The organism is Thiomicrorhabdus immobilis (genome assembly GCF_021654855.1).
Lineage (GTDB): Bacteria > Pseudomonadota > Gammaproteobacteria > Thiomicrospirales > Thiomicrospiraceae > Thiomicrorhabdus > Thiomicrorhabdus immobilis.
Window position 1 is genome coordinate 1,153,427 of record NZ_AP024202.1, and the last position, 230,686, is coordinate 1,384,112.

At 42.0% G+C, this 230,686-nt stretch carries 207 protein-coding genes, 11 tRNA genes, 1 pseudogene and 1 riboswitch (2 of these 220 cut by a window edge); of the genes and pseudogenes, 127 read left to right on the top strand and 92 right to left on the bottom strand.

Features of this window, described 5'->3' with window-relative positions:
• The 3 genes from hflD to L6421_RS05175 form a co-directional block, all read right to left on the bottom strand.
• Positions 1-43, bottom strand: the beginning of a protein-coding gene (gene hflD / locus L6421_RS05165; protein ID WP_237264255.1) for a high frequency lysogenization protein HflD. Its footprint begins 629 nt before the window's first position; 43 of the gene's 672 nt are visible here — the first part of the coding sequence; the start codon lies at positions 41-43; its stop codon lies off the left edge, out of view.
• 48 nt (positions 44-91) lie between these two features.
• Positions 92-1,231, bottom strand: coding sequence for a tRNA 2-thiouridine(34) synthase MnmA (gene mnmA, locus L6421_RS05170; RefSeq protein WP_237264257.1), 1,140 nt, complete (start codon positions 1,229-1,231; stop codon positions 92-94).
• Between the two features lie 138 nt (positions 1,232-1,369).
• A complete protein-coding gene (locus tag L6421_RS05175; RefSeq protein ID WP_237264259.1) occupies positions 1,370-1,933 on the bottom strand; it encodes an rRNA large subunit pseudouridine synthase E in 564 nt (187 codons plus the stop codon).
• Between the two features lie 147 nt (positions 1,934-2,080).
• Here L6421_RS05175 and L6421_RS05180 point away from each other — a divergent pair, with 147 nt between their 5' ends.
• From L6421_RS05180 to L6421_RS05200, 5 genes are all read left to right on the top strand, one after another.
• Positions 2,081-4,306: an NADP-dependent isocitrate dehydrogenase gene (locus L6421_RS05180; RefSeq protein WP_237264261.1), complete on the top strand. Its 2,226-nt coding sequence runs from the start codon at positions 2,081-2,083 to the stop codon at positions 4,304-4,306.
• A gap of 422 nt (positions 4,307-4,728) precedes the next feature.
• Positions 4,729-5,499, top strand: a complete 771-nt coding sequence (locus L6421_RS05185; RefSeq protein WP_237264263.1) for a DUF3825 domain-containing protein — start codon at positions 4,729-4,731, stop codon at positions 5,497-5,499.
• A 79-nt stretch (positions 5,500-5,578) separates the two neighbouring features.
• Positions 5,579-6,154: a hypothetical protein gene (locus tag L6421_RS05190; protein WP_237264265.1), complete on the top strand. Its 576-nt coding sequence runs from the start codon at positions 5,579-5,581 to the stop codon at positions 6,152-6,154.
• Positions 6,155-6,227: 73 nt separating this feature from the next.
• Entirely contained in the window at positions 6,228-6,563 is a 336-nt protein-coding gene (locus L6421_RS05195) for a hypothetical protein (protein ID WP_237264267.1), read from the top strand.
• 180 nt (positions 6,564-6,743) lie between these two features.
• A complete protein-coding gene (locus tag L6421_RS05200) occupies positions 6,744-7,118 on the top strand; it encodes a hypothetical protein (protein ID WP_237264269.1) in 375 nt (124 codons plus the stop codon).
• A 173-nt stretch (positions 7,119-7,291) separates the two neighbouring features.
• Here the strand turns inward: L6421_RS05200 and L6421_RS05205 are convergent, their stop codons facing one another.
• Both L6421_RS05205 and L6421_RS05210 read right to left on the bottom strand, forming a co-directional pair.
• On the bottom strand, positions 7,292-8,335 hold the full coding sequence (locus tag L6421_RS05205) for an LPP20 family lipoprotein (RefSeq protein ID WP_237264270.1): 1,044 nt from the start codon (positions 8,333-8,335) through the stop codon (positions 7,292-7,294).
• Positions 8,325-9,323, bottom strand: coding sequence for a CsgG/HfaB family protein (locus tag L6421_RS05210; protein ID WP_237264272.1), 999 nt, complete (start codon positions 9,321-9,323; stop codon positions 8,325-8,327). The genes L6421_RS05205 and L6421_RS05210 overlap by 11 nt, the downstream gene beginning before the upstream one ends.
• 198 nt (positions 9,324-9,521) lie before the next feature.
• Here L6421_RS05210 and L6421_RS05215 point away from each other — a divergent pair, with 198 nt between their 5' ends.
• Positions 9,522-10,127 (top strand): hypothetical protein, encoded by a 606-nt coding sequence (locus L6421_RS05215; protein ID WP_237264274.1) that lies wholly within the window; start codon positions 9,522-9,524, stop codon positions 10,125-10,127.
• A gap of 256 nt (positions 10,128-10,383) precedes the next feature.
• Positions 10,384-11,574 carry a DEAD/DEAH box helicase gene (locus tag L6421_RS05220; protein ID WP_237264277.1) on the top strand — a complete coding sequence of 397 codons (1,191 nt, stop codon included), beginning with the start codon at positions 10,384-10,386 and terminating at the stop codon, positions 11,572-11,574.
• A 72-nt stretch (positions 11,575-11,646) separates the two neighbouring features.
• On the opposite strand, the gene fdxA is transcribed toward L6421_RS05220, so the two are convergent.
• Entirely contained in the window at positions 11,647-11,973 is a 327-nt protein-coding gene (gene fdxA / locus L6421_RS05225) for a ferredoxin FdxA (RefSeq protein WP_237264279.1), read from the bottom strand.
• A gap of 220 nt (positions 11,974-12,193) precedes the next feature.
• Here fdxA and L6421_RS05230 point away from each other — a divergent pair, with 220 nt between their 5' ends.
• Positions 12,194-13,804, top strand: a complete 1,611-nt coding sequence (locus L6421_RS05230; protein ID WP_237264281.1) for an NAD(P)/FAD-dependent oxidoreductase — start codon at positions 12,194-12,196, stop codon at positions 13,802-13,804.
• An 83-nt stretch (positions 13,805-13,887) separates the two neighbouring features.
• On the opposite strand, the gene L6421_RS05235 is transcribed toward L6421_RS05230, so the two are convergent.
• Positions 13,888-15,105 carry a Card1-like endonuclease domain-containing protein gene (locus L6421_RS05235; RefSeq protein WP_237264283.1) on the bottom strand — a complete coding sequence of 406 codons (1,218 nt, stop codon included), beginning with the start codon at positions 15,103-15,105 and terminating at the stop codon, positions 13,888-13,890.
• Positions 15,106-15,230: 125 nt separating this feature from the next.
• On the opposite strand from L6421_RS05235, the gene L6421_RS05240 reads away from it, so the two are divergent.
• The 6 genes from L6421_RS05240 (at position 15,231) to L6421_RS05265 (ending at position 20,837) form a co-directional block, all read left to right on the top strand.
• Positions 15,231-16,025 (top strand): M90 family metallopeptidase, encoded by a 795-nt coding sequence (locus L6421_RS05240; RefSeq protein WP_237264285.1) that lies wholly within the window; start codon positions 15,231-15,233, stop codon positions 16,023-16,025.
• A 129-nt stretch (positions 16,026-16,154) separates the two neighbouring features.
• Positions 16,155-17,012, top strand: coding sequence for a PA4780 family RIO1-like protein kinase (locus L6421_RS05245; RefSeq protein ID WP_237264287.1), 858 nt, complete (start codon positions 16,155-16,157; stop codon positions 17,010-17,012).
• Positions 17,013-17,045: 33 nt separating this feature from the next.
• Positions 17,046-17,840 (top strand): ribonuclease H family protein, encoded by a 795-nt coding sequence (locus L6421_RS05250; RefSeq protein WP_237264289.1) that lies wholly within the window; start codon positions 17,046-17,048, stop codon positions 17,838-17,840.
• 88 nt (positions 17,841-17,928) lie between these two features.
• Positions 17,929-19,005, top strand: a complete 1,077-nt coding sequence (gene selD / locus L6421_RS05255; protein WP_237264292.1) for a selenide, water dikinase SelD — start codon at positions 17,929-17,931, stop codon at positions 19,003-19,005.
• On the top strand, positions 19,005-20,126 hold the full coding sequence (gene mnmH, locus L6421_RS05260) for a tRNA 2-selenouridine(34) synthase MnmH (protein WP_237264294.1): 1,122 nt from the start codon (positions 19,005-19,007) through the stop codon (positions 20,124-20,126). The genes selD and mnmH overlap by 1 nt, the downstream gene beginning before the upstream one ends.
• 174 nt (positions 20,127-20,300) lie before the next feature.
• A complete protein-coding gene (locus tag L6421_RS05265) occupies positions 20,301-20,837 on the top strand; it encodes a YaeQ family protein (protein ID WP_237264296.1) in 537 nt (178 codons plus the stop codon).
• Positions 20,838-20,978: 141 nt separating this feature from the next.
• On the opposite strand, the gene L6421_RS05270 is transcribed toward L6421_RS05265, so the two are convergent.
• On the bottom strand, positions 20,979-21,695 hold the full coding sequence (locus L6421_RS05270) for a YebC/PmpR family DNA-binding transcriptional regulator (protein WP_237264298.1): 717 nt from the start codon (positions 21,693-21,695) through the stop codon (positions 20,979-20,981).
• 114 nt (positions 21,696-21,809) lie between these two features.
• Here L6421_RS05270 and L6421_RS05275 point away from each other — a divergent pair, with 114 nt between their 5' ends.
• Positions 21,810-21,995 carry a DUF2986 domain-containing protein gene (locus tag L6421_RS05275; RefSeq protein WP_237264300.1) on the top strand — a complete coding sequence of 62 codons (186 nt, stop codon included), beginning with the start codon at positions 21,810-21,812 and terminating at the stop codon, positions 21,993-21,995.
• A 391-nt stretch (positions 21,996-22,386) separates the two neighbouring features.
• Positions 22,387-22,827 carry a host attachment protein gene (locus L6421_RS05280; RefSeq protein WP_237264302.1) on the top strand — a complete coding sequence of 147 codons (441 nt, stop codon included), beginning with the start codon at positions 22,387-22,389 and terminating at the stop codon, positions 22,825-22,827.
• Positions 22,828-22,936: 109 nt separating this feature from the next.
• Here L6421_RS05280 and L6421_RS05285 read toward each other — a convergent pair whose 3' ends face one another.
• Positions 22,937-23,506 (bottom strand): PhnA domain-containing protein, encoded by a 570-nt coding sequence (locus tag L6421_RS05285; RefSeq protein ID WP_237264304.1) that lies wholly within the window; start codon positions 23,504-23,506, stop codon positions 22,937-22,939.
• Between the two features lie 313 nt (positions 23,507-23,819).
• On the opposite strand from L6421_RS05285, the gene L6421_RS05290 reads away from it, so the two are divergent.
• From L6421_RS05290 to clpA, 3 genes are all read left to right on the top strand, one after another.
• On the top strand, positions 23,820-24,680 hold the full coding sequence (locus tag L6421_RS05290; protein WP_237264306.1) for a DnaJ domain-containing protein: 861 nt from the start codon (positions 23,820-23,822) through the stop codon (positions 24,678-24,680).
• Between the two features lie 241 nt (positions 24,681-24,921).
• A complete protein-coding gene (gene clpS, locus L6421_RS05295; RefSeq protein WP_237264308.1) occupies positions 24,922-25,239 on the top strand; it encodes an ATP-dependent Clp protease adapter ClpS in 318 nt (105 codons plus the stop codon).
• 18 nt (positions 25,240-25,257) lie between these two features.
• Positions 25,258-27,492 (top strand): ATP-dependent Clp protease ATP-binding subunit ClpA, encoded by a 2,235-nt coding sequence (gene clpA / locus L6421_RS05300; RefSeq protein WP_237264310.1) that lies wholly within the window; start codon positions 25,258-25,260, stop codon positions 27,490-27,492.
• Positions 27,493-27,690: 198 nt separating this feature from the next.
• On the opposite strand, the gene infA is transcribed toward clpA, so the two are convergent.
• The 7 genes from infA to aat all read right to left on the bottom strand — a co-directional run bounded on the left by infA (position 27,691) and on the right by aat (position 32,669).
• Positions 27,691-27,909: a translation initiation factor IF-1 gene (gene infA / locus L6421_RS05305; protein ID WP_029407455.1), complete on the bottom strand. Its 219-nt coding sequence runs from the start codon at positions 27,907-27,909 to the stop codon at positions 27,691-27,693.
• 52 nt (positions 27,910-27,961) lie between these two features.
• Positions 27,962-28,348 (bottom strand): succinate dehydrogenase assembly factor 2, encoded by a 387-nt coding sequence (locus L6421_RS05310; RefSeq protein ID WP_237264312.1) that lies wholly within the window; start codon positions 28,346-28,348, stop codon positions 27,962-27,964.
• A gap of 2 nt (positions 28,349-28,350) precedes the next feature.
• On the bottom strand, positions 28,351-29,049 hold the full coding sequence (locus L6421_RS05315) for a succinate dehydrogenase iron-sulfur subunit (RefSeq protein WP_237264313.1): 699 nt from the start codon (positions 29,047-29,049) through the stop codon (positions 28,351-28,353).
• 38 nt (positions 29,050-29,087) lie between these two features.
• Positions 29,088-30,962, bottom strand: coding sequence for a succinate dehydrogenase flavoprotein subunit (gene sdhA / locus L6421_RS05320; RefSeq protein WP_237264314.1), 1,875 nt, complete (start codon positions 30,960-30,962; stop codon positions 29,088-29,090).
• 39 nt (positions 30,963-31,001) lie between these two features.
• Positions 31,002-31,355 (bottom strand): succinate dehydrogenase, hydrophobic membrane anchor protein, encoded by a 354-nt coding sequence (sdhD, locus tag L6421_RS05325; protein WP_237264315.1) that lies wholly within the window; start codon positions 31,353-31,355, stop codon positions 31,002-31,004.
• 31 nt (positions 31,356-31,386) lie between these two features.
• Positions 31,387-31,806, bottom strand: a complete 420-nt coding sequence (locus L6421_RS05330; protein ID WP_237264316.1) for a succinate dehydrogenase, cytochrome b556 subunit — start codon at positions 31,804-31,806, stop codon at positions 31,387-31,389.
• Between the two features lie 92 nt (positions 31,807-31,898).
• Positions 31,899-32,669: a leucyl/phenylalanyl-tRNA--protein transferase gene (aat, locus tag L6421_RS05335; protein WP_237264317.1), complete on the bottom strand. Its 771-nt coding sequence runs from the start codon at positions 32,667-32,669 to the stop codon at positions 31,899-31,901.
• A gap of 349 nt (positions 32,670-33,018) precedes the next feature.
• Between aat and dnaE the strand changes: the two genes are divergently transcribed.
• The 3 genes from dnaE to L6421_RS05350 all read left to right on the top strand — a co-directional run bounded on the left by dnaE (position 33,019) and on the right by L6421_RS05350 (position 37,973).
• Positions 33,019-36,501 carry a DNA polymerase III subunit alpha gene (dnaE, locus tag L6421_RS05340; RefSeq protein ID WP_237264318.1) on the top strand — a complete coding sequence of 1,161 codons (3,483 nt, stop codon included), beginning with the start codon at positions 33,019-33,021 and terminating at the stop codon, positions 36,499-36,501.
• 164 nt (positions 36,502-36,665) lie between these two features.
• The gene (locus tag L6421_RS05345) at positions 36,666-37,589 is read left to right on the top strand and encodes a hypothetical protein (protein ID WP_237264319.1); all 924 of its coding nucleotides are present in this window, start codon (positions 36,666-36,668) and stop codon (positions 37,587-37,589) included.
• Positions 37,590-37,973 (top strand): hypothetical protein, encoded by a 384-nt coding sequence (locus tag L6421_RS05350; RefSeq protein ID WP_237264321.1) that lies wholly within the window; start codon positions 37,590-37,592, stop codon positions 37,971-37,973. It begins immediately after the preceding gene.
• A 17-nt stretch (positions 37,974-37,990) separates the two neighbouring features.
• Here the strand turns inward: L6421_RS05350 and L6421_RS05355 are convergent, their stop codons facing one another.
• Positions 37,991-38,656 (bottom strand): nitroreductase, encoded by a 666-nt coding sequence (locus tag L6421_RS05355; RefSeq protein WP_237264323.1) that lies wholly within the window; start codon positions 38,654-38,656, stop codon positions 37,991-37,993.
• 101 nt (positions 38,657-38,757) lie between these two features.
• Positions 38,758-39,336: an RNA 2',3'-cyclic phosphodiesterase gene (thpR, locus tag L6421_RS05360; RefSeq protein WP_237264325.1), complete on the bottom strand. Its 579-nt coding sequence runs from the start codon at positions 39,334-39,336 to the stop codon at positions 38,758-38,760.
• Positions 39,337-39,792: 456 nt separating this feature from the next.
• On the opposite strand from thpR, the gene acs reads away from it, so the two are divergent.
• The 15 genes from acs to L6421_RS05435 all read left to right on the top strand — a co-directional run bounded on the left by acs (position 39,793) and on the right by L6421_RS05435 (position 60,049).
• On the top strand, positions 39,793-41,745 hold the full coding sequence (gene acs, locus L6421_RS05365; RefSeq protein ID WP_237264326.1) for an acetate--CoA ligase: 1,953 nt from the start codon (positions 39,793-39,795) through the stop codon (positions 41,743-41,745).
• A gap of 232 nt (positions 41,746-41,977) precedes the next feature.
• The gene (locus L6421_RS05370) at positions 41,978-42,283 is read left to right on the top strand and encodes a DUF485 domain-containing protein (protein ID WP_237264328.1); all 306 of its coding nucleotides are present in this window, start codon (positions 41,978-41,980) and stop codon (positions 42,281-42,283) included.
• Positions 42,283-43,935, top strand: a complete 1,653-nt coding sequence (locus tag L6421_RS05375) for a cation acetate symporter (protein ID WP_255695508.1) — start codon at positions 42,283-42,285, stop codon at positions 43,933-43,935. Before L6421_RS05370 ends, L6421_RS05375 begins: the two co-directional genes overlap by 1 nt.
• A gap of 156 nt (positions 43,936-44,091) precedes the next feature.
• Positions 44,092-45,975, top strand: a complete 1,884-nt coding sequence (locus L6421_RS05380) for a DUF294 nucleotidyltransferase-like domain-containing protein (protein ID WP_237264330.1) — start codon at positions 44,092-44,094, stop codon at positions 45,973-45,975.
• Positions 45,976-46,626 carry a 3'-5' exonuclease gene (locus L6421_RS05385; RefSeq protein ID WP_237264332.1) on the top strand — a complete coding sequence of 217 codons (651 nt, stop codon included), beginning with the start codon at positions 45,976-45,978 and terminating at the stop codon, positions 46,624-46,626.
• Between the two features lie 237 nt (positions 46,627-46,863).
• A complete protein-coding gene (rimP, locus tag L6421_RS05390; RefSeq protein WP_237264334.1) occupies positions 46,864-47,319 on the top strand; it encodes a ribosome maturation factor RimP in 456 nt (151 codons plus the stop codon).
• 61 nt (positions 47,320-47,380) lie between these two features.
• Positions 47,381-48,868 carry a transcription termination factor NusA gene (gene nusA, locus L6421_RS05395; RefSeq protein ID WP_237264336.1) on the top strand — a complete coding sequence of 496 codons (1,488 nt, stop codon included), beginning with the start codon at positions 47,381-47,383 and terminating at the stop codon, positions 48,866-48,868.
• A gap of 15 nt (positions 48,869-48,883) precedes the next feature.
• Positions 48,884-51,382: a translation initiation factor IF-2 gene (infB, locus tag L6421_RS05400; RefSeq protein ID WP_237264338.1), complete on the top strand. Its 2,499-nt coding sequence runs from the start codon at positions 48,884-48,886 to the stop codon at positions 51,380-51,382.
• A gap of 163 nt (positions 51,383-51,545) precedes the next feature.
• Positions 51,546-51,908: a 30S ribosome-binding factor RbfA gene (gene rbfA, locus L6421_RS05405; RefSeq protein ID WP_237264340.1), complete on the top strand. Its 363-nt coding sequence runs from the start codon at positions 51,546-51,548 to the stop codon at positions 51,906-51,908.
• The gene (truB, locus tag L6421_RS05410; protein WP_237264342.1) at positions 51,909-52,820 is read left to right on the top strand and encodes a tRNA pseudouridine(55) synthase TruB; all 912 of its coding nucleotides are present in this window, start codon (positions 51,909-51,911) and stop codon (positions 52,818-52,820) included.
• Positions 52,820-53,674, top strand: a complete 855-nt coding sequence (locus tag L6421_RS05415; RefSeq protein ID WP_237264344.1) for a methyltransferase domain-containing protein — start codon at positions 52,820-52,822, stop codon at positions 53,672-53,674. Before truB ends, L6421_RS05415 begins: the two co-directional genes overlap by 1 nt.
• Before the next feature lie 54 nt (positions 53,675-53,728).
• Positions 53,729-54,220 carry a Crp/Fnr family transcriptional regulator gene (locus tag L6421_RS05420; protein ID WP_237264346.1) on the top strand — a complete coding sequence of 164 codons (492 nt, stop codon included), beginning with the start codon at positions 53,729-53,731 and terminating at the stop codon, positions 54,218-54,220.
• Between the two features lie 117 nt (positions 54,221-54,337).
• A complete protein-coding gene (gene rpsO, locus L6421_RS05425; protein WP_237264348.1) occupies positions 54,338-54,604 on the top strand; it encodes a 30S ribosomal protein S15 in 267 nt (88 codons plus the stop codon).
• A gap of 279 nt (positions 54,605-54,883) precedes the next feature.
• Positions 54,884-56,977, top strand: a complete 2,094-nt coding sequence (pnp, locus tag L6421_RS05430; RefSeq protein ID WP_237264350.1) for a polyribonucleotide nucleotidyltransferase — start codon at positions 54,884-54,886, stop codon at positions 56,975-56,977.
• 132 nt (positions 56,978-57,109) lie between these two features.
• A complete protein-coding gene (locus tag L6421_RS05435; protein ID WP_237264353.1) occupies positions 57,110-60,049 on the top strand; it encodes an insulinase family protein in 2,940 nt (979 codons plus the stop codon).
• A gap of 96 nt (positions 60,050-60,145) precedes the next feature.
• Here L6421_RS05435 and L6421_RS05440 read toward each other — a convergent pair whose 3' ends face one another.
• On the bottom strand, positions 60,146-61,315 hold the full coding sequence (locus L6421_RS05440; RefSeq protein ID WP_237264355.1) for a cupin domain-containing protein: 1,170 nt from the start codon (positions 61,313-61,315) through the stop codon (positions 60,146-60,148).
• 203 nt (positions 61,316-61,518) lie between these two features.
• The gene (purB, locus tag L6421_RS05445; RefSeq protein WP_237264357.1) at positions 61,519-62,919 is read right to left on the bottom strand and encodes an adenylosuccinate lyase; all 1,401 of its coding nucleotides are present in this window, start codon (positions 62,917-62,919) and stop codon (positions 61,519-61,521) included.
• 280 nt (positions 62,920-63,199) lie between these two features.
• On the opposite strand from purB, the gene L6421_RS05450 reads away from it, so the two are divergent.
• The 3 genes from L6421_RS05450 to L6421_RS05460 all read left to right on the top strand — a co-directional run bounded on the left by L6421_RS05450 (position 63,200) and on the right by L6421_RS05460 (position 69,566).
• Positions 63,200-64,120, top strand: a complete 921-nt coding sequence (locus tag L6421_RS05450) for a DMT family transporter (protein ID WP_237264359.1) — start codon at positions 63,200-63,202, stop codon at positions 64,118-64,120.
• Positions 64,121-64,332: 212 nt separating this feature from the next.
• Positions 64,333-67,131: a bifunctional aconitate hydratase 2/2-methylisocitrate dehydratase gene (locus L6421_RS05455; RefSeq protein WP_237264361.1), complete on the top strand. Its 2,799-nt coding sequence runs from the start codon at positions 64,333-64,335 to the stop codon at positions 67,129-67,131.
• A gap of 488 nt (positions 67,132-67,619) precedes the next feature.
• Positions 67,620-69,566: a peptidoglycan-binding domain-containing protein gene (locus tag L6421_RS05460; protein WP_237264363.1), complete on the top strand. Its 1,947-nt coding sequence runs from the start codon at positions 67,620-67,622 to the stop codon at positions 69,564-69,566.
• A gap of 144 nt (positions 69,567-69,710) precedes the next feature.
• Here L6421_RS05460 and L6421_RS05465 read toward each other — a convergent pair whose 3' ends face one another.
• Entirely contained in the window at positions 69,711-70,664 is a 954-nt protein-coding gene (locus L6421_RS05465) for a S49 family peptidase (RefSeq protein ID WP_237264365.1), read from the bottom strand.
• A 56-nt stretch (positions 70,665-70,720) separates the two neighbouring features.
• Between L6421_RS05465 and uvrC the strand changes: the two genes are divergently transcribed.
• The 5 genes from uvrC (at position 70,721) to L6421_RS05490 (ending at position 73,687) form a co-directional block, all read left to right on the top strand.
• Positions 70,721-72,610, top strand: a complete 1,890-nt coding sequence (gene uvrC / locus L6421_RS05470; protein ID WP_237264367.1) for an excinuclease ABC subunit UvrC — start codon at positions 70,721-70,723, stop codon at positions 72,608-72,610.
• Between the two features lie 89 nt (positions 72,611-72,699).
• Positions 72,700-73,272, top strand: a complete 573-nt coding sequence (gene pgsA, locus L6421_RS05475) for a CDP-diacylglycerol--glycerol-3-phosphate 3-phosphatidyltransferase (protein WP_237264369.1) — start codon at positions 72,700-72,702, stop codon at positions 73,270-73,272.
• Positions 73,273-73,381: 109 nt separating this feature from the next.
• Positions 73,382-73,456 (top strand) — tRNA-Gly (locus tag L6421_RS05480).
• Between the two features lie 3 nt (positions 73,457-73,459).
• Positions 73,460-73,533 (top strand) — tRNA-Cys (locus L6421_RS05485).
• 67 nt (positions 73,534-73,600) lie between these two features.
• A tRNA-Leu gene (locus L6421_RS05490) sits at positions 73,601-73,687 on the top strand.
• Between the two features lie 209 nt (positions 73,688-73,896).
• On the opposite strand, the gene L6421_RS05495 is transcribed toward L6421_RS05490, so the two are convergent.
• Entirely contained in the window at positions 73,897-76,314 is a 2,418-nt protein-coding gene (locus L6421_RS05495) for a putative bifunctional diguanylate cyclase/phosphodiesterase (protein WP_237264371.1), read from the bottom strand.
• Positions 76,315-76,771: 457 nt separating this feature from the next.
• Between L6421_RS05495 and L6421_RS05500 the strand changes: the two genes are divergently transcribed.
• Complete coding sequence (locus L6421_RS05500; RefSeq protein ID WP_237264373.1) at positions 76,772-77,362, top strand: ANTAR domain-containing response regulator; 591 nt, start codon at positions 76,772-76,774, stop codon at positions 77,360-77,362.
• A 94-nt stretch (positions 77,363-77,456) separates the two neighbouring features.
• Here L6421_RS05500 and L6421_RS05505 read toward each other — a convergent pair whose 3' ends face one another.
• Both L6421_RS05505 and L6421_RS05510 read right to left on the bottom strand, forming a co-directional pair.
• Complete coding sequence (locus L6421_RS05505) at positions 77,457-77,978, bottom strand: DUF3087 family protein (protein ID WP_237264375.1); 522 nt, start codon at positions 77,976-77,978, stop codon at positions 77,457-77,459.
• Positions 77,979-78,019: 41 nt separating this feature from the next.
• Positions 78,020-78,841, bottom strand: a complete 822-nt coding sequence (locus tag L6421_RS05510; RefSeq protein ID WP_237264377.1) for a tetratricopeptide repeat protein — start codon at positions 78,839-78,841, stop codon at positions 78,020-78,022.
• Between the two features lie 129 nt (positions 78,842-78,970).
• A riboswitch (TPP riboswitch) is annotated at positions 78,971-79,069 on the top strand.
• A 197-nt stretch (positions 79,070-79,266) separates the two neighbouring features.
• On the opposite strand from L6421_RS05510, the gene thiC reads away from it, so the two are divergent.
• The 5 genes from thiC to L6421_RS05535 all read left to right on the top strand — a co-directional run bounded on the left by thiC (position 79,267) and on the right by L6421_RS05535 (position 84,044).
• Positions 79,267-81,210 (top strand): phosphomethylpyrimidine synthase ThiC, encoded by a 1,944-nt coding sequence (gene thiC / locus L6421_RS05515; protein ID WP_237264379.1) that lies wholly within the window; start codon positions 79,267-79,269, stop codon positions 81,208-81,210.
• A gap of 3 nt (positions 81,211-81,213) precedes the next feature.
• Positions 81,214-82,422 (top strand): FAD-dependent oxidoreductase, encoded by a 1,209-nt coding sequence (locus L6421_RS05520; RefSeq protein WP_237264382.1) that lies wholly within the window; start codon positions 81,214-81,216, stop codon positions 82,420-82,422.
• Between the two features lie 23 nt (positions 82,423-82,445).
• A complete protein-coding gene (gene thiS, locus L6421_RS05525) occupies positions 82,446-82,643 on the top strand; it encodes a sulfur carrier protein ThiS (RefSeq protein WP_237264384.1) in 198 nt (65 codons plus the stop codon).
• A gap of 2 nt (positions 82,644-82,645) precedes the next feature.
• Positions 82,646-83,437 carry a thiazole synthase gene (locus L6421_RS05530; protein WP_237264386.1) on the top strand — a complete coding sequence of 264 codons (792 nt, stop codon included), beginning with the start codon at positions 82,646-82,648 and terminating at the stop codon, positions 83,435-83,437.
• 226 nt (positions 83,438-83,663) lie between these two features.
• A complete protein-coding gene (locus L6421_RS05535) occupies positions 83,664-84,044 on the top strand; it encodes a hypothetical protein (protein ID WP_237264388.1) in 381 nt (126 codons plus the stop codon).
• A gap of 115 nt (positions 84,045-84,159) precedes the next feature.
• Here the strand turns inward: L6421_RS05535 and L6421_RS05540 are convergent, their stop codons facing one another.
• On the bottom strand, positions 84,160-84,939 hold the full coding sequence (locus L6421_RS05540; protein WP_237264390.1) for a response regulator transcription factor: 780 nt from the start codon (positions 84,937-84,939) through the stop codon (positions 84,160-84,162).
• A 257-nt stretch (positions 84,940-85,196) separates the two neighbouring features.
• On the opposite strand from L6421_RS05540, the gene L6421_RS05545 reads away from it, so the two are divergent.
• The 3 genes from L6421_RS05545 (at position 85,197) to minC (ending at position 88,320) form a co-directional block, all read left to right on the top strand.
• Positions 85,197-86,723 carry a choice-of-anchor F family protein gene (locus tag L6421_RS05545; RefSeq protein WP_237264392.1) on the top strand — a complete coding sequence of 509 codons (1,527 nt, stop codon included), beginning with the start codon at positions 85,197-85,199 and terminating at the stop codon, positions 86,721-86,723.
• 131 nt (positions 86,724-86,854) lie between these two features.
• Positions 86,855-87,499 (top strand): hypothetical protein, encoded by a 645-nt coding sequence (locus L6421_RS05550; protein WP_237264394.1) that lies wholly within the window; start codon positions 86,855-86,857, stop codon positions 87,497-87,499.
• 89 nt (positions 87,500-87,588) lie between these two features.
• A complete protein-coding gene (gene minC, locus L6421_RS05555) occupies positions 87,589-88,320 on the top strand; it encodes a septum site-determining protein MinC (RefSeq protein ID WP_237264397.1) in 732 nt (243 codons plus the stop codon).
• A gap of 122 nt (positions 88,321-88,442) precedes the next feature.
• Here the strand turns inward: minC and L6421_RS05560 are convergent, their stop codons facing one another.
• A complete protein-coding gene (locus L6421_RS05560) occupies positions 88,443-89,087 on the bottom strand; it encodes a CsiV family protein (protein ID WP_237264399.1) in 645 nt (214 codons plus the stop codon).
• A gap of 56 nt (positions 89,088-89,143) precedes the next feature.
• Positions 89,144-92,590 carry a transcription-repair coupling factor gene (gene mfd, locus L6421_RS05565; RefSeq protein ID WP_237264401.1) on the bottom strand — a complete coding sequence of 1,149 codons (3,447 nt, stop codon included), beginning with the start codon at positions 92,588-92,590 and terminating at the stop codon, positions 89,144-89,146.
• Between the two features lie 125 nt (positions 92,591-92,715).
• Here mfd and L6421_RS05570 point away from each other — a divergent pair, with 125 nt between their 5' ends.
• The 6 genes from L6421_RS05570 to L6421_RS05595 all read left to right on the top strand — a co-directional run bounded on the left by L6421_RS05570 (position 92,716) and on the right by L6421_RS05595 (position 100,209).
• Entirely contained in the window at positions 92,716-93,894 is a 1,179-nt protein-coding gene (locus tag L6421_RS05570) for an MMPL family transporter (RefSeq protein WP_237264403.1), read from the top strand.
• Between the two features lie 217 nt (positions 93,895-94,111).
• On the top strand, positions 94,112-95,428 hold the full coding sequence (locus L6421_RS05575) for an NAD(P)/FAD-dependent oxidoreductase (protein WP_237264405.1): 1,317 nt from the start codon (positions 94,112-94,114) through the stop codon (positions 95,426-95,428).
• Positions 95,429-95,516: 88 nt separating this feature from the next.
• Positions 95,517-96,212, top strand: coding sequence for a trimeric intracellular cation channel family protein (locus L6421_RS05580; RefSeq protein ID WP_237264407.1), 696 nt, complete (start codon positions 95,517-95,519; stop codon positions 96,210-96,212).
• Between the two features lie 7 nt (positions 96,213-96,219).
• Positions 96,220-97,470: a lipoprotein-releasing ABC transporter permease subunit gene (locus L6421_RS05585; RefSeq protein ID WP_237264409.1), complete on the top strand. Its 1,251-nt coding sequence runs from the start codon at positions 96,220-96,222 to the stop codon at positions 97,468-97,470.
• A complete protein-coding gene (lolD, locus tag L6421_RS05590; RefSeq protein ID WP_237264411.1) occupies positions 97,463-98,179 on the top strand; it encodes a lipoprotein-releasing ABC transporter ATP-binding protein LolD in 717 nt (238 codons plus the stop codon). The genes L6421_RS05585 and lolD overlap by 8 nt, the downstream gene beginning before the upstream one ends.
• 119 nt (positions 98,180-98,298) lie before the next feature.
• On the top strand, positions 98,299-100,209 hold the full coding sequence (locus L6421_RS05595) for an ATP-binding cassette domain-containing protein (RefSeq protein WP_237264413.1): 1,911 nt from the start codon (positions 98,299-98,301) through the stop codon (positions 100,207-100,209).
• A gap of 73 nt (positions 100,210-100,282) precedes the next feature.
• On the opposite strand, the gene L6421_RS05600 is transcribed toward L6421_RS05595, so the two are convergent.
• Positions 100,283-100,486 (bottom strand): YgaP family membrane protein, encoded by a 204-nt coding sequence (locus tag L6421_RS05600; RefSeq protein WP_237264415.1) that lies wholly within the window; start codon positions 100,484-100,486, stop codon positions 100,283-100,285.
• A 313-nt stretch (positions 100,487-100,799) separates the two neighbouring features.
• On the opposite strand from L6421_RS05600, the gene tig reads away from it, so the two are divergent.
• From tig to L6421_RS05645, 9 genes are all read left to right on the top strand, one after another.
• On the top strand, positions 100,800-102,113 hold the full coding sequence (gene tig / locus L6421_RS05605; RefSeq protein ID WP_237264417.1) for a trigger factor: 1,314 nt from the start codon (positions 100,800-100,802) through the stop codon (positions 102,111-102,113).
• Between the two features lie 156 nt (positions 102,114-102,269).
• A complete protein-coding gene (clpP, locus tag L6421_RS05610) occupies positions 102,270-102,869 on the top strand; it encodes an ATP-dependent Clp endopeptidase proteolytic subunit ClpP (protein ID WP_311195295.1) in 600 nt (199 codons plus the stop codon).
• Between the two features lie 11 nt (positions 102,870-102,880).
• Positions 102,881-104,140, top strand: a complete 1,260-nt coding sequence (gene clpX, locus L6421_RS05615; protein ID WP_237264419.1) for an ATP-dependent Clp protease ATP-binding subunit ClpX — start codon at positions 102,881-102,883, stop codon at positions 104,138-104,140.
• Between the two features lie 91 nt (positions 104,141-104,231).
• Positions 104,232-106,652, top strand: coding sequence for an endopeptidase La (gene lon, locus L6421_RS05620; RefSeq protein ID WP_237264420.1), 2,421 nt, complete (start codon positions 104,232-104,234; stop codon positions 106,650-106,652).
• Between the two features lie 111 nt (positions 106,653-106,763).
• Positions 106,764-107,036, top strand: a complete 273-nt coding sequence (gene hbs / locus L6421_RS05625; protein WP_040725123.1) for a non-specific DNA-binding protein Hbs — start codon at positions 106,764-106,766, stop codon at positions 107,034-107,036.
• 137 nt (positions 107,037-107,173) lie between these two features.
• A tRNA-Val gene (locus L6421_RS05630) sits at positions 107,174-107,249 on the top strand.
• Position 107,250: 1 nt separating this feature from the next.
• Positions 107,251-107,327: transfer RNA gene (locus L6421_RS05635), tRNA-Asp, on the top strand.
• A 118-nt stretch (positions 107,328-107,445) separates the two neighbouring features.
• Positions 107,446-107,521: transfer RNA gene (locus L6421_RS05640), tRNA-Val, on the top strand.
• Between the two features lie 8 nt (positions 107,522-107,529).
• Positions 107,530-107,606: transfer RNA gene (locus L6421_RS05645), tRNA-Asp, on the top strand.
• Between the two features lie 456 nt (positions 107,607-108,062).
• Here L6421_RS05645 and L6421_RS05650 read toward each other — a convergent pair.
• Positions 108,063-108,842, bottom strand: a complete 780-nt coding sequence (locus tag L6421_RS05650) for an enoyl-ACP reductase FabI (protein ID WP_237264422.1) — start codon at positions 108,840-108,842, stop codon at positions 108,063-108,065.
• A 151-nt stretch (positions 108,843-108,993) separates the two neighbouring features.
• Here L6421_RS05650 and L6421_RS05655 point away from each other — a divergent pair, with 151 nt between their 5' ends.
• From L6421_RS05655 to L6421_RS05670, 4 genes are read left to right on the top strand one after another with little or no spacing between them, the layout of a single operon-like run.
• Positions 108,994-111,324: an ABC transporter substrate-binding protein gene (locus L6421_RS05655; RefSeq protein WP_237264424.1), complete on the top strand. Its 2,331-nt coding sequence runs from the start codon at positions 108,994-108,996 to the stop codon at positions 111,322-111,324.
• The gene (locus L6421_RS05660) at positions 111,324-112,301 is read left to right on the top strand and encodes an ABC transporter permease (protein ID WP_237264426.1); all 978 of its coding nucleotides are present in this window, start codon (positions 111,324-111,326) and stop codon (positions 112,299-112,301) included. Before L6421_RS05655 ends, L6421_RS05660 begins: the two co-directional genes overlap by 1 nt.
• Positions 112,298-113,692 carry an ABC transporter permease gene (locus tag L6421_RS05665; protein ID WP_311195296.1) on the top strand — a complete coding sequence of 465 codons (1,395 nt, stop codon included), beginning with the start codon at positions 112,298-112,300 and terminating at the stop codon, positions 113,690-113,692. The genes L6421_RS05660 and L6421_RS05665 overlap by 4 nt, the downstream gene beginning before the upstream one ends.
• Before the next feature lie 8 nt (positions 113,693-113,700).
• Positions 113,701-115,329 carry an ABC transporter ATP-binding protein gene (locus L6421_RS05670; protein ID WP_237264427.1) on the top strand — a complete coding sequence of 543 codons (1,629 nt, stop codon included), beginning with the start codon at positions 113,701-113,703 and terminating at the stop codon, positions 115,327-115,329.
• Between the two features lie 108 nt (positions 115,330-115,437).
• Here L6421_RS05670 and L6421_RS05675 read toward each other — a convergent pair.
• Both L6421_RS05675 and L6421_RS11545 read right to left on the bottom strand, forming a co-directional pair.
• Positions 115,438-116,208 (bottom strand): annotated as a pseudogene (locus L6421_RS05675) (integron integrase); the annotation flags it as partial.
• A 2-nt stretch (positions 116,209-116,210) separates the two neighbouring features.
• Positions 116,211-116,426, bottom strand: coding sequence for a phage integrase N-terminal SAM-like domain-containing protein (locus tag L6421_RS11545; protein ID WP_375540385.1), 216 nt, complete (start codon positions 116,424-116,426; stop codon positions 116,211-116,213).
• A gap of 548 nt (positions 116,427-116,974) precedes the next feature.
• On the opposite strand from L6421_RS11545, the gene L6421_RS05680 reads away from it, so the two are divergent.
• The 7 genes from L6421_RS05680 (at position 116,975) to L6421_RS05705 (ending at position 122,514) form a co-directional block, all read left to right on the top strand.
• Positions 116,975-117,529, top strand: coding sequence for a hypothetical protein (locus L6421_RS05680; protein WP_237260405.1), 555 nt, complete (start codon positions 116,975-116,977; stop codon positions 117,527-117,529).
• A gap of 68 nt (positions 117,530-117,597) precedes the next feature.
• Positions 117,598-118,035, top strand: coding sequence for a hypothetical protein (locus tag L6421_RS05685; protein WP_237260406.1), 438 nt, complete (start codon positions 117,598-117,600; stop codon positions 118,033-118,035).
• Between the two features lie 48 nt (positions 118,036-118,083).
• Positions 118,084-118,695 carry a BRCT domain-containing protein gene (locus L6421_RS05690; RefSeq protein WP_237260407.1) on the top strand — a complete coding sequence of 204 codons (612 nt, stop codon included), beginning with the start codon at positions 118,084-118,086 and terminating at the stop codon, positions 118,693-118,695.
• Between the two features lie 90 nt (positions 118,696-118,785).
• Positions 118,786-120,090, top strand: coding sequence for an SIR2 family NAD-dependent protein deacylase (locus L6421_RS05695; protein ID WP_237260408.1), 1,305 nt, complete (start codon positions 118,786-118,788; stop codon positions 120,088-120,090).
• Positions 120,091-120,204: 114 nt separating this feature from the next.
• A complete protein-coding gene (locus L6421_RS11550) occupies positions 120,205-120,333 on the top strand; it encodes a YHYH domain-containing protein (RefSeq protein ID WP_375540373.1) in 129 nt (42 codons plus the stop codon).
• A gap of 424 nt (positions 120,334-120,757) precedes the next feature.
• Entirely contained in the window at positions 120,758-121,777 is a 1,020-nt protein-coding gene (locus tag L6421_RS05700) for a sodium:calcium antiporter (RefSeq protein ID WP_237260409.1), read from the top strand.
• A gap of 113 nt (positions 121,778-121,890) precedes the next feature.
• Complete coding sequence (locus L6421_RS05705) at positions 121,891-122,514, top strand: DUF4386 domain-containing protein (RefSeq protein WP_237260410.1); 624 nt, start codon at positions 121,891-121,893, stop codon at positions 122,512-122,514.
• 284 nt (positions 122,515-122,798) lie between these two features.
• Here the strand turns inward: L6421_RS05705 and L6421_RS05710 are convergent, their stop codons facing one another.
• From L6421_RS05710 to ubiG, 3 genes are all read right to left on the bottom strand, one after another.
• Positions 122,799-123,515, bottom strand: a complete 717-nt coding sequence (locus L6421_RS05710; protein WP_237260411.1) for an SDR family NAD(P)-dependent oxidoreductase — start codon at positions 123,513-123,515, stop codon at positions 122,799-122,801.
• A 62-nt stretch (positions 123,516-123,577) separates the two neighbouring features.
• Complete coding sequence (locus L6421_RS05715; protein ID WP_237260412.1) at positions 123,578-124,234, bottom strand: HAD family hydrolase; 657 nt, start codon at positions 124,232-124,234, stop codon at positions 123,578-123,580.
• A 53-nt stretch (positions 124,235-124,287) separates the two neighbouring features.
• Entirely contained in the window at positions 124,288-125,007 is a 720-nt protein-coding gene (ubiG, locus tag L6421_RS05720; protein WP_237260413.1) for a bifunctional 2-polyprenyl-6-hydroxyphenol methylase/3-demethylubiquinol 3-O-methyltransferase UbiG, read from the bottom strand.
• A gap of 253 nt (positions 125,008-125,260) precedes the next feature.
• On the opposite strand from ubiG, the gene gyrA reads away from it, so the two are divergent.
• From gyrA to L6421_RS05830, 22 genes are all read left to right on the top strand, one after another.
• Positions 125,261-127,903 (top strand): DNA gyrase subunit A, encoded by a 2,643-nt coding sequence (gene gyrA / locus L6421_RS05725; RefSeq protein WP_237260414.1) that lies wholly within the window; start codon positions 125,261-125,263, stop codon positions 127,901-127,903.
• Positions 127,904-128,012: 109 nt separating this feature from the next.
• On the top strand, positions 128,013-129,107 hold the full coding sequence (gene serC / locus L6421_RS05730) for a 3-phosphoserine/phosphohydroxythreonine transaminase (protein WP_237260415.1): 1,095 nt from the start codon (positions 128,013-128,015) through the stop codon (positions 129,105-129,107).
• A 40-nt stretch (positions 129,108-129,147) separates the two neighbouring features.
• Entirely contained in the window at positions 129,148-130,239 is a 1,092-nt protein-coding gene (pheA, locus tag L6421_RS05735) for a prephenate dehydratase (RefSeq protein ID WP_237260416.1), read from the top strand.
• A gap of 48 nt (positions 130,240-130,287) precedes the next feature.
• On the top strand, positions 130,288-131,412 hold the full coding sequence (hisC, locus tag L6421_RS05740) for a histidinol-phosphate transaminase (RefSeq protein ID WP_237260417.1): 1,125 nt from the start codon (positions 130,288-130,290) through the stop codon (positions 131,410-131,412).
• The gene (locus tag L6421_RS05745; RefSeq protein ID WP_237260418.1) at positions 131,412-132,284 is read left to right on the top strand and encodes a prephenate dehydrogenase; all 873 of its coding nucleotides are present in this window, start codon (positions 131,412-131,414) and stop codon (positions 132,282-132,284) included. The genes hisC and L6421_RS05745 overlap by 1 nt, the downstream gene beginning before the upstream one ends.
• Positions 132,285-132,347: 63 nt before the next feature.
• The gene (gene aroA / locus L6421_RS05750) at positions 132,348-133,688 is read left to right on the top strand and encodes a 3-phosphoshikimate 1-carboxyvinyltransferase (RefSeq protein ID WP_237260419.1); all 1,341 of its coding nucleotides are present in this window, start codon (positions 132,348-132,350) and stop codon (positions 133,686-133,688) included.
• A 1-nt stretch (position 133,689) separates the two neighbouring features.
• Positions 133,690-134,358 (top strand): (d)CMP kinase, encoded by a 669-nt coding sequence (gene cmk, locus L6421_RS05755; protein ID WP_237260420.1) that lies wholly within the window; start codon positions 133,690-133,692, stop codon positions 134,356-134,358.
• Positions 134,359-134,560: 202 nt separating this feature from the next.
• Positions 134,561-136,219 (top strand): 30S ribosomal protein S1, encoded by a 1,659-nt coding sequence (gene rpsA / locus L6421_RS05760; protein ID WP_237260421.1) that lies wholly within the window; start codon positions 134,561-134,563, stop codon positions 136,217-136,219.
• A 136-nt stretch (positions 136,220-136,355) separates the two neighbouring features.
• A complete protein-coding gene (locus L6421_RS05765; RefSeq protein ID WP_237260422.1) occupies positions 136,356-136,661 on the top strand; it encodes an integration host factor subunit beta in 306 nt (101 codons plus the stop codon).
• A gap of 84 nt (positions 136,662-136,745) precedes the next feature.
• Positions 136,746-137,087 (top strand): lipopolysaccharide assembly protein LapA domain-containing protein, encoded by a 342-nt coding sequence (locus L6421_RS05770; protein ID WP_237260423.1) that lies wholly within the window; start codon positions 136,746-136,748, stop codon positions 137,085-137,087.
• Between the two features lie 2 nt (positions 137,088-137,089).
• Complete coding sequence (pyrF, locus tag L6421_RS05775) at positions 137,090-137,815, top strand: orotidine-5'-phosphate decarboxylase (RefSeq protein ID WP_237260424.1); 726 nt, start codon at positions 137,090-137,092, stop codon at positions 137,813-137,815.
• A gap of 264 nt (positions 137,816-138,079) precedes the next feature.
• Positions 138,080-138,445: a 30S ribosomal protein S6 gene (rpsF, locus tag L6421_RS05780; RefSeq protein WP_237260425.1), complete on the top strand. Its 366-nt coding sequence runs from the start codon at positions 138,080-138,082 to the stop codon at positions 138,443-138,445.
• Between the two features lie 3 nt (positions 138,446-138,448).
• Positions 138,449-138,676, top strand: a complete 228-nt coding sequence (rpsR, locus tag L6421_RS05785) for a 30S ribosomal protein S18 (protein WP_029407535.1) — start codon at positions 138,449-138,451, stop codon at positions 138,674-138,676.
• 35 nt (positions 138,677-138,711) lie between these two features.
• Positions 138,712-139,608: a DUF2232 domain-containing protein gene (locus L6421_RS05790; protein WP_237260426.1), complete on the top strand. Its 897-nt coding sequence runs from the start codon at positions 138,712-138,714 to the stop codon at positions 139,606-139,608.
• Positions 139,609-139,619: 11 nt separating this feature from the next.
• On the top strand, positions 139,620-140,072 hold the full coding sequence (gene rplI, locus L6421_RS05795) for a 50S ribosomal protein L9 (protein WP_237260427.1): 453 nt from the start codon (positions 139,620-139,622) through the stop codon (positions 140,070-140,072).
• A gap of 176 nt (positions 140,073-140,248) precedes the next feature.
• Positions 140,249-141,697, top strand: coding sequence for a replicative DNA helicase (dnaB, locus tag L6421_RS05800; protein ID WP_237260428.1), 1,449 nt, complete (start codon positions 140,249-140,251; stop codon positions 141,695-141,697).
• A 13-nt stretch (positions 141,698-141,710) separates the two neighbouring features.
• Positions 141,711-142,793, top strand: coding sequence for an alanine racemase (gene alr, locus L6421_RS05805; protein WP_237260429.1), 1,083 nt, complete (start codon positions 141,711-141,713; stop codon positions 142,791-142,793).
• Positions 142,751-143,407, top strand: a complete 657-nt coding sequence (locus tag L6421_RS05810) for an NUDIX domain-containing protein (protein WP_237260430.1) — start codon at positions 142,751-142,753, stop codon at positions 143,405-143,407. The genes alr and L6421_RS05810 overlap by 43 nt, the downstream gene beginning before the upstream one ends.
• A gap of 71 nt (positions 143,408-143,478) precedes the next feature.
• Positions 143,479-143,916: a hypothetical protein gene (locus L6421_RS05815; RefSeq protein ID WP_237260431.1), complete on the top strand. Its 438-nt coding sequence runs from the start codon at positions 143,479-143,481 to the stop codon at positions 143,914-143,916.
• Positions 143,917-143,935: 19 nt separating this feature from the next.
• Positions 143,936-145,297 (top strand): MATE family efflux transporter, encoded by a 1,362-nt coding sequence (locus L6421_RS05820; RefSeq protein WP_237260432.1) that lies wholly within the window; start codon positions 143,936-143,938, stop codon positions 145,295-145,297.
• Positions 145,281-145,703: a YchJ family protein gene (locus L6421_RS05825; RefSeq protein ID WP_237260433.1), complete on the top strand. Its 423-nt coding sequence runs from the start codon at positions 145,281-145,283 to the stop codon at positions 145,701-145,703. Before L6421_RS05820 ends, L6421_RS05825 begins: the two co-directional genes overlap by 17 nt.
• A 277-nt stretch (positions 145,704-145,980) precedes the next feature.
• Positions 145,981-147,192: an SPOR domain-containing protein gene (locus L6421_RS05830; RefSeq protein ID WP_237260434.1), complete on the top strand. Its 1,212-nt coding sequence runs from the start codon at positions 145,981-145,983 to the stop codon at positions 147,190-147,192.
• Positions 147,193-147,368: 176 nt separating this feature from the next.
• Here the strand turns inward: L6421_RS05830 and L6421_RS05835 are convergent, their stop codons facing one another.
• The 4 genes from L6421_RS05835 to L6421_RS05850 all read right to left on the bottom strand — a co-directional run bounded on the left by L6421_RS05835 (position 147,369) and on the right by L6421_RS05850 (position 152,312).
• A complete protein-coding gene (locus L6421_RS05835) occupies positions 147,369-148,916 on the bottom strand; it encodes an ATP-binding protein (RefSeq protein ID WP_237260436.1) in 1,548 nt (515 codons plus the stop codon).
• A gap of 20 nt (positions 148,917-148,936) precedes the next feature.
• Positions 148,937-149,644, bottom strand: a complete 708-nt coding sequence (locus tag L6421_RS05840; RefSeq protein ID WP_237260438.1) for a response regulator transcription factor — start codon at positions 149,642-149,644, stop codon at positions 148,937-148,939.
• A 40-nt stretch (positions 149,645-149,684) separates the two neighbouring features.
• Positions 149,685-150,614: a cupin domain-containing protein gene (locus tag L6421_RS05845; RefSeq protein WP_237260440.1), complete on the bottom strand. Its 930-nt coding sequence runs from the start codon at positions 150,612-150,614 to the stop codon at positions 149,685-149,687.
• A 189-nt stretch (positions 150,615-150,803) separates the two neighbouring features.
• Positions 150,804-152,312: an RNA polymerase factor sigma-54 gene (locus tag L6421_RS05850; RefSeq protein ID WP_237260442.1), complete on the bottom strand. Its 1,509-nt coding sequence runs from the start codon at positions 152,310-152,312 to the stop codon at positions 150,804-150,806.
• Positions 152,313-152,540: 228 nt separating this feature from the next.
• Between L6421_RS05850 and L6421_RS05855 the strand changes: the two genes are divergently transcribed.
• Positions 152,541-152,990, top strand: coding sequence for a hypothetical protein (locus L6421_RS05855; RefSeq protein WP_237260444.1), 450 nt, complete (start codon positions 152,541-152,543; stop codon positions 152,988-152,990).
• A gap of 910 nt (positions 152,991-153,900) precedes the next feature.
• Here the strand turns inward: L6421_RS05855 and arsC are convergent.
• From arsC to dusA, 4 genes are all read right to left on the bottom strand, one after another.
• Positions 153,901-154,257, bottom strand: a complete 357-nt coding sequence (gene arsC / locus L6421_RS05860; RefSeq protein ID WP_237260446.1) for an arsenate reductase (glutaredoxin) — start codon at positions 154,255-154,257, stop codon at positions 153,901-153,903.
• A 2-nt stretch (positions 154,258-154,259) separates the two neighbouring features.
• Positions 154,260-154,478, bottom strand: a complete 219-nt coding sequence (xseB, locus tag L6421_RS05865) for an exodeoxyribonuclease VII small subunit (protein ID WP_237260448.1) — start codon at positions 154,476-154,478, stop codon at positions 154,260-154,262.
• Positions 154,479-154,547: 69 nt separating this feature from the next.
• Positions 154,548-156,185: an exodeoxyribonuclease VII large subunit gene (gene xseA / locus L6421_RS05870; RefSeq protein ID WP_237260449.1), complete on the bottom strand. Its 1,638-nt coding sequence runs from the start codon at positions 156,183-156,185 to the stop codon at positions 154,548-154,550.
• On the bottom strand, positions 156,182-157,258 hold the full coding sequence (dusA, locus tag L6421_RS05875; protein ID WP_375540374.1) for a tRNA dihydrouridine(20/20a) synthase DusA: 1,077 nt from the start codon (positions 157,256-157,258) through the stop codon (positions 156,182-156,184). The genes xseA and dusA overlap by 4 nt, the downstream gene beginning before the upstream one ends.
• 191 nt (positions 157,259-157,449) lie before the next feature.
• Here dusA and L6421_RS05880 point away from each other — a divergent pair, with 191 nt between their 5' ends.
• Positions 157,450-159,606, top strand: a complete 2,157-nt coding sequence (locus tag L6421_RS05880; RefSeq protein ID WP_237260451.1) for a RelA/SpoT family protein — start codon at positions 157,450-157,452, stop codon at positions 159,604-159,606.
• Between the two features lie 323 nt (positions 159,607-159,929).
• On the opposite strand, the gene L6421_RS05885 is transcribed toward L6421_RS05880, so the two are convergent.
• The 6 genes from L6421_RS05885 to L6421_RS05910 all read right to left on the bottom strand — a co-directional run bounded on the left by L6421_RS05885 (position 159,930) and on the right by L6421_RS05910 (position 163,298).
• Positions 159,930-160,005: transfer RNA gene (locus tag L6421_RS05885), tRNA-Glu, on the bottom strand.
• A gap of 125 nt (positions 160,006-160,130) precedes the next feature.
• A tRNA-Gly gene (locus tag L6421_RS05890) sits at positions 160,131-160,205 on the bottom strand.
• A 4-nt stretch (positions 160,206-160,209) separates the two neighbouring features.
• A tRNA-Glu gene (locus L6421_RS05895) sits at positions 160,210-160,285 on the bottom strand.
• Between the two features lie 89 nt (positions 160,286-160,374).
• Positions 160,375-160,450: transfer RNA gene (locus L6421_RS05900), tRNA-Ala, on the bottom strand.
• A 286-nt stretch (positions 160,451-160,736) separates the two neighbouring features.
• On the bottom strand, positions 160,737-162,149 hold the full coding sequence (gene gltX, locus L6421_RS05905) for a glutamate--tRNA ligase (protein ID WP_237260452.1): 1,413 nt from the start codon (positions 162,147-162,149) through the stop codon (positions 160,737-160,739).
• A gap of 147 nt (positions 162,150-162,296) precedes the next feature.
• Positions 162,297-163,298, bottom strand: coding sequence for an SLAC1 family transporter (locus tag L6421_RS05910; RefSeq protein ID WP_255695510.1), 1,002 nt, complete (start codon positions 163,296-163,298; stop codon positions 162,297-162,299).
• Between the two features lie 234 nt (positions 163,299-163,532).
• Here L6421_RS05910 and L6421_RS05915 point away from each other — a divergent pair, with 234 nt between their 5' ends.
• The 4 genes from L6421_RS05915 to L6421_RS05930 all read left to right on the top strand — a co-directional run bounded on the left by L6421_RS05915 (position 163,533) and on the right by L6421_RS05930 (position 167,416).
• On the top strand, positions 163,533-164,522 hold the full coding sequence (locus L6421_RS05915) for an SLAC1 anion channel family protein (RefSeq protein ID WP_237260455.1): 990 nt from the start codon (positions 163,533-163,535) through the stop codon (positions 164,520-164,522).
• 49 nt (positions 164,523-164,571) lie between these two features.
• On the top strand, positions 164,572-166,389 hold the full coding sequence (locus tag L6421_RS05920) for a M61 family metallopeptidase (RefSeq protein WP_237260457.1): 1,818 nt from the start codon (positions 164,572-164,574) through the stop codon (positions 166,387-166,389).
• 92 nt (positions 166,390-166,481) lie between these two features.
• Positions 166,482-166,703, top strand: coding sequence for a SlyX family protein (locus L6421_RS05925; protein ID WP_237260459.1), 222 nt, complete (start codon positions 166,482-166,484; stop codon positions 166,701-166,703).
• A gap of 107 nt (positions 166,704-166,810) precedes the next feature.
• Positions 166,811-167,416 (top strand): hypothetical protein, encoded by a 606-nt coding sequence (locus L6421_RS05930; RefSeq protein WP_237260461.1) that lies wholly within the window; start codon positions 166,811-166,813, stop codon positions 167,414-167,416.
• Positions 167,417-167,495: 79 nt separating this feature from the next.
• On the opposite strand, the gene rluB is transcribed toward L6421_RS05930, so the two are convergent.
• From rluB to L6421_RS05950, 4 genes are all read right to left on the bottom strand, one after another.
• A complete protein-coding gene (gene rluB / locus L6421_RS05935) occupies positions 167,496-168,407 on the bottom strand; it encodes a 23S rRNA pseudouridine(2605) synthase RluB (RefSeq protein ID WP_237260463.1) in 912 nt (303 codons plus the stop codon).
• Positions 168,408-168,532: 125 nt separating this feature from the next.
• The gene (locus tag L6421_RS05940; RefSeq protein ID WP_237260465.1) at positions 168,533-169,189 is read right to left on the bottom strand and encodes a site-2 protease family protein; all 657 of its coding nucleotides are present in this window, start codon (positions 169,187-169,189) and stop codon (positions 168,533-168,535) included.
• Positions 169,186-169,809: an L-threonylcarbamoyladenylate synthase gene (locus L6421_RS05945; RefSeq protein WP_237260467.1), complete on the bottom strand. Its 624-nt coding sequence runs from the start codon at positions 169,807-169,809 to the stop codon at positions 169,186-169,188. Before L6421_RS05945 ends, L6421_RS05940 begins: the two co-directional genes overlap by 4 nt.
• 134 nt (positions 169,810-169,943) lie before the next feature.
• The gene (locus L6421_RS05950) at positions 169,944-170,798 is read right to left on the bottom strand and encodes a PHP domain-containing protein (RefSeq protein ID WP_237260468.1); all 855 of its coding nucleotides are present in this window, start codon (positions 170,796-170,798) and stop codon (positions 169,944-169,946) included.
• 73 nt (positions 170,799-170,871) lie between these two features.
• Here L6421_RS05950 and L6421_RS05955 point away from each other — a divergent pair, with 73 nt between their 5' ends.
• The 5 genes from L6421_RS05955 to L6421_RS05975 all read left to right on the top strand — a co-directional run bounded on the left by L6421_RS05955 (position 170,872) and on the right by L6421_RS05975 (position 173,928).
• Positions 170,872-171,498: a septation protein A gene (locus tag L6421_RS05955; protein ID WP_237260470.1), complete on the top strand. Its 627-nt coding sequence runs from the start codon at positions 170,872-170,874 to the stop codon at positions 171,496-171,498.
• A 3-nt stretch (positions 171,499-171,501) separates the two neighbouring features.
• A complete protein-coding gene (locus L6421_RS05960; protein WP_237260472.1) occupies positions 171,502-171,813 on the top strand; it encodes a YciI family protein in 312 nt (103 codons plus the stop codon).
• 46 nt (positions 171,814-171,859) lie between these two features.
• Complete coding sequence (lexA, locus tag L6421_RS05965) at positions 171,860-172,321, top strand: transcriptional repressor LexA (RefSeq protein ID WP_237260474.1); 462 nt, start codon at positions 171,860-171,862, stop codon at positions 172,319-172,321.
• Between the two features lie 107 nt (positions 172,322-172,428).
• On the top strand, positions 172,429-172,929 hold the full coding sequence (locus L6421_RS05970; protein ID WP_237260476.1) for an asparaginase domain-containing protein: 501 nt from the start codon (positions 172,429-172,431) through the stop codon (positions 172,927-172,929).
• Between the two features lie 114 nt (positions 172,930-173,043).
• The gene (locus L6421_RS05975; protein WP_237260478.1) at positions 173,044-173,928 is read left to right on the top strand and encodes a DMT family transporter; all 885 of its coding nucleotides are present in this window, start codon (positions 173,044-173,046) and stop codon (positions 173,926-173,928) included.
• A 170-nt stretch (positions 173,929-174,098) separates the two neighbouring features.
• On the opposite strand, the gene yjgA is transcribed toward L6421_RS05975, so the two are convergent.
• The 3 genes from yjgA to L6421_RS05990 form a co-directional block, all read right to left on the bottom strand.
• On the bottom strand, positions 174,099-174,644 hold the full coding sequence (gene yjgA, locus L6421_RS05980; RefSeq protein WP_237260480.1) for a ribosome biogenesis factor YjgA: 546 nt from the start codon (positions 174,642-174,644) through the stop codon (positions 174,099-174,101).
• The gene (gene ligA, locus L6421_RS05985; protein WP_237260482.1) at positions 174,637-176,664 is read right to left on the bottom strand and encodes an NAD-dependent DNA ligase LigA; all 2,028 of its coding nucleotides are present in this window, start codon (positions 176,662-176,664) and stop codon (positions 174,637-174,639) included. The genes yjgA and ligA overlap by 8 nt, the downstream gene beginning before the upstream one ends.
• Positions 176,665-176,774: 110 nt before the next feature.
• The gene (locus tag L6421_RS05990) at positions 176,775-177,896 is read right to left on the bottom strand and encodes a cell division protein ZipA C-terminal FtsZ-binding domain-containing protein (RefSeq protein ID WP_237260484.1); all 1,122 of its coding nucleotides are present in this window, start codon (positions 177,894-177,896) and stop codon (positions 176,775-176,777) included.
• A 555-nt stretch (positions 177,897-178,451) separates the two neighbouring features.
• Between L6421_RS05990 and L6421_RS05995 the strand changes: the two genes are divergently transcribed.
• A complete protein-coding gene (locus L6421_RS05995; RefSeq protein WP_237260486.1) occupies positions 178,452-179,888 on the top strand; it encodes an FGGY-family carbohydrate kinase in 1,437 nt (478 codons plus the stop codon).
• A gap of 105 nt (positions 179,889-179,993) precedes the next feature.
• Positions 179,994-180,347, top strand: coding sequence for a HopJ type III effector protein (locus L6421_RS06000; RefSeq protein ID WP_237260487.1), 354 nt, complete (start codon positions 179,994-179,996; stop codon positions 180,345-180,347).
• 167 nt (positions 180,348-180,514) lie between these two features.
• On the opposite strand, the gene L6421_RS06005 is transcribed toward L6421_RS06000, so the two are convergent.
• Entirely contained in the window at positions 180,515-181,276 is a 762-nt protein-coding gene (locus tag L6421_RS06005; protein ID WP_237260490.1) for an HAD family hydrolase, read from the bottom strand.
• A gap of 308 nt (positions 181,277-181,584) precedes the next feature.
• Between L6421_RS06005 and dksA the strand changes: the two genes are divergently transcribed.
• The 4 genes from dksA to L6421_RS06025 all read left to right on the top strand — a co-directional run bounded on the left by dksA (position 181,585) and on the right by L6421_RS06025 (position 184,930).
• On the top strand, positions 181,585-182,013 hold the full coding sequence (dksA, locus tag L6421_RS06010; RefSeq protein ID WP_237260491.1) for an RNA polymerase-binding protein DksA: 429 nt from the start codon (positions 181,585-181,587) through the stop codon (positions 182,011-182,013).
• A gap of 265 nt (positions 182,014-182,278) precedes the next feature.
• Positions 182,279-183,904 (top strand): bifunctional aminoglycoside phosphotransferase/ATP-binding protein, encoded by a 1,626-nt coding sequence (locus L6421_RS06015; protein ID WP_237260493.1) that lies wholly within the window; start codon positions 182,279-182,281, stop codon positions 183,902-183,904.
• 42 nt (positions 183,905-183,946) lie between these two features.
• Complete coding sequence (locus tag L6421_RS06020; RefSeq protein WP_237260495.1) at positions 183,947-184,552, top strand: hypothetical protein; 606 nt, start codon at positions 183,947-183,949, stop codon at positions 184,550-184,552.
• A gap of 66 nt (positions 184,553-184,618) precedes the next feature.
• Positions 184,619-184,930 (top strand): hypothetical protein, encoded by a 312-nt coding sequence (locus L6421_RS06025; protein WP_237260496.1) that lies wholly within the window; start codon positions 184,619-184,621, stop codon positions 184,928-184,930.
• A 106-nt stretch (positions 184,931-185,036) separates the two neighbouring features.
• Here L6421_RS06025 and msrA read toward each other — a convergent pair whose 3' ends face one another.
• On the bottom strand, positions 185,037-185,507 hold the full coding sequence (gene msrA / locus L6421_RS06030; protein WP_237260498.1) for a peptide-methionine (S)-S-oxide reductase MsrA: 471 nt from the start codon (positions 185,505-185,507) through the stop codon (positions 185,037-185,039).
• 34 nt (positions 185,508-185,541) lie between these two features.
• Positions 185,542-186,177, bottom strand: coding sequence for a YqiA/YcfP family alpha/beta fold hydrolase (locus tag L6421_RS06035; RefSeq protein ID WP_237260500.1), 636 nt, complete (start codon positions 186,175-186,177; stop codon positions 185,542-185,544).
• Positions 186,178-186,194: 17 nt separating this feature from the next.
• Here L6421_RS06035 and L6421_RS06040 point away from each other — a divergent pair, with 17 nt between their 5' ends.
• A complete protein-coding gene (locus L6421_RS06040) occupies positions 186,195-187,958 on the top strand; it encodes a single-stranded-DNA-specific exonuclease RecJ (protein ID WP_237260503.1) in 1,764 nt (587 codons plus the stop codon).
• A 148-nt stretch (positions 187,959-188,106) separates the two neighbouring features.
• Here L6421_RS06040 and thrC read toward each other — a convergent pair whose 3' ends face one another.
• The 4 genes from thrC to alaC form a co-directional block, all read right to left on the bottom strand.
• Positions 188,107-189,582, bottom strand: coding sequence for a threonine synthase (thrC, locus tag L6421_RS06045; RefSeq protein ID WP_237260505.1), 1,476 nt, complete (start codon positions 189,580-189,582; stop codon positions 188,107-188,109).
• Positions 189,583-189,712: 130 nt separating this feature from the next.
• Positions 189,713-190,765: a hypothetical protein gene (locus L6421_RS06050; RefSeq protein ID WP_237260507.1), complete on the bottom strand. Its 1,053-nt coding sequence runs from the start codon at positions 190,763-190,765 to the stop codon at positions 189,713-189,715.
• A gap of 191 nt (positions 190,766-190,956) precedes the next feature.
• Positions 190,957-192,267 carry a homoserine dehydrogenase gene (locus tag L6421_RS06055; protein WP_237260509.1) on the bottom strand — a complete coding sequence of 437 codons (1,311 nt, stop codon included), beginning with the start codon at positions 192,265-192,267 and terminating at the stop codon, positions 190,957-190,959.
• Positions 192,268-192,310: 43 nt separating this feature from the next.
• Positions 192,311-193,507: an alanine transaminase gene (alaC, locus tag L6421_RS06060; protein ID WP_237260511.1), complete on the bottom strand. Its 1,197-nt coding sequence runs from the start codon at positions 193,505-193,507 to the stop codon at positions 192,311-192,313.
• 383 nt (positions 193,508-193,890) lie between these two features.
• Here alaC and L6421_RS06065 point away from each other — a divergent pair, with 383 nt between their 5' ends.
• Positions 193,891-194,274, top strand: coding sequence for an Mth938-like domain-containing protein (locus L6421_RS06065; protein WP_237260513.1), 384 nt, complete (start codon positions 193,891-193,893; stop codon positions 194,272-194,274).
• Positions 194,275-194,366: 92 nt separating this feature from the next.
• On the opposite strand, the gene L6421_RS06070 is transcribed toward L6421_RS06065, so the two are convergent.
• The 4 genes from L6421_RS06070 to surE all read right to left on the bottom strand — a co-directional run bounded on the left by L6421_RS06070 (position 194,367) and on the right by surE (position 197,430).
• A complete protein-coding gene (locus L6421_RS06070; RefSeq protein WP_237260515.1) occupies positions 194,367-195,260 on the bottom strand; it encodes a peptidoglycan DD-metalloendopeptidase family protein in 894 nt (297 codons plus the stop codon).
• 27 nt (positions 195,261-195,287) lie between these two features.
• Positions 195,288-195,875: a YqaA family protein gene (locus L6421_RS06075; protein ID WP_237260517.1), complete on the bottom strand. Its 588-nt coding sequence runs from the start codon at positions 195,873-195,875 to the stop codon at positions 195,288-195,290.
• Positions 195,872-196,552 carry a protein-L-isoaspartate(D-aspartate) O-methyltransferase gene (locus L6421_RS06080; RefSeq protein ID WP_237260519.1) on the bottom strand — a complete coding sequence of 227 codons (681 nt, stop codon included), beginning with the start codon at positions 196,550-196,552 and terminating at the stop codon, positions 195,872-195,874. The genes L6421_RS06075 and L6421_RS06080 overlap by 4 nt, the downstream gene beginning before the upstream one ends.
• Positions 196,553-196,653: 101 nt before the next feature.
• Positions 196,654-197,430: a 5'/3'-nucleotidase SurE gene (gene surE / locus L6421_RS06085; protein ID WP_237260521.1), complete on the bottom strand. Its 777-nt coding sequence runs from the start codon at positions 197,428-197,430 to the stop codon at positions 196,654-196,656.
• A 176-nt stretch (positions 197,431-197,606) separates the two neighbouring features.
• Here surE and L6421_RS06090 point away from each other — a divergent pair, with 176 nt between their 5' ends.
• Entirely contained in the window at positions 197,607-198,161 is a 555-nt protein-coding gene (locus L6421_RS06090; RefSeq protein WP_237260523.1) for a Smr/MutS family protein, read from the top strand.
• Between the two features lie 112 nt (positions 198,162-198,273).
• Here L6421_RS06090 and L6421_RS06095 read toward each other — a convergent pair whose 3' ends face one another.
• The 6 genes from L6421_RS06095 to L6421_RS06120 form a co-directional block, all read right to left on the bottom strand.
• Positions 198,274-198,609, bottom strand: a complete 336-nt coding sequence (locus tag L6421_RS06095) for an FtsB family cell division protein (RefSeq protein WP_237260525.1) — start codon at positions 198,607-198,609, stop codon at positions 198,274-198,276.
• Between the two features lie 24 nt (positions 198,610-198,633).
• On the bottom strand, positions 198,634-199,914 hold the full coding sequence (gene eno, locus L6421_RS06100; RefSeq protein ID WP_237260527.1) for a phosphopyruvate hydratase: 1,281 nt from the start codon (positions 199,912-199,914) through the stop codon (positions 198,634-198,636).
• Between the two features lie 96 nt (positions 199,915-200,010).
• On the bottom strand, positions 200,011-200,853 hold the full coding sequence (gene kdsA, locus L6421_RS06105; RefSeq protein WP_237260529.1) for a 3-deoxy-8-phosphooctulonate synthase: 843 nt from the start codon (positions 200,851-200,853) through the stop codon (positions 200,011-200,013).
• A 3-nt stretch (positions 200,854-200,856) separates the two neighbouring features.
• A complete protein-coding gene (gene pyrG, locus L6421_RS06110; RefSeq protein WP_237260531.1) occupies positions 200,857-202,485 on the bottom strand; it encodes a CTP synthase in 1,629 nt (542 codons plus the stop codon).
• A 188-nt stretch (positions 202,486-202,673) separates the two neighbouring features.
• The gene (gene tilS, locus L6421_RS06115; protein WP_237260533.1) at positions 202,674-204,122 is read right to left on the bottom strand and encodes a tRNA lysidine(34) synthetase TilS; all 1,449 of its coding nucleotides are present in this window, start codon (positions 204,120-204,122) and stop codon (positions 202,674-202,676) included.
• 39 nt (positions 204,123-204,161) lie between these two features.
• Positions 204,162-205,118, bottom strand: a complete 957-nt coding sequence (locus tag L6421_RS06120) for an acetyl-CoA carboxylase carboxyltransferase subunit alpha (RefSeq protein WP_237260535.1) — start codon at positions 205,116-205,118, stop codon at positions 204,162-204,164.
• 256 nt (positions 205,119-205,374) lie between these two features.
• On the opposite strand from L6421_RS06120, the gene L6421_RS06125 reads away from it, so the two are divergent.
• Positions 205,375-206,124 carry a DUF481 domain-containing protein gene (locus L6421_RS06125; protein ID WP_237260537.1) on the top strand — a complete coding sequence of 250 codons (750 nt, stop codon included), beginning with the start codon at positions 205,375-205,377 and terminating at the stop codon, positions 206,122-206,124.
• Positions 206,125-206,251: 127 nt separating this feature from the next.
• Here the strand turns inward: L6421_RS06125 and ycaO are convergent, their stop codons facing one another.
• Complete coding sequence (gene ycaO, locus L6421_RS06130; RefSeq protein WP_237260539.1) at positions 206,252-207,970, bottom strand: 30S ribosomal protein S12 methylthiotransferase accessory factor YcaO; 1,719 nt, start codon at positions 207,968-207,970, stop codon at positions 206,252-206,254.
• Positions 207,971-208,149: 179 nt separating this feature from the next.
• Here ycaO and L6421_RS06135 point away from each other — a divergent pair, with 179 nt between their 5' ends.
• Positions 208,150-208,464: a hypothetical protein gene (locus L6421_RS06135; RefSeq protein WP_237260541.1), complete on the top strand. Its 315-nt coding sequence runs from the start codon at positions 208,150-208,152 to the stop codon at positions 208,462-208,464.
• A gap of 47 nt (positions 208,465-208,511) precedes the next feature.
• Here L6421_RS06135 and L6421_RS06140 read toward each other — a convergent pair whose 3' ends face one another.
• The 4 genes from L6421_RS06140 to yoaA all read right to left on the bottom strand — a co-directional run bounded on the left by L6421_RS06140 (position 208,512) and on the right by yoaA (position 212,823).
• Positions 208,512-209,378 carry a hypothetical protein gene (locus L6421_RS06140; protein WP_237260543.1) on the bottom strand — a complete coding sequence of 289 codons (867 nt, stop codon included), beginning with the start codon at positions 209,376-209,378 and terminating at the stop codon, positions 208,512-208,514.
• 12 nt (positions 209,379-209,390) lie between these two features.
• Entirely contained in the window at positions 209,391-209,852 is a 462-nt protein-coding gene (locus L6421_RS06145) for a universal stress protein (RefSeq protein ID WP_237260545.1), read from the bottom strand.
• A 214-nt stretch (positions 209,853-210,066) separates the two neighbouring features.
• A complete protein-coding gene (gene tsaB, locus L6421_RS06150; protein ID WP_237260547.1) occupies positions 210,067-210,786 on the bottom strand; it encodes a tRNA (adenosine(37)-N6)-threonylcarbamoyltransferase complex dimerization subunit type 1 TsaB in 720 nt (239 codons plus the stop codon).
• Positions 210,787-210,882: 96 nt separating this feature from the next.
• The gene (gene yoaA / locus L6421_RS06155) at positions 210,883-212,823 is read right to left on the bottom strand and encodes a DNA repair helicase YoaA (RefSeq protein ID WP_237260549.1); all 1,941 of its coding nucleotides are present in this window, start codon (positions 212,821-212,823) and stop codon (positions 210,883-210,885) included.
• A gap of 244 nt (positions 212,824-213,067) precedes the next feature.
• Here yoaA and ykgO point away from each other — a divergent pair, with 244 nt between their 5' ends.
• Positions 213,068-213,193, top strand: coding sequence for a type B 50S ribosomal protein L36 (ykgO, locus tag L6421_RS06160; protein WP_029407609.1), 126 nt, complete (start codon positions 213,068-213,070; stop codon positions 213,191-213,193).
• Positions 213,194-213,348: 155 nt separating this feature from the next.
• On the opposite strand, the gene L6421_RS06165 is transcribed toward ykgO, so the two are convergent.
• The 15 genes from L6421_RS06165 to rpsB form a co-directional block, all read right to left on the bottom strand.
• Complete coding sequence (locus L6421_RS06165; protein WP_237260550.1) at positions 213,349-214,332, bottom strand: chemotaxis protein CheV; 984 nt, start codon at positions 214,330-214,332, stop codon at positions 213,349-213,351.
• 133 nt (positions 214,333-214,465) lie between these two features.
• The gene (rnhB, locus tag L6421_RS06170; protein ID WP_237260551.1) at positions 214,466-215,083 is read right to left on the bottom strand and encodes a ribonuclease HII; all 618 of its coding nucleotides are present in this window, start codon (positions 215,081-215,083) and stop codon (positions 214,466-214,468) included.
• A gap of 1 nt (position 215,084) precedes the next feature.
• Positions 215,085-216,260, bottom strand: a complete 1,176-nt coding sequence (lpxB, locus tag L6421_RS06175) for a lipid-A-disaccharide synthase (RefSeq protein WP_237260552.1) — start codon at positions 216,258-216,260, stop codon at positions 215,085-215,087.
• Entirely contained in the window at positions 216,244-217,011 is a 768-nt protein-coding gene (gene lpxA, locus L6421_RS06180; protein ID WP_237260553.1) for an acyl-ACP--UDP-N-acetylglucosamine O-acyltransferase, read from the bottom strand. Before lpxA ends, lpxB begins: the two co-directional genes overlap by 17 nt.
• Positions 217,012-217,013: 2 nt before the next feature.
• Positions 217,014-217,448, bottom strand: coding sequence for a 3-hydroxyacyl-ACP dehydratase FabZ (gene fabZ / locus L6421_RS06185; RefSeq protein WP_237260554.1), 435 nt, complete (start codon positions 217,446-217,448; stop codon positions 217,014-217,016).
• 32 nt (positions 217,449-217,480) lie between these two features.
• Positions 217,481-218,512, bottom strand: coding sequence for a UDP-3-O-(3-hydroxymyristoyl)glucosamine N-acyltransferase (gene lpxD, locus L6421_RS06190; protein ID WP_237260555.1), 1,032 nt, complete (start codon positions 218,510-218,512; stop codon positions 217,481-217,483).
• A gap of 13 nt (positions 218,513-218,525) precedes the next feature.
• The gene (locus tag L6421_RS06195) at positions 218,526-219,062 is read right to left on the bottom strand and encodes an OmpH/Skp family outer membrane protein (protein WP_237260556.1); all 537 of its coding nucleotides are present in this window, start codon (positions 219,060-219,062) and stop codon (positions 218,526-218,528) included.
• Between the two features lie 132 nt (positions 219,063-219,194).
• Positions 219,195-221,462: an outer membrane protein assembly factor BamA gene (gene bamA, locus L6421_RS06200; RefSeq protein WP_237260557.1), complete on the bottom strand. Its 2,268-nt coding sequence runs from the start codon at positions 221,460-221,462 to the stop codon at positions 219,195-219,197.
• A 31-nt stretch (positions 221,463-221,493) separates the two neighbouring features.
• Positions 221,494-222,891 (bottom strand): RIP metalloprotease RseP, encoded by a 1,398-nt coding sequence (gene rseP, locus L6421_RS06205; protein ID WP_237260558.1) that lies wholly within the window; start codon positions 222,889-222,891, stop codon positions 221,494-221,496.
• 61 nt (positions 222,892-222,952) lie between these two features.
• A complete protein-coding gene (locus L6421_RS06210; RefSeq protein WP_237260559.1) occupies positions 222,953-223,765 on the bottom strand; it encodes a phosphatidate cytidylyltransferase in 813 nt (270 codons plus the stop codon).
• A complete protein-coding gene (uppS, locus tag L6421_RS06215; RefSeq protein WP_255695469.1) occupies positions 223,765-224,496 on the bottom strand; it encodes an undecaprenyl pyrophosphate synthase in 732 nt (243 codons plus the stop codon). The genes L6421_RS06210 and uppS overlap by 1 nt, the downstream gene beginning before the upstream one ends.
• 148 nt (positions 224,497-224,644) lie before the next feature.
• Complete coding sequence (frr, locus tag L6421_RS06220; RefSeq protein ID WP_237260560.1) at positions 224,645-225,202, bottom strand: ribosome recycling factor; 558 nt, start codon at positions 225,200-225,202, stop codon at positions 224,645-224,647.
• Between the two features lie 4 nt (positions 225,203-225,206).
• Complete coding sequence (gene pyrH / locus L6421_RS06225) at positions 225,207-225,926, bottom strand: UMP kinase (RefSeq protein ID WP_237260562.1); 720 nt, start codon at positions 225,924-225,926, stop codon at positions 225,207-225,209.
• A 188-nt stretch (positions 225,927-226,114) separates the two neighbouring features.
• The gene (tsf, locus tag L6421_RS06230; RefSeq protein WP_237260564.1) at positions 226,115-226,999 is read right to left on the bottom strand and encodes a translation elongation factor Ts; all 885 of its coding nucleotides are present in this window, start codon (positions 226,997-226,999) and stop codon (positions 226,115-226,117) included.
• A gap of 84 nt (positions 227,000-227,083) precedes the next feature.
• The gene (rpsB, locus tag L6421_RS06235; protein WP_237260566.1) at positions 227,084-227,824 is read right to left on the bottom strand and encodes a 30S ribosomal protein S2; all 741 of its coding nucleotides are present in this window, start codon (positions 227,822-227,824) and stop codon (positions 227,084-227,086) included.
• 293 nt (positions 227,825-228,117) lie between these two features.
• On the opposite strand from rpsB, the gene map reads away from it, so the two are divergent.
• A complete protein-coding gene (gene map, locus L6421_RS06240) occupies positions 228,118-228,900 on the top strand; it encodes a type I methionyl aminopeptidase (RefSeq protein ID WP_237260567.1) in 783 nt (260 codons plus the stop codon).
• Between the two features lie 66 nt (positions 228,901-228,966).
• A protein-coding gene (glnD, locus tag L6421_RS06245; RefSeq protein ID WP_237260570.1) for a [protein-PII] uridylyltransferase crosses the window boundary here: on the top strand, positions 228,967-230,686 show its 5' portion. 923 nt of this gene lie beyond the right edge of the window; the window shows 1,720 of its 2,643 coding nt (coding positions 1-1,720); it begins with the start codon at positions 228,967-228,969; its stop codon lies beyond the right edge, outside the window.

The following is a 230,686-nucleotide window of genomic DNA, read 5'->3' on the forward strand; positions in this document are numbered from 1 at the left end:
CGATTAAGGCAATGGTTCTGTCTTGTTGTGTATATTGACTCATATTTTCTCAATCCCGTTCTTGGATTCGTCTGTTGTGAAAAGCTTAAAATTAAACACGTTCATCAAGGGTGTGTAAACGCTGTTCGATAATTCCGCCACCCAAGCAGTCATCACCAATATAGAACACCACTGACTGGCCTGGCGCAATCGCCGTTTGCGGTTCGTCAAACTGCACCACGATTTTTCCGTCTTTGTGTTCGATAATCTGGCAAGGTTGTTCTGCCTGACGGTAACGGATTTTGGCTTTTAAAGGGCTGTTTAACACCGGGCATTCACCAGAAACCCAATCCAATGTATCGGCAACCAAGAAGGAGTGCTGCAATAATGGGTGGTTTTTACCTTGTACCGCAACCAAAAGGTTGTTTTTTAAATCTTTGTCCGCCGCATACCAAGGGTCATTACCCGCGCCATGGCCACCGCCAATACCCAAACCTTTACGCTGGCCTAAGGTGTGGTACATCAGACCATCGTGTTTACCAATCACATTGCCTTGGTCATCAACGATATCACCGGGTTTTGCCGGTAAAAATTGCTGTAAAAAGTCTTTGAACTTTCGCTCGCCGATAAAGCAAATACCGGTGCTGTCCTTTTTGTCGTGCGTGATAAAACCGGCATCTTCGGCCAGCTTACGCACCGCAGGTTTTTCTAATTCACCCACCGGAAACAGCGATTTCTGCAATTGATGTTGTTGCAATGTATATAAAAAGTAGCTTTGGTCTTTATTGTCATCCAATCCTTTAAGCAGATGGCATTGACCGTTTTCATCCTTGGCCACACGGGTGTAATGCCCGGTAGCGATGTAATCCGCACCTAAAGATAACGCATGCTGTAAAAACGCTTTGAATTTCACCTCTTTATTGCAAAGAATATCTGGGTTAGGGGTACGACCAGCCTTATATTCAGCCAGAAAGTGCTCAAATACGTTATCCCAGTATTCACCCGAAAAGTTCTCGATGTGTACTGGAATGTCGAGCTTTTCAGCCACCGCCATCACATCTTTCAAGTCTTCGGCCGCCGGGCAATAATCTTCGGTATCATCGCCTTCCCAGTTTTTCATAAACAGGCCTTCAACGTCATAACCTTGTTGTTTGAGCAGCAGCGCGGCAACCGATGAGTCAACCCCACCTGAAAGCCCTACAATGACTTTGATTTTTGAATTGTCTGTAGCGGTGTTTGAAGCGGTATCCATAGCAGTTATATAAAACCTTTTTGTAGACTGGATTCAGTCAGTTATTTTAATTTGGGTATTTTAACAGAGTGAGCAGGCCTCTGCGATAATCACAAATGCCTAAGCCGTTTAGAGTTAATAATCAAAAGGCTGGTTCAGTCATATGGATTGATTATCCAATAAGGTGAATTCGCCTACAGCTAAATTCCCCAGTTTCCACTTGCCGATTTGGGTGCGTATCAAGCGTAAAGTGGGGTAACCCATCGCGGCGGTCATGCGTCTTACCTGGCGGTTTTTACCTTCGGTGATGGTCAATTCAAGCCAGCTGGTTGGAATGTTCTTACGCTCTCTAACTGGCGGATTACGTTCCCACAACCATTTAGGTTCATTCACCCGGCGCGCTTTGGCAGGCCTGGTTAAACCGTCTTTCAACTCAACGCCTTTCTGTAATTGTGCAATCGCTTGTTTGCTGATTTCACCTTCCACTTGCACCAGATAGGTTTTGGGTTGTTTGGTTTTCGGGTTGGCAATCTGTTGTTGCAGTTTACCGTCGTCGGTTAAGAGTAATAAGCCTTCCGAATCCCTATCCAATCTGCCGGCGGCATAAAAACCAGGTTGGTTGATGTAATCGGCCAAGGTTTGGCGCTGGTCTTTAAACTCAGGTTCATCGGTGAATTGGCAAAGCACATTAAAAGGCTTATTAAAAAGAAGTAGATTTGACATAAAATTAAGTGCTTACTCTGTTAATCGCTGGTTAATTGCGGGTTAATTACTTTTCTTCAGCGGAGCAGGTGATAAAATAGAGCCAATTTTAACATTTTTTATATTAGCGCACTCAACGACGAGTCAAAGTAAACTACGGGAAATTGTATGTCAGAAAAATCTAAGATTATTTATACCCTAACCGATGAAGCACCAGCATTAGCAACCTATTCGTTGTTACCGATTGTTCAAGCGTTTACAGGTGCTGCTGACGTTGCCGTTGAGACACGTGATATTTCATTAGCTGGGCGTATTATCGCCAACTTTGCAGACTATCTAACAGAAGAGCAGCGTATCGGCGATGCTTTAGCCGAATTAGGTGAAATGGCAACCAAGCCTGAAGCCAATATCATCAAGCTCCCTAATATTTCCGCCTCAGTACCTCAGTTGGTCGCGGCCATCAAAGAACTTCAAGAGCATGGTTATGCTGTACCGGATTATCCGGCAGAGCCGCAAAACGATGCCGAGAAAACCATCAAAGCCACCTATGCAAAAGTATTAGGCTCTGCGGTTAACCCAGTGTTACGTGAAGGTAACTCGGATCGTCGTGCGCCATTGTCGGTTAAAAACTACGCACGTAAAAACCCACACTCAATGGGCGCTTGGTCAAAAGAGTCTAAAACCCACGTGGCTCACATGACCGATGGCGACTTCTACGGTTCAGAAAAATCCATCACTTTGCCTGAAGCTTCCGATTTTAAAATCGAATTTGTTGCCGAAGACGGTGCTGTCACCGAACTGAAAGGCTCGGCACCATTACTAGAAGGTGAAGTATTGGATGCATCTGTGATGAGCCAAGCGGCTTTGCGCACTTTCTTGCAACAAGCCATTGCCGATGCCAAAGCGCAAGGTGTGTTGTTCTCATTGCACTTAAAAGCGACCATGATGAAAGTCTCTGACCCAATCATTTTCGGTAACGCGGTAGAAGTGTTTTTTGCCGATGTATTCGCCAAACACGCGGCGACCTTTGCCGAAATCGGTGTCAACGTAAACAATGGTTTAGGGGATGTCTACAGCAAAATCGCTTCTTTACCGGCAGACAAGCAAGCAGAAATCGAAGCCGATTTAGCCGCCGCCATCAACGCCGGGCCAGATATGGCCATGGTTGATTCAGACAAAGGCATCACCAACCTACACGTGCCTTCAGATGTGATTATCGATGCGTCTATGCCAGCGATGATTCGTACCTCTGGTCAGATGTGGAACAAAGACGGTAAACAGCAAGACACCATGTGTGTGATTCCAGACCGTTGTTATGCCACGGTTTATGAAGAAACCATCCGTTTCTGCAAACACTACGGTGCGTTTGATCCAACTACCATGGGTTCTGTACCAAACGTTGGTTTAATGGCGCAAAAAGCTGAAGAGTATGGCTCACACGATAAGACTTTCCAGGCCGCTGGCAAAGGTGTGATTCGTGCCGTGAGCAGCAAAGGTGAGGTTTTGTTAGAACAAAACGTAGAAGCGGGCGATATCTTCCGTATGTGTCAAACCAAAGATGCACCGATTCAAGACTGGGTTAAATTAGCGGTCAGTCGTGCGCGTGCAACGGGTGTTCCAGCGGTATTCTGGTTGGATACCGAGCGTGCCCATGATCACCAAATCATCGCCAAAGTCACCGACTATTTAACGCATCACGATACCACTGGGTTGGAAATCCACATTATGCCTCCGGCAGAAGCCACACGTTTCACGCTGCGCCATGTTAAAGACGGTAAAGATGTGATTTCGGTTACCGGTAACGTATTACGTGACTACCTAACCGATCTATTCCCGATTTTAGAGTTGGGAACATCCGCCAAAATGCTATCGATTGTGCCGTTAATGAATGGTGGTGGCCTGTTTGAAACCGGTGCGGGTGGTTCAGCCCCTAAACACGTTCAGCAGTTAATCAAAGAAAACCACCTACGTTGGGATTCTTTAGGTGAGTTCCTGGCGTTAGCGGTATCGCTTGAACACCTATCGCAAACCTTTAACAATCCGCAAGCGCAAGTACTTGCCGACACCTTAGACAAAGCGACCGGTAAATTCCTAGACACCAATAAATCACCATCACGTAAAGTGGGTGAGATTGACAATCGAGGAAGCCACTTCTATCTAGCGATGTATTGGGCGCAAGAACTTGCCGCTCAAAATGACGATGCCGATTTAAAAGCGCGTTTCATCCCGGTTGCCGATGCGTTAACCGCAAATGAAGCCAAAATTGTTAACGAGCTAAACGAAGTGCAAGGTTCAGCTGTGGATATTGGCGGTTACTACCAGCCAAATACCGTAGAAACCGCAATCGTAATGCGACCAAGTGATACCCTAAACGATATTATTAACGCGATTTAATTAACGCTTTCAATAATTGAAGACCGATTTTATTCGGTTACAAAAAGCCCGCAAAATTTTTCATTTTTGCGGGCTTTTTTATGTCTTAAATTTGCTGATTTGATTTTGAAAATACATTACCAGGCCTAGTAGCTTTTATTTTTTTGGGAAAAGAATTCGTAAATATACTAAATTATGTTTATAGTAACTTCTAAGTATTGTTTACTTGGTTTTACGTGGTTATTTAGGTCGTCTAAATAATGACAAAAATACGTTTCAAACCAAGAGATAACAAATTAATCGATACTTAGTACATCCTAAATATTCGGATAAAACGGCTGTTTTATATATGCTTTAACTCCGTTTTATATTTAGTTTTAGGATGTCTAATTATAGTTAGGGCATAAATTAAGAAACATCACATTTTGAATTTAGGAGAAAAAATGGCAATTTGGCCAGACAGATTATTTGATTTGATTTATTTTCCAGTAATGGATGATAAGCTTGACGAATTAGCCGCCTTGGCTGAACCTGAAAGTTGGGACTACCAAAACACAGAGTCAACACGCCATAAACCTGTATTGTTCAATTACATTCAATACACTTATTCAAAATTAGTTGAGGAAAACAAAATAGTTTTATCGGATGATGGGCAAGCAATAACATTTAATACAGGCCTTGTCACACCAAACCAAGAAGCTATCTTTGCATATGCAACGACCAACCGCAATCAAGGCTCCACATCCCCTTGGTTTTTTAATGATTGGAAACGAAAAGGGGAGCATGAACTAACCAAATTTTCAGACCTTCCTGATATGGCACATTACTTTGATGACCCATCAACATTAGTTTTTGATCCAAGAAAAGAATTAAGGGCGAGTATAGAGCATATTGTTAGTGATAACAAAGAGCGGTTTCCTGAACCTTATAAATCCATGGATGATTATGCAGTTCAGACTTTTCTTAAAGGCGCTATAGACAACGCCAGAGAGAGGGTTCGCAGAAATTACAAAACAGCAATTCCCCATTATTACAGAGGGAGAATACAACTTATGCTGCCTTTGTGTTTAGGGAGTCCTGTTAATGCAGACTTGGCAATAGTCGCAGAAGATCATGGAAGCTTTTATCGAGCAAGTACATGTCTAACATTAGATATGGCTTACAACAATGCACGACAATTGGCTAGACCAGATAAAGATTGGTTATTGCCCTAACAAAAAGCTAAAGCCGACCAAAAAGACGCTGCGTGCCTTTTGGCCGCTTAGCTTGGTCGTTATAAGGTAGGAATGTGGCGTGGCAATATCAGATAATAACCCTGATCGTAGAAATTTGAACCTACTTGCAGTTTCAATAATTGTTTATTTTTTTGCTGGCGGTCAGCTTACTGATGATAATGTTAGGTTACATATCATAAATGTGACTTTTAATAATCCTGAGGTTTTAACCTTTTTTATTTGGGGGCTTCTCATATGGTTCTTATATCGGTATTGGCTTACAAACAAAAACTCTTGGAAAGAAGGTTTTTATAGTGAAGCAAAATGTAGCCTCATTTCAAAATACAGTTATTCATATTTAGTGAAAAAGTTTGGTCTAAGTAACGATTACTCAAACTCTTTTTATCCAGATAAACACTGGGTTTATTTTGGGACTGCTCATCATGAAAAAAAGTTTTATTTTGCTCATATCTTAAAAGACAATGAAGGCAAACAAAAACATGAATATAAAGACGTTGAGACTATTACTGATCGTATATTAGTTTTGATCACTACTGTAATAACATTCTTTTCAGAGCCTTCACTTTCAACTTACTTTATACCTTACTTGCTCACATTAATAGCCATAGCTCTTGGCGTTAATAGTGCGTTATAACAATTCACTAAACCCGACTGCGCTAACGCGCAGCGGGTTAGCTTAAACGTTAAATTTTAAAGAGAATTAACTTATGCTCCGTATTTCAGTATTGCTAATCCCCCTTTTTTTAGTTGGATGCAATTCGTCTGATAAAGTGACTTCAGCAACAAACACAACATTTTCAATATTTGAAACAACTTCAGGACAACTTATCCTGCTAAATACTTCAACTGGTGAAATTAAATACATACATAATCAAAACGAAGAGCTAGTCTCAACCAAAATTAAAAAAGCTAATGAAAAATTTCAGAAACTCCAGATTGGAGAGTTTTATTCAACTGAAAATGGAAAAGTAATGAAATATGTAGGAAATGGTCAGCTAAAAGAAAGACCATCATTAGAAAGCATATTTGGCATTACCAAATAAATCTAACAATTCACTCAACCCGACCGCGCTAAAGTGCGGCTGGTTAGCTTAAACTTTATGCAAGAAAGAACCTATGAAAAACACTAAATATTTAGCGCTTCTCTAATGGAGAAAAGGGGGCAGAGTGAAGCTCACCCTGGTCGCGATACAATAATTAATTATGCAAAAAAGGATAAAAATATGGAGCAATGTACCAACCCTGATTGTAAGAAAAAATATTGGTTGAGCAGAATCAGTGACTCTGTATATGGCAAGGATTATGAAGACATCATCTGTCCCTATTGCAATACTTTGGTGAGAACCATGGATACCAGTGCCTGTTTTATGACTAGAAAAGCAGAAGAATTGTACGAAGGTAAAATAGGCATTGCCTCTGAAAACAAGCTTATTGCAACCCTTACTAAATTTGAGAAAAGCAGCAATCTTGAGATAGATACTTATTGGTATGATGAAGTAGACAGCGAAGGCAAAGTGGTTGCTAAATATATCTTAAAAGACTCCAGCTCCATTTCTCCAGTACGAGAAAATAATATCACCTTCGAGAAAATCGGCTGAAGGCATAACAAAGAATAATTTGAGTAAATATAAACCTGCAAGAGTTACCAAACCCCGCAACGGGGTATAAAGGCCTGGTAACTCTTGCAGGTTTTTTTATGTTTGGAAATTTGTGCAAACGGCAAAGCTACCAGGCCTGGTAAGTTTATTTTTATGATATTAATAAAAACTAACTACTCTTGATTAATGCCTAGAGCGGTTTCTAGAGAATTTTGCTGCAGTTGGTTTTTGAAGTTGGTCGCCAGTTGTTGTTGCGCTTGTTGCAAGTTTAAACCTTGGCCTTTAAGGGTAAATTGATTGCCACCCATGGGTTGATTAGCCTCGGTGGTTTTAAGATCAACACTCTCTCTTAAAATGAAAAATTCATAAGCTTTAGTCTGTTTTAGGCTGGTGGTTATTTCAATGACATTGCTTGCCTCGCTGACATTCTGGGTGGTTGTTAAACCCGCTTGTAATAATTTATCACTGATGGCCTTGGCAATAGGTTGAGCCATTGGTTGATGGTGGATATAAAAAACCGTTTGCTGCTGTGACTTAATAAAGTTGGCTTGCACCTCATTGAGATAGTTTTGATAACGTTGGCTATTGCTGGATTTTTTTAATGTCAATAAAGCGGATAGGTTGTTATTAAATTCCGCCAACGTTTGTTTTTGTTTGCTAAAAAACTGAAAGTGGCTAAAGCCAGGCGTGCTGGATAAAGTCGATTTCGCGGTTTCATAACGTGCGATTTGTTGGTCGAGGGTTTGCTGTAAAGATTGGCTAAGCAGTAATTTATTAGAGCTTACCAAAACTAAAAACTGCTGATAACCAAGCTGTTTCAGTTCAACAACTTGATACTGATTGAGCGTTATTTTTTTGATGGTTGATTCTATGATGTGCTGATTGATTTCTTCATTAAATCGATAAGCTGAAGAGTATTGCGTTTTGGTGAGCTTTTCATTGGCTTGTATTTCAGTCCCTAATTTACCGGCAAGATTGCTTAGGGCGGATTCAATGGCATCGTCTTTGGTTTTGCCTTCTCCCAGCCCAAACAGCGTATTCTTATTATCTTTTGGTGGTGATATGAACCACGCTGGCCATGGGGGAGTGACTTTAGTTGGTTGGCTTACCGGCTTTGCTGGCTGGCAACCCGTCATCAATAGAGCGGTGTATAGAACCACCAGGCCTATTGTGAAGGGTTTAAAACGAATGGTTGTCGTATATGGACTATTGTGCAATTTGGTTCATAGCCTGTTGGTGTTTTACAATCGCTTGGTCGATTCTAATCAAAGCTTGGTTGATTTCCTCGACAGGCTCTTTCTGTAGCTGGTCTGATAATGAATATAATCTTTTCGCTTCTTGGTAGTCGCCTTGGGCTTCTTTAACCACGCCAAGGTTATAAGTTGCAACGTAAGAAAGTGATTGGGTATCGAATACCAATTGGCTAAAGAGCGATTCGGCTTTATCTAATCGACCTGATTCCACAAAGTCAATTCCATTCTCTAGGGTGTTTTTCTGGATGTCGCTATAGTTGATGTCCGGTTCATCTAAAAGTGTTATCTTTTTGTAGACATAATTAGGGGAAATTTTATTGACGAACTCGCCAGCAATGCTATTCGCATAGGACTGCCAAGTGGCTGATACTGATGGAAGCTGGTTGTTTCTATCAGAACAATGTTCCCAGGTATCGGAGCGACTGAGGCTATCACTGTATATGATCTGCGAGCTCTCTACCGCCAGCATTTGGATATTGGCACTCAATGAAATGGTTCGATTAACACAGCGCACATAGTAGTATCTAAGTTCTTTACACTTCTTATCGATACATTCACTTCTTTTTTTTCTAACCCAATGGTCCTGGTAAGTTTGTGATGTGACTTCTCCGGTGACAAATGCCTGCGCACCGATTAACTCACCCAGTTGAACCGATTTTTGCTCATTGGTCAGGCCAGAATGTTGCAACTTTTGCTCATTAAGGAGTTGTTGAATGTTTTTACGGTCAAGTACGGTGAAGTAAGGTTTGTTGTTCAGGGTGGTTTGGTTCAGCTTGGATTCAATTTTGCCAGTTAGACCTATGGAATCATCTTTAAAATCATTGACGGCGATTTGTTTCAGTTTAGCGGCTTGTGGGATTTCGGAAGGCTCTAAATATTGAATTTTGGCAGTTGTCGAGCAGGCTGAAACTAAGACGGTTGTTGAAAGCAGAGCGATGATTTTTAAATTCATAAAGTATCCATTTTTAAAAATTAAGTAATAACCTATTTGTATAGCGACAAACCTTACTGAAGTCTTTTGTTAGTATCATAGCGAGTTTTATTGGAATGTAGATAAGTATTTTTACAGGTTCACACTATATTCATTATTTTTAACAGGGTATATCGGTTATATTATTGTTGAAATTACTTAACTACAGAGGACATAAAAATGGAATTTAATCCTACTCGTTTACTGCTTGGTTTTTTAGCGGCATTGCTGGTTACTCTTACCGGATGCTCAAGCACACCTTCAGCAACGGATATTGCAGAAGAGCAAGCTGAAGTTGCGGAAGTGAGAGCCGAAGCTCAGAAAGAACAAGCTGAGCGCAACCAGGCGATGATGGAAAATGAGATGAAATCGTTACCTTCATGGGTAATCGAACCTCCAAAAGCCGATAGCACCGGCTTTTACGGTGTGGGTTTAGCCTCTGATTTGGACTTGCTTAATGCGATGAGAAAAGCCAAACTTCAAGCAGCTTATGAGTTGGCACAAACCATGAAGTCGGAGTTGTCAGGTGAAGATACCATGACCGGTTCAGGTGAAGGTGAGTACCGTTATGTGATCAACAATTTTGTAGATAAGGTCAATCTTTCTGGTGCGGAATTGGTTAAACAGGTGGTCGATCCTGTAGACGGTAAGTACAAAGCTTATGTGTTAATGAAGTACCCATACAGTCAATTCAATCAGGTGCTACAAGATCAAAAGACCAATCAAGCGGAGATGAAAACGCTTGATGAAGCGTATCAGCGTCTGATGGCCAAAGTAGAGCGTTAAATCAAGATTGGATTATTTTCCAGATTGTTTTTCGCAACCAGTCAAATGTAATTGAAAGCACTTAATTTAAGTGCTTTTTTTGTTTTTGGATTAACGTTTATCGGCTTGTATTCTTTTGCTTAAAAAAATCAAAATCATCGCTAATAACTCCATTCCTTGTTGAGTTGTTCTATAATCGACTCTTTCTCAACCAGCCCATTTATGCCCCCGATTTTCAAGCGTCTTCCGTTGATTATTCCTAGCCTTGAGGTTTTGTATGTCATTTTCACAACTGGGATTGAACGATCCTATTCTAAAAGCACTTGCTGATGTGGGTTATAGCCAACCGACCGAGATTCAGAAACAGGCGATACCGATTATTTTATCGGGCAGAGACCTGATGGCTGCGGCGCAGACGGGTACCGGTAAAACCGCCAGTTTTGTGTTGCCGCTATTGCAGAAATTGGATGCTCAAGCGGGATTTTCTGAGTTACGTGGCCGGTCGATTCGCGCTTTGATTTTGACGCCGACGCGTGAACTGGCGGTTCAAGTTGAAGCCAATATTGTGGAGTATGCCAAGTATCTCGATATCTCATCGTTAGCGGTTTATGGTGGTGTGGATTCTGAAGCGCAAAAAGACCGTTTGATGGATGGTGTGGATATTTTGGTGGCCACACCGGGTCGATTATTGGATTTGGCTTATCAACGTGCGCTGTTTTTCAGTGATTTAGAATTTTTGGTGTTGGATGAAGCCGATCGGATGTTGGATATGGGCTTTATTGACGACTTGAATAAGATTATTGATCGTTTGCCAAGTGACCGTCAGAGTTTATTGTTTTCGGCCACTTTGACCGATGATATCCGTCATTTGGCGGATACGGTTTACGATGATGCCGCTGAAATTTCCATCGCTACTAATAAGAAGACCGCACCTAAAATCAAGCAATGGTTGATTACCGTGGACAAAGATAGGAAGTCGGCTTTGTTGAGCCATTTAATCAACGAGCAGCAGTGGAATCAGACGCTGGTTTTTGTTGAGAAAAAACATTCGGCGGCCAAATTGGTTGAGCAGTTGGGCAAACGCGGCATATTGGCCGATTCCATTCATAGTGGCAGAAGCCAAGCGGTTCGTGAACAGATATTGGCGGATTTTAAAGCGGGAAAATTACGATTTTTAATCGCCACCGGCATTGCGGCTCGCGGTATCGATATTGATGATTTGAGTCGAGTGGTGAATTACGATTTACCTTATCCGAGTGAGGAATATATTCATAGAATAGGCCGTACTGGGCGAGCGGGTGCCAAGGGTGAAGCGATTTCTTTGGTCTCAAAAGATGACTTTAAAAACCTCTGTGCGATCGAGAGTCTACTCGGACATATCATTGAACGTAAAGAGGTTGAAGGGTTCGCGGTTAAAAAGGCCGTGCCTATTTCGATTTTGAATTATCTGCCTAAACGCCGGGTTTGATTCACCAGGGCGCAAGAGTCTATAGGCCTGCTAGGTTTGACTGTAAGATTCAATATTTCTTTTGACTGATGGTTATTCAACAATCAGATATTGTTCTTTATCCGGTACACCATCCCATTCATCGGCGTCTGCCGGCGCGGGAATGACTTCGGTAATTACTGGCCAAATGGTTGCAAGGTCGATGTTTAATTGACGGTAATGTTCCATGCCTTCAGGCAAAGCGTCTTCCTGAAAAATCGCTTCGGCAGGGCATTCCGGCGAGCATAAATCACAATCGATGCAGACTTCCGGGTTGATCGCTAAAAAGTTTGGGCCTTCATGAAACGCATCGACTGGGCAAACCGCTACACAGTCGGTGTATTTACATTTGATGCAATTTTCGGTAACGACAAATGCCATATCTTTGTTCGCCTTTATGTGTCAGTTTCTGCTAAAATTTCGCGATTGAAATTCTAAATTAACGTCTGATTTTCAAGTGCAAGTATACTACTGATTAAGCGCTGGATTGCAAGATTAAATGCCGCAAAAGTACCGCTAAAGTCTCTCTGTTGCGGTGCTTAAATGTTAATTTTTTTATTTATTTTTACTATAACTAAGTAACATAAATTTTGGATGCCCCATGATTCGTATCACCAATGTAAAACTCCCGTTAGACCATAATGAAGCTCAGCTTGAACAAGAAATCTTAACAACTTTGGCAATTGGCAAAAAACAACTGATTGATTTTACCGTGTTTAGACGTGGTTTTGATGCACGCAGTAAAAACAAAATCACCTTGTTATACACCATTGATGTCACTGTTGATAACGAAGCGGCTTTGCTTGAAAAACACAGCAATAATCAAAATGTTAGGGTGACTCCTGACATGACCTACAAGTATGTTGCCAAAGCACCTGAGAATTTAACGGAGCGCCCGGTGGTGGTTGGCTTTGGCCCTTGCGGGATTTTTGTGGGGTTGGTATTGGCTGAGATGGGTTACAAGCCGATTATTCTAGACCGTGGTAAAGAGGTGCGTGAACGCACTAAAGATACATTTGGTTTCTGGCGTAACCGAACGTTGAATACCGAATCGAACGTGCAGTTTGGTGAAGGTGGCGCGGGTACGTTTTCGGACGGTAAGCTTTACACTCAAATTAATGATAAAAAACATTATGGCCGTAAGGTGTTGCGTGATTTTGTGGATGCCGGAGCGCCAGAAGAGATTTTATATGTCAGCAAACCACACATCGGTACCTTCAAATTGGTGGGCATGGTTGAAAAAATGCGCGCTAAAATCATTGAGCTGGGCGGAGAGATTCGTTTTAACTCTCGTGTGGATGATTTACATATTGAAGATGGTCAAATCACCGGTTTGACCTTGTCTGACGGTCAACAAATTAAATCGAAACACATCGCTTTAGCTACCGGTCACAGTGCGCGTGATACCTTTGAAATGCTCTATAAGAAGGGCGTGTATATTGAAGCTAAAGCGTTTTCGATTGGTTTTCGTATCGAACACAATCAGTCAGCGATTGATGAAGTGTTGTTCGGTAAGAATGCCGGTAATCCCATCTTAGGCGCGGCGGATTATAAATTGGTGCATCACTGTAAGAACGGCCGAGCGGTGTATAGTTTTTGTATGTGTCCTGGTGGAACGGTGGTGGCGGCTACCTCTGAAGAAAATCGTGTGGTGACCAATGGTATGAGCCAGTATTCACGAAATGAACGCAATGCCAACAGCGCGATTGTGGTTGGGATTGATCCAAATGATTACCCAAGTGACAGCCCATTGGCGGGTATTGAATTGCAGCGTGAACTGGAAAGTGCGGCTTATGTGTTGGGTGGCGAGAACTACGATGCACCAGGCCAGTTGGTCGGGGATTATTTAGAGGGTAAATCTTCGTCTAAATTAGGCAAGGTTGAGCCGTCTTACAAGCCAGGTGTCAAACTGACCGATTTAACCAAAATTTTACCTGATTATTGTCGCGAAGCCATTCAGGAAGCGATTCCCGCGTTTAACCGTAAAATTCGTGGTTTTGCTTTAAAAGATGCGATGTTAACAGGCGTGGAAACACGTACTTCATCACCAGTGTCGATTAAACGTGGCGACGATTATCAAAGTGTCAACACCAAAGGCCTTTATCCAGCTGGTGAAGGGGCAGGTTATGCTGGAGGAATCATGTCTGCTGCGATTGATGGGATTCGTATCGCCGAAGCTATGGCTTTGGCGATAAATGAAGAGAATCAATAGGGTTTAAGATAGTCCGCTATATCCATAAAGACTACCCCAAGAAATGCCACACTAGATGTGGCATTTTTTTCTCAAGAGTAAGCTTAATGGCTGGTTTCGCTGGGCGTGTTGAGTTCTTGCAAAATCCAGTCTTTAAGTGCATTTTTTATATTGTGGAGCTGTGAACCATCAATCACGCCAACATTCAGCAGATTGGCTTTATTGAGGTTGTCGCCAATCATTTCCGTGGTGATGAGTAGGGCGTGAGCGCTCACGCCGCCCAATCTTTTCTTTAGGCTATCCAGGCGTTGTAAGTGCAGATTGATATTGGCATTGGCTCCGGTCTTACACTCAACCAAGAACAGTTGATTGTTGGCGATAAACAGCACGTCTGCTTCATCAAACGCGTTTCTACGCTCTAATTTCACCCCAAACGCCACCTCTTTGATTTTGTCGATTTCAGTTTTGATTTCCAATACCGCACGGTAGGTTAGGTATTCTAGCCAACCGCCTTCAAAAAAGGAGCGTTTCCACGGATCGCTTTCTGGGTGTGGAATGATTTCATTGTTCTCTTCGCTAATCTGAATTAAGTTCTGGTTATGTAACTTACGCATTAAACCCGCCAATAAATCGGCTTTAAGGTGGCTGCGTTGATTCACTTCATTCAAATAATACTTTTTCTTATGCCTAATCAGTTTGATGCTTTTACCGCGTGCATAATGCGTTGAAAAGCGTTGATAGATGCGCAAAGCATTTTGTTGCAGAATGATTTTTTGAATGGCGTTCACCACTCCATTGGCGAAGTTTGCTTGGCTTGGTGAGAGCTTAACAGGTTGACTACAGTCAATGCCGTGAGCGTGTAAAAACTCGCCAAGTAGCAGGTTTTCGGCAATACTAAAACCGCTAAGATTGCTTGGCTGAATCCATTTTAGTTGGTCGTTGGGGAGCAGATAATAGATTCCTGCCGGAGTGTTTTCAAACAGCTTGAATGCGCCTAAGGTGTACATTTTGTTGGCGCAACTGATGTTGATGGCAAGAGTTTCTATTGGGATGTTCAATACAATATTTTTTAAATCGCTCACAATCTCGCTGATTTCAAATGCGGGTTCAATTTGCACCATAGCCGATTGGATTTGATGAGATTTATAGATGCGTTTAAGACGTTTTGCGTTCTCTAATAAGCTAGCGGTATGAACGATAATGACGTTTTGCACAATCAAACGTTCGTCTAAAATGGGAGCGAGATTAGGAGTCATCTCTCTATCGGCAAATACCAAGTGGGTGCGATATTGATTCAAATTTGCTAAAGATTGATTTGTCATGCTCAGCCAACGGATAAGTTTAAAAATTAAAGAATCACCTAGCTACGATTAAAAGTCAAATTCTGTCGATAATAAACGCGCTTGTAGTGATATATTGCCACAACTCTTAGATTGAGAATCTCTAAATGAATTTACTAAATAAAGTAAGGCGTTTTATCTTATCGAACCGTCTTAGAAACAGCAAAATCCCTCTGCGGTTGTGGCACAAAACTATCGCTAAAATGCCGCTTATGCAACGGTATCGTACTACTGAACGCATGCAAATTAGACTGTTGGCCAGTGAGGTGTTGCGGGTTAAGTCTATTGTGGCTGTGCAAGGCATGGAGCTGACCGATGAAATTCAAACCATGATTGCCACTCAAGTCGCAATGATGGTTTTTGGGTTGGAGTCGATGGAAGATGACCTCTCTTTAGATTGGTTGAGAAACTGGCAGCAGATTTTGGTTTACCCGACCCCGTTTCATAATGGGCGAGAAAACGTGCTGGGTTTTAATGGCATTTTGCTGAGCCGGGCTGCGATTGAAAGTGGTGAAACCCAATACCAAGGAGGGATTGTCATTAACTGGCAAGATGACCATCCACACCCTTTACGCGCCTACGCCAATCAAGTGTTGATGCATGAAATGGCGCATAAGCTGGATATGTTGGATGGCGATACCAATGGACATCCACCGTTGCATAAGAATATGAGTGAGAAGCAATGGTTTGCAGCCTTTGAAAATGCCTTTGAAGATTTGAACCGACGGATACAGCATGGCAAGCCAACGGCCATCAATCCTTATGCTGCGACCAATCCAGCCGAGTTTTTTGCAGTAGCGACTGAATACTTTTTTGAAGCGCCTTTGTTGTTATATCGAACTTATCCAAAAGTCTATCAGCAACTCTCGCTTTTTTATAAGCAAAATCCCATCGCAAAATAGGCTTGAATCGGTCGATTTCTCCAATAAAAAGCCATTAACAAACTGCCAATAATAGCGTTAGGCGGTGTATCATGGGCGGCGTTGTTTTATAATTTTATTTCACCTTTCTACAGATAATTATTATTCGTTATGAAAACGCCAAAAAGAATTCTCCCCCTAATTGAAGATGGTCTGGTTGATGAAGTGATTCGTCGCCTGATGAGCGGTAAAGAAGCCGATGTCTTTATGGTGCGCTGTGGAAATGAAATACGATGCGCCAAAGTCTATAAAGAGGCCAGTAAACGCAGCTTTAAAAAAGCGGTTGAATACCAAGAAGGCCGTAAGGTTCGCAATAGTCGTCGTGGTCGAGCCATGCAAAAAGGCTCTAAGTTCGGTCGTCAACAGCAAGAAGAGGTTTGGCAAAACGCCGAGGTGGATGCGCTCTATAAATTAGCCGCGGCTGGAGTGCGGGTTCCTCAGCCTTATGGTTGTTTTGATGGCGTGTTGTTGATGGAGTTGATTACCGATGAAAACGGCGATGTGGCACCAAGATTGAATGATGTCTCGATGAGTGCCGAGCAAGCGCGAGAAGACCACGCAGAGATGATGCACAACATCATGTTGATGTTGTCGGTTGGTTTGATTCATGGCGATTTATCGGAGTTCAACGTGTTGGTCGACGACTATGGACCGGTGGTGATTGATTTGCCGCAAGCGGTGGATGCGGCGGCCAACAATAATGCCAAGCGCATGTTGACTCGTGACGTGGATAACATCACCAACTATTACGCCCAATTTGCCCCGGAATTAAAAGACACCCAATACGCCAAAGAGATTTGGGCGTTGTTTGAAGCGGGTGAACTCAGTGCGGATATTGAGTTGACCGGTCAGTTTGATGAGGTTGAACATAATGCCGATGTGGACTCGGTTATGGAGGAAATCAAAGCCGCTTTTGAAGCCGAGCAAAAACGCCAAGAACGATTGCGTGAAGCAGAACAACAAGATTAATAAAGTGAACAGAAGAGTGAGTTTAATTTAAGCATGGCAAAAAAGTTTTATGTGGTTTGGCAAGGGAGAACCCCCGGAATTTATACCGATTGGGATAGCTGTAAAAAGCAGGTCGATAAGTTTGCCGGAGCGAAATACAAATCCTTTCCGAGCTTAGCGGAAGCCGAGCAAGCTTTTGTGGGCACACACAGTACGTCAGGTGCTAAAAAAAGCGCAACGGTTAAAAAAGCCACAGCCCAATCGGCAACCAAACCCAATACCATCAAAACCTATACAGCGGCAGAAATCGCCAAAATGTCTCTTGATATTAAAATCTTTACCGACGGTGGTTGTGACCCCAATCCGGGGCAAGCGGGTTCGGGTATGGCTGTGTACCGGACGGTAGACGGTAATGAGCAGATTGCTGAGCTTTGGTATGGATTGTATAACCCGATGGGAACCAACAATACGGCTGAATTGAATGCGTTGCATCAGGCGTTGATGATGGCGCAAATTGAGAGTAATAAGAGCCGATCGGTAGCGATTTTCTGTGACTCGAAGTATGCGATTCAATGCGTGACCCAATGGGCAATCGGTTGGCAGAAAAAAGGCTGGAAAAAAGCCGGTGGCGAAATTAAAAATTTAGAATTGATCAAAGAGATGTTCGCCTTACATCAACAGTTAAAAGATAAGATTCAAGTGCTGCACGTGAATGGCCACGTTGGTGTGGAAGGCAACGAATTAGCCGACCGTATGTCCATGCTGGCGATTGCCGAAAAAGAGAGCCATTTTGCACGCTATCCGCATGAAATCGATGTGGCTGAAATTCTAAAAATGCAAGCGGGATAGTGGCTTGCTTTTTAACATTCCAGGACTTTACTAAAGCGACCAGGCCTGGTCGTTTAAATAGAACCGATTCAAACTTAGGAAGATTTACATGCAAAACACAACTCAGAATGACGCGCAATTGATTAAATTGACTGAATACAGTCATGGAGCTGGGTGTGGCTGTAAGATTTCGCCTAAAGTTTTGGATAGCATTCTAAAAACCTCGATGCAGATTGCGCCAAACCCAAATTTATTGGTGGGCAATAGCACTAAAGACGATGCCGCCGCATTTGATTTGGGCAACGGCACCTCGGTATTAAGCACCACCGATTTCTTTATGCCGATAGTTGATGATCCATACACCTTTGGACAGATCGCCGCTACCAATGCGATTAGCGATATTTACGCTATGGGTGGCAAGCCGTTGATGGCCATTGCGATTTTTGGTTGGCCGATTGACAAGTTACCGGCAGAAGTGGGGCAGCAAGTGATTGAAGGTGGTCGCGCTACCTGTGAAGCCGCCGGGATTCCGTTGGCGGGCGGCCATTCGATTGACGCGCCCGAACCGATTTTTGGTTTGGCGGTGACCGGAATCGTAGACAACCGACACTTGAAACGTAATGCCTCCGCAGAAGTGGATTGTGAACTGTTCTTAACCAAACCGGTTGGCATCGGGATTTTAACCACAGCGCAAAAACAGAAGAAAATTCAGCCAGAACACATGCAAATGGCGATTGAAGCGATGACGACCTTGAATAAGCCTGGCAGTGAATTTGCCAAAATAGCGGGCGTTACCGCTTTAACCGATGTCACCGGATTTGGCGTATTGGGTCATCTGATTGAAATTTGCGAGGGCAGTGATATCGCCGCGCAGATTGAATTTGATAAGTTGCCAATCTTACCGCATGTTTTGGATTATTTAGCGCAAGGCTGTACGCCTGGCGGAACCTTAAGAAACTTTGATAGTTACGGTCATAAGGTGAAAAGTGCCACAACAGAACAGTTGGACGAAACCCAAAAAATGATTTTATGTGATCCTCAGACTTCAGGCGGTTTACTGGCGGCGGTAAGAGCGGATGCGATAGCGGAATTTAAACAAGTCGCTGAACAACATGGATTAACGTTACAGTCTATCGGTAAAACGGTGGCGGCCAGTTCGCAAAGCCATTGTGTTGAGGTGCTTTAATGGCGGTTAACTTAACTGAATTTACCACCGAATTACCGCAAACCGACGATTTCAAATCGATTGTCTTGAACAACACACCGTTGATTGATGTACGTGCTCCGGTTGAGTTTGAACAAGGTGCGTTTGCTAGCTCAATCAATTTGCCGCTGATGAATGACGAAGAGCGCCATAAAGTGGGGATTTGTTATAAACAACACGGTAATGCCGCAGCCGTTAAATTGGGTCATCAATTAGTTAATGAAGCCACTCGTACGCCAAGAGTAGATGCTTGGGCGGCGTTTATGGATCAACATTCTGATGCCTTGCTCTACTGTTTTAGAGGCGGGATGCGTTCGAAAATTTCACAACAATGGTTAAAAGACAGCGGTCGTGAAATTGTGCGTTTAAAGGGCGGTTATAAAGCCTTTAGACGTTATTTGATTGATTTTATGGAGTCTGTTCCCCAACAGTTTCAACAGTTGGATATTCAACCGATTGTGTTGGCCGGGCGAACCGGTTCGGGTAAAACCTTGGTGATTCAGCAGTTGCAAAACACCATTGATTTGGAAGGTTTGGCACATCATCGCGGTTCGGCGTTTGGTCGTCATGCCACTCCACAACCCACTCAAATCAATTTTGAAAACAATCTTTCCATGAGTCTGATCCGTTTTTTGGAAACGCAGGCAAAACAACTCATTATCGAAGACGAGGGGCGGAATATCGGTTCTGTGAACCTGTCTAAAGAGTTGTTCGATTTTTTAAAAGGCGGTGAGCGGGTTGTGGTGGAAACGCCATTGGCAGAACGAATTGCCATTACTTTGGATGAGTATGTGATAGAGGCCCAGCAAGAGTACCCAACGCTGGATGCCTGGACGACATTTATGTTGGCGGCGCTACAGCGTATTCAAAAGCGTTTGGGGGGTGAGCGTTATCAGCGTGTGCTTAAACAGTTCGAAGACGCCATGCAATACCAAATCCAGCAAGCTTCAACCGAGTATCACCAGGCCTGGATAGAAACCTTATTGGTTGAATACTATGACCCTATGTACGATTATCAAATGCAAAAACGTCAACATAAGGTCGCCTTTAGCGGCTCGATGCAAGAGGTGGTGAGCTTTCTTCAAGAGCTGGCTAAAAGTTAATAAAAGGTAATATCAAGTAACCTACCAGGCCTGGTTGGTTTAAATTAATTTTCCGATTAGACGCCTCTTTGCTGCTCTTTGGCACGCTATTATCAAGCAAAACCAATTTATTAACGCGTCTCTGTTAAACTACGCGCCATCATCTATCAATACCATTCACATAAAGGCATTAGCGTGGCGTTAAAACCGACTATTTATAAATTTCGTACCTCTTTGTCAGATATGGATCGCCATGTTTACGATTCATTTAATCTAACCATCGCGATGCACCCGTCAGAAAATCTTGAACGCATGATGGCGCGTTTTTTAGCTTACTGTTTGAATACCCAAGAGTTTTTGGAGTTCACCAAAGGCTTGAGTGCGATTGAAGATCCGGATATCTGGGTGAAAACCTTGGATGACCAATTAATGTTATGGATTGATATTGGTGAGCCGGCGTTTGAACGCATTAAAAAAGCCAAAAACCTAGCCAGAGAAGTCAAAGTGTACAGCTTTAACAGCAAGTCGGATGTTTGGTGGCAGCAGGGCAAGGCCAAGTTCAGTCAGTTGGAGGCGAGTTTTTATCGTTTTGACAATCAGCAGATTCAAACCCTGGCAGGCCTGGTGGATAGAACCAGTGAAATTTCAGTTACCATCAGTGATGACTCGGCGTTTATCACGACTGAAAAGGGTGACTGCGAAGTGATTTTACAAACCTTACAGCAGACTTGAACGGGCGATTTATTAGCAGAATGTGCCACAAGAAAAAACCCTTAAATTAAGTTAGTTTATTTAACTTAGTTTAAGGGTTTTTGGTAAAGACGGCTCGGTGCGCTAAAAGGTACGCTTAAAATTAAGCTTCAAGAACTCAGCTTAAAATTCCGCATCATAATAGACGTTTTGCACATCGTCTAAATCTTCTAAAAGTCCGATGAATTTCTGGAACATCGCCAAGTCTTCACCTTCAATCGGTTTTGGAATTTGCGCTAAGAATTGAATTTCATCCACTTCAAACTCAATTTCAGGGAAAGCGTCTTTTAGGGCGTTTTTGGCTTTTGCATACTCAGTATGGGGAACGAACACACTGATCTTTCCATCATCCGCTTCGATATCGTTGACATCGACATCGGCCATCAATAACGCTTCAAGTACAGGTTCTTCATCATCACCAGCAAATACGAAGATTGCCGAATGATCAAACATATGGGAAACACTGCCTTGTGTACCGATTTTACAGTTTGTTTTAGTGAAACAGTGACGTACATCACCGAAAGTACGGTTTGGGTTGTCAGTCAAACATTCAACGATAACCATGGTGTTGCCAGGGCCGTAACCTTCATAACGGGCAGGAGAGAAGTCTTCGCCACCGCCGCCTTTGGCTTTCTCAATCGCTTTCTCAATAACATGAGCAGGAACTTGGTCTTTTTTAGCTCTATCGATTAAACCTTGTAGGGCTAAGTTACCTTCCGTCTCAACACCTCCGGATTTGGCACACACATAGATTTCACGGCTGTATTTACTGTAAACCTTAGCCTTTTGATCTGAGGTTTTTGCCATTGATTCCTTGCGGTTTTGGTAGGCTCTTCCCATTATTAATGCTCCATTGAAATTTTACGAAGCGTAAATTTTACACAATTCCATCATTTTGTAGGAAGTTTTGAACTAAAATCCTCTTAAATAAACACTCGTTAATAGGCTCACTAGATGAATAGACAGAAAAAAATACGCCAAAAGTTTGAAAAAAAGCTAAAAAAAGCCAAGGCAAAACGCTTTCCTAAAAATAAAGAGCCTTATATCGCCAAGGCCGATCGCATAGAGGTTAACCAAGAAATCGATGACAATGAGGCGCTTTTATCCGAAAAGCCTGAAATTGAGTCTGTAGCTGAATGATTTTTTGTTAAAAATCTTCGGCTTCTCTATTCAAGTACATATATTCTCGTAAATATATTCACGTTATATATGAGTCATTTTGAGGTGTCGTAGGGTCTTTTTTTCTATTCGGACAAGTTTTGCCTGATCCATATTTATGGTCAGCCCGCTTTCAATCTCGCCTTAGTCTTTTGCTTTGCCATGCATTCATCGTTTTGCATGGCTGTTTCACCGCCTTATTCCATGCAACCTCGGTTTTTAATCGAAATCATTTTTATATCAATATGTTAGAAGTTTCTTTTTAAGAGGCGTACAATCGGGATGGTAGTGTTGTCTATTCAATTCACTACAAAAGGCTCTGATATAGAGCGTTGATAAAGATATTCATAAACTTAAGTTTAAGGAGAGGCTAATGAAACCTATTTGGATTCTTGTAGCAGATAGCAGTAATGCACGTATTTTTACAACGGAAAACTCGGCTTCTGAATTGATTGAAATTGAAGATTTCTTCCATTATGAAGGGTTACAACATGAGCGTGAATTAGTAAGCGATTCGGCTGGGCGTATAAATGACGGTCGTAACGGAGGTAATCATGCTTACTCGGCAGAAGTCTCTCCCAAAGAGCAAGAGAGTATTGATTTTGCCAAACGCATCGCTAAACAGTTAAATGATGAATTTAATCAGAATAAATTCGAAAAACTGTTTGTGGTCGCCGCTCCGGCATTTTTAGGGGAGTTGAGAAACGCTTTCAGTAAAGCTGTTGAAAAGCATATCGCTTTTTCTTTAGGTAAAAATATTGTGACGCAGACGCCGGCAGAAATACGAGGGCATTTACCGCATTCATTAGCGTAAATTGTCGTGGTTTCGCAAAGAGTTTAGATATATTTTTTTATAGATGAGTACGAGGGGTTGGTGGAATGCTAACCGAAAAGGTTAGCATTGGCGTGTGGCGAGTATTGATTTAGGCTTTTTTCAAGAAAGCAGAAACCAGTACGATTTGAGTTCCATTTACTTTACCTTCAATGTGTAACGGATTGTCGGTCAAGTGGATGTTTTTCACTAAAGTACCACGCTTAGCCGTAAAGTTAGCCCCTTTAACATCCAAGTCCTTAATTAGGGTGACATCATCACCTTCATTCAGAATAGTCCCATTACTGTCCTTGGTTGGAACGGTATCTTCATCGTCCGAAGCCAAACCTGCATCCGCCCAAGCTTTGGTTTCATCATCAAGGTACATCATGTCTAATAGGTCTTGCGGCCAACCTTCCGCTCTTAGAGCGTGAAGCATACGGTATGAAAGAACCTGAACCGCAGGGGTAGGGGACCACATGCTGTCATTCAGACAACGCCAGTGATTCGCATCAAGGGTCGATGGGTCTTCCATTTGTGCTTTACAAGTACCACAGACTAAAACCGCTTGCTCTTCTGAGCCATCACTTGGAGCAACTTCAAAAACGGATAGGTCATGTTCTGAACCACAAAGTTCACATTTGTTGCCGCTACGTGCGATTAAAGCTTGTTCTACACTCATTGGAATTCCTTTACACTTAAAGAGTGCTTCGCTTTCAGCCATGGCTCTAGCAAAGCACTCTTATATAATTTTTAATATTCAATTTTGGGTGCGTATTATGCCTTAAATGCGCCTAAAAGTCATTAAATACCACTCAGGATGTAGGAGATAAATCTAATATTGGTCAGCCATTTTCATTCTATGGGAGCGGTTAATTCAGAAGATAATGGAATCGGCTTTTATACTTCTATCTCCGCGCTTTTTTTTTAGTGGTGATAAGGTTAGAATTGCTACAGTTTTAAGTAGGTATCGAAGTCGAAAATTAGAGGCAATATTGAGAGTCAATTACGATGTGAGTGTGGATTATTTTGCGGTGCTGGGAGTGCATTATGGCGCTTGTTCCAAGACCGTAAAGCTTGCCTACCGTAAAATGGCACGGCGCTACCACCCCGATGTTTCAAAAATCCATGATGCACAAAGCCGTTTTCAGGATATCGCCTTTGCTTATGAAATTCTAAGTAAGTATCGAGATAGTTACTGTCATGAGTTCAATCTTCGTAAAATCAGAGCTCAAAACGTTAAATCGAAGGTTGATAAGCAAACGCCGGAAGAACCCCAATCCAATCCTTCTGGTTTTACAGCCGATGCCGAGCAAAAGAAATCGTCAGCTGAATCAAAGGCAGGAGCTAATCAACAACAGCGCGGATCTGCAAATTATTCGGCATACCGTTCACAAAAGCCAATCAATGGTAAGGATCGGGTAATCAATTATCCATTGACCTTACGTTACGCAATTCGCTTGTTGTCTTTAGGTCATTTCTATATTCCCGGCTTGAAGTTGAATATGAAATTCACTCGTGAGGCCTTTGAGGAGAAAACGTTCCGTTTGGAAGGAAAGGGTTATAGCGGTTTGTTTGGGGGTAAACCGGGCAATTTTTTGGTTAAATTCACCATTAAGATAGATAGTGTGCGTTATAAGCTACTAAACGGCGATATTTATGGTAGTTTTACGGTTCCTAAGGCTTTGATCAAACCTGGAGAAGCCATTAGGTTGGATGTGGTTAGTGGTAAAGTAGAATTGCAAATTCCAGAAAATTACTCCGCAGAAAAATTCATTAAAGTTGATGGAATGGGGTTGCCGGCGGATGAGGTTACTCCAGCAGGCGATTTGTATGTAAGATTAATTGCCAGTTAGCTTGAATTTTACCTCATTGAACCCTATTTAAATTGAAACGAATTATAACCAATGGAATTCAAACTTTAATTTGACGACAAGCTCCGAACTGGACTTAATTACCTAAATTGATGATGGTTTCCGCCTTAAAGGAACTGTTTTTGCTTAAGTTTCAAATAAGCCAAAGCCGATGAGTCAATCGTACCTTGTCGAAATATTGTTAATGAAATTGATATAAAAATAACAGAAAGAAAGAGATTAAATGCCTTATTCACCCGAGCACGATGACGGTAATTTACTGTTAGAACATGCCAAACCAAAAGTTAAGCCACCGAAACGTTATCAAGTGGTATTGATGAACGATGATTACACACCGATGGAATTTGTGGTGGAGGTGTTGCAACGTTTCTTTGGTCTGGATGAACTTAAAGCCAATGCGATTATGCTGGCGGTGCATCATGACGGAAAAGGCGTTTGTGGTGTTTATAGTCGCGAGGTGGCTGAAATGAAAGTTCAACAAGTAAACAGTTATTCTCGTCAGAATCAACATCCATTAATGTGCCAATTAGAGGTTGCGTAAGCAAAAGGGTCAAAAAATATGTTAAGTAAAGAATTACAAATGACTCTGAGCAATGCCTTTAGCGTTGCACATGAATATGAACATGAGTTTGTCACTTTAGAGCACTTGCTGTTGGAGATGCTTGGTGTGCCGGCTGTGCAAGAGGTTATCAATGCTTGTGGCGCGGACGTGGTTAATATAGAAGAAGGTTTGGAGAAGTTTTTAGAGTCTGAGATGGTCTCGCGCAAACCGGATGAATTACAGCCTACCATGAGTTTTCAGCGTGTGATTGAGCGTGCGATTTACCTGGTTCAGTCTAATGGCTATCCAGAGGTCACCGCGGTGCATGTATTGGCTTCTCTGTATGCGGAACAGGATTCACAAGCCGTGTATCTTCTAGAAAGTAACGGTGTGGAAAGGGTGGATGTATTGAGTTTCTTATCACACGGCGTTACCGCTGCCGAAAGTGATGACTACCTGCCTGCCACTAATGAAGATGAAGCCCAACTGGGTTCTGAAGGTGAGGCCAAAAAGTCGCCTTTGGAAAGCTTTACCAGCAATCTCAACCAAGCGGTTGTGGAAGGTAAAATCGATCCGATTATCGGTCGAGAATGGGAACTGAATCGTACCTTGGAGGTATTGAGTCGTCGCCGTAAAAACAACCCTTTGTTAGTGGGAGAGCCAGGCGTGGGTAAGACCGCGGTTGCCGAGGGTTTGGCTTATCAAATCGTACATAAAAATGTGCCTGAATCCTTATCCGATGCTGTGGTATATAGTTTGGATATGGGGGCTTTGTTGGCGGGCACACGCTACCGTGGTGATTTTGAGAAACGTTTTAAAGCGTTGTTGAAAGCATTGGAGAATGAACAGCACGCGATTTTGTTTATCGATGAAATTCATACGGTCATCGGCGCTGGAGCGGTTCAAGGCGGCGCGATGGATGCGTCTAATTTGATGAAACCGTCGCTTTCATCGGGGCGCTTACGTTGTGTAGGGGCAACCACTTATGAAGAGTATCGTGGTGTCTTTGAAAAAGATCGCGCTTTGGCGCGTCGTTTCCAAAAGGTCGATGTCAAAGAACCGAGTCATCAAGAGAGTTTTGAAATTCTCAAGGGGCTAAAATCGAAGTACGAAGAACACCATAATGTGAAATACACTTTGCCAGCCCTCAAAGAAGCGGTGGCATTGTCGGCACGTTATTTAACGGATCGCCACTTACCTGATAAAGCGATTGATGTGATTGATGAAGCGGGTGCCAAACAAGCTTTAACGGTTGCCAGTAAACGCAAAAAACAGATTGGCGTGCATGAAGTGCAACAGGTGGTTGCGAGTATTGCCCGTATTCCGGTGTCGCAGATCACCCAAAAAGAGAAAGATAAACTTTTTGATCTAGAGGCGAATTTAAAGCGTGTGGTGTTCGGACAAGACCATGCCATTGAGAAATTGACCGCAGCGATTCATTTAGCGCGTTCCGGGTTGAATAATCCGAATAAACCGACGGCATCGTTTTTATTCGCCGGGCCTACCGGTGTAGGTAAAACCGAACTGAGTCAGCAATTGGCCAATCATATGGGTGTTGAGATGTTGCGTTTTGACATGTCTGAATACATGGAAAGACATACCGTTTCCAGATTGATTGGTGCGCCCCCTGGTTATGTGGGGTATGACCAAGGTGGCCTGCTGACCGAAGCGGTGACCAAAAATCCGCACTCGGTGGTGTTGTTGGATGAGATTGAAAAAGCTCATCCTGATGTATTCAATCTATTGTTGCAAGTCATGGATCATGGAACTCTGACCGATAATAATGGACGTAAGGCGGATTTCAGGAATATCACCTTGATTATGACGTCTAACGTGGGTGCTGAGCAGATGGCGAGGTCGAGTATGGGCTTTACCACTCAAGACCACACAATGGATTTTGATGCTGAACTCAAAAAGGTCTTTACTCCAGAATTCAGAAACCGTTTAGATGGCATTATCCAGTTCAATCGTCTCTCAGAAGCGTCGATGACATCGGTGGTGAACAAGTTCATCTACGCGTTAGAGAACGCTTTGGCGGATAAAAAAGTCAGTCTTAAAATCAGTGATGCGGCGCGTTCTTGGTTGGCCAAAAAAGGCTATGACCCACTTATGGGGGCAAGACCGATGGAGCGTTTAGTGCAAGAGAAGGTCAAGCAACCATTGGCGGAAAAGTTGTTGTTTGGTGAACTTCAGCAGGGTGGTGAAGTCTTTATTGATTGTAAAGATGATGCGTTGACGTTTGAAAAGCTTTGACTGTCAAAACCTAAGGCGTTAGCCGCCTTGGCTGAAGCCCGAGCGCTTTCGTTTCACATTGAAAGCACTTCTGTGAAAGAGGCTGGGTCGCTAGAACTTATCGGTTGACCTTGATGGTCAGGCAATAAAAAACCCCTTAATGTATTCCACATTAAGGGGTTTTTTATTTTAGAAAGGTTTTTAGCTAACTGACCGGGCTTATTTACCGCGGTAAGTGATACGCCCTTTAGTTAGGTCGTAAGGTGTTAATTCAACTTTAACAGCATCGCCGGCAAGAATTCGGATATAGTTTTTACGCATACGTCCTGAGATGTGCGCTAAGATTTGGTGTCCGTTTTCTAACTCCACTTTGAACATGGTGTTAGGTAAAGTTTCTAGAACGACACCGTCGAATTCAATTACGTCTTGTTTTGCCATATGCTTGTTTAAACCCTTTCTATAGAAAAATTGTGCGCGGATTATAACAAATTTACTTGTTTGAATTCAAATAATTATCTCTTATTTCATCAATCAGTTGTAGATAGACCTTTGGAAGCGGTCTTACCGATTGCAGATTGCTGGCTTCTACAAGGAGTAGCCAGTGAAACAGGTTTTGTTCACTCTCTTGTAGTAGTTGGTTGATTAATTCAACCTTTTCAATAGCTAAGGGCGGTTTTAAAGAATGAATATAACTTTGCAAAAGCAGTTCGGTCTCTAAATTTCCACGTTTGCAGAGGAATAAACTTTGTTTTTGCCAAATAATGAATTCTGAGGGGCTTTCTGGCGTTTCGATTGTGTGTCCTGCAGAATTTAACCAGGCCTGGTTAATTTGTTCAGGAGGATTACGGTGTGAATCATCTGTTTTGTGCATAGTCATTTTTAAGACTCTTTAACCATGATAGATTTAAGCTCTTGGATGGCTCGACTTGGATTTAAGCCTTTTGGGCAGGCATCGGTGCAGTTCTGAATATGGCGACAACGAAAGGTTTTGGTTGGGCTGTCGAGTTCTTTTAATCGTTCAATGTGTTTGATGTCGCGTGAATCTATCACAAAACGACTGGCGGCTAATAAGGCGGCAGGCCCGGAAAATTGATCGGGATTCCACCAAAAAGAGGGGCAGCTGGTCGAGCAACAACCACAGAGAATGCATTCATAGCTACCATCCAGTTTGGCTCGCTCTTTAGGTGTTTGTAGGTGTTCTTGTGATGGGTTTAGTGGAGTGGCTTGTAGGAAAGGCTTGACGTCTTGGTACTGCTGGTAAAACAGCTTCATGTCTATGATCAGGTCTTTAATGATAGGCAGGCCGGGCAACGGTTTAATCACTATCGGCTGTTTGAGTGATGTAACGGGCGTTATGCAGCTTAAATGGTTTTTACCGTTCACATTCATACCATCCGATCCGCATACGCCTTCCTGACAGGAAGAACGAAAACCCAGCGATGGGTCTTGTTCACGAACCATTTGCAACACCTCAAGTAGCATGGTATCTGGCTGAATCAGAGCGTCATCAACCTCAAAAAATTGCTCGTATGGCGCTTGATCATTTTCTGGGTTATAGCGATTAATAATCAGTTTCACGGCGGCTCCTTAAAATCCTGGTGTTGACGTCGCTCATATCAATATTCCCGTTTTTTCGGGGTGAACGGTTCGCGGCTTATTGGGTTAAGGTTAACCTCTTTATAACTTAAACTGCGAGTTTGATGATTGTATAAAGTATGTTTTAACCAGGCCTGGTCATCTCGTTGTTGATAATCAATACGCGAATGTGCACCGCGACTTTCTTGGCGAGCTAAGGCGGAGTTGGCGGTGGCAAAAGCAATCGCCAAAAGGTTTTCCAATTCTAAGGCGGAGAGTCGTTCTAAGTTAAAGATATCGCTATCATCGGTTAAACACACCGTCTGTAGACGTTTTTCGATAAAGGGCAGTTGTTGCAAGGCATGCCGCATTGAAGATTCTTCCCTAAACACACCACAGCCTTGTTCCATGATTTTTTGCAGGTCTTTTTTGATTAATGCAACGCTATCGCTAATGGGTGGTTTGTTGTGGTCTTCTGAATTGTTGATTGAGTTGTCGACTAGATTATCGACTGAATTATCAACGGCATTGTGCCAACGCTCTATACGTTCCATGACCTGTTGTAAAGATGCTGTATCCAACTCGGCTTGGTGGTTCGCGGGGCTTAAGGCGATTTGTTCGGAGATGGTTTGTGCGGCTTTACGGCCAAATACCACTATATCCAAAAGCGAGTTGCCTCCAAGGCGATTGGCGCCATGCACCGAGACACAGGCGCATTCACCCACCGCGTACAAGCCTTTTACGACTTGTTGTGAGTTGTCTTGGTTTGGTGTGATTACCTGGCCTTTGAGGTTGGTAGGAATGCCGCCCATCATATAATGACATGTTGGGAAAACGGGGACGGCTTGTTCGATAGGGTCTATGCCTGCAAAGGTGATGCTTATGTCGCGAATGCCCGGCAGGCGGTTTTTTATGACTTCGCCATCTAAATGGGTCAAATCAAGTAAAACATGGTCTTTATTTGGACCGCAACCGCGCCCCTGTTGTACTTCGACGGCAATGGCGCGTGACACCACATCTCTGGAAGCAAGGTCTTTAACGTGGGGTGCATATTTTTCCATGAACGCTTCTCCAGACGCATTGCGCAAAACCCCACCTTCACCGCGAGCGGCTTCAGAAATCAACATGCCTTTTCCGGCAACCCCTGTTGGGTGGAACTGCCAAAATTCCATATCTTGCAATGTATAGCCGGCTCTTAAAACCATGCCCAAACCATCGCCGGTATTGATGCCTGCATTGGTATTGGTTCTGAAAACTTGCCCGGCACCGCCGGTGGCTAAAAGAATATTGGGGCTTTTAAGGATTTGATATTCGCTGTTATGAATGTTCATAACCATGATGCCGTTAATGGCTCCTTGGGTATCTTTAAGTAAGTCAATGGCATAGAACTCTTCAAAAATGGTGGTGCCCAGACGGATGTTCTGTTGATATAGTGAATGTAAAATCGCATGGCCGGTGCGGTCGGCGGCGGCACAGGTTCTGTGAGCTTGGTCTTCGCCATAATTTTGGCTCTGTCCGCCAAAAGCCCGTTGATAGATTTTGCCATTCTCTAAACGGGAAAACGGCACACCAAAGTGTTCGAGCTCTCTAACGATTTCGGCGGCTTCCTGGCACATGTACTCAATCGCGTCCTGGTCACCTAAATAGTCACTGCCTTTGATTGTGTCATACATGTGCCACTGCCAGTTATCCGGCGTGACATTGCCTAATGCGGCATTAATCCCGCCTTGAGCCGCTACGGTATGTGAGCGTGTAGGAAAAACCTTGGAGACCACCGCGATTTTGTGGCCGGACTCGGCAAGTTGTAATGCGGCTCGCAAGCCGGCGCCACCGGCACCGACAATCACCGCATCAAATGACAAGGTATTTTCTAATAGGTTTTTGGTAGCCGGGTTGTTGGTGGAGCTTTTGGGCATGTTGGCTAAAATCTCTTGGTTTAGTGGTCAAGTTGCTGGTTATGGTTGGAACGCCGGGATGACAGCCCAAGCAATCAGCGCGATGACATCAATACAGATAAAACTCAAAAATAGCGCATATAGCCATAACCAAAATCGGACTCGATTGGCAGGCAAATAATCAATCATGATGTCTCTTAAACCCACCCAAGCATGGCTAATCAGTAAGCCGAATGCTAACAAGCTAGCCAGGGTGAAAGCGGGGGTGAAAACTTGTTCGATCCAGTTTTTAAAAGAGGGTGTTTCCAGCAGGTTGATTGAGTGGCTCTGCCAAAAAAGTAACGGAAAATACAACGCTAGGTAAATGGCGCTTATTCGTTGCCAAATATGTGCTTTAACTCCCGTTAATTGCATTGTCTTACCTCTTCATATCTTTGATAATTTTTTATGACCAGGCCTGGTAGCTAATAAACACCGTTAACAACCCCCAAATGCTTAATAGTAAGTAACTGATTTTTGCACTATTGATCAATCGATAGCTATGAGGTTGGATGAAGTGTTCGGCAAATAGATGGCGGATACCACTGAGCCAATGAAAGCTGATAGCTGACCAAAATACCGAGTTCAAGCAGTTAATGAAACAGTGGTCGTGAATGCTGTCCATAGTGACGATCGGATGAAAAATAATCAGCTGGGCTAAAGCGAGATAACCAAGAAGGCTAATAATGAGTATCAAACCGGTGATTCGGTGCAGAGCCGACAGTTTGGCATTTAACGGGAACTTAAAAGCCGTTAAACTCAAAAAGCGTGGACGATTTCCTGGGTGACGGTACATCATTAACTCCCATTTGCGACTGTAGTTCATTCTACAACGCTTAAGAATGAAAACGCCAATGATTAATAATGGTTGATGTTATCTAGAGAGGTTTGGTAGCTGTAAAGAGAGGGTGTTGACAGTCAGGGAGCTCTGTTTTGAATGTGAGAAGCGATCCACTGCGGCCAATTGGGGTTCAACTGCCATTTTTGGGGAGGGAAGGTTTGTAGTGTCAGTTCGGAGATATGTTCCTCAAAACGGTTTCTGCTGATCAATTCAGCACCTAAACTGTTAAGGTGCGGCGTTTCGACTTGGGTATCGATAAGAGAAAAGCCCCACTGTTTTAATTGTAGAGCCAAAGCGACTAAAGCAATCTTTGAAGCATCTGTCTGTTTGGCAAACATCGATTCGCCATAAAACATCTTGCCAATCGCAACACCATACAGTCCGCCAGCCAGTTCATTGTCAATCCAAACTTCAACAGAGTGCGCGTGGCCTATATTATGAAGTGCGGTATAAGCGGCAAGCATCTCTGGACTAATCCAAGTGCCGTCTTGCCCCTCTCTGGGAACTTCTGAGCAAGCTTGCATGACGGCGGTAAAGTCTTTGTCAAAGGTAACTTCCAGATGTTTTTCCTTGAGGTATTTGTTAATGGTTTTTCTTAAGCTTCGGTGAATTTTGAGTCTTTCGATAAACAGGACACTACGAGGGTTGGGGGTCCACCATAAGATAGGCTCACCAGGGTTAAACCAAGGAAAGATTCCTTTGCTATACGCCATTAATAGCCATTCAGGGGTTAAAGCAGCCCCGACAGCCAGTAAGCCATCTGGGTCTTTCATCGCCAAATTGCTGGGTGGGAAGCCAACCGGTTTAGGGTCGAGCCAAAAAGGAACTAAATTAGGGTTGCTGCTCATAAATGTTCTTTAAGGAGGTTTCTTTGCTGTTACCACTCAATGATAGGAGTGTTGTAGTTTGTTAAATTCACTAAATAGAAAAGTACCGCTAAATGATTTTTTAGCATTCCAATACAATTTTTATTGGAACTAATCGCTAGGCTTTCTCAAGATAAGATAGAATATCATAATTAAATAATTAACCTATTTTTGATATCACGCATAGCCTAAAAAATAATGAAAAAGCGGGCTAATGAATAGCAAACTTATTAGCGGATCAAGCTTTTCATCGGAAAAGTCACCAGGCCTGGTGACTCAGTGACGGCTTAATGTATTGCGTGAGATATTAAACATTCATCGAATCTAATTTATGACCCAATTTGTTCATCTACACGTCCATTCAGAATATTCCGTTGTTGATAGTACTTTAGGAATTAAACCCTTAATAGCATTGACCCAAGGTTGTGAGCAGCCTGCCATGGCGTTGACCGATCAGAATAATCTGTTTGCCTTGGTTAAGTTCTATAACGCGGCAATGGGCGCGGGAATCAAGCCCATTATCGGTGCGGATGTGTATATCGAGGATCAATCGGGTGAAGTCTTTAAAACGGTTTTACTTTGCCAAAACCCACAAGGCTACCTTAATCTCTCGCATCTAATCTCCCAGAGTTACCTACATAACCAGAAATTGTATAACAACCATATGCTTGCTCTGATTAAGCGGGAGTGGCTGGCTGAATTCAATGATGGCTTGATTGTGTTATCCGGCGGGCGAGAAGGGGATGTGGGGGTCGCCTTATTGGCCGAAAAGCCGAATTTGGTTGCCAGTAGAATGAAGTGGTGGCAAACCCATTTTGGCGATCGTTTCTATTTGGAATTGGTACGTACTGGGCGAGAAAACGAAGAGAGTTATATCGCTCAGGCGATAGAGGTGGCAATCCGTTATGAAGTGCCGGTGGTGGCCACTAATGATGTGCGTTTTGCCAAACCAGAAGATTTTGAAGCCCATGAGGTGCGGACCTGTATTCATGACGGCTATATTCTTGATGATCAAAGTCGCCCTAAAAACTACTCAGAAGAACAATATTTCAAGACCACCGAAGAAATGGTTGAGTTGTTTGCGGATATTCCCGAAGCTATTGCCAATACGGTCGAAATCGCGAAACGCTGCTCGCTTGATTTAACGCTGGGAACCTATTTCTTACCTGACTTCCCTGTGCCGGAAGGTATGACGATTGATGAATTCTTTATTGCTGAAAGTCATAAAGGGCTGGATGAGCGTCTAGCATTTTTGTTTGGACACCTCTCCAAAGAGGAGTTTGAGGTAAAGCATAAAGAGTATTACGAGCGGATAGAGTTCGAGCTTGGGATTATCCTGCAAATGGGGTTCCCGGGTTACTTCTTAATCGTTGCCGATTTCATTCAATGGGGTAAAAACGAGGGGATTCCCGTTGGACCAGGTCGTGGTTCCGGTGCCGGTTCTTTGGTGGCCTATGCGTTGAAAATCACCGATTTAGACCCGATTCAATATGACTTGCTTTTCGAGCGTTTCTTAAACCCTGAACGTGTCTCCATGCCCGATTTCGATGTCGACTTCTGTATGGATCGTCGTGACGAGGTGATCGATTATGTATCACGCCATTACGGACGTGATCATGTATCGCAGATTGTCACTTACGGAACCATGGCCGCCAAAGCCGTAGTGCGTGACGTAGGCCGTGTGCTTGGTTTAGGTTATGGCGTGGTAGATGGCATCGCCAAATTAATCCCGAACGAATTGGGTATCAAGTTGGCCGAGGCGCTTGAAAAAGAAGAAGAACTACAAAATAAATACGATAACGATGAGGATGCTCGTCAATTACTCGAGTTGGCGCTCAAACTCGAAGGTACGGTTCGTAATACCGGTAAACATGCTGGTGGGGTGGTCATCGGCCCCAAACCGTTGGATCACTTTTGTCCGGTATTGTGCGAGCCGGATGGTTCGAGTGTGGTCACCCAGTTGGATAAAAACGATGTTGAAACAGCAGGCCTGGTCAAGTTCGACTTCTTGGGCTTAAGAACGCTGACGATTATCGATTGGGCATTGCAATCCATTAACGGTAATAAAAAACCGGGTGATGAAGGTTTTGTTGATATCGCACGTATCCCTTTACAGGATGAACCGACGTTTGACCTAATCAAAACCGGTAAAACCACCGGGGTATTCCAGTTGGAGTCAAGCGGGATGCAAAGCTTGATTGTGCGCTTACGACCTGACTGTTTTGAAGACATTATCGCTTTGGTTGCTCTGTTCCGCCCAGGTCCGTTGGAGTCGGGCATGGTGGATAACTTTATCGCCCGTAAGCATGGTAAAGAGAAGGTGTCTTATCCAGACGCACAGTGGCAGCATGAATCGTTGAAAGAGACGCTGTCGCCAACTTACGGCGTTATCTTGTACCAAGAGCAGGTAATGCAAATCGCGCAGATTTTAGCCGGCTACACCTTGGGTGGCGCCGATATGCTTCGTCGTGCGATGGGTAAGAAAAAGCCAGAAGAGATGGCTAAACAGCGTTCGGTCTTTAAAGACGGGGCGGAAAGCATTGGGGTTGATGGCGAGCTCGCCATGAAAATCTTTGACTTGGTTGAGAAGTTTGCCGGTTACGGATTCAACAAATCTCACTCGGCTGCCTACGCCTTGGTTTCCTATCAATCGGCTTGGTTGAAAACCCATTATCCAGCGGAGTTTATGGCCGCACAGATTTCATCCGATATGGATAACACTGAAAAAGTGGTTCATATGGTGAATGAATGTTATGCGATGGGCTTAACCGTCTTGCCACCAAACATCAATACCGGGCAGATTCACTTTAAACCCTTTGGGGAAAATACCGTTAATTACGGCCTTGGTGGTATCAAGGGGGTTGGGGGAGCCGCGCTTGAAGGGGTGATTTCCGAAAGAGAAGCGACGGGCGACTATAAGGACTTATTTGATTTCTGTTTACGTGCTGGAAAAAAAGCCAATAAGCGTGTGATTGAAGCCTTGATACGTTCTGGCGCGTTCGATGAGTTGCATGACAATCGTAATGCCATGCTGCAGAGTTTACCGATGGCGCTTAAGCAAGCTGAGCAACAGCATAAAAATGACGAAGTGGGTCAGAATGACCTGTTTGGCGATATGCTGTCGGTTGAAGAGTCGGGCGAGTCACAATTGCTGGATGTGCCTGAAATGCCTGAAAAATTAAGGCTGGCTGGCGAAAAAGAAACATTAGGCCTCTATATGACAGGTCATCCGATTGATATGTATCGTGAAGAGCTGAAACGCCTGGTACCAAATAGTTTGGCGAGTCTTCGTCCTGAAAAATGGAAAAAGGTATCCGCAGCGGGTCTGGTTGTTGAACTGCGCAGTAAAGTGACCCGTAACGGCCAACGCATGGGCTTTATCTCTTTGGATGACAAGACGGCTCGTTTGGAGGTGGTGATGCGCCCAACCGTTTTTGAAGCGATTAGAGAAACCATCAAACCGGATATGGTGGTTATGGTACAAGGTGAAGTGGCCGAAGACACTTTTAATGGCGGAATCAAACTCGATGCTGAAATTGTCGTGAGTTTGGCTGAAGCCCGAATTGAAAAAGCCCGAGCCATCAAACTTAATGTCAATACTCATGATAAACCGTTAAATCAAACGAAAATTAATGAGTTGCAAGTGTTGTTAGGTGCTTATCAAGCAGAAAAAGGCTTACCTGTCGTAATCGATTACACGAATGAAATTGCGACGGTGCAGATGAAAACGCACGCTGAAAATCAGTTTTTTCCAGATGACGATTTGATTGAGGCTTTAAACGCGCAAGGATGGCAGCCGGAAGTTGTGATTTGATCAAGGTTAATCTTTTATGCTTTTGCAGGCTGAGTCTTATTATTAGCTAGCTTACAATCACTAATCTGTGATTTAATTAATCTATTAAAGACTTTTATACAAAGGGTGTTTCGTTGGCTTTTTGGTTCGAAAAAAATGATTTCAGACGTTTCCGTCGGATTGATATGTCTGTAAAGCTATTTGTGACACCGACAGCACCGATTGTTGATATGGATATTCACGCTTTAGGTATCGATTATTTTCCGAATAGCGTCAATAAAAAAATTAGACAAAATCATCAGCGGTTACTGCATTGGGTCAACCATATCCAAGAGCAAAAAGAGATTCTTCAGCCTGTATTTTTGCAGGTTATCGACTCCGCTGAAATGTTAGGTGAAGCCGTTAAGCAGGTTTCTTTAGGTAAGAACCCTCTGCTTGATGAAGCTTTCGCTAAAAAAATCATGAGTAGCCTTAAGATGATTGGACGGATTAAAAGCTTAGAAGAACCAGCGCCTAAAACGTTTCAATATTTTTCTGAAGTAGAAAAAAAACTGACTCACTTTTATCGTTTGTTATTGCTTTCCTTGCATAAATCGACACCCAAAACCTATCACTATTTTGAACCGGTTACGCAAACCTTCAAAATCGACGAGATGACTAAGAAATTCAGTCAGCCTGCATTTCAAAAAATACCGTTGGTTCAATCCATCAATTACATGCATAAATTGGTGGATGATTTTTGCACGGTATTCCAAGAGATGAATCAGGATTATTATTTAAGAGAGCACCCTGAAGCATGGCGAGTTCATGATGTAACGATCAGTGCTGGTGGTTTTTCAGCGTTGTTTCCTAAACGCTATTTGCCAGGAAAACAGTTAACGACATATATGTATTTTCAAAACCATGGTCGTGCTATGAATGTTCATACGACTTTTGCACGTTGTCAGACCAAACCCGACAAAATGTCGGAATTGAATGCCTTTTATTTTGAATTCCCAGAACCTCAAGATCAGCAGTTCTTAGAACTTGAGATTGAGAGGTTGCAGATTGAAAAAACCGTGGAGCATTGCATGACAAGCCAGTGGTTAGCGAATTTTGGGGGGCGTTAAATGGCGGTTGTTGTTGAAGCTACCTTTATGAATGGATTGCCTTTTTCTTTGAGGGCTGCGGCACAAGAGTTATATTTGAAGGAAAGCCTGGAGTCATTAGTGAAAATGCGTTTACATGATGTTTCTAAAGATTATCTAAACGCGTATTCATTAACGGAAGAGCAATGGAAAATGGTGTTAAATGTCTTGATTTTGACACAATTATCTCAGTTTACTTTGGGTAAACATATCAGTAAGGATGGTCGCGAACAGTTAATATTTCTGGTGGCTACCGTGCTTGATATGCAAGAAGCAAGTAACGATGAAATCTTGGAATTCCTAGAGGAAAAAGCCAAGATTTTTGCGGTTTGGTATGCCAAGTTATTAAAGCTAGGCAATAAATAGCCAGATACAGGGTTAACTCAGTCGTAAAAAGCGCAAAACTCGTCTAACTCTATTCTGGAGGTGCGATATTGATTTACTAGATGACTTTTATCTTCGTAGCCCAAAGCCATTCCACCAATCAGTTTCTTATCGGCATCAATTTGTAGCGTCTGTTTAACCAGGCTTGGAAATTCACCTAAAGCCCCTTGTGGGCAAGTCGCCAATCCGTTTTCTTCCGCCAATAACATGATGTTTTGCAAAAACATGCCGTAGTCTAAATATGAACCGGTTTCTAGGCTTGAATCGATAAAAAACAGTAGCATCACGGGAGCACCAAAGGCGTTATAGTTCGCTTCCCATTGCTTAAGACATTTTTCCTTATCTTCACGTTTGATATCTAGTGCAGTATAAAGACGAGTGCCTGTTTCCACCCTTCGGGCTTTGTATGGGGGAATCCACTCTGTTGGATAGTATTGATAATCCATGGTTTCCGTGTCTTTTGCCCTAAATGCATCAATCATCTGTCTAGAGAGTTTTTCTTTGGTGTTGCCTTCTACAACACAGACCTGCCAAGGCTGGGTGTTGACACCTGACGGTGCATATTTGGCAGTATCGAGAATGGTTCTGATAATCTCTTTATCAACGGGCTGATTAGTATAAGACCTGGTTGATTTTCGTTGTTTTATCGCTTGGCTGACATTCATGTTTTTTTCTTTTTCTAGTCTCTGTAAGGGAGTTCTTTTGAGGGTGAATGGATGGGAATAACTAAATTTCTAGCTCGGATTTTTTGGTTTTTTCTTGATTTTTACTTTTTCAGAGGCCTTAAATGAATTGTCTTAAGAGGTGTGTAAATAGGCGCATTTTCCGTCAATTCACTTTGGTATAAACAAATAGAGTTAACATTAAGCCAACAATTTTCAAAATGTGCAACTTCATTCGGGATGGTTAAATTGTTCAAATTGGTTTGCCTATCAATTCTTCCAAGGCTGATATGTGGCCTAAAAGTCAGTTGCGGTTTGACTAGGCCAATAGTCTCCAATTTTCTTTCAAGTAGCTTTTCGATATGAATGAGTAAATCGTTTGATTGTGCTGAAGCGACAATGGTATGTGCGGAAAGAGGGGAAGGAAAAAGTTCAATGGCTGTTATCTGGATGCTAAACGAAGAAATGGGTTCGGCAATGAAGCATTTGTCGATTAGGTGCAAGATTTCATTAACCTTATCGTTTTCTAATTTTCCTCCTAGAAAACGGATTGTCAGATGATAGTTGGAGGGTTCGAACCACTTGATTTGATGTGACCAGGCCTGCCTTTTTAAAAGCGCCACCTTCTTATTTAGTATGTCGGTTGTGATCGAATCAATAGGTAACGCAATGAAAGCTCTCATGTTTTTCTTTTTTACATCGTGAAGTCGCCAAACCTTTAGTTTATAGAATCTGTGTTCAGGATGAAAGATTTATAGCAGAGTACCTGTAATTAAGGGGGTTGGGGTATAAGAAAATTTTGTTTAGCATTGTTTTATTTCTATCTCATAAAAGTGCTAATTACCCTTTAAATTTAAAATTACGATGGTACACTTTGCACATTAACTTCTGCGCGGTCGAAAAAGCGCACAAAAAATTGAAGTGATTCTCCAAGTCCTAAGTAGCTGGTCCGAGTATCCTAATATAATTAGGAGACTTTAGCATGAAGGCGTTGATGAACACGAAGGTCTCGACACCGAATGCTAAAAGTCGAGAATGAGTATAGATTTCCTGGCAATCCTGGGAACTTTTGCTTGCCTTTGTATCACATACGTTTCATGCAATAGTCTCAATTGAGAATAATTATTGTAGGAGACGCCATGTCTAATATTGAATCTATACTAACCGAAACACGCCTTTTCCAGCCATCAGACGCAATCAAACAAAGCGTTGCTATCAATGAAGAAATGCTGGCAGAAATGCGCGCCAAGGCAAGTGAAGATCATGTTGGCTTTTGGTCTGATTTAGCAAAAGAAAAGCTTGTTTGGACAAAACCTTTTACCGTTGGGTTAGATGAATCTAACGCACCTCACTATAAATGGTTCACTGATGGTGAATTAAATGTTTCATACAATTGCATTGATCGTCACTTAGAAACTAAAAGCGATAAAACCGCGATTATCTTTGAAGGCGATCAAGGTGATGTTGAACGCTATTCCTATAAAGAGCTTCACGATCAAGTTTGCCGTTTTGCAAATACGTTAACCGCTCAGGGCATCGAGCAGGGTGATCGTGTCATCATCTATATGCCGATGATTCCTCAAGCGGTTATCGCAATGCAGGCTTGTGCTCGTATTGGAGCAATCCATTCTGTCGTGTTCGGCGGTTTCTCAGCTGAGGCTTTACGTGATCGTATCGAAAACGCGAATGCTAAGTTGGTGATTACCACTAATGGTAGTCGTCGAGGTGGCAAAACAATCCCTCTAAAGGGCGCTGTTGATGCGGCCTTGGAAAAGGGTTGTGACCATGTTAAAAAGGTCATTGTCTATCGTCGTACTGATGATGAAGTTTCAATGAAAGAGGGGCGAGATATTGACTGGATGGACGCTGAAGCGGGCATGAGCAATTATCATGATCCTGTTTCTGTCAATGCAGAACATCCTTTGTTCCTCTTATACACTTCTGGTTCAACAGGCACTCCTAAAGGTGTTCAGCACAGTAGTGGCGGCTATTTACTCAATGCCCACCTGACTAATGAGTGGATGTTCGATTTAAATGATGATGATGTTTTCTGGTGTACAGCTGATGTGGGCTGGATTACGGGTCATAGTTACGTTGCTTATGGACCTTTATCGGTTGGCGCTACGATTGTCATGTTCGAAGGTGTGCCAACTTATCCTGATGCAGGTCGTTTCTGGCAGGTTTGTCAGGATCATGGTGTCACTGTTTTCTATACAGCTCCAACCGCCATCCGTGCCTTAATGAAATTCGGTGCGGACTTACCAAATCAATATGACTTATCTAAATTACGTTTATTGGGCACGGTGGGTGAGCCGATCAACCCAGAAGCTTGGATGTGGTATCACGATGTAATCGGTCGTGGCGAATGTCCAATTATCGATACCTGGTGGCAGACTGAAACGGGCGCACACATGATCGCACCATTCCCAATCACACCATTGAAACCAGGTTCATGTACTCAGCCATTACCGGGTATCGATGCCGCTATTCTAGATGAAGAAGGTAACGAACTTGGGCGCGGTGAAGGTGGTCTATTGGTCATTAAAAAGCCTTGGCCATCGATGATCCGAAATGTTTGGGGCGATGATGAACGTTATAAGAGTACCTATTTCCCTTTAAAAGATTTGCCATATTACGTGGTGGGAGATAGTGCTTATCAAGATGATGATGGCTACTTCTGGATTCTTGGGCGTGTAGATGATGTATTAAATGTTTCTGGTCACCGCTTGGGGACTATGGAAATTGAATCTGCGCTTGTTTCCCATCATTTGGTCGCTGAGGCAGCAATCGTTGGGCGTCCTCATGATATTAAAGGTGAGGCCGTCGCGGCATTTGTTGTCTTAAATGTCGATATCCCTAAAGGTGAAGCTCGTACAGCTCTGATTGCTGAGCTACGTGATCACGTTGCCAAAGAAATCGGCCCTATCGCTAAGCCAGACGATATTCGTTTTGGTACCAATTTACCAAAAACGCGTTCAGGTAAGATCATGCGCCGCCTGCTAAGAACCATAGCGAAGGGTGAAGAGATTACACAGGATACTTCAACTCTTGAAGATCCAAGTATTCTGGAACAGTTCCAGAAGAAGAAATAGCGTTTATATCATTTAAACGTTATGTACCAAATTAAAATCAATCTGGTCTAGATTGGGTTGATTTTAATACCTCTTGAATTCAACAACACTTTTTTAGCGAATAGAACAAAGCCCTATGCGTTTTATATAGAAACGAATAGGTAATAAAAAAGAAACTTGTTGGGTTTAGGAGTATTAGTAGCATTCATATCTTATGGATGTTGTGTTTTAAGTCTCAATGAGGAGAGATACTTTGGATCAAGCTAAGATTGAGAAGATTAAAAGTCTTCCACAATATCAGCAGCTGGTTAAGGAGCGTACAGGTTTAGCCTGGAAACTTTCTATTGCCATGCTTGTTGTATATTACGGGTACATTATGCTGTTGGCATTTGACCCTGCGTTCTTCACGACAATTGTTAGTGGAGAGTATGTAACTATTGGTTTCCCTGTAGGTGTTGGCATTATTGTGTTCGCATTCCTATTGACGGGATACTACGTTAAGAAAGCGAACTCGGATTTTGATGAGTTGACGGCTCAAATTAAGAAAGAGGTTGAATAATGGCTACGATGATGAAAACATTATTTGCTTTCTTGATGACGGCGTTACCAATGTTGGCATATGCAGCAGGTGATATTGAAGGTGGTGAAAAGGCGGCAACTAACTGGCCGGCTATCACTATGTTTGTTATCTTTGTTGGTGCAACTTTGTATATCACTTACTGGGCAGCTCAACGTACTAAATCAGCTAAAGACTTCTATGCCGCTGGTGGTGGTATTACCGGTCTACAGAATGGTTTGGCAATTGCGGGTGACTATATGTCAGCGGCGTCATTCCTGGGTATTACAGGTATGGTTTACCTAAAAGGTTACGATGGTTTGATTTTCGCTATCGGTTTCTTGGTTGGTTGGCCTATTATCCTGTTCTTGATGTCTGAACGTCTACGTAACCTTGGTAAATATACTTTTGCTGACGTTGCGGCTTACCGTTTCAAGCAAACACCAATCCGTGTTTTATCGGCATTTGGTGGTATCGCTGTGGTAATCCTTTATCTTATCGCTCAGATGGTGGGTGCAGGTAAGTTAATCGAGCTACTATTCGGTTTAGACTTCAACTATGCGGTAGTTATGGTTGGTGCGTTGATTATTGCTTATGTATCGTTCGGTGGTATGTTGGCAACAACTTGGGTACAGATCATCAAAGCGGTATTGCTATTAGGTGGTTCTACATTCATCGCATTAATGGTAATGGTAAACATGGGCTTCAGCTTCGAAACTCTGTTTAAAACAGCTGTTGAAAACCGTGAAGGCGCTATGAATATCTTATATTCTGGTGGTTTCGTATCAGATCCTGTTAACGCTATCTCTTTAGGTATCGCTCTGATGTTCGGTACAGCGGGTCTGCCGCATATCCTAATGCGATTCTTCACTGTTCCAGATGCTAAAGAAGCGCGTAAATCGGTATTCTTCGCAACAGGTTTCATCGGTTACTTCTATATCCTAGCTTTCATTATCGGTTTTGGTGCTATCGCATTGGTAACGGCTGATATGTACATGGCTGGTGATAAGTTGGTTGGTGGTAACAACATGGCGGCAATCCACTTGTCTCATGTATTAGGTGGTGACTTCTTCCTAGGGTTTATCTCTGCGGTAGCATTTGCAACTATCCTAGCGGTTGTATCAGGTCTAACATTAGCGGGTGCTTCTGCACTTTCTCATGATATCTATGCAAACGTAATCAACCCTAATGCAACGGAAGAGCAAGAAACTCGTGTAGCGAAAACAGCGACTTTGATTATCGGTGCTTTAGCGATTGTTTTCGGTATCGGATTCAAAGATCAAAACATCGCATTCGTTGTAGCGCTAGCGTTCACTATTGCAGCATCTGCTAACTTCCCAGTATTGATCATGTCAATGTTCTGGAAAAACATGACCACACGTGGTGCGGTTATCGGTGGTTGGTTAGGTCTAATCTCAGCGGTTGTTATGGTTGTACTTGGGCCTGTTGTTTGGACGCAAATCCTTGATATGGGTGCGGCGATTGTTCCTTACAAATTCCCAGCGCTATTCACTGTTGTAATCGCGTTCGTTGGTATCTGGTTCTTCTCAATCACGGACAAATCGGCTCGTGCGCAAGAAGATAAAGATGGCTTTGAAGCACAGTTTATCCGTTCGCAAACCGGTATCGGTGCGGAAGGCGCTTCTGAACATTAATGGATGTTTGGAGCTTAAGCTGAAATAACTTTTAAAGTTATTGTTAAGAAAAGGGTGGTTACTTCGGTAACCACCCTTTTTTTATGGGTAGAATTAAGTTTTAATGGTTTATTGATAATATTACAGATAACCTCTTTTTAAGTCCTTGGAGCAAAGATGGCTATTGAACAGCAGCTCGAATTTCTCTCACAAATCACACCTTTCAATTTACTTGATGATATGGCCTTGAAGTCTGCGGCATCCAGCCTGGATGTAATCTATTTTCCGGAGAATCAAAACGTCTCTTTAGGGCAGAAGGGGGCTAATAAAATTGAATACCTATTCTTTGTCATCAAAGGTCGTGTCGCTGAAAAGAAAAACCAGGAAGTTGTGGCTCGTTATAGTGTGAGAAGTTATTTTGGGGATGCTGAGTTGATTGCGAAACAAAGCGCTTCAAGCTCCGCTCTGGAGTCAGGCTCTGAGTACCATACTCTTGAGGAGTCCATTCTGTATCGGATGCCTGCCGAGGTGTTCAATGAGCTATACGATCATAATCCACAATTTGCCAATCACTTTAGTGCCTCCTTGGTCGATAAGCTCAATCGTATCCATGAATCCATTCAAAACGCCTCTTCAACCGAGGTGATGATGGATACGGTCTGTTCCGCTCCACTTAAACCATTCGTTGCCGTTAATGAAAATGTTTCTTTGCAAACGGTTATCCAAAAGATGGTGGAGGCCAAATCTGATGCCTGTGTAGTGGAGTTTGAGGAATCTGAGATTGGTATTATCACTTCGACGGATATTATGAAATTATTGGCAAGTGGTGAATGGGAGCAGTTGAAAGAGTGTTTCAGCTTGAGTGAGGTCGTCAATAGGCCTGTGCAAACGGTGCATGAGTTCGATTACTTGTTTAATGCTCTGTTGAAGATGACTCGTTATCAAATTGACCGTTTGGTGGTACGCAGTGAAAACGGCTATGTAGGGTTTTTACATCAAAAAGATTTAATGGGATTGTTTGCCAACCAATCAGGTCTGGTCTTATTGAAAGTTGAGCAGGCTGAGGATGTTGAATCTTTAGCGGTTGTCGCCAGTCAGGTGGATGAGTTGATTAAGAACCTGAATCGTAAAGGGATTAAAACACATTACATCGCTAAACTGGTGAATGAATTGCATCGCAAAATGATTCATAAGTTGGTTGAGATTCTGTTGCCGATTCATTTACATCCTAAGCTGTGTTTGTTCGTGATGGGCAGTGAAGGACGGGCTGAACAGGTGGTGCGCACTGACCAGGATAATGCGTTGATTATGAGTGATGATTTATCCGTTGCTGATCAAACTTTGGTGGCTGAGTTTGCGGAAAATTTTACCCAAGCGATGTTGCAAATCGGCTTTCCGCTATGTCCTGGTGACATCATGCTTTCCAATCCGGATTGGCGTAAGACTCCTGAAGGGTTCAAGGCTACATTATTGAATTGGTTCAATGCTCCTAGCGAACAAAGTTTTATGAATATAGCGATTTTGTATGATGCGGAACCGGTTTTTGGGGAAGCAGAGTGGCTAGGGCACTTAAAAGCCAAGTTGTTGTACAAGGTGAATGAGCAACCGTTTTTTTTACGCAAGTTTGCCGTTCCTGCTGTGCAGTTTAAGACGCCGGTTGGATTTTTTGGTGGTTTAAAGACAGAGTCTAAGTCCGGTTCGGAATATATCGATATCAAAAAAGGCGGTATCTTTCCGATTGTTCACGGAGTGCGTTGTTATGCCTTGGAAGCCAATCTCACTCAGAACAATACCCATTGGCGAATCAAGGCGTTAATCGACAAAGGTGTTTTTACCAAGGAATTTGGGGTTGAGTTGGGCGAGACACTTAATTTCTTAAATACGCTACGTTTAGAAAGCATGTTGGCACAAATGGCTCTAGATGATGCGATACCTAGTAATTTAGTGTTGGTTTCGGGGCTTTCTCATTTGCAGCAAGATGTCTTAAAACAGGCTTTGCATGTGGTGGATGGATTTAAGAAAAAACTCAGCCATCATTTCAAAGTCAATGAGGTGCTTTAAGTGGGGTGGGGATTAAAACATTGGTTTGTTGACAAGTTGCACCAATGGCGGAAAAGGCAATTAAAGGATTCGCAATATGGGTTTATCTTTGATCAAGCGATTTCTGGAAAGTATGTCTGTTTTGATTGTGAAACCACCGGTTTGAACCCTAAAAAAGACAAGATCATTACCTTGAGTGCCATTAAGGTTGAAGGTAACCAGCTCTTAACAAGTCAAAGTTTGAACTTGACCATCAAGCAAGATCAGTCGATTTCTGCAGCAAGTATTCAAGTGCATCAGATTCGTAATATGGATGTTGAACAGAATGTTCACACTTATGAGGATGAGCGTGAGGCGATTACCCAGTTTCTGCAGTTTATCCATCAGGCGACTTTAGTCGGTTACTATCTGGAGTTTGATATTGAGATGGTTAATCAAGTGATTAAGCCTTGGTTGGGAGTTAAATTACCTAATCCGAGAATTGAGGTGTCTGAGCTTTTTTATCAGCGTGAGCTTGCCAAACAAAACTACGGGGTAAAGCAGGTTGATATCGATTTGCGCTTTGAGCGGATTTTGAATAAGTTGGATTTGCCTAATATCGGTCAACACGATGCGTTTAGCGATGCTTTGATGACAGCGTTGATTTTTGTTAAATTACAACAGGATAGGTGATTTTTTATATAGTGATTGTCATTATTTGGTAACTAAAGAATCAGTAAAATTTCATGCTTAAGTTCTTGACAAATAAACAAAAAACGATATAATTTGCGGCAGATTTTTTAAAAAGTTTTATCGAGAGTTGTTTTAAAAGTAATTTAAAGCAGCGGCTTGAATTTTAAAAAACCCCGTTTTTACGGGGTTTTTTGTTATTTGAACTTTGTAAAACAAAGCCTATTGGAAAGAGTTTACGTGACGATTGAAGAAAAAATTGAAAACACCTTAAGACCGACCGTTGAATCGATGGGATTTGATTGGTGGGGAATGGAGTATATGCCAGCCGGAAGACATACTTTATTGCGTGTGTTTATTGAAAAAGCGGATGGAACGGTTAATTCAGATGAAACCTATGATGTCTGCAAGCAAATTAGCGCGATTTTGGATGTGGAAGATGTGATCAGCAGCGAATTCCGCTTAGAGGTTTCATCACCAGGCATGGATAGATTGTTATTCACACCTGCACAATATGCTCGTTATGAAGGTAATGAGGTGCAGGTTCGTACAAGTATGGCCATTTTAGGGCGTAAGCGTTTTAAAGGTCTTATGTCTAAAGTGACTGAATCAGGTATTGAAATGGAAATTGATGGTGAACTTTTTGAGATTCCTTTCGACCTGATTGATAAAGCCAACGTAGTACCAAAATTTTAATCCCACTTTTTGTTTAAATTAAATAGATTGAAGAAACAAACAGAATTAGAGCGAGACAGAAATGAGTAAAGAAATCTTAGCCGTTGTTGAAATCATGGCCAATGAAAAAGGTGTTGATGAAGAAATTATTTTTGATGCGATTGAAACGGCTTTAGCGACGGCAACCCGTAGAAATAACGATGATGAAATCGATGTGCGTGTTTCAATCGACCGTCATACAGGTGATTATGAAACTTTCCGTCGTTGGGAAGTTATCGAAGATGACGTGGCCATTGAGGACAATGTTGGTTGGTATATCCGTGAAATGGACGCTATCGAGGAAGATCCTAATATCGAAGTGGGTCAATATATCGAAGAGCCGATGGAGTCTATTGAATTTGGACGTATCGGCGCACAAACCGCTAAACAAGTAATCATTCAGAAAGTACGTGAAGCTGAGCGTAAGAAAGTGGTAGAAGTTTACGAGAAGCGTGTGGGTGAAGTGTTAACAGGCCAGGTGAAGCGAATCGATCGCGGTGATGTCATTCTTGATATGGGTGACAATGTGGATGCGGTGATTATGCGTAACCAGCTTGTCGGTCGTGAAACTTTCCGTATCGGTGATCGTGTTCGTGCTTACTTGCAAGAAGTTTCTTTCCGCCCTCGTGGACCACAGCTGTTTATGTCGCGTGCTTGTAAAGAGATGTTGATTGAGCTTTTCAAAATCGAAGTACCGGAAATTGCAGATGATTTGATTGATATCATGAGCGCCGCTCGTGACGTTGGTTTCCGCGCTAAGATTGCGGTACGTGCCAATGACCCACGTCTTGACCCAATCGGTGCTTGCGTAGGTATGCGTGGTGGTCGTGTCCAGGCAGTGACCAATGAATTAGCCGGTGAACGTATCGATATCATCCTTTGGGATCCAAATGATGCTCAATTTGTCATTAATGCGATGGCGCCAGCTGAAGTGACTTCAATCATGGTGGATGAAGATCGTCATACGATGGATTTAGCGGTTGAAGATGAGCAACTTTCGCAAGCGATTGGTAAAAATGGACAAAACATCCGTCTAGCGAGTGAGCTGACAGGTTGGGAGTTGAATGTAATGACCCAGACTGATATGGCTGAAAAACATGAAACTGAATCTAAAGATCAAATTGATATCTTCGTTAACGCTTTAGATATTGATGAAGATTTTGCAGAAGTACTGGTTTCTGAAGGCTTTACTTCACTTGAAGAAGTGGCTTATGTTCCTGCTGCGGAGATGTTGGATATTGATGGTTTTGACGAAGACTTGGTTTCAGAGTTGAAACAGCGTGCAAAAGATGCGTTGTTGACGCAAGCGATTGCCGCAGAAGAGAAAACAGCCTTAGCTGAACCTGCAGAAGATTTGTTGGCTTTAGAAGGTATGACTGAAGAGATGGCTAAGCAATTGGCTGGTAACGGTGTGGTTACTCAAGAAGACTTAGCAGAACTTGGCACAGATGAGTTATTAGAGTATGTAGATATGGATGAAGCTGCTGCAGGAGAATTAATCCTGAAAGCTCGCGCTCCATGGTTTGAATAAAAAAAGGAAGATTAAATGGCCGAAGTATCAATAAAACAATTTTCAGAGACACTTAACCTTTCTGTTGACAAACTAATTTCGCAACTTAATGAATCGGGAGTGAAGGGTAAAACCGAAGCAGACACGATTTCAGAAGATGAGAAGCGTACTTTATTAAATTATTTAAAAGGACTTCATGGGGAAGTGGCAGAAGATGCACCTAAAAAGGTGACCTTGCGTCGTAAGCAAACGCTAAATCTCTCTGCGGGTTCTGGTAGTGGTAAACGTACCGTTAATGTTGAAGTTCGTAAAAAACGTACTTATGTGAAAAAACCAGAAACGACCGAAGAAGTAGTCGAGGAAGTCATCGAGCCGATTCAAACAGAGGCTGTTGTTGAAACGCCGGTTGTTGAAGAGGTTGTTGTGGAAACGGTTTCGGAAACACCTGTAGATGTGGTTGCAGAAGAAGTGCCAGAAGAGATTATGCCTAAAAAGATTGATAAAACTGCGGCACCAGAAATTGTTGCGGCACCAGTTGCAGCTAAGGAAGATCATTCTAAAGCCGCTAAAAAGGCTAAAGATCAGAAGCATCATGACAGCCGTAAGAAAAATGACGGTGTCGATGGTCCTAAAGGCAAAGCTGCAACTAAGGGGCGTAGCTTCAATGAAGGTAACGGCAATGGTCGTCGTCCAGGTAAAGGCCGTAAAGGTCAGGCTGATAAACGTCATGTTGCGCAGTTGGATAATGAACATGGTTTCCAAAAGCCAACTGAACCGGTTGTCAAGGAAGTTAAGGTTCCAGAAAGTATCACTCTGGCGGCATTAGCCGAACAGATGTCCGTTAAGACGGGTGAAGTCATCAAGTTTATGATGATGGAACTTGGCACCATGGCGACAATCAACCAAGTGCTTGATCAAGAAACAGCAATGCTGATTGTTGAAGAAATGGGACACAAAGCGATTCCGTTTACTGAGATTACGGTTGAAGATGAAGTCGTCAACCAAGAGTATCATGGTGCTACGGTAACACGTTCTCCGGTTGTGACCATTATGGGTCACGTTGACCACGGTAAAACATCCTTGCTTGACTATATCCGTAAGGCAAAAGTGGTGAGTGGTGAAGCGGGTGGTATCACCCAGCATATCGGTGCTTACCATGTAGACACCGATAAGGGTGGTGTTACGTTTATCGATACTCCAGGTCACGCGGCGTTTACCGCGATGCGTGCACGTGGTGCGGATATCACCGATGTTATCGTAATCGTAGTGGCTGCCGATGACGGTGTTATGCCGCAAACTAAAGAAGCGATTCAACATGCTAAAGCTTCTGGCGTGGGTATTGTGGTTGCCGTAAACAAAATGGATAAAGAAACCGCTAACATGGATCGCGTTATGCAGGAGTTGGTGGCAGAAGAAGTCATTCCTGAAGCTTGGGGTGGTGACGTGCAGTTTGTTCCTGTTTCAGCTAAAACAGGTATGGGTATTGATGATTTGCTTGATGCAATCTCTTTACAGTCTGAAATGTTGGAGCTTGAAGCGCCAACAGAAGGACCTGCTAAGGGTGTCGTAGTCGAGTCGCGTCTTGATAAAGGTCGTGGTACGGTCGCAACGGTACTGGTTCAGTCTGGAACATTGAAAAAAGGTGATATCGTACTTTGTGGTATGGAGTATGGCCGTGTTCGTCTATTGGTTAACGATGCCGGTCAGTCTGTTGAAGAAGCCGGTCCTTCTATTCCAGTTGAGATTTTAGGTCTTTCTGGTGTGCCGGTTGCGGGTGATGAGATGATTACCGTTGAGAGTGAACGTAAAGCTCGTGAAGCCGCTGTATTCCGTCAAGGTAAGTTTAAAGAGTTGAAGATTGCCCGTCAGCAGAAATCTAAATTGGAAAATATGTTCAATAAGATGGCTGAAGGTGATATCCAAAACGTTAACATTATTCTTAAGGCGGACGTACAAGGTTCTATTGAAGCGATTTCCGATGCATTAACCAAGCTTTCTAATGACGAGATTAAAGTAAATGTGATCTCTTCAGGTGTGGGTGGAATCAATGAATCTGACGCCAACCTTGCGATTGCTTCTGACGCATTGATCTTCGGTTTCAACGTCCGTGCAGACGCATCTGCGAAACGCATTATCGATAGTGAAGGCATCGGCCTTAAATATTACAGTATCATCTATGAAATCGTTGATGAAGTTAAACGTGCCGTTGAAGGTAAGTTGGCTCCAGACATTCAGGAAAATATTGTCGGTGTTGCAGACGTACGTGAAGTCTTTAAAGCACCTAAAATCGGTCTTATCGCTGGTTGTATGGTTACCGAAGGTACCGTTAAACGCAATAATCCTATCCGTGTTCTACGTGACAATGTGGTAATTTACGAAGGTAATCTTGAGTCGTTACGTCGTTTCAAAGATGACGCCAATGAAGTTAACAAAGGTATGGAGTGTGGTATCGGTGTTAAAGATTACAATGACGTTAAAGTGGGTGACCAGATTGAGTGTTACGAGCGCGTAGAAGTTAAGCGTACTTTAGATTAATTGAAGATACATCATTAATCACCGATATAAAGGTTCAAATTAACTAAGCCGGCCTGGTAAAAAGGGTTCTGCAGAATTAAAACCTTTATTCAGATTGCCCCAGTATAATTATCCGTTGGTAATTGTAATTTGGGGCTTTTTGATTTTAAAAGAGAAAGAAATTATGAGTAATCAAACCGTGAGCCGTCCTACTCGAGTGGCTCAAGAGATTCGTAGAACCATTGCCCAATTGTTGGTGCAAGAGGTTAAAGATCCTCGTTTTCAAAACATCAGCATTACCGATTGTAAAATCAGTAAAGATCTAAGCATTGCGAAGATTCATTTTGCCTTGATGGGGTTTAATGAAAATGACCCTGAGGTGGCTGAAACTTTGGCGGCTTTAGAAAAAGCGGAAGGATTCTTCCGTTCTGAAATTGGTAAGCGTTTACGTTTACGCATTGTGCCGCATGTGCGTTTTTACTATGACAATATTCCAGAACATGCCCAGCATATGGAAATGCTCATCAATAAGGCGTTAAATTCATAAATGAGTCAGTTTCGTCGTCCACCAAAACGTGTGGTAAATGGTATTGTTTTGCTTAATAAGCCTGCAGGCGTGTCATCCAATGGTATCTTGCAACAGGTAATTCGGGTCTTTAATGCAAAAAAAGGTGGCCATACTGGCGCCTTAGATCCTTTTGCAACCGGCTTGTTGCCTATTTGTTTGGGTGAAGCGACTAAGGTCTCAGGTCTATTGCTCGATTCAGATAAGCGTTATACGGCAACCCTGAAGTTAGGTGAACAGTCGGATACCGGTGATACGGAAGGTGAAATCATTCAAACCTTACCCGTACCTGAACTTTCTGAAGCGTTGATTGAAAAAGTGTTCGCCCAGTTTATCGGTGATATACAACAGGTTCCACCTATGTATTCGGCACTTAAACATCAAGGTAAACCGTTGTATTTTTATGCTCGTCAAGGGATAGAAATCGAGCGTCCAGCACGCCCGATACGAATTCTGAACCTGTCGTTGGTCTCGTTTACCCAAAATCAAATAATCTTTGATGTGCATAGTTCCAAAGGGACTTATGTCAGAACGTTAGGTGAAGACATCGCTAAGGCCTTGGGAACGGTTGGGCATTTAACGGCACTGCATCGTACCCAAACGGGGAGTTTAAAAGGTGACGAGATGTTGAGTCTGGAAGAGATTGAAACTCAGCTCGATAACTGTCTACACCCGATAGATGAAGCGATTCAGCATCTACAGCGTTTTGATTTGACGGCTGAGCAGGCCGATTTAATTCGTCATGGCGGCAAGTTGGATTTTGCCAAACCGGAAACCGACCTGGTTCGTTTTTATGAGAACGACATCTGTATCGCCGTTGGAGAATGGCAGGCTGATAAACAGCTATTAAAGCCCAAGCGAGTGTTTAATTTACCTGAAAGTGTGGCAGGCTGATGATTTTCGCCAAGGCCGACGGCATTCTTGATCTGCGTAGCTTAGATGACTATAAAACAGGTCACTTAACGGGTTCCACATGGTTAACCTGGGACGATTTGCCTGAAAGTCTCAATGCCTTGCCAGCCGCACCTGCAACACTTTATCTCGTTGGTGAAAAAGACCCTATTGAAGCGGCCAGTCTGTTGCTCGATACCAAAGGTTACCAAGTCAGCGGTTCTTTAGTGATTGACTCCCCAAGCGCCATGCAAGATTGGGGTACACAGCTACCAGGCCTGGTTGAAACGGGGTCGACTTCAAAAACACTTTGGTCACCCAGTTTGTTAGTCAAAGAGTTTATTGATTTGATTCAAAAAGAATCTCTTTCGTTTGCCGAATCGGCGCAACGCCCAGAAGTTTTGGATATTGGTTGCGGTGGCGGTCGTGATGCGATTTATCTAGCTAAAAACCGTATGAATGTCATCGCGATCGATCATGAGGCCAAAGTGCTGAAGCGCGCTAAGGCGCTAGCAACATTATCCGGGGCATCGGTTAAATTCAAATGTTGCGATATCAAGAAAGATGGCTGTTTGCCTAATCAGAAATTTGATCTGATTACGGTGGTACGCTTTTTAAATCGAGAGCTGTTTTCTTATATTAAGGAAATGACCAGGCCTGGTGGGTTTGTTTTGTTTCAAACGTTTGTTGAAGGTGTGGAACAGTTTAGTTCGCCTAAAAACCCCAATTTTATTTTGGGTAAGACAGAACTGGCCGAAGTTTTTTCGGGCTTTAATGTAATTATTGATAGAATAGAACAATTAGACGATGGGCGGCCTGTGGCCTCTTTTATAGCTCAAAAGCCCCTGGTCAGTTAACAAAAAGAAAAATAATAATCTAACGTAGTTACTACGGTTATAGGAGAATGTTTAATGATTTCAATGTCAGCTAAAGAACTTTTTGAATTTTTTCAAGAACATAGCATTTGTGAATCACTTACTAAAGATGAAGTAGAGAGATTGATTCCTTACCTTCAAGAAAAAGAATACCAAGGTGGTGAAGTGATTTCAGACGCTGGCGAAGTGGGTGAGGCGCTTGGTTTTGTGATTCAAGGAAAAGTTCAGTTCACAAGCTCGGACGGCCAAGATACCGCTCCTGTAGGTAAGCAAGGGGTAGGGACATTGATTGGTGAAATGTCTTTCTTTGACAGAAAACCTCGTAACTTACGCATGGAAGCGTGTAAAAAAGGTGTTAAGTTTCTGATATTGACTCGTCCTATGTATGATCGTCTAAAAGTGGAAGAGCCGTTTATGGCGGTGAATATTCTAGAGAATGCGATTGTGAGTTTAGATACTCTAGTACGTCATATGGGCGACGATATTTCAGCTCTGAACCACTATATGCACGGTTTTGGTAAACATTGATAAAAAGTTTATAAACGCTTGTATTTTAATTGAAAATCAGTAAAATGCTCGGATTCGTCCCTATCATCGGTCGTGGAGGCGAATTTTTGTTAAGACCGATCCAATGGAGTAAACACTATGTTTGACGCAGAAGTTAAAGCTAAAATCGTTGCAGAATATGCAACAAAAGAAGGTGACACTGGTTCACCAGAAGTTCAAGTTGCACTTTTAACTGCACGTATTAAATACCTTACTGAGCACTTTAAAGCACATAAACAAGATAACCATTCTCGTACTGGTCTATTACGTTTAGTTAGCCGTCGTCGTAAGCTTTTAGACTACGTTCACAAGAAAGACGGTGAAAGATATTTAGCTCTTATCAAGCGTTTAGGTCTACGTAAGTAATTCATCTATAAAATGATTACTTAAGTTATATCTTAAGCTCAAAAAAAGCCCTGCCTCGCAGGGCTTTTTTTTTGCCCAAATAATCATAGATTAGTTTTAATTGGTGGGTAATAAATAGTAGAATGATTCAACTTTGAACGAGCAAAATTGCCTGTAACCCGATAGCCTGAATCCCTAAGCACTCCAAGGTGTTAAACGGTTTGTTTAGGGATTCAGGTTTCAGACAATGTAATCCTCAAAGTATTGAAGATGAAACCATTGATATATAAAGGACAGAATATGGCCAAGTTTACTAAAACGTTCCAGTACGGAAGTCATCAAGTGACATTAGAAACCGGAGAAATCGCTCGTCAAGCTGACGGTGCGGTTATGATTGGTATGGGAGATACTCGTATCTTGGTTACTGCGGTAGCGGCTAAAACGGCAAAAGCGGGACAAGACTTTTTTCCATTGACAGTAAACTACCAAGAGAAAGCTTATGCGGCAGGCCGTATTCCAGGTGGCTTTTTGAAGCGTGAAGGGCGTCCTTCTGAAAAAGAAACCCTAACCTCACGTCTGATTGACCGTCCGATTCGTCCTTTGTTTCCTAAAGGTTTTCTGAATGAAGTTCAAATTATCGCAACGGTTGTGGCGTTAGATCCTGAAGTAGGCACTGAAGTGGCCGCCATGCTGGGTACTTCTGCGGCATTAGCGATTTCGGGTATTCCTTTTGATGGCCCGATTGGTGCGGCTATCGTTGGTTATCGTGATGATGAGTTTCTACTCAACCCAAGCCCGGAAAGCTTGCAAACATCTGATTTGGAACTAAGTGTTGCCGGTACTAAAGATGCGGTATTAATGGTTGAATCAGAAGCGGCAGAGTTACCGGAAGATGTGATGTTGGGTGCGGTTATGTACGGTCACCAGCAGATGCAAGTGGCGATTCAAGCGATTGAAGAATTCGCTCAAGAAGCTGGTAAGCCACGTTGGGAATGGGAAGCGCCAGCGGTAAACACCGAATTGAAAGATGCTGTGTTTGGTCTAATTCGCTCTGATGTAGAAGCGGCTTATAGCATTGCCGATAAGATGGAGCGTTATAGTGCATTAGATGCGGCAAAAGCGAAAATGATGGCTGAACTGGCCGTGTCAGAAGACAATGCCGATGGTTTTGATGAAAAAGACCTGGATGGTATGTTCGGTAAGGTACAAAAGGACATCGTACGTGGTCGTGTCATTGCGGGTGAGCCACGTATTGATGGACGTGATACTAAAACGGTTCGAGCAATCAACTGTCAAGTAGGTGTGTTGCCTCAGGTTCACGGTTCAGCACTGTTTACCCGTGGTGAAACGCAAGCTTTGGTGGTGACGACTTTAGGTACTGAGAAAGATGCCAAGATTGTTGACGAGTTGACCGGTTCTTATCATGACCGTTTCATGCTGCATTATAACTTCCCTCCGTTCTCGGTCGGTGAGTGTGGGCGTACTGGTAGCCCTGGTCGTCGTGAAATCGGTCACGGTATGTTGGCGCGTCGCGGTGTTGCGGCATTGTTACCAACGGCTGAAGAATTCCCATACACCATCCGTGTGGTTTCAGAGATTACCGAATCAAACGGTTCAAGTTCGATGGCATCGGTTTGCGGTACTTCCATGTCATTAATGCACGCGGGTGTGCCAATTGCGGCGCCAATCGCGGGTATTGCTATGGGCTTGATTAAAGAAGAGAGTGGTTTTGCGGTGCTTTCAGATATCTTGGGTGACGAAGATCACCTTGGCGATATGGACTTTAAGGTTGCGGGTACGGATGAAGGTATCACGGCTTTACAGATGGATATTAAAATCACCGGTATCACCGAAGAGATTATGCAGATCGCTTTAGATCAAGCTAAAGCAGGGCGCTTACACATCCTGGGTGAGATGGAAAAAGCGATCAGCAGTTCGAATGAATCGGTAGCGGGTACCGCTCCACGTTTCTTCAGCGTAAAGGTCAAGCCAGAAAAAGTACGTGAAATCATCGGTAAGGGCGGTGCAACCATTCGTTCGATTACTGAAGAGACTGGATGTGTGATTGAAATCGATGATGACGGTAATGTTAAGATTGCCGCAAAAGATGACGAATCGGCGAATGCGGCTAAGGCTCGTATTGCTGAAATCACTGCGGAACCTGAAATCGGTAAGACTTATGATGCAGTGGTTAAGAAAATCGTTGATTTCGGTGCTTTCGTTGCCTATATGCCTGGTCGTGAAGGTTTGGTTCATGTATCTCAAATCGCAGAAGAGCGTGTTGAAGATGTGAATGAGTTCTTGAAAGAAGGTCAGGAAATTCGTGTTAAGTTAACCGATATCGACAAGCAAGGTCGTGTGAAACTTTCTATGAAAGACGCTGATAAAGAGTAGAAAGATAATCTCAAGACTATTCTCAGTAAAGGTCGCCTTATGGCGGCCTTTTTTGTTTATAATCACGCAATAAATTTAAAGATAAGCCCTCTTTTTATGATGAATTTTCATCATATACAACACGGAAACAGTATGAGCCAAAATCAATCATTATCGAATAACAACAATCACCCCGCTTTTGAATTCAAGGGTGAGCACGAAATTGATTCACTGAATTTAACCATTCAACACTTTGAGCATAAAGTGACCGGAGCGGCACATTACCACTTAGCGGCCGATGACCCGCAGAATGTATTCTTGGTGGCTTTACGTACCGTGCCAATGGATTCGACCGGGGTGGCGCATATTTTGGAACATACCACTTTATGCGGCAGTGAAAAATACCCAGTACGCGACCCGTTCTTTATGATGATTCGCCGTTCTTTAAACACCTTTATGAACGCGTTCACCTCAAGTGATTGGACGGCATATCCGTTTGCCACTGAAAACCGTAAAGACTTTCAAAATCTATTACAGGTGTATATGGATGCGGTGTTTTTCCCCAATCTCGATCCGTTGGATTTTGCCCAAGAAGGTCACCGTTTTGAGTTTGAAGAGATGACCAATCCCGATTCGCCTTTAACCTATAAGGGCGTGGTTTTCAATGAGATGAAAGGGGCGATGAGTTCACCTGTTTCTACTTTATGGCAGGCCTTTTCTTCTGAACTTTATCCAACCAGCACTTATCACTATAACAGTGGCGGTGAACCGGAAGATATTCCCAATCTAACGCACCAGCAATTGGTTGATTTTCATAAATTACATTACCATCCTTCCAATGCGGTTTTTATGACCTATGGTGATATCCCCGCGGCCGAGCACCAATCGCAATTTGAAGAACTTGCTTTGGCACGTTTTCAAGACACCGTGCCGCAAGTGCATGTCGGTTTGGAATCTCGTTACTCCGAGCCAAAAGTGGTGGAAACCAGCTATGCACTAGATGAGGAAGATGTTTCCGCCAAAACGCATATCGTTTTGGGTTGGCTGTTAGGTCAAAACCAAGATCCATTGAATGTATTGCGTGGCCATTTGTTGTCTTCGGTGTTGTTGGATAATAGTGCTTCACCTTTGCGTAAGTTACTGGAAGAGACCGAGTTGGCGAATGCACCGTCACCATTATGTGGCTTTGAAGAGTCGAATAAAGAGATGGCATTTGTGGTGGGTGTGCAAGGTTCGGAAGCCGAACATGCACCAGCCGTTGAAGCCATGATATTGACCGAGTTACAGCGTATTGCCGATGAAGGGGTTGAACAGTCTCAAGTCGAAGCGATGTTGCATCAGTTGGAATTGTCACAGCGTGAAGTGGGTGGAGATGGATATCCTTACGGTTTGCAGTTGATTTTGCATTCCTTAGCCGGTGCATTGCATGAAGGTGATCCTATTGCGCTGTTAGATACCGATGCGGCGTTAAAACAATTGGAAAACGAGGTGAAATCGCCTGACTTCATACCTGGCCTGGTTAAGTCCTTATTATTGGATAATCGCCATAGGGTGCGTTTGACCATGAAGCCGGACACAGAATTATCGGCGAAAAAAGAGCAAGCTGAAAAGGCGAAACTTGCGGAAATTCAGGCTAAGCTAACGGATGCAGAAAAACAAGCGATTATCGAGCAAGCTGTCGCTTTGGAGGCGCGTCAGGCACAAGAAGATGATCCGACGATTTTACCCGAAGTGACTAAGGATGATATTCCAGCGGATATCAAAGTCTATAAGGCGGAGCACTCTAGCATTGCTGACATGGCGGTGAAAAGCTACCAGTGTGGCACTAATGGGTTGACTTACGAGCAATTGATTATTGACCTGCCGAACTTGACTGAACAAGAGCAGGAATTAATGCCTCTGTTCAATAGTTGTTTGACCGAGGTGGGCACGCAGCAACGTGACTATATTGAGATGCAATCTCACCAGGCAGAGGTTTCTGGCGGTATCTCGGCACGTTCAAGTGTGCACTCAAAAATCGGTGAGCCGCAAGGTTACCATAGCCACTTCATCTTGTCGTCAAAGGCATTGAACCGCAATCAGCAACTTATGGCCGAGCTGTTGCACGAAACCTTGAATGAGGCGCGTTTTGATGAGAGCAATCGTCTTAAAGATTTGGTGTCGCAAATTCGCTCTTCGGTTGATCATGGCATTACCGGAAACGGTCATGGCTTGGCGATGATGGCTGCCGTGCAAAACTATACGCCGGCGGCGCGTTGGAAATATGCCCGTTCTGGTTTTGCTGGTATTCAATACATTAAAAAACTGCATGAAGAGTTAAAGTCAGAAGATGCGATGAGTGCTTTTTCGGCTGGTTTAAGTTCGATTCAAAGTAAAATCAAACAGTCTGCCAAACAAGCCTTGGTCATCAGCGATGAGCCTGGCATGGAGTCGGCTTTGCAATCGATGGATAATGTTTGGAATCAATCTACAGGCGTGACCAATCAGGCACCGTTTGAGTTTGACGCTAGCCAAAACGCGGTAAACCAGGCCTGGGTAACCAGTACGCAAGTTAACTTCTGTGCATTAGCTTACCCTGCAGTGCCCGCTGATCACGAAGATGCGCCTAAGTTATCTGTTTTAGGTGCGTGTTTACGTAATGGTTTCTTGCACTCGGCGATTCGTGAAAAGGGCGGTGCTTACGGTGGTGGTGCCAGCTACAATGCCGAAGCGAATGCGTTTGTGTTCTATTCATATCGTGATCCACGCTTATTGGAGACCTACAGCGATTTTAAACGAGCACATGAATGGTTGATGAGTGCGGAAGCCACCCAAGCTAAAGTCGATGAAGCGATTTTGAATGTCATCAGTGCTATGGATAAACCCGGTTCACCGGCAGGTGAGATGAAAAAAGCCTTTTACCAAGACTTATATGGTCGTACACATGAAATTCGCATGGCCTATCGCCATGGGGTTATTTCTACCACCATTGCGGAGTTAAGGGCGTTGGCAGAGAAGTATTTGACCAACGATAATATTTCGTCGGTTGTATTAACCAATAGTCAAAATGCGGATAAATTAAAAGACAATGGATTTGAGGTTTTCAAGCTTTAAATCTAGCGTGAATTGATCGGCAAAAAGCCCTAATCATTGGTTTGATTAGGGGCTTTTTTTGTTTTGTATTATTAGATTTTTGGAGAACAGGTTAAGTTATTCTATAAAGATTAAATACTGCAACTTCCATAAATCAAATAGCAATTTGATATTTCCTTCATTGTCACCTGCCAACATAATCTCATCTTGGGTTAAGAAAGATTGGTTGGCAAGCTGAGCGATAAATTGGGCGGAAGCCCCGAAGCTATCCCAAACGGCACCATTGATGTAAAGCTGGGTATTACCGTCAATTTCAGCATAGGCAAAACGGCAAACCGGATCTTTCACCAGGCCTGGTTCGACTTGCAACGCCCCCATGAAGTCTTCAATATCGGGTGTTTCCTCTTCGGTTAAAGGCTCTGGAAGTTGTTGGGCGGCAACCTGGTCAAGCTGGGTGGCAAAACGCCCAAACCAGGTTTTCAGTAGAGTTTTATCTTCCAACACACTTTTTAATAGTGTTTGCGCCTGTTCGCTGGCGGCATCGGTCACTTCACCAGGGTTAAGGTTTTCTGGCCAAGTGGGGTCGATGTATAAATCCTTAAAGCAGCCCATCTCTGAAAGGTGGTCACCAAAGCTATCCCACAATTCTTGACCACGATAGGTACGGTAGCCGATTGAGTAAGTCATACACTCATCATCTAACGCAACCCCGTGATGCCCCCATTTTGGCGGAATATAAAGAATGTCGCCTTTTTCAAAAACGTAATCTTCTTCAACGGTAAAGGTTTGCATCAAGCGTAAATCGACACCTTGAATATAGTTGTCTTCAGAGCAGTCTTGAGAGGTGAGTTTCCAGTTGCGTTTACCTGCTGCTTGGAGTAAAAACACATCATAATGGTCAAAATGTGGACCAACGTTTCCACCTTTGGTGGCGTAGCTAATCATAATGTCGTCAATACGCCAGCGGGGTAAAAAATCAAAATCGTTCAACACATCGGTGACTTCTGGTACCAAACGGTCCATGCCTTGAATCAATAAAGTCCAATTCTCTTCAGGAAGGGTTTCATACGTCTCTTCGCTAAAAGGGCCTTTTTTGAGCTCGTAATCGGTATCGGAGTGTTGTATTACGATACGGCTTTCCACTTCGTCTTCCAAAGAGAGTCCTGCTAACTCCTCGGCTGAAACCGGTGTTTCAAAGTCGGGCAAGGCGCCACGAATGACTAACGGTTTCTTTTGCCAGTAATCTGAAAGAAAAGTTTTTAAATCAATATCTTGAAACTGAATCATAATCAATATTCTCTAAGGTTTTTGTTGAACCACGAAGTCACGAAGACACGAAGTTTTAAGATTTATAAAGTTAGGATGGGGTGTTGTAGAAAGGGTGTTTATGGTGAAAATATAAAATTTGTTAACCATTAAGAACGAAGTCACACCCGCCGTTTAAAAATCTTCGTGACTTCGTGACTTCGTGTCTTTGTGGTTAACCTAGATTACCTTGCCTTCAACATGGTTATGGCTAGTTCTATGTTCGCTGCCTGTTGCGCCGCATTACCGATATAGGTTGCAGGCGTTAGGTTGCGAAGATATTCTTTGGCATCCGCTGGTAAACCTTCTAAGCCATCCACAAAGTTCTGCATAATCTCTTTGTTGACACGTTGACCACGCGTTAAATCTTTTAGCTTTTCATAAGGCTTGTCAAAACCGTGACGACGCATTACCGTTTGGATTGCTTCGGCCAATACTTCCCAGTTGCTATCTAAATCATCCGCCATCGCTTGGGCGTTAACTTCTAGCTTACCTAGGCCTTTCATGGTGGCCTGCAGAGAAATCATGGTATGAGCAACACCTACACCTAAGTTACGTAACACGGTAGAGTCAGTTAAGTCACGCTGCCAGCGAGAAATAGGCAACTTCATGGCTAGATGTTCAAAAATGGCATTAGCCATTCCTAAGTTACCCTCAGAGTTTTCAAAGTCAATTGGATTAACTTTATGTGGCATCGCTGAAGAACCGATTTCACCGGCAACGGTTTTTTGCTTGAAGAAACCAACCGAGATATAACTCCATACATCGCGATCAAAGTCGATCAGGATGGTGTTGAAACGAGACATAGCATGGAAATATTCCGCAATATAGTCATGAGGTTCAATCTGAGTAGTGTAAGGGTTCCAAAGCAGACCTAGACTCTGTACAAACTGCTCAGATAACTCATACCAGTTCACATCTGGATAAGAAGCCAAGTGCGCATTGTAGTTACCGGTAGCACCGTTGATTTTTCCCATGATCTGCACATTCATTAACTGCTTGGCTTGACGCTGTAAACGGTAAGCGACGTTCGCCCACTCTTTACCTGTAGTGGTTGGAGAGGCCGGTTGACCGTGAGTACGTGCCATCATTGGAATGTCTGCCATTTCAACACTCATTTCAACCACTTTGGCAATCAACTCATCCATACCAGGGATAATGATGAATTCACGTGCGTCTTTTAACATTAAGGCGTAAGACAGATTGTTGATGTCCTCTGAGGTACAAGCAAAGTGTACAAACTCAGAAACCGCCATTAACTCGTCGTTACCCGCAAAATGCTCTTTGATCAGGTATTCAACCGCTTTCACATCATGGTTGGTTGTGCGCTCAATCTCTTTAACTCGTTCAGCCATCTCTAGAGTGAACTCATCCACCAATTTCATTAGGTGCTGTTCAGCTTCAGAACTTAATTTAGGCACTTCCGGAAAACCAGGATGGTTAGCCAACATGCGCAACCAAAAAACTTCTACTTTTACACGGTTTTTAATTAAGCCGAACTCACTAAAAACTTCTTTTAAGTTGCTTAAACGAGCTCCGTAACGACCGTCTACAGGAGAAATTGCGGTTAATTCTGAAAGTTGCATATGATAAGTTCCTCTTAGCAATAATGTGCAGTAAATTTAATGGCGATGATTATACCTTAAAATCCATATTTATTTTATGCTTTAAAGGTTAAAGCGTGGTTTGTTTTCAGCTCTTTTAATAAGGTGAAAAGACGCTCGGTTTGGAGCAAAGTCGCCAGGCCAGGATAGAGGCGATATATAATGCGATCAATCATCATGAGAAACTGACAGTTGGGTAAATAATCGGGTGCTGCATATTGAATACCCCAAACAGATTCATAATAGGAATATTGACGCAACGATGAATAAAAACTCTCAGGCGAGTTCACAGAGCCAAAACCTTGATTTAAATAAACCTTGTTTGGCTGATTCACAAAGCCGAGGAGAGTTGTTTGCGTTGAGTCTGACCTTGATAGAGGCTTGGTTCCCAATCTTTGCTTTTTTCACGGTGGCCGCGTTGGGAGGTTTGCATGCTTATTTCTATAGCCTTTTAGTAGCAGTGTTGTTTTTATTCATCTGGTGGGTTTGGCGAGGAAAACAGGCCGAAATTCGATTGACTTCGGCTTATAAAAACCTTGGATTAACCACGTTATTTATCACCTCCTTATTTGCACTGACGTTTATCGGCCTGCAATATACAACCGCGACGAATGTGGCGATCATTCTGTTTTTACAAATCTTGTTTAGTTATTTGTTTTTAGGCCGTCGTCAAGAGGAACGGTTGAATTTAAAACAGGTCAGCGGTGCGTTACTGATGACCTTGGGCGCATTGCTGATTCTATTTCCAGGCTCTTTAAAAGCCAATATTGGTGATTTATTCGTTTTGGGCGCGGCGATGTTGGCTCCAATCGCCAACCTGTATCAAAAAAAGGCGAGGGCGCAGGTTTCCAGTGAAACGATTCTGTTGGTTCGTAGCGTAATCGCTTTACCGTTTATTTACCTTTTAGCGAGCTTGTTTGAGCTTGCTCCGAGTATTGAAATGCTTGAATCGCAGTTTGTCTGGTTGCTATTAACCGGGTTTTTGGTGTTTTTTGTCGCCAAAGTGCTGTGGGTGGAGGCCATTTATATTTTACCGATTACCAAAGTCAATGCGCTGTTTGCCTTTGCTCCTTTGATGACGATGGGATTGGCTTATCTGGTGTTAAACCAAGTGCCTAATCTATATCAAATACTGGGTATGTTGCCTATTCTGATGGGTGGATATCTTATAACTCGGCGTTAACTTAATGGTTTTAACAGAGTAACCAGGCCTGGTCGTTAAAAGTGAATAAATGTCACTCAACTGGATACGGGAAATTGTAAGCAATTTAGGGTGGTTTTATCGCGCTTAAAAGCCGGATTAGCCCTCTTGAATAAGAATCATTGATGATAATTTTTTTGTGCCAAAAGCCGTATTCCTTTATACTTCCCTAAAAAAATATATAAGGAATTTAAATGAGTTTATATACAGAATACATGGATGAAATCGAGACTCGTAAGAAAGAGCTTGGATTGCACCCAAAACCGATTGATAGTGCTGAATTGTTGTCTGAGATTATTGCCCAAATCAAAGAGTCTGGAAATAAGTATCGCGAAGACTCTTTAAAGTTCTTTATTTACAATACACTGCCAGGTACAACACCTGCAGCGGGCGTTAAGGCGCAATTTTTAAAAGAGATTATTTTAGGTGAAGCGGTTGTAGAAGAAATTACGCCAACCTTCGCTTTTGAATTGTTGTCACACATGAAGGGTGGTCCTTCTATAGAAGTGCTATTGGATTTGGCTCTGTCTGATAATGAAGAGGTTGCCAACCCTGCCGCAGAGGTTTTGAAAACGCAAGTGTTTCTTTATGAAGCTGATACGGAACGTCTTGAAACCGCCTATAAATCGGGTAATCAAATCGCTAAAGATATTCTTGAAAGTTACGCTCGAGCAGACTTCTTTACCAAACTTCCAGAGTTGGATGAAGAGATTAAGGTGGTAACTTATGTTGCCGCAGAAGGGGATATCTCTACCGATTTACTTTCTCCAGGTAACCAAGCGCACTCTCGCTCAGACCGTGAACTGCACGGCCAGTGTATGATTAGCCCTGAAGCTCAGGTTAACATCAAAGAATTACAAAAAGACAACCCTGATGCCAAAGTCATGTTGATTGCTGAAAAAGGCACCATGGGTGTTGGGTCTTCACGTATGTCAGGTGTGAACAACGTGGCACTTTGGACCGGTGAGCCAATCAGTCCTTACGTACCTTTTGTTAACAAAGCGCCAATTGTTGCGGGAACAAACGGTATCTCGCCTATCTTTTTAACTACGGTTGATGTAACAGGTGGTATTGGAATCGACCTGCAAAACTGGGTTAAAAAGCTAGATGCCAATGGTAAGCCAGTCGTAGATGATAATGGTGATGTTGTTCTAGAACAGGCTTATTCAGTTGATACCGGAACGGTTCTGACAATCAACACTAAAAAGAAAAAACTATATAACGGTGATAAAGAACTGGCTGATATCTCTGCCTCATTTACGCCTCAAAAAGTTGAATTCATGCGTGCAGGTGGTTCTTACGCGGTTGTATTTGGTAAAAAATTGCAGACTTTTGCGGCGGAAACACTTGGTGTAGAAACTCCACTGGTATTTGCACCGGCCAAGGAAATTTCGCATCCTGGTCAGGGGTTGACGGCGGTTGAAAAAATATTTAATAAAAATGCGGTTGGCGTCAAATCTAAAACACCATTGCATGCTGGATCTGATGTTCGTGTAAAAGTGAACATAGTGGGTTCTCAGGACACAACTGGGTTGATGACCGCTCAAGAGCTTGAAGCGATGGCCGCGACTGTGATTTCTCCAACAGTGGACGGTGCTTACCAGTCAGGTTGTCATACTGCGTCTGTTTGGGATTCAAAAGCCCAGGCTAATATCCCTAAGCTGATGAGTTTTATGCATAAGTTCGGCATGATTACCGCTCGTGACCCTAAAAACGTTTACCACCCTATGACTGATGTTATTCATAAGGTGTTGAATGATATTACCGTTGATGAGTGGGCGATTATTATTGGTGGTGACTCACATACACGTATGTCAAAAGGGGTGGCATTTGGAGCTGACTCTGGAACTGTTGCTTTAGCACTAGCGACGGGTGAGGCAACAATGCCGATTCCTGATTCGGTAAAAGTGACCTTTAAAGGTCATATGAAAAGCCACATGGACTTCCGTGATGTGGTACATGCCACGCAAGCTCAAATGTTAAAAGAGTTTGGCGAAAACGTCTTCCAGGGACGCATCATTGAAGTGCATATCGGAACTCTGTTGGCAGATCAGGCTTTCACCTTTACCGACTGGACAGCGGAAATGAAGGCGAAGGCGTCAATCAATATTTCTGAAGACAAAACTTTGATTGAGTCATTGGAGATTGCGAAGCACCGAATTCAAATCATGATTGATAAGGGTATGGATAATGACATCCATATGCTTCAAGGTTTGATTGAAAGAGCGGATAAGCGCATTGCGGAGATTAAATCAGGAGAGAAACCTGCTTTAAGACCTGATGATAACGCTAAATACTATGCTGAAGTGGTTGTCGACTTAGATCAAATTGATGAGCCAATGATTGCCGATCCGGATGTGAATAACCCTGATGTTTCAAAACGTTACACGCATGACTCTATCAGAGGTCTTTCTTCTTATGGTGGAACCAAGACGGTAGACCTTGGTTTTGTTGGATCTTGTATGGTTCACAAGGGTGACATGCAGATCATTGCGCAGATGCTTAGAAACCTTGAAGCGAAGAATGGTTCTGTTGAATTTAAGGCTCCGCTAGTCATTGCGCCGCCAACGTATAACATTGTTGATGAACTGAAAGCCGAAGGCGATTGGGAAATACTTCAAAAATATGCTGGTTTTGAGTTCGATGACAATGCACCTAAAAATGAGGCTCGTACCAAGTACGAAAACATCATGTATCTTGAGCGCCCGGGTTGTAACCTTTGTATGGGGAACCAGGAAAAAGCAGAAAAAGGTGACACGGTATTAGCGACTTCGACACGTCTGTTCCAAGGTCGTGTGGTAGAGGATTCGGCAGAGAAGAAAGGGGAGTCGTTATTGGCTTCAACCCCTGTTGTTGTGCTTTCCACTATTCTTGGTCGCATACCTACTTTGGAGGAATACAAAGAAGCCGTTAGTGGTATTCACTTAACCGACTTTGCTCCTCCAGCTAAGGAACTAAGCTCAGAACCTGCTACAATCAAGTTCAATATATAAATTAGCCGAAGTCTTTATCGGACACTGCAGCAGAAAAGCCTAAATAACCTATATTCAACTTTATGGGTTATTTTGGCTTTTTTATTGCGGTTCGCTTTTTTGTATCAGACTTTGGGGTTTCGGAAACATAATTCGGTTTCAAGTTACCTCTTAGCAGTTAAGCCAATAAAAACCGACTATGATTTAATTCAAAGTCGGTTTTTTTATGTCTGGAATAAAGTGCCAGCGGGTAAAAATCCTAGCGGATCTTGTCTCAAACAGCCATGGCAACAAGTATCTGTTGTTTTCTAAGTGTGTATGTGAAGTTTTATAAAGGGACTTATCAATATTATTTTGGTCAATTAACAGATGTTAAATGCTGAAAAATTTATAATAGCTAGCGAAAAAAGGTTGTGTACTCATAATTGTGTATTGAAGAGATTGAAAATTTAGGGAATAAAATGCGTTTAACAAGGTTTGTTACAGTATCAATTATTGGATTGTCTTTAATGGGGTGCGCCTCGACCTCAGATAATGGAAGCTCGTCAAGTTCACGTAAATTGAATCAAGCGGATATTGATTTGATTGTCGAAAGAGCAAAAGCTGAAGAACGTGCACGTATTAATCGAGAATTAATGTATCAAGCGAAACAAAAAAGAGTGTTTGATGATATTTTGGCCAGACAATATACCCAAACAACCTTGGCGGACAAATCTAAAAAAACCAACGTTTCTCAACCCATTCAGGCGCTAGATCATCAAAAACAGATTAAAAAAATCATTCCAGAAAATAGACAGCCTGTTTTATATAAAAAACTTAATGGCGTTGAATATTTCCGTTGTGCGGCCAATTCCTTAACACCGGTTACAACCGAAAAAGGGCTGGTAACTTACTCTACAGATAAGCTAGAGCTAAGTGCCACTCTTTGTAAATCCAGTCGTGATAAGTCGACAATCCTTAAATTGCAGAATAGCTTGTATAAGCTCGGTTATTTGAAATCCGACACTCTGACTAAAGATCAGCTGATTGATGGCATTTGGGGAGAAACCACCTTAGTGGCGGTAAAAGAATATCAACAAGACAAAGGCCTGTTGTTAGGGCAGTTGACCATTGAAACTTTAGAGCATATCGGGGTGTTTGATGTACAAACCGCACCGCTTGATATGTTGGGTGTGAATGAGATTCAATTGGTTAAAGTGGCTACAGAAGAAAAAGCCGAGCCTAAATCAGAAACTACAGCCGAAACCGCTGCGATTAATCAGGTCGGAATGGCTGAAACCACGGATGAGCTGCCGAAGGTAGAGGGTTCAGAGGAAAAACCCGGCCAAAGTGAGGTTCAAAAACCTGCGGTGATTGCCGTTCACGATCAAGTTGAACCAGTAGAACAGCTGGCTAGCGCTGCTGACACTCATGGTTCAGCTATCATCAGTGCACCTGAAGTGGCTAAACAAGCCGTTGTGATTGAAAAAATCATACCTACTTCACGTAAGCTGGTGCTTTATAAAGAATTGGAAGGGGTGCGTTATTTCCGTTGTGCAGCCAACGCCTTGACACCAAATGAGATAAAACCGGGTGTATGGACTTATGAAAAAACCAAAACCGAATTGAGCGCGACCCTGTGTAAGATGAGCCGTGATGTTGCAACGATGACGGCCTTGCAGTATGAGTTATATAGCAAAGGTTATCTGAAGTCGGATACCTTAACTCAGGACCAATTAATTGATGGTGTTTGGGGTGAGTCTACTTTGATGGCACTTAAAGAATATCAACAACAGAACGGTCTGCTTTTCGGTCAGTTGACGATTGAATCGCTTGAACATCTTGGCGTGTTTTCGGCTGACCCGATGCGAATCAAGCCAGCCAATAGCGTGGTAGTGCATTCTCAGACAGCAAGTGAAACAGCAACACCGGTTGATAAAGACATTTTGCCATTAGCACAAAGCGGACATAAGGTCGCCGAGAAGATGGTTGAGAAGATGGATGTGCATCAAACCGCTGGCGAAACCATGCCTGTCGTAGATAACGGTGATATCGCTAAGACGATTAAGCTGGTGAGAGTCCCTGGCGACACTTTTAAGGTGACGGATGCGGTCGACACCGCCAAGTATCTTGTTTATGGCACGGTTGATGGTAACAAGGTATGGCGTTGTCGTGCACGTTCAGAAGTGCCACAGACATCGGAAAATGGTGAGAATGTATATAACGGTGTCATGGAGTTCCGTGCCACCTTATGCAAGGTGAGCCGGAGTGCTGAAATTATTAAAGCGTTGCAGTTGGCTTTAAAAGAGAAAGGGTATCTGAAACCGAGTCCTCCTTTGGATTTGGTTGTGGTTGACGGAGTCTGGGGAATCAATACCTTGGATGCGGTTAAGGCCTATCAGAAAGCGAATGGTTTAGCTTACGGACAGTTAACCCTGGAAGTCTTTGAACATTTAGGTGTTTTTGAGAAAGAGTAAACACAACGAATTAGTATCCGTTTATAGCGGGGATTTGATTGGAAAACAGCCCGCAAATGCGGGCTGTTTGATTTTGTGGTTTTGTCTGCTATTAAAAGCTACCAGGCCTGGTAGCTTTGATGGTCAATGCTTGGAGCTTAGAGCTTAATGCATGGTTGATAGGAACATAGAAAGCTTGCTAGCGGTTTGTGTGCCGATATCCCCCATCAGTTCTTCAATTACCGATTTTTTACCTTCATAAAAACGGATGTTTTCATTACCGATGACATCCCTGGCGACATGGCCCAGGTCACCTAAACCATCGATCAATCCGTTTTCGGTCGCTTCGTCACCCAGCCAAACTAGGCCGGTATAGGTGTCAGGTGTTTCTTTGATTCTGTCACCACGACCATCACGCACCGCATTGATAAACTGTTGGTGGGTACGCTCTAAAACGTGTTCCTGGAAGAATTTACGTCCTGCCTCATCTTTTTCGCTAAATGGATCGATAAAGGTCTTGTGTTCACCAGCATGCATTGAGCGGTTTTCAACCCCAAGTTTTTCCATCAGGCTGGTTACACCAAAGGTATCCATTCTTACACCAATAGAACCCACCATTGAACCTTCATTGGCATAAATTTTATCTGCTGCCACGGCAATGTAATAGCAGCCAGAAGCACATAAATCTTCGACGACCACATAAGCCGGTTTATGGTATTTGGTTTTTAAACGTTCAATTTCATCATTGATCAATGCTGATTGAACTGGGCTGCCTCCAGGTGAGTTGGCCAAGATAACGACGGCTTCACTTGCTTTGTTTTTGAATGCCTCTTGGAGTAATGGCTTAATTGCTTCAGCACTGGTTTTTGTACCTGGCATGATAGGACCATCCAATTTCACCACCGCTACATGGGGTTTACTGTTATTCAGCGAATCAAACTCATCACCAGAAGAGATGTTTTGGCTCGCGATATAGACAAAAAATATGATGTAACCGGCAACCGCTAACTTAAGTAAATTGGCAAAACGACGACTCCAACGTTCTTGTTTTACTAAAGATTCAACGGCAATCGCCAAACGATTAAATCCTTGTTGTGAGTTTTGAGGCTCTTGATCCATTTTTTATCCTTTATAATGTGTGCATATAAGCAATCAATTCTAACCGTTTCTAGTTTATGACCCAAGATAATATCCAAACAAACAATGAAAATAATCAAACATCTGTCAGTGTCGACACTCCAGTCGACGAATTTGATATTGAGGCTTTTTTAAAGCAATTGACAGAAAGACCTGGGGTCTATCGGATGATAAACGCCAAAGGTACGATTATTTATGTGGGTAAAGCTAAGAACTTAAAGCGTCGAGTTTCCAGTTACTTCAAAAAGCGACACGATGAGATTAAAACCGCCAAAATGGTGATGCAAATCGCACGTGTGGAAGTTACGGTTACTGATACGGATAGTGAAGCTTTTATATTAGAAAATACATTAATAAAGCGTTATAAGCCTAAGTATAATATACTTTTTAGAGATGATAAATCCTACCCTTATATTTTTGTTTCCACTTCAAAGACGTTTCCGGCTTTGAGTTATCACCGTGGCGCTAAACGCCGTGTTGGTGAGTATTTCGGACCTTTTCCCAATGCGTCTGCCGTGCATCAGACATTGCAATCGTTGCAAAAAATCTTTCCGGTAAGACAGTGTGCCGAGAGTGTTTTTAACCATCGTTCTCGACCTTGTTTGCAATATCAAATCAAACGTTGTTCTGGACCTTGTGTTGAAGGTTTGGTAACCAAAGAACAGTATCAGGAAGATGTTCGTCATACTTTAGGGTTTCTGCAAGGCAAGAGTTTTGAGGTGATTGAAGAGCTTGGACAAAAAATGGAACAAGCTTCCGCAGAGTTGGAGTTCGAACAAGCGGCACGCTATCGTGATCAAGTTTCAGCTTTAAGAGCGATACAAAGCCAGCATCTTATCAATCAACCCGGGTCGAAAGATATGGATGTGATTGCGGTAGCAGAGCAAGCCTCTCAGGTTTGCGTATGCCTGATGATGTATCGGGGAGGTAATCTATGGGGCAGTGAGCACTATTATCCAAAACTTTCAGATGTGTATGAAAAACAGGAAGTGATTGCCGCTTTCATCACTCAGCATTACCAGGAACACCCCGTTCCAGCTGAACTGGTTCTAGATTGTGACTTGGAAGATAAAGCCGTTATCCAGGCCTGGTTAAAAGAACAAAGACAAAAAGCGGTGCTGATAAAAGGTGCCCATAACCAGGTTAATAAAGGTTTGGTGCAACTAGCCACCACTAATGCTTTGTCGGGGCTAAAACAACATATGACGCAACGCGCAACGCAAATCCAAAGGGTGCAAGCTTTGCAAGAAGTGTTAGCGTTGGTCAATCCGCCCAATTACATGGAATGTTTTGATATTAGCCATACACAAGGTCAAATGACAATTGCCAGTTGTGTGGTGTTCAATGATGGAATTCCGAATACCCAGGCCTATCGAAAATTCAATATAGAAGGTATTCAGCCAGGAGATGACTATGCCGCCATGCATCAAGCCATGCAACGTCGCTATGCACGCTTAAAGAAAGAGGAGGATGCGTTACCGGACTTAATTGTGGTTGACGGGGGTAAAGGACAGCTCTCTCAAGCGATTGATGTTTTAAAGTCATTGGAACTTGAGCACGTGCCATTGGTCTCTGTGGCCAAAGGGGAAGGGCGCAAGGCTGGATTGGAAATCCTCTATACACCGTACAATCTAGAGGGGATTGATTTGGAGTCAGATGATATCGCATTACATCTAATCAACCATATTCGAGATGAGGCTCACCGTTTTGCCATTACCTCACATAGGGCGAAAAGAACCAAGGCACAAACGCAATCCAGCCTAGAAGCAATCGAAGGAATTGGTCCTAAAACACGTAAGCAACTATTGGTGCATTTTGGCGGCTTAACCGAGGTAAAAGAGGCCTCGGTTTCAGAACTCCAAAAAGTGAAGGGTATAAGTTTAGAAAAAGCCCAAAAAATCTATGATTTCTTTCATGGCGGTTTTTAAAGTCTTCAAATTTAATTTCAATCAACAAGATTTTTGTCAGGTGTGGTAGTATTCATGCCATTATTTTATTTGCAGTTAAAAGAGTAATTATGTCAATTAAATCCTTACCGATGATGATGACCTGGAGTCGTGTTGTACTGATTCCAGTCTTTCTGGTTTGTTATTACGCTCCTATTGAAGATGCCCGTTTTTGGGCTGGTCTAGCTTTTATGGTTGCGGCCATCACGGATTGGTTTGATGGCTACTTAGCCAGAAAACTAGGTTCTGATAGCAAGTTAGGCGCTTTTTTAGACCCTGTTGCGGATAAATTGATTGTGGCCGCGGCCTTGATTGTCGTGGCGGCAGAATATCATGACAATATCTATGTCATCATTTCAGCCGTATTGATTATGATGCGAGAAATCGGCATCTCCGCTCTACGTGAATGGATGGCCGAGAACAATGCTCGAGAAGTGGTCGCCGTATCTAAACTGGGTAAAATCAAAACGGCTTCTCAGTTAGCGGCGTTGACCTGGTTGTTATATGGCGGTACTTTGTGGGGTGTAAATTGGGGAGAACTAGGTTTCCCAATGCTGTATTTTGCTGCGCTATTGACGGTTATCACCTGGGTGCAATATACCGTAGCCGCTTTACCTGAAATTATTCGTTCAACAGAATCATAGACTTAGCGTGTAAGTGGTTTTTTACCCCAAAAAAATAAAATTCTTTTTAATTTTTTTCATAAAAAGTGCTTGACCTTTATGCTTCAGCCCCTATAATACGCCCCATCAAGCGGGAATAGCTCAGCGGTAGAGCACAACCTTGCCAAGGTTGGGGTCGCGAGTTCGATCCTCGTTTCCCGCTCCAAATGGCGGAATGGCAGAGTGGCTATGCAGCGGATTGCAAATCCGTGGACCTCGGTTCGACTCCGGGTTCCGCCTCCAATTTACTTACTTACCAAGTTTGTTGAATTGACAAAAATTTGAAAAGCATGGCGATGCAAATCACTATGCCCAGGTGGCGAAATTGGTAGACGCAGGGGACTTAAAATCCCCCGGTAGAAATACTGTGCCGGTTCGACTCCGGCCCTGGGCACCATATTCTAAAGGCTAGGTTAGATTGTTCTAACCTGGCTTTTTTTATTTCTACTTCCTGGTTTTTGTTGTCTATTGTTTTCAGTCAGTCTATTAATGGTGCAAAACACTGTTAAGAACCTCTTTAAGCAAGCTCTTTAGATGTGTTTTGTTTGATATGAGTTTATAAAGCGCTTTTAGCTCAAGCAGTATGAGAAGAGGTTTTATTGTAGATTAACAGTTAGGGTTACTGTTTTTTTCATGGTTTTCAAGATACTTCTGGAAAGACGTTTTGCATATTGGTTTGCTAATGAAGTAACCCTGCATTTGATCGCAGCCCATAGCCTTGATCATATCCATAGATTTCTGCGTTTCAATGCCTTCTGCAACAACATTTAGTCCAAGATTGTGACCTAAATTGATAATAGCACTCACAATCTTTTTATCATTTGCATCCTGGTTAATCTCAATGATAAATGATTTGTCTATTTTTAACTCATTGACAGGTAGTTTTTTTAAATAGGCGAGTGAGGAAAAGCCTGTTCCAAAATCATCAATCGAGATATGGACACCCAATTTATTGAGTTTCTGCAAGACTTCTAGCGATATGGCGAGGTTCTCCATCATGATGCTTTCGGTGATTTCAAGAGTTAAAAAGTGATATTCGAGGGCATATTTGTCCATGAACTCTTTCACTTTAGTGGTCAGGTCTTTATTTGAAAGGTCTCTTACCGATAGGTTTACTGCCACAGATATCTTGTGGCCAGATTTATGCCATTGGCTACATGCGGAGATGGCTTTTTCTATCATGCTTAATGTGAGTTTATGGATAACACCGGCACGTTCAGCGCTTTCAATGACTTTTTCAGGTGAAATGAAACCATAATCTTTATGCTTCCAGCGCAATAAACCTTCTGCTCCGCATAAATTTTGAGTGACTGCATCAATCTTGGGTTGAAAGTAGATATCAAACTGATCGTGTTCTAAGGCTTCGATAATATCATGGTTGAGACTCAGTCTGGCTTTGCTGTAGGTGTTTTGTGAGGAGTCATAAAACACATAACCCGCACGTTCACGTTTGGCCGTATACATGGCCATGTCGGCATGTTGTAAGAGTGTTTCAATGTCTATTCCATCATCGGGGTAGTTCACAATGCCAATACTGATGCCAATGCTGACCTTTTGATTGTCGATATCAATGGTATCACTTAACTTTTGAATGATGCTCTCGGCAAGCTTAGATGCGGTCTCCTTTTTAGTTTCAGGCAGAAGGATTGCGAACTCATCACCCCCTAGTCTTGCCAAAGTATCCGATTTACGGATAGAGTTTTTGATGCGTTGCGAAACTTCTATTAAAAGATGGTCTCCTGCAGCATGTCCAAGAGTATCGTTAATATCTTTAAAGAAATCTAAATCCATCAAAAACATGGAAAAAGGCGTGTTTTGTCTTTCTGAATGGAGTAGTTGATACTCAATTCTCTGATTGAGAAGAAAACGATTCGGTAACCCTGTTAAGTGATCGTGCATCGCTTGATGTTCTAAGGCGTTTTGACGTTGTGTCACTTCTTCATCCATTTCAATAAAGGCATCTATCAATTGGCCAACCTCAAGGGTTTTTGAAGATTCGATATTGGGTAGGTCAATATCAAAGGCTTTGGAGCGAAGTGCCAAAGTCACTTTATGGATAGGGGTGAAAACCATCCATTGCATTGAGATTAAAATAGCCGCAATGAACAACATGAAAAGCGCAATAATGACAAAAATCAGTTTATTGAACTGGTCGTCACTTTTCTTTAATTCTTGATCTGTATTTTGTTTCTCATCATTTAGGGTTTTGTCTATTTCATTCAGGTTTTGGACTACTTGTTCTACTAGTGGAAAAACTTGGGTCTTGATGATAAGAGTGTCTGAACGCCATTTGTCGGATTCTGAAATTTCCCTTAGAGTTACGAAGTTTTCATACCACGATTGGCTGGTTGTTATTGCCGATTTAAGAATGTCATTCGCTTCAAAACTGTCTTCATGGCGATAGAGTCGATTGAGAGTTTTGATGTTATTGGTAAATAGGGTATAGATGTCTTTAAGGCTGTTTCCTTGTTCATCGAGAATATCCGATGAAAATGATGCAAGCCTGTTGGCCATATAGATACGTGTTTGCGAGATGGCGCTGATCCATACTGAGTAAGATTTCAATAATAATGGGTATATCTGAGGTGATTTTACCTGTAGGTCGCCAGATTCGATTTCATTAATCAAGATTTCAAAACCAGATTTTATCGAGTTTTGTTGGTTCTCCATTATATTGGCTGATATGTCTAATCCTGGGTATTGTTTATTAATGTCCAGGCGGAATTTAACCAAGATATTGATTTTGCTTTTAAGGATGTAGAAGTTTTTTGATGTCCGCTCGGAAATCGCTTTTAAGTCTTTGTGAAAAGGGTGTTTAGATTCACTGAGCGCGGTTAACTTGTTGATTGCATTATTAGTGTTGATGTCAATTTTATGAATAAGGTCTTCATTTAACGGATCAAGTAAAAAAAGGTTTATATCTTGATTGATTGTCAGTAGGGTGTTTCTTAATCCTTCAAGATTAGACTGCTCTTTTAAGATGCCCTTGTAAGCAGAATTTACTGCGTCTCTGGTCGTGACCAAATTGTTGTAACTGAAAGATACAAATAAGATGACAAACAATCCAAGAAATATCGTGAGTGAAATATAGCGCTTGCGAAGGCTTGGTGGATTTTTAGTGGTTTTTATCATTTGTAAACAGTATGAGTTCTTTGGTCAAAATTATAGGTAAGTATAGATTATCAGGATGGCCGTTTAAAACAAATTCCATTTCTTTTATTTATATATAAGAAGCGGTAAATGGAGTTTGCTTGATCGATATCGATTAGATTTTTTGTAGTCTAGATATTAAATTCCGGCCAATGTTGTTTTTTATTAAAAGCTGCACCATTAAGGTTCAAATTTTAGTTGTTTTGTTTCTGTATGGATCACTTTTTATAGTCTTTTTTACTATAAGTTTATGTTTATATTAGATAATGGTTGCAGTGGCACTCTTTTGGATTAGGTTTTTTAAAAAGTATTGTTTTCAAGGGTGAAAAATATGCAGTTAACTTTCTCGGTGCTTCTTATAAGCGATAATCCAACAGAAACCGGTTCTATTCAAGAGGGGCTGAGTAGGGCTGGCGCCTCACAGGTTCACAAATGCTCCTCAAGCGAAAATTTCTTACAAAAACTAGATTCGCTAAGTATCGATTTGATTATCCTTGATATTGATAAGCCGTCCGTTGATTTGTTTGAACAGTTCTCGATTGTCAGGGATTTTTGCCCAAAGCCTGTTGTGTGTTTTAGTAATGATTCCGATTCAAAAATTATAGAAAAATCGGTTAAAGCGGGCGTTGCGGCCTACATTGTGGATGGTAAGGCTCCAGAACGAGTAAAACCGATTATCGATGTCGCAATCATGCGTTTTAATGAGTGCCAGGCTGTACGTAAAGAGTTGGCATCTGTTAAAGATAAGCTATCAGAACGAGCTGTGATTGAAAAGGCTAAGGGGTTGTTGATGGAACATAAAAACATGAGTGAGAACGAGGCTTATAAAACCTTGAGAAAAATGGCGATGGATCAAGGCAAGAAAATATCGGTGATTTCTCACGAAGTTTGCGGTGTTTTAATCGGCTTGGAAGGGATTTAGTAACTGTAGGGCACCTTATATAAAAAAGCCACTGCAAACAGAGTGATTTGCAGTGGCGTTTTGTTGGAGTCTTAAGCTTTATGAACTTGAGTTTTCATTGGTTTTTATAAGCGTCTGACCAAGCAAAATCAAATTCAACTTGGTTTAGTTCCAATTCCAATGCTTGCATTTTGTCTTCAAGCTCACGTTTCTCTGCGACCACGTCAATCAGGGCCTGATTGTTATCTTCCAAACGGTGCATTTGCTCGAGACCTAAGTGATAAAAACGCAAAATTTTCATCGCTTGTTGGTCGCCATCCTCAACGGCCTGTTTGACATTGTTGAGGACATTGGAAATATACATCAAGTTACGTTTTAGACGCCAGGCGTAAATACCTTCTTTCATCCACTCTTTATCGGCAAAAAAGACTTTTACAATTCCTGCCGTGATCAGTAAACCGACAAACGCCCCCATAAAATTTAAAACCAAATGGTTGCTGGAATATTCACCAAATAAATCCACCGCCATGGTTGCGGTAAAAAAACCAATAACGATAAAAATCGCCATTACGATAAGGGTCGCTTTACGCGTCTGTTTACGGTAATAAATTGGGTCAATCTCTTCTATTTTAAACATCGTATACCAGGTTAGTTGTTAAAAAATTAATGCTGCCGATTCTACTGGTTTAGCGTGTTTATGTCATCTGATGATGGCATTTTATTTAGAAATTGGTTTAGAGAAGGGCTGTTGCTATCAATATCGTAATAACGCTTACAGCCAGCTAAAAGATTGAGTTGACAGCTTTGGGCGTACCACTTTTTGGACTCGGTTAAATCTCTACTGGCTAGAACACCGCCTAAATAGACGTTGCCTAGAAGAAAGTTTGCTTCCGCATCATTTTGCTGAGCCGCCTCTTTTAAATGCTTAACCGCTAAAGAGGCGTTTTTCTCAACTCCATTGCCCTCTATTAAATGTTTAGACATAGCGATGAGTGCTTTGGGATGATGAAGGTTGACCGCTTTATTCAACCAGTAAAGACTTTGCTGTTGATTTTTAGTGGTACCAATTCCAAATTCATAGGCATGGGTTAAACGTAACATGGCAAGAGGTTCGCCACGTTCGGCGGCTTGAGTGAACCAATAAAAACCTTTTTTGAGGTTTTGCTGAGTGCCTAATCCATCAGTGTATAAAACTCCGGTGTTATAGAGGGTCATGATAAATGGCTTGTCGGTAAGGTTTTGCTTGATAACCTGGCGTGAAAGTTTCAGATGCCAATAAAAAGCATAGTCGATATTGGTTAAGGCACCACTTTTGGGATCGCCAAACACTCTAGCCATTGCATAGCCTGAATTGGCATCGCCTTTAATCGCCTTTAGGCAAGTTTCATTACCTTGGTTTTTAAAAATACGATTACAAGTATTGGCGTTGAAAACCGTTTCAGCATAAGAAGTGATTGGTAAAAGAAGGGTGAACAGTAAAGTAATTGTGTGTTTTTTCATCATATTGGTCATTCAGGTCATTCAGTTAATTAAAGTACGTAAAAACAATAATCTTGTAATGATAATGTATTTAAACTGATTTTATATTTTAATTTATGTTTTGTTTGAAAATGCTATATACTTGCTGCTGATTTTATGTCGGAGTGCCTTTAGGCTGAGATCGCGAAAGCGGGATCCGTAGAACCTGATCTGGATAATGCCAGCGAAGGGAACAATCAGATTTACACAAATCTTGTGTCAATAGTAAAAACGTTTAGAACGAAGGTTTTCAAAACTGGAATTTATCAGAAATACAATAAGATAAGACAAATTCTTGTTGTGTGTTTTAAGTTTTGAATTGAATTGCTATTGCCTCTTAATCTGAATCTACATGTCTAAACAGCTTCGCCTTTTATTTACGAATGATTTAAAAATAAGGCTGAGTTATGAGTTCAAACAACCATCTTTCTACTGACCGTCGTCAAAGACGTGCTGAAGCTGAAGCATTTATTCAAAACGTTTCGGGACAATCTTTTCCCAATTCTAAAAAAATATATGTAGAGGGTAAATTGCACCCAATCAAGGTGGCGATGCGTCAAATTGATGTGAGTGATACCTATGTAAGCGGCAGTGAAGACAATCCAGTATACGAAAAAAATGAAGCGGTGCCTGTTTACGATACTTCTGGACCTTATACCGATCCGAATATTGAGATCGATGTTTATAAAGGGTTACCTAAATTCCGAGAGAATTGGATTGAAGCGCGTGATGATGTGGAGACATTAGAGTCGGTAACGTCAAAATACACTCAGGGACGTTTGGCTAAAGAAGGTTTGGACCATATTCGTTTTGAAAACTTACCGGATGTTAAGAGAGCCAAACCGGGTAAGAATGTCACGCAAATGCATTACGCTCGCCAGGGTATTATCACCCCGGAGATGGAATATATCGCAATCCGTGAAAACATGAAACGTGCGGAAGTTCGTGAACAGATTCTTACCCAACAACACGCTGGAGAATCTTTTGGTGCCAGTATCCCTAAAGAGATAACCCCTGAGTTCGTTCGTGACGAAGTGGCGCGTGGCCGTGCGGTCATTCCATGTAATATCAATCACCCAGAATCTGAACCGATGATCATCGGGCGTAACTTCTTAATCAAAGTGAATGCCAATATCGGTAACTCTTCGGTTGGATCTTCGATTGCCGAAGAAGTTGAAAAATTGGTTTGGGCGACGAAATGGGGTGCGGACACGGTAATGGACCTCTCTACCGGGCGTAATATCCATGAAACGCGTGAGTGGATTATGCGCAATTCCCCAGTGCCGATTGGTACGGTACCGATTTATCAAGCTTTAGAAAAAGTCAACGGTATTGCTGAAGACCTGACTTGGGAGGTATTTAGAGATACCCTGATTGAACAGGCAGAACAAGGGGTGGATTACTTCACGATTCATGCCGGAGTATTGTTGCGTTATGTGCCTATGACGGCTAAACGAGTTACTGGTATCGTTTCGCGTGGAGGCTCGATTATGGCGAAGTGGTGTTTGGCGCATCACCAAGAAAACTTCTTATATACCCATTTTGAAGATATCTGCGAAATCATGAAAGCCTATGATGTGACTTTCTCTTTAGGAGATGGTTTGCGTCCGGGGTCGATTGCCGATGCCAACGATGAAGCACAGTTTGCAGAATTGGAAACCTTGGGAGAACTGACTAAAATCGCTTGGAAACACGATGTGCAAGTGATTATCGAAGGCCCAGGACATATCCCTTTGCACATGATCAAAGAGAATGTTGAAAAGCAGATCAAAGAGTGTGATGAAGCGCCTTTTTACACTTTAGGGCCATTGACGACCGATATCGCACCAGGTTACGACCATATCACATCAGGGATTGGTGCTGCGAATATCGGATGGTACGGCTGTGCCATGCTATGTTATGTGACACCTAAAGAGCATTTAGGCCTGCCTAACAAAGACGATGTTAAAGAGGGCTTGATGGCATACAAAATAGCCGCGCATGCGGGTGATTTGGCCAAAGGGCATCCTGGTTCGCAGATTCGTGATAATGCTTTATCAAAAGCACGTTTTGAGTTCCGTTGGGAAGATCAGTTCAACCTGGGTTTAGACCCGGAACGTGCCCGTGCATATCACGATGAAACCATTCCGCAGGAATCCGGTAAAGTGGCGCATTTCTGTTCGATGTGCGGGCCTAAATTCTGCTCTATGAAAATCAGCCAAGAAGTGCGTGATTATGCCGATGCGCAGGAACAAGCGGCGCAAAATGGACAAATCACTGAAATCTCCTTGGAATCGATTCAATCTGGTATGAAAGAAAAATCCAAAGAATTTAGAGATGCCGGTAGCGAAATTTACCAAAAGGAAGCGTAAATCATGCTTGCAACAAAACCTAAGGTGGCCATTTTAGGTGCGGGTTTATTAGGGAGGATGTTAACCGTCTCCCTTATGCAGGAGTTTGACGTTTCTTTGTTCGATAAAGACAGCGGCGATGCTGAACATAGCGCGGGTTATTTAGCTGCCGCCATGTTGGCGCCGCTGGCGGAATCAGCGGACTGTTCGCTTGAGATAATGCAAATGGGTGAAGCAGCTTTGGCCTTATGGCCAGAGTTTTTGGCTCAGCTGGATAGCAAAGTCTACTTTCAGCAAGCGGGCAGTTTGATTGTGGCTTTTGAACAGGATATGGCCGCTTTAACGCAGTTTAAATCGCGTTTAAAAGGTCATGGCTTTGAAACCTTGAATGCAATGCAAATAAACAGTCTGGAGCCTGAGATTACTTCTCGTTTCGCTAAGGGATTATACCTGCCCAATGAAGCACAATTGGACAATAGGCAGTTGCTGGAAGCGTTGGCTATCCAAATAAGAAACAATGATGTGGCTTGGCATTGTCATGCCGATGTAGAGGTTAATTCTGATGAGGTATTGATTAACCATCAGCCTTTGAATGACTTCGACTGGATTATCGATTGTCGTGGATTCGGATTACAAAAGGACCTCGAAGCCGTTTCGGCTGTTAAGTCAAAGTTGGATAAAGACGCCATCTCTTTTCGAGGGGTAAGGGGCGAGGTGGTGCGAGTGCACGCGCCGGCGGTGACTTTGAACAGGCCTGTTAGGTTAATGCATCCCCGTTATCCGATTTACATCGCACCTAAGGAAAATCATCATTTCGTGATAGGGGCCACACAGTTGGAATCGGAGGATAATCGTAAACCAACCGTACGTTCGGTGCTTGAACTTTTATCGGCTTGTTTCAGTGTGCATAGTGGTTTTGCAGAGGCGGAAATTGTGAGTATTGATGCCGGGTTACGTCCAGCCTTTTTGGATAATCACCCTAAAATTTTTCAGCACAAAAATCGAATTACCGTTAATGGCTTGTTTAGACATGGCTATTTATTGGCTCCAATGATGGTTAAGGCCTGTCTGCAGTTGATTAAGCAAGTAGATAAGCAAGCAGATAGGCAAGAAAACTGCCCAACAGAGAGCGGTGTCACAAGCAATGAAAGTCAGTTTGTAAACCCACCAGGCCTGGTCAGTTTTGTAAACCCATATAAAAAACCGTACAAAAATCTAAATAAAGCAAGTTAGCTAAGCTCTCTTGAGGATAGAGAATGAATATTACAATCAATCAACAGATACTCACCTTTGATAAAGAAATCAAGTTAACGGAAGTGTTGGAAATTTATAAGGCATCTCAGCCTTACGCCATCCTGTTAAATGGTGAGTTTTTACCGCAGTCAGAGCATGGCTGTACCTGGTTAAAAGACAGCGATAAAATAGACGTTGTTGGCGCCATTCAAGGAGGCTGAAAATGCAAGATAGCTTTTCAATTTATGGAACCAAGTTAAACAGCCGTCTATTTGTGGGGAGCGCTTTGTATCCTTCACCACAAATTATGCAAGACGCCATTAAAGCGTCAGGTGCGCAAGTGGTGACTTTGTCAATTAGTCGGCAAAACCCGCAACAGCAGGGCGGACAAAATTTTTGGAGTATTATCCAATCATTGGGTGTGCACCTTTTACCGAATACCGCAGGTTGCCACTCGGTTAAAGATGCCGTCAATATGGCAAAAATGAGTAGAGAAATCTTCCAAACCGACTGGGTGAAGTTGGAATTGGTGGGGGATGATTACAATTTACAGCCCGACCCGATTGACTTGGTCAAAGCGGCTGAAATTCTATTAAATGATGGATTCAAGGTGTTGCCATACTGTACCGATGACTTAGTGATCGCACGCCATCTAGTGGAATTAGGGTGCGAAGTATTAATGCCTTGGGGATCACCGATTGGTACAGGAAAAGGACTGTTAAACCCTTACGCCTTACAAGCGATTCGAGATCGTTTTCCTGATATTACTTTGATAGTGGATTCTGGGATTGGTGTGCCTTCTCATGCGGTACAGGCTATGGAGATGGGCTATGATGCCATTCTACTCAATACGGCAATTGCACATGCCAATCAACCTGAACGAATGGCAATCGCTTTCAAAAAAGCAATTGAAGCGGGGCGTGGAGCTTATTTAGCAGGGCCGATGGCGGAACAGAAATCGGCCAACCCCAGCACACCAACGATTGATTCACCATTTTGGCACCATTCAGCATAGTTTGATCGCCGTTGATGTCGACAATGTAATGTATAAAAAATATAACCAAACGACTAATTATAATGAGCTTGGTTTTATTTGATGCTCGCCTTAATTTCAGCGTATTTCTTGATTTGAGTCTAGTTTTTATCTAAATATCACCTGTAAGGGTGGTATTTATTAGGCTAAATTCTTATATACTATAAATGTAAATAAATTACATATGTTCGATTTAAAGGAGAACAACATGAAAGTGGTTAATGGTCTAAAAACAGGTGTGGTTGGTTTGGCTTTATTATTCGCATTTGGTTCAGCGGCGTCGTTGGCTTATGCAGAGGATGCGGTTCAGTTGCAAACGCAACAGAATACTCAACTACAAACTCAACAACGAATGGGTCCGGCAGTTCCTCAGGGTGATGGTGTTCAGAAACAGGTTCAGAAAAAACACCTTTATCAGCATCAAAATCAGTTTGAAAAGCAATTAGAAAAAGCTGAAAACGGTAAACGTGATGTGTCATCAGCTGCAGGTACAAATAATGGTCAGCGTCAAGCTAGCGGTGCTCAGGGTGGACAACGTCAAGGCTCTGGAAGTATGAATCGTTCTGGAGGCGGTGGCGGAAAACGTTAACTTGCCTAATCATCTTAAAATAGATGTGATCCATTAAATTAAAGATGATTCAACATTAAGCCAGTCTAACCACAAGTTAGATTGGCTTTTTGTTTTGGAAGTTGATAACGAAGTTTTAGGAAAGTAATCCAGCATTTACTTTATTGGCGAGTTCTAATTTTGAATTAACTTCATATTTAGCATAGATATGCTTAACATGCGTTTTAACCGTGTTAACACTGATATGCATCTCTTTAGCGATATCACTATAAGATTTGGCGGCCAGCAGTTTTTTTAATATGTGTTTTTCTTTGGCGGTCAATAAAGGGATGTCATTATTGATCTGAATGCATTTTCCCTGAAACATCCGGGTTTTCTCATCATGAAAAGGGCGGATAACCGTCTCTATCATTTTTTTTATTTTAGTCAGTTTTTCAATTTCGGGTTGGCTTGCTCCCAAGAAACCAAAAAATATGCAGCCAATAATTTGCTGTTCAAACGAAAAAAGAGGAAAAACGACCATATGATTAAAAGCGTGACTCTCTTCAAAATGCTTGATTTTCTGTTTTGAAATAGAATCGATTAAAAGGTCTTCAATGGAATCTGTTACAGTGTATTCTTCTCCTGCAGTGAAGGCTTTAGCATTTTTCTTTTTAAGGGTGTCCAGAACCAGTGTATGGCTTTGTAGGTGATAGCGTTTTAACAATCCGTGAAAGATATTGGATTTCTCGAGAATGAATTCAAGTTGCAGGCTGTCTTTTTGGAGGATACATAATCCGCCCATGTCCGCGCCAGACTCTTCGAATATATAATGTGATTCATTACGAAAAATAGCCTCAATACTGTGGCCGGCCATTAGGCAGGATTGAATATTGATGGTTTGTTGTAGCATGTCAATATCGGTAACATCTTGCATTTTTTGCCCTTTGCTGAGTGTGTGCTTATTCTGGATGCGGAAAAGCTTCGCAGAAAAATAAATTGCCAAGTTGTTCTCAATCAAGTTTTGTTATAGTTGCCCATTAAATAAATACAATTATCACCAAAAAGGGTGATGAATACTATTACGTATCCATATATAGTAAACATTATAGAAAAGTAAATATATTTATATATATATTTATACTTAAAAGATTTAAAAAATAAAAACAAACCTTAGAGAGGTCAGAGGAAATTATGAATTTGAATAAGATTTTTAAACGTAGTGCACTAAGTGCGGCACTTTTGGTTGTTAGTGTTCCAGTGTATTCTGGTCAGATTATCGGTGTTCAGCAAGGTTTGCCTAGTCCTATTTTAACTGGTGCTGATGAGTACAAAAATGGTTTTGGTGGTTGGGATTATGGCAATGTCAATGTAAGAATTGTTGATGCTGAAACTAAGCAAACAGATGTTGTAGGCAAGAGTTTTGATTCTATTACAGGTTCTTACACGGCAATGACTTACGGAGAGAGTTTTGTCAGTGAGGTTATGGATGGCCCAGCAGGGACTGTAATGGGTAGACTAACAGGTAAGGATTGGCCAGTTGGTGAGCCAGCAGGCGTCAGGGTTATTACAACAGATGCCATTGAGGACCAAAGTAATGGGCGTCCTAATAGTTGTATTTTAAGTACTTCTTATCATAAGTTTTCGGAGGACTCAAATTATTCAGGTCCGACTCCAGATGATGGGTATTTAGATTCTGCTAATCCCAACCCAACACTTTGCGACAGCCCTTTTCAGACTCATAAACGTTTCAAAGTAAGTGCATTACCAACATCAATCGATGATGCCGATGGTACAGTAAATAATGCGATTGATATTGTTTTTAACTTGGATACAGGTGCCACATCGACTGCTGAAACGGCACTGCGTCGTTATTCGGTATTGCAGAAATTAAACAACTATACGGGGTCAAGATTAGCGGGTTATAAGATTGAGCTAGGTTTTGGTGTAGGGAATAACTTTGCAAAAATTGATACCACTAATACGACTTTAACAGATCAGCTACACCTTTCAGTAGGAGCAGGTGATGGTTCTGATTTTTGGTCATCAGGTGATTTAGCAACATTTTCAGCAGGTCTATTTGGTCCTGCAGATCCTCCAAAGCACCCTAATGACGGATTCTTTAGTAATGCTACGGCAAACTATCCTGTAACGTTAACAGATGCCGGTCTTCTTGAGTCATCTGGTGTGTTAGCTAGTAATTATACAAGCTTGTTTGGTGATTGGATCCCAAGTAATGTCGCTCCTAGCGGGGTCTTTTATGATGATGACAATGACCCGACAACAGATGCTGTTCTGGTTGCTTTCTGGAATAATGGCCAATGGTTATATGGACAAGCCCAGAGTTTTGCTCCTGTGCCAGATGCAACACTTACACAATGGGCAGACAATAGTTTATATAGTGTAGGTGTCATTGAAGATTTATTGAACCTAGGTTTAAGTTATATGGTTGAAGTTGGTGATGTGAACACCATTGTTACACAGAGTAGCTACAATAACTTTACCATTCGCATGATTCCTGTTGTTTCAACTGATACAACTGCAGTGACATGGGGTGATGCACCAACAGATTTAAGTGCTTATGCGAGTGCTACTGGTGGAACAACGACAACTTCTTCTGGTGGTTCAGCGAGCTTTGTGAGTCAGTATGGATTTGTTGCGCTATTGTTGGTTTTCCTAGGTTTAGGTGGCTGGATTGTTAGAAACAAAATGTCTAAATAATCGTGCGATAAGCAATTAAAAGCGTTGTTCAAGACGTTTTTAAGTCCACCTAATATGAAACCCTTACAAATTGTTATTACAGCTGTAAGGGTTTTTTTATGCTTTTCTTATTAAAAAAGAGGTCTCTTTAAGTGTTGTGGTTTGTAGTTCGCTATGTTCTATGGTTAGTACTGCTATTCGCTCTGTTTTTTATTGAATCCATTTCTCCTCTTTATTTTGTGCAAACCTGGCAAACGGATTTAACCATTTACCTCACCCATTTATGGATTGATGGTTTTGATATTCCCGTCAAGATGGTTGGAAACACCGTTTATTTGGACCATGGATTCAATATCTGGATTTTGGATGGCTGTAATGGTCTAGCCGCCTATTTACTGTTCGGTGTGGCGATATTAGCTTACCCAACCGTTTGGTTGAGTAGATTGATTTGGTTGCTTGAGGGGTATTTCTATCTAGTTGTTATAAACTCGATACGAATTGATTTTGTAGTGTATTTAACCATGTTTGATGCGGACTACTTTTACTGTGCTCATGATTGTATTGGGCGTTTATGTATGGTGGCAACGACCTTGTTATTGTTTATGTTGTTTACCTTCCGTGTGCAACTCAGTCGACAGGCTCGTAATCAATACGATCGCAGAAAGGGAGAGCGTGATAGAAGACATGCTCATGCCCATGAATGGCGCGAAGCTAAAGAGGAACGCAGGCATAATAAAGAACCAAGGCGTAAACAGCAAGATAGAAGGGAGAAACCTCCTGAAAGGTTGAAGCTGTAATATTAAAGTATCCATTGCCGATTCTTTTCCAGATTGACAGAGTTTTGTGTGTCTTGTAGACTCCTAGCACTCTTCAATTTGGATTAGTTATGGCGGCAAATATTCATATCCAGAAAACCGATTTTTCCCTTCCTGTTATTCAACTATCGCAATGTGATGTTGCAGAATTAAAACAAGAGCTTGAGCAATTTGCATTAAGTGACTCTGATGAAAGCATTGCTGTACCTTGTATTCTCGCAATTGACAATGAGTTTACCGAGCCAACTTTTTTAGCCCAATCATTGGAGTGTTTTCGACAGCATGGTTTTTTACCTATTGGCCTTAAGACAGAGTTGGATGGCATTATCCAACAGGCTAAGTATGCTGGGCTGGCAGTGTTTAGTGAGAAATTGAATCAATTAGAACTGTTTGATGCCGTTTTGTTACAGCAGCAGGTTAAAACTCCGATTGCAGAACAGAATGTCAGTCCCAAACCGTCCGAGAAAAAAATGCCCGTCATTTTGCACCGTAGCATCACCAGTGGCGAACAAATCTACGCTGAACATAACGACTTGGTCGTTTTAGGTGATGTTGCCGTTGATGCTGAAGTGATTGCGGATGGAAATATCTACATTGGCGGAAGCCTGATGGGCAAAGCGTATGCTGGAAATTCCGGCTTAATGAATGTGGACGAAATCAGTGTGCGAGCGACTTCATTTGAACCTCAGTTGATCAGTATTGCAGGTTTCTATCAATTGTATGAAGACATCCCAACTAAATACCTGGGCTTGGCTGTCAAAGTGAAGTTTGAAGCACAGCGATTCGAATACCGTTTAGAGTAGATTGAGCTGTAACCTAGCAAAGGGTTAACCGTTGGTTCTATCAGTTATAAAAAAAACCGTTTAGTCAGAAGATTAAACGGTTTTTTTTATATGTGTTGCTTGATTACCAGGCCGGATGGGTTTTATTCATTCGGCTCAACCTTAACCAAGATGCCAAATAATGGGTGGTCGATGTAATGTAGTTCACCCGGTTTGATTTTTCGTGACTCTTTTAGGTTAAAACGCCAATGGGTAGGGTGCTCCCCATTAGATAAATTTTGGTTTTGGGCAAATTCATCCATAATTTTTGTCGGAATACGGCGCTCAAACTCTAAGTCGAAGTCTACATGGGCAAAACGAGTTTTGTATAAACGTACCGTGCCGATTAAGTTTGAACCTACTTTTTGGTCGTTCTCAATCAGAACGGTCGGGGCATTTTTATTGGCATAAGCCATTTGTGACCAGGCCTGGTGAAATAAAACACGATAACCTTTTTTATTAAGCTGGTTTTCGGTTCCCGCTAAGGTTTGATTACGTCGGTCGATCCATAGTGGTTTTTGATTACGAGTGAAAACCGATGTACTTCCTCGAGTGCTTGGCAGTTGAATGTCATCTGGCCAATATTCCTCTGTCCATCCTTTTAAACTCAAGTGTTCAAACACAATCACTTCAATCGTATAAGAGGGTGCTTGTGCCTGCGATTGTGTTGATAGTAATGCTAGATTAGCAAAAGCTAAAATCAATATAAGGCGAGTTTTTAATAAAAATAAACGTGTTAATATTTGCATATTTTGGCTCGTAAAAATTACTCTGAAATTGCGTTTTCAACAATGGGTCGGTCAGTTCACTCGGTGGTTGCAATGCTGCGAATAACCAGTTCAATCGCCGATATTCTTTGTTCAATAGTGGGCATTGTATCGAAAAAGCTCAGTTCCGTTTGCCCTTTTAGTTGAAATTGCTTAGGTTGTGATTGAATTAACTTAATCAGCTTCATTGGGTCAATGTTTGGTTCATTATTGAACTGAATGCGAATCATCGATTCCCCAGCATCAAGCTTGGTGATGCCAATCGGTTCGATGAGCAGTTTAATCCGGGTCACTGCAAACAATTGTTTAACCGGGTCAGGCAGTAAACCAAAGCGATCAATCATCTCTACTTCCAGTTCACGTAGGTCGGCTTTGCTGTGAGCGCTGGCAATGCGTTTGTAGAAAACCAAACGGGTGTGCACATCGGGCAAATAGTCTTCGGGAATCAAGGCGGTTACCCCCAAATCAACTTCGCTACTACTATGTAATGCGGTATTGAGTTCAGGTTGTTTGCCCGACTTGAGAGCTTTAACGGCACGTTCAAGCAGTTCACTGTACAAGCCAAATCCAATCTCCTGAATCTGTCCTGATTGCCCATCACCTAAAAGTTCACCCGCACCGCGGATTTCCAAATCATGACTGGCAAGCATAAAGCCCGCTCCTAAGGTATCGTGTTTGGCTATCGCAGTGAGGCGTTTTTCGGCGTCCTTGGTCAACATCGATTTTCCAGCGGTAAACATATAAGCGTAAGCTTTGTGATGTGAACGTCCGACACGGCCTCGTAGCTGGTGTAGCTGAGCTAAACCGAATTTATCGGCACGATGGATGAGGATGGTGTTGGCGGTAGGAATGTCGATACCGGTCTCAATGATAGTGGTGCAAACTAGGATGTTATAACGGCGATGATAGAAATTTTCCATCACCGCTTCCAGTTCACGTTCGTGCATTTGCCCGTGGGCGTAAGTCACCTTGGCTTCGGGAATCAGTGCCTCGATATGTTCAACCATCTTTTCAATCTTATCGACTTGATTATAAAGAATGTAAACCTGGCCGCCTCGACGAATTTCACGCAGGGATGCCTCTCTGACCACATCGTCATTCCATTCCTGCACGAAGGTTTGTACCGCAAGGCGTTTGGCGGGCGCAGTGGCGATAATGGATAGGTCTCTAAGGTCATTCATGGCCATATTCAGCGTTCGTGGGATTGGTGTGGCGGTCATGGTTAAGACATCCACTTCGGTGCGCATCTTTTTAAGTTGCTCTTTTTGCCTGACCCCGAAACGATGCTCTTCATCAATGATGATTAACCCCAGATGTTTGTAATCGACATTCTTTTGAATCAATTTGTGGGTGCCGATAATGATGTCGACTTTGCCGGCCTTAAGGTCTTCTAAAGTAGTTTTTTGCTGTTTTGGCGTTTGAAAACGTGACAGCACTTCAATACGTACCGGCCAATCCGAAAAACGGCTTCTGAAATTTTCCAGGTGCTGATGCGCCAATAGGGTAGTTGGCACAAGCATGGCGACTTGTTTACCATCGTAGGCGGCAATAAAAGCCGCACGCATGGCGACTTCGGTTTTACCGAAACCAACATCACCGCAAACCAGTCGATCCATCGGAAGTTCCGAATGCATATCTTCGATAACGGCTTCTATCGCTTGTTGTTGATCGGGGGTTTCTTCAAATGGAAAGCTGGAGGCAAAGCGTTGGTAAGCTTCCTCGGGTGTTTTAAAGGCGTAACCGGGTCTGGCGGCACGTTGTGCGTAAACATCCAATAACTCTGCAGCTACATCGCGGACTTTTTCTGCGGCCTTACGTTTGGCCTTTTCCCATTTATCGCTGCCTAAACGGTGCAGAGGTGCAGTTTCTGGAGTGGCACCGGTATAACGGCTGATTAGGTGTAGCGATGAAACTGGAACGTAGAGTTTTGCATCACCTGCGTATTCGATCATCAAGAACTCTTTTTTATCGCCTTGGATTTCTAGAGTTTCCAGACCTAGATAGCGACCAACACCGTGGTCGATGTGTACGATTGGACTGCCTAAGTCGAGTTCTATCAAGTTACTGACAGCGGTATTGAAGTCATCGTGTTTACGCTTACGGCGACGCTTCTGAACGACGGTTTGCCCAAAAATTTGGGTTTCAGAGATTACACTGAATTGCTCGGTATGGATTGACGTCTCTAACGGACTAACGACAATGCAGTATGGCTGATTGGATTTGATCGCTTCCTGCCAGGTTCCGACAATTTGAGGGTGTTGTTGATATTTCCCAAGCAGGGTGAGTAAGGTTTCACGACGACCGGTGGTTTCGGCACTGTATATGACCTTGTGTTTATAGAGGTCTAGGAAGGCGTTGAGTTTGGCTAGCGGATATTCACTGTTGGATTGGACACCTAAGTCCGGTAGAGGTTGGGTGTCAAATATGGCCGTGGTTTTTTCCGAACAAACCGTTTCCAGAGTGATTCTATGATGTTGCTTTAATTCCGTTAAGAACTGGTTTGGCTGTAATAAAATTTCGGCCGGCTTGAGTAACGGAAAGTCTGGATTATGTTGGCCAATTTCATAACGTTCACTGTAATCCATCAATGTTTGATCAAGAGTTTGTTCGGTATTGCCAAAATCGAAAAAAAGACTATTTTCGGGCAGATAGTGAAACAGGCTGGTCAGTTCTTCATGAAATAAGGGTAGGTAATACTCTAGACCGCCAATGTTTTGCGCCTCGGTAACGCTTTTATAAACTTGCGCTTTTCGTGCCTCATCACCAAAATAGTCTTTGAATTTATTTCTAAATAAATCAATTCCTTGCTTGGTGAAGTTAAACTCCTTTGCAGGTAGTAATTCAATCTTTTCTATCTGTTCAATAGAGCGCTGGGTTTCTGGATCAAAACTACGGATGGATTCCACTTCATCATCAAACAAGTCTATTCTGAATGGGGTTTTACTACCCATCGGGAATAGGTCGATAATCGCTCCTCTGACTGCAAATTCACCATGCTCGTATACTTGACCGACTCTTTGATAGCTTCCTGATTCAAGCTGCTGGCTGAATTTTTCTACATCTACCGTGTCGCCGGTTTTAAGCATAAAAGTAAACTGTTGAATGTAATCATGCGGTACCACTTTTTGCATGAAAGTGGCGATGGGCACAATCAAGACACCATGATCAATACTGGGTAGACGATAAAGCGTTTTTAGTCGTTCTGAAACAATGTCTTGATGCGGTGAGAATTGGTCATAGGGCAGGGTTTCCCACTCAGGAAAGGTTAGGATTTCAGTAGAGTTCGCAAGAAAAAACGCCAAGTTTTCTTGGAGCTGGTTGGCCATTTGTGAGTTTTCAGTAAGAATAATCACCAGGCCTGGTGACGTTTGAATTCTATTAGCAATTGCCAAAGCGCTTTCAGATTGGGTTAGAGGTGCCCAAAATGAACGGTGGCCTTTAAGGGTGATTTGTTCTGGCGAGAGTAATGACGCAAGTTTTTTCATGCTTATAGTCGATTCTTTGTCAAAAATTTAGCCCAATATTTTAAACTACTGGTACTTTTAAAACTGACTAAATTATTAACTGTGAGGTAAATGTGGGGAATTGGGCTTTTTCTTGGGTGCAGATAATGGCTCATAACAAATCAAAATTACTTGCTGTTTGGGGTGTAATCAGTGCGTTAAGTTTGCTTGGAATCTTTAATTTAGATTTTTCAATGGTGTTGCCGGAAATGCTTTTGTTTGCAGCGAGCTTGGTTGTAATGAGTGCCGTTGTGGGATATTTGTTGGAGTCACCTAAGGTAGCGGTTTTACAATTAGGGCTAAGTGTTTATATTGCCTTGATGACGTTTGGATCTTTAGGTTGGTTGGGGTATGGCTTAACTCAGCAATCACTTTTGGGTTTGGTGGTTCTAATGACATTGTTAAGCAGTAACTTGGTCCATATTCTAAGTACCTTGTTGCGAGAGATGGCCAGGGGGTTGTTTCAATATGATGCCGTTGCGGAAGCTTTGAAATTGAATGCATCACCGATCTTTTTATCCAATCTAACGACTGCGCTAGGGTTTGTGTTTGCTGCATGGATGGATCCTCAGTACATGAGCTTGGCATGGTTGGTTGTGATTGGTGTGAGTTTTAGTTTTTTAATGAGTATCAGTTGGTTGCCGATGATGCTTTTAAACTGGTTGTTGGAGTTTAGGGTGGGGAATCCAGCAGATAGGCACGGCTTGACCTTTTTGGCGAAATGGCTTGAGAAAAATACCTTATATAGAAAAGGCTTTGTTGCGATAAGCTTGCTTTTAGGGGTTGTTCTAATCGGTTTGAATTGGAATGTCTTGCAGGGACTTGAACAGTTCATGTGGTTGATGGTTTTGTTTGTAGTGCTGTTTTGGTGGTTTTGGAAAAGTCTGGGGTTAGCTTTGCTAAATGTGTGGGTTAATTTGCTCGCCTTACTTACAGCGATGACACTGTTCACTTGGTTCTGTGGTGACTCTCAATGGGCTTTTTTGTTATGGATGGTGCCATTAGGGTTGATTGTCGATGATGGGATTCACTTTTTCTCACGTTACGCCCGTGCAAAATATACCGTTTTTTCAGAACCGAAGTCAGCGGTTGTTTTTGCAATGGCAAGTGTCGGTCGACCTATTTGGATCACCTCTTGGGTATTGTTTTCAGGTTTGGCGGTTTTATTGTTCAGTGAAAACCAAATGGTATATCAGGCCAGTCTATTGACCATGTTAGCCCTGGTTATCGCCACGATTCTCATATTGACAGTGCTTCCTGCTATTTTAATGACAAAAAGAAATTAATAATAAGTTGGAATCTATAGGTGATAAGTATTTGATGCAACTAGAAAATGTTATCAGGTTATTAACTTTGTTGATTTGCCATTGATAAATTTTATTTTCTTTTATGGTTGATTTAGTTCAAGATGCCTCATAAACTCAATGTTTGTGAGGCGAGGAGGTCGTTTTCATAAGTGTTGAAAATGGTTTTTCATTAAAAATAATAAGATGAGGCATAAACATGGCAACAGTTGTTGTAGTTGGTTCAAGTACCGGTGGTTTACCGATGTCTTACGATATTCGTAAGCATTTAGATAAGGGTCACACAGTAAAGGTAGTAAACGCAGTTGATGAGTTCAGTTTTGTTCCTTCTAACCCTTGGGTAGCAGTGGGTTGGAGAAAGGCGGAAGATATCTCTTTCAAACTGGAACCTTATTTAACGCGTAAAGGTATTGAATTCTACAACCAGACTTGTGTTGGTTTAGACCCAGAAAACAACAATATCACTTTAGATGACGGTACGGTAATGGATTATGACTATCTGATCCTTTCTACTGGTCCAGCACTTGCCTTTGATGAAGTTGAAGGTTTTGGCCCTAAGAGCCATGGTGGTAACACGGTTTCTGTTTGTACTACTCCACATGCTGTTGAAGCTTATGAGCAATGGGAAGAGTTCTGTAAAGATCCAGGTCCGATTATTATCGGTGCGGTTCAGGGTGCCTCTTGTTTCGGTCCTGCATATGAGTTTGCCATGATTATGGAAACGGATTTACGTAAGCGTAAGATCCGTAGCCAGGTTCCAATGACATTTGTAACGGCCGAACCTTACATCGGTCACTTAGGTTTAGGTGGTGTGGGTGATTCTAAAGGTTTGATGGAATCAGAAATGCGCAACCGTCATATTGATTGGATTTGTAATGCGAAGACGACAAAAATCGAAGCTGGCATTATGTATGTTGATGAGCATAACAACCAAGGTGAAGTCATCAATTCACACGAATTACCATTTAAATATGCAATGATGTTGCCTGCGTTCAAAGGTTCTAAGTTCCTTCAAGAAATGGTTGATGCGGATCCTGAAAAAATGGGTGGTCCATTAGTTAACCCTCGTGGATTTGTGAAGGTTGACCAATTTAGCCGTAACCCGACTTATCACAATATTTATGCTTTAGGTGTAGGGATTGCGATTCCTCCTGTTGATACTAAATGTCCAGTTCCATGTGGTACACCAAAAACCGGTTTGATGATTGAGTCGATGGTTACAGCGATTTGTCATAACATTGAAGCTAACCTGGAAGGTAAAGAACCGCATGAAATTCCAACTTGGAACACCGTGTGTCTAGCGGATATGGGGGATTCTGGTGCAGCTTTCGTTGCTTTACCACAGATTCCTCCTCGTAACTTAACTTGGGCGAAGAAAGGTAAGTGGGTTCACTTGGCGAAGATTGCCTTTGAAAAATACTTCATCCGTAATATGAAATCAGGTAATTCAGAACCGATTTATCAGAAATACATCATGAAAATGCTAGGTATTACTCGTCTGAAATCAGATAAATAAAGTATAAATAATACTTAAGCATTCATAGTAAAAAACGCCCTCAATTAGCAGGGCGTTTTTTTTTGCCCTCGTTTATAATACGCAAGCTATGACGCTTGCATTCACTCTTCATTATCTAGATTTACTCGGTACGGTGGTATTCGCCATTACTGGGCTTTTGGCTGCCCGCAGAAAACAGTTAGACCTTTTCGGGGCGATTGTTATCGCAATGGTTACGGCTATTGGTGGTGGTACATTACGCGACCTGATTATTGATGTCCCAGTGTTCTGGACTCAGCAAGATATTTATATCTATATCGTTGTTATTTCTGCACTTTTTCTGTTCTTTTTTGCTCGGTTTAAGCGTCTTCCCGTTAAGCTATTACTGTTTTTAGATGCCTTGGGTTTGGCGGTGTTTACCGTGATTGGCACGCAAAAAGCCATGGCGTTGGGTTTTTCTGATCCGATTGCCATTATGACGGGAATCATGACCGGGGTTGTTGGCGGTATCATTCGTGATGTATTGGTGGGTGAGGTGCCTCTGGTGTTCCGAAAAGAGATTTACGCTACGGCCTCATTTACCGGAGCCAGTATCTTTTTACTTATGGAACAGATTGGTTTTGCAATCGATACTGCGGTGATCGTCTCAATCGTGATTACCTTGTTGATGCGTGTTTGGGCAATCATGTACAACATAGAATTACCGGTGTTTATCTCCTATAAGGCCCCTGAGATACAATCGCCTTCCAAAGTGGTTAAGAAAAGCCATAAATCCAGTCAAAAAAAACATAAGGCTAAAAAATAGGCTAACTATGATCAAACTTCCATATGAACTTTTATTAGGTTTACGTTACACAAGGGCGAAGCGACGCAATGGTTTTATCTCATTTATCTCCTTGTCGTCGATGATTGGTATCGCTTTAGGTGTCACCGCTTTAATAACCGTGCTCTCTATTATGAACGGCTTTCAGGAGGAGTTGCGTGATCGTATTTTAGGTATGACCGCACATATGACCATCAATGAACGAACCGATCGTTTGGATGATTGGCAAACCTTGTATAACCAAGTGATTAATCAACCTCATGTAGTTGGTGCGGCCCCTAATATAATGGAACAGGGGATGTTAACCAGTGGCAATAAAGTCAATGGCGTCGGCATTAGAGGGATATTGCCTGAATTTGAGGGGCAGGTGGCTGATATCGGTGGCAAAATGCTGTTTGGCTCGCTTTCTGATTTACAACCCAAACAATATCATATTATTTTGGGAAGTGAATTGGCCTTAAGTCTAGGGGTATCAATTGGCGATAAGGTAACGCTGATTGCCCCTCAGGGGAGTGTGTCACCAGTGGGGGTTGTGCCAAGGATTAAGCGTTTTACCGTAACTGGTATTTTTGAGGCTGGTATGCATGAATATGATAGCGGTCTGGCGCTGGTTCATATTGATGATGCTAAAAAAGTCTTTAAATATGGTGATTCTGTTGGTGCTTTACAATTGAAACTGGATGACTTGTTTAACGTGGGTGAGGTTAAAAGCGAATTGGCTCATGTGGTTGGCAGGATTCTATATATGCGTGATTGGCGTCAACAACACAGTAATTTTTTCAAAGCGATTGAGATGGAAAAACGCATGATGTTCATCGTGTTAACCTTAATCATTATGGTTGCGGCATTCAATATTGTCTCGACTATGGTGATGGTGGTAACGGATAAGCAGAGTGATATTGCCGTATTAAGGACCATCGGTGCAACTCCAATGAGCATCCAGCTGGTATTTATTATTCAAGGTTTGGTTATTGGTATGCTTGGAGTCATTCTCGGTTTGATTGGCGGATTAAGTTTGGCTCTCAATATAGATGTCATTGTCCCTTTTATTGAACAGCTACTTGGTTTTAAATTCTTTCCACCTGATGTGTATTACATCAGCTCGGTGCCATCAAAATTAGTTTGGTCAGATGTTTGGTATATTACCGGTTTGGCTTTCTTATTAACGTTGCTTGCGACACTTTATCCTGCAAGAAAAGCCTCAAAAGTTAATCCGGCGGAGGCGTTACGTTATGAGTGATGAAATGAATAAAACATTGAATGAGGCATTGAAACCAGTGGTTCTAGAAGCCATCGGTTTAGAAAAAACGTATAAAGAAGCTGAAATCGAAACCAAGGTTTTTAGCGATATCGATTTTCAATTGAATGCGGGTGAAAAAGTTGCGATTGTCGGTGCTTCAGGTTCGGGTAAAAGCACCTTGCTGCACCTTTTGGCAGGGCTGGATTCTCCCACTCGTGGTGTTGTGACCTTGAATAACCAATCGTTTTCAGAAGAAAACGATGTTGTAAGAGGTAAGTTGAGAAATCAGTACATGGGGTTTGTTTATCAGTTCCATCATCTTTTTTCTGAATTAACGGCACTGGAAAATGTCATGATGCCTTTACAGATCAGACGAGTTTCCATTAAAGAGGCCGAGGCTAAAGCGAGAGGGTTGTTGGATAAGGTTGGGCTTGCAGATAGGGCTTTGCACAAGCCGAGTGAGTTGTCTGGTGGTGAACGCCAACGAGTGGCCATCGCAAGAGCGTTGATTACCAACCCTGCCTGTATTTTGGCGGATGAGCCGACGGGGAATTTGGATTACCTATCAGCCAATCAGGTATTCGAACTACTGCTAAAATTGAATTCAGATCTTGGCACAGCGTTATTGATAGTGACTCATGATCGAAATCTGGCCGCACAAATGGATCGACAGGTAACGTTATTGGACGGCAATCTGATTTCATCTTAAAGCGGATTGCTAAATAGTCTGGCTAAGCAGGTCGGCTACAATAGGGTGAGTGAAATGTAAACTAAGCTTACCTTCAAAATCACCTTTCAATTTTTACTCTAATAGATTAATGGAATTCTGTGTTAACACTTCAAAACCTTTCAATAAGAGCGGGCGTTAAGCCGCTTTTAGATTCTGCTACTTTAACGGTTCATCCTGGCCAAAAAATTGGTTTGATTGGCCAAAATGGCGTAGGTAAAACCACCTTGTTCAAAACCATTCTCAATGAAGTCCCCATCGAGTCGGGTAGTGTAGGGATACCGCAAAATTGGTTGATTGGCAGTGTTGAACAAGAGGTTTCAGCTAAAGATATCAATTCGCTTGAATATGTGACCTATGGCGACTCTTTATATGCAGAAAGTACCGAGAGGGTAAAGCAGGCTGAACTAGCCAATGACAATGAGGCTTTGGTTTCGGCTTATGATGGTCTAGATAAAATATCAGGTTATCTCGTTCCCAATAAAGCGAAACAGTTGCTGTATGGTTTGGGGTTTTCCGATGCGGATTTTGAAAAGAATTTGTCTGCATTCTCTGGGGGATGGCAGGTACGATTGAAGCTGGCTAGAGCGCTTATGCAACGAGCTGATTTACTGCTGTTGGATGAGCCTACTAACCACTTGGACATTGAAGCGGTTGCTTGGTTGGAGCAGTGGTTGAAGTCTTATGAAGGGGCGGTGTTGATTATCTCCCATGATAGGGATTTTTTAGATCAAGTTGTCCAAGGGATTGCCCATATACACGATCAAAAAATAACCTATTATTCAGGTAATTTTGCTGCGTTTGAGCGCCAAAGAAATGAGCAGTTGATGCAGCAGCAGGCTTTGCACGATAAGCAAAAACAGCAGATGCAGCATCTGAAAAGTTTCATTGAACGTTTTAAAGCAAAGGCGAGTAAGGCTAAGCAGGCGCAAAGCCGTGTCAAAGCTTTGGAGCGTATGGAACAGGTTGCGGCGGTACAGGCAATGAATCCGTTTATCTTCAAGTTCCTTTCGCCAGACCATCAGCCTGACCCAATGATGAATATAACGGATTTGTCGTTTGCTTATGGTGATAAGAGCATATTGAAGTCGGTCGATTTGGTGTTGCGTGCCGGCGATAGAATCGGCTTGGTTGGGGTGAACGGTTCCGGTAAGACCACGCTATTAAAACAATTGGTGGGTGAATTAAAGCCGCAAACCGGTAAGGTTATTATTAGTAAAGGTGTCAAAATCGGCTATTTTGCTCAGCACCAGATTGATTCATTGAATTTTGACCAAAGTCCTTTACAGCATATATTGGCTCAAGAAAACGCCCCTTCAGATCAGGAATCCCGAGATTTCTTAGGGCAGTTTGGCTTTTCCAATACCCAGTGTTTAGAGCCGATAAAAGCGTTTTCAGGTGGTGAAAAAGCACGCTTGGCTTTGGCGATTATCGTTTATCAAAAGCCCAATCTGATTATTTTGGATGAGCCTACCAACCATTTGGATATGGAAACACGCGATGCTTTGGATATGGCTATTCAGGAATTTGCCGGCGCGGTGATTTTGGTTACCCATGACAAGCACCTTTTGGCGAGTATTTCCGACCAGTATTGGTGGGTTCATCAAGGCAAGGTGACTTTATATCAAGGTGATTTGGATGGTTATCTTCAACAACAATTGAAAGCCATTAAGGAGACTCAGTTAGAAAATAAAGTCACCAGGCCTGGTCAGAGTAAAAAAGAATTGCGTCAGCAAAACGCCCAACAAAGAAGGGTGTTGGAAGATAAGATAAAACCTTATCAAAAAGAGATAAAAGTCTTAGATAAACGTATGGAGCAGTTACAGGCGGATTTAGCGAACTATCATGCAATGATGGAAGATGAAACGCTTTATGATGCGGCCAATAAACAAAAGCTCGCGGAGTGTTTAAAGTTGCAGGCTGGTTGCAGCCAGGAACTTGAAGAGGTTGAGATGCGTTGGCTGGAACTTGAAGGGTTGATTGAGGATATTAAGGCTGAATTGGAGTCGTAAATTCTAGCATCTTGGAGTAATTTGTATACGGTTTGTATGCAGCGGTTATCCCAAGATGCGATGGCGTTAAAAATTAACGAAAAACAGGCCCGTGTTTTAGACCAAGTTTACGTAAAATCAAAACCATAGGGCAGAAACCTGTGATGGCTGAGAACATCAGGTTCGCGCCAACAAAACCAGTTAGATATAGCCATTCTGTTGCATGGTAAACACTTAATAATGTACTTAAAAGAACCATTGTTCCAGCTACAAGCAGTACCATTCTTTCAATTGTCATTTGTTATTCCTTATTCTTTAATTAAATAGTTAAATTCGAATATTAACTTAAAGTATTTTCAGAATACCCATAAAAAATACTTTAGCATCAATTAGTCTTGCTGAGAATTCTATCAGTTTTTAACATTTACTCAAGAAAACCACTTTAAATAACGCTTTTCTTCTTGTTTTTACTCGAAATTATCAGTTTTACTTTAAATATGCGTTCGAAGCCCGTATAATCCCGTCTCAAATTTTTAACGATTATTAGATTCCCAAGTTTATGGGTGTTTTTTAATTAATCTATTGAAACTATCGAACTTTGAGATTTAAAAATGCAAGTAACTGTAGAAAAGCCAGAACAAGGTCTTGAGCACAAAATGACGGTAACGTTTCCTTCTGAGAACCTAAACTCAGCGGTTGATAAGCGTTTAAATGAAATTCGTCGCACGGTAAAAATGGATGGTTTCCGTCCAGGTAAAGTACCTTTAAGCGTAGTGAAAAAACGTCACGGTGCACAGGTTCACCAGGAAGTAATGGGCGAAGCACTGCAAAAAGCATTTTACGATGCAACTGAACAAGAAGGGATTCAGGTAGCGGGTTACCCTATGTTTGATAGTCTTGATGATAAAGACGGCGAAGTGACTTTTGTTGCTCGTTTTGAGGTTTATCCTGAAATCACGTTACCTGAATTTAGCGGTGTAAAGCTTGAAACAATCAAAGCTGAAGTAACCGATAAAGATGTTGAAAACATGATTACTCGTCTACGTGAACAGCGTATGGCTTGGAAACCTTCTAAGAGCGCAGCTAAAAAAGCCAAAGCGGGTGAGCAGGTTATCATCGATTTCACAGGAAAAATCGACGGTGAAGTGTTTGAAGGCGGTTCAGCTGAAAACGTTCCTTTAGAGCTTGGTTCTGGTCGCATGATCCCTGGTTTTGAAGATGGCATTATCGGTATGAAAAAAGGTGAAGAGAAGGCGATTGAAGTGACTTTCCCTGAAGATTACCATGCGGATTCTTTAAAAGGTAAAACAGCGGTATTCGATATCACTGTTCACTCAGTATCAACTAAAGTGCTTCCTGAAGTAGATGAAGAGTTTGTTAAGTCTTTTGGTGTTGAAGATGGTACCGAAGCTTCTTTGATCAAAGAGATTAAAGACAGCATGGAAAAAGAACTGGCTCGTGCAGTTGAAAGCAAAAACCGCGCTGCGGCATTGAAAGCATTACAAAGCATCGTTGATGTTGAATTGCCTAAGTCTTTAATCGATCAAGAAGTTAAAAACTTGATGGATCGTGCTGTTCAAAGCATGCAGCAGCAAGGTGTTAAACCTGAAGATGTTAAAATCGAAGCGGCTCACTTTGAAGATGAAGCTAAAGAACGTGTTAAGTTAGGTTTGGTCTTGGGTGATATCATCAAAGCAAACAACTTAGAAGCGTCTAACGAAGAAGTTGAAGCCTACATCACTGAGCAAGCTTCTTCATATGAAGACCCTTCAGAAGTGGTTAACTGGTATGCTCAAAACCCAGGTGCACGTTCTGAGATTCGTGCCATTTTAGTAGAAGGTAAAGTCGCTGCTAAAATCATTGCTGAAGCAAAAGTAAAAGAAGTTTCTAAAACTTTTGAAGAAGTTATCAATACACCTGCGTAATCCAATTTACAAAGCTGTAGCGACATAAAAACTTAACCCTGGGCATAAAATTACTATTTGTGCCTGGGGTTAAGTTTTTTTTTGTCTCAGAAAAGGCTAAGATACTCTAAACTACAAATTTAATGAAAATAGAACCTACAGGAAATACAGCGGAATATGGATAACATGATTCACAATGCACTCGTGCCAATGGTGGTTGAACAAACTAGTCGTGGCGAGCGTTCATACGATATTTATTCTAGACTTTTAAAAGAACGCGTTATCTTTTTAGTTGGGCAGGTAGAAGACCATATGGCTAACTTGATTGTTGCCCAATTGTTGTTTTTGGAATCAGAGAATCCTGATAAAGATATTCATTTATATATCAATTCTCCTGGGGGTAGTGTGACTGCAGGTATGGCAATTTATGACACGATGCGTTTCATCAAGCCTGATGTAAGCACCATGTGTATTGGTCAAGCGGCAAGTATGGGTTCATTCCTTCTTTCTGCCGGTGCTAAAGGTAAACGTTTTGCTTTGCCTAATTCACGTGTAATGATTCACCAGCCATTAGGCGGTTTTCAAGGGCAAGCAAGTGATATTCAGATTCACGCTCAAGAAATCATGCAAATCAAAGATAAACTGAATGCAGCCTTAGCCGAACATACCGGCCAGGACATCAAAACTATTGAACGAGATACTGATAGAGATAATTTCATGAGCGCCCAGCAAGCTTGTGATTATGGTTTGGTCGATAAAGTATTAACAAATCGTTAGGACAGTAAGATATGAGTGAAGATAAGACATTGTATTGTTCTTTTTGTGGAAAAGGACAAGATGAAGTTAGAAAGTTAATCGCAGGTCCATCTGTCTATATTTGTGACGAGTGTGTTGAGCTTTGTAACGATATATTGCGTGATGAGTTTGGTGAGGAAGATATCAGCCAGTTTGAATTGGAGAACTTGCCGACACCTCATGAAATCAGTGCGATTCTGGATGATTATGTCATTGGTCAGTTTAATGCTAAAAAAGTGCTTTCGGTTGCGGTTTACAACCACTACAAGCGTTTGCAGCAGTCGCATGTTAAAGATGATGTTGAATTAACCAAGAGTAATATTCTGTTAATTGGGCCGACAGGTTCAGGTAAAACATTACTTGCGCAAACTTTAGCACGTTTATTGGATGTGCCTTTTGCCATTGCCGATGCAACCACTTTGACAGAAGCGGGTTATGTTGGGGAAGATGTTGAGAGCATTGTTTTAAAATTGCTACAGCGTTGTGATAACGACCCTGAAAAAGCAGAGCGCGGTATTATCTATATCGATGAGATCGACAAGATTACCCGTAAATCTGAAAACCCATCCATCACTCGTGATGTATCGGGTGAAGGGGTTCAGCAAGCATTATTGAAATTGGTTGAAGGGACTATGGCATCCGTTCCACCGCAAGGCGGGCGTAAGCACCCTAATCAAGATATGATTCAAGTTGATACTTCAAAGATCCTGTTTATTGTGGGTGGAGCTTTTGAAGGCCTTGATAAGATTATTGACCAGCGTACAGAGACCAATATCGGCATCGGTTTCTCTGCAGAAGTCAAAACTAAGGACAAGCAGTTAACGGTTACTGAGAAGTTCAAGAAGATTGAACCTGAAGATTTAATCAAATTTGGTTTGATTCCGGAATTTGTCGGACGTCTTCCTATGATTGCTTCACTTGAAGAGCTTGATGAAGAGGCGTTGATTCAAATTTTGACCGAGCCGAAAAACGCCTTGGTTAAGCAGTTCCAGAAGATGTTTGAGCTGGAAGGGGCTGAATTACAGTTTAGAAAAGATGCTTTATCTGAAATTGCCAATTTAGCGATTGAAAGAAAAACGGGAGCTCGTGGTCTGCGTTCGATTTTGGAGCAATTGTTGCTTGATACGATGTATGACTTGCCAAGCTTGAAAAATGTAGAAAAGGTCGTTATTAATAAAGCAGTGATACAAGGCAAGAAGTCACCGTTGCTTGTATATAAGGATGAAACACCTAAAAAAGCTTCGAGTGAGTAAAAAGTTTAAAACAGCCTGTTGTAGTTAATGTTTTAGACCCAGCTTTATGCTGGGTTTTTTAAAGGTAAAAATTACCTGATAAGGGATGAAAATGGATATTGATCAAGTAAGTATGAAAATGAATGTTCTGATATTGCCATTGAGGGATGTGGTGGTTTTTCCTGGGAATGTAATGCCTTTATTTGTGGGTAGAGAAAAATCAATACAAGCTTTAAATGAAGCTATGCAAGGCGATAAACAAATATTTTTAGTGACTCAAAAGAGCGCAGAGTTGGATGTGCCAACCCTAGAGGATTTGTATTCTGTGGGTACGATGGCGAATATCTTGCAGCTTTTGAAACTTCCTGATGGCACTGTCAAGGTGTTGGTTGAAGGGGTTCAGCGTTTTAGATTGACGAGTTTACATGTAGAAGAGAATGTCCTGCTTGGTGATATCAGTGAAATCGAAACGAATCCGGAAAATGAAACCGATACGATTGTTTTAATGCGTGCGTTAAGCGAAAGGTTTGGGCTGTTTGCCGAGTTGAAGAAAAAAATACCTTCCGAAGTCAAAGTGTCTGTGCAAAAGGAGACCGATCCTGACCGTATGGTGGATTTGATCTCGTCCAACCTAAAACTTTCGGTTGATGAGAAGCAGTCTTTACTTGAACTTACTTCGACCAGCGAAAGATTGGAACGCGTTTTGGCATTGGTCGAGACCGAACTTGAGATGCTCGAATCTGAAAGACGTATTACCAGTCGTGTTAAGAAACAGATGGATAAAACTCAGCGTGAGTATTATCTGAATGAAAAAATAAAAGCGATACATAGTGAGTTATCTGGCGGTGATGAAGAAGCGGTTAATGAATTGGATGAAATCAAGCAGCGTATTGAAAAAGCCGGCTTAACTGATTCAGCTAAAACCAAGGCGAATTCTGAGCTTAAAAAACTCAAAATGATGCCGGCTCAATCTTCAGAGGCGACGGTGGTCCGAAACTATTTAGATTGGTTGTTGGATATTCCCTGGAAGAAACGTAGCCGTGTTTCTAAAGACTTAAATAAAGCCCAAACCATTCTAGATGCACAGCATTATGGACTGGAAAAGGTTAAAGAGCGTATTGTCGAATACCTGGCGGTGCAAAAGCGTGTTGGCAAGATGAAAGGGCCTATTCTATGTTTGGTTGGGCCTCCTGGTGTGGGTAAAACGTCATTGGCGCGTTCTATCGCCGAGGCGACTAACCGTAAATATGTTCGCATGTCGTTAGGTGGGGTACGTGACGAGGCGGAGATAAGAGGGCACCGTAAGACTTATATTGGTGCCTTACCAGGTAAAATCATTCAAAAGATGCATTCTGCAGGCACTAAAAACCCGCTGTTTTTACTTGATGAAATCGATAAGATGTCGAGTGATATGCGTGGCGATCCGGCATCGGCTCTATTGGAGGTTTTAGATCCAGAACAAAACAGCACCTTTAACGATCACTATCTAGAAGTGGATTATGATTTGTCCGATGTTATGTTTGTAGCCACCTCAAACTCGATGGACATTCCTGAAGCCTTGTTGGACCGTATGGAAGTAATTAACCTTTCAGGTTATACCGAACCTGAGAAATTGAATATCGCTAAACAGCATCTATTGCCAAGAGCTTTGAAAGACCACGGTTTGAAAGTGGATGAGTTGGAAATTGAAGAGTCGGCTATTTTAGCTATTATCCAGACCTATACGAGAGAAGCGGGTGTGCGCTTATTGGCTCGTGAGCTTTCGAAGATCTGTCGTAAGGCCGTTAAAAAATTGGTAACCAATGAAGTAGCAGCCGACAAGATTGTCGTGACCGTACAAGATTTAGAGTCGTATTTAGGTGTGGCACGTTATCGTGTCGGTCTGGCCGATTCAGAAAACCGTATTGGTCAAGTTTCAGGTCTTGCGTGGACAAAAGTAGGTGGCGATTTATTGCGTATAGAAGCGACTGCGATGCCAGGTAAGGGCAAATTGTCTAGTACCGGTCAATTGGGTAGCGTCATGCAAGAGTCCGTACAAGCTGCTATGAGTGTGATTAGAAGCCGTTCTAAAACCTTAGGTCTCGCCGATGATTTCTATGAAACCAATGATTTGCACCTTCACTTTCCGGAAGGGGCGATCAAAAAGGACGGTCCAAGTGCAGGTATTGCAATCTGTACGGCCATTACATCGGTTTTAACCAAGATTCCGGTAAGAGCGGATGTGGCAATGACAGGGGAGATTACGTTACGTGGTGAGGTTTTACCTATTGGCGGTCTAAAAGAGAAGTTGTTGGCTGCTCTGCGTGGTGGAATTAAAACCGTATTGATTCCGCATGATAATGTTCGTGATTTGGCCGATGTTCCAGATGAGGTTAAAAGTCAGCTGGATATTCATCCTGTGCAGTGGGTCGATGAGGTCTTGCAATTGGCTTTAACAGAGCTGCCAAAGCCTATAGATAGCTTATCTGAGGGTATAACTTATACTGATGAAAAGCCGCAAAAAACCTCGCAAAAGGCGTCAAATCGACATTAATTGGTAAATATACGTTTTTTTGCTTGACACCATTTGGTGATGATTGCTATAAATGCATGAGCCAAAGGTGGTGGATAAAAAAATACATTAAAAAAACTCATGGAGAAAAAAATGAATAAATCTGAATTAGTAAGTGCAATCGCAGAAGAAGCTGGTTTAACAAAGGCAGATGCAGCTAAAGCATTAGATGCAACAGTAGCTTCTATTACTAAAGCAATGAGCTCAGGTGATTCTGTTGCTATTATCGGTTTTGGTACTTTCAAAGTTGGTGAGCGTTCTGCACGTACTGGTCGTAACCCACAAACTGGTGCTGAAATGCAAATTCCTGCAGCTAAAGTTCCTAAGTTTACTGCTGGTAAAGCACTAAAAGAAGCGGTTAATTAATAACTTAGAAATTAGCTGTCAAAAAAATGTAAAAAAACATTTAAATTTGATTGACAAGCTCTCCCAGAACTCTATAATACGCCACATCAATTAAGCACAGCAACACAGGCCACAAGCCATGTAGAGCAAGTTTGATTGGGTGATTAGCTCAGTTGGGAGAGCATCGCCCTTACAAGGCGAGGGTCACTGGTTCGAGCCCAGTATCACCCACCACGGAGCGGTAGTTCAGCTGGTTAGAATACCTGCCTGTCACGCAGGGGGTCGCGGGTTCGAATCCCGTCCGCTCCGCCATATTTTAAAGCTAGTCTTGACTAGCTTTTTTATTGCAAATCTTCAGGAGTTTGCAGTAAACAAAAGTTAAGCTTTAAGCACTTACAAAGTGTCTAAATTAAGACTTAACTTACATCCTGGGTGATTAGCTCAGTTGGGAGAGCATCGCCCTTACAAGGCGAGGGTCACTGGTTCGAGCCCAGTATCACCCACCATACAATTAGGAGCGGTAGTTCAGCTGGTTAGAATACCTGCCTGTCACGCAGGGGGTCGCGGGTTCGAATCCCGTCCGCTCCGCCAGTATCTAAAAAGCCATTACAGTTCACTGTAGTGGCTTTTTTCATTTCTAGGATTTATTTTCTGCTTTCCATTGCTTATTTCCATTAATCGAATCGTTGGTTGCATTGCCAATACAACTTGGATCGTAACTTAGACCTTAACTTAGTTTATTACATCTGGTGATAACCTTGTTTTGATGATTTACTGTGATTATTGTTGGTAGATGTTGTGTAGTTTTGGTTTTAACGCTGGCAAGCTTCAATCTACCAGGCCTGGTGAGCTTTATTTTCGGGAAGGGGTTATGTTTATGGCTTTAAGCCAGTTTGTCATTGTATGCAGGTTTGTAGAGCAGGTAATGTATTTATTGAATCCATAAAAAAACCGCGCTTGTGAAGGTGCGGTTTTAATTAATCTAGAATGTTTCAACTGCTTACATTCAAACCTACCAGGCCTGGTAGGTATTATGAACAGTTTGAATTAGGTTGAAGCTGTCACGTTGTAACCACCATCAACATAAGTGATTTCACCTGTGATACCTGAAGCTAAATCAGAACATAGGAATGCCGCTGTATTGCCGACCTCTTCAATCGTTACATTGCGACGTAGTGGGGTAGCTTGTGCTGCTTTGTCCAGCATGCTTCTGAAGTCCTTGATTCCAGCGGCAGCAAGCGTGCGGATAGGGCCTGCTGAAACGGCGTTTACACGGATTCCGTCTTGTCCTAAGTCTGCGGCCAAATAACGTACCGTTGCTTCTAAAGACGCTTTGGCAATGCCCATGACATTGTAGTTAGGTACCGCACGTTCAGCACCAAGATAAGAAACCGTCATTACTGAACCATTTTTGGCTTTTAACATATCGTAAGCGGCTTTAGTACAAGCTGTTAAGCTGTAGGCACTGATGTCATGCGCGATGCTGAAACCTGTGCGGGTAGAGGCGTCAATCATGCGTCCTTCAAGCTCTTCACGCGGAGCAAAAGCAACCGAGTGAACCAGAATATCTAAACCATCAGTCCAAGTTTTAGCTAATTCAGCAAAAGTGGCGTCAATTTCAGCGTCGCTGGCGACATCTAAAGGAAGAATAATGGTGGATCCTAACTCATCAGCGATTTTTTCCACACGACCTTTAAGTTTTTCGTTTTGGTAAGTTAACGCGATTTCCGCGCCTTGTTCACGCATTTGTTTCGCAATACCGTAAGCGATAGATTTATTGTTTGCAACGCCGATGATTAAGGCTTTTTTTCCAGTAAGGAATCCCATATTGTTCTCCAATAGTGATTTATTAGACAGAGACATTCTTGATTTTATCTAAACTGATTGAGTATCTCAGAATCGTTTGTAGAGTAACTTGAATGTCATTAAAATTTATACGCATTATAACGCTAAATTATTGGTTATAATGCTCGAAGTTATGAATTTTAAATACCTTCAGTCATTGTTTATGGGAAATACCACTTTGTTTAAATCTCAACAGAGCATGATTTACAAAAACCGTTGTAAAAACGGGTGTTTAAACCGCTTTAGATGGCTCTTAGTGTTGATTGGTGTTTCTATTGCCACGGCAAATCATGCAGGGAATTTGAATTCTCCTTATTCAAACGAACAGGTTCAACAACAAACCCTATTCAGTTCTTTTAGTTCGCCTCCTAAACACTTGGATCCGGTTGTCTCTTACAACTCAAATGAGTGGGCTTTTTTAAGTCAGATTTATGAGCCTCCCTTGCAATACCATTACTTGAGACGCCCTTATCAAGTAGAGCCGTTAACACTTACCAAAATGCCTGAAATTCGCTATTTAGACCAAGCGAACAGGGCGGTTTCTGAAAACAGTAAACAAATTAAATTCACCGAGTATCTCTTTGAATTAAAAGAGGATGTTAAGTTCCAAAACCACCCGGCTTTTGCTCAAAAAGGAGGCGGGTATCTCTATCATGCTTTAACCGATAATCAGTTGGCATCAATCAATAGTGTTAATGATTTCGCAGAACAGTCCAGTCGCAACCTACATGCAAAAGACTATGTTTATGCAATCAAACGTATGGCTTTGCGTCAAAATCATTCGCCAATTCTGGATTCGATGCAGGCTTATATTGTGGGTTTAAAAACATTCTCAGAAACGGTCACAGCGGCGTTTTCCGAACAACTCAAACAAGAAGGTGCGCAGAGCAAATACCGTTATTTCGACTTGAATCAGTATGAGATTAGTGGTGTTCAAGTTATTGATAAGACACATTTTAAAATCAAGATTAATGGTGTTTACCCACAGTTTTTGTATTGGCTGACCATGAACTTTTTTGCACCGATACCTTGGGAGGCTGATAAGTTTTATAAACAACCAGGCCTGGTAGAAAAAAATATCACTTTAGATACTTCTCCTGTTGGAACAGGGGCTTATTATTTGGCTGAGAACAACCCTAATCGTATTATGCGTTTACTGGTTAACCCAAATTATCATCAAGCCTATTATCCAACGGATGGCTTGGCTGATGATGCCGATCCCGCTTTACTTGCTGACGCTGGCAAGCCTTTACCGTTTATTAAAGAAGTGGTGTATAGCTTAGAAAAAGAGAGTGTGCCTCTATGGAATAAGTTCTTACAAGGCTATTACGATGCTTCAGGTGTGAGTTCAGATAGTTTTGATCAGGCGGTTTCCGTTTCCGGTTCTGGCAATATGAATTTAACCACTGCGATGCAACAAAAAGGCATTCAGTTTTTAAGCCAGGTAGAACCGACTATTTACTACTTTGGCTTTAATATGGCTGACCCTGTTGTGGGAGGCTACTCAAAAAAACAACAAAAATTACGTCAAGCCATCAGTATTGCCATTAATTTTGAGGAGTATATTTCCATCTTTATGAATGGGCGTGGAATTGCGGCACAAGGGCCGATTCCTCCAGGAATTGTCGGCTATGAATCGGGGCAAAATGGAATCAATCCATTTATGTATGATTGGCAGGATAATCACCCGCGCCGTAAATCGATTGAATACGCGAAAAAGTTATTGGCTGAAGCGGGCTATCCCAATGGCCGCAAAAAAAACGGTGAGGTCCTGTCGCTTTATTATGATACCGCGGCAACTGGTCCAGATAGCCAGTCACAGTTGAATTGGTATCGTAAACAGTTCGCTAAGTTAGGGATAAACTTGATTATTCGTGCCACCGACTACAATCGTTTTCAAGACAAAATCCGCCAGGCAAAAGGCCAGATGTTTAGTTGGGGTTGGAATGCTGATTATCCAGATCCGGAGAATTTCCTATTCTTGCTTTACGGAGGCAATGCCACCATTAACACCAAAGGTAGCGGTGTCAACAGTGCGAACTACGATAATAAAAGGTTCAATCAACTGTTTAAACAGATGAAAACCATGCCGAATGGTCCTGAACGATTGGCGATTATCCAAAAAATGGTTAAGTTGGTGCAACAAGATGCTCCTTGGGCATGGGGCTTCCACCCCAAATCATTGGCTCTGTACCATAGTTGGTATAAAAACGTCTGGCCGAATGCGTTAGCCAATAACACCATCAAATACAAACGAATCGATGCACAACAGCGCTATGAAAATCAGAAAAACTGGAATAAACCGGTGATTTGGCCGATTGTTTTAATGTTGGTTTTAGTCCTTGTTTCTATTTGGCCGCTCAAAAAGGCGTATCAACAACGCCAAAAAACCAAGCTTAAAGCGGAGGGTTCAGCAATGCTTCAATCAGAAAGCATGACCAGCAAAAATGGCGAGGTCAGTTGATGTTTGCCTATATTGTTAGACGTCTGTTATTTGCCGTACCGATTCTAATCGGGGTGAATCTAATCACTTTTGCGCTGTTTTTTATGGTGAATACCCCTGACGATATGGCGCGTGCCCAATTGGGCGCTAAACAGACCACACCAGAGATGATTCAGGCCTGGAAGGTAGACCATGGTTACGATAAGCCCTTGTTTGTTAACCAAAGCGCAGAGGGTGCAAGTCTGTTAACCGATACCTTGTTTGTCCAAGAGTCATTAAAACTTTTCAGTTTTGATTTTGGTCAGTCGGATTCAGGCCGCCAAATCTCATCGGATATCTATGAACGCATGTGGCCAAGTTTGGCCATTGCTTTGCCGACATTTATTATTGGTTTGGTCACCAATATAGCGATAGCTCTGTTGATAGTGTTGTTTAGAGGGTCAACACTGGACAGTGTTACCATGGGTGTTGCGGTGGCGATTATGTCGATTTCCGGGCTGTTTTACATTATCGCCGGGCAAGTTTTGTTCAGTAAAACCTGGCATTGGGTGCCCATCTCCGGTTATGCAGAAGGGCTTGAAGGACTTAAGTTCTTGGTCTTGCCGGTGTTGATTGGTGTGTTTGCTGGAATCGGTGCGGGCATTCGTTGGTATCGCAGCATCTTCTTAGAAGAGATCAATAAAGACTATGTACGTACTGCACGGGCTAAGGGATTGTCTGAAATTAAGGTGTTGTTTGGTCATGTTCTACAAAACGGACTTTTGCCCATCTTGACCGGTGTGGTGGTGGTGATTCCCAGCCTATTTATGGGCAGTTTAATCATGGAATCGTTCTTTGGTATACCAGGCCTGGGCAGTTATACGATTGATGCCATTCAATCCCAGGATTTTGGGATTGTTAAGGCCATGGTTTTCTTAGGTTCGGTGCTTTATATTATTGGTCTGATTTTGACTGATATCTCCTATACCTATTTTGATCCAAGGGTGAAACTCTCATGATGGATTCCATGATGCCGGTATTTTTATGGACGGATATTATGATTTGGGGGTTATTTATCCTAATCGTGATGGGTATAGTCCAGATTTTGCATGACCCACAAAAACGCGCACAATGGCACTCTGTATTTCAATCTAAAACCGCCATGGTCTCTGTTTTGGTTCTATTGGTGTATTTTTCCATCGCGTTGCTCGATTCAGTTCATTTTAAAAACACCCCAGATGCGCAGGACGTAACCAACAGCAATACACACAAAGAGTTAATCAGTGTTTTGGACATGGGCTTGGAGCATCTCATTCAAAATACAGAGAGAACCTATTCAGCGCCTTTTGCCTTACATGAATACAGTTCAACTGTGGTGTATGGCGAAAATGGCCAAGTTCAACAAGTCTATCTGCCGCTCAAACATGTTGCACAACACATCGATATGGACAAGAGTTTAGTCACTTATGATGTGTTAACTCAAATCGTTTGGGCATTAATGGGAGCGCTAAGCCTATTGATGGGCATTGCGATTTTCCATAGCTACTTTTATTTGAATTCTCTGGCTCGACAAACCGCCGAGGTTAAACAACAAAGACTGCCTTGGGGAATGGCTTACCTAACCTTGTTTTCGATTACCTTTATTGGCCTGGCATTTTATATATTAAGTTTTGATTACCATGTCTTAGGCACCAATAAAGTCGGTGAAGACGTGCTTTATCAGTCTTTGAAAAGTATACGCACAGGAGTGTTGATTGGCGGTTTAACTACTGTTGTGATGCTACCTTTGGCCTTGTTGCTGGGGATCAGTGCTGGCTACTTCAAAGGTTGGATTGATGATGTCATTCAGTATCTGTACACCACCTTAAACTCCATTCCAGGTGTACTATTGATTGCTGCGGCGGTGTTGGTGATGCAATCGATTATGAGCACGCATGCCGATTGGTTTGGCAGTACCGAAGAGCGTGCCGACATGCGTTTGCTGTTTTTAATCTTGATTTTAGGGATGACCAGTTGGACAGGGCTATGTCGTTTATTACGTGCCGAAACCCTAAAAATCAGTCAAATCGAATATGTGACCGCCGCTAAAGCATTTGGTCTAAAACCGTTTACCATTATCCGTAGACATGTTTTTCCTAATCTAGTTCATTTAATCTTAATCGCTTTGGTGCTCGATTTTAGTGGCTTAGTGCTTGCAGAGGCCGTATTGTCTTATGTAGGTGTAGGGGTCGATCCCACCATGCCAAGCTGGGGGAATATGATTAACCAGGCCAGGTTGGAAATGGCCAGGGAGCCAATGGTTTGGTGGTCGTTGGTATCGGCGTTTATCTTTATGTTTATTTTAGTGTTAGCGGCGAACTTGTTCGCGGATAGAGTACAGTGGGTATTAAACCCAAGGTCTGAAAAATAGGAATTATCATGTCAGAAGCCAATGTGTTGAATGTACAGAACTTAGTGTTGAAAGTAGGTGAAAACTGCCTTATCGATAACATAAGTTTTGCTATCAAACCCGCAGAAATATTTGCATTGGTTGGCGAGTCCGGTAGCGGCAAGTCGCTGACATCCCTAGCCATAATGCGTTTGCTTCCAGATGTAATCAGGGTGACTGCAGGTGACATTTTATTGCAGCAACAGAGTTTGTTTGAACTGCCTGAATATCAAATGCAAAAAGTGCGTGGTAAAAAAGTCGCCATGATTTTCCAAGAACCGATGACTTCGCTTAACCCTGTGATGAAAGTGGGGGATCAAGTCGCCGAGGTATTGAAACTGCACTTGGGTTTAAGAAACCATGCCGCAAGGGAAAAGGTGGTCGCGTTGTTTGAAGAGGTCGGTATCCCGGAAGCCAATGTGCGTTTTGATTGGTACCCGCATCAGCTATCGGGTGGTCAAAAACAGCGTGTGATGATTGCGATGGCATTGGCTTGTGAACCGGATCTGTTGATTGCCGACGAGCCGACCACCGCTTTGGATGTGACTATTCAAGCTCAAGTACTCGATTTACTGAAGTCGATTCGCCAGCAACGCGGCCTGTCGATTTTGTTTATCACTCATGATATGGGAGTGGTCTATGAAATGGCCGATACGGTTGCGGTAATGAAGCAAGGGAAAATTGTAGAGCAAGCGGATAAAGAGAATTTTTTCAACCATGCCACTCATCCCTATACACGTAAACTACTTGAAGATGCCGTACCTAAGCAGACCTTGAAACCTCAGCTCAACTCTACAAAGTTATTGGAACTCAATGATTTGAAAGTACATTTCCCTATCAAAAAAGGCCTGTTCCAACGTACGGTCGGCATGGTAAGGGCGGTAGATGGTGTCAGTCTGATTATTGAAAAAGGTCAGACTTTAGCCCTGGTTGGTGAATCGGGTTCCGGTAAAAGTACCATTGGGCAAGCCATTTTAAAGCTGGTGAATACCACACAAGGCCAGGTGTCTTATGCGGGCGAAAATGACAATCAAATCAACTTAACCGATTTATCTGAACGCCAGATGAAGCCTCTGCGTAAAAAAATCCAAGTCATTTTCCAAGACCCGTTTTCCGCGCTAAATCCAAGAATGACCATTAGCGAAATCATTCGTGAAGGCATGGTGAGTCTTAAGGTGGGAAGTCAAAACAAGCAAGACCAAGATGAACGAATCGATGAGTTGCTGATGCAAGTGGGGCTATTGGCCGAGCATAAACACCGTTATCCGCACGAGTTCTCTGGCGGGCAACGTCAACGTATCGGTATAGCAAGAGCCTTGGCGGTAGAGCCGGAGCTGATTATTTGTGACGAACCTACCAGCGCGTTGGATGTAACCGTGAGAGCACAGGTATTAAAACTGTTGGAAGACTTACAGCAAAAATATCAGCTTTCTTACCTGTTTATCACCCATGATTTATCCATTATCCCAAGCATCGCCCATAAAGTCGCGGTGATGCAAAACGGTAAAGTGGTCGAGCAGGGTACGGTAGAAGAGATAATGCATAACCCACAACAAGACTACACCAAACAATTGCTCAACTCAGCGCCAGAGCTGATACGTAAGGTGATGTTTGCTTAAGATTATTGACTAAAAAGTCTAGACCGTTTTAATTAACGATTTTTCGTATCGAAAGCTGCCAGGCCTAGTAATATTGGTGAGAGAGCAAATGCATTAAGAGTCCGTTCTTTAAAGATTAAGATCATCAAACGGACTCTTAACGCCATTTGCCCCCTGTTTTAGAACATGGGTGTAAATCATGGTCGTTTGTAAGCTTGCATGTCCCAATAAGGCTTGAATGGTCCTGATATCAGTACCCGTTTGAAGTAAATGAGTGGCAAAAGAATGCCGGAAAGTATGGGCACTGACTTTCTTGATTAAACCGCTTTTTTGAACGGCACGTTTAATTGCTTTATTAATGACCGACTGATCAATATGATGACGGCGCATTAAACCAGAACGAGGATCTTTAGCTAAGTTTCGACTCGGAAAAACGTATTGCCAGCCGAATTCTTTATCCGTATTAGGATATTTTCGAGCTAAAGCATAAGGCAAATATACTGAACCATACCCATGCTCTAAATCTTGTTGATGCAGAACTTGTACTTTTTTTAATTGATTTTCTAACAACAATACTAAATTATCAGCGAGCGGGGTAACCCTATCTTTTTTACCTTTGCCATCGCGAACCGTAATTTGTCTAAATCCAAAATCGATATCTTGAACCCGTAAACGCACCGCTTCGGTAATTCTTAAACCACCGGCATAAAGCAATTTGGTAATTAATCCCGCCGTTCCATCTATTAGTGGTAAAACCTGTGCAACTTCTTCCTTTGAAAGTACGACTGGAATTCTAGGTTCTTTACGAGATCTACTCGCCTTAACACCTGTAAAGGGTGTCTTTAATACTTTGCTATAACAATAAACTAAAGCATTAAGCGCTTGATTTTGAGTAGAAGGGGCTACGCGTTCTGGTGAACGGCTAAATGCGTTAAAAACTGTTCTACCTGCGCAGCAGGGCTATCCAACATTGCCTCACGGCTTTTAATCGAGTGAAATTTTACAAACCGCTTGACCCAATCGCAATAAGTATTCTCAGTTGAATAAGCATATCCTTCACGACGTAATTGACTACGCATTTCTTCTAGTAATGAAGTTCTGTTTGATGTAGTATTCATTGCATTGATATTTATATCGTATTGAATAGATTTATCGATAATACATGATAATCTGTCAAAACAATAGAGACAGATATTTCACTAAAGTTGCCTGAATATCTTTCTAATAAACAATATTAAGGCATATTTGCCTTATACTAAATGTTAGTTTTGGAGTAGTAAATTGAAGAAGCAGGTTATTACAAAAGCAACAGACAGGTGGCTGGGGATTTTATTTTGGAGTCACTAAAGAGCAAGCCGAAGAAATCCTAGATGCACCTGATGGAGCTGTAGTTAAGCTTAATGGAGATAGCGAGACTTTAACTGTCGGCAACCCAAGCATGGGGCATTGGAAAAAACAGGGCGCAGGTGCAACATATGAAGAGCTGGTTGCTTCAGACGTCAGAAAGAAACTCGACAAGCTCATTGAAGAAGACGAATGGGAGTACGAGGAATAAAACTAACAAGTCAATCAACTTCGCGCCTTTGGCGCCGGACAGCTTACACTGCGCTTCGCTACGTTCCAGCTGCCGGTTATTGAAGCGTTGTGTGTAAACTTGGAGAGCTATTTGGATAATCTAGAATCGTTTAAGTTTTTTCATGGAAAAGCAACGAAGCTTCTCAATAGCACTTTTGCTAAAGAAATGTCTAAACCCACAAGTGTCAAAATAATCTGGGGTGAAAATGGACATGTATTATTAGACAAGGGTCCAAATCAAGAGCATATCGATGCATATCTTCTAACATTCAGATTTTTTATTCAAAATAATGAATTCATTTCTTTTAACCAAATGAGTTTCAGCTTTCGAGAAAAAATAAATGACAATGAACTTTTAAATAAATTTGAAGAAGCTAGGTCTGCACTCAATGGTTTCCTTGATAGAAAATCAAACATCAATATAAATCGTTCGTTAACTCATCGTGAAATAATGGAGACTTTTATTTACGGGAATTTAAGTCACGCAAATAAAAGGCGAGTTGAATATGATTCATGGATGCAGGATGAATTAATCCGTGAACTTATGAGAAATGAGTTTAGAACCATTATCGGCAAAGTTTTAATTGTTATTAAACGGGTAGATACATTATGTTTGGAGGCCATTGCGAAATATGACAACACATAACAATTCACTCAACCTGACCGCGCTCACGCGCGGCCGGTTAGCTTAAACGTTAAGTGTAAGGAGCACAGATGAACACTAGAGTTCCAATTCCAACAGACAATATATACAAATTTTATGCGTTATTTGGTTTGGCGTTGCTGTTCGCATGCATGGTCGCTTTTGTCTCTACTTATAACACTCATCTAGACAGAACATTTGCTGTACATGAAGAGCTTGAAATACTAAAAAAGCTTAAAAAACCAACTGTTGACCAACAAGTAAGAATAGAAATACTTGAGCGAAAAGCTGAAATAGACCCAGAAAACAAAAAATTCTATATGTCCATAATAAATGGTGGCGTCGGAGTATCTATTGCAATCATTTCTTTTGGTTTTTTCATGTGGCAATTTAAAGTCCAACCAAAGCAAGATGAACTAATAGAAAAACAACTAAAAAAAATTGACTTAGAAATAAAGGCACTTAACAAGCAAATTAACAACACGCCTTACAGGCGTCGGACGCACTAACGTGCGCCGGTTATTTGGGCGTTAAGCGAATAAATTGAGAATATACCAATGGACATTTTCACTAGATTTAATAAAAAGAATATTCAAGACCGTCAAATAGACACTTTAATTGGTTTAAGTAAAGGGCTTATTGCTGATGGTAAAGTTGACCAAACTGAAGCAGAGTTTCTTATGGGCTGGCTTGTCCAGAATAGACAGTCTAGTGAAAACCCTATAATTGTTAACCTTTTAGAAAAAGTTGGCTCTATGCTCAAGGATGGAGTTTTGGATTCAGAAGAATCCGCTGAGCTTATGAATATCCTGAACACAGTATCAGGAGAAAGTTCTGAAATAGGTGAATTAGCAAAAACATCATCCCTGCCAATAAACGAACCAATGCCTCCAATAGTATTTGAAAACAAATCTTTTTTATTCACTGGTACTTGTGCCTTTGGCAATCGCAAGCAATGCCAGTCGGCGACCGAAAGTTTAGGCGGCGTCAATGCAAAAAGTGTTACCAAAACTCTTGATTACTTAGTGCTTGGAACTTATGTGACAGATAGTTGGGCACATGAGACCTTTGGAAGGAAAATTGAAAAAGCTATGGAATACCGTAATTCAGGCATCCAATTAATCATCATCACGGAAGAGCATTGGGCAAATGAAGGCAAATTCGCTTAACAATACACTCAACCTGACCGCGCTAACGCGCGACCGGTTAGCTTAAACGTTAGAAGCCCGCTCAGCATCATCTAAACATGGAGAGTAAAATTGGATTCCTACTATGAATTAGCCTATGCATTAGAATCAAAATCGATATGTATGTTTGTAGGGACGGGGTTTTCTATGCATTTAACCGATTTGAAAGCACCGTCATGGTTAAGTCTGTTGCAAAAATGTGCGAAAAAAATTGAAAATGGTGACGAACTTATTGAGCAGTTATTTCCCGACAATAAGCCAGTGATGCCGCTAGAGGAATGCGCTAGCATAATACAAGTAAGGATGCAGTCTGAAGGCAAGTGCCTACACACGGAAATAGCAAAGATTATTCGCAAATTAAAATTAGGAAAAAGTTCGGACAAGGTAAAAAAGTTCGTTGAAGAATTTTCTGATTTGAAATTCATAACGACTAATTACGATGAGTTGATCGAAAAGGGGCTGCTAGAAGATAAAGAATCAACATCATACTCTATCGGTTATCCAGTAAATAGACAGCCTAAGGGTGTTCAGATATATCATGTGCATGGTTCAGTTAAACACCCAAAGAAAATGGTTGTTACAGCTGATGATTACTTTCGTTTTATAAATCGACCGGATTATTTTTCGAAGAAAATTCAGACTCTGATTGAGGAAAATACTACGATAATAATTGGTTACTCCCTCGGAGATATCAATTTTAGAGCCATTTTGAATAACCAAAGATCTAATCGAATTCACGATATAAACAGGCAAAACTTATTCTTTTTATCGCGGAGTGAGGTAGATCAAAATGTTAAAGACTATTACGATAGAAGCTATGGTCTGCGGGTTATAGATAATACCGAAATCGATGATTTTATATCTAAAATTCTAAGCAAACATAGTAGTATTAAAGACCGTGTAGCAAAGTCTAGAAACCTATTAATGCCAGTGCTTGAAGGCACAAAGAAGTTCACCGATGCTTATTTAAAGAAAAGCGATTCATTCTTCGAGATTGTTGCAACATTATCCTCAAATGGAATTTTAATATCTCATCCTGATGTTGTGAGGTTCCTGAAAGATGTTCTGAAGAGAAAAGATAATTTTACTTCTGAAAATGGTGCTTGGAATCAATACGTACATTTGGCTAAGTGGCTGATTCATTTAGGTTCAATTATGGACATAAAGGACACTTCACTAGAAGAAGTCTACTTATCTGCTGTGAGCACATCTTTTGGAAATATGTCAAAAAAACAAATATTCGGTCGTTCATGGCACGCTTTTACCGCTTGGAAAGAAAGTTGGTACAGTCTTACCTACGACAATAGGCAAATGATAATTGAATATTTCAAAGATAATGAAATCTCGGGTGACGGTGAGGAAGTGATCAGCCAATGAGGGGGTTCTAACAAAGCACTGCTGTCGGACAAATTTTCCGCTGCGCTTCAAATTTGCCGCAGAGCGCGGCGTTAGGTGTCAATAATAAATAATTGATTAAAAGGGTACTTTCCAATGAAAAAAACTATCGTTACTTCATTACTAATTATATTTATTTCAAGCCTTGCCTATGGGCACTCTGGACGCACCAATTCAGAAGGATGCCACAATGATACTAAGAACGGTACTTATCACTGCCATTAACTTTACGCGAGTGCTTAGTCTTTGTTCTATGGTGTACCTAAACAAGAAATCAATTTCTAATAAAGCAAAACTAGCACACCTAGCAATACACTCAACCCGACCGCGCTAAAGCCCAGCCGCTTAGCTTAAATGTTTAGTCACAAAAAGATATTCCCATAAATAAGTGAAATGGTGATTTGAAGCACAAGGTATTCTTTAAGCATTTAGATGATTCAGTAGGTGCTGAAGACATAAAAAGAACTAGAAAGCTTGGCATTCTGCTCCTGTGTAACGTTTGAATTGGTGTCAAAAATGATGACGTCACACCATGTAAAAAGCTGTAGTTTCATTGATGAAATATGGCAAACTATATTTTAGTGTTTGGTTTTAACAATGTTGTTTTGCTAAAACATTATTTACGATTTCATCGTTTTTCGAGGCTTGTATGTTTACATCCTTAACACCTAGTATCATCGCTTTTAGTGTGGCTGCATTGGTCATCATCATCGCAGGCACCCAGCTGGCTCGATTGGCTGATAGGCTGGCCGACCAGACAGGTTTGGGTGAGGCACTCTTTGGCGTTTTACTGTTGGCTGGTGTGACTTCTTTGCCTGACTTTGCCGCGACCTTGAGTGCTGCGGTGGATTCACGTCCTGATTTGGCAATGAGTAATGTCATGGGTAGTATGGCTGTTAACTTGGTTTTTCTTGGTGTGGCGGATATTGTTTACCGCAAAGCGAATTTGGAGCATGCGGCGGCATCTTCCGTTAACCTCATGCTGGCGGGACTGCTGATTGTATTATTGACTTTACCGTTGCTTGCCGTCTTTACACCATCCATTACCCTGCTGAATGTACACCCAATCACCCCCGTGATTGTGGCAGCTTATCTATTTGGTTTGCACTTAGTGCTTCGTACTCAAACCCGACCTATGTGGTTTCCTAGGCAGACCAATCAGACCGTTTCGGATGAGCCTGACAAACATCATCATGGGAGTTTGACGACAGTATGGTTGGGTTTTATCAGTATGGCTATTTTGACTGGTGCGGCAGGTTGGGTCCTGATGGAAGCGGCAAAAGAGATTGCTGATGATACCGGGATGTCCGATACCATTGTAGGGGGCTTGTTGACTGCTCTAGCTACCTCTACACCGGAATTGGTGACGACTATAGCAGCAATACGGATTGGAGCCTTAACCCTTGCTGTAAGCAATATTTTTGGTACTAACTGTTTTAATATGTTGGTTGTCGCCGCGGCTGATGCTGGTTACTCTGAAGGCTCAATCTATCATGATATGGCGCCTGTTCAAATGACATGGGGATTGGTGAGTATTTTGATGGCGGCCATTCTGCTTTTGGGAATGGTACGACGAGAGACCTATGGCATTGGCCGAATCGGTTTTGAAAGTGCTTTAATCCTAGCTGTCTACACCATTGCTCTCGGTTTGGTGATGGTAGGTAGCTGATAGGTAAGCAACAAGACTGAAAACTTAATCAAATCAATGTGTTCCGTATCATTAAGCTGGCTGTTTACTTCAGGGTTGTGTTTAATGATTTCTATATGCTTGAGGAGTTGAAAATGAACAGAAGTCTTGAACAGCGAACACTTGCTTTGATAGCAGGCATTAGCTACTTGATTATTTTCTTTGCCGCTATCTATGCAAACTTCTTTGTGATTGCGTCTTTGATTGATGCGCCTCTATCGACCATTCGGCAAAATCCTATTTTGGTACGCTCGGGCATTTTAGCATTTTTGATAACGGTGGTTTTCGATGTGCTTATCGCGTGGGCTCTTTATGAGTTATACAAACAACATGTTTTGTCTCTTTTGAGTATGCTGTTTAGGATGATGCACGCAGCCATTATGGGAGTTGCCATCTTTGCGCTTGCAACGATCTTCACTTCAACTACGAATGATACGATTCTAAGGCAAGTTGATGTTTTCAATACGGTTTGGCTTATCGGGCTGTTCTTTTTTGGTATTCATCTTATGCTGTTGGGCAATATCATCGGTAAGCCTAAAATCATAGCTTTCTTGCTTGTCATTGCGGGTTTCATGTATATGCTGGATACCGCTGCACATTTTATGCTGCCAAATTATCAGATATATGCTTCAGTTTTCTTGGCTTTGGTCGCAATCCCAAGTATTTTGGGAGAGATGTCATTTGCTATTTGGCTCCTTGCGAAAGGCGGCAAGCAATAGTCACAAAGGTTTGGAAAATAATTGAATTAGAGTCTATTTAGGCAGGTTATATGGGTGATTCATCACTACTGGTTTGGGGATTGTTTTTTAGCTCGATAGGGCTGGGATTCTTTCTGTATGGGAAAAAGCAAAAATACCCAGTACCTTTTTTGGCGGGAATCATTCTTCTAGTTTTGCCTTTTTTTGTGAACAATCTATATGTACTTGTCATTACAGGCTCGGTTTTGGTTTTATTGCCTTTTTTATTGAAAATATAAACTGACCAGGCCTGGTCAGTTTTCAAATCACAGCTTTTCTACCGTTCCAAAATCCGCTGTTGTAATCATTATGGGTTGGTCAAATACCGAATCCAATATAAAACTCGCCATATCTTCTGCAGACGTCAGTTCTGTCGGGTTTTCGCCAGGGAAGAGTCTGCCGCGTGATTCGGTGGCAAAGGTTTCTAATTTGGCGATGTAGCAATGTGAACTTGTTTGTTTGGTTTCGGCGGCAACGGTTTTGATCAATTGTTCCAAGCCGGCTTTAGCCACCCCGTAAGCCCCATAATAGGCTGGATGTTCGGTAATGTTGTTATCCGTAATAGCAATGATTTTCCCTTCATTTGAAAGGGATAGTAGCGGTAGGGTTTGTTGGATAAGGTGAAAATTTGCATTTAAATTGGTATGCAACACTTCATACCATTGCATGTAGTCAAAGTGTTCAATGGGGGTAAAGGCAGGCAGGATCGCGGCATTCAAAAACACTCCATCAATCTGGCCGTATTCATTGGCTAGGTTCTCTGTAAGGGCTTTATAGTCATCGATATTGGCACCCAGTAAATCCATTGGATAGAGTGCGACTAAATTGATATCAAATTCAGATTGTGCAATTTCATCGTAAAAGGCATTAAGGCGCTTTAATTCTTTATCTAAAAGAATGACTTGATGATTTAATTTAATTAGTTGTCGTGCTAATGCGTTGCCTAGGCCTTGAGCCGCACCCGTAATTAAATAAGTTTGCATAGTTTATCTCTTTTTATCAATCGGTTAGTTGGGTTGTTTATTAAACTTTTTAAAGTGTTAATTTATAAAGATTCAATGAATTCGGTGACTTCGTACGGGGTATGGAAGAAAAAGTCCGCAGGCCAGTCTTTTGCCGTCGCTTCGGTAGGCAGATAGCCATACATGGCCGCAGCGGTTTTCATACCGGAATTAATACCGGCTTCGATATCTCTTGGGTGGTCACCGATATAGATACACTCTTCAGGTTTTACACCACATTGCTCGGCCGCTAAAAACATCGGCTCTGGGTTGGGCTTTCTTACTGTTAAGGTGTCGCCGCAAACGATACTTAACGGTTCGCTAGCAAAACGGTAGTTTTTCAATAGCTCTTCGGTCAGATAGGTCGGTTTGTTGGTGACAATGCCCCACGGAATATTCTTCTGGGCAAGCAGCTCAATACCGGCATTTAAACCTGGAAACACTTGAGTATGATGATTGATGCTGTCCATATAATGCGCTAAAAACGTTTGACGACGTGTTTCTAACGCTTCACCTTCAAAGCCCGGAAAGGCGAGTTGCGTCATCGCTAATCCACCTTTAGATACCGTATTGCGAATATCCTGATAATTAAGAACCGGTTGGTCGAATTCTAAGCAAGTTAATTTCAATGCGTGGGCAAAGTCGTAGGAGGTATCTAAAAGAGTGCCGTCTAAATCAAATAGAACACATTTTATGGACATAAGTTTCTCTAGTAATTGGTAATGGTTTGCTTTTGTTGTATGGATAATTGGAGTTACAGCGCTTTTTGATAAGCCAACAGATAATTCACACTTAAATCATCGTTCAGCCCATAGCGATTCAGTAGCGGGTTGAATTCAATGCCTGCGGCATCTCTTAAATATAAATCTGCCTGACGTGCCATGGCATCCATTTCCGCAGGGGTGATGAATTTTTCGTGGGTATGTGTGCCTTTAGGCACCAAGTTTAAAACTTGCTCGGCGGCAAAGATAGCCAACAGATAAGATTTGTAATTGCGGTTTAAGGTTGAGAAAAACACCCAGCCACCAGGTTTAACACATTGCGCCGCGGCTTGAATGATTGAAGCCGGGTCTGGAACATGCTCCAGCATTTCCATGCAGGTGACGATATCGAATTGCTCAGTGTTCTCATTGGCAAAATCTTCGGCCGCGATTAACTGGTAATTGACCTTGACGCCAGAATCCAGGCCGTGCAGTTTGGCAACCGTTAACACCTCATTGGCTAAATCAATCCCGGTGACATCCGCACCGTTAACCGCAAGCGATTCAGAAAGGATGCCGCCACCGCAGCCAATATCGACAATCTTTTGGTTCTCAATCGGGTGGTGTTTTTGAATGAATTCTAGACGAAATGGATTGATTTTATGTAAAGCACCGAATTCACCTTCTAAATCCCACCATGTATTGGAAAGACGGTTGAAATTGTCTAATTCATTTTGATCGGCATTATTCGTTTGGGTGCTTTCTACGGCCATAATTTGCTCTTAATCTACTCAAGTTTTCGTAAAAAATAAGGTTTAACCGAAAATTATACGAGATTATCTATTTTTAATGCGTTTTTAATCGGTCTAAAATTGATAAAAAGCGTTATTTTCAATTTAAATGGCCTTCAGGCGGTTTTTTGCTATTCTCGATAGGGGGAAAGGTTTGAGATTATGTTGGCGTTAAGCGGGTTATTTGCTATATAATTGCTGTTTTATAGATTTTACTCAAAAAGATGGATGTTCGATGTCAGAGTTTGCACGTGAAATTATTCCAATAGCTTTAGAAGATGAGATGGAGCAATCCTATTTAAGTTATGCGATGAGCGTAATTGTAGGGCGAGCTTTACCGGATGTAAGGGATGGTTTAAAACCGGTTCACCGTCGTGTTTTATATGCGATGAATGAATTAAGTAACGATTTTAATAAACCGTATAAGAAATCGGCACGTATTGTCGGTGATGTAATCGGTAAATATCACCCGCATGGCGATACCGCGGTTTACGACACAATCGTTCGTATGGCCCAGCCTTTCTCGTTACGTTATATGTTGGTTGATGGTCAAGGTAACTTCGGTTCGGTAGATGGTGACTCTCCGGCGGCCATGCGTTATACGGAAATCCGTATGTCTAAAATCGCACACCAGCTGTTAGCGGATTTGGAAAAAGAAACGGTTAATTTCTCAGAAAACTACGATGGCTCTGAATCAGAACCAAACGTATTGCCGACACGAATTCCCAATCTTCTAGTGAACGGTTCTTCGGGGATTGCGGTAGGTATGGCAACCAATATTCCGCCACATAATTTAACTGAAACGGTTAATGCATGCTTGGCCTTTATTGATAATCCTGATATTGATATCGATGGTTTGATGGAACACATTCCTGGTCCAGATTTCCCTACACACGGTTTAATCAACGGTACTTCTGGAATTCGCGAAGCTTATGAAACAGGTCGTGGACGCGTTAAGATTCGTTCTAAAACGTGTGTTGAAACCGATAAGTCCGGTAAATCGCAAATCATTGTCAACGAACTGCCTTATCAGGTTAACAAGGCCAAGCTGATTGAGCGTATTGCTGAATTGGTCAAAGAGAAGAAGATTGAAGGCATTACCGGTCTTCGTGACGAGTCGGATAAAGACGGTATGCGTATCGTCATTGAATTGCGTCGTGGTGAAGTGCCTGAGGTAATCATCAATAACCTTTACAAGCAAACGTCGATGCAAACGGTGTTTGGTGTGAATATGGTGGCGCTGATTGATGGTCAGCCTAAGCTGTTAAACCTTAAACAGGTGGTTGAAGCCTTTGTTAAACACCGTCGCGAAGTTGTGACTCGCCGCACTATCTTTGATTTACGTAAAGCGCGTGAAAAAGCACATATCTTAGAAGGTCTTGCGGTTGCTCTGAATAACATCGATGAGATGATCGAGTTAATCAAAGCCTCTCCAAGTCCTGCGGTTGCCAAAGAACGTATGCTTGAAAAAGCTTGGGCGATTGGCAGTGTGGTGGATCTGCTGGAAAACGTAGAGATGAAAGATGTTCGTCCCGAAGATCTTCCTGAAGGTTTCGGTGCAGAAGGCGCTTTTTATAAATTGTCGCCTGCGCAAGCGCAAGCCATTCTTGAAATGCGCCTACACCGTCTAACCGGTTTAGAGCAAGACAAAATCATTGAAGAGTACAAAGGGTTAATTCTTAAAATTGCCGAATTCTTAGAGATTTTAAGAAATCCAGATCGTTTGACTGAAGTGGTCAAAGAAGAGTTGGTTGAAGTGGTTGAAAACTTCGGTGACGCCCGTCGTACTGAAATTGATTACAGCTACCAAGATTTAGATGCAGAAGATTTAATTGCGGTTGAAGACCGTATTGTGACCTTGTCGCAAGACGGTTATATCAAAACACAGCCGCTAAGCGACTATCGTGCGCAAAAACGTGGTGGACGTGGTAAGTCGGCAACGGCAATGAAAGAAGAGGATGAAGTAGGGCAACTGTTTGTTGCGAGTACGCATGATATGTTGTTGTGCTTCTCTAACAAAGGTAAGTTGTACTGGCAGAAAACTTGGCAGTTACCTTTAGCCAGTCGTGGTAGCCGTGGTAAGCCAATTGTCAACGTCCTACCTTTAGAAGCGAATGAGCACATTACTTCAGTATTGCCGGTCAATGAGTTTGATGATCGTGTGGTCTTCATGGCAACTCGTAACTCGATTGTTAAGCGTGTTGCGTTAAAAGATTTCTCGCGTCCTCGTGCCAACGGTATTATCGCCGTTGATTTATTGGATGACGACGAATTGGTGGGTACCGCTTTAACGGATGGCGAACAAGAAGTGATGTTGTTCAGCAATATCGGTAAGGCGATTCGCTTCAAAGAGAGCGATGTGCGTGTAATGGGTCGTACCGCTCGTGGGGTGCGTGGTATGAAGTTGGCGGGTGATGCAAAAGTCATCAGTATGCAAATTGCCAAACCTGGCACGTTGATTCTTACTGCCACCGAGCACGGTTTTGGTAAGTGCACGCCGGTTGAAGATTACTCAACCATCAATCGTGGCGGTCAAGGGGTTATCTCGATTAAGACGACCGATCGTAATGGTCCAGTGGTTTCTGCGGTTTCGGTCAATACCGATCAAGAAATCGTACTGATTACCAATAAGGCGACTTTGGTGAGAACTCGTGTTGCTGAGATTTCGGTAGTGGGTCGTAACACTCAAGGCGTTAAGCTGATTAATGTTGGTAAAGGTGAACAGGTTGTTGGTTTAGCGGTGGTTGATATCGAAGAGGACGAAGAAGTTCAAATCGATTCAGTGGATGAAAATGCCGTAATGGATTTGCCTGCGACCGAAGTGGTAGCAGATGACAATTCACCAGCAGAAAATTCTGAAGACTCGACCGAAGAGTAATTGGATTTAATCGATAAAAAGAACAACCGCTGCAATTAACGGTGTGTTCTCTATATGGATACCCTCTTAATTTAAGACGGTATCCTTTTGATATTTAAGGATATAGAAAATGGCGAGAGCATTTAATTTTAGTGCTGGTCCGGCGATGCTTCCAGAAGCGGTCATGCGTAGAGCGGAATCTGAATTTTTAGATTGGCAGAATACTGGCATGTCGGTTATGGAGATGAGTCATCGTAGTAAAGAATATATGGCGGTAGCGCATCAGATGGAAGCCGATCTACGTGAAGTGATGGCGATTCCTGATAACTACAAGGTACTGTTTGTGCATGGTGGTGCCTCATTACAGTTTGCCGCGATTCCAATGAACTTGGCGGAACAAAATGATACGGTTGATTACATCAATACCGGTGTTTGGTCAACCAAGGCGATTAAAGAAGCGTCTCGTTTTGCCAAAGTTAACGTGGTTGCTGGCGGTGATGAAGAAAACCCAACTGAAATTCCGGCCATCAGTGACTGGAAGTTCTCTGCCGATGCGAAGTATATTCATATTTGTTCAAACGAAACCATTACCGGTTTAGAGTTTCAGGAAGAGCAATTAGAGGTGGTGTTTGCCCAAGGTAAACCGGTGATTGCCGATATGTCTTCAAATATTATGTGTCGTGAGATTGATGTGAGCAAATACGCCATGATTTATGCGGGCGCTCAAAAGAATATTGGTCCGGCAGGTTTGGCGATAGTGATTGTGCGTGAGGATCTGTTAGGTAATGCACGTTCAGATACTCCAACACTGATGAACTGGGATGTTTACGCCAATAACGAATCCATGTTCAATACCCCTGCAACCTACGCTTGGTATTTAGCAGGCTTGGTATTTGATTGGATCAAAACCACCGGTGGTGTTAAACACATTGCTGAAGTGAATAAGCGCAAAGCGGCTAAGCTTTATGATTACATTGATGCTTCTGGTTTTTACAGCAACAGCATTAAGCTTGAACAGCGTTCTGTGATGAACGTGACCTTCAGTCTTAAAGATAGCGACTTGGATGCGGCTTTTTTAGAGCAATCAAAAGCAGCAGGCCTGCTAAGTTTGAAAGGTCATAAAGCATTTGGCGGCATGAGAGCGAGTATTTATAATGCCATGCCTGAAGAAGGTGTGGATGCGTTAATCGGCTTTATGCAAAAATTTGCAACTGAAAACGCGTAATCAACCATATTCAGCGATTTGAAATTAAACGGGCTTTTAAATGACAACTGAACAGGCACAACTGACAGAAATTCGTAATAAAATTGATGCGATTGATGAGCAAATTCAACTCTTGATTGGACAAAGAGCGGAATGCGCTCAGAAAGTAGCTGATATTAAAACCCAGGGTGGTAATGTCGATGCGGTTTTTTACCGCCCCGAACGTGAAGCCCAGGTTTTAAGAGCGGTGAAAGAGCGTAATAAAAGCTTATTGCCCGATGTTGAAATGGCGAAGCTTTTCAGGGAGATCATGTCGGCCTGCTTGGCACTTGAACAACCTGTTTCAGTAGCTTATTTGGGGCCAGAAGGTAGTTATTCGCACGCCAGCGTGATTAAGCAGTTTGGCTCTTCCGCACAAGCGGTAGCGGTTTCAACCATTGAAGAGGTCTTTGCAACGGTTGAAAAAGGTGAGGCTAACTACGGGATTGTTCCGGTAGAGAATTCATCGGAAGGTGTGGTTAAGTCGTCTCAAAATGAACTAATCAAAACCAAGCTTAAAATCTCTGGTGAGGTGGAGTTGCCAATTCATCACTGTTTGATGTCTAAATCGGTTTCGCATGAGAGTATTAAAAAAGTCGTTGCCCATCAACAAGCTTTGGGGCAGTGTGAAGCCTGGCTTAAGAACAATTTGCCTTGGGCTGAGATCGAAGCGGTAGAGTCGAATGCTTTGGCCGCTAAAATGGCACAAGCGGACGAAACTTTGGCGGCAATCGCCTCTGAACAAGCGGCCCAGTTGTATCAGTTGATTATTCTTGATGCCAATATCGAGGACTACAAAGACAACACCACTAAGTTTTGGGTGATTGGCAAAGAAGATACACAACCTAGTGGCGAAGACAAAACCGCGTTGATTATTTCTATTCACAACAAAGCGGGCGCCTTATTGGATATTTTAAGCTGTTTCAGCAAGCGCAATATCAATATGACACGTATTGTTTCGCGCTTATCAACCGATAAAACTTGGGATTATCTGTTCTTTATTGATGTTCTCGGGCACAAAGACGATGCAAACTTAAAAGAAGCTTTAGAAGAAGTTCAGTCCAAGGCGGCTTTTTATAAGTTATTAGGTTCTTTTCCGGTCTCTCCGTTGTAGTCTTTATGAGTAATTTATATTCATTACTCTCTTAACTAAAGTATTTATATGAAATCAAAAAATCCGCTGTTTTGTGATCAGGTTCAACCTCAGGTTTTAGGGATTCACCCTTATATTCCTGGTAAACCGGTCAGTGAATTGCAACGTGAATTAGGTCTGCAAAACATTACTAAACTGGCTTCTAATGAAAATCCGTTAGGTGCGAGTCCAAAGGTCATTGAGGCGATACAGGCTGAGTTGGTTGATATTGCCCGTTATCCTGATGGCAGTGCTTACGCTTTAAAGCACACTTTAGCTGAGTTCTTAGGTGTGCAGGCTAGTCAGCTGGTCATTGGTAATGGCTCGAATGAAGTGCTTGAATTGGTGGCGCGCGTTTTTGCCGGGCCAGAAGATGAAATCATCTATTCGCAATATGCTTTTGCGGTTTATCCTATTTCTGCCCAAGTAGTTGGTGCAACCGGTGTAGAAGTTCCGGCTAAAGATTGGGGGCATGATTTATCGGCCATGTTGGCGGCTGTTACCGACAAAACCAAGGTTATTTATTTAGCTAACCCTAATAATCCAACAGGTACGTTTTTTAGCAAACAAGCGTGGCAAGCTTTTATTGAAAAGGTTCCGCAAAATATCATTGTGGTTTTGGATGAGGCGTATGTTGAATATGCGCAATCTTTTTTAGATGCGGATGTTTTCTTTAATGGTGTTGATTACATTGATGACTACCCAAACCTACTGGTTTCACGTACTTTTTCTAAAGCTTATGGTCTAGCCTCTTTGCGAATTGGTTATATGGTGGGAAACCCAGAAACCATTCAGTATATCAACCAAGTACGTGAGCCTTTCAATGTGAATCATTATGCGCAAGTGGCCGCGCAATATGCGCTGGCAGACCAAGATTTTGTGAACGAGGCGGTGTTGGTGAACCAACAAGGTATGCGTCAAGTGATTGAGGTTTTGGAAGAGCTTGATATTCAATACATTCCTTCAATTGGGAATTTTGTGTGCATCGATTTGGGTGAAGCCGCTTTGGAATACAATCAGAAATTACTGAAAGAAGGTGTGATTGTGCGACCAGTGGCCAATTACGGTATGACAAATTATTTACGTATCTCGATTGGTACTCAGGTCGAAAACCAATACTTTATCGATGCTTTAAAAAAGGTGTATCAGCCATAATGAGTGCAATATTAAATAAGGTCACCATTATCGGGGTTGGTTTGATTGGCGGTTCGTTTGCAAAAGGAATCAAGCAAGCAGGCCTGGTAGAAGAGGTGATTGGGTTTGGTCATAACGATGCCAATTTGCAATTGGCTGTTGAATTAGGGGTAATCGATTCCTTCACCACCGATATGGCTGAGGCAGTTGATGGCAGTGATTTGGTGTTTCTGGCCGTGCCTTTAGGGGCGATGAAAACCGTACTTGCGGAGATGAAGCCATATCTGTCGTCTAAAACGATTATTACCGATGGCGGTAGCGCAAAAAGCAGTGTCATACTCTCGGCTCAAGAGGTATTTGGCGAACTTCCCGAAAACTTTGTTCCAGGGCATCCGATTGCGGGTAAAGAGAAAAGCGGGGTCGCGGCTGCGGATGAGGCTTTATATGTCAATCATCGTGTAATCCTTACGCCAACAGAAAAAACGGCGCTATCGGCTTTAGCGGTTGTTAAGCAGCTTTGGTTGGCTTTAGGTGCTAATGTTGAGGTGATGAATGCCCAACAGCATGATGAAATTTTTGCAGCGACCAGCCATTTGCCGCACTTATTGGCGTTTGCCTTAGTGGATATGTTGAATGAGCATGAAGAATTGGGCGATGTATTTAAGTATACGGCTGGCGGTTTTAGGGATTTTACCCGTATCGCTTCGAGTGATGCGGTTATGTGGCGTGATATTGTCATGTATAATTCAACCGCCATTGCAAAATGGCTAAAATATTACGGGCAGGCCATTACCGAGTTAACCGAATTAGTTGAGAATAAAGATGCCCAGGCTTTATACACTTTATTTGATGAAGCAAAAAAAGCGCGCGATAAACATATTGTGCAAAAGTAATTCTCCAAGACAAATATATTCAGAATCAAACACGTAATCTAAAAAACGAAAGAACAGTAAATTATGTCAAATGTAAAATTCAAAGTACAACCTGGTGGCACAATAAAAGGGCGTATTCGTGTGCCTGGCGACAAATCCATCTCTCACAGAAGCATTATGTTGGGTGCTTTAGCCGAGGGAACAACAACGGTAACCGGTTTTTTAGAAGGTGCTGATGCGTTGGCGACCCTGCAAGCGTTTCGTGAGATGGGGGTTGAGATCGAAGGCCCAAATAACGGTAATGTGACTATTCATGGCGTGGGTTTACGCGGCCTTAAAAAACCGAATAAACCGATGGATATGGGGAATTCAGGTACCTCTACACGTTTATTAGCGGGCATTTTGGCAGGGCAAAATTTTGATTGCGAGTTGATTGGCGATGCGTCACTTTCTAAACGACCAATGAAACGTGTTACTGATCCATTAAGATTAATGGGTGCAGAGATCGAAACTTCAGAAGGCGGTACTTTGCCAATGATAATCAAAGGTACCGGTAAAGCTCTCAAGGCCATCGACTACACCTTGCCGATGGCGAGTGCCCAGGTTAAGTCTTGTGTATTGTTGGCAGGTTTGTTTGCCGAAGGTCAAACTTGTGCGCTGGAGCCAGCTCCAACACGCGACCATACCGAGCGTATGCTGAACGGCTTTGGTTATGAGGTGCAGTCTGAGAAGTTGGACAATCAGCGAATGAAAGCTTGTTTGAAAGGTGGAGGCAAGTTAACTGCTCGCCATATAGATGTACCTTCGGACATCTCTTCGGCCGCTTTCTTCATGGCGGCTGCAGCAGTTTCTAAAGGCTCAGACCTGGTTATCGAACACGTTGGCATGAATCCGACTCGTGTCGGGATTGTCGATATATTAAAGTTGATGGGTGCGGACATTCAGCTGGAAAACTTCCATGAAGTGGGCGGCGAGCCCGTTGCTGATGTGCACATTCGTTATGCACCTCTTAAAGGGATTCACATTCCAGAAGAGTTAGTTGCTTTGGCGATTGACGAGTTTCCGGTTCTATTTGTTGTGGCGGCCACTGCCGAAGGTCAGACAGTGTTAACCGGAGCGGAAGAGTTACGTGTCAAAGAATCGGACAGAATCCAGGTTATGGCGGATGCTTTAATTGCGGTCGGTGTGGATGCTCAGCCTACACCAGACGGTATGATTATCAATGGTGGTGTTCAGCAACCGCAAAATGCAGAGATTCAAAGTCATCATGATCACCGTATCTCAATGGCAATGACGATTGCTGGCTTAAATGCGGTTTCTGAAATTGTGATAGACGATTGCGCCAATGTTAATACTTCATTCCCGATTTTTGTTGATTTAATCAATCAAGTAGGCATGACGGTTGACGTCATTGAGGAAGCTTAACATGTCAAACGTACCTGTAATTACCATTGATGGTCCTAGTGGTGTAGGTAAAGGCACTTTAGCGCAGTACTTAACATGTAAAACCGGGTTTCATTTATTGGACAGCGGGGCAATTTACCGTGCTTTAGCGTTTGGCGCGGTTAAAAACGCTATCGCTTTGGATGATGTACCAGGCCTGGTTAAACTTGCTGAGACGCTTCCAGTAGAATTTAAAGCAACCAGTATTCTTTATGAGGGTGAAGATGTCACCTCAAAAGTCAGAACGGAAGAGGTAGCGGGAGTGGCTTCAACCGTAGCGGTAATTCCTGAAGTTCGCGCCGCATTATTGCAGCGCCAAAAGGATTTTGCTGAGCTACCAGGCCTGGTAGCGGATGGTCGCGATATGGGCACCGTTGTCTTTCCAGCTTCGCCTGTTAAACTCTATTTAACTGCTTCAGCCGAAGTACGTGCAGAAAGACGTGTTAAACAGTTGAAAAACCAAGGAATTGATGCTAACATTGCCCAGATAACTCAAGACATCAAAGAAAGGGATGAGCGAGATACCGGTCGAAAGACGGCTCCTCTTAGACCTGCAGAGGATGCGATTGTGATAGATACTTCGGATTTAGATATTCAAGAAGTCTGTCGAAAAGCAGAATCTTTGTTGTGGGAAAGAGGTTTAATGAAATAAATCTTAACCCTGAATGAGTTATAAAAATCTTTTATAGTTAATTGATTTTTAAAAGTTTTTCTAAATCCCTGGTCTTTTTTGAGTCCGGGGATTTGTATTTTCTGCTGGCTATGGGAAGCGAGCAATTATTAACTGACCCGTCTATTTACTTAAACCCCATTTGCGGTAAGTAAGCGGTATGAAAAAATTGGTAATACTATCCATGAGTGAATTATCTTTCGCTGAATTATTTGAAGAATCATTTCAAGAAAAATTTAACACAGGCTCTCTAATCATCGGTACCGTTGTTGGTATTGATAAAGAAACTGTTCTTGTAGACGCTGGCATGAAGTCTGAGTCTGCTATTCCTAAGTCTCAATTCCTAGACGCAAACGGTGAACTTGAAGTTGCTGTTGGTGATGAAGTTGAAGTTTACCTAGAATCATTGGAAGATGGTTTGGGTGAAACTCGTTTATCACGTGAAAAAGCGAAGCGTGCTAAGACTTGGGATCGCCTAGAAACAGCTATGGAAGAGGGTGAAGTTGTTATCGGTCTTGTTACTGGTAAAGTTAAAGGTGGTCTTACTGTTGACGTTGAAGGCGTTCGTGGTTTCCTACCTGGTTCACTTGTGGATATCCGTCCAATTCGCGACTTCGGTTTCCTAGAAGGGAAAGAAGTAGAAATGAAACTTGTTAAGCTTGATCGTAAGCGTAACAACGTGGTTGTTTCTCGTCGTGCAGTTATCGAACAAGAAAGCTCAGCTGAGCGTGAAGCCATTCTTGCTAACATGGAAGAAGGTTCTTCACTTAAAGGTATCGTTAAGAACCTTACTGACTACGGTGCATTCATCGATCTTGGTGGTGTTGATGGTCTTCTACACATCACTGATATGGCTTGGCGTCGTGTTAACCACCCATCTGAAATCGTACAAGTTGGTGATGAAATTGATGTTAAGGTTCTTAAGTTCGACAAAGAACGTAACCGTGTATCTCTAGGTCTTAAGCAGCTTGAAGAAGATCCTTGGGCAGATATGGTTTCTCGTTACCCAATGGGTTCTGAAGTGGCTGGTAAAGTGGCTAACATCACTGATTACGGTGCTTTCATCGAAATCGAAGATGGTATTGAAGGTTTGGTTCACACTTCTGAATTGGATTGGACTAACCGTAACATCCACCCATCTAAAGTGGTTCACCTAGGTCAAGAAGTACGCGTTAAGATCCTTGATGTTGATCAAGAGCGTCGTCGTATCTCTCTATCTATCAAACAGTGTACTGTTAACCCATGGGAAGGTTTCTCAGCAACTCACGCTAAGGGTGACAAAATCTCTGGTAGCATCAAGTCTATCACTGATTTCGGTATCTTCATCGGTTTAGAAGGCGGTATTGATGGTCTTGTTCACCTAACTGATATCTCTTGGAATCAGCCTGGTGAAGAAGCTATCCGTGACTTCAAAAAAGGTGACGAGCTAGAAACGGTTATTCTTTCTATCGATCCAGATCGTGAGCGTATCTCTCTAGGTCTTAAGCAGTTAGAGCAAGACCCATTCGGTCAGTTCGTTGCAGACAACGGTAAAGGTGCTATTGTTACTGGTACTGTTAAATCTGTTGACGAAAAAGGTGCGGTTATCGATGTAGCTCCAGAAGTTGAAGGTTACCTTCGCGCTTCTGAGTTGATGGAAGATACTCGTGATGCTTCAAGCGTTCTTAAAGAAGGTGACGAAGTTTCTGCACGTATCACTAACATTGATCGCAAAAACCGTTCTTTATCTTTATCTGTTAAAGCTAAAGAAGCTGCTGAAGAAGCAGAAGCAATCAAAGGGTATTCAGAGCAGCAAGCTGTTGCTGGTACTACTTTAGGTGACCTTTTCAAGGACAAAATGTAATTTAAATTACATTTAGCGTCTTTCTAAAAGGGTAGCCTGTTGAATCGAACAGGCTACACCTTGGTCTCTCTAATGTCTCTTTACATTAGATTTATTGAAACTCTCTACCCAGAGAGATAAATAAGAGCAATACAAAATGACCAAGTCAGAACTTATTGAACTCATTGCAAGAAAACAAACTCAATTTGCCCAAAAGGATGTTGAGATTGCGGTGAACCAAATCGTTGATTCTATGATTGATACTTTGTCGCAAGGTGAGCGTATTGAAATACGTGGCTTTGGAAGTTTCAGTCTACATCATAGAAAGGCAAGAGTAGGTCGTAACCCTAAAACTGGGGAAACGGTTGAATTGGATGATAAGCGTGTTCCACACTTTAAGCCTGGTAAGGCTTTAAGGGAACGTGTCGACGAATCCAAAGAGCATACTGATATCTTGCAATAACAGTTAAAAGGGGTGAGTTTTCTCACCCCTTTTTTTATTTATTCCTCTATAATCTCTCTATAACTTCTTTGTAGAGATTCTTACATGTTAAAACTTATCTCGCTTCTGTTTATCATTGCATTTCTGATAATCGGTGTTGTTTTGGGGGTATTAAATCCTGTATCTGTAGAATTAAATCTGCTCATTGTCACCTTTAATTTACCGTTAAGTGTCATTATGGCCGCTTTGTTCATAATAGGTTTAACTGTGGGTGCGGCAATTATTTCAATGCAAGTTATTCGTTTACGCTGGATCGTTAGACAAAAAACAAAGCAAAACTTAAAACTTTCCGACCAAATCATTCAATTAAAAAAAGCCAATGTTCAGGTGAAAGAGACTTTAAATAGAGAGTCTAACGCATTGGTACAATTAGAAAACCAGAGTTAAATATGAGTTCAAATAATCTTCCTGTTTCTTTAGACCCTAAAGTATTAGTCGCTTTAGATTTTGCTAATGCCGATGCGGCGCTCCAGTTTGTGAAAACTTTGGATAAATCAGCTTGTCGCTTAAAGGTGGGTAAAGAGTTATTTGCGGTAGCGGGGCCTGAATTTGTCAAAGCCTTAATCGAGCAAGGCTTCGATGTTTTTCTGGATTTGAAATATCATGATATTCCCAATACAGTGGCGAAAGCGGTGCAAGCTGCCGCCCGCATGGGGGTTTGGATGGTGAATGTCCATGCGCTGGGTGGCCGCAAAATGATGCAGGCCGCAAAAGATGCATTGGATGAACTAACTGATGTAGAAAGAAAGCCATTGCTTATTGCGGTGACGATTTTGACCAGCATGGAGCAGCAAGATTTAGCTGAGATTGGCTTGCAAGGCTCACCACAAGACAATGTCTTGCGTTTAGCTAAATTGGCTGAAGACTCGGGGTTGGACGGGGTTGTCTGTTCTGCTCAAGAGGCACAGCCTTTACGTCAGATTGTGAGTGAACAATTTTGCCTGGTAACGCCTGGGATTCGTCCGGCCGGTAGTGCGGTGAACGATCAAAAACGGATTATGACGCCTGCAGAGGCTATGGCTGCAGGGTCCAGTTATTTAGTGGTAGGGCGCCCGATCACTCAGTCAGACTCGCCTTTAGAAGTGTTGAAGCAAATTAATGAGAGTCTGAATTAAGCCTTCAGACAAGTCTATCAAGCTATCCGTTTAAGCTAACTTGTTTAGATTCGGTTACCACTCTAAATAATCTTAGCTGTAGTTTTTTGGAATGCATTTAAAAAACCACGGCAAAACAAACACTTTCATGTAATTCTTATTTGTATTAATCGGAAAAGTCGTTTATAATTCGCGCCTTTCAGGCACATGTCTGAATAAATCCTTGTCTCACTGCTTATTTATATATGTCAGGAGACTGTTTTATCATCCATAAGGAGAAAATGAATGCGTCATTATGAAGTCGTATTTCTAGTGCACCCTGATCAATCTGAACAGGTTCCTGCAATGCTAGAACGTTACCGTGCCCTTATCGAACAGTCTGGTGGTCAAATTCACCGTTTAGAAGACTGGGGTCGCCGTCAACTTGCTTACCTTATCAATAAGGTACACAAAGCTCATTACATCATGCTTAACATTGAGTGTACTCAAGAAGCACTTGATGAACTTGAAAATGCTTTCTACTACAACGATGCTGTTTTACGTAGCATGTTCACTAAGCAGAAAACTGCAATTACTGAACCTTCAGTAATGGTAGCTAAGAAAGATGATCGTTCTGATAAGCGTCGCGATACTCGCGAAGATAAGGAGTAAGACATGGCTAGAGGATTTGGTAGAAAAAAATTCTGTCGTTTTACCGCTGACGGCGTTAAACAAATTGATTACAAAGACTTAGATACTTTGAAAGCATATATTACTGAAACAGGTAAAATTGTTCCTAGTCGTATTACTGGAACAAGCGCTAAGTATCAGCGTCAATTAGCAACTGCAATCAAACGTGCGCGTTACATTGCATTATTGCCATACACTGATCAACACAAATAATTGATTTGTGGTAGATAAGAGATAACAGGAACGCAATGCTAGGAATAGCCAACTACTCAATGAAAGGCCCAATGCAGGCCATTATTGCAGTCGTTTTATTTTCAGCGTTAAGTGTTTTTTTAGCACCATTCGGAATACTGGTTGGTGCGATTATCGCCTTGGTTACTTTAAGAATTTCAGTAACAGAAGGCTTTAAAACCCTAATTTGGGGTGTGGTTAGCAATGTCGCTCTGACGATTTTGATTTCAGGAAATTATTTTCCTGCAATGATTTCGATTATTGAGTACATGCTTCCGATTTGGTTATTGGCGGTTGTCTTAAGACAAACCAATTCTTTAGCCTTAGCACTCCAGTTAGCTATGGTGATTACTGGTTTGAGTGTTGTCCTATTCCATATGGCAGTACCCAATCCAGTGGATTGGTGGGTCGCACTATTTAACCAATATGTTGCGCCACTATTTGAAGCTTCACAAATACCTTTTGATGCTAAGTTAATCCCTAATTTAGCAGAAATGGTAACGATGCTAATCGCTATCTTTATGATTATTCTATGGTTCTCCATTTTAATCATTGCTAGATGGTGGCAGAGTGAGCTTTATAATCCAGGTCAGTTTAAAATTGACTTTTACCAAATATCGTTACCTAAATCGACTGCTTATACAGCGATTGTTTTAGCGATTCTTGGTCTAGTTAGTGGCGCTGAGGCAGGTTTGGTTTATGACTTGTCAGGTATCATCATCGCCGGTTTGATGTTTCAAGGCATAGCCATTGCACATCATACGGTGGCGACTAAAGAGCTTAATAAAGCTTGGTTGGTTGGGTTATATATATTGTTATTCTTATTTCCACAAGCTATGTTGATTTTAGCAACCATCGGTTTGGTAGACACTTGGGTCGACTTTAGAAACCGATGGGAAAATGAAGAACTATAGAGGTTTAAGCTATGAATGTTATTCTGCTTGAAAAAGTACAAAATCTAGGATCTTTAGGTGATCAAGTTTCAGTTAAATCTGGTTATGCTCGTAACTTTTTGATTCCTCAAGGTAAAGCAAAAGCAGCAACTAAAGAAAACGTTGCAGAATTTGAAGCTATGCGCGCTGAGCTTGAAAAAGCGGCAGCAGCTGAATTAGCAGTTGCACAAGGTGTTTACGAAAACCTAAACGGTCAAGTAGTAACTATCGAGTCAGTTGCTGGTGATGAAGGTAAATTATTCGGTTCTATTGGTACTCAAGACATCGCTGATGCGCTTAAGGCTTCAGGATTTGAAGTTGAGCGTCGCGACGTTCGTATGCCTGAAGGTGCTCTACGTCACGTAGGTACTTATGAAATTGATGTTCAATTACACTCAGATGTAGTTGCTTCAATCACAGTAGAAATCAAAGCGTCTGCAGAGTAATCTCTACGCTTTATCTGCTTAAAAAGCGGGGCGCATTCCTTAGAATGCCTCCGCTTTTTTTATGTCCCGAATATTTGTTTTCTTCTCGATAAAAAAACATCGATTGTCTTTTGTATTACTAACCAGAAGTTATAATAGTCTCTTTAAATTCCAAAATAGACTTAATGACGCTAACTATGGCTAAAAGTAATTCTTCAAATAATACTGTCGACGAACTCTTTAAAGTTCCCCCTCATTCAATTGAAGCTGAGCAATCTGTACTCGGTGGTTTAATGCTCTCTAATGATGTGCTCGATGACGTCGTTGTTATTGTTAATGCCGGTGATTTTTACACTAAACAGCATCAGGTCATCTTTGAGGCTATTTTTGAATTAAGCCGTAACAACAAACCTTTCGATCTTATCTCAGTGGTCGCTTATTTAAGCAATGTCGGCTTGCTGGATACCGCAGGTGACAAAAGTTATTTAGCGGAACTGGTTAAAAACACACCCGGTTCAGCCAACATCCTTTATTACTCGCAATTGGTTCGTGATAAGTCCATCTTAAGAAAATTAATCCAGGCCAGTAATGAAGTCGCTGAAACCGCTTATTTCCCAAAAGGTAAGGATATTCGTGATGTGTTGGATATCGCGGAAGCCAAAATCATGGGGATCGCGGAGCATGGTGAAGGTAAAGAGCGTCTGTATAAATCAATGGATGTTTTACTGGAATCGGCAATCAATAAGATTGATGAGTTATTTAACTCTGAGGGTACGATTACCGGTCAGGAGACCCACCTCACCAAATTCGATGAATTAACCGCAGGTTTACAAAAGGGCGATTTGATTATCGTCGCCGGCCGTCCTTCGATGGGTAAAACCACCTTCTCGATGAATATGGCGGAGAATATCGCCACCAAAAATGGCACCCCGGTTGCCGTATTCAGTATGGAGATGCCGGGTGAGTCCTTGGCTATGCGTATGATCAGTTCGATTGGGCGTATTGACGCTGGTCGCATGCGAACAGGAAAACTCGCCCAGGATGATTGGCCTAAACTTAACAAGGCGATTAACATCCTCTCTCAAGCTAAAGTTTATATTGATGATACACCAGCTTTAATGATTACCGAATTAAGAGCCCGTGCGCGTCGTATTGATAAAGATGTGCGTGACTTACAACGTAAAGAAGCCACCGAAGCGGGTTTGGAAGATCCGGAAAAAGCCGTTACCGGTTTGGGCTTGGTTGTGGTGGATTATCTTCAACTGATGCGTGGTTCCGCCAACTCAGAAAACCGTGTAAACGAAATTTCTGAAATCTCTCGAGGTTTGAAAGCACTCGCTAAAGAATTAAATATCCCCGTCATCGCTTTATCGCAGTTGAACCGAAGTTTGGAGCAGCGCCCGAATAAGCGCCCGGTTATGTCCGACTTACGTGAATCAGGTGCGATCGAGCAGGATGCCGATTTAATCATCTTTATCTACCGAGATGAAGTGTACAACCCGGATACTGAAGATAAAGGGATGGCTGAAATCATTTTAGGTAAACACCGTAATGGTTCTTTAGGAACGGTGCCTCTAACCTTTATCGGTCAATACACCCGTTTTGAAAACCATGCGGCATTTGATATCCCTGATGAGTCTTACTAGAGATGTGTAATTTATGATGTATCGTCCAGCTAAGGCTTACCTGTGTTTGTCGGCTTTAAAAAACAACCTGAAATCGGTTCAAGCTATGGCTCCTGATAGTAAAGTGTTAGCGGTTATCAAAGCCAATGGCTATGGTCATGGAATAGAACGGGTTGCCCATCAGCTAAGTGGTGCGGACGCCTTTGGAGTGGCTTCAATTGATGAGGCTATGTTGTTGCGTCAAAAGGGGTTTCTACATCGTATCCTTCTGTTAGAAGGTTTGTTTTCAGAAGCGGAAATTCCAGTTGTGATCCAGAACCGTCTTGACTTAGTCGTGCATTCCCAACACCAGTTGAATTGGCTATTGAATAGTAAGATTAGCAGTCAAATCAGTGTCTGGGTTAAGGTGGATACCGGTATGCATCGTCTAGGCTTTGAGCCAAAAGAGTTGCCATCGGTCATTTCAAGATTACAAAATTCCGCCAATGAATTTTGCATTCATATCATGTCGCACTTTTCTTCCGCTGACGAAAAATCAGCCAGTGCAGAACTGTTCACCCAACAGCAGATTGATACGTTTGAGGATTGTACGGCCGCTTTTACATTCAATAGAAGCCTAGCCAATTCAGCAGGAATCATGCGTTATCCACTGAGTCATTATGAGTGGGTTCGCCCAGGCATTACTCTATATGGCGCAGGGGATATACCTGGTTTTGAAAACCACGGTGAAGCAGTTATGCAGCTAGAGTCGGAAATCATCTCCATAAAGAACATTCCAGCAGGTGAGTCCGTAGGATATGCCAATACGTGGACCGCACAACGACCCAGTACCATTGGGGTAATCGCGATTGGTTATGGTGATGGCTATCCTCGTCACGCCCCTTCAGGAACACCCGTACTGATTAATGGTCAACGTGTGCCACTGGTTGGCAGGGTGTCGATGGATATGATTACCGTAGATTTGACCGATCTAGCCGTCCAGCCCCAAATAGGGGATTGTGCCGTGCTTTGGGGTAAAGAGTTATCCGTTGATGAGATTGCCCGTTTTTCCGGCACTATTGGCTATGAGTTGCTGTGCGGAATAACCAAGCGAGTACCGATGATAGAGGTTCAGTAATGCCTGATAAGTATCTGAAGATAGAATCTAACCAGCAACTGTTCAACGGTTTTTTTCAAGTTAACCTGCTTAAGTTCAGCCATAGTCTGTACCAAGGCGGTAGCAGTCCAATTGTCAATCGTGAGGTTTTCAAACGGGGTGAGGCTGTCGTGGTTCTACTGTATGACCTAGTACGACAACAGATTGTTTTAGTTGAGCAGTGCCGTGCTGGTGCGGTGGAAAAAGCGTTGCACAATCAAGATTTCAACCAGGCCTGGTTGCTTGAACCGGTCGCGGGCATGATTGACCAAGGTGAAACTAAAGAGCAGGCATGTGTTCGCGAGTGCCTAGAGGAAACCGGTATCGCTATTTCAGACATCGAATATATCAGTGAATTTTATCCTAGTCCTGGTGCTTGTGACGAGGTGCTGTATTTATTTGCCAGCAATATCGATAGCTCTTTGGTCGATACCCATGCTGGTCTGGCAAGTGAAGACGAGGATATTCGGGTGGTGCTGTTACCCTTTAGTGAGGCTAAACAACAATTGGCACAAGGTAAGTTTAATGTGGCAACCACCTATATCGCACTTCAATGGTTGATTTATCAAAAGTTACCAGGCCTGGCCACTTTATAAAACCGTATCTAGTTGTTTAAATCCCGTGATTTAATCAATGTAGCCCTAATTTAATGTCTTAAGAGAAAATTATGCTTTGTCTTTTTAGAAATACCAAACTTCACCCTCAACTCAATCGTTTGGTTGTGTTGATTAGTTTATTCGCTGTGGTCGCCTGGCTATATTTCACCTTTATCGAAAAGAGCTTGATGCAGAAATTATTTGAAGGGCAAGCGTTAATTGTCGACTTGGTTTTTGGTTTACCGTTGGTTCTCGCTTTGGCGGTAGTAGTGTATGCAACCGTTTTCTGGACACTGAAGCTTATTATCATCATTACCATGCCGAGCGCAATCATTCATATAGACCCTGAAGATACAAAAACGGCCTTGATGGAAGATGACCTTGCGGAGCTGGAAAATCAGCACGGCAAAGCGTATTGGCAACAGTCCGATGCGGAGTACCAACAAACCGGTCATGCTGAAAACAATGAAAATCAGATAGCCGCCAAACGCAACCAAGACACCAAATAGCCATGGGTTTAAGTTATTTATGAGAGTTTCTTGGAGTGCTTTCAAAGGTGAATCGAATCAATTAATCAAGCTTGCGTTACCCATCTTGCTCGCCCAACTCGCTTTAACCGGTTTAGGTGTGGTCGATACCATTATGTCCGGTCGTGTGGGCACCAATGATTTAGCCGCCGTAGGGTTGGGCACCAATATTATGCTACCGGTGTTTATGTTCGCGACCGGTGTGCTGTTGGCGATTACCCCTATCGTTTCCAAAGCGAAAGGCCAAAACAACTTGGCCAATATGCAACTCTATTTCTACCAGGGTTTATGGCTGGCTTTGCCTTTGGGGTTGCTTTCATTGGTCATTTTGATGAATTTAAATTGGTTGCTGGACTTACTCTCGTTAAACCCATCGGTTTACCAACTGACTGAAGAATATCTGTTTTATATCGCATTTGGCATGCCGGGAGTGGCGTTATATCAAGCCTTAAGGTTCTTTTGGGAAGGGTTAGGTAAAACCTTGCCAACGATGTGGATCAGTTTTTTTGCGTTGTTTTTGAATATTCCTTTGAATGCCATTTTCATCTATGGCTTTGGGCCTATCGACGCGATGGGAGCTGCAGGTTGTGGGGTGGCGAGTACCATTGTCATGTGGTCCATGCTTATTGTGGCGATGGTCTATATCATGAAAAGTTCATCTGTAAAACCCTACATTAAAAATGCCAAAAGCTTGGCTTTAGATTGGCACAACGGCGTTAAACCTATTTTGGCTTTGGGTTTACCGAATTCATTCGCGTTGTTGTTTGAAGTCAGTTTGTTCAGCTTTATCGCACTTTTTATTGCGCCTTTAGGCGCGACTGTTATTGCCGCACATCAAATTGCAATCAACTTCACCTCTTTGGCTTTTATGGTTCCTTTAAGTTTTGCGATGGCGCTTACCGTTAGAGTGGGTTATGGCTTTGGAGAATCCAAAAAGAATAAAGTTCAAACCACGTTATTTACCGGTTTTTTATGGGCACTAGTGATTGGTGTATTGCTGGCATTGGTTAGTTTCATTTTCAGAGTTGAGATTGTTGAGATTTACACGCTAGATAAACAGGTACTGGCACTGGCGACAATCCTGCTATTGTTTGCCGCCATGTATCAAGTGTTTGATGCCATACAAGTATGTGCAGCCGGCGCATTAAGAGGGTTTCACGATACCAAAGTCACGATGTGGGTCACATTGTTCAGTTATTGGGGGGTTGGCTTAGGTTTGGGTTATATCTTCACCTTTACCGATTGGTTTGTTCCAGCTTTAGGTGTGCAAGGATTTTGGTTGGGTATTGTGCTGGGACTCACTTTGGCGGCTATATTATTGTCAATACGTTTAAGGGTTGTTTATCGTGCCAATTTCAAATAATCAAAGCCATTTGCCCGACAAATCGATGGAGTGTGTTTGCGGCAGTCAAAAATCCTACGCTGAATGTTGTATGCCATTCCATCATGGCATAGCCAAACCCGAGACCGCTGAACAACTGATGCGCTCACGTTTTAGTGCCTTTGAATTGCTTTTGGAAGAATACTTGATGGATTCTTGGGATAAAGTGACCAGGCCTGGCCATATTGATTTTACCCCTGGATTGCATTGGACCAAATTAGTCATTAATGGTCGAAAGCAAGGGCGTAAAAAAGATCAACAAGGTTGGGTCACTTTTGTGGCTTATTATCAACTAGGTTCAGAGCAAGGCCATCTACACGAGAAAAGTTTTTTTACACGAAATGAACAAGGCGAGTGGCAATATGTCGATGGAGAAATTAAAAACTAATTGAAACATGGTACTTTAGTCTTTGAATTAGCCAGACAGGCTTGCTAACGATTTGAATTATTCATCTTTGTTTTTAAAAAACTTATAAAGTAACCACATTGAGATGCCGACAACCACTATGCTTACGGTTACAAGCCCAAAAGTAATTAACAGTGCGGAACCGATGCTTTCCATATCAGGCATATTTATAACTCCAAAGGTATGTTTCAGTATCTTTTTCTAGCAAAGCATTTTACAATAATTTTTAATTTCAGCTTAGGTAAATCACTTAAATATTATGTCGCTTACTATTTCAGAATTAGAATCAGAAAGAGCCAGAATCCTTGAAGAAATCGAATCTAAAGCTAGCAAGATTTCTCAAAACAACCCTTCACAAGAAAACTCCCTATCTTTAAATGATTGGTTAAATGCCGCAGAGGAAGTTATGCCAGAAAACCCAAAACTTAAGCAAAAGTCTAACTACAGCAACAAGTTACTATCCAGTCCTAATTCAAATAATAAGGCCTCGTTCTTTGGCGTTATTATTATGCTTTCTCTATTTTTAACCATTTTGGGTGTGATTTATATTGCTTATACCAGTATCCATAAGGAATTACAGGCTGCCATCATCGCAAAAGAAGAGAATATGGCGCAAATCAAACTACTGCAAAGCGATATGGAAAACTTGAGTGAGGTAGTGGCGTCTGGTGGAAAATCTGAATTATTTTCCCAGCTAGAGAATAAGGTAATTACCCTAGAGAACAAGGTTGCCGAACTTAACCAAATGCTATCCAGCCAAGATAAGGTGTCTACGGCGGCTCTTTCTGTTACAAATGCCGAGAGTCAAGATTCTGATTCTGCAACAGTGCCATCGGTAGTGACTGCAGTAAGCTCTAGCACGGAGAGAAACACCTTAGTGACAGAATCTATTTTGGACGAAAAATTAAAGAGTTATACCGATCAGTTAGAATCAAAAATCGATAAAAAATTGGAAGTGATTCTGAATCATTTAAGGCAGGGTGGCGATGCTAACTTATTGCCTAATTTAAAATCTGCTGAAGCAAATTCTAGCCAGGCTGATTCAACCGTGCAAGCATCGGAAATTGAAACACCTACGGTCAATACGGTTGAAACCCCGGTTGTTGAAGAGCCGCTTGTAAAGTTGGTTGCGCCTGTTAGCAAGCCTTTGGCTCCTAAAGCGCCCGATGCCCCTTTAATCAGTAGTTCTCAAGAAGTGAATTGGTTATTGGAACAGCCTAAAATGCATTATATTTTACAGTTGGCGAGTATGCCTGATGCGGATTCCCTTAAAAAGATTGCCGCTAAGAATCAGCTAAAAGATGCGAAGATTTTGCCGCAAACACGTAACAACGTTACTAACTACGTTCTGGTCACAGGTTCGTTTGCCAATAGAGATGCAGCAGATGCCTTGGCAAAAGAGATCAAGTCCAGTACCGGAATCACGCCATGGGTTCGTAAGGTTCGCGATTTATCCTCAAGAGTCCAATAAACGTAACGTCCAATATCTTATAGGGTCAAGCCTGTCTCTGGCCAGGCCCTTATTTACATCCTCTGAAGATTCACTCCAACCCAGAAAATACGCCATTCACTACATATGGGTACCTATATCAAAGCGAATTTAGGCGTTTAACCTTTTCAAGCCGGTAATACGTTTGCAAACTTGGGTCAACCCCGATTAACTGGAAGGTTGACCACAAACCTAACCCCTTGAAACGCTTGGTTTTGGTAGCTGTTAACATTCTCAGCGTAAACACTTCCTTTATGAAAGTCGGCAATCAACTTAACAATATACAAGCCTAGCCCGAGATGGGTTTGCTCATCCTGATTTAAAGTTCTAATCGAAGTCATTCCGTCAAACACTTGTTTTTCATAGCCGTCAGGAAGTAGGGGGCCTGAATTCATCACCGAAATCTGCACATTGTCACCTAAAAGCCTACAGTGAATGGTGATAGGGGTTTTATCATCTGAAAAGTCTGCAGCATTACTTAAGAGTTTGTCCATCAATTGCTCAATCATGAAACCATCACCACAGACTTGAATATCATCTGGAATATTGCAGTTATATTCCAAATTCCAATCGGTGTGTAAAGTTTCGGTGTTTTGCAAATAGTGTTTCAGCATTATCCCGATTGGAAAGTTTTCTGGCGCTTGGCTTTGCAGACTGTCTTCTATACTTGTGGCTTCTGAAAGTGAACTTATGATTTGCTTTAACTGAGCTAAAGCATGTTGTGCATAGCCCAGTTGAGGGTTATCGCTTTTTTGTTCCAATAACGACAGCGCCATTGAAAGACGGTTTAGGGGGTTATGGATTTCATGACGTAGGGTTTTTGGTAGCTGTTTTAAATAGCGTTCATAGGCACCCAACTGCTTTAACATTTCATAAATATGATGTCTTAAATCCGATAGCTCATCGTGATAGATTCGTGCGCTTCTATCAGGAAATGAGAGTTCGGTAATGCGTCCTTGACTATTGAAAGTGCGTTTTACATCATTGTCTAAGCGAATGATTCTATTGGATAAAGAGGCGGTATGGATTAATGCACCTATGATGACAATCAGAAAGATGAAGGCACCGATTCCAATCAGTCTGTAGAAGTAGTTTAAGTTATGACTGAACAATGTTTCCATACGCTGTTCTAAAACGATGGCACCAATAATCTTACCTTTGATAATCAACGGCGTGGATGACATGAGTGAAATAGGTTGTTTATTTTGATCCATACGGTATTGCTGATGTGTCTTACCTTGCAAAGCCGTGGTGATCAGATTGTGTTCCGGTGTCGCGCTTTGTGGGTAAGGGTAAGGCAAGGAGTAGGGCAGAAATGCAGCCAGTGTTTTAATCAGGATTTTGCCTGAAGTGGTAAATAGGTCGACCGGCTTCGGAACTTCTTGATTAGGCAGTTGTCCGACTACATAGGTCGTTTGGCGGCTTTCATTCACCACCCACAAAACAGAATTGGTCAAATTCAAATGTGCCAAACGAGTCGGCATGCCCGACTGTATTTGCAGTGCCCAAAGATCGGTTCTGTTCTCAAGGATCAACGCAAGGTTTTCTACGGTCTGCTCTTGAACAATCGCCTGATTATTCAACATGATACGGTGTAAATCTATCGCAAAACGATAAGCCAGAAAAGGTAGGATTGTTAATAATAACAATAAGATAAAGAAACGGGTTCTAATGGATAGCCTTAGGCCATTATGAGCAGTCAGCATCGGTTTGTATCCTAAAATGATTAGGGTTTATCTTGCCAACTATAACCACGTCCATATTCATTGTGAATTAAATTGAAGTCAGGGGTAATTTTCTTAAACGCATTACGAATTCTACAAATATGAGTATTGATTGTATTACGCTCAACCACACCTTGAGTAGAAGATTGCAACGCATCATAGGAAATAACGCTACTTTCTCCTGCAGTAGCAAACTGCTTTAACATTTCAAACTCTGTTGCCGTTAAGTCCAATGGCTTATTGTGCCAGTAAGCTTTAAATTGTTCTGGAGCAAGTTCAAGATTGGGGATTTTCGATTTTTCATCATTGGCGTTATTTGATTTAGGAGCGCCGGTAATACGAAGAAGGTTTTTAACCTTCACAATAAGTACATTTAAACTAATCGGTTTTGGAAGGTAATCGATTGCACCCAAAGCATGGCCGGTATAAATATCAAATTCTGATTGGCGTTCTGACAGGAAGATAATCGGGATAGGTTGGTTGTAACTCAGTAAGTGTTTCGCCAAATCAAAACCACCATCGACTTCAGAGCCTAAAATAATATCCGAAATGACTAAATCAGGTAAAGACTCCGCAAATGACTTTTCTGCATCCGCACGGTTAGTAAAAGGGGTGATGGTAAAGCCTTGCTGTTTAAGCGCTTCAACTAAACTATTGAGCTGTAGTTCATCATCTTCAATAACGGCGATTTTATAATCGGTATTTTGCATATCTTTATCCTGATTTAAGGTCTAAGCATAGTAAACGATATTATCGAATATATTGGAAGTCCAAAACTTGCATGTTCATAATGATTCCAGCATCTTGGATCGGCAATACAATCGCATCTTCACCCGAATCGTTATGGTGAGAGTGCCACCATCCCGGAGGGGTGATAAAAGCAGAACCTGGAGTCCACATCGCTTTGATTGGGTTAATGATTTCCCCGTTTTCGTCAACCTCTTTACCGATTAAAGTATAGGTATCAGGCCCCGCATTCACACAGAAGTCCAATGCGATGGAGTTATGGCGATGAGGTTTTTGAACCACACCTGCCGGCAATACATTATAAAGCGCCCACAAAGTATGGGTTAATGTCATGGTTTGCGGAAAATGCGGGTTCGACAGCAAGAAACCTGTGCGGTTGCGGCCTTCAGCTACTTTACGGACAGCTTCCAATTCACTGCATAAACGTTCTTTGGTATATAAAACAGGCTGAAAGCGTTCACTTGATGGTTTGACACCAAGATAGTTAAGAAGAGGGGCATCATTTACCCAATAGATAGCCGTATCTTCAGTTGCGGTATGTAAAGCATCCGGAACACCTGGTAAAGTAAATAAGTCACCCGCTTTCCATTCGATTGTGCCGTGCTTCATCTGCGTGCGTCCAGAACCACGGATTACATAGAACATCTGAGAAGTTACCGATGCATCGGTTTTAATGGTATCTCCAGCTGAAATCTTAATGTAACTGGCCATTAAGTTTGGCGAAGTTGCAAGGTAAGAGGTTTCCAACTGCTTTGAAAGATCAAATGGAATGATTCGTGTTTCGCCACCTTGGTGTAAAGCACTTGGGTAATCAATAACATCAATTTTAGGCATAGGCGGGTTTACCGCAGACATATACTCTTTAACTTCTGCCTGGTGTTCCCATTGCTGCTGTGCTGCTTCTTGAATTTGTTCTACATTTAGTCTATTCATGGTTTTTGTTCAACATCATTAAATTAATTATTGGGCTATTATAAAAGCACCTTAACCAAATTACTATTTTTCTAAGTAATCAATAAGCTAAGTGACCGCTAATTCTATACTGTGTACCAATATGAAAAAACCACTATTTTTATAACGTATATAGTGGTTTTAAGAGATATGGTCATTATTTGAAAGGGATTAAAACTTAAATTTATTCAGTTTTTTTCGCTCACTTGAGGATGGGATTTTCAGGGCTTCTCGGTATTTCGCAATCGTCCTGCGAGCAACCACAATGTCCTTATCCTCTAAAAGACTCATTAGCTTACTGTCACTTAATGGCTTTTTAGGGTCTTCTGCGTCTATCAACTCTTTGATATGAGCCTTGATTGCGATGGCAGATTGATCCGCACTTCCATATTGACTAACCCCTGTAGAAAAGAAGTACTTCAGTTCAAAAGTTCCACGAGGTGTCTGAATGTATTTTTGGTTAGTCGCTCGTGAGATGGTTGATTCATGTAAATCTAAATAGTCAGCGACTTCCCTTAAAACCAATGGTTGCATAGCATGTTCTCCTTCTTCAAAAAAGCGCTCTTGTTTTTCAACAATAAACTTGCCCACTCTCAAAAGTGTTTCACCACGGCTATGGATACTTTTAATCAAACCTTTTGCTTCCAGCAATTGTTCTTTAATCTGCTTAGATTGCTCGTCGTTTTTTAAGCTGCTCGCCAAGTCAATGTAAGCGGTATTGATAGACAGGCGAGGGAAGGCATTGCTGTTTAACTCAACCAGCCAACCATCTTTGACTCTACGCAATCTCAGGTCAGGCACAATCACTTCTGACTGTGTGCTGGAGTAGTCACGCCCAGGTCTTGGGTTTAAAGATTGAATCAGCCTAATTAACTGGGTTAGTTCGTCATCATCTAAGCCATATAGTTTCTTGATTCTTTTGGAATCGTGGAATGATAGCCAATCGAAATTCTCGGTAATTAACTGGATGGCCGTCATGACATAAGGTGTTTTAGGTTGGTTGGCTAATTGCAATAGCAAGCTTTCCTGGACGGTTCTCGCACCAACCCCCGTCGGTTCAAACTGCTGGATAACTTTGAGTACCGCTTCAACTTCAGGAACTGAAACGATTACATCAGGTTCATTGTTGGCAATTGAATCCTTTATATCTTCCAAAGAGCTGGATAAGTAACCCTCTTCATTGATGTCATCGATGATATATGAAGCGATGACCGATTCATTTTCATCCCAAGGATAAATATCGGACTGCCAATAAAGGTGGTCATGTAACGACTCTTCCGAAGCGGTATAGGTTTCCGCACTGGTATATTCTTCCGCGGATTGATTCGAAGCTGGGGTATGGTCTGTGTAGACTTCTTCCCAATCATAATCAATCTCTAAATCATCTTTAATCGTGTCGGATTGATTAATGTCTAAAGGGGTTTCACTATCCGTAGCGTTAGCTATTTCTGTCTTTTCATCGGAAGAGGGGTCATTAGCCGCTTCAAGATTATCCTTTTCATCGTCATCTTGATCAAACTCTTCATTAACTTCAAGCATGAAATTGGTTTCAAGAGTAGCTTCAATGGTTTGTTGAACTTCAAGTGCAGAGTACTGCAATATTTTAATCGACTGTTGTAATTGTGGGGTGAGCTTAAGCTGCTGTCCCATGTTAATTTGTAAGCCGGGCATCAGTGCCATATTGAAGAGAACTCCTGGGAAAATAGAATAGTAATAGTGAATATTATAGATATAATAATCAAAATAGTTATAAAACGTAAGCTAAAAACCATACTTAAAGCATGAAATTAATCGCTGATAACGGTATGATTGCTAAAATTTACGTAATTTTGTAAGAGCATGTTTATAAAAGAATGAGCCTGAATCCTTGGTGATTCACGGTTTATCAAAAAGTTTAGAGGATACACAATGTCAATAAAAGAAGACGCCCACGCGATAATTGATCAGTTGAATGATGATGCTAACTGGAATGACCTTGTTAAAGCGTTATACCTTAATAAAAAGATTACACTTGGTATGACTGATTTGGAAGTCGTGCAAGATACATTAAGTGAATCGGATGTTAACGGTATTATCGGGCGCTTACAATCAGCGAGCACTCAACCTGATGATATGCGTAATACCAGAACCTATAAGCCGGGTGATGCAGCAACACTGGGTATGGTTGCTGGTGTAGTGGCGATTTTATTTAGCTTTGTGTTTCCACCGATTGCATGGGTGGCGGCACCTATTGCGATTGTAGCCGGTGCGATTGGTCTTAAAAACAAGGAAGATAAGGCTTGGGTGCCTATTTTATTGGCACTGATTTCAATTGTTCCTATGATTAGCATTTTAGCGGATCACGTTGGTTTGAGTTAAGGGTAAGACCATTTGTTTACAATGACTGTATAAAACCATACAACTAAATCACGAAACAAATAAAAAATAAATGCCGAGAAAAGACAAGCGAATAAGTTTGTAATTTCTCGGTTTTTTTGTATCTAAAATTTACAACCAGTCGTATAAAAGCCGTGTCCTGAAAAATTCTGTTGGACTCGAAATCCATACACGCAAATATGAGTCTCTGATATGAGCTTCTGAAATTTAATAAAACCGTACAAGCCGTGAAAGGGTTTAAATCGTCCTTAATTGATTTACATATTATTTTCAAAGACTTATCAATAATGCGAAATCAAAGTCATTCAAATACGTTAATTCGAAGTTTTTTAATCATTATGTTTTGATTGTTTAAGTTCAAGTTTTGAGTAGAGCTAAAACACAGCAATGTAATAAAACGTTCTAAATCAATAATATAGTTGTAACTAGAGACTAAACCCCTCTTTTTAATTTCTTAATCATTGTTCGTATAATATATATTATGTTAAATTGAATAATGCATAAAAATACAATTAATTGATAAACTCCCCCTATTTTGTAGATTTCAGAATTAAATGGATTTTAAAGTAAAGATTTAGAAGATTTACAGATGTTGTGTCTAGCACCTATTGAATCAATATTCATTGACCAACAATAAACTAGCTATTTTGATTTCTGCATCTTATGGATAAATTCAAATACGATGCATTTTTTAAAATTGAGCTAAGCAATTTCGTACAAGAAATATAAATACCATTTTTGTTAATATGTATTTTATTAATCCTATATAGCTAAAATCCACTGACAGACCCAAATGCATTGAATTATTAAATGAACCATCGACTTGTTCGAATCAAAATAACCAGGCCTGGTCACTTTGATTCAACCGTGAAAATGTAGAGTTGTTCTACGGTTAGATGATTTCCAGTACATTTTCTGGTGGCCTTCCCATAATGGCTTTGTTGCCGACTCTAACAATGGGTCTTTCAATCAGTTTTGGATTTTCGACTAAAATAGCGAGCCATTCATCATCAGAACGCTTATCTTGTTTTGTTAAACCTAGTTCGGTAAACAAATCCTCTCCGGTTCTGACAATCTCTAAGGGCGTTACTTTCATCAACTCACACAACTCGGCTAGCTCTTGTTTATTTGGCGGATTTTCAAGGTAACGTATTTCATCCACTTGATAACCATTTTCATTGAGTATTTGTAAAGTATTACGGCTTTTAGAGCATCGAGGGTTATGATAAATAACAGCTGATTTCACCATGATCAGTCCTCAGATTGATTACTAGATTCCGTTTCCAAACGGGTGTTAAGCGCTGTTTCCACCGCTTCAATTCGCGATTTACAAAGCTGATAGGCTCTTGTAGCATCATCAACCATTGGGACAAGTTCATCAATATCGACCTCGCCACTATTGGCAAGTTTTTGGGCAATTTCTTGTAGTTTTTGATAATTTTCTTTAAAACTCTCTGCTGTTTGAGCCATGTTGTTTTATTCCTTTAGGTTCAATTTGTTACAAGCAATAGATTAGCCGAATTACAAGACCCGACTCCTCTAATGCGTTTTGATTTTCTGGTTTTTTTCGATTTTGGCTTCAATCATCCCATCGCTGAACTCAAGCTCGACGGTCTCTTGTTCAAGTGCCTGTTTCGCCGTCGTAATCGGTTTGCCATCGGCATCTTTGACAATGCTAAACCCCCTGTTTAACTGGGATTTTGGCCCGGAACTTAAAATAAACGCAATCCATTGAATTATCTGCTGTTTTTGAGTGCTCAAAGAACGTTTGGCCTCAAGATTAATTGTCTCTTTTAACCGCCCTACTTCTTTTTCAACCAAATTCACCTTACTCTTAACTTCAGCGTTAATGCTGTGGTAGATTGCATCGATATCCTGAGTGACTCTCGAAATTTTAGACTCGCTGAGACGGCTTATTTCATAATGAATCGGCTCTACTTTTTTTTGCCAGCGGTAGACACAACCTAAACTATTCTGAGTGATTTCATGGTTTAGCTTATTGATTTTATGGTGTAAATTCTGCACTAGAATTCGACTGGACTGTTCAATATGTGTCCAGTTTATTTGAGCATTTTTTGCTTGCTGAACGATTTGGGTTTTAATAAAACCAATCACCTTACTTGGTGTATCAAAGCGGCTATGGGCCACCTCATCCAATATGGTGTTATCGCGTTCATGACCGATACCCGAAAATACAGGAAGTTCTAATAAGCATAGGGTTTCTGCAATAGACTCGATATTAAGCATATTCAAATCCAGCTTTGCGCCTCCACCGCGAATGATCACTAACGCATCAAAGGGTTTGGTTTGATGAAGAGACTTGACCGCAGCAATCGCTTCCAGCATTTCACCCTCTACCGCATCCCCTTGAAAGCTACTGTAAAAATAAGTGAACTCACAGAGTTTAAATTTCTGTAATTGATCGGCGTCCGCTCTAAAGTCCCCCAATCCTGCAGCTTGAGGTGGAGCAATCACCGCTATCCTGAAATAGTCTGCCGGCAATTGGTGGCCTTTATTTTGTTGGTAGATACCCTTTTGCATCAGGTTTTTTCTGATTTGATTGAGTCGTTGCTCAAGCTCACCTAAAGTGTAGCTTGGATCTAAATCCTGGATAACCAGTGAGAAACCATATTGCTCATGAAAACTGACTTCTGCAAGCAGCAACACTTTTTGCCCAATCGCCAATTCAGAACCCGTTTCAAGGCTGAAACGCTCCAATAACCGTCCAGCCTGGCTTTGCCAGATCATCGCGCGACAGTTCGCAATGGCCTGACCGCTATCATTGGTTTCGGTTAACTCTAAATAGACATGTCCACGACGAGTATTGATATTGGCGATTTCAGCGACAACCCAAACCCCACCTCGAAAACCTTGTCTGAGAACCGTTTGAACTTTATTGAGGACAATAGAAAGTTTGGTTCCTTTCTGCTCTTCAGTGGCATTGGAAGGACTCGCAAAACCAGTTTGCTCAAAGTTCAATGACAGTGTTGAATTATCAATACTGTCGGCTGAAACATTGTGATCAAGCGGATTGGTACTTGGTAACCATTTTTTAAAGCCATCTAAACTATCATTTAACGCTTCTGGCACATACCAGCGTTTGCTGACCGCATCCCAGCGTGCACCCAGTGCCTTGGCTTGATCCTTCTCTCTAAAAGGGACTTCTAAAAATATCATGCACGATCTTCCATGCGCTGTATTTCTTGATTGACCATTTGATAGGCTTCCTCAACCACATTGACTCCAGCACAGGTTTTAAAGGCATTTTCCGACAGATGTCTACGCCAAATGCGCCCACCAGGTAAACCATGAAACAACCCTAACATGTGACGGGTAATCTGAATAAGTTTTCCACCATCCGTCAGATGCTGTTCTATATAAGGATACATTTTTTCAAGAACCTGCTCTCTAGTAATGATAGGAGCGTTTTTTGCATAATATAAACGGTCTACCTCAGCAAGCATATAGGGCTGTTCATAGGCTGCTCTACCAAGCATTACACCATCCACTGCAGAAAGGTCTTGGTAAGATGAGTAATGCGCCAAAGCATCCGAATGAGTTTTCAAACCGCCATTGATTGCGATATCCAATTCAGGGAACTCTTGCTTAAGTCTATGCACCCAGTCGTATTTCAACGGGGGGATTTCGCGATTTTCTTTTGGTGACAAACCTTGCAACCAGGCTTTACGAGCATGAACAATCAAGCCGTCCACACCCGCTTCAACCAGGCCTGCTACAAATTGATGTAAAATTTCAAACTCTTCTTGGTCATCAATCCCGATTCGGGTTTTCACGGTAACCGGAATATCAACCTTGGCTTTCATTGCCGAAACATTTTCAGCCACCAACTCGGGATGACCAAGTAGACAAGCGCCAATCATATTGTTTTGTACACGATCGCTTGGACAACCGACATTCAAATTGATTTCGGAATACCCCCACTCTTCACCTAAAGCGGCACAGGTTGCCAAATCCTTTGAATCGCTACCACCAAGCTGTAAAACCACTGGTGCCTCACAATCATTATGGCCTAAAAAACGCGGTAAATTGTCACCGTAGATAATCGCACCCGTAGTAACCATTTCACTATATAACCAGGCCTGCTCAGTTAACTGGCGATGAAAATAACGGCAATGCTTGTCAGTCCAATCCAACATGGGCGCAACGGAAAATCCAACCGCACTGTTGTTATGACTCAGGTTTTTCGATAGCGCTCGCTCTGGAATGATTGAATGTGTTTTGTCTGTCAAAATGAACTCAACTCAAATGAATTTGGTTTAAAAAAATTGAGAGTATTATCGCATTGCATAGCATGAGAAACCAGGCCATTTAGCCACACTTGTTTAGCAATAAAATCTTTTAGTGAAAATAGCGGTCTATAGGGTTAAAAACTCGTTAAAATAATTTCCTACAAAAATAACATAAGAATACTGGCACACCAATGAATCCTATCCAGACACTTTATGATGAAGTATTCAAAGATTTTACCTTAACAGAAGTTCAACATGACCGTTGCATGCAAGCTTGTGGAATGGCTCTTGAAGCGGATAACCTGCCTGAAAAAGGCCGAGTACGCGGTTACGCTGTCGCACAAATACTGGCCTCTCTCAAGCTGGATGAGGAGACCCTGATAGCTGCTTTAGTCAGCGATGCCAATCTTGAAGCCATCTATCCGATTGAGAACATCGTTGAGCAGTTTGGTAAAGCCACCGCTAAATTGGTTGAAGGGATACGAAAGCTTAATAAGTTTAAAGATTTTGATATCGAACGTAAGTCGGATGATGTACAGAATGAGCGCTTAAGACAAATGTTGCTCGCCATGACGTCTGATATCAGAATCATGATAATGAAACTGGCTTACCGTGTAGCACGTCTTAGAGACCTTAAACACGAGAGTGAAGAGGTGCGCCATCAGATTGCCGCCGAAACCGAGCTGATATTCTCACCGTTGGCGAATCGTTTGGGGATTGCCCAACTTAAATGGGAATTGGAAGACCTCTCTTTTCGCTACCTTCACCCGGAAGAATATAAGAACATCGCAAGTCAGTTACAGTCCAAACGTTCAGAACGTGAAAACTACATAAAGATTGTTCTGGATACGCTTGATGAAATGCTTAAGCAACATCATATCAATGCCAAAATCTCCGGCAGACCCAAGCATATTTACAGCATCTGGAAGAAGATGAAACGCAAAGTGCTGCCAATTGAAGAGCTGTATGATCTGCGTGCCGTGCGTATCTACGTTGACAATATTCAGATGTGTTATGAAACATTAGGGCTTATCCATAGTCGCTGGAACTATGTGCGCCATGAATTTGACGACTATATAGCCACTCCCAAAGAAAACGGCTACCAATCGATCCATACAGTCATTATCGGCCCGGAAGGAAAAACTGTTGAGATTCAGATTCGCACCCTTGAAATGCATCACAATGCAGAATACGGTGTCGCTGCTCACTGGCGTTATAAAGAAGGTGGAAAAAGCACCTTTGACGAGAACCTGGAGCGGAGCATTGCCAATGTAAGACAGTTGCTGGAAAACTCGGATGATCCCGATATTTTCAAAGAGATCAGCACCGAGCTCCAGAGTAAACATATTTACATCATGACTCCGCAAAATGAGATCATCACTCTCAGACAAGGGGCTACCCCGCTCGACTTTGCCTATCAAATCCATACCGAGTTAGGCCATCGTTGTCGAGGTGCCAAAGTCAATGGACGAATTCAACCGTTGAGTTATGTTTTGAATACCGGTGATAAGGTTGAGGTTTTAACCATCAAAAATGGTGAACCAAGTCGTAACTGGCTGAACCCTAACCTCGGCTACCTAACAAGCTCTAGTGCGAGAAACAAAGTTAGAAACTGGTTTAATAAACAGAATAAAGCCGAGAACATCACAACCGGTGAATCTTTATTTAACCGAGAAGTTAAGCGTTTACATGCGGAAACGGTCTCAAGCAAAAAAGTAGCGGAACGTTTCAAGCTGGAATCGGTTGAAACTCTATTTGAGGATATTGGTAAGGGACGAATCAATGAACGTCAACTTACCAATGCAATACAATCTGAGCTACGACCAGAAAGAACTCAAAACAGACAGCAGCGTATCTTCAGTTTCGAACAGTCGGCTGAAAAAATTGAGCAAGCTCGGGCTTATGTCATTGGTGCGGTACATTTGACCACCAATCTGGCGCCTTGTTGTGAGCCTAGACCGTATGACGATATTGTCGGCTTTGTTACCCGTGGGCGCGGGATTACCGTGCATAAGCATGATTGTCCCAATATCCTAAACTTATCGCATGATGATCAGCGTCGGATTATTGAGGTTTCTTGGGATAAAAACCAGGCTGAACAGCCATGCTTTACGGCGGATCTTCAGGTTATCGCTTTTGACCGTAAAGGCTTGTTAAGGGATGTTATGGCAACCCTGACGGATTTGGATATCAACTTGATTGCTTCGCAAACCAAAACCAATACCCAAGAAAACAGCGTTTTGATGAATCTGACCCTGGAGTTGGATTACTCAACCAACCTGGGTGACTTGTTGGATCATATTGAGATCATTCCAAACGTCGAATCGGTATCCATTAAAACGGACTGATTATTCTTCCGTAAAATTTATCACCAGGCCTGGTAAGTTTGTCTCCGATTTAAGGCAGCGAACAGGCCGCCTTCCTCTATATATGCCTAATACACACACCTCTAAACAGCCCCTATTTTCTATCTTAAAAGCAAGTCATTCTGGATATTGTTTGTTTTTTAGTTAGACAGCTATGTGTAAATTGATTTACCAGGAAAGAGATTGAGTGAACTACTTTAGTCATCGAAATTGACTGGCCTGAATATGGAATAAGCTAGCTGGTTTAGAAAACGCTAGGCAATAAAAAACCCGCTAACGATTACTCATTAGCGGGTTTATTTATATGGCGTCCCGTAGGGGAGTCGAACCCCTGTTACAGCCGTGAAAGGGCCGTGTCCTAGGCCTCTAGACGAACGGGACAGATTGTTGTTAAATTTAGTAACTTGAAAACAAGTTGTAAACTTAACGAGTTCTAACACTCTCCAAAGAGAGAATTAAAGTCTGTTGATGATTGTTATGGCCTAGGTCATCAACACACTCGAAATTGGAGCGGGAAACGAGGATCGAACTCGCGACCCCAACCTTGGCAAGGTTGTGCTCTACCGCTGAGCTATTCCCGCATAGTGGCGTCCCGTAGGGGAGTCGAACCCCTGTTACAGCCGTGAAAGGGCCGTGTCCTAGGCCTCTAGACGAACGGGACACTATATGTGATAAAACCAGGTTTTATCGATTGCCATCAGATAAAGATACTCGGCCTAGTGAGTTCCTGATGGACTATAATTATCAACTTGGTGGAGCTAAGCGGGATCGAACCGCTGACCTCAACACTGCCAGTGTTGCGCTCTCCCAGCTGAGCTATAGCCCCTCGAGCTGATGGGTGCGTATTATATAGAGTTGCACCCTTTCGTCAAGTATAAATTGTAAAAAAAATGACACTTTTTTTAAATAAAATCACTTAATGAATTGAATGCGCACTAAGTGATTGTTTGTTGGTAACAATTTAAGACGCCACAAAATCCAACGAATCAAAAAATACAAAAAAGCCGCTCAAGATTTTTGTCTTGAACGGCTCTGTAAATCAAAAAAGAAAATCAAATACAATTCTTAAAATTCTGGATTGAACTCGATTCTTTTAATTTTCATGAAGAATACTATTGTGACTCTTTACGTTTCTCAATAAAGTCTAACGCCATATTCAGACGCATCATACAACGCTCTTTACCAATCAGCTCTGCCGTTGCATCAATGGCCGGTGATTGACCACCACCAGTAATCGCAACACGCAATGGCATCCCTACCTTACCCATCCCTACTTCAAGTGCTTCAGCGGTGGCGTTGATCTCATTATGAATTGCCTCAGCGTTCCATTCTTGCAACGCACTCAATTTTTCTAAAACCAGGCGCAATGCCTCTTCAGCAACGGGACGGAGATGTTTTTTGGCCGCATCAGCTTCAAACTCTTCAAAGTCACGGTAGAAGTAAACCGAACCTTGAGCCATCTCAACCAACGTTTTCGCTCTGTCACGTAATAGATTAGCCACATCGGATAACGCTGGCCCTTGAGTTAAATCACAACCTAACTGCGCTACAAAAGGCGACAGGTGAGTTGCCAAATGCTCTGCGGGTGCGTTTTTTATGTGCTGTTCATTAATCCATGTCAATTTCGCGGTATCGAAGGTTGATGGAGAGCTGTTAACGGAATCTAAATCGAAGTACTTCACCATCTCATCAATCGAGAAAACTTCTTGATCACCATAAGACCATCCTAAACGAACAAGATAGTTCAATAGCGCCTCAGGCAGAAAGCCCTGCTCTTTATACTGAAGAACACTCACAGCCCCGTGACGTTTGGATAAACGGCTACCATCTTCACCCAACACCATTGGAATGTGTGCGAATTTAGGAACTTCTGCGCCAATGGCCTTATACAAGTTGATTTGACGCGGTGTATTGTTTAGGTGGTCATCACCACGGATAACATGGGTCATTCCCATATCCCAGTCATCGACTACCACGGTAAAATTATAGGTTGGAGTGCCGTCTGGACGTGCGATGATTAAATCATCCAGCTCTTTGTTATTGATAACAACCTGTCCTTTGACGAGGTCGTCAATCACAACATCACCATCAATTGGGTTTTTGAAACGGATAACGGGGTCAATGCCTGTGGGCGGTTCTCCAGTAAAATCACGATAGCGACCATCATAACGAGGTTTCTCTCCCGCCGCTTTTTGAGCTTCACGCATAACATCCAACTCTTCGGGAGTGGCATAGCAATAATAAGCCAGGCCTTTATCAAACAGTTGCTGAATCACCTCTTTATAGCGTTCAAAGCGATGAGTTTGATAGATCGGTCCGTGATCGTAGTCCAGTCCTAGCCAGCTCATGCCTTCTAAAATCGCATTAACAGACTCTTCAGTTGAGCGTTCCAAGTCAGTATCTTCAATACGTAGCGTAAATTCACCACCTTGTTTTTTGGCATAAAGCCATGAATAAAGGGCTGTTCTAACGCCACCGATATGTAAATAACCGGTTGGACTTGGTGCAAATCGAGTACGAATCACTGGTAGACTCCAAAAATTTAGATAATCAAAAAAAGCACATTATAAACGCTGAGAGAGTAGCGAGAAATTGAAAATTGAGATATCTATAAAATTAGTTATGGAGAGGCTGTAAATAGCTTTTATAGCAGAGGAAATAACCGGCAGGAATCAATAGTTAGTATCGGAACGTATAAAAACCAAAACTTCCTTAAAAAGCCAATAACTCAATAATAAAATCAGGCTTAATAAACCAACAAAGACAACGGCACTAAATATCGCAAGGTAAATGTTTTCAAGAGCCTGCGCCAGATACTGAGAGGCCAGCCCATAAGCGGCCAATGGATAGACATATGACCACCCCGCCATACTTAAGCCACCGCCAACAAAGAACCGATAATTAACCAGCCAAATCAGCAGCATGACTGAAGCGAAACCATAGCTCAACCAGCTAAGGATACCCACTGAATCTAGGGTGATAATGCCATTGGCAATATAGGCATCAGAAATGAATAGTGATGCGACACACCCTAAAGAAGGAGGTGCCAGAAAGATAAACAGACTAGGTCTCAACGGGGCTTGCAATGCTTGGCTAAAAATCAAGCGGTAAAAAAGCGAGGTTGAAAAAACGATCCAAAGAAACAACGCAACAGCAAAAAAGAAGTGGCTAACCTCATAAATCCACGTATTTTGTTGGGTGCCAAATGAACCCATCAAGGCAATGACGATAATAAAGTTGGCGGAGAGTAATATGAACCAAGTCGGTTTGTGATGGTTGAGCTGAAGATTATCATCAAACAACCAGCCGTTGAGCAAGAACAAGTTAAGCATGAAATGCGCGCTGGCAACGAAAACAATGGCATAAAACAATCCGGACAACCAGGCCGGGTCAAGCAGATAATAACCATCTAAAACCTGGTAAAGACTCATTAAAAAAAGAATGGTTGTCAAACTAACGGCTGGCAGGAATGAGCGTCTAAAAGGATCGTACCACTCCTTAATCAGGTTATTCCTATACCCAGATCGGATTAAATGCCAAACATAATGTGTTGAAACAATAAAGAAAACCACCCAGCCGTAGATTAATATCGCAATTGAAATATCCATCTCCAGATTAAACAGCTCCATAAGGTGGCGGGCGTTCAAGCCTGCTCCAATCAACCCCATGGGCATGCCAAAATATAGAATACTGGGTAAATAATTTAAGCGCAAAATCTAAACCTAAGTAAGTGAATAGGATTTTTATAAAGGTTTAATTATATTAATCCTTATTAATAATAGTGAGTATTTTGAGTATAAATCTCATTCATCTTGGTAAAAAGCTTATCAATTGCGTTTAAAGCGGAAATCTGTCTTATAATGCTTAACAAAATCAGAATATAAATTACGAATTCTTAGAGTGTGTATATGTCTAATCATCAGTTAAATAGCCGAATTGCTTATTTTCCTATCAACCTTTTTGGAGCGGTAATGGGATTAAGCGGTTTGACTCTCGGATTGCAGTCAGCGCATGAACAACTGGGAATATCCATCACCTTTTTTTACAGCTTGGCCTTAATAACCACAAGCCTTTTCCTCGTTTTTTCAACAATCTACTCGATTAAGTTATTAAAGCATTCAAACCACGTTATTGCCGAATTTAACCACCCGGTGTTACTGCACTTTTTTCCCACCTTCAGCATTAGCTTACTTTTGCTTAGTTTGATTTTTAAAGATATCGCGTTTGATTTAGCTCAAATCATGTGGGGAGTTGGCAGCATCATTCAATTTTCTTTATTGATTTATATCTTAAGTAACTGGATACACCATGAAAAATGGCAGATCACCGATATGAACCCGGCTTGGTTCATTCCAGTGGTTGGCGCAATTGTCGTTCCACTTGGTGCGGTACATTTTGCCAATGTTGAATTGGGTTGGTTCTTTTTTAGTATCGGCTTGGTTTTTTGGATCATCTTAAGTAGCATTGTAATGTACCGCCTGTTTTTCCATCCACCCATGTTAAAACTACTTGAGCCGACCCTGTTTATCTTAATTGCTCCACCCTCTGTAGGATTCATCTCTTATATGAGTCTACAAGGCATGGCCGGTGTTGATGAGTTTGCCCGAATCCTGTATTACATCGGGCTCTTCATGACCCTGCTTTTACTGAGCCAAGTCGCACGTTTCATCAGGATTCCTTTTTCATTGGCATGGTGGGCGTATACTTTCCCTTTAGCGGCAATCTCTTTGGCAAGTTTCGTGATGTACCAACAATTAGGTCTGATTCTATATAGTTATATAGCCAGTTTTTTACTGGCAATCTTGTCAGCCCTGATTTTGCATTTAACCTTAAAAACGCTAATTGCGATTAAAAATAAAAAACTTTGCATGCCGCCACCTGCAAAACCTGCCGATTAACGTAATAGAGTAATATTCAAACTCAACTTTAGAGCGCCATAGACCAATTATGATTCATTACCGTATTTCTGCATTTGACCCAAAAGCCCACTACTTGAAAGTGAGTGTGCACATTGCCCAACCTGTCCAACCAGTTCAATATCTTCGTTTACCCAACTGGATTCCTGGCAGTTATCTGATTCGTGACTTTGCTAAAAACATCACCGAATTGAATGTGACAAACAATTCGGGTAAAACGATTCATCTAGATACGATAGATAAATCAAACTGGTCTTTTAAAAGTGATGAAGCGGTCATTATTAGCTATTACGTATACGCCTGGGATCTTTCGGTTCGAGGTGCTCACTTTGATCAAACTCACGCATTCTTCAATGGCACATCCGCCTTTTTGGAAGTCGTTGGCCTGGAACATCAAGCTTGCCAAGTTACCATTGAACAATCCAATATCAGTCATAAAAACCATTGGAAAGTAGCGACCGGCCTACCCAAGATTGATACAGATAAACAAGGTTTTGGCCTCTATCAAGCGGATAATTACAATGCCTTGATTGATTACCCCGTTGAAATGGGTGCTTTTACAGAGATTCATTTTTCCGCCTGCGGTGTACCTCATACAATGGTCATTACCGGGGTATTCGATTGTGATGAATCCCGTTTAAAAGAGGATTTGATTAAAATCTGTGAAACTGAAATCAACCTGTTTGGCAGACCTGCTCCGGTAGAGGAATATCTATTTCAAGTAATGGTTACCGGGAGTGACTATGGCGGTTTGGAGCATCGCAATTCAACCGCGTTAATTTGTAGCCGGGACGACCTACCCTACAAAGGCATGCAAAAAGCAACCGATGGGTATTTGCAGTTTTTGGAACTATGCAGCCATGAATATTTCCATACCTGGAACGTTAAACGTATTCAACCCAAGGTTTACCAAGACAGTGATTTACAAACCCCGGTTTACACCAATCAATTATGGTGGTTCGAAGGCGTCACATCTTATTACGACAGCTTGATTTTGCATCGAGCAGGCTTGGTAGATACCCCAACGTATCTACAACTTTTAGCCAAGCAAATGACACGTGTTTATCGCATGCCGGGACGATTCAAACAGTCAGTTTCCGAGTCGAGTTGGTTAACCTGGACCAAGTTTTACCAACAAGATGAAAATGCGCCTAACGCCATCATCAGCTATTACACTAAAGGCAGCTTGATTGCTTTAGCCCTAGATTTAACGATTCGCAAAGCAACCCAAGGTAAAAAATCCTTGGATGACATACTCCTCTATCTTTGGGAGCAGTTCGGTAAAACTCAAATTGGCATTGAGGACGGGCAAATCGAGGCGATTTGCTCACAAGTCAGCGGCGTCGATTTAAGTCAATTTTTTGAAGACTATTTATTTGGCACCAAAGACATTCCTTTCGCCGAACTTTTTGCCGAATTTGGTTATCATTTTGGTTTGCGTGCCCAATCAGGTCTGGATGACCTAGGAGGTGACCAAGGGGGGGATTTAGTCAATGACGCAGCAAATGAGTCTGTAGATTCGGCTTTGCCCAATCATTTGGGTGCGAATATCAGCGCGACCCCGCAAGCTAGCTTGAAGATCACTCATGTCTGGCATAACCAACCCGCTTATCAAGCAGGCTTAGCTTCTGGTGATGAAATCATCGCTCTGAATGGTTTACGTATTGCTTCCAAAGCGCAACTAGATAATCTTTTAAAGCGTCACGACAACAATCAACCACTGAGCTGTCATTACTTTAGAAGAGATGAATTAAGAAGCACGACAATCAAGCTTGAAGCACCGTTGAAAGATAGAGTGTTTATTAGACAGGTTCCTGATGCATCCTCCAATATTAAGTGGCTATCCTAAAACCAAACCTAAGCCCATGACTTTAAAGCGATTTAATATTGACTGCGTCTACTTAACATTACGTTTTTCATTTTGCAAAAGATATAAAGAATATGCCCGAGAATAAAGAAATTTTAGAACGCCTGAACCAGCTAGAGATGAATCAAGCCTTTCATGACGATAACATCGAAGCTTTAGAGCGAACTGTTGCGATTCAACATCAAGAGATACAGTTATTAGAAAAGAAACTAATGCTGTTATCTGACTATATTAAAACCCTTAAGCAAGATGCCATTAAAGATCCGAAAGATGAGGTTCCACCTCCGCATTATTAATTTATTTGCGGGTCTGAAACAGTTGTGAATATTCTCTTTTCACCACAAATGAAGGTTAAGTTTATAATTCAAGAAGTATTTTATAAATTGGTGCTAGAATTGATGTTATGAAAAAAATTATATTGTTAGTTTTAGTCTTATTCGCTTGGAAACATTTTTACTATATTGAAAATGCTCCCAAAGTCGGTGCTGGCGTTATGGCCGGTGGCTATCCGTATCAGGATGCGACCTCGATAACCTCTTTTCGTCATGGTGACTTTACCTATTCACCCTTAAGCTCATTTTCTGCAGAAGCCAGAGTTTTGGCCGCTTCAAAATTTTATTTCGACCAAAAGGCCCGTTTATCGCCCATGACTGTCGTTATTGGTTGGGGGGTTATGTCTGATGAGTCTGTATATGATCAGCTGGATATCTGGCTAGACAACCGAACCTATAAATGGCAAGGAGATGATTTACCAGTTGCCAAATATGAAATAGAAAACAATACCGCCAGTCTGCATCTCATTCCTGATAACGATTCCATTGCAGACAATATAGCTAAAATTCGCAATGGTGACTTAATTGAAATCACGGGGTTTGTCGTGAATGTTAAGAAAAGTTCTGGATGGAAATGGTTAACCTCAACTTCAAAGAATAAAAATGATGAGGAAGATGGAAAAATCATTTATGTTAAAACGCTAAAACTAATAAACCCTTATGAAAGGATTTATTAGTCACTTTAGAGGTTGAAGAAAGCAGCTCAAAAATTGGGCGTATTTTTGTTGAGTTTATAACACGCCAACAGAAAAGTCGTTAGCGTCTTCTTTTATTAAACCCATCACTCAAATCATGAATGGTTCGCTTTGAAGACGGTTTTCTGGCAATCGGTTTAGCATTTGAATTCATACGTTTCTGCTTTTTCTGCCCGACCTGGCTATCCGGACGTAAATCCGGGCGCGCTTCTTCTTTTAAATCTACTGATTTCAGCAATTGATTGACCTGCTTCCAGCTCAACTCTTCCGTTTTACCTTTACGCAGGTTTCGTGGAATGGTGAATTGACCATAGCGTACACGATGCAGGCGACTTACTTGAACACCAACCGCTTCCCAAATGCGACGAACCTCACGATAACGCCCCTCTTTGATGGTCACACGATACCATTTATTGATCGATTCCCCATCGACAGAGGTTCTCATTTTAGAAACTTTATTAAAACGGGCAGGTCCATCATCTAGCTGAACGCCTTTAACCACTTGCTTTAACGCTTCGTCGCTGATTTCACCGAACACACGCACCGTGTATTCACGCTCAACCTCATAAGATGGATGCATCATTCGATTGGCCAGCTCACCATTATTGGTCAATATCAATAAACCACTGGTGTTTAAATCCAAACGGCCTATACTGATCCAGCGGCCATTGATGATACGTGGTAACTGGCTGAAAATAGTCTCGCGCCCTTTATCATCACTACGTGTGCAAAGAAGGCCTTCTGGCTTGTTGTATAAAATCACCTGTGTAGGTTGTTTTTGCAGACGAGTCTCTTTAACCGCTTGCTCACGGACTTTGATTTTATCTTCAGCCGTTGCTCTATCACCCAGTTTAGCGGTACGACCATTAATCTTCACATGGCCTTCGCTGATCAAGGTTTCAACAGAACGTCTTGAACCAAAACCAGCACGCGCTAGAATTTTTTGAAGTTTTTCATCTGTTGGTTGATTCATATATATCTCTTTATTCAGATTGATTTCTGTTGCTATTGGAATTTTAGCAATTGTTATTTTGGCAGTTATTATTCATTATGTCCGATGACTTGCCGCCACCTTGTTTTCGGCTCTTTTATCATGTTTTATTGTAAACCAACAAGGTTGAAAATTATGTCTTTAAAAATGGTATAAGGCCCCATCAACATCGGCATCAAGATACCCAAAAGCATCAAGCCTAAAATAATAAAAAATCCATAAGGAGCGATTTGATTAAATTGCCAGGCCTGCTTTTTGGGTAAAAAAGCCGATAATACACGGCTACCATCAAGCGGTGGAATTGGGATTAAGTTCAAAACCAATAAAATCAGGTTGATACTCACACCGGCAAATCCACTGTAGATCAAGAATAAACCAATATCTGGATTGCTTGTTTGTAAGATCAAGCCAATTTTAGCGATTAACGCCCAGATAAATGCCATGATTAAATTTGCAGTCGGCCCTGCGATAGCGACCCAAGCCATGTCACCACGCGGGTTTTTAAAGTTGCGTGCGTCAACCGGTACCGCTTTGGCCCAACCGAAAATGAAACCACCAAAATAGAGCAATAACAACGGTACGACAATCGTCCCGATTGGATCGATATGCTTAATCGGGTTGAGTGTCAACCGCCCCAGCATCTTGGCGGTTTGGTCGCCTAACTTAGAAGCCGCCCAACCATGAGCGACTTCATGCAAAGTAATGGCGAAAATCACGGGTAAAGCCCATACAGCTATTTTTTGCATAATGGTTAATTCATTCACGCAAAAAACTCTCCTTGTCCTTGGCGCACTAAAACCGGTTCTTCTTCGGTAAAATCAATAATCGTAGTGGGTTCGAAACCACTGAAACCACCATCAAGTACCGCATCCAGGCAATGTCCGTACTCTTCTTGAATCGTCCAACCATCGGTCATCGGTGAAGATTCTCCAGGTTGGATTAAAGTGGCTGTAAGCAAAGGCTTGTCAAAATAACTCAAAAGCGCATTGGTCACCACATTCGGTGTCACTCGTAAACCAATGGTTTTACGTTTTGGAGCCTGTAGACGTTTAGGCACTTCACGACTTGCCGGCAGTAAGAAGGTGTAAGGCCCTGGCAGATGATTTTTTAGATAACGGAATTGGGTATTACCAACCTTAGCATATTCGGATAGATTGCTTAAATCACGACACATGAGGGTTAGTTCGTGTTTGTCGTCTAATCGTCTGATTTGGCGAATACGATCTGCCCCATCTTTAATATCCAGCAAACAGCCCAATGCATAACCCGATTCTGTCGGGTAAGCTATCACCCCACCTTTTTTAAGTATTTCAACCACTTGCTCCAACATCCTCGGTTGAGGGTTATCTGGATGAACACTAATATATTTACAACTTGAAGCCACAATCTACCCTGAAAAAGTAAGTAAAAAACAATCGGTAATTATACGCTATTTATTAAGCCCTTATGAAAGGTAAATAGACAACAAGTTAGGAATAATCCATTACCAATCCAGACTAAAACTTATATGTGTGCGGCTTAAGCCTGTTTAAGCGGATTTTTAAATAGTTCCCAAACAGGCCTAACGGTTTGTGGCATTGGCGCTAACCAGCCTAGACCGCGCCAGCTATGTTCTGGGCGGTGAAAATCTGACCCCATCGATGCGTATAATTCATTTTTTACCGCTCTTTGCGCCATGCCATTGATGTCGGCACAATGCCTAGGCTGATTAACAACCTCTATCGCTTGTCCTCCAGCTTGTTTGAAGTCCGAAATCAGTCGGTTCAATTTATTACTGGTGAATTTGTAGATTGCCGGATGTGCAATTACCGCAATCCCATTTGCTTGGGTAATCCAGTTCACGACGGTCGATAACTCTGGCCATGTCACGCCGACATGCCCGACCTTTCCTTTTTTGAGATAGCGATCAAAGGCTTGTTGTCCGTTTTTAACCAAACCCTCTTGTTGCAACAGTTGTGAAAAATGACCACGTCCTACCACACCATGCCCCACCAAATTCCAAAGCTTTTCTTCAATTGAATCTATTTTTATATGTGGTTTGTCAGCCAGTCTTTCAAGCATGCTATTGGCACGAGCCAGTCTTAACTCCCTAATACTGGCCAGGCCTGCTTGAAGTACAGGATTTTCGATATCAAAATCCAAGCCGACAATATGAATGGTATGGCCATTCCATGTGCAGGATGCCTCTACACCGCTAATGAGTTGGATGTTATTTTCAGTAGCATAGTCCAGTGCTTGTTCATAACCCGCTGTGGTATCGTGGTCGGTTATTGCAAGGGTGGTTACTTCATGTTTTAAAGCTAAGTCGATGATTTCCTTAGGTGATAAACCGCCATCTGATGCAGTAGTGTGACAATGAAAATCAACTTTCATAATTTGAGCCTTTTAATCCTTAGCAATCCCATATAGAATCCCTTTAAATTAACATAAAAAAACGTTTGGCTACATGAAATTATTATTTGATCTTTTTCCCGTTGTACTCTTTTTTATCGCTTACAAGATGTATGACATCTACACCGCAACAGCGGTGATTATCGTCGCTTCGATTGCTCAGGTGGCCTATTTTTACCTCAAACATAAACGTGTTGAGAAAATGCACGTGATTACCCTGGTTTTAATTCTTGTATTAGGTGGGCTAACCCTTGTTTTACAAGATGAAGATTTCATCAAGTGGAAACCAACCATTGTCAACTGGGGCTTTGCGCTGGTCTTCTTGGGAAGCCATTACATTGGCCAAAAACCGATTGTAGAAAGGATGATGAGCCAGGCGATTAGTTTGCCAGAAGCGATTTGGCTAAGACTGAGTTGGTTATGGATTGTGTTTTTTATCGTTTCCGGTATTACCAACCTTTATGTCGCCTTCAATTACGACACTGACACTTGGGTCAACTTTAAACTTTTTGGTTTAATGGGGATGACTTTGGTGTTTATCATCATTCAAGGTTTATACATTAGCCAATACATACAAGAATCCGATTCAGAAGCTGAAGCCAATGCTCTGCAAGAAGGCCATACAGAAGATCAGCTTATTGAAAATCTTAGCCACAACCAAGCAGAAAACAAAAAGGACTGACCGATGTTATATTCCATTTTTGCCTACGACAATGAAAACAGCTTGCCATTACGTGCCCAAGCACGTCCAGCTCATATTGCACGTTTAAAAGAACTTCATGAGAATAATCGTTTGGTCTTAGCTGGCCCAAATCCTGCGATTGACAGCCTTGAACCAGGTGAAGCGGGTTTCACAGGTAGCTTAATTGTCGCTGACTTCCCTTCTTTACAAGATGCTGAAGAGTGGGCTAAGGCTGACCCTTATGTAGCCGCTGGGGTCTATAAAGAGGTACAAATCAAACCGTTTAAACAAGTTTTACCACCCGTTGAAGAGTGATATTCGCCAACCGATATTTGTAAGCCACCATAGAAGAGAAAACATCATGTCCAATCTTGCTTATTTAATTCCGAAACGTAATCAAAAATTGCAGTTACAAGCCGCTGACCCTATCGAAATGATAGATATCGATTTTGTCACAATTCCTGTTTTAGGTTGGACTTCAGCCGGTGAACCCATCCAGATGGAAATGGAATACGATACGGTATCCGTTCCATCCAGCATGGTGAAGAAAGAGACTTTCGCTCTAAGGGTAAAAGGTAACTCAATGATTGAAGAGAATATCGAAGATGGCGATATTGTTATCATTGAACGTCGCTCATCCGCTGAGAATGGTGAATCGGTTGTGGTACGTATCAACAATGAAGAAGTCACCATGAAAAAACTCTACATTGAGAAAAGTGGCGTAAGGTTACAACCTGCTAATGCGGATATGGAGCCAATCATTCTTAAGAACGAAGATATTGAAATCTTAGGAATTGTGACCGGTATTCTGCGTCAGCCTTGAAATATCAATAAATCAAACCTAGGCCAATAATTAAGCTAATAATTAAGCCAATACTTCGGCTTAGAGTTTGATCAATTCAACCCCTTGTCACAGTGTGTAGATAAATCATGAATCCAGCCAGCATACAACTCCTAATCACCGGGGGCACTCTCGATAAAGACTACCAAACCACTTCAGGAGAGTTAATCTTCAAGCAAACCCATCTTAATGAGCTGCTTCGCGAGGCGAATACAACACTTACCATAGAGCCTCAAGTCCTGATGCTCAAGGATAGCTTGGAGATGACGGACAATGACCGCGAGATAATCTACCTGGCCTGCTTAAATACAAAAAACAATCAGATTGTCATTACCCACGGCACAGATACCATGCGTGAAACCGCTGTATACTTATCAAAGCATGCCGGATTGACGGAAAAAACCATTGTGCTGACCGGGGCTATGCGCCCTTTTAAGCTGGGGCACTCCGATGCAAGTTTCAATGTCGCCGCGGCTTTAATGGCGGTTCAATTAGCACCTAACGGGGTTTATATCACGATGAATGGTCAGTTATTTCATGCGGATAAGGTCCATAAAAACCGACAACTCGGCCAGTTTGAGGCCGTATAATTCAATAAATGACATAACAGGTGAAAACAGGTTGTCATTGCCGACTTGAAACCCTTATTCACCGCCTATATTGATTAATCACAAATATCCACCTCAAAAATTAAGAGAGTCTAAATGGCTGTTGTTCTAGCTTATATTACAGTGGTTCTGATTTGGACAACAACCCCTTTGGCCATTGTTTGGAGCGGTGAAACCGATTGGTTTTTTGGCGTTGCCTCACGCACCGCCTTAGGTGCACTGCTTATCTTGCCATTTTACTATTGGTTTAAAAAAGACAGTTTTAGGTACGATTTTTCTGCTTTGCGTATCTATTTCTTCGCGGCCATGCCCATTTTTGGCGGCATGACCTTGATGTACTGGGCTGGTCAATATCTACCTTCGGGTTGGCTTGCCATCATCTTTGCGATGACACCGGTCACTACAGGGCTGTTCGCTTATTTTCTACTTCCCAACCAGTCTCTGACAGTACGGAAAATCATTGCCATCATCCTCTCTCTTACAGGCCTGCTGAGTATCTTCATACCTAATTTAGACACCGACTTAATTGAATTCCAATTAATGGCAATCATAGCTGCTATCTTATCGGTAAGCTTTCACTCTTTAGGCAGTGTTTTGGTTAAGCGCTGTGGAACCAGCTTGCCATCGTTACATGTGGTTGTTGGCGCATTATGGTTCAGTGTTTTAGGACATCTATTAATCGCACCAACCACCCTCGTTCATTGGCCAGAATTAATGCCCCGTGAAGTTTATGCGATTTTATATGCCGCCTCAGTGGGCTCGGTAATCGGTTTTCTACTCTATTTTTATTTGGTAAAAAACGTCGATGCGATGAAGGTGGCTTTAATCCCCGTCATCACCCCGGTGTTTGCACTTTTATTCGGTCATTTCTTGAATGATGAAAACTTGACCTGGACCACCTGGTTTGGAACAGGCTTAGTGATATTAGGATTAATCCTATTCGAGTGGCGTTTTAAAACCAAAGTGAAACAGGTAAATTAGTGGCATTAACAATACGTTAAACAAAGAACATTTAACAAATTCAAAAGCTTTTAAGTGGAAGATCAAGCCATCTGGCAAAAGAAATTCAAACAAGGGAAATCAAAAGCTACCAGGCCTGGTAGCTTTTTTGGTCAGACTAAATCAAATTATATTGATTGCATATCAAAACGTTACCACTCCAAACCTTTAAGATACTTAAATAGTTCTCTAGCAGATTTAGGTGGTTTGGACTGCTCTTGCTCTTTTTGAGCGTTACGAATCCACTGGCGAATCTGTTGACGGTCGGCATGAGGATAGATTTCCAAGAAATCATGAAGTGCCGAATCTCCTTCGGCAATCAAACGATCACGCCATTTTTCTAATTTATGAAAATGCGCGTTCTGCTGTTTTTTCTTGGCTTCTATTTCAGCAAGCTTGGCTTTGATTTCCATTAACAGAGGTTCGTCTTGTCTTAAATAACGGCCAATATATAATTTTTGGCGTTTCAAAGCGGGACCTTTATCCATTCGTTTAAGCAATAAAACCGCATCTTGCAAAGTCGCAGGGAGCTGCAATTTTTTAATTTGGGTCTCCGTCATCTCTGCAAGTTGCTCACCCAGGTCGGTTACCGCTTGCGCCGCCTTTTTAATGTCAGTACGGCTTTCAAACTCTTCTTGTTCCCAATCAGGTATCTCTTTTTTGGCTTGTACTCGGCCAACATTACGTGGTCTAACCATTCATCTCTCCCATCATTTCTATCCATTCTGCCTCAGTTAAAACAGAAATGCCAAGTTGTTCTGCTTTGGTTAATTTGGAACCCGCTTTTTCACCGGCTATCACGTAGTCGGTTTTAGCGGAAACACTACCGGTGACTTTGGCACCCATAGCTTCTAATTTTTGTTTTGCATCGGTGCGTGATAACTGCTGTAAAGAGCCTGTCAACACCACCACTTTATTGGCAAAAACAGAATCTTCAACCACCGCCTTTTGCTCTGGAGTCGGCCAATGAATACCCGCCTCAAGCAAACCTTTAATCACTTCTTGATTATGAGGTTGCTGAAAGAAGGTCACAATATGCTCGGCAACAATCTCACCCACATCAGCAACTTCTAACAATTGTTCTTTATCGGCTTGCTGAATCGCATCCAAGCTTAAAAAGTGGTGGGCTAAATTTTTAGCGGTCACTTCACCCACTTCAGGAATACCCAAAGCAAACACAAACCGTGCTAAAGTGGTTTGTTTCGATGATTCAATCGCATCAATCACCTTCTGGGCTGACTTGCTCGCCATACGTTCCATTGCCGCCAAGGTTTCAACCTCCAAGCGATATAGGTCATCAGGGTGCTTCACAATTTCCAATGCGCCCAACTGCTCAATAAGTTTATCACCTAATCCAACAATATCCATCGCTTTACGTGATACAAAATGTTGCAAAGCGCGTTTACGTTGTGCGGGACAATAAAGCCCTCCAGTGCAACGGTATACCGCCTTATCAGTCTCTTTAACCACCTCAGAACCACATTCAGGGCAAAAATGCGGCATGACAAATTGCCTAACATCGGCAGGACGCTGTGCCAAAACCGGACCAACCACTTCAGGTATAACATCCCCCGCTCGTCTAACAATAACCATATCGCCAATACGAACGTCCTTACGCTCGATTTCATCCTGGTTATGTAAAGTGGCATTAGAAACAACCACCCCTCCAACAGCTACCGGTTCAAGCCTGGCAACAGGGGTTAACGCCCCGGTTCTCCCCACCTGGATTTCAATATCCAACAATCGGGTCCAAACCTCTTCTGCTGGGAACTTCCTGGCGATTGCCCAGCGTGGTGCTTTGGCGGTAAACCCTAATCTTTGGTGGGTGTTTAAAGCATTTACCTTATAGACAATGCCATCAATCTCGTAAGGCATCGAGGCTCTTTTTTCAATCAACATTTCATAGTATTCGGACATACCTTGAGCGCCCTTGACCACTTGAGCATCCGGGTTTGTTGGTAAGCCCCAGGTTTTGAAACAAGCGATAGCGGCATCATAGGTATCCGGAAGTTGCCAATCATCACTGATTTGTCCCCAACCATAAAGATATAAGCTGAGCTTCCTTTGCGCTGCAATTTTCGGGTCTAGCTGGCGTAAAGTGCCCGCAGCTGCATTTCTAGGATTGGCAAAAGGTTTTTCTCCTCGAGTGATATACTCTGAATTGAGTTGGTTAAAGACTTTTTTAGACATAAAGACTTCACCTCGCACTTCTAGAATCTCTGGCCAACCATCACCAAGCAAATGTAAAGGTACCGAATGTATGGTACGAATGTTATGGGTCACATCCTCACCAACCAAACCATCCCCACGTGTGGTTGCTTGAATAAGCTGGCCTTTTTCGTAACGAATATTGATTGCCAAGCCATCCATTTTAGGTTCGGCAGAAAACTCAATCTCGCCCTGTGCGTTCAAACGCTCTTTAACACGACGTTGAAAATCCATTAAATCTTCTTGAGAAAACGCGTTATCTAGAGAGAACATCGGTACGGCATGGGTGACCGACTCAAAATGCGATAAAGGCTTATCACCAACACGCTGTGTAGGTGAATCTGGTGTGATCCATTCAGGATGATGTTTTTCAATCTCTACAAGCTGCCGGTACAGCTCATCATATTGAGCATCACTTATTAACGGATTATCCAAGACATAATAGGCGTAATTGAGTTCGGCAATACGTTGTTTTAATTCGTTTAAATGGACTTGGGTAATCGTAGACATTAAGGTGCTTTATTGTGTGATTGAGAAGTAGGGAAAGAAATAATTCAAATAAGACACTCTGCTGGCGAACTCCCATAGAGCCGTCTTATTTTAAGTAAAACTAGAAACGTTTATGCAATCGGTTCAGACTCATAATCTAAAGCCGCATCACGCATGGATTGTAAATCAGACTCTTTAATCAAATGGCGTTCCATATTGTATAAACGCCCATTTAAACGCTGAGAAATCTTACGAGCCATAATGATTAAATCATGCATCGCCGCAGGCGCTCTGACCGTCGTTGGTAGTTCCAAAATCAAAGCAACACCAGGCGTTGCATAGGCATCCAAATTCTCTACAGGGAATGTCCCTGGTTCAAGCATATTGGCTACTTTAATGAATGGATTGCCCATATTGTCGTTTTTAACAAAAATCGCCTGATCTGAATAGGTTAACCCCACCCCTAATAAGGCTTGATTCACGGCTCGCATCGGAAACTCTTGACCAGTGGTCAAAACCATAATCACATAAACTTCAGGCTCTTTATTAGTAGAAGCCATTTTCTTTTTGGTTTTCAATTCCTCTTCAGGAATACCAAAAGAAGGCTTTACATAGTCCGCAGGCACGGCATTTTCGTCTATTTCACCGGTCATACCTGGATCATCTACGACTAAGACATGATGCTTACCGCCAGTTGGATTTGAGTTTTCATCCGTACTGCCCACTATCGGTTGTCCACTAACCGTCGTAACTTCATTTGGCATTTCACTTGAAGCTGCTGTCTGTTCTGACTCCACTACTGAAGTGGTTTGTGGCGGCAAGTCGAACTCTTCTCCAAAAGAGAGCACTCCTTGGTTATGGTTGATATCGGTTTCGGCTTCAAGATGATAGGTTGACAATGGTGCATGAACAGTTTGTTGCTGTACTGCTTCATGTTTAAGCTCGGTATTGGAAAAACCTTTGCTCTGGGTAATACGCTTTTCAGTCGCATCCGACAACGGGATATGAGGATTCCCTAAATTCTTAAGGGCTTCAGCGGCTTTTTCAGAATGATGATTGGATTGCTGATTATGATCTTTATCTTGAGTAGAGACTGCAGATGAATGGCTATTCGCCTCAACTTTGTCTTGATGAGTATGAGAGTGAGATTTAGAGTTCTTTTTTATCGCATTTTGACGACTACGACTTAAAAAATACAAGCCAGCAATGACAACAACTGCAAAAATTAACAGTACTTGTTGTAATTCATTCATTTAAGACAACTCCAAAAATTTCAAACCTATTCTATAAACTCTTTAACTGGTTAAGTTAAACCAAGGTAAGCCCAAGGTGAATCAACTTAAGCCAATTTAAGCCAACTTAAATAATAAAGACAAATTTATGTGCTTCAGCTTATTCTGCACTCACTCAATAGTGATGTGTTTAGGTGGATGAAATATTTCTATTTTTATAAAAATCGTTAAAAATAAATGGCTTAGTAAACACTCTGTCCAGATCTAAATCACTGCCCATTATTATTGTGATTTACACTTGGGTAAAACAGAATAAAAACAGACTTAAAACAAAACCAAGCCGATATGAAATCAATTCATAATTGTACCTTTTTTAGAGAGCTATTTTCCAATGAATTGAGATAAAAATAATCGGTTTCACTGAGTTTAATAAAGCTTGATATCATCAAGTGCACCAAGACAATCGGCTATAACGGCCAACGCCAATCTATCCAGTCCAAATATTTTATTCGTATAATAGGGATTTGACCCAAACATTACATTGATGACCAACGATATCAAAAGGTACTTCCATAGATGAACCCTCAAGACAAACCGCCTATTTTGGAGCCATCGCAACCGTCGTTGTCAGATAAGAAAGTCATCTTGGGAATCGATATCGGTACCTCTGGCGTTCGTGCTTGCATCGTTGAAAAAAACTACCCATCTTCCGATTCAAGTGAAAACATGTTATTTGAAGCGCACATTGAGATGCCGGTTGCAGAAATCCGTTCAACTAACGGTTTAAACACCCTCGAAATCTCTCAGAATCCGCAAATTTGGATAGACACCCTAGAAAGCTTACTTAAAAAAATCGGTCACAACTTCCCAATCAAACAAATAACGCATTTGGTATTGGATGCGACCTCTTCAACCGTTCTATTAGTGGACCAAAGCGGCCATGCTTACACTGACGCATTGATGTATAACGATGCCCAATCCGTTTTGCCCGCTAAGGTCATTGCCGGACTCATTGAACAATCCGCTGAATTTTCAGGTGCACAAGGTGCTTCAAGCACACTTGCTAAAGTGGCTACCCTGCTTGAACAGAATCCAAACCTCAGCAAACCGATTATTTGCCACCAAATCGACTTTATAAACCATTATCTATCCGGTGCATTGAACATCACGGATGAAAACAATGCCTTAAAGCTTGGCTATAATTCAATCCACCAGGCCTGGCCGAATTGGATTGAAAAGTATCTGAAAACCTTGAACTCGACCATACAACTCCCGCAAGTGGTCAAACCAGGCAGTTTTATAGCCATGATTGCACCTCATATTGCCGAACGATTCGGTTTCAGAAAAAACCTCAAAGTAATGGCTGGTACCACCGATAGCATTGCCGGTTTTTTAGCTTCAGGGGCATCGCAGATTGGCGATGCGGTATCTTCCTTAGGCTCGACACTTGCGATAAAAGCCATCTCAGACAAACCGCTGTTTGATAAACGTTTTGGTTTATACAGTCACCGTTTAGGCAATAACTGGTTGGTTGGTGGTGCCTCCAATTCAGGTGGACGGGTTTTATTAAACCATTACAATCTAGCGGATTTGGTTCATATCGTCAAAAGCATCAATAACAAAGACATTGAGGACTTTTTGAAAACCCCAAGGCAAAATTACTACCCACTTAGCCAAGCAGGAGAACGCTTTCCGATAGCGGATGCCAACCTCCCCCCCAAAATGCCAAAGTCACCGCAATGTGCGGTTGCCGACATTGATGGCAATCAGCAATGTTTGCAAGCACACCAAACCTTTTTATTGAATGTATTGACTGGAATGACCGAAATTGAACGCTTGGCTTATCATAAGCTGGTAGAACTCCATCTGCCGCCAGTCAAAAAGATTTTTAGTGTGGGCGGAGGAACCCAAAACCATGTTTGGATGCAGTTACGTGAAAAACTGATAGATGCCCAATTTTTGCACCCTGAACACCAACAAGCCGCCTATGGTGTGACTAAACTGATTGATTGAATCGATAAAACTGACAAGCAAAGCGGATGATATTTACCTTCAATTAGTGTATCTTTTGCAAACTTTCAAATTCAAACCGCTATTAGAACCAATAAGGACAACATCATGGGAACTGAAATTCAAACACCAGGACAATTAATTGAAGCCCTTAACCGAGGGCCGGTTGCGTTTACGACAGTGATGCAAGTCATCGATGATAATTATGAATTCACACCAACAGAGTTTCGTAATGGCAATACCGTTAACCAAGAAAACACCAATAACGGCTCTTGCAAGGTATTCTCGTTTGCGCAAACGCATGACTTGTCGCAACAAGCGACTTTAAATGCCTTTGGTGATTATTATATGGTTGATGTATTACAACATCCAAACAATGATGACCACCAAAACATTCGTAATTTCATCGAATTCGGCTGGGATGGAATCGATTTTACTCAGCAAGCTTTAATTGCTAAATGACCTTATTGCCTGATTTGTTACATGGCCTAATCACCAGGCCTGGTAATATAAAAAAACCGCCGATGAAATAAATTCACAGGCGGTTTTTTAATACCTAATCAACAGCTTGAAATCAAAACCTTAAGCCAAAACTAAAAAGTTTGGACAGATTAAGCCATTAACAATGGTTAAGCGGCATGAACTTTTTTAACCAAATCCAAACTCAGGAAAGCATGCCCATGAGCGTCACCTGCCAACACCGTAAATGGATTGGATTCTTCACCCATTTGATCTAACACTAAATCGGCCGCGCTAAAGTCATCTTCCTTAGTGTATTCATTAATGGTAATGATAGTCTTTAAATTGGCCGCTACTGAAGACTGGATGCCATTCGAAGAATCTTCAAACGCAATTGCATCGGCAGGCGTTAAATTCATTTGCTCTAAAGCCCAGTCATAAATATCGGGAGCCGGTTTCTTGGCTGGCACAATATCACCGGCAGCAATGACTTCAAACCAACTTTCTGAATCTGCACCCAAAGTGTTCTCAAGTAAAGCCGTTACGTTTTCTGGTGTAGTAGTAGTAACCACAGCCATACGCATGTTTGCAGCTCTAGCTTCATTGATTAAATTTTCAACACCTGGACGCAATGGAATTTTACCTTCCGCCATCAATTGAGTATAGAACTTAGTCTTAGCCGCATGCAATCCCTTGACAAAATCATCAAAGTTTTCAGGCTTTTCAAAAGTCGTATTGAATTTTTCTAAATAAAAACGAATGCGCTCTTTACCACCGGTAACCGCTAATAACTCACCATACAGCGCTTCATCCCAGTTCCAATCCAACCCCGCTTCTTCAAAAGCCATGTTAAATGCTGGGCGGTGTCCATCACGTTCGGTATCCGCTAAGGTACCGTCAACGTCAAATAATAATGCTTGTAATGTAGCCATGATTCACTCTCTTCTATAATATAAATTTGCTAGCCTTAAATGCTTGAGCTTAACCGATGGGTTAAAATTGCAGGCATTGTAAAGGTGGCTTAACTAAACTGAGGACAGATTCTGCTTGATTCATGGCGCAATTTCAAGTCAAATCAGTTATAACAACTATAACAATCATTAAAGTTTTCTTATATTGGTTGACTAAAATTTGCTTGTTGAAAGAGTTTAAAACTGATATAAAACACGGTTAAAGAAAACGGCACTTTTCAAAACACTACAAAAAATATTTTCGGTGTCGTAGATATAGGAGAGAGAAAATGGAAAACAATATCGACTTTATTGAAAACTATCCGGCTTATCAGCCTAAAGAAGGCGAAGAGTATATGAGCCCTCAAATGCTTGAGCATTTCAAAGGTAAATTGCTGGCATGGAAAACTCAATTAATTGAAGAAGCAAACAGCACAGTATCTCACCTTAAAAAAGATTCTGACACCCCTGCTGACCCGAATGATAGAGCGTCTCAAGAGGAAGAGTTTGCTTTAGAGCTTCGTACGCGTGATCGTGAGCGTAAACTTATTGCAAAAATCGATAAATCCTTAAGAGACATCGAATCTGGTGAATACGGTTACTGCAAAATGAGTGGCGAAGAGATTGGCTTAGGACGAATGGAAGCTCGTCCAACCGCTGACCTGACCGTTGAGATGAAGCGCAAACAAGAAATTCGTGAAAAACAAGGTGTCGCTTAACCTCAAATGACAGATTACGATTTAAGCCTATGTTTTTGTAAGCTTAAATCTTTTAAATAAAGCATTATTAACCTGTTATGGTCGATATTAAATGGGCAATTTTATTGCCCATTATTTTTATCACCCCTTGTTGAATCATCTTTGTACAATCACTGCCAAATAAGAAAGTAAGGTTAAATCTTTTGAGTTGATTTTTCTTAACTTTATTTTCTGAGCCTTATTTTATTAGTCTTATACAAAGGTTCCATAAAAAGAGTTCATTGTATTGAATACAGCTGACCTTATTGACACCCTGCTCAATCCAGAAACCTACCCTCATCCTGTTGAAGTTATCACAACGATTGAAACCCATATTTCTATTGTGTTTTTAACCGGACAATACGCCTATAAATTAAAAAAACCGGTTGATTTCGGGTTTTTGAACTTCTCCACCATTGAGCGTCGCAAACAATTTTGTAAGCTTGAACTCTCTTTAAACCGACGGACTGCTCCACAACTCTATCTAGGAGTAGATAAAATTGTTAAACAGGCTAACGGTTACACCATCTTACCGATTGAAGAAAACAGCGATTGCCTATTTCCAGCCACAAATGATACAGACCGTAACGCTATTGACTACCTAGTCAAAATGAAGCAATTCAACCCCAATAATGTATTGGGTCGTCTGCTGAATGACGGCTGTTTGGATGACCAGATGATTTCTGCTTTGACCCAGCAGATTGCTCGATTTCACAAATCCGCGCAAGCGGTTGAGTTATCTGAAGAATATGGCGACCCGCTTATTCAATTACAGCCGATGTTGGATAATTTTCCTTCTTTGCAGGCATATTTCAAAGAAGATGGAATCGAACAACAATTAGCAGCGTTGCAGAATTGGACAAACCAACAATTTGCAATCCATCAAAACCAACTCAAAGAACGTAAACAACAAGGCTTTGTTAGAGCGTGTCATGGAGATCTACACCTCGATAACATCACCTTGATCGACAATCAGCCGGTGTTGTTTGATGGTATTGAATTCAATGAATACTTTCGTTGGATAGACGTGATTAGCGATTTGGCCTTTCTGTTAATCGACCTTGATTATAGAAAACAATATGCAACCAGTTACAAGATTCTCTCCCAATACCTCAGTCAAACACTTGACTATAATGGATTGTTTTTATTGAATTTTTACCGAGTGTATCGCACCATGGTAAGAGCTAAAATCACCGCTTTGCGGGCAGAGCAGCTTCCTGCAAAAAGCTTAGAACAAAAGCATATAGAGCAAACCGCACTAAACTACATTCAACAAGCGACTGCCTATACCGTGATTCCAAAAACAGCTAAGTGTATTTTATTACAGGGTGTTTCGGGTTCTGGTAAAAGCCATTTTGCAAACCAACTATTAGAAGGGCTTGACGGATTTAATGCCATTATCTTGAGTTCGGACCGGATTCGTAAAACCATCTTTGGAATTGACCCCCAAGAACGTGTGGCGGGCCCAGAACAAAAACGACTCTACTCTGCTGAAATGAATCAGAAGACTTACCAAGCATTGGCGGATTACAGCGCCATCTGCTTACAACTTGGATTTAATGTCATACTGGATGCCACCTTCTTAAAATACTCTCATCGTCAAGCCATCTATCAGGTGGCTGAGTCATTGTCTGCAGAGAGCTATTTATTTTCCCTTAAAACTACCAGCGAAACGGCCGAGCAATCTATTCAGTTACGACAACAACTCAATAACAACCCTTCCGATGCCAGTGCTGAGGTGATGTACAATCAACTCAAACATATCGAACTCCCTTTACGTCATGAGAATGCTTTACAGCTTAAAGTCAAAGATATGCGCCGTGTTTTTCCAAAAGATTCTATTCAAGAATTCTTGAAATTGCCGATATATTAGATAACTCAATATTTGTTTTCTTGCCCAGCTTTGGAAAAACCTATGCGACAGCTAACTCGTTTTAACCGCCCACTAATTGCTTTTTTAAGCATCATACTATCGACACAAGCCTTTGCAGAGTCTGGCGAAAATGCTCAAACAGCGAATTCGACCAAGCCGCTCAAAGAGGTCAAGTTTTTAGGTCTTAAGCTCATTGATGCCAATTTAAATACGGTCCGCACCCATCTATGGGATATTGGCGGTTTCAAACAAGCCAGCACCACCATTAGACAACGCAATATAGACAAGTTTTTCCCTAAATCATCTATCAGAGACAGTTATTACGTGACCTTTCATTACAATCATGCCGGTGATGTTGTTTCAGTAAAACGACTTTACCGCCCCTACTCGATTGAAAACAGCAATAAAAGAACGGATATACAAACCAAAGACGTTGCTCTAAAATTAATCAAAGACCTAGGCCAACCCAGCGAAAGCATTCGCAAAGGATGGGGAGGAACACTCTCTTATCAAAGCTATATTTGGCAAGATGAAACCATGCAGATTACCGTCGACCGTGAAGGCGGCGAACGTTTGGGGAATGTTTATATTGAATACCGCCTTAAAACACACGACCGCTATGCGGTTGATAAGGACGTCAAAACTTAAAATAACTGCTTCCCAAATTCACCAGGCCTGGTGGTATTTTGAAGCTCAATTACCGATGAAAAGATTATGGATATAACAAAGACATCATTTACAGCTAGCACGATTGCAACCAATGGAATCAAGCAAGGGTTTGAGCAATTGGCACAAACGAGCCAATCGATTAATCGTAGCTTACCTAATTATCAAATTGAACAGCCAGATAATACTAACGCGATCAATTACGAGGCGTTGAATATGGTAGCTTCTGAATCTCTTGAAACCAATATCATCGATCTCAAGACCTCTGAAAACCAGATTAAAAGTCTTGCAAAAGTCATTGAAGTTGAAAACAAACTGTTTGATGAATCGATGGGGAAAATCTTTGACGGTTGGGCTTGACGACAACGGCAAGTGCTTTTCGAACAAGCCCGCTAACTGGATTGCTATGCGATTGGTGTGCATTCAATCAAGACACCTTAATCATGACCTATCTTAAGATAATCTTTTAATGGCAACCTTGGGAAATCCCCCGCTTTTTAAAGTACTGCTGATGGTATTCTTCCGCCCGCCAAAACTTGGCCATAGGCTCCAAAGTGGTCACAATTGGCTGACTAAAACCAGCTTGTTGCTGACTCATCACCAACTCCGCTAAATCCTTTTCAGCTTGGTTGTCATAAAAAATCACCGAACGATATTGTGTTCCTCGGTCAGGCCCTTGTTGGTTCAAGGTAGTTGGGTTATGCATCGCAAAAAAGTGATTGAGCAAGATTTGTCTCGTCGTCTTTTGATTATCGAAATGCATTAAAACCACTTCAGCATGCATAGTCTCTTTGCGGCAAACCTCCTCATAAGTCGGTGAATCGGTATGACCGCCGGCATAACCCACCGCCGTGTCAATGACACCCTGTTGTTGGGAAAAATCCAGCTCAACACCCCAGAAGCACCCTGCTCCGATCATTAAGGTTTCAATACTCATGATGGCTCCATAATTGTAATTTGAAAATTGATATTCAGCACCCTTTGACAAAAGATTGTATATCTTCCCAGGCCTGTGGCATATGTATGAATCGATGGTCTCCTCCAGAAAAAATCACCGATTTGAAGCGGGAACCACTACCCTGGTTTTCTTTTTGCCCATATTGTTGTAATGCCAAGTCGACATCAACCACTTCATCATCGGTATCCAAGAGCATCAATGCAGCAATATCCTGATTGAGTTCTTTAACCGCATAAATTTGTAATGCGTTGATGTACTCTTCATCAATACAGAAGGATTCACCCGTAGCCGGATTGGTATGACAACCTAAACTTTGTTTAAAAATGGGTGTCGGATTCAAGGCAGGATTGATCATAATATAAGGAATATGATATTTCTGGCCGAAATACTGGGCATAAAACCCTCCCATAGAGGATCCTAACAAAATGATATTGTTCGATTTCTGCTGTGCATTCAACAAACAACGTTCGATTTCTGTCACACTGGCCTCAGGTGATTTTATGGGATAGGTCGGTGTGTAAATCTCGCTGAAAACCGGTGTATTGCCAAGTAAATGCTCTTGCTGCACTTTCGCTTTTAACCACTGACCCTTTTCGCTGTTACCGCTACTTAAAAACCCATGTAGATAGACTCCAATACAGTCCTGCATTCTGTTAAAATCCTCGTATGATAAAACACCCTAAAATCGTTCACCGAACCCCTTCACAAGAAGTTTATGACACCGCTAAACAACTAGGATTAAGCGACTTTCAAGCACGCTTAGTTGCCAATAGAACGGATCAAACCGAGCAACTGGATGAAATTGTTTTTCCAAAATTAAAACACATACAGCATCCCTCTGCCTTAAAAAATATTGAAGAGGCGGCACAAATCATTGTCAAAGCCATTCAGTCAGATGGTGCGATAGTACTCGCGACCGATTATGACACTGATGGTGTGACCTCTGCCTGGGTTGCGACAACCGCGTTATGTGATTATTTCAATGTTGCAAAATCCCGCATTGTCCATGTAATTGGTGACCGTAAAACCGGTTACGGCATTACCGATGATGTGGTCAAGCGTATTTTGTCAATCGAGCAACCCATCGATTTGGTTATCTCCGCAGACCAAGGCTCAAGTGATGAAGATCGGATTGCCGTTTTAAAATCGCATGGCATCGATGTTTGTGTCACCGACCACCACCAAATCCCGGTAAGTGGAGTACCTCAAAGTGCCATCTGCACGGTCAACCCACAACAATCCGGCTGTGAATACGATAAGACCATTGCCGGTTGTTTTGTCATTTTCCTGGTCATGACCCAAGTCCGCCAAACTTTAATCAAACAAGGCCTACTAGAAAAAGACAGCCCGTCTTTAAAGTATTTGGCTTTAAATGTCGCTTTAGGCACGGTGGCGGACAGTGTGAGCCTGAAAAGCCCGAATAACCGCGCCATTGTGTATGCCGGTTTACAATTGATCAACCTGTTCCAATCCCCAGCTTGGCAAGCTTTACGTCAACTGAATGACAACCAAGGGATGCCATTTGATGCAGAATTTCTGGGCTTTCAAGTTGCCACCAGAATCAATGCCGCAAGTCGTGTAAGTGATGTCACCACCGCCTTTAAGTTTCTAACCGCTGGCAATGTCAATGACGCCATGAGCTATTTACAACAGCTTGATGAAGACAATCAAAACCGCCGCGCCCAACAAGAGATCATGCTTCAGCAGGCACACCAGCAAGCTCAACAGAGATATACCGACACGACCTATTCCATGACTTTGAAACTCAATGGCAATGCCGGGATCCAAGGAATCATCGCTTCTCGAATTGGTGAACAATATGGTGTTCCAACGGTAGCGATGACCGATTTGGAGGACGGCACCTTAGCGGGTAGTGCCCGCGGCATCGTGCCGGACATTGATTTACGCGAAGCTTTTCAGTGGATGTCTGAACAAAAAAACGACTTATTCCTATCCATGGGTGGCCATAAAGGTGCGGCAGGCTGCATGATACCGCTTGAGTTTTATGATGAATTTAGCCATTTATTTGAGCAAGCGATTCAATTACAACTCGGTGACAGCGCCCCTGTGCCAATAATTGAAACCGATGGTGAATTAGATGACTGGTTACTCACTCCTAATCTCATTGACGAAATCAATGCCCTTGAACCCTTTGGAAGAGAATGGCCTAAGCCAATGTTTTCTGGTGAATTTACCATTGTGCAGATTAGAGAAGTTGGCCAACAAAAAACGCATTTATCCTGTAAATTAAAAACTCCTAGCGGTACGGTATTTCAAGCGATTTACTTTAACGCAAAGCAAAGTGAAAACGACCCTACGCCGTTTGTTACTGGCGAAGTGGTGGTTTGTGCCTATCAACCTGCTTTAAACAACTTTGCCGGCAGAACATCGTTGCAATTACGCATCAGCGCAATGACGAGCATCGAGTAGTTTACGATTTATAGACACTTAATTTTAAATCACCAGGGCCTGGTGGCTTTTTAAAAACCGATGGCAAGAGATAAAAAAAACCGGATTGAACAGTTAAGTTCATCCGGTTTTTTATTGCAAATGATTTTAAAATTTAGAGAAGATTAGATTAACTCAAAAAACCTAAAATCTCTTTTTCAATATCGGTTTTATCGATTACTGTCGCTTGCGAAATAGGCTTATCAAACAGTTCGGCAATCTGTACTGGCATGGCTACCTGCGCCTTGTCGGCAATCATTTTCAGCGCATCGATATCCTTCTCGACCTTTTCACCGGTTAATGCGTAAGAGACAATCGGTGAGAACTTGGTCCACTCAGCCGTTGCATAAGCAATGGTTTTGATAGACTTATCTTTACGACAGGTATCATAAGCCTTAAAGCAAGTTGCGGTATGCGGACACATCAGATAACCAACCGAGAATGCCTGCTTAATATAGTTTAAGCCCTCTTCATCGGTACAGAAGTCTGCCGCGAAAATAGACTGCACTTCTGCCAACTCTGCTGCGGTCAATTTGTAGAATTTGTCATTATCCAATTGCAACATCAACTCTTTAGTACGCTCAGCACCAAACAGATCAAATAAAATTCGCTCGATATTTGAAGACTTCAAAATATCCATTGCCGGAGAAGTGGTCGGGATGACCGAAGCACCACGTAAATCGTACTCTCCAGTGGTGATGAACTTAGTCAACACATTATTGTTGTTTGAGGCGATATGGATTTGCTTGACCGGCAAGCCCATTTTATAAGCATAGTAACCGCCTAAGGCATTACCAAAGTTTCCGCTTGGTACGTTTAGGTAAACTTCATCACCCAACTCAATCGCACCTTGACGGACCAATTCTAAATAGCTGTAAACGTGATAGATTGTTTGGAAGATAATGCGGCCAAAATTCACCGAGTTGGCGGCTGACAAAGAGATTTTATGTTCTTTTAAAGACGCTTCAAAAGCCGGAGACGTTAACAACATTTTCAATGCAGATTGTGCATCGTCAAAATCGCCATGAATCCCGATTACTTTCAGGTTAGGCGCATCTTCAGTCACCATCTGCAAGCGCTGAACATCCGAAGTACCGCCATCAGGATATAAACATGCCACTTGCACATTCTTACGGTTCTTAAAGGTTTCCAATGCCGCCGGACCGGTGTCACCACTGGTCGCCGCTAAGATAAGGTATTTTTCATCACGCTGTTCCGCAATCGCCGATAAAACCGAGCCGAATGGTTGTAATGCCATGTCTTTAAAGGCACGAGTTGGCCCATGATATAGCTCACTGACATATAGATCGTCATACACTTTGACTACCGGCACAGGGTTTTTAGGATCATCAAACTTATCGTAAAGATTTAAAGCCTCATCAATCACCGCCTCATCGATATCGACGTCAAATAGCGCTAAAATCGATTTAGCAACGGTTTTATAATCGGAATCAATATGAGATTTAATGAAACCCGCATCAAATACAGGAAGACTCTCTGGAGAGTAAATCCCTCCAAAAGAAGACATTGGACTTAAAATTGCCTGAGCAAAGGTAATTGAAGCAGGTCTTTGACCATCATTACCACGAGTTTCAATAAAATTCATAACAAACCTATTTGATTGATTTTAATAATTTAATTAGCGCGAATTATACAGAAATATCCGCTGGTTTTTGGTAGATTCTGATTAAATACACACTGGAAAATGCAATATTCTTCCGCTTACAGCGTCAAAGTTAAAGGCTGTTCAGCGGTTTTTTAAAACGCCAAAACCGGTTCAGATGTGACGGTTTTAAATGGGCACGATATTCTTGACCCAAATCCAACAGCAATGAATCGATCTCATCCCTTTTGAGCGCTTGCAGCAATGGTGCAAACCAATTTTCTTCCAACTGCTGTAAAAGCGTAAGCCACTCATCCAACTGCAGATTATCCAACTTATCCGCAACACTATCCAAGCAGATAAAATGTTTATCTATTTCTCCATTGCCAGGGTCGGAAAAACCTGCAATCTGATTTAACCAGGCCTGGTAGCTTTCCGGTTCGGCACAATAATGGGATTGCGTTAAGTTAGCCATGCCCTGCAAGTATGCATGATTTGAATGAATGGACGCATCGGTTCTGATTAGCAGTTTATCAGCCTCTATTTTTCCCTCACCCCAAACCCAGACACTGTTGATTTCCGGCCAGCCTTGTTCTCTACGGGCTTCATTGACCGGATGGGTATAAAACAGCATTTGCGTTTCATTTAAAAGTTGACGCCAATACTGCGCGGCATTGCCTTTGGGGTAAAACGCATTAACCGATTGATAAGCCAGTTTTTCAATATCGGTCGTTTGAATATCAACCGGTTGTACAATCGATAGATACCAGTGCTGGCTACTCGCCCAAATTAGCTCAACCTTGTCTTCTGCAAAATGTGCATTAAATTTTTGCAAGAGAGCTTTTGATTCTTGCTCTGTAATCTGCAAAGCTTTGCCAGGAACCAAGACCAAGGTATCCCTGTCAGGAATCATTTGCACCGGGTCAACACTAAGCCAGAAATGATTGGGATTGAACTCATCGAGTTCCGCACTGGCCTTGGTTACAGCAATTGGCAAGCAACCAGGTTGATGAAACAAAAAACTGGCTTGCTCATAAAAACTTTGTGGCTTGACGGCGAACTTATCCGCTTTAGCCAGCAATGTCTGCAGTGCCGGCAGCTTTAGGTCTTTTAAAGAGGCTTGTGCCTCTTTAACCCTCAAAGCATCGAGTAAACCTGGTATCCATAAAGTAACCGCTTGTGACAAAACATCAACTCCCGCGCCTTACATCATATAAGCGCTAATCCAATAAAAAAGCCGGGCAAGCCCGACTTTATCAACATACTAATTCAGCTAACTTGCTAATCCTTGGCATTAATCTATTGAAATTAATCTATTGAAATTAATTCAAGAAAATGAACTTGTGAAAATCAATCGATCAAAACCAACTTACACAATTAACCCAAGGTTTCGATACGAATACGCATGATATCACCATCAATCGCATCTAACTCGGCGAGTGAAGCCAAAGCCTGGTTGATGCTCGACTCTTTAACCTTATTGGTGATTAACACTAATTTCGCATCGTCCGCTTTTTCACTAGAAGGTTCTTGATGCACATTCTCGATACTGATATCTGATTCCGCAAATACCGCTGAAACTTTTGACAATACGCCCTTTTGATCTTTGACTAAGCAGCGAATGTAGTAACAGCATTCGATTTCATCAATAGAGACGACTGGCGCTGACTCAAGTTGATCCGCAGCAAAACCAAGAGCCGGTACTTGATCGGCTTTCGGCTGGTCTTTCCAACGGATGATGTCGATAATATCCGCCACAACCGAACTGGCCGTTGGGCCAGCACCGGCACCTGGACCGTAATACATGGTTGGCCCAACGTGATTTCCTTTTGCCATAACCGCATTCATGACACCATTCACATTGGCGATCAAAACCTCTTTTGGCACCAAAGTTGGGTGTACACGTAATGAATAACCATTTTCGGCACGACTTGCGACGCCAAGATGTTTGATTTCATAACCCAGTTGTTGTGCAAAACGGATATCGTCTGCAGACACCTTACTGATTCCTTCGGTATATACTTTGTTGAATTGCAATTCGATACCAAAGGCAATCGAAGCTAAAATCGTCAATTTATGAGCGGCATCAATCCCTTCAACATCAAAAGTTGGATCGGCTTCTGCATAACCTAACTCTTGAGCGACTTTTAATACCTTGGCAAAATCAGCTCCCGGCTTTTTCATCTCAGTCAGAATGTAGTTACCAGTACCATTGATGATACCCGCAACCCATTCAATCTTATTGGCAGCAAGCCCTTCACGCATCGCCTTGATAACAGGAATCCCGCCCGCAACAGCGGCCTCGTAGCTGACAATCACATTATTTTCTCTTGCCAGTGCAAACAGACTATTACCATGCTCTGCTATTAACGCTTTATTAGCCGTTACAATGTGTTTACCATTTTTAATGGCGGTTTCAAGCAGTTCCTTTGCAAGCCCTGTACCCCCCATTAATTCAACCACGATATCCACTTCTGGATGATTGACAACATCAAACGTATTGTCCGTTAATGCAATACCGGCTGTATCTACACTTCGTGGGCGATTCAAATCCCTTACAGCAATGATGACAATCTCAATCGACTGGCCTAAGCGACGCTGGATTTCTGGCATGGTGTTTTGCAGAATATCAACCGTTCCACCACCTACAGTTCCTAATCCTAACAGCCCAACTTTGATTGTTTTCATTCTTTTTTCCTATTATTGCTTTAATTCTAATTTGTAATGAGATTTAGTCTTGCTTGATCAAACCGTCTTTGCGGAACATATCACGAATACCACGAATGGCTTGACGAGTACGATGTTCGTTTTCAATCAAACCAAAACGCACATGGTCATCTCCATAATCACCAAAACCAATACCTGGTGACACGGCCACTTTCGCTTCCGTCAATAGCTTTTTAGAGAATTCGATTGAACCCATCGCCTTGTACTCTTCAGGAATCGGCGCCCAGACAAACATGGTCGCTTTAGGTGGCTCTACCGGCCAACCAATCGAATTCAAGCCCTGGCACAACACATCACGACGTGCTTTATACATGTCCGAGATTTCTTGCACACACTCTTGCGGGCCTTCAAGAGCGGTGATCGCCGCAACTTGAATAGGCGTGAAGGTTCCGTAATCCAAATACGACTTCATACGCTTCAAGGCATTCACCAAGGTTGGATTCCCCACCATGAAGCCAACACGCCAACCTGGCATATTGTAACTTTTCGATAAGGTATAGAATTCAACTGCAATCTCTTTAGCGCCCTCTACCTGCATGATCGATGGAGCAACATAACCGTCAAAAGCGATATCGGCATAAGCTAAATCGTGAATGACCCAAATCTTATGTTCTTTGGCAATCGCAACGACTTTTTCAAAAAACTCTAAATCAACCGTTTGGGTTGTTGGGTTACCAGGAAAGTTTAAAACCAGCATTTTAGGCTTTGGCCAAGACTCTTTGATCGCTTTTTCCAACTCTTCAAAAAAGTCGACATCCGGCGTTAATTTCACGTGACGGATATCCGCACCGGCAATCACGAAACCATATGGATGAATCGGATAAGCCGGGTTAGGAACTAGAACCGTATCACCTTTATCGACTGTAGCCAAAGCTAAGTGAGCCAGACCTTCTTTAGAGCCGATAGTGACAACGGCCTCGGTCTCATAGTCCAACTCAACATCAAACTTGGTTTTATACCAGTTACAAATAGCTTTACGTAAACGGGGAATCCCTTGAGATACAGAGTAACGGTGAGTCCCTTCTCTCTGCACTACTTCAATAAGTTTATCAACGATATGCTTGGGTGTGTCCTGGTCAGGATTTCCCATACCGAAATCGATAATATCTTCACCTCTGCGGCGTGCTTCTGCTTTAAGCTCACCAACAATATTAAAAACATAAGGAGGAAGTCTGTTTATTCTTTGAAAATCGTCTGCCACGAAAGTATGCCTTCTATCAAGGGTCTCAGTTTCGGAAGCTATTGATTTTTAAGCTGTAAATCGGCTTTAAAAGGTATCAAATAGCGCATATCTTTATGTTGCTGAGAGGGAAAATAAATAAAGGAATAATGATACAGCATCCAGTTTTTTCGTCAATTGAAAATAACGTCTAAATCACCATTTTTAGGGAATTTGCACACATTCGAACAGCACTCAAAAGCTGCCGCATTCTACAAAATCCTGCCGAGATTCAACCTGATTTACTCAATCAATGCATTTTCAACTCAAAATAAGCTTACAATTCACTATAATCAATCGGCCAAAAATGAATGGCAAACCGATTAGACTCAAGCTTAAACACGATTAAAAACAGAGAATTCACCATGAAATTTACCGAACATCGCGACTCAAATGTATATGCTGTAAAAAAGTATCAACCTGGCATGGTAAAGGTAAACAACCTCGAATTTAACTCCAGCTGTTATATCACTCAAAAAAGCTATAAAGATGACTGGCAGTGCCCAGCCATATCAGCATTGAATACGGATTTGATGGATGAACTTTTGGCCGAAAAACCCGAAGTGATTATTTTAGGGACAGGTGAAACCCAGACTTTTCCTGAACCGTTGTTTTTCGCTTACTGCGCCGCACAAGGTGTGGGTTTGGAAGTTATGGCAAATGACGCTGCCTGCAGAACTTACAACGTCTTAACTACCGAAGACAGGGATATTGTTTTAGCTTTGATCATGGATGCTGAAGCAGACTGATTCTCTGCAAATAAAAAAGCGACCAGGCCTGGTCGCTTTCAATTTTAAAAGAACTGACTTGTAGAATAACAAACCACCCCTTATTCAAAAAACTACTTGTACTTCAAGACCTTCTTGATATCGACTTTACGACCTTGATAACGCGCTTCTAAATAAAGTTTAGGACGTTTTGTATTCCCGGTTGCTCCCATCAGAGCAACCTCCTGACCAGATTCGACATAATCCCCTTCTTTCACAAGCAATGCGCTGTTATGGGCGTAAATAGACATGTAATCATTATCATGCTTAATCACCAGCATCCAACCATAATTGATAATACCATTCCCTGAATAAACGACCTTACCAGGAGCAACCGCCTTGATTTTTTGACCTGGCACACCGTAAATTTCTAAAATGGACAGACCGGCGTTATCTCTTAAATATTTATAGGCCAAACCTTTGTGCATTGGCCAAATCCAGGAACGGTTCTTATTAGACGAGGTTTTTTTTGCTGTTTGAGGTTCATTACGAACTATCGCGGTAGCCGTGGTTTCTTTCTCCACAACCTTAGGTCTTGAAGAGGGGCTTTCCTTAACGATTACGGATTTGGGTGTAAGTGCCTCATTAAGCTGTTTGCTCTTTTCAATCTCTTTTGAAGAATGTGTATCAGCACTTACTACTGCTGTCTCTGCTGGTACACCCTCTTCATTAATCGGCAAAACAAGCTCTTGATTTACATAGATAATATAAGGCGGAAGTAACTCATTGTTTTTTGCGATAGCGGCAATAGTGGAATCGCATTTAACAGCGATACCGCTCAAAGTATCACCTGAAACAACTCGATATGGTGAATGGCAAGAGTGTGTATTTTGCAACCTCTGGGTCTGTTTTTCACCCGCCGTTGAATGCCTTGGCTCATATTTCGTAGGTGAGGAACAAGATGCCATCATTAAGCTCGCTGTCAATAAAGTGGTGAGTTTTAAAACAGGTTGCTTATATAAATTCATAGTCTTGTGATTCTTTTATTAATTGTATTAGTGGTTAGAGAGCATTTTAAAGCCGATATAAATCAGGACTAATACTACTAAGCCCCAACCAATCCAGTCAACCCATTTCCTGACGGTTGTTTCCATTTTTTCACCGCCCCAACGCATCAATCCGGCAACCAAGAAAAACCTAGCCCCCCTACCAATAAAAGAAGCGATAACAAATGGCACAAAAGCCATTGCACTGGCACCAGCAGTGATGGTGAATAGTTTATAGGGAACAGGACTGAAACCGGCGATGAACACGATCCATACCCCATACTCTGAAAACCACTGATTGATTTGGATGATTTTATCTTGATACCCTAAGGCTTCAATAGATGGCATCAATAAATCCATCGCCCAGTAACCGATGGCATAACCGAGAACGCCGCCTAAGATGGAAAAGATGGTGGTTAACCAGGCATAATAGAATGCTTTTTGAGGTTGAGCCAAACTCATTGGCATCAACATGACATCCGGTGGAATTGGAAAAAACGATGACTCTGCAAAACTTAATCCACCTAGATAAATAGGGGCTTTTTCATGCTTAGACCATTGCAAAGCTTTATCGTACAATGTTGTAAAAATCTTCAAGCCTCAATTCCCTCTTTCATCGGTACAAACATGACCTCTCCTAAACAGGTTTCAATTATCCCGTTCGGCGTTTTTTCAAATCCATAAAGCAACTGTTTCGTTTCACCAATCGGCATAACCAAGCGACCCCCCATCTTTAACTGGTTAATCAATTCTTGAGGAAGCTCCGCTGGAGAAGCAGCCGAAATAATGGCATCAAATGGCGCTTTATCAGGCCAACCCCAATGACCATCGCTTAATGAGAATTGAATATTATCCAACTCTAAAGTCTGCAAAACCCCCATGGCGCGTTCAGACAAGGGTTGAATACGTTCAACACTAAAAACCTCATCCACCAGCAAAGACAAAATAGCGGTTTGATAACCCGAACCTGTTCCAATCTCAAGCACTCGATTGATTGGCTGAGAGGTATCCAATAACCACTGAGTCATCTTGGCAACCACCCAAGGCTGGGAGATGGTTTGGCCATAGCCTATCGGCAAAGCGGTATCTTCATAAGATCGCGAAGCCATCGCTTCATCCAAAAACAGATGTCGTGGCACAATACGCATCACTTCAAGCACATTCGAGCTACTCACCCCTTTCTCAACCAGCCGATCGACCAATCGATTGCGAGTTCTTTGTGAAGTCATGCCCAAACCTTGGTGTTTTTCAAAAGCGGCATTAGGATATTGCATATAGTCGTTTCATATTTATTAGCGTTATTGATTAAGATAAGGCCGAGTAAAAGTAAAGTGAATTAATTACCCATTGATCCAAATCCAGGTTTAGGTATCGTTTAAATTGCCAAGCCCCTTTCCCACTCTTGTAAAGTAGCCATCATCTCATAATGGGTTAAGTCTATTTTTAACGGTGTAATTGAAGCATACCCTTGCTCAACCGCATAAAAGTCCGTCCCTTCACCGGCTTCTGCCGCCTCACCTGCTGGCCCTATCCAATAAATCGGCAATCCCCTTGGGTCATTTTGCTTGACCACCGGTTCGGAGATGTGACGGCGTCCTAAACGAGTCACCTTGATGCCTTTCAATTCGGCAGGAGGTACATCAGGCACATTGATATTGATAATGGTATCTTTTGAAAGTGCTAAAGAGGGTAAATCATTCAAAAACGTCAATAATACGTTGGCGGCGGTTTCAAAAAATTGATCGCCACAGAGGGAGATTGCAATTGAAGGTTTACCTAAAAAACGCCCTTCGGTGGCCGCGGCGACTGTCCCGGAATAAAGCACGTCATCCCCCATATTGGCTCCCGCATTAATCCCAGAAAGCACAATATCCGGTTGATAATCCAAACCACCATTCATCCCCAAATGAACACAGTCGGTCGGAGTACCGTTCACACTGTAAACATGACAACGTGGGTCATCACTGAGATTGGTATGCAGGTTCATTCGTAAAGGTTCAAGCAAAGTTAAGGAGTTACTCGCTGCACTACGGTTACGTTCTGGTGCCATGATATCTAAACGGGAAAATTCAATATTTTCACGCAGGCTTTGAAACACCGTTTGAATGCCTGGTGCAAAATAACCGTCATCGTTAGAGAGCAAAATTTTCATTCTGAAAATACCTTAAAAATATATATTTACCTGGTTTACAAAATACGGCCTTAAGCAAACTAGAGAAAAAATGAAATCTGGATTTAAAAAGCGAAACACTATATTTGCCTATCCTAAAAATTGTTTTTCTCTATAATTAATAGCTAATTGACCACACGGATTATATAGTTACAAACATGCCAACAGAAGATAAATCGCTATTTCTTGAAGCAATGCAAGGTGTTACCCCTTTGAACACGACTGAAAAGCGTGCCGAATACAACCCCAAGAAGGTTAACCAAGCACAAAAAGAAGTGTTAAAAAAGGTCAAACGTAAAGCCCAAAAGCAGTTGAACAGAGCGTCTGCTATAGCCAGCAATAAAGAATTACATATTGCCAAAGTTGGCGCTTTTGAAAAATTGCTGTACCACCAGAAAGGCATACGTTTACAGGAATTATCTAAACTTAAAAAAGGTGATTTCAGCGTTCAAGCGATATTGGACCTGCATGGACTCACCCAAGACAATGCCGAACAGAAGACCATTGAATTTGTTAGTCAGTGCTACCAAGACAAATATCGTTTCATCCGCATCATCCACGGCAAAGGTTATAACTCAGAGGACGAATTTCCTGTTTTGAAGAATTTAGTCAATCAGTTATTAAGACAAATTGATGGCGTAATTGCTTTTAGCAGCACACCTGAAAAAGATGGCGGTTCAGGCGCCGTCAATATCTTTTTAAGAGCCCACTAAACAAAAAAACAAGCTAAAATCCTATAACCACATATCAAACAACAACCAATAAAATCAACCACTTAGAAAGAAATATTGAAACCATTCAAAAGAGACTTGCTTTAAAATGGTTTTATTGCCCCGCTTGCTCCGAAATTGCACTATCTTCCGTCTTATGTAGAGATGACTCCTCTGACTTCAACTCAATCACCTGTACAAACACCTCATCCTTTTTGACCATACCTAAATTTTGCCTAGCCAGGGTTTCAATTGCCGATGGATTCGTTTGCAAGGATTTGATTTCTTCAGCTAATCTGGCATTAACCAGACGCTGCTCTTCGAGTGAAGTTTCAAGGGTTTTCAGCTGTTCCTGTAACGAAAAAAGCTCGCCAAGCCCTCCTTCGGAGGACAATAAGCGAGCTTGTAAAATCACAATCAGGACAGCTAATGCAAGATAAAGCTTTTTCACATTGCCAGGCCTGGTAACTTGTAATTACTTAAGGTTATAGAATGCATCTTTACCTGGGTAAATAGCCTCATCACCTAAAGCTTCTTCAATACGAATCAGCTGGTTGTATTTTGCGATACGATCTGTACGAGACAATGAACCCGTTTTAATCTGGCCACAACCTGTCGCTACCGCGATATCAGCGATTACCGTATCTTCTGTCTCACCTGAACGGTGAGAAACCACAGCGGTATAACCTGCTTTCTTAGCCATTGCAATAGCTTCAAAAGTCTCTGTCAAAGTACCGATTTGGTTGATTTTGATAAGAATAGAATTAGCGATTCCTTTCTCAATCCCTTCAGCCAAGATTTTAGGGTTGGTTACGAATAAGTCATCACCAACAATCTGTAGACGGTGACCATCTTTTTCAGTCTGGTACTTGAATCCATCCCAATCAGACTCATCCAAACCATCTTCGATTGAGATGATTGGGTATTTAGTCACCCAGCTAGACAACAAATCCACCATCTCTTTTGAAGTCAGAACTTTGTTTTCCGAACCTAAAGTGTACATACCGTCTTTATATAGTTCAGATGAAGCCGCATCCATTGCAATCATAATGTCTTCACCCGCTTTATAACCAGCGATTTCGATTGCTTCTAAAATAACAGTGATTGCTTCCTCGTTAGACTTAAGGTCTGGAGCAAATCCACCTTCATCACCAACTGCAGTGTTATAGCCTTTGTCGTGCAATACTTTTTTAAGTGCGTGGAAAACTTCAGCACCGTAACGAATCGCTTCAGACATGGTCGGCGCACCAACAGGCATAATCATGAATTCCTGGAAATCCACAGAGTTGTCAGCGTGCTCACCACCATTGATGATGTTCATCATTGGCACAGGCATCTTATAAGTATCTGTTTTTAGGTAAGCGTATAAAGGTAACCCTTTAGACTTAGCGGCAGCTTGAGCAGTCGCAATTGAAACCGCAAGGATGGCGTTTGCACCTAAACGTGCCTTATTGTGAGTACCATCAAGTTCAATCATGATGTTATCAATTGCAGCCTGGTCTGTTGCATCTTTCCCAACTAAAGCCGCTTTAATCTCAGTGTTGATATTGTTAACTGCCGTCAACACACCTTTGCCACCAAATTTAGACTTATCGCCATCACGCAATTCGATTGCTTCACGAGAACCGGTAGAAGCTCCTGATGGTGAAATACCTCGCCCCATCGATCCGTCTTCTAAAATGACGTCTGCTTCAACAGTTGGGTTACCACGAGAATCAATTACTTGACGTGCTTTAATATCTTTAATTAATGACATTCTTTTTGCCTTCCTACTTCTTTTAAAATTGTTTTAATCTTGATTATTTTATACAGCTATTATGACGTTCAAATGACAAACTTGCATCTAAACCGTTTAATTACCTAGTAAGCTATTTTCAATAAAACCTTGTTTTTTAACGACATCATCTAACATCTTCAACGTTTCCAACAACGGTTTTAAGTTACCTAGTGGCCACATATTAGGGCCATCGCTCAATGCTTTTTCAGGATCAGGATGCGTTTCCATAAACACGCCAGATACACCGGCTGCAATGGCCGCTCTGGCTAAAACTGGAACCATTTCACGCTGCCCACCCGATGTCGTACCTTGGCCGCCTGGCTGCTGTACAGAGTGAGTTGCATCAAACACAACAGGACAACCTGTTGAGCGCATAGAAGCCAATCCTCTCATATCAGAAACCAAGGTGTTGTAACCGAAAGAGGTACCACGGTCACACACCATGATATTCTCATTACCGACTTCATGCGCTTTTGCAACAACCTGATCCATATCCCAAGGCGCTTGAAACTGCCCTTTTTTGATATTGACAGGAATACCTTGACGACATACATTTTGAATAAAATTCGTTTGGCGTACCAGGAATGCTGGCGTCTGCATCACATCAACCACTGAAGCGACTTCTTCCAAAGGGGTGTCTTCATGCACATCGGTCAAAACCGGCACACCGATTTCATCTTTTACTTTTTGCAGAATACGAAGCCCTTCCTCGACACCCAAACCTCTAAAGCTTTTGGTCGAAGAACGATTGGCTTTATCGTATGAGGATTTGTAAATAAACGGAATTCCTAGCGAATCAGTAATCTCTTTCAGTTGTCCGGCAGTATCAATAGCCAACTGTTCAGACTCGATAACACAAGGTCCCGCGATAAGGAAAAAAGGTTGGTCGATACCAACATCAAAGCCGCATAATTTCATTTTTTAACCTTTTGCTTTGTAGGCATTAGCCGCTTCTACAAACGCCGTAAATAGAGGATGTCCGTTTCTTGGAGTCGATGTGAACTCTGGATGGAACTGGCAAGCCACAAACCATGGATGGTCAGCAACCTCAACCGTTTCAACCAGGTTACCATCTTCAGAACGCCCGGAAATAACCAGCCCAGCCGCTTCAAGCTTAGCCACATAACCGTCGTTCACTTCATAACGGTGACGGTGACGCTCACGAATCACATCGGAGCCATAGACTTCACGCAACTTAGAACCGGCCTTAAGCACACAGTTTTGTCCACCTAGACGCATGGTTCCACCTAAATCGGCATCTTCGGTACGCTCAACAACATGACCATTCTCATCCGTCCACTCAGTAATCAAAGCGACAACAGGATGCGGAGTATTAGGATTAAGTTCGCTGCTATGCGCGTCTTTCAATCCAGCGACATTACGAGCATACTCAACCACGGCCATTTGCATACCCAGGCAAATACCTAAATAAGGGATTTTATTTTCACGTGCGTGCTGAATGGCTAAAATCTTACCCTCAACACCACGTTCACCAAAACCGCCTGGTACTAAAATTGCATCTTTATCTTTTAAAGCACCTAAACCTTCTGTCTCTAAAGATTCAGAATCGATGTAGTCGATATTTACACGGGTATTGGTATGGATACCCGCATGGATTAAGGATTCGATAAGTGACTTATACGCCTCGGTCAGATCGACATATTTACCAACCATGGCGATTTCAACGGTTTTAGACGGATTAAGCTGTGCTTGAACCACGTCATCCCAATCTGATAAATCAGCCGGCTTGGCATCAATCCCCAAACGCTTGACAACAAGGTCATCCAACCCCTGTTCATGTAGCATACGAGGCACCGCATAGATGGTGTTCGCATCTAATGAGCTGATAACCGCTTTTTCTTCAACATTGGTAAATAAGGCAATCTTGCGTTTTTCACTCTCTTCAAGCGCCATTTCAGAACGGCAAATAAGTACGTCTGGCTGAATCCCGATTGAACGTAACTCTTTCACAGAGTGTTGAGTCGGCTTGGTTTTAACTTCACCAGCAACCGCGATATACGGTAACAAAGTCAAATGCATAAATAATGCTCTATCACGCCCGACTTCGATACTTAATTGACGAATCGCTTCCAAGAAAGGGAGAGATTCGATATCACCTACCGTTCCACCGACTTCAACCAGCGCCACATCAAAACCTTTAGCCGCACTCAAAATACGCTTTTTGATTTCATCCGTAATATGAGGGATAACCTGAACGGTTCCACCTAAATAATCTCCACGGCGTTCATTACGGATAACCGTCTCATAAACCTGACCAGTAGAGAAACTATTACGGCGGGTGAAATGGCGCTGAACAAAGCGCTCATAGTGACCTAAATCTAAATCGGTTTCGGCACCATCGTCCGTGACAAAAACTTCACCGTGTTGAAGCGGACTCATAGTCCCTGGATCAACGTTAATATACGGATCCATCTTAAGCATGCTCACCTTTAGGCCACGAGCTTCTAACAATGCACCCAAAGATGCCGCTGCAATGCCCTTTCCTAAAGAAGAAACTACACCACCTGTTACAAATATAAATTTAGTCATCAACACACACTTTTTAGAAGTTTTGAAATTACGATTGAGGGTAATCAGAATGGAAGGGAATTATAGCTTATAGCAGTACTTTCAGCAATGAATTAATTTAACTATAAAAGACTTAGTTGAGGTTATTTAAGCTAAAAAATGCAAAAAATAAACACAAAATTATTTTGAATAAAAATCGTTGCCTTGATTTATAAAATCCCCATCAATTTCATGCGCTGCCAATAGCTCAACCCCACTTGCTCTGTTTTATCTAACACAGCATCCTTTTGCAAAGATTCAAGTTTCAATCCACCTGCATCACCATCAGCACATCGTTCACAACCCAACACAAAAACCGTTTTATCAGCCAACTCAATCACAGGCCAAAACTCACGCTCCCAAACGGGGATATCATTGGATTGAAAAAACTTTTTCAATTGCTTCCTATTGACCTGGTCATCAGCTTTGATTGAGCGCAACTTTACTTTAGAAAAAGAACATAAACCACTGTTTTTGAAAACAAATAACTCGCTATAAGCTTCAACCACATCTTGTCTTTCGCTATCAACATCCGCAACCCCCTCTAACCCAATAGAGGCCAATTCACACTCTTTTTCAAATGGTTTTGGCATGTTAGCCAGATAGTACAACCTAGTTTTATACAACCTCAACTCACCTTTACTGAGCTGATAACCATAATTCTGATTCTGACTGCTTGTGAAATTGAGGAAGGCATCTAAAATCCACTCATAGTGCGCCGAATTTAAAACAACACCCGGCCAGTATCTCTTTAACCAAAAACGAATGATATTTTTTTGTTCAACCCATTCAAGCTCCTCAATATCGACCAATTCAATAAAACAGCTCGAGAACTTAAGCTGTTTTAACGAGTTACCAGCCAATTTATCAAGCAACTTTGAGGCCTCTTGCATATGTATTGCGGTACTGGCAAGCGTTGACTGCGCTATAGGCCAAGTCGATTCAATTTCCGGTAATAGTTTATGGCGAACATAGTTGCGCCTAAAACGTATTTCGGCATTACTCTCATCAACCACATGCCTCAACTGATAATATTCAGCATAATCTTGCAAGCAACGATAGGGTATATTCAATAAAGGCCGAATATGCTGATATTTAAAAACATCTCCAGATTGCACCATTTTTACCTTGGGCATGGCCGCCAAACCATTGACCCCACTGCCTCTAAACAGGTTAAGTAAAAACGTTTCCGCCTGATCTCTTTGATGATGACCGGTAAGCAGATATGAATCCGGCTTACTCGCTTTTTTAATGATACTTTCAAAAGCTTGGTAACGTAGCTTTCGCGCCTTAGACTCTAACCCTTCCCGACTATAACTACCCAATTCGATATCGATAGAGATAAATTCCACTTGCAATGAAGAACAGACCTCTCGGCAGTGTTCTCGCCACGCCAAAGAATCTTTTTGAATACCATGATTAACATAAATGGCGGTTAATGAAACATAACCATGTTTGGCTTGCCTCTGACCAGCTAAAGCATGCAGTAACACACTGGAATCCAAGCCGCCACTAAAAGCTAAATAGAGTTGTGAATCAGGATTGATACTGGATAAAAAGCATTGAACCGCTTCCTGAACAGGAGCGTTTTTATTAGAAAAGATAAAGGAATCACCCATAAACACCTCTAAGAAAAGAGGTGTTTAACAGAGCGAGAATTAAGCTGATTCAAAATTCCCATAACCCATATATCGTTGATATCTTGTTGCTACCAACTCTTCGATAGGTTTGGCCTTCAATGCGTTCAACTGAGCGATTAACGCATTTTTCACACTCTGAGCAGACGCTTCATGATCTCGATGAGCTCCACCCAATGGTTCTGGAATGATTTCATCAACCAATCCTAATGATTTCAAACGTGTTGCAGTAATCCCTAACGCTTCAGCCGCATCGGGTGCATTCGCTGCATTTTTCCATAGAATGGAAGCACAACCTTCTGGAGAAATAACAGAATAAGTGCTGTATTGCATCATCATGGTCACATCACCGACACCAATCGCCAAAGCCCCACCAGAACCACCTTCACCAATCACGGTACAAATAATAGGCGTTTTCAACTCAGACATCTCGATTAAGTTTCTCGCAATCGCTTCACTTTGACCACGTTCTTCTGCGTTGATACCTGGATACGCACCTGGGGTATCGATAAACGTAACAACAGGAATATGGAAACGCTCAGCCATTTTCATCAAACGTAACGCTTTACGATACCCCTCAGGACGTGGCATACCAAAGTTACGACGAATCTTCTCTTTGGTGTCACGGCCTTTTTCTTGAGCGATAACCATAACTGATTGACCATTTAATCGAGCAATACCTGCAACAATCGCTTCATCATCGGCAAAAGCACGATCACCATGCAACTCTTTGAAATCCGTAAAAATCGATTTAATATAGTCCAATGCATAAGGGCGTTGTGGATGACGTGACACCTTAGCGATTTGAACATCACTCAATTTTTTGAAAATTGACTCAGTTAAATTTTTACTCTTTGCTTCTAAAGCTGAGATTTCCTGTAATAAATTCATATCTGCGCCATCTAAATGGCGAAGTTCATCAATCTTGGCTTCTAATTCGGCAATAGGCTGTTCAAAATCTAAAAAATCAAGTTTCATATTATTTTTTGTCCGTCTTATAAATAGAGGGTTATGCAATTCAGAGCATTTTACCAAAGTTGCATACTTAATTGCATATGTACATCGGTATTTTGCCAATAAATTTTAAATCTCTGCCGATATCAAATTAATGACAATATCGGCATTAATCCTTGAAGAGCACTTGCGTTTATTAAAATTCCCTTTAGAATCCTCTACTTCCAAATTTCAGGCTCCGTTTAAGAGTTACCAAAAACAATACACTTAGGACTACATCATGCTTCCCAAAACGTTTACCAAAACCTCTACAACCACAACTTTAATCGCATTATCACTGGTATCAGTCAATGCTTTTTCTGCAACGAACACCTCAAAGAATGGATTGTCTGGAACAGGTGAACTGGGCTTTAGCGATAGTACTGGTAATACCGTAAACACCTCTTTATACGGTGCTTTAAAGTTAAATTACACCCAAAAGAACTATATAATCAAATCCGCAATTGAAGCCGATTACAAATCAGAAAACGGCACTCAAACTCAAGAACGCTATATTGTCAATATCCAAGGAAACCGTTATTACTCGGAAGACAAATCTTACTATAGCTTTGTTGGTGCACGATTTGAAAAGAACAAATTCGCTGATATTGAATTAGACAGCACTTTCTCTCTAGGTCTGGGTAAAACTCTTTATAAAACCGAACAGACCAATCTGAATGGTGAAGTCGGCTTAGGTTATCAAAACACCGACTATGTAACTAAAGGTGCTGATTCAGACTCACAAGTAGTCGGCATTGCTAAACTAGACTTCAGCCACCAAATCAACCAACAAGTTGCGTTCACGCAAGATTTATCGGTTAGCGCCGGGGAAAAACAAACTAAATTTGAGAGCAATACCGGCTTTAAAATAAAAGTGGCGGAAAAGATGAACTTAAAAGCGTCTTATAAATATCGTCACAATGATAGCCCGGCTCCAGGAACCAAGAAAACGGATACACAAACGGTCTTGACTTTAATCTACGATTTTTAAATAAACCAAAACCGCAAACAACGTCATCATGGATGATTAAACAAAAAAAGCTCGCGAATCACATTCAGCGAGCTTTTTTTATTTTCAAGGCTATGAACAATAAATCCCCTGGCCTACCCAGTTTAAATTACGACAAGGCAAACCCTGCTGACTTAACTTGATTCGCCTGTTCGTAAATATCCAACAATGCTTGATGCCTTTGACTATTGGTGAAAATATCCAACCCTAAATCCTGGCCATCGAACAATAGATCCCCCTCAATATGCAACCAGGCCTGGTCATTTAACGCATCACCAAACAAGAGCTTGGTTGCATCTTTATCAACACAGTCTTCAACCATCATCTCTAAACAATACTTTAAGGCGTTATATTTAACCAACCATTTGCTATTTGGATTAACAAAATAGATGGCATCCTGAATCGCTTCAAAAGCACTGTCGTAATCTTTATCGGCCAACAATGCCCAAAATTTTAACTCGACGATTTTAAGTTCTGCCCAGAACGTTCCCGGATCAGGCATCAAGCCGATTAGGGAAGCGACCCCTTGATGGTCACTAAAACCTAAATCATCAATTAGATTGACTAAACCGGAATAGTCTTGAGAGTTTGGCAAATCGATAAGCGCTTCTCTTAATAAACGCCCTATATTTTGGTTACTGTCAATTAACTCTTCTGTTGGATAGATTTCAGACATGCCTGGCACAATAATCCTGCAGGCTTCAAAACCACAGTGATTGTAATTCGCCACAAAAACTTGCGTCTCTTGCTGTACGACCAAATCGCATAACTTATCCCATTGAGTTTGGGTATCTCCTGAAAAATCCCAATTCACAAATTCAAAATCATAATTTTGAGAGATGAAGTTTGCATGAATCAAACCGCTTGAATCGATGAAATGATTTTCAATATTCTCATCTTCCGCTACCGCATAAGCATCAAACACGGGTAATTGGAAACCGTCCAGATTCTCCAAATGTCTACCCTGTAGAGATTCCGTTAATGTCCTCTCCAAAGCCACTTCAAAAATAGGGTGTGAACCGAACGATGCAAAACACGTTCCCGTCTTCTGCTCAAATAGCGTGACATTGATGACTGGGAAATGCCCACCCAATGAAGCATCTCGCATTGAAACCTCGATACCGGCGGCTTTTAACGCTTCAACCGCTTCAATAATCGCTGGAAACGCCTCAACCACTTCATAAGGGATTTCCGGCAAACATAAGTTCTCACGTAAAATCTTATTCTTAACCCAGCGTTCAAAAATCTCGGACAAACCTTGAACCTGCGCTTCTAAAGCGGTATTACCAGCCGAAAGACCATTACTCGCATAGAGGTTGCTAAGCAAATTCATCGGGAAATAAACAACCTCTTGAGTCTCATTGTTTTTTAATGGAATCGCTTTAACGGTATCTTCTGAATCATTAAAGCTGAGCAGTTCATTGAAACCAAGCTCATCGGTGCTGTTATAAAACGACCATAATTCAGACGTTAAACATTCATTGATAGTCTGTTCGGTAAAATGCTTTTCATCAGGATAATATAACCAGGCCTGGTCGGTTTTCTTAACGCTTAACCAGTAATCTGAAAAGAAATAGTTGGTAGATAAACGCTCCAAATATTCACCTAAAGCACTTGCCAAAGTCGATTTACGACTGGTTCCCTTTCCATTGGTAAATAGTCCCGGGCAACGCTTATCATTAATATGTAAAGAAAAAACGTTATTTACAGGGTTTAACCAAGAAGCCTCATCAATCTCAAAATCCATTTTTCTCAAGGTAGATTGCATACGTGCTATGGAGTCTTCTAAACAGGCATCCTTGCCTTTTATATAGGTTAATTCACTCATTTTCTTCAACTTTATCCAAAGGGTTAAAAGGGGGTGTTTTTAAATTTTTCTTATTATCAGTAAGATTTTAATTGGCATCTATATATTTAATACCGAGAATCTAAATAATCTTTAAAATAGAACGAACTACACGTGGTTTTGTGTACTTCAATAATAATTTATTTAGCAGGGCAAAACTTATGAAAAATGTAAATTCCATATCTAATAAATCTGCTTTAAAACTACAAGTAATTGGTAGTCTAAGCATTGCATTGTTTTCAAGCAACAGCTTTGCAGAAGAACCTCATCCGGGCAAAGTATTGCTTGATGCGGCTAACTGCATGAAATGTCACTCATCCAAGCCATATAATCCGCAAAAAACAACCTCTTACCCAAAACTGGTAGCTGCCGTGTCGTTTTGTAATGAAAATTTGAATACAGGCATGTTCGAAGATGAAGTTGAGCAAGTGGCGGACTATCTAAACCAAACTTATTACCACCACCCAAAAGATTAGCTTTAGATTGGCTTTGCAATTAGCTTATTCAAAGCTATTTTTTAAAGCTACTTTCTAGCAAACACTTCAATATACTTTCTAAGCTGCGCCAAATCTTCTGGGGCAGCTTGATCAATCCCCTCCTGATGAAGCTGTGATTTTGCATCATCCACAACCTTATCAATCGCTTCAATCAAAAAGTATTGTCGGGTACTTTTTGCTATTTGTTTCCAATCACGCTGCTTACTAAACCAGGTACGCTTTAAGATTGCATCTGCATCAAACAACTCTTGTACCCTGGCTAAGGTTTTAACCATCGGTGCAATGCTTTCAAATGCTTGCAATGGACGACCATAATCACCATAGAAACTCATTCGGTCTAAACGCGCCAACTCAAAAGCGGGAACCATATCTTGCAAACCATTCAACTTTGCTTGTTTTTCCGCTTCTTGGATACGCTCCGCGTTCAACATCGGCGCATCTGATTTCCAGCGACCAAAAACAATATAAAGATTGTTTCTTTCAATAAAGTACGACTTACCATAACCCAATTCTAAAGCATCTTTGTGCGAGACCAAATAGTCTAATTTTTGTGATTCGAGTTTAGTGGTATCTGTCCAAAGCTCCCAAACCTGAGCCATATCATCACCGCTTGTAGTTGTTTCATGTTTCACCATAGGCACACAAGAAACGCCATAATCATGGCCTTCAACATAGTCCAAAACCGAAATTTTGTAATCACCATTGGGCATAACCTTGTTGACCTTACCCACAATAAAAGCGTCATCTTTAATATTGGGTGCGGGATAAGCAACAAATATAGTATCCCCCACGGAGAAGCTCGGAGTGGGTTCAACAGCATTCGCTTTGCCTAACATAAGACAAACAACAAGTAAGCTTCCCAAAATTGCTAGCTGTTTATATACATGTTTCATTTTCAAGCCTTTTTAAAGTTTAACTGCCAAAACATCACATTTAGCATGATTGATAACCGAGTTAGCTGTAGAACCAATAAGGGCCTTAAGCCCGGAGGCACCGTGAGTTCCCATGACAATGAGATCGCTTTGCCTTTGTTCCGCATACTTAACAATATCACTGCTCGGCAACCCTTCTATGGTTCGATAATCTGAGATATCAAATTGTTGCGCCAACGATTGTAATTTTTTATTAGATACCTCTATCAGAGTCCTACCTATCTCTTCATCCCAAATTCCTGGCATACCCATTACAGCGATGTCTTCCAAAATCGGATAAGTCGGTATTTCCACCACATGAATCAATTCAATATCCGCACCACATCGGTTTGCCATATTTTTTGCTTTGAGAACCGCTTTGTGGCTATTTTCAGAAAAATCTACCGCCACTAAGATCTTTTTATACATTTCAAGATTATCGACTTCGGTATTCATAATTTTGATCTCCCAGAGTTCACTTCAATTTTGGGCAAATACGTTATTCACAATAACTGTGGATAAGCTTGTGTGTAATAAAAAATTAACTTTAAAAAACCTTTTAAAGTCTTATAGTTCGCCATTCATGCTTAAAATTTAGGCAGTATTTTGTTATCAAAACAACAATCATATTTAAAGCCGTTTTGGTAATTTTTTATGCCGTTTTAAGCAATTATTTAACTTGCTTTTTCAACTTACGTTCTTCAATAGTGTCTGCGATATGATTACGTAAATATAATGGATTAGGGATAGATTTTTCTAGAGACATCGCGGCTTGTCTATCTCTTAACGCCAACCTGGCAATCGAAACGGCATTAGGGAGTGTAGCATGCCACTCTGTAAACAATGCTTTAAGCTGTGGATACTCGGTCTCGATATCCCCTACCCCTATTACACCATTCACCCCTAACCATTCTTGTACTTTATCGGGTGAAATTAATATTGGTTCTCTTGCGGTTATTTTCTCTGTTTCAGCACAATACTCACCAACCATTAAGTAAACTTCATTCATACGCGCATCAAGTAAAGCCGCCCATTCAACATCAACATTGGGTTTTTCACTATGAAACACCTCTTCAGCCATCGCCAATAATGAAGAAACAGCGACCACAGGCTTGTTCCAACCTAAAGCCAACCCTTGTATCACTCCAGAAGCTATCCGTATTCCGGTAAAAGCCCCCGGCCCCTCTCCATAAGCAAGTAAATCAACCGCACTTGAATCAATTCCAGCTTCAAGCAACACCTCATCAACCATCGCTAATACTCTATGCGCATGCTTTTGCGGCAGGATTTCATGACGTGAGTAGGTTTTATCCTTATATATCAGGGCGACAGAACAAGCGGCTGTTGATGTTTCAATAGCGAGTACATTCGGCATAGTAGTTTGTGGCATCGTTAAGGCAACCCTTTATTTTCTATGTTTAACTATATTATTAATTAGATTGAAGAATTCATTATCGAATTTTTTTCATACAAACAGCATAAAAAGTTACTTCAATCTTTCGATTGCTTGACTGGCGTCATACACCCAAGGGAAATCCGGCAAGCTCTGTCTAATGGTATTGCCGTAACCTTTAGTTGATAAACGAGGGTCACACAACATTAAAACACCGCTATCACTGACATCACGAATCAAACGTCCAGACCCCTGCTTCATGGCAATGACCGCTTCGGGCAATTGAAAATGCGCAAAACCATTTAGTCCCTTCTCTTTCAGGTAAGCTTCCCTGGCTTGCACAATGGGATCATCCGGCGGTGCAAAAGGAATACGGTCAATGATAACGAGTTTTAAATCATCCCCTTTAACATCGACCCCTTCCCAAAAACTACTGGTTCCGAGCAGGATGGCACTATCAGAGTCTTTAAATCGCTGTAACAAGGTGAGTTTGGGTAAATCCCCTTGCACCAGAAGCTGTCCATCCCAATGACGTTCCAATATCGCCTTAGCCTCCTGCATTGCCTTATGGCTGGTGAAGAGCATGAAAGCATGTCCATTACTCGCTTTCAGCAATGGCCAAGCCGCCCTCAGCAAGACTTTAATGTATTCACTGCTTCTTGGTTCAGGCAATCCGATGGGATGATAGACCACACCTTGTTTTTGGTAGTCAAACGGGCTTTTCCAACAAGATGTTTTCGCATTATCCAGCCCAAGACGTTTAGCGAAATAATCAAAATTATTTCTTACACTCAAGGTTGCCGAAGTGAATAACCATGCACCGCCGATTTCTTCTCTTTGGCGACTGAATGGTCCTGCGACACTTAGCGGTGTCAGGTTAAATTTAAAACGTGCTTGCGAAGATTCAATCCAGCGAATTTTGTTTTCCGATTGACTTGTCAACCAATCATTAAACTGGGTCAATAACTCCTGACTACGTTTATGAACCGCAGTCAGTTGCTTTCCCCTCTCGACCACGACTTTAAGTTCACCAATAACCAGGGTTAACACATCGATGAATCGCTTGATGGCGACTTGAAAAACCTTCTCATCCTGAAGTTGATTCCAGGTCCAACGTTTTTCCCACTTGCCCAATGCCTCATTGATTAGCTTTACCTGCTCTTCCAGCATGCTAGCCAAATCACTAATCTTTTTGGTTTCTGGCGCTTCGACCTTTTGAGCTTGCTTAATATCCCTAACCAGCTCTTCTAACTGCACACGGGAGATAGAGAAGCCTAGAAACTGCGCAGCAATATCGGGCAATTGATGGGCTTCATCGAAAATATAGATATCGGCATCGGGAAGGATCTCTCCATAACCCTGTTCGCGTAACGATAAATCAGCACAGAAAAGGTGATGATTAACCACCAACACTTGAGATTCGAGCGCTTTTTGCTTGACGATAGGATAAAAACATCCGGAATCTTGATGGCATTCCGTTGCTTGGCAAAACTCCATGCGAGCACAAACCTTACGCCAAATAGGATCCGATTCTGGAACCAATTCCAATTCCGCCTTATCACCACTAAGGGTTTTGTTGTCAACCCAATCCCGAATTTGTGATAGTTTTTTCCAATCCAGTTTACTATGTTGCTCTACCGTTTCGGTAACTTCCAAACGCTGGGGGCAGACATAATTATCACGCCCTTTGAGCAGGCGTGCCTTGCCAGCAATTTCACAGGCTTTGAAGAGTATCGGCAAATCTTTTTGCACCAGCTGTTCTTGAAGAGTCTTGGTTGCCGTGGAGACAATGACTTTTTTACCTGACAATAAGGCTGGAACTAGATAGGCGAATGTTTTACCCGTACCGGTTCCCGCCTCTGCCAGAAGAGTTTCATCCTCTTCGATTAAAGCCATGACTTCGTTAGCCATATCGATCTGTGCTTGTCTAGGAGCGTAACCTTCCACCAGTTTTGATAAGGTACCTTCACTACCTAATACACAATCAATGGTTAGATTCGATGCGGTCTTGTTCTTATCGGTAGATGGCTTCATATTTTGACGAGTATACAATTGGTAAAAAGAGTTGAATAAAAGCCAAATTATACGCTAAACAACACTATATACAGTAGCGTGAGTCGCATTTATGCGGTAATAAACACAAAATAATCGAAATATGAATGTTTTTTAATAGTTTGCTAGACAACGCCAAATTATGTCGTTATAATCCGCGACTTCAAATTTGAACTTAAGTCGAATTGGTTTTGAATATTCGGCAAATTTAAAATGGATATATCTGATGAAAATTTTATCTTCTTTAAAATCAGCTAAAACACGTCATAAAGACTGTCAAGTTGTTAAACGTCGTGGAAAAGTTTACGTAATTTGTAAAACTAACCCTAAATTCAAAGCGCGTCAGCGTTAATATTTAGGTTCCATTACAAGAAAAGGCGCACTGATCATGCGCCTTTTTTTATGCCTGGCTATTTGTATTTATATCTCACCATTGCCATTCATAAAATGAACTCCAGTTTGACTTTTGAGCCCACTCAAAAGCCACCAGAACGATGTTTTAATACATCATTGACTCAACCAGTCAATAAAGTCCGTTTCTACTTTCATAATCGTTTCCACAATCAAATCGGTATCCACCTTCCCGATAAAGTAATTGGCCCCCATGGCAATCACTTCTCTACTGTTGTTTTCACTTGTCATCGAAGTATGCACAATCACTGGCATAGGTTTGCTTCTAGGGTTTTCCCTTAATTCACGAATAACCGTATGTCCGGACGCGACAGGCATCTCTAAATCGGTAAACACCATAGAAATATCGTTTAATGACTCTTTTTTATCGATGTAGTCCAACAAGAGTCTTCCATTATCAAAACAGATGTATTTCAAACCTAATTGATCGAACACCATGCCCATATACTTTTGAATTGACTTGCTATCTTCCGCAAATAGAATGGTTTTATCGTAGATTTCTTGCCTAAAGTCATGCTCGACTTTACTGACATCCTTAGCAGAAGCGAAGATTTTTTCTGCCATGGTAGGCATGGCTTCAATCAACAATTTCTCTATATCCAAAATAAAACACAAGGTATCACTGTTTTGTAGATAGGTATGGTTAACGATTTGATTAGTATTGACGTTGACATTGTAATTACCCGCCGGATGAATATCAGACCAGTTTTTCTCTTCAACACCGTGGATATGCGAAACACGTAAACCTACAAAGTTATGACTGAAATCGGAAACGATGATAATAGACTTTTCTCGCTCCTCTTCGGTCATCTCAAACCCCATCCATTTAGGTAGGTTAATGACTGGCAAGTAAACACCACGTAACTCGATCATACCCTCAATCAATGGGTTTGCATCAGGCATCTCTGATACGTCATAAGCTCTAGCCTCAAGAACTTCTCGCACCTTGAAAACATTCATTCCATAGTATGGTGGTTGATAATTTTCTTTAGGAAATTGAACCTGAAAAATCATCAGACTCATCTGATTGTTTTTACTTAATTGGGCGGTCTTTTCAACCTGCTCTAAAGTTGTCGACATAGCAATCGCCTTATTTGAGTTAAGCTAAGAATATGCAATCTAGAAATGTAATATTCATTATTTTCATCTTATACAATTGAATTCTAGAACATCATTTGTATAGTTACCAGGCCTGGTAATTTTATAAATCCCATTAACACAGTTCTTTAACTGGTTTGAATGACTTTCTATAACCAGGAATCATGCCAAATTGTTTTAAAGCCGTTAAATGTTTGGCTGTAGGATAACCTTTATGTTGATCAAAACCGTATTTTGGATATTTTTCATGTAATTCCAACATCTGCCTATCTCGATAGACCTTGGCTAAAATAGAAGCAGCACTGATTTCCATGACCTTGTCATCCCCTTTGACAACCGACTGGCAGGAATGAGCAATCTTTGGGCAACGATTGCCATCAACATAAACTTGCGAAATGGCCAAACCTTGTTCAACAAGCCCAGACACCGCTCGTTGCATAGCCAACATGGTTGCATGCAGTATATTCAACTCATCAATTTCTTCTGGAGTTGCTACCGCAATGGAATAACCGACAGCTTCCTGTTTAATTAATTCAGCCAAAGCATCGCGTTTTTTTTCACTGAGTTTTTTGGAATCTCTTAATGGTAGTTCGCAACCAATCGGCAAGATGACGGCACAGGCGACAACATCACCAATCAAAGGGCCGCGCCCTACTTCATCAACCCCAACCGTCGTACCACTTAAACTTTGGAAATCGTGGTTTGTCGAATTCTCAAACAGGTTTTGTTGCATACTATTTTTTCATCCATTCTTCAATGGCATCAGCGGCCAACTCAGAAGCATTTTGCTTAAGTTGGTGGTATTGATGACGAAACGCATCGACCTGACGCTCCCTAAGTTGAGTATCCACAACCAAACGCCCCATATTAAAGGCAATTTTATCCGCAGTCGCATTCTCTTGAATCAATTCAGTCACCAACGGTTTGTTTGCCAGAATATTCGGCAAGCCTATCCATTGAGTGGTGGCTAAACGCTTCATTAACCAATAAGAAATCGGGTGCACGGCAATCGCCAACACGAGTGGTTTTTTCATCAATGCACACTCTAAGGTGGCGGTTCCCGAGGTAACCAAAGCCTGATCACAGGCTTCCAATACATCACGAGATTGACCAAGGAAAAGCTTGATTTTTAAACCCTTTCCAAAAGAGTTGATGGATTGTTGCACACGTTCGAGCGCCTTTTGATGAACACAAGGAATAGCGAATTGCATGGCTGGATAAATAATCGCCAATTTCTTTGCCGCTTGTATATAGACATCCGACATTCTCTCGATTTCACTCATTCGTGAACCTGGAAGGATGGCGGTAATGGAGTCGTCAACCGAAAACCCCAACCGTTGTTTTGCGACACTGGTATTGGGTTCTTCTGGAAATTGGTTGGCAATCGGATGCCCAACAAACTTAACCGGAATGCCATAACGATGGTAATAATCAGGTTCAAACGGAAACAACACCAAGACACCATCCACAGCCTGTTTGATTTTGGCTAAACGTTTCTCACGCCATGCCCAGACCGAAGGGCCTACATAATGAATCGCGGTAATGTTTTTGGACTTTAAAACAGACTCAACTTTGAAATTGAAATCTGGGGCGTCAATGCCGATAAAAACGTTAGGCTGAAGCTCGATCAGACGCTTAATCAGGTTTTTTCTGATCTTAAGAAGAGACGGTAAGTGTTTGATAACTTCAAAAAACCCCATAACCGAAAGCGCTTCCATCGGAAACCAACTTTCAAAACCTTCAGCTATCATCTTAGGCCCGCCGATACCAACAAAACGAGCGTTGGGATAACGTCGTTTCAAGCTACGAACCAAGTCGGCACCCAAAGTATCACCCGAAGATTCACCTGCTACCATTGCGAAAACAGGTGACATTAGTAATGGAGTTTGTGGATTATCTAACGATGCCACGTTGAGATTTTTTTAGAAATACATTAAGAGAATCCAAGGTACCTTTGTCATCATTGATGAGCTCTAACTCATGTAAAGCTTCCTCTAAACGGTTCCCGGTTCTATATAAAATTCGGTAGGCTTTTTTGACCAATGAAAGTTGGTCCTTATCAAAACCACGACGTTTCAGACCTTCGAGATTGATGCCACGCGGACCAGCTAGATTACCTGAGACAACCACAAAATTCGGTACATCTTGGTTGATCACACTTCCCATGCCACAAAAGCTATGCTCACCGATATGGCAAAACTGGTGTACCAAGGTATAACCACCCAAAATCGCCCAATCATGAACAACAACATGACCCGCTAAAGCCGCCGCATTGGCGAAAATACAGTGACTACCGATGATACAATCATGGGCGATATGGACACCAGCCATCACCCAGTTATCATCACCGATAACTGTCTTGCCAATATCCTGAACGGTACCACGATTGATGGTAACGTTCTCTCTAAAGGTATTATTATTGCCGATTTCTACCGTAGTCGCTTCACCTGCATACTTTTTATCTTGGGGAGCCGCGATGGATACAAATGAAAAGAAATGGTTATTCTCTCCAATAACCACATCACCTTCGATGACCACATGAGAATCTAAAACAGATCCTGAGCCAATACGAACATTACCCTCAATGACACAGAAAGGTCCGATTGTTACATCAGCCGCAATCTGAGCTTTAGGATCTACAATAGCGCTTGGATGAATCAAAATTAAACCTTTCTTTCAGCACACATTAAGTCTGCAGAGGCGATCAATTTGCCGTCAACAGAAGTGGTACATTCAAATTTCCAAATACCGCGCTTATTCCCCAATGCTTTGACTTCAAAATCCAAACGGTCACCAGGAATAGCCGGTTGTCTGAAACGGCAATTGTCTACCGCCGCTAAGTAATACATCGATGAACCATCCGGTTTTTCCGCTTGTGAACGGAAAGCAAGGATACCGGTACACTGAGCCATGGCTTCGATAATCATAACGCCCGGCATAATCGGATTATTCGGGAAATGTCCAGTGAACTGCGGTTCGTTAAATGTTACATTTTTAAACGCCGTTAGTCTTTTACCCGCTTCAAAATCCGTCACTCTATCAACCAATAGAAATGGGTAACGATGCGGTAGATATTCAAATATTTCTTTAACTTCCATTGTTTTAGTCCAGTAACATTAATTTTAAATTTTTAATTCGAGAGTATATCAATCTGCTTTTGCAGTGCTTTGACTTGTTTGGCCAATTTATCTAATTGGCGAACCCTAACACTGTTTTTTTGCCAATCCGATGCCTTAATCGCGGGAAATCCGGCATAAGCCCCCGATTCGGTAATATCGTGGGTAACCCCTGCTTTGGCTAAAAAATGGACATTATCGGTTATTTCGATATGCCCCGCAAAACCAACCTGTCCGGCAACCGTACAATTTTTACCCAGAACCGTACTACCTGCAAAACCAGCTTGCCCCGCAATTGCCGAGCCTGATCCGATTTTGACATTATGGGCTAAATGTACTTGGTTATCGATAATACAGTTGTCTTCGATGATGGTGTCTTCGATAGCCCCTCTATCAACCGTAACATTATTTCCGATTGAGACATTATTTCCGATAATAACGCGGCCGACTTGAGGGATTTTAAACCACTGCCCTTGATTGTTAGCCCAACCAAAACCATCCCCACCAATAACGGCACCCGCTTCGATGATGACATTATCTCCAAGTGAACAGTGATGGCAAATCGTCGCATTAGAGCCAATACGGCACTGTTTACCTAGGGTTGTAAATTCCTCGATGACACAGCCTGCCGCCAAGTAACTACCACTCTCAATCTTAACCCCTTGTTGAACGACAACATTTTCGCCGATATATACGTCATCACCCACTATGGCATCTTGGTGAACGACTGCGCTAGGGTGTATAAAATTGGAGGCCGGCTTAAGAGGGTTTAACAACTGGGCAACAAGTGCATAAACGTAATAAGGATTATCCACCAATAGATGGGCTACATGGGTAGCATCAACCATCTTTTTATTAAGTATGACCAGGCCTGCCTGGGTTGTTTGAAGATAATCTAGATATTTTTTATCTGTTAAAAAAGAGACCTGGTCAGCTCGAGCGTTATCCAAACCAGAAACTTGATTAATCTCTATGGAATCATCACCCACAAAATCATAATCAACCCCATTCTCAGCTAGAAAAGCCAGTATTTTATGAAGCTGCACTCAGAACCCCAGGCTATTTATTAAATTCAGAACGCTGTTTAGTGCTGACTGTTTTTAAATGATTTAAAACATCGTTGGTGATATCGATTCTTTCATTGGTATAGGCAATACCTTCATATAAAATCAGATCAAACCCTTCTTTCTTACCAATGGTCTTGATTGCTTCATTAACGACATTCTGCAATTTTGCCAGTTCTTCATTTCTTCTTAGGTTAAGCAACTCTTGAACATCATTGCGACGACGCTGAATTTCACGTGTCAGCATAGAAATCTCACGTTCCTTAGTGACTTTTTGAGCATCACTCATAACGCTTTTATTTTTTTGGTAATCAGCCTGCTGTTTCTCCAACTTTCCAGCCAAACTTTTAAGCTCTGCCTGCTGTGGTGAAAACTCCTTTTCTAACGATGCTGTTGCTGATTTTGCTTGTGGCGCTTGTTCAAGTAACAAAGCAACATTCACCACTCCTAACTTAACACCTGTATCGGCTAAAGATACCGTTGAAACTGCCATCATAAAAACAGCAAAAGTCAGTTTTAAAAATTTCTGCATTGAGTCCATCCATCCGTTTTTTAATTTTTTATATGCATCCTGGAATTCTACCTTAAATAAAATCCCGATGTATACAAAGACGATGATAAATTCATCTTATCGCCATGCTCTTTGGCATCGTTTATTCAATACTTAAAAACCACCACCCAGCGTAAACTGGAAGGTTTGTAGTTTATCAACCGATGACGTATAAGAAATAGGCTGGGCGATACTGAAGGAAAGCGGTCCAACCGGAGTAATCCAAGAAACCCCCAGCCCCGTTGATGAGCGTAACTCACCCACTTCCAAATTATCCAAGCTATCAAATACGTTACCGAAATCAAAGAACCAACTCATTCGCACATTACTTGAGTCTTCAATAAAGGGAACCGGGAAAACCAACGCGGCGGTACCGGTTAATTTAACACTACCCCCCTTAGGTCTATCCGAACCATCCTTTGCTAGGTCATAGGTTTCACCCAATGAGTTAGGTTCAAAACCTCGAACCGAGCCGATACCACCTGCATAGAACTTCTCGAAAAACGGTAATTCAGCTGTATCGCCATAACCATCACCAAACGCCAAACCAGTCTTCAACTGTAGGGTGAAGTTTTTACTCAATGGCTGGAACCAGCTCTCGTTTGCATACAGTTTATAGTAAGTCATATCGGATGTTGAAGGCACAACGGCTTCAAGAGACAAAGAGGTTTTCTGACCAGCGGATGGGAAATAGAACGCATTGGTCGTATTGTGACTCCAGCCGATTGACGCAATCAGTGAATTGGTCGATTTTCCATTCAAATCAACATAATCACTACAAAAACTAAAAGTATCTGAGCAAACTAAATCCTGTGAATCCAACTTCAAACCATACGTCAAGGAGTCATTTTCACTTAAAGGATAACCCAAGGTCAGTCTTAACCCCATGTTATTGGTTGTATAATCCGCAATATCCAACTCGTTGGCATCAATTTCACTGTAATAGAAACCAACACCCAGGCTCACACCATCATCGGTAAAATAAGGATTGGTGACCCCGATATCGGCCGATTTTTTTGCCGCACTGGTCGCCACGTTAAAATTCAATTTGTGGCCACTACCGATAAAGTTACGCTCGGAAACACCCAAATTGAAACTGACGCCGTCCAACTGGGAATAACCGATACCTGCTGAAAAAGAACCGGTTGGCTGCTCTTCGACCTTAACAACCAAGTCAATCTGGTCTTCAGATACTCGTTTCGTTTCGATATCGGTACTCTTAAAGAATCCGACACGCTGCAAACGCTCTTTTGATTGACGAACCATTTTTAATGAATAAGGCGCACTTTCATATTGGCGCAACTCTCGACGAATGACATGGTCACGTGTACGGGTGTTTCCTTCGACTTCAACACGTCTAATGTAGACACGTTTTTTAGGCTCTACCTTAAAAGCTAAAGAAACCGTATTATTCTCTTTATTCAATACCGTTTCTGGTACCACTTCGGCAAACGCATAACCTTCCTCACTTAGGCGGTCACGTATTGCATTCACTGATTCAATCACCTTACTGCGAGAGAACACATCACCTGGGTTGACCTTGGTTAAGGATTTCAGCTCTTTTTCTTCAACAATCAGCTCGCCAACATAGGCAATATCGGCAATCGTATAATTGGGGCCTTCAGACATGTTAATGGTGGTAAAGACCTTGGTCTTATCCGCTGAAATACTGACTTGTGATGAGCGTATCTTAAACTCCGCAAACCCCCTATCAAGATAGTAGGATTTTATCGTTTCAATATCTCCTTCCATCTTAGGTTTGGAATATTTATCGCCACTGCCAAATGCGACATTCTCCGTCATTTGCATTTGCGATTTAAGGCGTTGGTCAGAATAAATCTTATTGCCGACCAAGTTAATGCGACCAATGGTAGCCGGCTCACCTTCTTTGATATCGATCTTCAGCTCTACACGATTTCGAGGCAACTCGGTTGTGACAATATCGATTACCGCGGCGTAGTAACCTTGGTTCTGATAACGACGTTTCAAATCAACAACAACGTGATCCATTTGCACTTGATTATAGATACGACCTTTTTTAATCCCTAAACCATCCAAGGCGGTTTTAAGCACATCGGTTTCAATCAAAGAGTTACCAACGATTTTAATCTCGGAAATAGATGGGCGTTCCACCACCTTGATAACCAAGGTCCCGTCATCACGTTTATAAAACGACACATCCTGAAAAAATCCTGTCTTATATAAACGCTGGATGCTTTCTTGAATTTGGTCACGGTTTAATTCTTTACCTGGTGATACCGTCAAGTAACTATTGATTGTTTCAAAACCAATCTTATTAGCACCTTCTACTTCAACGTTTTTAACGGTAAAAGCATAAGCTAGACTCGGGGTGAACAATACAGAAGCGATTGCTGCCGACAAAATAGTATTCGTAGATTTTTTTTGAAACATATTAACCATGAGATATTCTTATTACATCATTAAATAAGGCCACAAACGTCAAGCTGACGATAAACATCAACCCAACCGTCTGTCCAACCACCATTACTCGCTCACTCACCGGTGAACCCTTAATCATTTCGATGAGGTAGTAGACTAAATGCCCCCCATCCAAAACTGGAATTGGTAATAGATTTAAAATACCAATACTTAAACTCAATAACCCTACCAAACTTAAAAAAGCCACCAAACCAGTTTGAATTGCCTGCCCTGAAAACTGAGCGATACTGATTGGTCCCGATAGATTCTTGGTGCTGACCTCGCCTATTATCATGCGCTTAATCATCACGACACTCATAATAAACAGATCCACACTGCGCTGATAAGCCTTCTCAACCGCATTTAAAAAACCATATTGGATATTCACGGAATATGGTTTAAACGTCTGCTCATCAATCAAAACCCCCACTCCCATCTTGCCGATAGGCGGGCTGTTTTCTTGCTCGGCTTTCTCAAGCTGCACAAGTGTATCAAAAACAGCTTGGTTGCGTTCAAAGACAACCTGGATAGAAGCCCCAGGATTTGCCTGCACTACTTTAACAAAGTCTTGCCAGGACTGAATAGGCTTTTCATTGATTGTTAGGATTTTATCCCCGTTAAGCATACCTGCTTTATCAGCCGGACCCTTCTCGATGACCTCACCGATTACAGCCGGAATTAATGGCTTTGCTGGCACAAACCCCAAACGTTCCAACCAATTCTGTTCGGGCTGGTTAATATCAATCGAAGAGAGTGACACCCCATCAACCTTGATATCTCGACCACCATCAACTTGCTGAAAACTAAAACTGACACGCTGCTCGCCATTAGCCAAAGACTGCAACAACTGTTGATGCACCGTTTGCCAACTATAAACATCTACATCATTAACCTTACTGACCACCCAGGCCTGTTGGCTTTCAAAATCAACAATGTTTTGCTGTGCAAGCGCATGCTGTAACGGAGAACCGGCTATAACACTGTTTGAAATCGGTTTCATTCCGCTTACGCCGACCATATACATGGCCGTAAACGCAAACAGGGCAAAAACCAAGTTCACAAGCGGTCCGGCAGCCACAACGGCAAAACGTTTGTAAACCGATTGACGGTTAAATGCCCTATCGACATCTTCTGGCGCAACATAATCTTCCCGTTCGTCAGCGAACTTCACATAGCCGCCTAACGGGATTTGGGCAATCACGAATTCTGTTTCTTGGCCTTTACGACTATAGATAGGCTTACCAAAACCGATTGAAAACTTAAGCACTTTGATATTGAACCAGCGTGCGACTTGATAGTGCCCCCATTCATGGATAGTGACAATCAAGCCCATGACCACTACGAATCCGAGTAACGACCAAACCACACTCATCGATCATAAACTCCAACAGCTATCACTTGAAACTGTAAACAACCATGTTCTAACATCAACACTACACAGCCACACTATAGTGCCAAGCTAGATACAGCATTGGCACAGCAATCAACAAACTGTCAATCCGGTCCAATATACCACCATGCCCAGGTAGGATATTGCCACTGTCTTTTAACCCGACCTGACGTTTTAAAACACTTTCAAACAGGTCGCCAAAAACCGAAAACAGGGCAATCAACGTTAATAGAAGCCCTAAAAAGACCATTGGGATTTTCAATGTTGGCTGAAGGCTATACAGAACGATCAAGGAGATTATCAATGTCAATAAACCGCCTCCGACAACCCCTTCCCAAGTTTTACCAGGGCTGACATGAACTGCCAATTTAGTTTTACCGAAACGTTTACCGCTGAAAAAAGCTCCGGTATCAATCGACCAAACAAGCAACAGGCTCAATAATAGAATCAAAGGTCCAAATTCGCCCCTAAATTGCGCCATAGCAACAACAAACAACACAATCGACAAAATCCCGGTAAGCAATGTAAACCCAACAGAGCTACCTTGCGATAGACCTTTAGCCAATTGGTAACGACTGACAACCGAAATCAAAATTAACGATTCCAACAGCGTTAATATAGCGATATTCTGCATAATCAAATGGTCAACCGCATAATTCGCACCAACCACAACAACCAAGGCATAGGTTAAACGTAATGCAGGTATTTTAATTTGAGCAAAAGCACTCCATTCCCAAGCCGCAATAAAACCGATAAATAACAACACACCCTTCCAGACACTGTCCGTTGAATAGAATAGCGCCCAAATGGAAAGCGCAACTAAAACCAGTGCGGTAATCACTCTTTGTTTTAACATTATTTATTTACCTGCTCGCTTGTTTGGCCAAATCTACGCTCACGTTTAGAAAAAGATTCGATGGCCATATCAAGTTGTTTTTCGTCAAAATCAGGCCAAAGCGCGTCTGTAAAATAGAGTTCCGCGTAGGCCATTTGCCAAATTAAAAAGTTACTGATTCGCTGTTCACCACCGGTGCGAATCAACAGATCTGGCTCCGGTAAATCAGCTAAGGCGACAAAATGAGTTAAATCATTTTCACTTAGGTCATGGATTGTTTGAGCTGGGTTGGCAAGTTGCCACTGCTTGACAGCTTCAACGATATCGGCACGACCACCATAATTGGCAGCGATACTTAAGACCAGGCCTGTATTGTTTTGAGTCATCTGTTCCGCTAATACAATGTGCTGTTGGATTTCTTCACTAAAAGCGGAACGATCACCAATAATGCGTAATTGCACATTATTTTCCGAGAGTTTTTTAACCTCTTTTTGCAATGCTTTTAGAAACAATCCCATCAGTTTGTTTACTTCATCCTTAGGGCGTTTCCAGTTTTCGGTACTAAAGGCAAACAAGGTCAAAGCTTCGATCCCGATTTCAGAACTATAAGAAACAATGCGTTTAACCGCATTCAAACCCTTTTGATGCCCGACAAAACGGGGTAAAAGGCGTTTTTTTGCCCAGCGTCCATTACCATCCATGATAATGGCAATATGTTTAGGCAAATGCGGGTTTTTAACGATTTCTGACAAAACAACTCCAAGAAACAAATAAAAAACGGCCCTAGAGTCGTTCCATTACTCTAAGGCCGTTCCATGTAAGCAATTACAAAATTGACGATTACAATAAAACCCGTCAATTATGCCGCAAATGCGTATAAATATCGACTTAATTTTGCTTTTATACTTCCATCAAACTCGCTTCTTTTTCCGCCAGCAACGCATCGACTTTTTTAACCGCATCATCGGTTAACTTCTGAACCTGGTCCTCTGAACGGCGAGCTTCGTCCTCTGTGATCTCTTTATCTTTCAATAAATCCTTAACATCACCATTGGCATCACGACGAACATTACGGATGGCTACTCTTGCATTTTCAGCTTCTTGACGAGCAACCTTAGTTAAATCACGACGACGCTCTTCTGTCAAAGCTGGCATTGGAATGCGCATCATATTGCCATTAGTCACCGGGTTTACACCCAGGTCAGACATCATAATCGCTTTTTCAACCAAGGAAACCATCGGCTGCTCCCAAGGCTGAACCGTCAAAGTACGCGCATCTTCAACATTGATATTTGCCACCTGACTTATCGGAACCTGTGAACCATAATAATCCACCGTTACCGCATCTAGAATACTAGGGTGAGCACGACCGGTACGAATTTTCGCAAAGTTAGCCTCTAAGTTTTCAATAGACTTTTGCATTCTCGATTTAGCATCATTTTGAATTTCTGTTAGCATAATTTTATTCTCCTGCACTTACCAAGGTGCCTTCATCTTCACCTTGAACAATTCTAATTACCGCATCATCCTTAAACATATCAAAAACGCGGATAGGCATCTGATGGTCACGACATAAAACAAACGCCGTCATATCCATCACCTGTAGATTTTTCTGAATGACATCATCATAACTCAAAGTTTGATAACGTGTCGCTTTAGGATCTTTAACCGGATCAGCCGTATAGATACCATCAACCTTAGTCGCCTTTAAAACGATATCGGCATCAATTTCAATACCACGTAATGCCGCAGCGGTATCAGTAGTAAAAAACGGACTACCCGTACCCGCGGCGAACACTAACACCTCACCGTCCGCCAGCTGTTTTTTTACAACATTTGCATTAAAACCTGAAGAGACCCCTTCAATACTCATCGCTGAAAGCACCTGAGACTTCATCCCCATGCTCTCGATGACATCCCTTAAAGCCAAAGCATTAATCACGGTTGCCATCATACCCATATGGTCACCGGTAGTACGCTGAATACCAGAACCTTGAATTTGAGCACCACGAAAAATATTTCCACCACCAACGACGATACCAACCTCAACACCTAAATCACGCAATGATTTAACTTGCGCCACAACACTTCTTAATGTGCCGGCGTCCAAGCCAAAATCACCCTCACCCATTAAAGCTTCACCACTAAACTTTAACAATATACGTTTATATTTAAGTGCCATGTCCCATCCTCTAAGTTCTTATCCAAAGCGTTTTATAAGTACCTGCATCAACCATTGATAAACCAATCAATTCAAAAACTTATAAAAAACTTTACAACGTATTTATTCAATAAATAACACATACAAAAAAGCCATAGCGACCTCACTTTTCAGTAAGAATCCGCTATGGCTTCATCAATCCAACTGAATTAACCAGTTACAGCTTTAGCTGCCAAAGCAACTTCATCTGCAAAGTTAGTTTGTTCAATCTCAATCCCTTCACCCACTTCTAAACGAATGAAAGTTCCAACTGTCGCACCATTAGACTTCAATAGGTTTTCAACAGTTTGATCTGGGTCTTTAACAAAAGACTGACCTAGAAGCGTAATCTCACCAACGAATTTACGCATACGGCCCTCAATCATTTTTTCAATGATTTCCATTGGCTTACCAGAAGTTTGCGCTTGTTCGATTTGGAACGCACGCTCTTTCTCAACCACTTCAGGATCTAGATCTTCAGAAGATACTGCAGAAGGCTTAGCCGCTGCAACATGCATTGCGACATCACGTGCTAGAGCTTCATCACCACCTTCTAGACTGACAACCACACCGATTTTTTCACCGTGCTTGTATTGACCAATCTGACCAGTAGTTTCGATTAACTCAAGACGACGAACACCCATGTTTTCGCCGATTTTAGCAATCATTTCGCGACGTCTTTCATCAACTGTCTTTCCAGAAGCCATTGCCATACCCATAACCGCGTCAATATCAGTTGTGTTGTTAGCTAGTGCGATCTGTGCGATTTCATCTGCAAACTCATTAAACTCTTCGCCTTTAGCAACAAAGTCCGTTTCACAGTTAACTTCAGCAATCGCCGCTTTTTTCTTATCATCAGAAAGTGCAATCGCAACTACACCTTCAGCTGCAACACGACCTGCTTTCTTGTCTGCACCAGCCATACCCTTCTTACGAAGAAATTCAATTGCCGCATCCATATCACCGTCAGTTTCTGACAATGCTTTTTTACAATCCATCATACCTGCGCTTGTAATTTCACGCAGTTCTTTAACCATTGCTGCTGTAATAGCCATTTTTTAAATCCTTATTTAAAGAAAATTTAATTAAATTTGGCCTGGTAAACAAAGCTACCAGGCCTGGTTTCTTACGTAATTAAATTATTGAGCTGCGTTCTCTTCAGCTTCAACAAAATCATCACCTTCAACTGCAGTCGTGATGGTAGCTTTACCTTCATTGATTGCATCTGCAGCAGCAGAAAGATATAGAGAGATTGCACGGATTGCATCATCGTTACCAGGGATAACATAATCAACACCACGTGGATCGTTGTTAGTATCAACAACACCAATAACCGGAATACCTAGGTTTTGTGCTTCTTGGATAGCAATTTTTTCATTACCAGTATCGATAATGAAAATTGCATCAGGCATAGCGCGCATATCTTTAATACCACCTAAAGAAAGCTCCAATTTTGTTTTTTGACGACTTAAAGTCAAAGCTTCTCTTTTAGTGATCTTTTCAAAAGTACCATCTTGTTCCATTGTTTCAAGTTCTTTTAGACGCTTGATAGACTGCTTGATAGTTTTGAAGTTAGTCAACATACCACCTAACCAACGGTAATCAACATAAGGCATTCCACAACGCTGTGCTTCTTGAGCCACTAGCTCACGTGCCGCCTTTTTAGTACCAACAAATAAAACCTTACCTTTATTTGCAGCGATTCCGCCCATCATGTTTAACGCGTCGTTAAACATTGGTAAAGTTTTTTCTAAGTTAACGATATGAATATTGTTACGTGCACCAAAGATGTACTCAGACATCTTAGGGTTCCAATAACGTGTCTGGTGACCGAAATGAACACCAGCTTCTAGCATTTGACGCATGGTTACTTTTGCCATGATTTTTCTCCAATATAGTTTGGGTTAAGCCTCCGTCCACCCCATAAAACGAACTAAAATAGCTTTAACTAAAGAAAGTTATTTAGCACCCCGTTTTATGTGTCGGTAAACGTGCGGATTTTCTGTTAAAATTCCTCTCATTCGAAAGGCGCGGCATTTATACCATATCCAAGCCAAATTAACAATTTAAATTCATTAATTCCTTAACTATTTACACCTTGTTTATAGAACAAACAAATAGCAATCTAAATTAAAAGTATTAGTGAATTCACAAACAATAAAGAATCGTTTCCATGACCATAAAAATCAAAACTGCTGAAGAAATTCAAAAACTGCGTATTGCTGGAAAATTAGCCGCCGATGTATTAGAAATGATTGAGCCATATGTGGTAGCCGGCGTTTCAACAGGTGAACTCAACTCAATCATGCACAAATATATGACAGAGGTTCAAAACACCATACCAGCAACCTTGAATTACCACGGTTTCCCGGCATCGAGCTGCATCTCAATCAACCAGGTAGTCTGCCACGGCATTCCTGATGACAATAAAACCCTCAAAAAAGGTGACATTGTGAATGTCGATGTCACGGTGATTAAAGACGGTTACCACGGCGATACCAGCCGCATGTTCGAAATCGGCGAAGTTAAACCTTTCGCCAGCCGTCTATGCCAAGTTGCCCATGAATGTCTATGGTTAGGTATCGAACAAGTCAAACCCAATGCCACCTTATATGATGTTGCTTTTGCGATTCAACAACATGCCGAAAAAAACAATTACTCGGTAGTGCGTGAATACTGTGGACATGGTATCGGCGCTGACTTTCATGAGGAACCACAGGTATTGCACTATGCCTCACCTGAACTCAAGGAAATTGTGTTAAAGCCCGGCATGGTATTCACCATCGAACCCATGATCAACCAAGGTAAAGCGCCGGTTAAACTCCTTGGCGACAACTGGACCGTTGTCACCAAAGACAGAAAACTATCCGCCCAGTGGGAGCACACACTAGCGGTGACCGAAAACGGTTATGAAATATTCACCTTAAGAACGGATGAACAACCTGTTTTACCATAGTAAACTCATTTAGCTCAGTTAAACTAAACAGATTCTAAGCAATCATTCACCAATCGAGTTCAGATCATGACGGATAACGCCAGCATACCCAGCTTTATACAATCGCTATTGAATGAGGAAATCCCTCTTTTTGAAAAGATAAAGCTCGGTAGAGAGGTGTTATCCCGTTTCAGCAACTACCAATTCGACCAGTTTGAAAAAGGTGCCGCTGTTTCTGAGCTGATAAAAGAAAGATCCACATTCATTGACCAATTTCTAAAGAAAATCTGGCAAACCTTAATTCCTGAAAACGCCGGCACCTTGATTGCAGTTGGTGGTTATGGACGCGGAGAGCTTCACCCCTATTCAGATATAGACATTCTCATTTTGTGTGACGAAGTCAAACAAAACCAGGAGGAGCTTAGCCGTTTCATTACCTTTTTATGGGATTTAGGCTTTGATGTAGGACACGCTATCCGTACCATAGAGGATTGTAAGGTAGCAGGCTTAGAGGATGTTTCTACAGCAACCAATCTACTTGAATCACGCTGGTTGACTGGGGATTACGAACGTTTTCAAAAACTGCAAAAAATCTGGAACGACACGCCCATCTTCTGGGAACGTAAAGAATTTTTCAAAGCCAAGGTTAAGGAACAAAAAAAGCGTCATCAACGCTTTAATGACACCATCTACCAGCTTGAACCCAATATCAAGGAAAGCCCTGGTGGACTGCGCGACATTCAAACGATTTACTGGGTGGCAAAACGCCACTTCAACGCCAACTCAATCAATGAACTGGTACAGAGAAACTTTTTAACCACCGAAGAGTTCCTCGAAATCGAAGCCGCCTATAAATTCCTAAACCGTGTTCGATTCGCATTACAGCACAGTAAAAGACGCCGAGAAGATCGATTGCAATTCGATTCTCAACAGTCTATCGCCGAGAGCTTCGGTTACAGCAACAATGATGAAAAGATGGCTGTCGAGCAGTTTATGAGCAGCTATTATCGCAATGTGCATAATGTCGTAAAGTTGAATGAAATATTGTTACAGCATTTCCGTGAAGTTCTGTTTGATGATGAAAACACGGAAATCAAACCGATAAATACCCACTTCAATATTGTTAACAACTATCTAGACATTGCCCATCCCAAAGTCTTTTTAAAGAACCCTACCGCTTTACTAGAGTCATTCATCATATTAGAAACACTTCCCGAACTTGAAGGCTTGCGCTCCAACGCCATCCGCTCGATACGCGACCACCTCTATTTGATCGATGACAATTTCCGTAAAGACCCCATAAACAAAGCGTTGTTCATGGAGATTTTCAGGCAGCCCAGCGGGGTCAATGCCGCCGTGAAACGTATGCATAAATACGGGGTTTTGAGTGAATACTTACCGGTATTTAAAAAAATCACCGGTTTGATGCAGTTCAATATCTTCCATGCCTATACGGTAGATGACCACACCATTTTAGTCATCCGCAATTTAAGACGCTTTTTTGTTGACAAATTCACCTACGAATTTCCAACGGCTCATCAAATAGCCAAAAACCTTTGCAAACCTGAAATTTTATTTTTAGCCGGATTGTTTCACGATATCGCCAAAGGCCGTAACGGTGCACACGAAGTTTTAGGGGCCATAGATGCATTAGAGTTTGCCGAAACCCATAACCTTTCTAAAAAAGATGGCGAGATGATCAGTTGGTTGGTGCGCTATCATCTAGACTTCTCCAGTATTGCCCAAAAGAAAGACTTATCGGATCCTGCCGTGATTCAACATTTTTCCAAACTTGTTGGAGACCAAG

Coding starts and splice junctions, on each gene's coding strand:
- L6421_RS05435 (WP_237264353.1), top strand. CDS start 57,110: ATGAGCCAAAATCAATCATTATCGAATAACAACAATCACCCCGCTTTT.
- truB (WP_237264342.1), top strand. CDS start 51,909: ATGAGTCAGTTTCGTCGTCCACCAAAACGTGTGGTAAATGGTATTGTT.
- L6421_RS06055 (WP_237260509.1), bottom strand. CDS start 192,267: ATGAAAACAATCAAAGTTGGGCTGTTAGGATTAGGAACTGTAGGTGGT.
- L6421_RS11545 (WP_375540385.1), bottom strand. CDS start 116,426: ATGAATACTACATCAAACAGAACTTCATTACTAGAAGAAATGCGTAGT.
- L6421_RS06135 (WP_237260541.1), top strand. CDS start 208,150: ATGAAAAATGTAAATTCCATATCTAATAAATCTGCTTTAAAACTACAA.
- rluB (WP_237260463.1), bottom strand. CDS start 168,407: ATGAATCAACCAACAGATGAAAAACTTCAAAAAATTCTAGCGCGTGCT.
- dksA (WP_237260491.1), top strand. CDS start 181,585: ATGGAAAACAATATCGACTTTATTGAAAACTATCCGGCTTATCAGCCT.
- L6421_RS05840 (WP_237260438.1), bottom strand. CDS start 149,644: ATGCAAAATACCGATTATAAAATCGCCGTTATTGAAGATGATGAACTA.
- L6421_RS06210 (WP_237260559.1), bottom strand. CDS start 223,765: ATGTTAAAACAAAGAGTGATTACCGCACTGGTTTTAGTTGCGCTTTCC.
- frr (WP_237260560.1), bottom strand. CDS start 225,202: ATGCTAACAGAAATTCAAAATGATGCTAAATCGAGAATGCAAAAGTCT.
- L6421_RS05275 (WP_237264300.1), top strand. CDS start 21,810: ATGAATAGACAGAAAAAAATACGCCAAAAGTTTGAAAAAAAGCTAAAA.
- selD (WP_237264292.1), top strand. CDS start 17,929: ATGCAAAACACAACTCAGAATGACGCGCAATTGATTAAATTGACTGAA.
- L6421_RS06065 (WP_237260513.1), top strand. CDS start 193,891: ATGAAATTTACCGAACATCGCGACTCAAATGTATATGCTGTAAAAAAG.
- L6421_RS05655 (WP_237264424.1), top strand. CDS start 108,994: ATGAATTTTAAATACCTTCAGTCATTGTTTATGGGAAATACCACTTTG.
- L6421_RS05420 (WP_237264346.1), top strand. CDS start 53,729: ATGATTTCAATGTCAGCTAAAGAACTTTTTGAATTTTTTCAAGAACAT.
- uvrC (WP_237264367.1), top strand. CDS start 70,721: ATGACCCAAGATAATATCCAAACAAACAATGAAAATAATCAAACATCT.
- L6421_RS05845 (WP_237260440.1), bottom strand. CDS start 150,614: ATGAATAGACTAAATGTAGAACAAATTCAAGAAGCAGCACAGCAGCAA.
- rplI (WP_237260427.1), top strand. CDS start 139,620: ATGAATGTTATTCTGCTTGAAAAAGTACAAAATCTAGGATCTTTAGGT.
- L6421_RS05330 (WP_237264316.1), bottom strand. CDS start 31,806: ATGAACTACAGTCGCAAATGGGAGTTAATGATGTACCGTCACCCAGGA.
- L6421_RS05375 (WP_255695508.1), top strand. CDS start 42,283: ATGGCTACGATGATGAAAACATTATTTGCTTTCTTGATGACGGCGTTA.
- nusA (WP_237264336.1), top strand. CDS start 47,381: ATGAGTAAAGAAATCTTAGCCGTTGTTGAAATCATGGCCAATGAAAAA.
- L6421_RS05500 (WP_237264373.1), top strand. CDS start 76,772: ATGCAGTTAACTTTCTCGGTGCTTCTTATAAGCGATAATCCAACAGAA.
- eno (WP_237260527.1), bottom strand. CDS start 199,914: ATGTCATTAATTAAAGATATTAAAGCACGTCAAGTAATTGATTCTCGT.
- L6421_RS05540 (WP_237264390.1), bottom strand. CDS start 84,939: ATGCAAGATGTTACCGATATTGACATGCTACAACAAACCATCAATATT.
- L6421_RS05745 (WP_237260418.1), top strand. CDS start 131,412: ATGAGTGCAATATTAAATAAGGTCACCATTATCGGGGTTGGTTTGATT.
- L6421_RS05765 (WP_237260422.1), top strand. CDS start 136,356: ATGACCAAGTCAGAACTTATTGAACTCATTGCAAGAAAACAAACTCAA.
- L6421_RS05195 (WP_237264267.1), top strand. CDS start 6,228: ATGCTCCGTATTTCAGTATTGCTAATCCCCCTTTTTTTAGTTGGATGC.
- L6421_RS05815 (WP_237260431.1), top strand. CDS start 143,479: ATGCTTTGTCTTTTTAGAAATACCAAACTTCACCCTCAACTCAATCGT.
- pheA (WP_237260416.1), top strand. CDS start 129,148: ATGACAACTGAACAGGCACAACTGACAGAAATTCGTAATAAAATTGAT.
- pyrH (WP_237260562.1), bottom strand. CDS start 225,926: ATGGCACTTAAATATAAACGTATATTGTTAAAGTTTAGTGGTGAAGCT.
- L6421_RS05770 (WP_237260423.1), top strand. CDS start 136,746: ATGTTAAAACTTATCTCGCTTCTGTTTATCATTGCATTTCTGATAATC.
- L6421_RS05280 (WP_237264302.1), top strand. CDS start 22,387: ATGAAACCTATTTGGATTCTTGTAGCAGATAGCAGTAATGCACGTATT.
- minC (WP_237264397.1), top strand. CDS start 87,589: ATGGCGGCAAATATTCATATCCAGAAAACCGATTTTTCCCTTCCTGTT.
- L6421_RS06020 (WP_237260495.1), top strand. CDS start 183,947: ATGCGACAGCTAACTCGTTTTAACCGCCCACTAATTGCTTTTTTAAGC.
- L6421_RS05350 (WP_237264321.1), top strand. CDS start 37,590: ATGGCGGTTGTTGTTGAAGCTACCTTTATGAATGGATTGCCTTTTTCT.
- L6421_RS05970 (WP_237260476.1), top strand. CDS start 172,429: ATGAATCCAGCCAGCATACAACTCCTAATCACCGGGGGCACTCTCGAT.
- rpsA (WP_237260421.1), top strand. CDS start 134,561: ATGAGTGAATTATCTTTCGCTGAATTATTTGAAGAATCATTTCAAGAA.
- rpsO (WP_237264348.1), top strand. CDS start 54,338: ATGTTTGACGCAGAAGTTAAAGCTAAAATCGTTGCAGAATATGCAACA.
- tsf (WP_237260564.1), bottom strand. CDS start 226,999: ATGGCTATTACAGCAGCAATGGTTAAAGAACTGCGTGAAATTACAAGC.
- L6421_RS05705 (WP_237260410.1), top strand. CDS start 121,891: ATGAACAGAAGTCTTGAACAGCGAACACTTGCTTTGATAGCAGGCATT.
- L6421_RS05250 (WP_237264289.1), top strand. CDS start 17,046: ATGGCAAAAAAGTTTTATGTGGTTTGGCAAGGGAGAACCCCCGGAATT.
- fabZ (WP_237260554.1), bottom strand. CDS start 217,448: ATGGAAGTTAAAGAAATATTTGAATATCTACCGCATCGTTACCCATTT.
- purB (WP_237264357.1), bottom strand. CDS start 62,919: ATGCAACTTTCAGAATTAACCGCAATTTCTCCTGTAGACGGTCGTTAC.
- L6421_RS05665 (WP_311195296.1), top strand. CDS start 112,298: ATGATGGATTCCATGATGCCGGTATTTTTATGGACGGATATTATGATT.
- yoaA (WP_237260549.1), bottom strand. CDS start 212,823: ATGAAGCCATCTACCGATAAGAACAAGACCGCATCGAATCTAACCATT.
- L6421_RS05685 (WP_237260406.1), top strand. CDS start 117,598: ATGAACACTAGAGTTCCAATTCCAACAGACAATATATACAAATTTTAT.
- L6421_RS05310 (WP_237264312.1), bottom strand. CDS start 28,348: ATGACTATGCACAAAACAGATGATTCACACCGTAATCCTCCTGAACAA.
- clpS (WP_237264308.1), top strand. CDS start 24,922: ATGCCTTATTCACCCGAGCACGATGACGGTAATTTACTGTTAGAACAT.
- thiS (WP_237264384.1), top strand. CDS start 82,446: ATGAATATTACAATCAATCAACAGATACTCACCTTTGATAAAGAAATC.
- L6421_RS05185 (WP_237264263.1), top strand. CDS start 4,729: ATGGCAATTTGGCCAGACAGATTATTTGATTTGATTTATTTTCCAGTA.
- L6421_RS05660 (WP_237264426.1), top strand. CDS start 111,324: ATGTTTGCCTATATTGTTAGACGTCTGTTATTTGCCGTACCGATTCTA.
- L6421_RS05200 (WP_237264269.1), top strand. CDS start 6,744: ATGGAGCAATGTACCAACCCTGATTGTAAGAAAAAATATTGGTTGAGC.
- L6421_RS05465 (WP_237264365.1), bottom strand. CDS start 70,664: ATGGATCAAGAGCCTCAAAACTCACAACAAGGATTTAATCGTTTGGCG.
- L6421_RS05850 (WP_237260442.1), bottom strand. CDS start 152,312: ATGGCACTGATGCCCGGCTTACAAATTAACATGGGACAGCAGCTTAAG.
- xseA (WP_237260449.1), bottom strand. CDS start 156,185: ATGATATTTTTAGAAGTCCCTTTTAGAGAGAAGGATCAAGCCAAGGCA.
- L6421_RS05175 (WP_237264259.1), bottom strand. CDS start 1,933: ATGTCAAATCTACTTCTTTTTAATAAGCCTTTTAATGTGCTTTGCCAA.
- L6421_RS05455 (WP_237264361.1), top strand. CDS start 64,333: ATGAGTTTATATACAGAATACATGGATGAAATCGAGACTCGTAAGAAA.
- clpX (WP_237264419.1), top strand. CDS start 102,881: ATGAGTGAAGATAAGACATTGTATTGTTCTTTTTGTGGAAAAGGACAA.
- L6421_RS05670 (WP_237264427.1), top strand. CDS start 113,701: ATGTCAGAAGCCAATGTGTTGAATGTACAGAACTTAGTGTTGAAAGTA.
- fdxA (WP_237264279.1), bottom strand. CDS start 11,973: ATGGCATTTGTCGTTACCGAAAATTGCATCAAATGTAAATACACCGAC.
- L6421_RS05650 (WP_237264422.1), bottom strand. CDS start 108,842: ATGGGATTCCTTACTGGAAAAAAAGCCTTAATCATCGGCGTTGCAAAC.
- map (WP_237260567.1), top strand. CDS start 228,118: ATGACCATAAAAATCAAAACTGCTGAAGAAATTCAAAAACTGCGTATT.
- dnaE (WP_237264318.1), top strand. CDS start 33,019: ATGACCCAATTTGTTCATCTACACGTCCATTCAGAATATTCCGTTGTT.
- rpsR (WP_029407535.1), top strand. CDS start 138,449: ATGGCTAGAGGATTTGGTAGAAAAAAATTCTGTCGTTTTACCGCTGAC.
- L6421_RS05510 (WP_237264377.1), bottom strand. CDS start 78,841: ATGAAAAAACACACAATTACTTTACTGTTCACCCTTCTTTTACCAATC.
- L6421_RS05580 (WP_237264407.1), top strand. CDS start 95,517: ATGACGCTTGCATTCACTCTTCATTATCTAGATTTACTCGGTACGGTG.
- pgsA (WP_237264369.1), top strand. CDS start 72,700: ATGTCAATTAAATCCTTACCGATGATGATGACCTGGAGTCGTGTTGTA.
- L6421_RS06120 (WP_237260535.1), bottom strand. CDS start 205,118: ATGAAACTTGATTTTTTAGATTTTGAACAGCCTATTGCCGAATTAGAA.
- L6421_RS05975 (WP_237260478.1), top strand. CDS start 173,044: ATGGCTGTTGTTCTAGCTTATATTACAGTGGTTCTGATTTGGACAACA.
- hbs (WP_040725123.1), top strand. CDS start 106,764: ATGAATAAATCTGAATTAGTAAGTGCAATCGCAGAAGAAGCTGGTTTA.
- L6421_RS06165 (WP_237260550.1), bottom strand. CDS start 214,332: ATGTCGACAACTTTAGAGCAGGTTGAAAAGACCGCCCAATTAAGTAAA.
- L6421_RS05240 (WP_237264285.1), top strand. CDS start 15,231: ATGAATTTACTAAATAAAGTAAGGCGTTTTATCTTATCGAACCGTCTT.
- L6421_RS05715 (WP_237260412.1), bottom strand. CDS start 124,234: ATGTCCATAAAATGTGTTCTATTTGATTTAGACGGCACTCTTTTAGAT.
- pyrF (WP_237260424.1), top strand. CDS start 137,090: ATGAGTTCAAATAATCTTCCTGTTTCTTTAGACCCTAAAGTATTAGTC.
- lolD (WP_237264411.1), top strand. CDS start 97,463: ATGAGTGATGAAATGAATAAAACATTGAATGAGGCATTGAAACCAGTG.
- serC (WP_237260415.1), top strand. CDS start 128,013: ATGGCGAGAGCATTTAATTTTAGTGCTGGTCCGGCGATGCTTCCAGAA.
- L6421_RS05930 (WP_237260461.1), top strand. CDS start 166,811: ATGAAAAAAATTATATTGTTAGTTTTAGTCTTATTCGCTTGGAAACAT.
- thpR (WP_237264325.1), bottom strand. CDS start 39,336: ATGAGAGCTTTCATTGCGTTACCTATTGATTCGATCACAACCGACATA.
- L6421_RS05450 (WP_237264359.1), top strand. CDS start 63,200: ATGAATAAAAACTCTCAGGCGAGTTCACAGAGCCAAAACCTTGATTTA.
- kdsA (WP_237260529.1), bottom strand. CDS start 200,853: ATGAAATTATGCGGCTTTGATGTTGGTATCGACCAACCTTTTTTCCTT.
- aat (WP_237264317.1), bottom strand. CDS start 32,669: ATGAGCAGCAACCCTAATTTAGTTCCTTTTTGGCTCGACCCTAAACCG.
- L6421_RS06000 (WP_237260487.1), top strand. CDS start 179,994: ATGGGAACTGAAATTCAAACACCAGGACAATTAATTGAAGCCCTTAAC.
- L6421_RS06195 (WP_237260556.1), bottom strand. CDS start 219,062: ATGCAGAAATTTTTAAAACTGACTTTTGCTGTTTTTATGATGGCAGTT.
- L6421_RS06035 (WP_237260500.1), bottom strand. CDS start 186,177: ATGCAGGACTGTATTGGAGTCTATCTACATGGGTTTTTAAGTAGCGGT.
- surE (WP_237260521.1), bottom strand. CDS start 197,430: ATGAAAATTTTGCTCTCTAACGATGACGGTTATTTTGCACCAGGCATT.
- L6421_RS05520 (WP_237264382.1), top strand. CDS start 81,214: ATGCTTGCAACAAAACCTAAGGTGGCCATTTTAGGTGCGGGTTTATTA.
- msrA (WP_237260498.1), bottom strand. CDS start 185,507: ATGAGTATTGAAACCTTAATGATCGGAGCAGGGTGCTTCTGGGGTGTT.
- infB (WP_237264338.1), top strand. CDS start 48,884: ATGGCCGAAGTATCAATAAAACAATTTTCAGAGACACTTAACCTTTCT.
- ligA (WP_237260482.1), bottom strand. CDS start 176,664: ATGTCTACGATTACCCAAGTCCATTTAAACGAATTAAAACAACGTATT.
- L6421_RS11550 (WP_375540373.1), top strand. CDS start 120,205: ATGAAAAAAACTATCGTTACTTCATTACTAATTATATTTATTTCAAGC.
- L6421_RS05955 (WP_237260470.1), top strand. CDS start 170,872: ATGAAATTATTATTTGATCTTTTTCCCGTTGTACTCTTTTTTATCGCT.
- L6421_RS05910 (WP_255695510.1), bottom strand. CDS start 163,298: ATGCCCATGGGGTTGATTGGAGCAGGCTTGAACGCCCGCCACCTTATG.
- L6421_RS05700 (WP_237260409.1), top strand. CDS start 120,758: ATGTTTACATCCTTAACACCTAGTATCATCGCTTTTAGTGTGGCTGCA.
- L6421_RS06070 (WP_237260515.1), bottom strand. CDS start 195,260: ATGAATTTATATAAGCAACCTGTTTTAAAACTCACCACTTTATTGACA.
- sdhD (WP_237264315.1), bottom strand. CDS start 31,355: ATGCAATTAACGGGAGTTAAAGCACATATTTGGCAACGAATAAGCGCC.
- L6421_RS05920 (WP_237260457.1), top strand. CDS start 164,572: ATGATTCATTACCGTATTTCTGCATTTGACCCAAAAGCCCACTACTTG.
- clpP (WP_311195295.1), top strand. CDS start 102,270: ATGGATAACATGATTCACAATGCACTCGTGCCAATGGTGGTTGAACAA.
- mnmA (WP_237264257.1), bottom strand. CDS start 1,231: ATGGATACCGCTTCAAACACCGCTACAGACAATTCAAAAATCAAAGTC.
- gyrA (WP_237260414.1), top strand. CDS start 125,261: ATGTCAGAGTTTGCACGTGAAATTATTCCAATAGCTTTAGAAGATGAG.
- thrC (WP_237260505.1), bottom strand. CDS start 189,582: ATGAATTTTATTGAAACTCGTGGTAATGATGGTCAAAGACCTGCTTCA.
- L6421_RS05960 (WP_237260472.1), top strand. CDS start 171,502: ATGTTATATTCCATTTTTGCCTACGACAATGAAAACAGCTTGCCATTA.
- aroA (WP_237260419.1), top strand. CDS start 132,348: ATGTCAAATGTAAAATTCAAAGTACAACCTGGTGGCACAATAAAAGGG.
- L6421_RS05585 (WP_237264409.1), top strand. CDS start 96,220: ATGATCAAACTTCCATATGAACTTTTATTAGGTTTACGTTACACAAGG.
- ykgO (WP_029407609.1), top strand. CDS start 213,068: ATGAAAATTTTATCTTCTTTAAAATCAGCTAAAACACGTCATAAAGAC.
- L6421_RS05710 (WP_237260411.1), bottom strand. CDS start 123,515: ATGCAAACTTATTTAATTACGGGTGCGGCTCAAGGCCTAGGCAACGCA.
- L6421_RS05690 (WP_237260407.1), top strand. CDS start 118,084: ATGGACATTTTCACTAGATTTAATAAAAAGAATATTCAAGACCGTCAA.
- L6421_RS05835 (WP_237260436.1), bottom strand. CDS start 148,916: ATGCTGACTGCTCATAATGGCCTAAGGCTATCCATTAGAACCCGTTTC.
- L6421_RS05180 (WP_237264261.1), top strand. CDS start 2,081: ATGTCAGAAAAATCTAAGATTATTTATACCCTAACCGATGAAGCACCA.
- L6421_RS05220 (WP_237264277.1), top strand. CDS start 10,384: ATGTCATTTTCACAACTGGGATTGAACGATCCTATTCTAAAAGCACTT.
- L6421_RS06080 (WP_237260519.1), bottom strand. CDS start 196,552: ATGCAATATCCTAATGCCGCTTTTGAAAAACACCAAGGTTTGGGCATG.
- L6421_RS05820 (WP_237260432.1), top strand. CDS start 143,936: ATGAGAGTTTCTTGGAGTGCTTTCAAAGGTGAATCGAATCAATTAATC.
- L6421_RS06140 (WP_237260543.1), bottom strand. CDS start 209,378: ATGAAACATGTATATAAACAGCTAGCAATTTTGGGAAGCTTACTTGTT.
- L6421_RS05460 (WP_237264363.1), top strand. CDS start 67,620: ATGGGGTGCGCCTCGACCTCAGATAATGGAAGCTCGTCAAGTTCACGT.
- hisC (WP_237260417.1), top strand. CDS start 130,288: ATGAAATCAAAAAATCCGCTGTTTTGTGATCAGGTTCAACCTCAGGTT.
- L6421_RS05560 (WP_237264399.1), bottom strand. CDS start 89,087: ATGCAAATATTAACACGTTTATTTTTATTAAAAACTCGCCTTATATTG.
- L6421_RS05950 (WP_237260468.1), bottom strand. CDS start 170,798: ATGAAAGTTGATTTTCATTGTCACACTACTGCATCAGATGGCGGTTTA.
- mnmH (WP_237264294.1), top strand. CDS start 19,005: ATGGCGGTTAACTTAACTGAATTTACCACCGAATTACCGCAAACCGAC.
- L6421_RS05535 (WP_237264388.1), top strand. CDS start 83,664: ATGAAAGTGGTTAATGGTCTAAAAACAGGTGTGGTTGGTTTGGCTTTA.
- L6421_RS05915 (WP_237260455.1), top strand. CDS start 163,533: ATGTCTAATCATCAGTTAAATAGCCGAATTGCTTATTTTCCTATCAAC.
- acs (WP_237264326.1), top strand. CDS start 39,793: ATGTCTAATATTGAATCTATACTAACCGAAACACGCCTTTTCCAGCCA.
- tsaB (WP_237260547.1), bottom strand. CDS start 210,786: ATGCCACAAACTACTATGCCGAATGTACTCGCTATTGAAACATCAACA.
- L6421_RS05230 (WP_237264281.1), top strand. CDS start 12,194: ATGATTCGTATCACCAATGTAAAACTCCCGTTAGACCATAATGAAGCT.
- rpsF (WP_237260425.1), top strand. CDS start 138,080: ATGCGTCATTATGAAGTCGTATTTCTAGTGCACCCTGATCAATCTGAA.
- L6421_RS05790 (WP_237260426.1), top strand. CDS start 138,712: ATGCTAGGAATAGCCAACTACTCAATGAAAGGCCCAATGCAGGCCATT.
- L6421_RS05990 (WP_237260484.1), bottom strand. CDS start 177,896: ATGAATGAATTACAACAAGTACTGTTAATTTTTGCAGTTGTTGTCATT.
- pnp (WP_237264350.1), top strand. CDS start 54,884: ATGGCCAAGTTTACTAAAACGTTCCAGTACGGAAGTCATCAAGTGACA.
- L6421_RS05830 (WP_237260434.1), top strand. CDS start 145,981: ATGTCGCTTACTATTTCAGAATTAGAATCAGAAAGAGCCAGAATCCTT.
- rbfA (WP_237264340.1), top strand. CDS start 51,546: ATGAGTAATCAAACCGTGAGCCGTCCTACTCGAGTGGCTCAAGAGATT.
- L6421_RS05270 (WP_237264298.1), bottom strand. CDS start 21,695: ATGGGAAGAGCCTACCAAAACCGCAAGGAATCAATGGCAAAAACCTCA.
- L6421_RS06040 (WP_237260503.1), top strand. CDS start 186,195: ATGATAAAACACCCTAAAATCGTTCACCGAACCCCTTCACAAGAAGTT.
- L6421_RS05380 (WP_237264330.1), top strand. CDS start 44,092: ATGGCTATTGAACAGCAGCTCGAATTTCTCTCACAAATCACACCTTTC.
- pyrG (WP_237260531.1), bottom strand. CDS start 202,485: ATGACTAAATTTATATTTGTAACAGGTGGTGTAGTTTCTTCTTTAGGA.
- L6421_RS05245 (WP_237264287.1), top strand. CDS start 16,155: ATGAAAACGCCAAAAAGAATTCTCCCCCTAATTGAAGATGGTCTGGTT.
- L6421_RS05210 (WP_237264272.1), bottom strand. CDS start 9,323: ATGAATTTAAAAATCATCGCTCTGCTTTCAACAACCGTCTTAGTTTCA.
- L6421_RS05345 (WP_237264319.1), top strand. CDS start 36,666: ATGTCTGTAAAGCTATTTGTGACACCGACAGCACCGATTGTTGATATG.
- sdhA (WP_237264314.1), bottom strand. CDS start 30,962: ATGCCCAAAAGCTCCACCAACAACCCGGCTACCAAAAACCTATTAGAA.
- L6421_RS06005 (WP_237260490.1), bottom strand. CDS start 181,276: ATGGCTACATTACAAGCATTATTATTTGACGTTGACGGTACCTTAGCG.
- L6421_RS05235 (WP_237264283.1), bottom strand. CDS start 15,105: ATGACAAATCAATCTTTAGCAAATTTGAATCAATATCGCACCCACTTG.
- tilS (WP_237260533.1), bottom strand. CDS start 204,122: ATGGGTGATTCCTTTATCTTTTCTAATAAAAACGCTCCTGTTCAGGAA.
- yjgA (WP_237260480.1), bottom strand. CDS start 174,644: ATGGTTAGACCACGTAATGTTGGCCGAGTACAAGCCAAAAAAGAGATA.
- L6421_RS05355 (WP_237264323.1), bottom strand. CDS start 38,656: ATGAATGTCAGCCAAGCGATAAAACAACGAAAATCAACCAGGTCTTAT.
- L6421_RS06145 (WP_237260545.1), bottom strand. CDS start 209,852: ATGAATACCGAAGTCGATAATCTTGAAATGTATAAAAAGATCTTAGTG.
- rpsB (WP_237260566.1), bottom strand. CDS start 227,824: ATGGCAAAAGTAACCATGCGTCAAATGCTAGAAGCTGGTGTTCATTTC.
- mfd (WP_237264401.1), bottom strand. CDS start 92,590: ATGAAAAAACTTGCGTCATTACTCTCGCCAGAACAAATCACCCTTAAA.
- L6421_RS06090 (WP_237260523.1), top strand. CDS start 197,607: ATGCCAACAGAAGATAAATCGCTATTTCTTGAAGCAATGCAAGGTGTT.
- tig (WP_237264417.1), top strand. CDS start 100,800: ATGCAAGTAACTGTAGAAAAGCCAGAACAAGGTCTTGAGCACAAAATG.
- lon (WP_237264420.1), top strand. CDS start 104,232: ATGGATATTGATCAAGTAAGTATGAAAATGAATGTTCTGATATTGCCA.
- L6421_RS05925 (WP_237260459.1), top strand. CDS start 166,482: ATGCCCGAGAATAAAGAAATTTTAGAACGCCTGAACCAGCTAGAGATG.
- xseB (WP_237260448.1), bottom strand. CDS start 154,478: ATGGCTCAAACAGCAGAGAGTTTTAAAGAAAATTATCAAAAACTACAA.
- L6421_RS05545 (WP_237264392.1), top strand. CDS start 85,197: ATGAATTTGAATAAGATTTTTAAACGTAGTGCACTAAGTGCGGCACTT.
- L6421_RS05575 (WP_237264405.1), top strand. CDS start 94,112: ATGGCAACAGTTGTTGTAGTTGGTTCAAGTACCGGTGGTTTACCGATG.
- rnhB (WP_237260551.1), bottom strand. CDS start 215,083: ATGCAACAAAACCTGTTTGAGAATTCGACAAACCACGATTTCCAAAGT.
- infA (WP_029407455.1), bottom strand. CDS start 27,909: ATGGCAAAACAAGACGTAATTGAATTCGACGGTGTCGTTCTAGAAACT.
- clpA (WP_237264310.1), top strand. CDS start 25,258: ATGTTAAGTAAAGAATTACAAATGACTCTGAGCAATGCCTTTAGCGTT.
- L6421_RS05600 (WP_237264415.1), bottom strand. CDS start 100,486: ATGACAATTGAAAGAATGGTACTGCTTGTAGCTGGAACAATGGTTCTT.
- lexA (WP_237260474.1), top strand. CDS start 171,860: ATGTCCAATCTTGCTTATTTAATTCCGAAACGTAATCAAAAATTGCAG.
- L6421_RS05285 (WP_237264304.1), bottom strand. CDS start 23,506: ATGAGTGTAGAACAAGCTTTAATCGCACGTAGCGGCAACAAATGTGAA.
- L6421_RS05505 (WP_237264375.1), bottom strand. CDS start 77,978: ATGTTTAAAATAGAAGAGATTGACCCAATTTATTACCGTAAACAGACG.
- L6421_RS05995 (WP_237260486.1), top strand. CDS start 178,452: ATGAACCCTCAAGACAAACCGCCTATTTTGGAGCCATCGCAACCGTCG.
- cmk (WP_237260420.1), top strand. CDS start 133,690: ATGTCAAACGTACCTGTAATTACCATTGATGGTCCTAGTGGTGTAGGT.
- L6421_RS05440 (WP_237264355.1), bottom strand. CDS start 61,315: ATGATTCAGTTTCAAGATATTGATTTAAAAACTTTTCTTTCAGATTAC.
- ubiG (WP_237260413.1), bottom strand. CDS start 125,007: ATGGCCGTAGAAAGCACCCAAACGAATAATGCCGATCAAAATGAATTA.
- L6421_RS05530 (WP_237264386.1), top strand. CDS start 82,646: ATGCAAGATAGCTTTTCAATTTATGGAACCAAGTTAAACAGCCGTCTA.
- ycaO (WP_237260539.1), bottom strand. CDS start 207,970: ATGAGTGAATTAACCTATATAAAAGGCAAGGATGCCTGTTTAGAAGAC.
- L6421_RS05855 (WP_237260444.1), top strand. CDS start 152,541: ATGTCAATAAAAGAAGACGCCCACGCGATAATTGATCAGTTGAATGAT.
- L6421_RS06125 (WP_237260537.1), top strand. CDS start 205,375: ATGCTTCCCAAAACGTTTACCAAAACCTCTACAACCACAACTTTAATC.
- L6421_RS06025 (WP_237260496.1), top strand. CDS start 184,619: ATGGATATAACAAAGACATCATTTACAGCTAGCACGATTGCAACCAAT.
- alr (WP_237260429.1), top strand. CDS start 141,711: ATGATGTATCGTCCAGCTAAGGCTTACCTGTGTTTGTCGGCTTTAAAA.
- dnaB (WP_237260428.1), top strand. CDS start 140,249: ATGGCTAAAAGTAATTCTTCAAATAATACTGTCGACGAACTCTTTAAA.
- L6421_RS05215 (WP_237264274.1), top strand. CDS start 9,522: ATGGAATTTAATCCTACTCGTTTACTGCTTGGTTTTTTAGCGGCATTG.
- arsC (WP_237260446.1), bottom strand. CDS start 154,257: ATGGTGAAATCAGCTGTTATTTATCATAACCCTCGATGCTCTAAAAGC.
- rseP (WP_237260558.1), bottom strand. CDS start 222,891: ATGAGTGTGGTTTGGTCGTTACTCGGATTCGTAGTGGTCATGGGCTTG.
- L6421_RS05415 (WP_237264344.1), top strand. CDS start 52,820: ATGATTTTCGCCAAGGCCGACGGCATTCTTGATCTGCGTAGCTTAGAT.
- thiC (WP_237264379.1), top strand. CDS start 79,267: ATGAGTTCAAACAACCATCTTTCTACTGACCGTCGTCAAAGACGTGCT.
- L6421_RS05570 (WP_237264403.1), top strand. CDS start 92,716: ATGGCTCATAACAAATCAAAATTACTTGCTGTTTGGGGTGTAATCAGT.
- L6421_RS05880 (WP_237260451.1), top strand. CDS start 157,450: ATGAATCCTATCCAGACACTTTATGATGAAGTATTCAAAGATTTTACC.